The 167,705-nt window shown below is 59.6% G+C and carries 143 protein-coding genes and 11 pseudogenes; 93 read left to right on the forward strand and 61 right to left on the reverse strand.

Annotation, left to right across the window (positions count from 1 at the left end; genetic code table 11):
• The 16 genes from QN222_RS18315 to QN222_RS18390 all read left to right on the forward strand — a co-directional run.
• Positions 1-765 (forward strand): hypothetical protein (locus tag QN222_RS18315; protein ID WP_284005524.1); only part of this gene is annotated, 765 nt, incomplete at its 5' end.
• A gap of 23 nt (positions 766-788) precedes the next feature.
• On the forward strand, positions 789-1,268 hold the full coding sequence (locus QN222_RS18320; RefSeq protein ID WP_284005525.1) for a hypothetical protein: 480 nt from the start codon (positions 789-791) through the stop codon (positions 1,266-1,268).
• Positions 1,269-1,278: 10 nt separating this feature from the next.
• On the forward strand, positions 1,279-1,548 hold the full coding sequence (locus QN222_RS18325; RefSeq protein ID WP_283966062.1) for a hypothetical protein: 270 nt from the start codon (positions 1,279-1,281) through the stop codon (positions 1,546-1,548).
• A 9-nt stretch (positions 1,549-1,557) separates the two neighbouring features.
• Complete coding sequence (locus QN222_RS18330) at positions 1,558-4,854, forward strand: hypothetical protein (protein ID WP_284005526.1); 3,297 nt, start codon at positions 1,558-1,560, stop codon at positions 4,852-4,854.
• Between the two features lie 140 nt (positions 4,855-4,994).
• Complete coding sequence (locus QN222_RS18335; RefSeq protein WP_284005527.1) at positions 4,995-6,029, forward strand: hypothetical protein; 1,035 nt, start codon at positions 4,995-4,997, stop codon at positions 6,027-6,029.
• On the forward strand, positions 6,026-6,907 hold the full coding sequence (locus QN222_RS18340) for a hypothetical protein (protein ID WP_283966045.1): 882 nt from the start codon (positions 6,026-6,028) through the stop codon (positions 6,905-6,907). The genes QN222_RS18335 and QN222_RS18340 overlap by 4 nt, the downstream gene beginning before the upstream one ends.
• 19 nt (positions 6,908-6,926) lie before the next feature.
• On the forward strand, positions 6,927-7,466 hold the full coding sequence (locus tag QN222_RS18345) for a hypothetical protein (protein ID WP_283966046.1): 540 nt from the start codon (positions 6,927-6,929) through the stop codon (positions 7,464-7,466).
• Positions 7,466-8,095 (forward strand): hypothetical protein, encoded by a 630-nt coding sequence (locus tag QN222_RS18350; protein ID WP_284005528.1) that lies wholly within the window; start codon positions 7,466-7,468, stop codon positions 8,093-8,095. The genes QN222_RS18345 and QN222_RS18350 overlap by 1 nt, the downstream gene beginning before the upstream one ends.
• Entirely contained in the window at positions 8,088-10,121 is a 2,034-nt protein-coding gene (locus tag QN222_RS18355) for a hypothetical protein (RefSeq protein ID WP_284005529.1), read from the forward strand. The genes QN222_RS18350 and QN222_RS18355 overlap by 8 nt, the downstream gene beginning before the upstream one ends.
• A gap of 16 nt (positions 10,122-10,137) precedes the next feature.
• A complete protein-coding gene (locus QN222_RS18360; RefSeq protein WP_283966001.1) occupies positions 10,138-10,590 on the forward strand; it encodes a hypothetical protein in 453 nt (150 codons plus the stop codon).
• Complete coding sequence (locus QN222_RS18365; RefSeq protein WP_284005530.1) at positions 10,583-12,028, forward strand: baseplate J/gp47 family protein; 1,446 nt, start codon at positions 10,583-10,585, stop codon at positions 12,026-12,028. The genes QN222_RS18360 and QN222_RS18365 overlap by 8 nt, the downstream gene beginning before the upstream one ends.
• An 8-nt stretch (positions 12,029-12,036) precedes the next feature.
• The gene (locus QN222_RS18370) at positions 12,037-14,319 is read left to right on the forward strand and encodes a hypothetical protein (protein ID WP_284005531.1); all 2,283 of its coding nucleotides are present in this window, start codon (positions 12,037-12,039) and stop codon (positions 14,317-14,319) included.
• Positions 14,320-14,336: 17 nt separating this feature from the next.
• Positions 14,337-15,728, forward strand: a complete 1,392-nt coding sequence (locus tag QN222_RS18375; RefSeq protein WP_283965966.1) for a hypothetical protein — start codon at positions 14,337-14,339, stop codon at positions 15,726-15,728.
• A gap of 9 nt (positions 15,729-15,737) precedes the next feature.
• Positions 15,738-16,100, forward strand: a complete 363-nt coding sequence (locus QN222_RS18380; RefSeq protein WP_283965967.1) for a hypothetical protein — start codon at positions 15,738-15,740, stop codon at positions 16,098-16,100.
• A 503-nt stretch (positions 16,101-16,603) separates the two neighbouring features.
• Positions 16,604-17,701, forward strand: a complete 1,098-nt coding sequence (locus QN222_RS18385; protein WP_284005532.1) for a GSU2403 family nucleotidyltransferase fold protein — start codon at positions 16,604-16,606, stop codon at positions 17,699-17,701.
• A gap of 163 nt (positions 17,702-17,864) precedes the next feature.
• The gene (locus tag QN222_RS18390) at positions 17,865-18,005 is read left to right on the forward strand and encodes a hypothetical protein (protein WP_283964050.1); all 141 of its coding nucleotides are present in this window, start codon (positions 17,865-17,867) and stop codon (positions 18,003-18,005) included.
• A 158-nt stretch (positions 18,006-18,163) separates the two neighbouring features.
• Here the strand turns inward: QN222_RS18390 and QN222_RS18395 are convergent, their stop codons facing one another.
• The 3 genes from QN222_RS18395 to QN222_RS18405 all read right to left on the reverse strand — a co-directional run bounded on the left by QN222_RS18395 (position 18,164) and on the right by QN222_RS18405 (position 23,836).
• Complete coding sequence (locus tag QN222_RS18395; RefSeq protein WP_283964049.1) at positions 18,164-20,059, reverse strand: potassium transporter Kup; 1,896 nt, start codon at positions 20,057-20,059, stop codon at positions 18,164-18,166.
• A 240-nt stretch (positions 20,060-20,299) separates the two neighbouring features.
• Complete coding sequence (locus QN222_RS18400) at positions 20,300-22,243, reverse strand: acyltransferase family protein (RefSeq protein WP_283964048.1); 1,944 nt, start codon at positions 22,241-22,243, stop codon at positions 20,300-20,302.
• A gap of 699 nt (positions 22,244-22,942) precedes the next feature.
• Entirely contained in the window at positions 22,943-23,836 is an 894-nt protein-coding gene (locus tag QN222_RS18405) for a hypothetical protein (RefSeq protein ID WP_283964047.1), read from the reverse strand.
• Positions 23,837-24,089: 253 nt separating this feature from the next.
• Here QN222_RS18405 and QN222_RS18410 point away from each other — a divergent pair.
• Positions 24,090-24,302: pseudogene (locus QN222_RS18410) on the forward strand (restriction endonuclease); the annotation flags it as partial.
• Positions 24,303-24,545: 243 nt separating this feature from the next.
• Here QN222_RS18410 and QN222_RS18415 read toward each other — a convergent pair.
• The 3 genes from QN222_RS18415 to QN222_RS18425 form a co-directional block, all read right to left on the reverse strand.
• A complete protein-coding gene (locus QN222_RS18415) occupies positions 24,546-25,187 on the reverse strand; it encodes a DsbA family protein (protein ID WP_283964046.1) in 642 nt (213 codons plus the stop codon).
• A 39-nt stretch (positions 25,188-25,226) separates the two neighbouring features.
• Positions 25,227-25,871, reverse strand: a complete 645-nt coding sequence (locus QN222_RS18420) for an NAD(P)H-binding protein (protein WP_283964045.1) — start codon at positions 25,869-25,871, stop codon at positions 25,227-25,229.
• 115 nt (positions 25,872-25,986) lie between these two features.
• A complete protein-coding gene (locus tag QN222_RS18425) occupies positions 25,987-26,604 on the reverse strand; it encodes an NAD(P)H-dependent oxidoreductase (protein WP_283964044.1) in 618 nt (205 codons plus the stop codon).
• 88 nt (positions 26,605-26,692) lie between these two features.
• Here QN222_RS18425 and QN222_RS18430 point away from each other — a divergent pair, with 88 nt between their 5' ends.
• Complete coding sequence (locus QN222_RS18430) at positions 26,693-27,100, forward strand: helix-turn-helix domain-containing protein (protein WP_283964043.1); 408 nt, start codon at positions 26,693-26,695, stop codon at positions 27,098-27,100.
• Positions 27,101-27,385: 285 nt separating this feature from the next.
• Here the strand turns inward: QN222_RS18430 and zigA are convergent, their stop codons facing one another.
• From zigA to QN222_RS18450, 4 genes and pseudogenes are all read right to left on the reverse strand, one after another.
• Positions 27,386-28,591 carry a zinc metallochaperone GTPase ZigA gene (zigA, locus tag QN222_RS18435; RefSeq protein WP_283964042.1) on the reverse strand — a complete coding sequence of 402 codons (1,206 nt, stop codon included), beginning with the start codon at positions 28,589-28,591 and terminating at the stop codon, positions 27,386-27,388.
• 67 nt (positions 28,592-28,658) lie between these two features.
• Positions 28,659-29,058: pseudogene (locus QN222_RS18440) on the reverse strand (Fur family transcriptional regulator).
• Positions 29,059-29,123: 65 nt separating this feature from the next.
• Entirely contained in the window at positions 29,124-30,359 is a 1,236-nt protein-coding gene (aztD, locus tag QN222_RS18445; RefSeq protein ID WP_283964041.1) for a zinc metallochaperone AztD, read from the reverse strand.
• Positions 30,360-30,400: 41 nt separating this feature from the next.
• Positions 30,401-31,387, reverse strand: coding sequence for a GTP-binding protein (locus QN222_RS18450; protein WP_283964040.1), 987 nt, complete (start codon positions 31,385-31,387; stop codon positions 30,401-30,403).
• Between the two features lie 132 nt (positions 31,388-31,519).
• Here QN222_RS18450 and aztA point away from each other — a divergent pair, with 132 nt between their 5' ends.
• The 6 genes and pseudogenes from aztA (at position 31,520) to QN222_RS18480 (ending at position 37,031) form a co-directional block, all read left to right on the forward strand.
• Complete coding sequence (aztA, locus tag QN222_RS18455; protein WP_283964039.1) at positions 31,520-32,308, forward strand: zinc ABC transporter ATP-binding protein AztA; 789 nt, start codon at positions 31,520-31,522, stop codon at positions 32,306-32,308.
• A complete protein-coding gene (gene aztB, locus QN222_RS18460) occupies positions 32,301-33,167 on the forward strand; it encodes a zinc ABC transporter permease AztB (RefSeq protein ID WP_284005533.1) in 867 nt (288 codons plus the stop codon). Before aztA ends, aztB begins: the two co-directional genes overlap by 8 nt.
• Positions 33,168-33,186: 19 nt before the next feature.
• Positions 33,187-34,158 carry a zinc ABC transporter substrate-binding protein AztC gene (gene aztC, locus QN222_RS18465; protein ID WP_283964037.1) on the forward strand — a complete coding sequence of 324 codons (972 nt, stop codon included), beginning with the start codon at positions 33,187-33,189 and terminating at the stop codon, positions 34,156-34,158.
• Positions 34,159-34,284: 126 nt separating this feature from the next.
• Complete coding sequence (locus QN222_RS18470; RefSeq protein WP_283964052.1) at positions 34,285-35,355, forward strand: GTP-binding protein; 1,071 nt, start codon at positions 34,285-34,287, stop codon at positions 35,353-35,355.
• Positions 35,352-35,624, forward strand: coding sequence for a hypothetical protein (locus QN222_RS18475; RefSeq protein WP_283964036.1), 273 nt, complete (start codon positions 35,352-35,354; stop codon positions 35,622-35,624). Before QN222_RS18470 ends, QN222_RS18475 begins: the two co-directional genes overlap by 4 nt.
• A 378-nt stretch (positions 35,625-36,002) precedes the next feature.
• Positions 36,003-37,031, forward strand: a pseudogene (locus QN222_RS18480) (saccharopine dehydrogenase family protein).
• Positions 37,032-37,207: 176 nt separating this feature from the next.
• Here the strand turns inward: QN222_RS18480 and QN222_RS18485 are convergent.
• Positions 37,208-37,567 (reverse strand): hypothetical protein, encoded by a 360-nt coding sequence (locus tag QN222_RS18485; RefSeq protein ID WP_283964035.1) that lies wholly within the window; start codon positions 37,565-37,567, stop codon positions 37,208-37,210.
• A 307-nt stretch (positions 37,568-37,874) separates the two neighbouring features.
• On the opposite strand from QN222_RS18485, the gene QN222_RS18490 reads away from it, so the two are divergent.
• Positions 37,875-38,660, forward strand: coding sequence for a thermonuclease family protein (locus QN222_RS18490; RefSeq protein ID WP_283964034.1), 786 nt, complete (start codon positions 37,875-37,877; stop codon positions 38,658-38,660).
• A gap of 81 nt (positions 38,661-38,741) precedes the next feature.
• Here the strand turns inward: QN222_RS18490 and QN222_RS18495 are convergent, their stop codons facing one another.
• The 10 genes from QN222_RS18495 to QN222_RS18540 all read right to left on the reverse strand — a co-directional run bounded on the left by QN222_RS18495 (position 38,742) and on the right by QN222_RS18540 (position 48,419).
• On the reverse strand, positions 38,742-39,404 hold the full coding sequence (locus tag QN222_RS18495; RefSeq protein WP_283964033.1) for an SH3 domain-containing protein: 663 nt from the start codon (positions 39,402-39,404) through the stop codon (positions 38,742-38,744).
• A gap of 3 nt (positions 39,405-39,407) precedes the next feature.
• On the reverse strand, positions 39,408-41,324 hold the full coding sequence (locus QN222_RS18500) for a protein kinase domain-containing protein (RefSeq protein WP_283964032.1): 1,917 nt from the start codon (positions 41,322-41,324) through the stop codon (positions 39,408-39,410).
• Positions 41,321-42,106, reverse strand: a complete 786-nt coding sequence (locus QN222_RS18505; protein ID WP_284005534.1) for a PP2C family serine/threonine-protein phosphatase — start codon at positions 42,104-42,106, stop codon at positions 41,321-41,323. The genes QN222_RS18500 and QN222_RS18505 overlap by 4 nt, the downstream gene beginning before the upstream one ends.
• Positions 42,088-42,768, reverse strand: coding sequence for a VWA domain-containing protein (locus tag QN222_RS18510; protein ID WP_283964030.1), 681 nt, complete (start codon positions 42,766-42,768; stop codon positions 42,088-42,090). The genes QN222_RS18505 and QN222_RS18510 overlap by 19 nt, the downstream gene beginning before the upstream one ends.
• A 39-nt stretch (positions 42,769-42,807) precedes the next feature.
• Positions 42,808-43,413, reverse strand: a complete 606-nt coding sequence (gene hxsA / locus QN222_RS18515; protein WP_283964029.1) for a His-Xaa-Ser repeat protein HxsA — start codon at positions 43,411-43,413, stop codon at positions 42,808-42,810.
• Positions 43,410-44,498: a His-Xaa-Ser system radical SAM maturase HxsC gene (gene hxsC / locus QN222_RS18520; protein ID WP_283964028.1), complete on the reverse strand. Its 1,089-nt coding sequence runs from the start codon at positions 44,496-44,498 to the stop codon at positions 43,410-43,412. Before hxsC ends, hxsA begins: the two co-directional genes overlap by 4 nt.
• The gene (gene hxsB, locus QN222_RS18525) at positions 44,495-45,904 is read right to left on the reverse strand and encodes a His-Xaa-Ser system radical SAM maturase HxsB (RefSeq protein WP_283964027.1); all 1,410 of its coding nucleotides are present in this window, start codon (positions 45,902-45,904) and stop codon (positions 44,495-44,497) included. Before hxsB ends, hxsC begins: the two co-directional genes overlap by 4 nt.
• Positions 45,885-46,160, reverse strand: coding sequence for a hypothetical protein (locus tag QN222_RS18530; RefSeq protein ID WP_283964026.1), 276 nt, complete (start codon positions 46,158-46,160; stop codon positions 45,885-45,887). The genes hxsB and QN222_RS18530 overlap by 20 nt, the downstream gene beginning before the upstream one ends.
• Positions 46,161-46,177: 17 nt before the next feature.
• Positions 46,178-47,320 (reverse strand): hypothetical protein, encoded by a 1,143-nt coding sequence (locus QN222_RS18535; protein WP_284005535.1) that lies wholly within the window; start codon positions 47,318-47,320, stop codon positions 46,178-46,180.
• Positions 47,321-47,588: 268 nt separating this feature from the next.
• Positions 47,589-48,419: an oxidoreductase gene (locus QN222_RS18540; RefSeq protein ID WP_283964051.1), complete on the reverse strand. Its 831-nt coding sequence runs from the start codon at positions 48,417-48,419 to the stop codon at positions 47,589-47,591.
• A 370-nt stretch (positions 48,420-48,789) separates the two neighbouring features.
• Here QN222_RS18540 and QN222_RS18545 point away from each other — a divergent pair, with 370 nt between their 5' ends.
• The 7 genes from QN222_RS18545 to QN222_RS18575 are packed head-to-tail and all read left to right on the forward strand — an operon-like array spanning position 48,790 to position 61,254.
• On the forward strand, positions 48,790-50,181 hold the full coding sequence (locus QN222_RS18545) for an NADH:flavin oxidoreductase (protein ID WP_284005536.1): 1,392 nt from the start codon (positions 48,790-48,792) through the stop codon (positions 50,179-50,181).
• Positions 50,182-50,219: 38 nt separating this feature from the next.
• Positions 50,220-51,749, forward strand: a complete 1,530-nt coding sequence (locus QN222_RS18550) for a cytochrome c (RefSeq protein WP_284005537.1) — start codon at positions 50,220-50,222, stop codon at positions 51,747-51,749.
• Positions 51,746-52,177: a hypothetical protein gene (locus QN222_RS18555; RefSeq protein ID WP_284005538.1), complete on the forward strand. Its 432-nt coding sequence runs from the start codon at positions 51,746-51,748 to the stop codon at positions 52,175-52,177. The genes QN222_RS18550 and QN222_RS18555 overlap by 4 nt, the downstream gene beginning before the upstream one ends.
• Positions 52,174-53,658: a c-type cytochrome gene (locus QN222_RS18560; protein ID WP_284005539.1), complete on the forward strand. Its 1,485-nt coding sequence runs from the start codon at positions 52,174-52,176 to the stop codon at positions 53,656-53,658. The genes QN222_RS18555 and QN222_RS18560 overlap by 4 nt, the downstream gene beginning before the upstream one ends.
• A gap of 23 nt (positions 53,659-53,681) precedes the next feature.
• Positions 53,682-56,546 carry a cytochrome c gene (locus QN222_RS18565; protein ID WP_284005540.1) on the forward strand — a complete coding sequence of 955 codons (2,865 nt, stop codon included), beginning with the start codon at positions 53,682-53,684 and terminating at the stop codon, positions 56,544-56,546.
• A gap of 2 nt (positions 56,547-56,548) precedes the next feature.
• Positions 56,549-58,351 (forward strand): GMC oxidoreductase, encoded by a 1,803-nt coding sequence (locus QN222_RS18570; RefSeq protein ID WP_284005541.1) that lies wholly within the window; start codon positions 56,549-56,551, stop codon positions 58,349-58,351.
• Positions 58,352-58,368: 17 nt separating this feature from the next.
• Positions 58,369-61,254 carry a hypothetical protein gene (locus QN222_RS18575; RefSeq protein ID WP_284005542.1) on the forward strand — a complete coding sequence of 962 codons (2,886 nt, stop codon included), beginning with the start codon at positions 58,369-58,371 and terminating at the stop codon, positions 61,252-61,254.
• Positions 61,255-61,309: 55 nt separating this feature from the next.
• On the opposite strand, the gene QN222_RS18580 is transcribed toward QN222_RS18575, so the two are convergent.
• Positions 61,310-61,768: a MucR family transcriptional regulator gene (locus tag QN222_RS18580; RefSeq protein WP_283964938.1), complete on the reverse strand. Its 459-nt coding sequence runs from the start codon at positions 61,766-61,768 to the stop codon at positions 61,310-61,312.
• A 235-nt stretch (positions 61,769-62,003) separates the two neighbouring features.
• On the opposite strand from QN222_RS18580, the gene QN222_RS18585 reads away from it, so the two are divergent.
• Both QN222_RS18585 and QN222_RS18590 read left to right on the forward strand, forming a co-directional pair.
• Entirely contained in the window at positions 62,004-62,981 is a 978-nt protein-coding gene (locus tag QN222_RS18585; RefSeq protein WP_283964937.1) for a 3'-5' exonuclease, read from the forward strand.
• A 139-nt stretch (positions 62,982-63,120) separates the two neighbouring features.
• Entirely contained in the window at positions 63,121-63,723 is a 603-nt protein-coding gene (locus tag QN222_RS18590) for a hypothetical protein (RefSeq protein ID WP_283964936.1), read from the forward strand.
• Between the two features lie 156 nt (positions 63,724-63,879).
• On the opposite strand, the gene QN222_RS18595 is transcribed toward QN222_RS18590, so the two are convergent.
• Positions 63,880-64,089 carry a hypothetical protein gene (locus QN222_RS18595; RefSeq protein WP_283964935.1) on the reverse strand — a complete coding sequence of 70 codons (210 nt, stop codon included), beginning with the start codon at positions 64,087-64,089 and terminating at the stop codon, positions 63,880-63,882.
• Positions 64,090-64,827: 738 nt separating this feature from the next.
• On the opposite strand from QN222_RS18595, the gene QN222_RS18600 reads away from it, so the two are divergent.
• From QN222_RS18600 to QN222_RS18610, 3 genes are all read left to right on the forward strand, one after another.
• Positions 64,828-65,283, forward strand: coding sequence for a transposase (locus QN222_RS18600; RefSeq protein ID WP_283964934.1), 456 nt, complete (start codon positions 64,828-64,830; stop codon positions 65,281-65,283).
• A gap of 853 nt (positions 65,284-66,136) precedes the next feature.
• Positions 66,137-66,589 (forward strand): aspartate 1-decarboxylase, encoded by a 453-nt coding sequence (gene panD, locus QN222_RS18605; RefSeq protein WP_283964933.1) that lies wholly within the window; start codon positions 66,137-66,139, stop codon positions 66,587-66,589.
• Positions 66,590-67,044: 455 nt separating this feature from the next.
• Complete coding sequence (locus tag QN222_RS18610; RefSeq protein ID WP_284005543.1) at positions 67,045-67,296, forward strand: hypothetical protein; 252 nt, start codon at positions 67,045-67,047, stop codon at positions 67,294-67,296.
• Positions 67,297-67,391: 95 nt separating this feature from the next.
• Here QN222_RS18610 and QN222_RS18615 read toward each other — a convergent pair.
• A pseudogene (locus QN222_RS18615) lies at positions 67,392-67,756 on the reverse strand (protease); the annotation flags it as partial.
• A 316-nt stretch (positions 67,757-68,072) separates the two neighbouring features.
• Between QN222_RS18615 and QN222_RS18620 the strand changes: the two are divergent.
• Positions 68,073-68,192, forward strand: a pseudogene (locus QN222_RS18620) (alcohol dehydrogenase catalytic domain-containing protein); the annotation flags it as partial.
• A 31-nt stretch (positions 68,193-68,223) separates the two neighbouring features.
• Here the strand turns inward: QN222_RS18620 and QN222_RS18625 are convergent.
• The 5 genes and pseudogenes from QN222_RS18625 to QN222_RS18645 all read right to left on the reverse strand — a co-directional run bounded on the left by QN222_RS18625 (position 68,224) and on the right by QN222_RS18645 (position 73,655).
• Positions 68,224-69,501: a glycerate kinase gene (locus tag QN222_RS18625; protein ID WP_283964930.1), complete on the reverse strand. Its 1,278-nt coding sequence runs from the start codon at positions 69,499-69,501 to the stop codon at positions 68,224-68,226.
• A gap of 60 nt (positions 69,502-69,561) precedes the next feature.
• Positions 69,562-70,647, reverse strand: a complete 1,086-nt coding sequence (locus QN222_RS18630; RefSeq protein ID WP_283964929.1) for a tartrate dehydrogenase — start codon at positions 70,645-70,647, stop codon at positions 69,562-69,564.
• A gap of 19 nt (positions 70,648-70,666) precedes the next feature.
• The gene (locus tag QN222_RS18635) at positions 70,667-72,172 is read right to left on the reverse strand and encodes a tripartite tricarboxylate transporter permease (RefSeq protein WP_283964928.1); all 1,506 of its coding nucleotides are present in this window, start codon (positions 72,170-72,172) and stop codon (positions 70,667-70,669) included.
• Positions 72,173-72,175: 3 nt separating this feature from the next.
• Positions 72,176-72,628 carry a tripartite tricarboxylate transporter TctB family protein gene (locus QN222_RS18640; RefSeq protein WP_283964927.1) on the reverse strand — a complete coding sequence of 151 codons (453 nt, stop codon included), beginning with the start codon at positions 72,626-72,628 and terminating at the stop codon, positions 72,176-72,178.
• Positions 72,629-72,684: 56 nt separating this feature from the next.
• Positions 72,685-73,655: pseudogene (locus tag QN222_RS18645) on the reverse strand (tripartite tricarboxylate transporter substrate-binding protein).
• Positions 73,656-73,777: 122 nt separating this feature from the next.
• Here QN222_RS18645 and QN222_RS18650 point away from each other — a divergent pair.
• Complete coding sequence (locus QN222_RS18650; protein ID WP_283964926.1) at positions 73,778-74,692, forward strand: LysR family transcriptional regulator; 915 nt, start codon at positions 73,778-73,780, stop codon at positions 74,690-74,692.
• A 90-nt stretch (positions 74,693-74,782) separates the two neighbouring features.
• Here QN222_RS18650 and QN222_RS18655 read toward each other — a convergent pair.
• Positions 74,783-75,403, reverse strand: a pseudogene (locus QN222_RS18655) (LysR substrate-binding domain-containing protein).
• Positions 75,404-75,421: 18 nt separating this feature from the next.
• On the opposite strand from QN222_RS18655, the pseudogene QN222_RS18660 reads away from it, so the two are divergent.
• Positions 75,422-75,579, forward strand: a pseudogene (locus tag QN222_RS18660) (3-oxoacyl-ACP reductase); the annotation flags it as partial.
• Between the two features lie 45 nt (positions 75,580-75,624).
• Here the strand turns inward: QN222_RS18660 and QN222_RS18665 are convergent.
• A complete protein-coding gene (locus tag QN222_RS18665) occupies positions 75,625-76,224 on the reverse strand; it encodes an NYN domain-containing protein (protein WP_283964925.1) in 600 nt (199 codons plus the stop codon).
• 765 nt (positions 76,225-76,989) lie between these two features.
• Between QN222_RS18665 and QN222_RS18670 the strand changes: the two genes are divergently transcribed.
• Both QN222_RS18670 and QN222_RS18675 read left to right on the forward strand, forming a co-directional pair.
• Complete coding sequence (locus tag QN222_RS18670) at positions 76,990-77,217, forward strand: hypothetical protein (RefSeq protein ID WP_283964924.1); 228 nt, start codon at positions 76,990-76,992, stop codon at positions 77,215-77,217.
• Between the two features lie 62 nt (positions 77,218-77,279).
• Positions 77,280-77,759 carry a hypothetical protein gene (locus tag QN222_RS18675; RefSeq protein ID WP_283964923.1) on the forward strand — a complete coding sequence of 160 codons (480 nt, stop codon included), beginning with the start codon at positions 77,280-77,282 and terminating at the stop codon, positions 77,757-77,759.
• A 303-nt stretch (positions 77,760-78,062) separates the two neighbouring features.
• Here QN222_RS18675 and QN222_RS18680 read toward each other — a convergent pair whose 3' ends face one another.
• From QN222_RS18680 to QN222_RS18700, 5 genes are all read right to left on the reverse strand, one after another.
• Positions 78,063-78,425 carry a hypothetical protein gene (locus QN222_RS18680; protein ID WP_283964922.1) on the reverse strand — a complete coding sequence of 121 codons (363 nt, stop codon included), beginning with the start codon at positions 78,423-78,425 and terminating at the stop codon, positions 78,063-78,065.
• 156 nt (positions 78,426-78,581) lie between these two features.
• A complete protein-coding gene (locus QN222_RS18685) occupies positions 78,582-80,306 on the reverse strand; it encodes an FAD-dependent oxidoreductase (RefSeq protein ID WP_284005544.1) in 1,725 nt (574 codons plus the stop codon).
• A 10-nt stretch (positions 80,307-80,316) separates the two neighbouring features.
• Positions 80,317-81,156 carry a sugar phosphate isomerase/epimerase gene (locus tag QN222_RS18690; protein WP_283965082.1) on the reverse strand — a complete coding sequence of 280 codons (840 nt, stop codon included), beginning with the start codon at positions 81,154-81,156 and terminating at the stop codon, positions 80,317-80,319.
• 113 nt (positions 81,157-81,269) lie between these two features.
• Positions 81,270-81,572, reverse strand: coding sequence for a hypothetical protein (locus tag QN222_RS18695; RefSeq protein ID WP_283965083.1), 303 nt, complete (start codon positions 81,570-81,572; stop codon positions 81,270-81,272).
• A 48-nt stretch (positions 81,573-81,620) separates the two neighbouring features.
• Positions 81,621-82,370 carry an SDR family NAD(P)-dependent oxidoreductase gene (locus tag QN222_RS18700; RefSeq protein WP_283965084.1) on the reverse strand — a complete coding sequence of 250 codons (750 nt, stop codon included), beginning with the start codon at positions 82,368-82,370 and terminating at the stop codon, positions 81,621-81,623.
• A gap of 170 nt (positions 82,371-82,540) precedes the next feature.
• Here QN222_RS18700 and QN222_RS18705 point away from each other — a divergent pair, with 170 nt between their 5' ends.
• Entirely contained in the window at positions 82,541-83,542 is a 1,002-nt protein-coding gene (locus QN222_RS18705; RefSeq protein ID WP_283965085.1) for a LacI family DNA-binding transcriptional regulator, read from the forward strand.
• A 591-nt stretch (positions 83,543-84,133) separates the two neighbouring features.
• On the opposite strand, the gene QN222_RS18710 is transcribed toward QN222_RS18705, so the two are convergent.
• Positions 84,134-84,991, reverse strand: a complete 858-nt coding sequence (locus tag QN222_RS18710; protein WP_283965086.1) for a sterol desaturase family protein — start codon at positions 84,989-84,991, stop codon at positions 84,134-84,136.
• A gap of 532 nt (positions 84,992-85,523) precedes the next feature.
• Between QN222_RS18710 and QN222_RS18715 the strand changes: the two genes are divergently transcribed.
• The 4 genes and pseudogenes from QN222_RS18715 to QN222_RS18730 form a co-directional block, all read left to right on the forward strand.
• Positions 85,524-86,216, forward strand: coding sequence for a YjjG family noncanonical pyrimidine nucleotidase (locus QN222_RS18715; protein ID WP_283965087.1), 693 nt, complete (start codon positions 85,524-85,526; stop codon positions 86,214-86,216).
• 490 nt (positions 86,217-86,706) lie between these two features.
• Positions 86,707-87,723 carry a helix-turn-helix transcriptional regulator gene (locus tag QN222_RS18720; protein WP_283965088.1) on the forward strand — a complete coding sequence of 339 codons (1,017 nt, stop codon included), beginning with the start codon at positions 86,707-86,709 and terminating at the stop codon, positions 87,721-87,723.
• A 528-nt stretch (positions 87,724-88,251) separates the two neighbouring features.
• Positions 88,252-89,208 carry a transcriptional regulator NodD2 gene (gene nodD2, locus QN222_RS18725; protein WP_283965089.1) on the forward strand — a complete coding sequence of 319 codons (957 nt, stop codon included), beginning with the start codon at positions 88,252-88,254 and terminating at the stop codon, positions 89,206-89,208.
• A 297-nt stretch (positions 89,209-89,505) separates the two neighbouring features.
• A pseudogene (locus tag QN222_RS18730) lies at positions 89,506-89,738 on the forward strand (IS30 family transposase); the annotation flags it as partial.
• Positions 89,739-90,298: 560 nt separating this feature from the next.
• Here QN222_RS18730 and QN222_RS18735 read toward each other — a convergent pair.
• The 3 genes from QN222_RS18735 to QN222_RS18745 all read right to left on the reverse strand — a co-directional run bounded on the left by QN222_RS18735 (position 90,299) and on the right by QN222_RS18745 (position 92,200).
• Entirely contained in the window at positions 90,299-90,595 is a 297-nt protein-coding gene (locus QN222_RS18735; RefSeq protein ID WP_283965090.1) for a hypothetical protein, read from the reverse strand.
• A 304-nt stretch (positions 90,596-90,899) separates the two neighbouring features.
• Positions 90,900-91,142, reverse strand: a complete 243-nt coding sequence (locus QN222_RS18740) for a helix-turn-helix domain-containing protein (protein WP_283965091.1) — start codon at positions 91,140-91,142, stop codon at positions 90,900-90,902.
• A gap of 227 nt (positions 91,143-91,369) precedes the next feature.
• A complete protein-coding gene (locus QN222_RS18745; protein WP_283965092.1) occupies positions 91,370-92,200 on the reverse strand; it encodes a helix-turn-helix transcriptional regulator in 831 nt (276 codons plus the stop codon).
• A gap of 165 nt (positions 92,201-92,365) precedes the next feature.
• On the opposite strand from QN222_RS18745, the gene QN222_RS18750 reads away from it, so the two are divergent.
• The 7 genes from QN222_RS18750 to QN222_RS18780 all read left to right on the forward strand — a co-directional run bounded on the left by QN222_RS18750 (position 92,366) and on the right by QN222_RS18780 (position 99,944).
• On the forward strand, positions 92,366-93,586 hold the full coding sequence (locus QN222_RS18750) for an MFS transporter (RefSeq protein WP_283965093.1): 1,221 nt from the start codon (positions 92,366-92,368) through the stop codon (positions 93,584-93,586).
• Positions 93,587-93,640: 54 nt separating this feature from the next.
• The gene (locus tag QN222_RS18755) at positions 93,641-94,027 is read left to right on the forward strand and encodes a hypothetical protein (protein WP_283965094.1); all 387 of its coding nucleotides are present in this window, start codon (positions 93,641-93,643) and stop codon (positions 94,025-94,027) included.
• Positions 94,028-94,118: 91 nt separating this feature from the next.
• Positions 94,119-95,135 (forward strand): amino acid ABC transporter substrate-binding protein, encoded by a 1,017-nt coding sequence (locus QN222_RS18760; RefSeq protein WP_283965095.1) that lies wholly within the window; start codon positions 94,119-94,121, stop codon positions 95,133-95,135.
• A gap of 121 nt (positions 95,136-95,256) precedes the next feature.
• Positions 95,257-96,519 (forward strand): ABC transporter permease subunit, encoded by a 1,263-nt coding sequence (locus QN222_RS18765; RefSeq protein WP_283965096.1) that lies wholly within the window; start codon positions 95,257-95,259, stop codon positions 96,517-96,519.
• Position 96,520: 1 nt separating this feature from the next.
• Complete coding sequence (locus QN222_RS18770; RefSeq protein WP_284005545.1) at positions 96,521-97,810, forward strand: amino acid ABC transporter permease; 1,290 nt, start codon at positions 96,521-96,523, stop codon at positions 97,808-97,810.
• A gap of 13 nt (positions 97,811-97,823) precedes the next feature.
• On the forward strand, positions 97,824-98,612 hold the full coding sequence (locus tag QN222_RS18775) for an amino acid ABC transporter ATP-binding protein (RefSeq protein ID WP_283965985.1): 789 nt from the start codon (positions 97,824-97,826) through the stop codon (positions 98,610-98,612).
• A 126-nt stretch (positions 98,613-98,738) separates the two neighbouring features.
• Positions 98,739-99,944: a MalY/PatB family protein gene (locus QN222_RS18780; RefSeq protein ID WP_283965986.1), complete on the forward strand. Its 1,206-nt coding sequence runs from the start codon at positions 98,739-98,741 to the stop codon at positions 99,942-99,944.
• 38 nt (positions 99,945-99,982) lie between these two features.
• Here QN222_RS18780 and QN222_RS18785 read toward each other — a convergent pair whose 3' ends face one another.
• From QN222_RS18785 to QN222_RS18805, 5 genes are all read right to left on the reverse strand, one after another.
• Positions 99,983-100,663 (reverse strand): cupin domain-containing protein, encoded by a 681-nt coding sequence (locus QN222_RS18785; RefSeq protein ID WP_283965987.1) that lies wholly within the window; start codon positions 100,661-100,663, stop codon positions 99,983-99,985.
• Positions 100,614-101,690 carry an alcohol dehydrogenase gene (locus QN222_RS18790; RefSeq protein WP_284005546.1) on the reverse strand — a complete coding sequence of 359 codons (1,077 nt, stop codon included), beginning with the start codon at positions 101,688-101,690 and terminating at the stop codon, positions 100,614-100,616. Before QN222_RS18790 ends, QN222_RS18785 begins: the two co-directional genes overlap by 50 nt.
• A gap of 10 nt (positions 101,691-101,700) precedes the next feature.
• Positions 101,701-102,843 carry an FAD-dependent oxidoreductase gene (locus QN222_RS18795; RefSeq protein WP_283965962.1) on the reverse strand — a complete coding sequence of 381 codons (1,143 nt, stop codon included), beginning with the start codon at positions 102,841-102,843 and terminating at the stop codon, positions 101,701-101,703.
• A gap of 535 nt (positions 102,844-103,378) precedes the next feature.
• Positions 103,379-104,698 (reverse strand): tetratricopeptide repeat protein, encoded by a 1,320-nt coding sequence (locus tag QN222_RS18800; protein WP_284005547.1) that lies wholly within the window; start codon positions 104,696-104,698, stop codon positions 103,379-103,381.
• 282 nt (positions 104,699-104,980) lie between these two features.
• Positions 104,981-105,247: a type IV toxin-antitoxin system AbiEi family antitoxin domain-containing protein gene (locus QN222_RS18805; protein ID WP_283964509.1), complete on the reverse strand. Its 267-nt coding sequence runs from the start codon at positions 105,245-105,247 to the stop codon at positions 104,981-104,983.
• A 193-nt stretch (positions 105,248-105,440) separates the two neighbouring features.
• Here QN222_RS18805 and msuE point away from each other — a divergent pair, with 193 nt between their 5' ends.
• The 3 genes from msuE (at position 105,441) to QN222_RS18820 (ending at position 108,229) form a co-directional block, all read left to right on the forward strand.
• Positions 105,441-105,995: an FMN reductase gene (gene msuE / locus QN222_RS18810; protein WP_283964510.1), complete on the forward strand. Its 555-nt coding sequence runs from the start codon at positions 105,441-105,443 to the stop codon at positions 105,993-105,995.
• Positions 105,996-106,122: 127 nt separating this feature from the next.
• Positions 106,123-107,607, forward strand: a complete 1,485-nt coding sequence (gene ansP, locus QN222_RS18815; RefSeq protein ID WP_283964511.1) for an L-asparagine permease — start codon at positions 106,123-106,125, stop codon at positions 107,605-107,607.
• Positions 107,608-108,037: 430 nt separating this feature from the next.
• Complete coding sequence (locus QN222_RS18820; protein WP_283964512.1) at positions 108,038-108,229, forward strand: hypothetical protein; 192 nt, start codon at positions 108,038-108,040, stop codon at positions 108,227-108,229.
• A 453-nt stretch (positions 108,230-108,682) separates the two neighbouring features.
• Here QN222_RS18820 and QN222_RS18825 read toward each other — a convergent pair whose 3' ends face one another.
• The 3 genes from QN222_RS18825 to QN222_RS18835 are packed head-to-tail and all read right to left on the reverse strand — an operon-like array spanning position 108,683 to position 113,204.
• A complete protein-coding gene (locus QN222_RS18825) occupies positions 108,683-111,808 on the reverse strand; it encodes an efflux RND transporter permease subunit (RefSeq protein ID WP_283964513.1) in 3,126 nt (1,041 codons plus the stop codon).
• Positions 111,808-112,878 carry an efflux RND transporter periplasmic adaptor subunit gene (locus QN222_RS18830; protein ID WP_283964514.1) on the reverse strand — a complete coding sequence of 357 codons (1,071 nt, stop codon included), beginning with the start codon at positions 112,876-112,878 and terminating at the stop codon, positions 111,808-111,810. The genes QN222_RS18825 and QN222_RS18830 overlap by 1 nt, the downstream gene beginning before the upstream one ends.
• A 17-nt stretch (positions 112,879-112,895) precedes the next feature.
• Complete coding sequence (locus tag QN222_RS18835) at positions 112,896-113,204, reverse strand: hypothetical protein (RefSeq protein WP_283964515.1); 309 nt, start codon at positions 113,202-113,204, stop codon at positions 112,896-112,898.
• A gap of 960 nt (positions 113,205-114,164) precedes the next feature.
• Here QN222_RS18835 and QN222_RS18840 point away from each other — a divergent pair.
• A complete protein-coding gene (locus QN222_RS18840) occupies positions 114,165-114,338 on the forward strand; it encodes a DUF982 domain-containing protein (RefSeq protein ID WP_283964516.1) in 174 nt (57 codons plus the stop codon).
• A 241-nt stretch (positions 114,339-114,579) separates the two neighbouring features.
• On the opposite strand, the gene QN222_RS18845 is transcribed toward QN222_RS18840, so the two are convergent.
• Complete coding sequence (locus QN222_RS18845; protein WP_283964517.1) at positions 114,580-115,407, reverse strand: calcium-binding protein; 828 nt, start codon at positions 115,405-115,407, stop codon at positions 114,580-114,582.
• Positions 115,408-116,505: 1,098 nt separating this feature from the next.
• On the opposite strand from QN222_RS18845, the gene QN222_RS18850 reads away from it, so the two are divergent.
• Both QN222_RS18850 and QN222_RS18855 read left to right on the forward strand, forming a co-directional pair.
• Positions 116,506-117,903: a pitrilysin family protein gene (locus QN222_RS18850; RefSeq protein ID WP_283964518.1), complete on the forward strand. Its 1,398-nt coding sequence runs from the start codon at positions 116,506-116,508 to the stop codon at positions 117,901-117,903.
• Positions 117,900-119,243 carry a pitrilysin family protein gene (locus tag QN222_RS18855; RefSeq protein ID WP_283964519.1) on the forward strand — a complete coding sequence of 448 codons (1,344 nt, stop codon included), beginning with the start codon at positions 117,900-117,902 and terminating at the stop codon, positions 119,241-119,243. Before QN222_RS18850 ends, QN222_RS18855 begins: the two co-directional genes overlap by 4 nt.
• Before the next feature lie 600 nt (positions 119,244-119,843).
• On the opposite strand, the gene hemN is transcribed toward QN222_RS18855, so the two are convergent.
• The gene (gene hemN / locus QN222_RS18860) at positions 119,844-121,295 is read right to left on the reverse strand and encodes an oxygen-independent coproporphyrinogen III oxidase (protein WP_283964520.1); all 1,452 of its coding nucleotides are present in this window, start codon (positions 121,293-121,295) and stop codon (positions 119,844-119,846) included.
• Between the two features lie 582 nt (positions 121,296-121,877).
• Here hemN and QN222_RS18865 point away from each other — a divergent pair.
• From QN222_RS18865 to glmS, 16 genes are all read left to right on the forward strand, one after another.
• Positions 121,878-122,957 (forward strand): hydrogenase small subunit, encoded by a 1,080-nt coding sequence (locus QN222_RS18865; protein WP_283964521.1) that lies wholly within the window; start codon positions 121,878-121,880, stop codon positions 122,955-122,957.
• Between the two features lie 23 nt (positions 122,958-122,980).
• Entirely contained in the window at positions 122,981-124,771 is a 1,791-nt protein-coding gene (locus QN222_RS18870; RefSeq protein ID WP_283964522.1) for a nickel-dependent hydrogenase large subunit, read from the forward strand.
• A gap of 12 nt (positions 124,772-124,783) precedes the next feature.
• Entirely contained in the window at positions 124,784-125,497 is a 714-nt protein-coding gene (gene cybH, locus QN222_RS18875; RefSeq protein ID WP_283964523.1) for a Ni/Fe-hydrogenase, b-type cytochrome subunit, read from the forward strand.
• 4 nt (positions 125,498-125,501) lie between these two features.
• Positions 125,502-126,104, forward strand: a complete 603-nt coding sequence (locus QN222_RS18880) for a HyaD/HybD family hydrogenase maturation endopeptidase (protein WP_283964524.1) — start codon at positions 125,502-125,504, stop codon at positions 126,102-126,104.
• Positions 126,105-126,263: 159 nt separating this feature from the next.
• Positions 126,264-126,560 carry a HypC/HybG/HupF family hydrogenase formation chaperone gene (locus tag QN222_RS18885; protein WP_283964525.1) on the forward strand — a complete coding sequence of 99 codons (297 nt, stop codon included), beginning with the start codon at positions 126,264-126,266 and terminating at the stop codon, positions 126,558-126,560.
• Between the two features lie 332 nt (positions 126,561-126,892).
• Positions 126,893-127,681 carry a hydrogenase expression/formation protein gene (locus QN222_RS18890; protein ID WP_283964526.1) on the forward strand — a complete coding sequence of 263 codons (789 nt, stop codon included), beginning with the start codon at positions 126,893-126,895 and terminating at the stop codon, positions 127,679-127,681.
• The gene (locus QN222_RS18895; RefSeq protein ID WP_283964527.1) at positions 127,678-127,881 is read left to right on the forward strand and encodes a rubredoxin; all 204 of its coding nucleotides are present in this window, start codon (positions 127,678-127,680) and stop codon (positions 127,879-127,881) included. Before QN222_RS18890 ends, QN222_RS18895 begins: the two co-directional genes overlap by 4 nt.
• The gene (gene hybE / locus QN222_RS18900; RefSeq protein WP_283964528.1) at positions 127,871-128,395 is read left to right on the forward strand and encodes a [NiFe]-hydrogenase assembly chaperone HybE; all 525 of its coding nucleotides are present in this window, start codon (positions 127,871-127,873) and stop codon (positions 128,393-128,395) included. The genes QN222_RS18895 and hybE overlap by 11 nt, the downstream gene beginning before the upstream one ends.
• Positions 128,392-129,504, forward strand: coding sequence for a nickel-dependent hydrogenase large subunit (locus QN222_RS18905; RefSeq protein ID WP_284005548.1), 1,113 nt, complete (start codon positions 128,392-128,394; stop codon positions 129,502-129,504). The genes hybE and QN222_RS18905 overlap by 4 nt, the downstream gene beginning before the upstream one ends.
• The gene (gene hypA, locus QN222_RS18910) at positions 129,497-129,838 is read left to right on the forward strand and encodes a hydrogenase maturation nickel metallochaperone HypA (protein ID WP_284005549.1); all 342 of its coding nucleotides are present in this window, start codon (positions 129,497-129,499) and stop codon (positions 129,836-129,838) included. Before QN222_RS18905 ends, hypA begins: the two co-directional genes overlap by 8 nt.
• Entirely contained in the window at positions 129,838-130,752 is a 915-nt protein-coding gene (hypB, locus tag QN222_RS18915; protein ID WP_283965670.1) for a hydrogenase nickel incorporation protein HypB, read from the forward strand. Before hypA ends, hypB begins: the two co-directional genes overlap by 1 nt.
• Positions 130,753-130,755: 3 nt before the next feature.
• Positions 130,756-133,032 carry a carbamoyltransferase HypF gene (gene hypF, locus QN222_RS18920; RefSeq protein WP_283965671.1) on the forward strand — a complete coding sequence of 759 codons (2,277 nt, stop codon included), beginning with the start codon at positions 130,756-130,758 and terminating at the stop codon, positions 133,030-133,032.
• Positions 133,023-133,250, forward strand: coding sequence for a HypC/HybG/HupF family hydrogenase formation chaperone (locus QN222_RS18925; protein WP_283965672.1), 228 nt, complete (start codon positions 133,023-133,025; stop codon positions 133,248-133,250). The genes hypF and QN222_RS18925 overlap by 10 nt, the downstream gene beginning before the upstream one ends.
• On the forward strand, positions 133,247-134,404 hold the full coding sequence (gene hypD, locus QN222_RS18930; RefSeq protein ID WP_283965673.1) for a hydrogenase formation protein HypD: 1,158 nt from the start codon (positions 133,247-133,249) through the stop codon (positions 134,402-134,404). Before QN222_RS18925 ends, hypD begins: the two co-directional genes overlap by 4 nt.
• Entirely contained in the window at positions 134,401-135,453 is a 1,053-nt protein-coding gene (gene hypE, locus QN222_RS18935) for a hydrogenase expression/formation protein HypE (protein ID WP_283965674.1), read from the forward strand. Before hypD ends, hypE begins: the two co-directional genes overlap by 4 nt.
• A 426-nt stretch (positions 135,454-135,879) precedes the next feature.
• Positions 135,880-137,703, forward strand: coding sequence for a glutamine--fructose-6-phosphate transaminase (isomerizing) (gene glmS / locus QN222_RS18940; RefSeq protein WP_283965675.1), 1,824 nt, complete (start codon positions 135,880-135,882; stop codon positions 137,701-137,703).
• 629 nt (positions 137,704-138,332) lie between these two features.
• Here the strand turns inward: glmS and QN222_RS18945 are convergent.
• From QN222_RS18945 to QN222_RS18970, 6 genes are all read right to left on the reverse strand, one after another.
• Entirely contained in the window at positions 138,333-139,322 is a 990-nt protein-coding gene (locus tag QN222_RS18945; RefSeq protein ID WP_284005550.1) for a beta-ketoacyl-ACP synthase III, read from the reverse strand.
• On the reverse strand, positions 139,319-140,587 hold the full coding sequence (locus QN222_RS18950; RefSeq protein WP_283964272.1) for an adenosylmethionine--8-amino-7-oxononanoate transaminase: 1,269 nt from the start codon (positions 140,585-140,587) through the stop codon (positions 139,319-139,321). The genes QN222_RS18945 and QN222_RS18950 overlap by 4 nt, the downstream gene beginning before the upstream one ends.
• Positions 140,584-141,225 (reverse strand): dethiobiotin synthase, encoded by a 642-nt coding sequence (bioD, locus tag QN222_RS18955; RefSeq protein WP_283964271.1) that lies wholly within the window; start codon positions 141,223-141,225, stop codon positions 140,584-140,586. The genes QN222_RS18950 and bioD overlap by 4 nt, the downstream gene beginning before the upstream one ends.
• The gene (locus QN222_RS18960) at positions 141,222-142,367 is read right to left on the reverse strand and encodes an 8-amino-7-oxononanoate synthase (RefSeq protein ID WP_283964270.1); all 1,146 of its coding nucleotides are present in this window, start codon (positions 142,365-142,367) and stop codon (positions 141,222-141,224) included. Before QN222_RS18960 ends, bioD begins: the two co-directional genes overlap by 4 nt.
• Positions 142,364-143,311, reverse strand: coding sequence for a biotin synthase BioB (gene bioB, locus QN222_RS18965; protein ID WP_283964274.1), 948 nt, complete (start codon positions 143,309-143,311; stop codon positions 142,364-142,366). Before bioB ends, QN222_RS18960 begins: the two co-directional genes overlap by 4 nt.
• 196 nt (positions 143,312-143,507) lie before the next feature.
• On the reverse strand, positions 143,508-144,176 hold the full coding sequence (locus QN222_RS18970) for a GntR family transcriptional regulator (RefSeq protein ID WP_283964269.1): 669 nt from the start codon (positions 144,174-144,176) through the stop codon (positions 143,508-143,510).
• A 343-nt stretch (positions 144,177-144,519) separates the two neighbouring features.
• Here QN222_RS18970 and QN222_RS30335 point away from each other — a divergent pair, with 343 nt between their 5' ends.
• The 11 genes and pseudogenes from QN222_RS30335 (at position 144,520) to QN222_RS19020 (ending at position 150,419) form a co-directional block, all read left to right on the forward strand.
• Positions 144,520-144,804: a hypothetical protein gene (locus tag QN222_RS30335; RefSeq protein ID WP_336621034.1), complete on the forward strand. Its 285-nt coding sequence runs from the start codon at positions 144,520-144,522 to the stop codon at positions 144,802-144,804.
• Positions 144,755-145,045 carry a hypothetical protein gene (locus QN222_RS18975; RefSeq protein WP_283964268.1) on the forward strand — a complete coding sequence of 97 codons (291 nt, stop codon included), beginning with the start codon at positions 144,755-144,757 and terminating at the stop codon, positions 145,043-145,045. Before QN222_RS30335 ends, QN222_RS18975 begins: the two co-directional genes overlap by 50 nt.
• A gap of 243 nt (positions 145,046-145,288) precedes the next feature.
• Positions 145,289-145,444 carry a hypothetical protein gene (locus QN222_RS18980; RefSeq protein WP_283964267.1) on the forward strand — a complete coding sequence of 52 codons (156 nt, stop codon included), beginning with the start codon at positions 145,289-145,291 and terminating at the stop codon, positions 145,442-145,444.
• Positions 145,445-145,573: 129 nt separating this feature from the next.
• On the forward strand, positions 145,574-145,870 hold the full coding sequence (locus QN222_RS18985) for a type II toxin-antitoxin system HigB family toxin (protein ID WP_283964266.1): 297 nt from the start codon (positions 145,574-145,576) through the stop codon (positions 145,868-145,870).
• Positions 145,870-146,265 carry a type II toxin-antitoxin system HigA family antitoxin gene (locus tag QN222_RS18990; RefSeq protein WP_283964265.1) on the forward strand — a complete coding sequence of 132 codons (396 nt, stop codon included), beginning with the start codon at positions 145,870-145,872 and terminating at the stop codon, positions 146,263-146,265. Before QN222_RS18985 ends, QN222_RS18990 begins: the two co-directional genes overlap by 1 nt.
• Positions 146,266-146,408: 143 nt before the next feature.
• A pseudogene (locus QN222_RS18995) lies at positions 146,409-146,588 on the forward strand (thermonuclease family protein); the annotation flags it as partial.
• Positions 146,589-146,760: 172 nt separating this feature from the next.
• Positions 146,761-147,099 carry a DUF6074 family protein gene (locus tag QN222_RS19000; RefSeq protein ID WP_283964264.1) on the forward strand — a complete coding sequence of 113 codons (339 nt, stop codon included), beginning with the start codon at positions 146,761-146,763 and terminating at the stop codon, positions 147,097-147,099.
• Positions 147,100-147,530: 431 nt separating this feature from the next.
• Positions 147,531-147,983: a transposase gene (locus tag QN222_RS19005; protein ID WP_283964263.1), complete on the forward strand. Its 453-nt coding sequence runs from the start codon at positions 147,531-147,533 to the stop codon at positions 147,981-147,983.
• Between the two features lie 261 nt (positions 147,984-148,244).
• Positions 148,245-148,853: a hypothetical protein gene (locus tag QN222_RS19010; RefSeq protein ID WP_283964262.1), complete on the forward strand. Its 609-nt coding sequence runs from the start codon at positions 148,245-148,247 to the stop codon at positions 148,851-148,853.
• Between the two features lie 168 nt (positions 148,854-149,021).
• Complete coding sequence (locus tag QN222_RS19015) at positions 149,022-149,162, forward strand: hypothetical protein (RefSeq protein ID WP_283964261.1); 141 nt, start codon at positions 149,022-149,024, stop codon at positions 149,160-149,162.
• A 555-nt stretch (positions 149,163-149,717) separates the two neighbouring features.
• The gene (locus QN222_RS19020; RefSeq protein ID WP_283964260.1) at positions 149,718-150,419 is read left to right on the forward strand and encodes a class I SAM-dependent methyltransferase; all 702 of its coding nucleotides are present in this window, start codon (positions 149,718-149,720) and stop codon (positions 150,417-150,419) included.
• A gap of 295 nt (positions 150,420-150,714) precedes the next feature.
• Here the strand turns inward: QN222_RS19020 and QN222_RS19025 are convergent, their stop codons facing one another.
• The 3 genes and pseudogenes from QN222_RS19025 to QN222_RS19035 all read right to left on the reverse strand — a co-directional run.
• On the reverse strand, positions 150,715-151,500 hold the full coding sequence (locus QN222_RS19025) for a hypothetical protein (RefSeq protein WP_283964259.1): 786 nt from the start codon (positions 151,498-151,500) through the stop codon (positions 150,715-150,717).
• Positions 151,501-152,875: 1,375 nt separating this feature from the next.
• The gene (locus QN222_RS19030; RefSeq protein WP_283964258.1) at positions 152,876-153,307 is read right to left on the reverse strand and encodes a helix-turn-helix transcriptional regulator; all 432 of its coding nucleotides are present in this window, start codon (positions 153,305-153,307) and stop codon (positions 152,876-152,878) included.
• 292 nt (positions 153,308-153,599) lie between these two features.
• Positions 153,600-153,820, reverse strand: a pseudogene (locus QN222_RS19035) (hypothetical protein); the annotation flags it as partial.
• A 1,076-nt stretch (positions 153,821-154,896) separates the two neighbouring features.
• Here QN222_RS19035 and QN222_RS19040 point away from each other — a divergent pair.
• The gene (locus QN222_RS19040; protein WP_283964257.1) at positions 154,897-156,825 is read left to right on the forward strand and encodes an acyltransferase family protein; all 1,929 of its coding nucleotides are present in this window, start codon (positions 154,897-154,899) and stop codon (positions 156,823-156,825) included.
• Positions 156,826-157,168: 343 nt separating this feature from the next.
• Here QN222_RS19040 and QN222_RS19045 read toward each other — a convergent pair whose 3' ends face one another.
• On the reverse strand, positions 157,169-157,762 hold the full coding sequence (locus QN222_RS19045; protein ID WP_283964256.1) for a DUF6088 family protein: 594 nt from the start codon (positions 157,760-157,762) through the stop codon (positions 157,169-157,171).
• A 232-nt stretch (positions 157,763-157,994) separates the two neighbouring features.
• Here QN222_RS19045 and QN222_RS19050 point away from each other — a divergent pair, with 232 nt between their 5' ends.
• The 4 genes from QN222_RS19050 to QN222_RS19065 all read left to right on the forward strand — a co-directional run bounded on the left by QN222_RS19050 (position 157,995) and on the right by QN222_RS19065 (position 164,375).
• Positions 157,995-158,591, forward strand: coding sequence for a DUF6088 family protein (locus QN222_RS19050; protein ID WP_283964255.1), 597 nt, complete (start codon positions 157,995-157,997; stop codon positions 158,589-158,591).
• A gap of 94 nt (positions 158,592-158,685) precedes the next feature.
• Entirely contained in the window at positions 158,686-159,588 is a 903-nt protein-coding gene (locus QN222_RS19055; protein ID WP_283964273.1) for a nucleotidyl transferase AbiEii/AbiGii toxin family protein, read from the forward strand.
• Positions 159,589-160,527: 939 nt separating this feature from the next.
• Positions 160,528-161,208 (forward strand): OmpW family protein, encoded by a 681-nt coding sequence (locus QN222_RS19060; protein WP_283964254.1) that lies wholly within the window; start codon positions 160,528-160,530, stop codon positions 161,206-161,208.
• An 800-nt stretch (positions 161,209-162,008) separates the two neighbouring features.
• Positions 162,009-164,375, forward strand: coding sequence for a toll/interleukin-1 receptor domain-containing protein (locus tag QN222_RS19065; RefSeq protein WP_283964253.1), 2,367 nt, complete (start codon positions 162,009-162,011; stop codon positions 164,373-164,375).
• Between the two features lie 20 nt (positions 164,376-164,395).
• On the opposite strand, the gene QN222_RS19070 is transcribed toward QN222_RS19065, so the two are convergent.
• A complete protein-coding gene (locus tag QN222_RS19070; protein WP_283964252.1) occupies positions 164,396-166,099 on the reverse strand; it encodes an autotransporter outer membrane beta-barrel domain-containing protein in 1,704 nt (567 codons plus the stop codon).
• Between the two features lie 683 nt (positions 166,100-166,782).
• Between QN222_RS19070 and QN222_RS19075 the strand changes: the two genes are divergently transcribed.
• Positions 166,783-167,705: patatin-like phospholipase family protein (locus QN222_RS19075; RefSeq protein WP_284005551.1), on the forward strand; the 923-nt coding region annotated here is incomplete at its 3' end.

Here is a 167,705-nt window from a genome sequence, read left to right on the forward strand (position 1 = left end):
CTGAAGGACCATGTCGAAAGTAGCGCTGCCGACGGCTTGAAGCGGATTGGTGTCTTCGCCATCGATCCCGCGCTCGCCAAGTCGCCGACTTATTCCGCCGACGCATTGGCCTCTGTCGACGGTTTGAAGTCGACGGTCTCGCGGCTGGTCTGCGTCGCGGCTCGTGGCGCCGACGATGGCGGGTCGACGCCCGACGTCGCCTGCGCCGCTGCGTCGGCGATTGCCGGGCTGCCGGTCGCCGCCTCGGTCGTCCTGAAGAGCGTCAAGGGGTTTACGCTGCCGCTCGCGCAACAATTCAGTCCGACCGAAATAAAGGCTTTGTCGACCGGGCAGGTCATTCCCATCATCGATCCTGCTCTGATCCCGGGCGAAAGCCTGCATTTCGCTGAAGGCTGCTGTTTCACGACAGACGCTACGCTGAACTACATCGATGTGGTTCGCCTGCTCGATGACACCGAGTTCCGGCTGAAGGCCGGCTTGATCGGCATGATCGGTGACGCGCGAATTACCAAATCGGGCCTGATAGGGGTCGTGAACAGGGCCCAGGGCATCCTCGACCGGCTGATCGGCCCGGGCGGCATCGATGGTTATTCGGTGATGATCCCGGTGCTGGAAATCCTGCGGGTGCCCGAAGATGCCCGTAGCCCAGGCGAGACACAGGCAGTCGCCCAGGCGCGCGCCGACCGCACCGTCGAGATGCTGGTCTCGATCACCCTCGGACCTGCTGTCCACCTGCTGAACATAACCCTGCAACCGCGGTTCTGACCGCCAAACCCTAGGAGCATCCCATGGCAAACTGGCGGTCCAGACTGATCGTCTCCTTCGTCGAGGCCGGGCAGAAGAAGACAATTTCCCCGATCGACTCGTTCCAGCCTTCGTTCTCGTTGAACGCGGAGCCGATCCATTCGATCGAGGCAACCCACATCGGGGTTATCTACTCCCCCGACCAGATCAACTTCTCGATGACGGTGAAGGCCGTCGGGGCAGACGGTCCGGCCGCGCGGCTTACCCATCTGGCGCTTCAGGGGATCCCGTTCAATGTTGAACTGGAGGTGAGGGAGGGCGACGAGGACGATTGGTCGTTCGAGAGCATCGTTCTGGCCGATTGCATCATCACCAACGCAACCCCGAGCAACGCATCGATCTCAGGCGCGCCGACGGCGACCTTCTCGGGATTCGCCATGGCAGGCACCACCAAGTCCGGCGCCACCGAAAGCAAGGCCGGCGCGTATGCCGTGGCATCGACCAAGATCGGAGTAAACGTGTGAGGAGACAATCATGCGTGTGATCGGTTCGGGCAGCGTACTTCCGGCGCCCAAGCGGGTGGTGTCGACCGGGCTGGCGGTGGTGCACGAGAACGAGCTCGTGTACCCGGCTGCAGGCTCGGCTGCCCAGGCCGAGGCAGTAATCGAGGATGCGCGGGCTACCGTTCAGGTGGTTTTCCCGGTCGAGATCGAGATCCTGGCTGGCGGCGGTGAGGCAGAAATCCGTGACTCCATCGAGACCGCGATGCGGCGCACTGCCGCCCGACTGGACCGGCTAGGATAGGGGGATTCGGTGACGCTTCTGGTCGCCATGCCCATGAAGATGCGACTCGATCTTCGGGCAGCCCGCGAGGGACACGATCGGCTCGACGCGGCGGTGCGCGCGGCCTACGCCCGCGCGGCTGAAGCAGCGGTCGAGGCCTTGGAGGATCGCGGCGACTATCTGGCACTAAAGCTGACGCCGGCCCGATTCACATGGGCTGGCACCGCGTTGCGGTGGCTTGACCCGATCGACCGCGCTGCAGTCGAGACGGTGATAGACCGCGCGATTCAGTCGAGTGTGGCTAAGTTACTCGACCGGCCGGCGCTGCAAGATATTCCTGAGCCTTTGCAGGATGGCGAAGGCGCCGTACTCGATCCCGATCGGATGCTCCCCGGCAGCTACCTGGCGCCGAGCTACGATACCACGCCCGAGAAGCGCAAGGAGCAACTTGTCTTCGTCCTGGACAGGGAGAGCTTCGCCAAAACTCTTCCCCCCGACGTTGCGGCCGAACTTTATCTCTACCGCTTCACCGGTCTTGATGCGCTCAATCGGGCATTCACCGCCGTGCTGCGCTCGGCCCTAAAGCAAGGGCTGCACCCCCCGCACGGCATCCTCGGATGTCTCTACCTGGACCGCCACGGCAAGTCGTTGACCCACTGGATCGGCCTTTGCCGCTATGCAGGCGATCCCGACAATGTCGCCATTTATGACCGCTTCGTGTTGGGCGCTATCGAGACGGTGTCGGTCAAGAAGGGCAAGGTCACAAAGCCCTCGAACACCCGTATCGATTACACCGGTGTTGCGAGCTACGCAAAAGTGGCGTCCGGTGGCGACATCGAGGCGTCACTAGAGAGGTATCTGATCGCGACGCAGAAATCTCTGGTCGACGAAGAAATAGCCTCCAAGAAGCTCAACCAAACCGATGCCGCGGCGCTGCACGCCGATATCGCGTCCCAATTGCGTTCTCGCGTCGCGGCCATAGTTAAAGGCGCGAAACAGTCGAACCCGCATCGCACGCTCTGCCACGTCCGTTTTCGGGACGCCGGCGGTGGTGAAGCCGAGGGAGCAGGGCCGGATGTGTTCGAAAATCAGACGTCGATCAACGTCTACTCGATCGTGCGCGTCGTCTACGGCGCAAAGAAATCCGATGGGGGTGAAGGCGGCCAGGCTGGCGGAGGGGGAAAGGCCGGCAAGGGCGGTGGCGCCGGTGGGACCGGCGCGGACGGATCAGGCGGGGATGGCGGAGCAAGCGGCGAAGGGGGCGAACGCAAACCGGTGGGCGGCGGGTCCGAGGAGGGCGACGAGGCCGGCACTTCAGCCCGGTTTGTCTTCCCACAAGGCCCCAGCGGCGATCCGATCGAGATCGATCTCGGACCCTTGAACGGTGAACTCTCGTTCGATGAGCTCGGCGCAGTCGGCGTCCAACTTCGCGATCTGATGAAGCGCATCGCGTTCCGGCTGCAGATGCCGGAGGGAGAATATCCCGGCTCGTTTTTGGTGGCGGCTGCAAAAGTCTGGGGCGGGCGCGCCGCGAGCGCTTCCGGCTTCGAAGGGGTTCGCGCGGCGACGTTGAGTGAGGTGGCGCCGGAGTCGGACAACTCTCCACTTGCCGCCCTGACCGGGCCAAGTGCGGCAGGGCTTGCGGCGCAGATGGCGCCTGTGCTGCGCCGTGTGTCGGGCGGTGGCTCGCTCGGCGACGTCGATTTCAAGCCCGCCGACAGCCCTGTTTTGAAGACCTTGCGTCACCTCGGCGGCACGGTGCCGATAATGACGGCAATGTCGCGGCTGCTGTGGGATGCATACCAGGACAGGGCCAACGCCTCGCGGCTCGGCAGCTACTACAAAGATGATGGTGTTTCCTGGCACCTGCATTTCCTGCACGAATATTCCCCGGCAATGCGCGATTCCATCGCCTTCGGATTCAAGGTTGCCTGCAAGAGCATCCTCATCCAACTCTGCCTCACCTCCCGCCACGAGATCTTGCTCAGATTGAACAATTTCGAGCGGTATGCGCCCCTGGTCGAGACCATGTTGGTGCATATGCTGGCCCCGCAGGCCGCGCTGACCCTTTTGCGCAAGGCGCTGATGGACTGGCTGAACGAAAATCGTCGGACTACCGCAAGCACGATCGCTTCCGGCTATGCATCGTGGCGCTCGGCGCGGCAGGCCTTGACCGCCGCGCTCGACAGCGAAGGCAGTGCCGCCTACCTCGAACGTTCCAAGACCGCAATCGGCCAGGCGTGGACCGAAGCCAAGGTCGAGTTGGGCGCCGACGATGTCCCGCGGGTGCGCGATAAGAACGGCAGACTTTGGACGCTGCAGGAACTGGACCAGGCGATCGCGCTTGGAAACGGAACGGCGCAAGCGATCGATCCGCTGGTGCGCAAGATCGCCGACCTGCCGCAGGCCGCCGTCATGGCGAAGGCCGACCCGGCAATGTTGCGGAGCTATCTCAAATCGCTGCTGAACGAGATGCTCACCGGCAACACTAAAATTACCTCGCAGGCGGAAGGCTCCGCCGAGTTTGCCTTCCGCGCCTCGAAGATCAACGAGGACATCGTCAATGCGAGTGTTCCGGGCACGACGGTCGTGCTCGGCGGCCTCCATTTATTGGCACATCAGGCGATTGGCGATAGTTTCCTTGGCGACGCCCGCTATGCCGAGGGCCTCGACTATGCCTTTAGCGCTGAACTTGGCCGTCAGGGCCTGGTTTCATTCTTCGAATTCACCGGGGTGATGTTCCTCAGCGTGGTCTGTCCGCCCCTCGGCGCGGTCGCCGGCGCGATGGTCGCCAGCGTGCACGTGCATCAGGCCCAAGAGAAGATGGAAATGCTGAAAGGGCTGATGGACGAGGACAAGGTTATGTCGCTCGCCGACGCTGAACTCGACCTGTTCCTGGCAGAACTTGAAGCCGTCTTCGCCTTCATCCCGATCGCCGGGAAGGCGCTGAAACTCGGTGCCAAAGGGGGCATCGCAATGGTGAAATCCGGCGCCAGGGCGGGGGCCAGAAAGGCTTTCCAGGGCCTGGCCAAGGAGGTCGCCGACGAAATGGCCCAGCAGCTGAAGTACGGTCTGGTCGTCGCCTTCATGAAGGAGCTTGCCAGCGACCAGATCGTCGGCCAACTTGTTCAAAAAGCGATCGAGCCGGCCATCAAGGCCCTGATGCACGAGATCGACCTAACGGTCGGCGCCGGCACTGAGCCGGGCACCAGCACAGCCGATGAGGCGATCGCCACGTCCAACATGCAGCGCTTGCTTGATGAGGAGGGGTCGTCCGACAAGGCCAAGTCGGAAGGCGCCGAGATAGCGCGCAAGGGGAGGTTCTGATGGCGAGGCTGTTCCGCTTCCGCTTCTCGGACGAGGTATTCGATGTCGCTCGTGCGATCGAGGCCTCTCCCTCCCTCAAGAAGCTCAGAAACAGACTGGTGCACCTCCACGGGCAGTCTGGACAGGAACTCATCGAGGACATGGTGACCTGGGTGATGCGTCATGCCGGCGACCATTACGTCGCCGTGCGCGGCGCGCAGATTGACAGGGTGTTCAAATTGCGTGACGAACTGGAGACCATATACAGGAAGGTCATGCATTTCGGCGACGACGCGCCGTCGAAAGCTGACCTGGAGGCGCAACTCGCCGGGCTTGTGAAAAAGTACAAGGAGATTGACGACGCGCTCGCCGATGCCTCCAGACCTCTTGAGCCCTTCACGCTACCACCGGCCGCGCGCGATGAATTCGCCAAAACGTTCGCCGATGCCCTGACCGGTGGCGGCGGTAAGCCCCTCAAGAACTTCCCCGAGCAGCCTACCCAGGCGACGGTGCGGCCGCATTCCGCCGATTTCGCCGATGCGAGCGGGCGCATGCCGGGCGACCCGGGCTATAGAATCAAGGAATCACGTGCCTTCATCAAGGAGTGGGGCCAGGATCCACAGCGGCCCGGCGTCTACCTGCGCAAGTTCGCCGACGGCAGCTCGGCCGAGCTGACAATTGTGGACGGCAAATACAACATCAAGACGACCATGCCGGATGGCACAACACTGACGATCCGCGAAGGGCAGGTGAACGTCGATCCGTATGCACGCAAGATATCGACCACGTCACTGATGAACGCCCATCACGGCGTCCAGGCCCACCCGATGAAAGCGGTTTTCGGCGATTTCGGCTACGATCCCGACGCCGCGCCGACCATCTGGCTGAGGAATTCGCGTGCCGGCAGCCCGCACGGCAGGATCACCGCCATCGAAGGGCGCACCGGGCTCCATCCTTCCGAGCCCGGCTCGAAGATGTCGGCTACCGAGATCAAACAGGCCACCTATGCGGATATGCGCCGCACCGCCGCCGCCGAGATGCGCACCATTGGACGGTCGGAACAGGAGATCCGCGAATACCTGACGGCGCATGACCGTTACTTCATCGACAACATCCTTCCGAAGGTGAAGGCTGCAGGAAAAACCGGCCTTCTCGGCGATTGGGCCGATTCGATGGCCGGGGTGGTGCCGCTATGACGATCGAGACCCGCATAGCAAATGTCGAGGCGGCGGTTAAGCGGCTGGCCGGTCCCGCTGCTCGGCCTGCGGCACGCTCGCAGCTGGCCTTGGCTATGGCCGACGGCAGTGTGCCGCTGGAACTCGCCGTCCTCTATCAGGTGACGGATGGGCTGGTCCTCAATGAGGCCGAGATCTGGGACCTGGGCGACACCCTGGGCTACGCGGGCCGTGCCGCGGTGACCAGGGAGTACCCTGGGGGGGTCGCCTTCGGCTGGAACCGCTCTGATGTGGTCTTCGTGCTCGACGCCGGTGATACCATGCATGCCGGCGCTGGCAGCGTGCTGGCGGTCGACAGCGTCTATACGGGCCCGGAATCTGCGGTCCACTGCGCGCCTGCCCTCGGCAGCTTCCTGGAAGCTGTCAGCCGCGGCGAGCGGCCCTGGCGCGCGACCAGGCTGATCGACCGTCAGGCTGCAAAACTGGCGCAGATGATTTCCCGCTACACCGACCGGGTCGATGCCCGACCGCCATTGCCCGAAGAGACGCTCACGGCCGCGATCGCCTCCCGCGAAGTTTCGCCGGGTGCCGAACTGCTTGCGTTTCTTAGCATCGCCAATGGGTTGCGCTTCACACGCACCGGTCTAGAGGTCGCGGGGGCCGCCGATCTAGCTCCGGTTCCCGGCATACGCCGTCCCGACGGTGCACCGGGAGCGATCCGTGTTGGCCGCGTCGCCGAAGGACCCGAGTTGATCGTCACCGCGCCGGGCTGGGCCCGGCCCTCCGACCTTATGCTGCAGCTGGCGCATGGCGGGGATCCGCTGGAGGCGCCGTCCTTCGGGCGATTACTGCCGGTGCTGATCGGCTGGATTGGTTCGGACGCGGAGAATGCGCCATGACTACGCGAAAGGATGCCTGATGCCCAGACGCAGCTACATCAGCGGCTTTGTCGAAGCAAACGTCAAGGGCGCAGTCGGCCTTCTACCCCGGTCTCTTCCCTCTGCGGTGCTCGCCGACGGGTTCCGTTTCGTGCCGCTGTGGGCGGTTTCGTCAATTGCGATTTCGGAAAGCTATCATCGCCCTCCGCTCGGCTCCTCCTTCGCCCGCCAACTTGTGGATACCCACGACGATACGCTCACCCTGTCGGCCTCGCTGGTGGGCTGGGATCGCTTCCTGTGGAAGGAGTATCTCGAGGTTGTCGCCGAGGCGAGCCTGCGCGGTTCGATGCTGGAAAGGCTCTCCGGCGGAAAAGCTGGCGGCTTGATCCTGGTGACTTCGATGACGATCCGCACCGATCTCTACATGCAATCACTCAGTTTTACCGCCAACGCAATGCGGCGCGACGTAGTTGACGTCTCGATGACGCTCGTGCACCTGCCGCGGCCGGGCCCGCTGGCGCAAGTGCTTGATCTTTCTGCGGTCGGCGTCAGTACGCTGACAGAATTTGTGGTGGGATGATGTTGCCAACTCCTCGCCTCCCATGGATAGTGCGCACCACGGTAGCGGAGCGCCTCAGGCCACTACCCGACTACACCGCGCTGACCGCGCGCATCACGCTCGGCTTGCCCCACGCCATCGTGCTCGACCGGCGATTCACGCTGGGGCTCGTCGCGCCTAGTGGGCTCGCACGCTTCTGGTTGGCTACGCCCCGCGAAGCGGTCGTCAGCCAGGCCGGGGAGGATCGGCCCGGTGCACCACCGTTCCGGCTTCTGCTGCGCACCAACGGCGGATTGATCGGCGTGGCTCCTCTTGTGATGGGGCCGTCTCGGTTTTTCTGTGTGACCGGCGCCACCCCACCGGGCCTGCGACTTCGCATCACCGGCTGGCGAATTCACGCCGGAAGTCTGGTCGGTCCTGGGGATTTTGGTTCCTACGTCGCGTTTGATTGGCGGCCGTGGGGTGCCGCGGCGAAGCACTTCGAGGCGCCAACCGCCCGTCCGGCGGTACTGCGCCGACTGACGCTCGAAGCGCCAGACATGTCCGTCACTTTGCAAGCCGATCTCGCCGCTCTCGTCGAGACGACCGCCGCGCCGGGGCCAGGCGCCGGCCGGTTCCGCGGTTATGGCCAGAGCTTCGCCGATGGTTAGCTTGAGCGACTTCACCGCCTTGAACGAAGTGGCGCCGGGAAAGGTCGCTGACTGGTCGGTGGCGATCTCGCCTGCTGATCCGCTGGTGACTGCGAGCCTTGTCAGCGCGGCGCCCTTCGCCAGCGCCGAGGCCCTGGTCGGTGCCGTGATGGGCCTGTTCGGAGGCGACCCGCCGCCCTTGATCACTTTTGACCGTGGCGGACACTATGCGCGCGTCGAGGTCGATGCGCAGGTTGGCCTCTCCGGCGGAGGTTTTGTGCTGGTGCTGCAGCGCGCCTTATCCAACGACTATGACCGCCTCGCTGCCGCCAAGGCCGCCTGCGATGCCAAGAATGTCCCTCTCGTCGCGAAAGTTAGCCTGGGCTGGACCTCCAACCGCGGCCCGCTGGGCCTCATTGGTCCGTCGAGCAAGGGCCTGGTGCCGGTCGGTGCTTTCGCGATCACCGAGATTGTTCCGTCGGTTGAAGGCGTCGCCTATCGTATCGCGCTACATGGGCGTGAGTTGATTGGACACCGGCTTTCCAAGCGCCGCGTCACCAAGGCGGAAGAGGCAAGGACCCCAGAGGAGGCTGTGGTTGCCGTGATGAAGCTCCTGGGCTTCAACGAGGATGAGTATCTAATTGATCTCGCGAACCCCCCGCCGCCGCCGGCAACCAGCCATCCCAAGATCAAGCTCGCTCTGGGTCAGGACGGACTTACCGAGGTCCAGCGGCTCGGCACCCTGATCGAGACCTTCGGCAAGCGCCAGGGCCGCAAGCCATTCCTTGTGCGCGATGGCGTGCTGCACATTGGTGTCGGCCGCGCGATCCCGTTCAAAGGCGCCAAAGCCTCAGGCAAAGTGCTTCGGGTCTCTGCCGCCAATGGGTTGATCGGCTATGCCGAGACACAAAGCACGCCCCGTGATCCGAAGTTCGATTTCGCGGAAGCTTTCGAGGCTGGCAACCTGACCGCCACCCCTGAAATGCGTAGGAATTTCCGTCTGGATCTCGTCGGCGCGCCGCAGATCCATCCGGGCGACGTCGTTGCCTTCCCACCGAGCAAGGACCCCAAATCGCCTGCTCCGATAGAGTTGGCGGGGGCTGAGGACTGGACCAAGGCGATAGAGCTTTATGTGGCCAGCGTCAGCCACCGGATCGAACCGAATGCGGGCTTCATGACAACTGTCACGGGGGTGCAGGTAGAGACCTCTGGCGGTAGATCCACGTCGATCTGGGACGTCCCCTCCGGGGCGCCGGTAAAAGCCGCCAGTCGTGGTGCGCGCAGCCTCGACGACGGTACACCCGAAGGGGCGCTGTCCCATTCGGTGTCCCAGGCGGTAGAGCGTGCACTGGCCCACTACGCGCTCGCCGAAGTCGCCGAGGTCGCGAGCACGGTGCCCGCCTCGGGCGAGGACTCTCTTCTGCCGCTCGCCTCCAACTTGGTCGTCGGCGTCTCGGATCAGCCCTGGCATATGCGCCGCTCGGCGATCAACGGCCTCTACCGGAATGGCGGCGTGATGTTTAGCGTGCCTTATGTCTCGCCCTTCGCATGGGGTCCTTTCGGCCTTGTGCTGCCGCGCTATCCCGGAACCCGCGTAATGCTTCTGCCCGCTCACGGCGACGCCGAGGATGCCGTCGACATCGGGGCAATCTGGCACGGACCGCCTGACGACAATGCCGCTCGGCCATCGAATGTGGAGCCCGGCGACTGGTGGTTGAAGCTCCCGGCGAAGGTTGAGATGAAGGATCACGCCGACGTCGTCGCTGGTCCGATTTTCCCGCCTCCCGATGCGCTGGCCACAAACGACCTGACGGATGCCAACGGCAATCGCGTCATCGAAGTCGGCCAACTGGTCATCCGGGTTGGCAAGAAGGCGCTGAATAAGGGCAGTGAACGACCCGAAGCGGATAACCGCGCCGAAGCCATCGTCATCGAACAGAAGGACGGAGGGGCGCTGATCACCATCGAGGCGGACGGCAAAATAACCATCAAAGCCAAGAACGTGGCGGTCGAGGTGTCGGGCACAATGGACGTGAAGAAGGCATGAGGAGAGCTCTACCGCCATGACCAAACCCATCGCCAGCGCCAGCCGCATCCTCGGCAAGGGCCTCGCCCTCGCCGCCACCGACCCGGGGGAGGACATCGGCCTCGACATCGCCTTCGCTGGTCGCGACCTCGCCTGTGTGTCGGGCCATGATGCGCTCACCCAGGACCTGCGCGTGGCACTGTGCACCGGGCTTGGCACCGATCCCCTGAACACCGGCTTTGGCTCGGACGCCTTTGCCGCGATGGCCGAAGAGACCGATACGCTGATGCAACTTGAACGCATTCGGGTTGCCATTATCCGAGTCTTACGCACCGATCCGCGCATCAGCCGGATTGTCGATGTCCGTATCAACGGCGAGCCACGCCCCTTCGCCGCCGAGCGGACCACCACGCTTTCCATTACCGCCGTGTTCGAGACCGCGTTGCACGACTTCGCAACCATTACCATCGAGGGATTGCCCGATGCCTGACGCTGCCAACTTCGTCCCGGACTCCATCGATCCCTCGGCTGTCGCCGAGGCCGACTTGCGCAACAGTGCCGGCGGCCCTTATGGCCTCACCGAAGAGGGTTTCATCCCGAAACCTTACGCCCGCCTGGTCGCCGAAGGCTTAGCGCGGGCCCAGCTGTACTTCGGCGATGACATAGATGTCCGGCCGGGCTCGGTACTGCGGCGGCTGATCGAGATGTCTGCGCTCGAACATGCGCGCACCCACGCAACACTGGCGGCAATGTATGATTCGCTCTTCGTGTCCAGCGCAAGCGGTGATGCGCTGTCACGGCTGGGCGAGGAGCTCGGCCTGCCGCGGCCAGCGATGCAGGCCAGCGGCACCATCTCCATCACGCTGGTCGCGCCGTTGCCGGCGGGAGGGTTTGTTATCCCGGCCGGTGCCCGGATGTTGAGTCCGGGCGGTCATCACGCCGCACTTGCCGAAAGCGCGCGTTTCGCCGATAACCGCAAGACGGTCACGGTCGCTGTCCAGGCTTTCTATCCAGGCGCTGAACACAATCTCGATCCCGCCGTCGCGACCGAGAAGCTCGCGCTGTGGAACCCGGTCGATCCGGCTCTCGACGGCCTGCGCCGACTGGCAGCCGACAGTGGCATGACCGCGGAGGCGGCCGCGCCGATCGCCCACACGGCTCCGCTGACGGGCGGCGATTCGTTTTGGACCGACGGCCGTTACCGTGAACTCCTGCTTCAGGCGCCGCGATCGATCTGGAGCGTCGAAGCTCTGCGCACCGCAGTGTCGCTGGTTCCTGGCGTGGCTGCCGTGCAGGTGATTGACGAATTTGGAGGGCTCGACCTCGATCGTTCGATCTTCGGCAACTTCAACTTTGTCCAGGGGCTTTTCTCGGCCGCCCGCGATTATGGTTCGCCATACGCGTTCCGCGTCATGGTCAAGCCGTCCGCGGCGGCGATCTGGGATGGAGCGGACGGGTTGCACGCGACGATCGCCGAGGCAATCGAGGATCTGCGCCCGATGGGGGTCTTCGCCGACATCCGCAAGGCCGAGGAAATCGGTGTCGCCGTCAACGCCAAGCTGGTGGTCAAGGGCGAACCGTTGCCCGCCGGCGATCGCGCCAGCGTCAACGCTTCGCCAGCCGCGATGGCTCTGAAGGGACGCCTTCTCGACCGCATCCGAAGCTATGTCGGGGGGCTAACCTTCGGCGAGCCGGTGCGCGCTGCCCACATTTCGTGGGCGATGCTGAACGAGCCGGGAATAGAGGATGTGCTCGATCTGCGCCTTGCCCGCGTGATCCCGGCCACCACCGCGTTGGACTTCTCAACAGAGGTGACGGACGCTGCCGCGCTCACCGCGACAATGCTGCCCGAAGGTGACAATCTTACCCTCGCCCGTGATCAGGTCGCGGTCTTGATCGACGACCCCTCGGGCCTTGAGATCTTGTAGGAGCCGTCATGCCGATCTCCGATCCCTTCTCTGCCGACATTCTTAGAAGGCTTGCGGACGACATGACCGGTCCGATGGCCGCCGGTGCGCGCGTCGAGTCCGTTCCGCTCGGCGCAGGACTGACAGTGGAGCTGACTGCGGCCTTGCGTGAAGCGGCGATGTTCCTTGCCCTCTCGGCAGACCTGGACGCTCGGCCGCTCACCGTCGCTGTGCGGCTCGTCCGTCCTACGCCCGCCCGCGCCCTCGCTCCGATTTCATTCGCCGGCTGGTCAGAGGCTGGTTCGGTGGTGCCGCTCTACCTGCCGATTGCCGACCCCGAGACCGAGATGGTGGCGCCATTTCGGCTGAAGCTCACGTTTTTGCGCGCCGGCGCGGAATTGTCGGAGGCGGAGGCCACGGCGCTGGTCGAGGGGCGGCTCGTTTCGGGCAGGCTCGGCCGACTGATGGCACTCCTTGATGCCGAAACGGTGGCAATCCGTCGTCACACCCGCGCCATTGCCGCTGCCCGCAGCATCGAGACCGCCGACGCGGCCAGCCTGGATCGCCACGGCGGCGATCTTGGAGTACCGAGGCAGACGGCCCGGCTGACATTGGCGGCGGACGGAACAGTCAGCACTGTGTCGGAGCGCGAGCCAGACGCCGATTATCGCCGCCGGCTGGCAATGTATCGCGCTTTCGCCTTTCCGCGGCCAAGCCAATATACGACCCGGTTTAGTGCGGACGGCCCGTTGGCACAAATGGGCTTTGCCGGCACGCTGGAGTTGCGTGAGGACGTCAACCCGTTCTCGCTCGCGGTGGCATTGATCTCGGTTGGCCTAACCGGGGCCGAAGCGGACGCCCGCGCCGACAATTTTCGCAACTTCTTGCGCCGCTGGGTGCTATTGGATCTAAACAATGCTCCACCGGCGGCAAGGCCAATGTCCGCCGCCGACCGGGAGGCCTCGGGGAATCTGCGAAAGCGTCTTCGGGACTTCGTCGAAATAGCCGCCATAGACGCGGCGATGGCGCCCGACCTCGCGCTGGGGCTCGACCGGGCAGTCGCGCTTTTCAGGGCGGTCGGCGTCGGGCAGAAACTGAAGCTTGTTCGGGCGTTGGATCCGGGCGCGGGATCGCGCTACAGTTTGGGGCTGGGGCTCGGGATCGAACCTCTGACGGCAGCGACGCTCGATACGCTCTTCACCACCGCTGGTGGACCGGCGCCCGCTGGAGCATCACCAGAAGTATTGGCAACCTTCTCAGCGCTGAAAAGACCGACGAACCTCAAGGACGATCCGCTCGGCTCGTGGGTGTGGCGGGCATGCGGCTTCCGCACCGTGCACCTCGCTGAAGCGGACGAGCTTTTCCTGTCACACCTGGCGACGGGTGCTCTGACGCTAGCTGGCGATACCAGCATCGTCCTTCCGGCCACTGGTCAAGATGCCGCCGGGAATTTCCTGGCGAGCTTTGTGCCGGAGGCCGGCAGCGACACGTCGAAGATTATCGCCGCGGCAGCCGCGGCCGCAGCCGCAGCTTTGCCAGGCACGCAACCTTCCGCCGATGCCGCGGGCGTTCTGGCCGCTGCAATGCCCGCAGGCGCCGCCCGCGGTGTCAGGTTACGCGCTGCCGGCCTGCCGGCAATCGAGGACTGGCAACCGGTTCGCGAAGCCCTCTCGGTACTGGACGCCCAGAGTTTTGTCGTGCTGGAGCTTCCCGCGGCAACCACCGCTGGGCTGGCGAACGACGCGGCGGCCGCCTGGACTGAGCTGTCAAACCTCGCCCGGGCACTTCGGCAGGCCGGCGCCGCTGCCGCACTGCCGCTCTTTACCGCAGGTGCCGCCGCCATGGTGGTTGCCACCACCGCGCTGCCCATCGCTGGCGCCAATCTCGCGGGACGAGCTTCTACCGGCTTCCGTTGGTTTTTGATCCCGATTGACAAACCAACGTACCGCGCCCAGGGCGAGGGGAACGCGCCCCTTGCCTCGCTCGACCGCCGCACTGGCCCGACCACGACGTTGCGCGTCCGTGCTCCTGGGCTCTATGCCTTGGTTGCCCTCGGCTATCAGCATCTCGGTGGCACCGACCCGTACGAGGTCCGGATCGAGGCTGGCACGGAGGACCTGCTGACCTACATGCAGTATGAATTCCTGATGAACCTGCTCGCGCTGCGCTACCCAGCCGGTGTGGAGATCAATACCTGGCCGATCCGCCGCTTTCATGTCGCCAGCGACGACGGCACCCGCACCGCGCTCGATCCGTCCGCGGCGCGTACCTGGCGACCGTTCCGCCGACAGCGCCGCGCCGGCACACCCTGATCCTGTGGAGACCTGCCATGGCCGATTTCGACACCATCCTGAAGACCAACTTCGACGTCGATACGGATGAGATTTTCGCCAAACTCGACACCTTTGAGCTGACGGAGGCCCAGAAGGGAGTTCTGGCGACTTCCATCGTTCTGGAGCGGATAGGTTCGGTCAAGCGAACCTTTTCATACACCCACCCCCTCGCGGCCTCCGACGACGACTGCGCACCAACCTTCGCACGCAGCTTCATTCATGCCGACTGGGAGGATGGTGAGGATGTCGTCTCGGCGCAGGGCTCGAATGGCGACGAAGGCTTCAACGCCCGCTTCCACAAGATCGAGGCCGATCTCGACGCACTCTCCACCGACATTGCCAAGAATTTCGAATGTTTGGCCGAATTGCGATCAGACCTCGCCACGCTGCTTGAAGAGATCAAGCTGGAGTTGAACCGGATCAACACAGATATCCAGAGTCTTAAGCCTAAGAGCGGTGGTGTCACCTTGCCACCGGTGGTCTTCCCTCCCGAAGTCATTTTTCCGCCGATTAACGTCGGTCCACGGCGACCGATCGGGCCCCTCGATCCACGGGGTCCGTTGATCAATCCTGGCTCGATCGACCCCAGCAACCCCTTCATCTTTCCGGTTAATCCAGGTGGCTTTCTTGGTGTTGTCCCCGGCGCCCCCGCGATCAATCCAGCCTTCGGCGGTGCCGACAATCCCGGCACGGTCTGGACATCGCGGGAGGATCCAAATGTTGGCATCATCGCCGGAATGCGAGCGACCCGTGTAACAGAGGGTGTATTCAACGGCACGAAGGTCGAGCTATGGAATACTCCGCTCGGCACGGTGTTGACGCCGATCACCCCCGTTGGCGCTGCGCCGCAGGGCTTTATCGATCCGCGGCTCGAAATGACGGGCCGCGTCGGCGCCTGGTCTGTCGCCAACGCGGACACGGTCAAGGATCGGTTCGGCGGCAATGCTTTCACCAAGGCTGATCTGGAGCGCGAATTCGGCGATACCGATATTGGCGGAGGCGTGACGTTGAAGGAAGCTCTGAGGGGACTGAACGCCGATCGCAGCTTCGCCGATGTTGGCGAACTGGTTGACGGCATCGCCTCCGCTCAGGCAACGGCCATCATCAATGCCGGTGCTGCCACTGTTGCAAGCATCGGCAGCGTCGGCTTGCACGTGGGTGATGTCCGCCCGGAGGCTTCCTCGGTCGAGGTCTTCGCCGCAGCCTCGCCCGAAGAGCGCGCCGCACTCTCCGCTGCGGGCATCGATACGGTCAGCAAGCTTGCGAGCGCGAACCCAGATGAACTTGCCGTTGCGCTCAGTGCCACTGCTGGCTCCACCGATGCGGGTCGCCTTGCCGCGGGACGGCTGCGGGGCATCGCATTGGCGGTAGGCCGGCTTCGTCCGTAAAGCGCGATGGTGACGAAGTCGATAGCGGTAAAGGCGGACGTCTCAACCGAGACCGCAACACCGGATTCGCCAGCGAACGGGTTCGATCCCGGCGGCAGTTGGTCGCAGATCAGTTTCGTCGTCGAGACATGCGACGTACTGACGGTCGGCGGCGCTGCGGTTGCCTGGAGGGCCTTGGCGACTTTCGCTTACACTGGCACTCAAGGCGGGACCTCGACCGCAACCAGTCCGCCGAGTTCGGTAAATCTTACCGGCTCATCGTCGGGATTGATCGGGGAGGGCAAGCCGCTGCTGCGCGACGGCGACAGCGCCGAGGACAGCTTTGGGAACAAGATCAAGGTCAGCGCAAGCGGGCCTTTGCGTTCCGACTAAAGCGTTTCCGGGAGAACTACGAAACGGACGACAGCAACGGAAGTCACAATCATTCCGCGAGGCTTCGACATAGGCCCGCCAACCGCCGAAGGCGGCGAGCACCGCGCCGTTGCATTTGCTGCCGATGATAGACATATACCGCAGTAGCATTCGTGGACGCGCCACCGGCGCCGAGGAGATGCTAAGGGTTGGCCCCAAAGCGCATTCACAAGTTTAGGCCGATGCGCCAAACTACGCAGCAGGTTCGCGTATCCAGGTGATCGGTCTAGCCAATACAGTCTTCTGGACAAAGCGACCCATTGTGGGGCGAGGGCAGTCGTGCCTATGCGGACTTTAGGCGCGAACCCGGTGCAAATGTTCTTTTCTGTGCTTTCATTATCAACTGGGACCGGTTGCAATGTAGTTATAAGATTTTCCCGATCGTCTTATAGTAGGCGGCCCTTGCCAGCGAGCCGTACTGCAAGTTATAAGAAATTTGCGAATATCTTATAGCGAGCTGGCTGATGAAGACGATCGATCTGATGTACCGAACAATGTTCGCGGAGCTCGTTCAGCGTTCCCTTGATGCGTCGTTTGAGACAGATTTCTCTACGTCGGGCAATTTCGTCCGGGTTCCTGTGAAGGGAAGATATTACTGGTATTTCGAGGAGACTCAGCCAAACAAAACACGCAAATATGTGGGTCCGGCAGATGATCCGGAGATAGCAAGACGTGTGGAGAGTTTCCAAGGCATCAAGGATGATTTGCGCGGTCGTCGAAAACTGGTGTCGACCCTAACCCGGGAGGCAGGGCTGGCGGCTCCCGACAGGTTCACGGGAGACGTGGTCGCAGCCATGGGAGCAGCCGGCATCTTCCGGCTACGCGGTGTTCTCGTCGGCACGGTCGCATTCCAGACCTATGCCGGACACCTGGGTGTCCGGCTGCCGGGAGCCTCGTTGCAGACCGGAGACGCCGATTTCGCTCAGCATTATTCGGTGTCCTCGACCCTTGAGGACAGCCTACCGCCCGTCATCGACATTCTGAAGAGCGTCGACGCTACTTTCAGGGCGATACCACATCGATCAGACCCGCACAGGATCACGCAGTTCGAGAATGCTGCCCGATACCGGGTCGAATTCCTCACTCCCAATCGGGGCTCCGATGATTATGCCGATCAAGCCAGCCCGATGCCCGCTCTTGGCGGGGCCTCGGCACAGCCTTTGCGTTTTCTCGATTTTCTGATCCATGAGCCCGTCCGGACTGTCATGCTACATCGCTCGGGTGTGCCCGTGATCGTGCCATCGCCGGAGCGCTATGCAGTGCACAAACTGATCGTCGCCTCCCGCAGGCAGTCGGATGTAAACGGCATCGCGAAACGGGAGAAGGACGTGCATCAGGCCAGCCTCCTGATCGAGGCACTCGAAACCACACGCCGACAAGAGGAACTCGCGGAGGTCTTTGCCGAAGCTTGGGGCAGAGGTCAGAGCTGGCGCGTTGCGATCCAGAAGGGCCTTAGCCTGCTTCCGGAAAAAAGAAAGGCAGCGGCCGCGCTAAGTCTTGGAAACGCTCTATCATCAATCGGAGCCGAACTCGAAGGCTTCACCGACGCTGCCGTCAAATAGCAGATCGTAGACGGGTTTTCGGCTCGTTTCCCCCTTTGCATGAATCGCATCGATGCGATTGTGGCTTCTAGGCCTGCAGTTCGATTCCCTTCAAGGAGATGGATACGCCAGGTGCCGGTTCCGTCGCCATCGACCGATCGTCTCGGGTGGGTGGAGACCGGGCATGAAGCTGCCCCTTGCGTCGCGCTTCCACTCGGCATACTTGCAGTCACGCCGCTCACCCAGCGCGATACAGCCCTATAATTCGCTGGAGCTCCTGAACACCGGCGTGCGCTCGACCCGCGCTAGCGATCCGATCGGCTGATGCAGCGCTGTGATCGCGAGTAAACTCCGCTCGCCAGAAACATTGCGGTCGATACGTGAGCGTCGGCACCCGAGGGGGTGTATTTCTTGCGCTCATGAACGAGGTCCGAGGACGGATACGGCGCCGGGACGAGATGCGGCACGCCGCCTTCTCCGATCTCAGACGAGCACCTGCTCGCCAATCTCGACAACGCGGTTGGGCGGTAGGCTGAAATAGTCGGAAGGATCGATCGCCGCATGCGACATCGCAATGAACAGCCGGTCCTGCCATCCAGGCAGGCCAGTGGTGGGGTCTGACACGAGCTTGCGCCGCCCGAGAAAGAAGGACGTCGACATGATCTCGAATTTCAGTCCCGCTTTCCTGCACATTGCGAAGGCCTTGGAGACATTCTGATCGTCCATGAAGCCAAAGTTGATGGAAAGCTTGCTGAACCGATCTGAAAGCCTCGTCAGTTCGATCCGGTCAGCCTCAGGCACGAACGGAACGCGACGGGTGTTCACGTGAAGGATGACGTTTTGCGCATGTAGCACGTGATTGTGCTTGAGATTGTGAAGCAGCACCGCGGGGGCCTTGTCCGGCACGCTCGCCAGAAATACTGCTGTCCCGGGAACCTCCGAGGGAGCGTGTTCAGATTCTCGCTCGATTAGTGTTATGAACGCCTCCAGCGCCATGTCGTTGCGGCCGATCTTCTCTTTTACAAAGCGTGTGCCCTTCTGCCAGGTCCACATCATCATCATGATCGTGCCGGCGATCATGATGGGCACGTAGCCACCATCGTGGACCTTCAGGAGGTTGGCTGCGAGAAAGATGCACTCGAGAACAAACAGAGGCAGGAGGGCGCTTAGGGTAAAGACCGTCGACCACCCCCATATCCATGTCAGGAAAGGGAATGCCAGCAGGGTCGTCACCACCATCGCCCCTGTCACCGAGATGCCGTAAGCGGTGGCAAGCGCCTCTGAACTTCCAAAGATAATGACGAGGGCAAGCACGCCGAAGAAGAGCAGCGAGTTGACGGATGGCACATAGATCTGGCCGGTCGTCGTTTCGGACGTGAAGCGTATCTCGAGGCGCGGCAGAAAACCGAGATGGATCGCCTGGCGGGCCAGGGAGAAAGCACCGGTGATGACCGCCTGACTGGCGATAATCGTCGCAAGTGTGGCCAGGATCACAACCGGCAGGAGCGCCCATTCAGGAAACATCAGAAAGAAGGGGTCCTCGACCGCCGTCGGGTGGGTGAGCACGAGTGCACCCTGTCCGAGATAGTTGAGCGCAAGGGCCGGGAAAACCACCAGAAACCATGCCGTCTGAATCGGTGTACGCCCGAAGTGACCCAGGTCGGCATAAAGCGCTTCCGCTCCGGTGACGGTTAGAAACACCGCGCCGAGAACGACCAGACCGACGAAACCCGCATGTGTGATGAAATCGAGCGCGTAAAGTGGATTGAATGCATTGAGGATCGACAGATCGTCAGTGATGTGGGCGATCCCGCCGAGCGCCATGGCGATGAACCAGACGAGCGTGATTGGGCCGAAGAACTTGGAGACAGCCGCAGTACCCCTCGATTGCACGATGAAAAGCAGAACAAGGATCGTCACAGAGATCGGCAGGACGTAGGGCGAGAGAGCGGGCGTGACCAGCTTCAACCCCTCCACTGCCGAAAGCACGGAAAGCGCTGGCGTGATCATCGCATCGCCAATGAAGAGCGCGGCGCCCGTCAGACCCGCCAGAAACAGCAGCGCGGTGCTTCCTTTCGCTTTCTTCATGAGCAGCGCGAGCAGGGAGAGAGTTCCGCCTTCGCCGTCGTTGTCCGCGCGAAGAAGGAAGAGAACGTATTTCAGGGTCACGATGACCGTCAGCGTCCAGATCATCAACGAAATCAGTCCGATGACTTCGTTTTCGTGGACGCCGTCATGCGCGAACGGCCGCAAGGCTTCGCGAAAGGCATAAAGCGGGCTGGTGCCGATGTCGCCATAAACAACCCCGATCGAGCCTAGCAGGAGCGCGGCGAAGCGGCCGTGATCTTTGTCGGGATGGCCGGCTTGTGTTGCTGTCATGAGGACCTCGAATGGAATTTCGCCAAGGATGTCAACGCTATCATGCGTCCATTGAATACAGGTTCCGCCCCGGAAACATATTGCCGAATTATCTGCAGTCATTGCTGGAGTTGCTGTCGAGCAGGTACTTCAAGGCGGGCCTAATCACATTGTCACTAAATAGGGATCGCTGTAGAAGCTTCGCCCTCTAGCTTTTCGAACCATGCGCCGAATCTTGCCGCCTCAAGCATTTCATCAGCTCTAACGAGCAGCCTCAATCAGCCTCTCGGCAAGCCTTGTCTGGCGAGCGATTATCTCTGATCCTTCATAGGAAAGGTGGCCGCTGTCCCGGTAAAGGAATTTGCCGTCGATCTCCGTCTTGCATGTTGTGCCATCGCAGAGAAAGTCGTGATAAGAAATGACCTCTACGTCCCCTTTCAAGGCCACTTGATTCAAGAGCTCGAGGGTGCGGGAATGGCTTCGGCGGTATTCGCTGACATATATTTTACAATCGCTGTACGGTCCAAGAATAATACTTCCTCGCGCCTTTCGCTCAAGGCAATCGCCGATATTGAAGCTTGCGACGGGCGGAGGAGCAAGAACAACCACTCGCTTGCCCAAGGCGCGAACGGCTTCGACGAGAGCCTTAATCGCATCGGCGGCTGCGTTTACGGAAGCGTCGACCTCCGTGAAAGTGTCTTTATTCCTTTTGAGCAGCATGAAGCCATCCGATACAGGGGCGGAAAATGGGCTTGAAATGACTACGGACTTTATCTCTGGCCGACTTTTCAAGATAGCCAAAACACTGTCATTGAAGCGAACACAGTTCTCGCCGAAGGCACGGGCATAAGAGGGAGACGCTGTCCAGTCTTTCGAGAAGGCAGCAAGTCCAATGGCGGGGAAGCAGGCGCCCATCGTGAGCTGAGCCAGCCCGGTTTCTCCGACTGTCTTGGCCAAGCCGGGAACCAGTGCCATGGCGAATGAATCGCCCCAGACCAGCAACTCGGGCTTGTCTGTCGTTTGGCAGTTCCTGGGGATATCGTGAGGAGGAGCCGATCCGGGACTGAAATCACACTCTGGTCCCAAGCCTACGTTGAACCGCCGGATGTTGGCAAAGTCAATGTTGCTCTCGGTTGCTGCAATGGCGACTGAGGACGAGAAACCGAGCAGAACCGCTACGGCAACGAGACCCGAACACAGCCGCATACGGGACGTCACACATCCCCGCCGGAACGGCTCCTCTACGAAACAGTAAAGAACCCAGCTCGCGACAAATGAGAAAGCAACTGCCGCATAGATCGCAAGGGCAGGCGTATCTGCAAGCCAAGCAGCCCGCACAAAGACAAGCACGGGCCAATGTATCAGATAGAGCGAGTACGAGACGTCACCTATCCTTGCCATGCCTCGAACCGCCACATTGTCGCTACTGGGCGCAAGCAGGAGGATCAGCGTTGCGAGGCAAACCAAAGCGGCATCCGCGCCCGGGTGAGGGGAGCCAATAGGGACAATGGGAATATAAAGGAGAAGTGCGAGCGCCGGGAGGCGCAGCTTCGAAAGCTTGGCAGCGACGCTGGAGCTAATGGGAAGCAAAGCCCCGAATGACCCCACGGCCATTTCCCAAAATCGGGTCGGCAAAAGAAAAAATGCTGTGGATGGATCACGAAAGGCTAAGTAAAGACATAGCGATAGGCTGGCAACGAGGAGCACGCCAACCCCTGTCAGCCACCATCTCCTGGGCGCAAACACCAAGAAGGCGGGGAGCAGCAAATAAAACTGCTCCTCGATAGCGAGCGACCAGAAATGCAGCAGCGGCTTCGTTTCGGCGGCTCCACCGAAGTAGTCGCACTGAAACCAGAGAACGATATTGCCGGTGAATGTGAGGGCCCCGAAAACCTGGTTTTGGAATTCCTTCAGTTCCACGTCCGACAGGAAGAAAGGCGCAGCGATCGTCGTAAGCGCAATGACGACATAGGCAGCCGGCAACAGACGTTTAGCACGCCTATAGTAGAATTCGCAAAAACTGAACCGTGATTGCTCAACATGGGTCCTGACGAGGCCTGTGATCAGGAACCCCGAAATCACGAAAAAAATATCAACCCCAAGATAACCTGCGGCGAACGGACCGAGGCGGGCATGGTAAAGGACCACCAGAAAAACAGCTAGGCCCCGCAGGGCCTGGATATCAGTTCGCAAATATCGCGGCATACAGTACTCGACAAACTTGGCGATCTAAATCGAAGACGCGCTGCAAATCGGACACTGAGGTACAACCCTGATGCTACCCAGTTTGGCTGAGTGAACAATCTGAGCACTTAAGTTTTCGATCTGATGAGCTTACTTACAGTTCGGTCTTCCCAGCATCGCTTGTAAACGTCGTGCTCGACGTCAATCCGATCGACATCTGCCTCATTCCATAAAATTGGGAAAATAGATTGTTTGGATGACAATCATCCACGCCATGGATATGGGGAAGCGATCGTAGCCCGGCTGCGCGACAATAAGGGCGGTGAACTGTTCCGACACCGCGTGCGGAAGTGGTCGCTCCGGCCGTCCGGAGACTTACAACCAGCTTCTCACTATTTCCCGCGCCATTCGACCCAGCCGGATCGGATTGCGGCCTCAGGAATCATCCTTGCCGATTCCGATGAAGCCAGCATCAATTCGACTCGGGCTGTCGCATCGTCTTTGAGCTGTGGTTACGGTCTGGCGTCCCTGTTGGGACATGCCCGGCGGTCGGTTCAATCCCGCCATAACAGACCGAAGAGGTGATCTCAATGTTCGCGTTGTAACCGGCTTGCGTTGCGTCATCCGGGAGGCTCACACGCACTTTTCGCTCGTTGGCAGCGGACAAGCTGGTCAACTAGGAGTGAAAGCCACCCCACTGGCATACCCGATAGTGGAGGACTAACCTTCATGCTGGAAAAACTCAAATCGTACTCGGAATTGTTGCTCTTCTCCTGGGGCGAGGTTGACGTTGTATTCCCGCTCGTCAAATGGAACGCGCCTGCCCTCTATGTCACTGTGGCCCGTACATGGTTCTAACGCTAGAAAGTCCTGCTGTGGAAGAGACCATACAACCCAGTGACGTGCATCGGGCGCGTCAATTTTAATTGTGACTTTCTCTCCAACAAGCGACAGCCTTTTACTGTTCGCATTCAAAAAACAAAGGGCCTCATTTTGGAAAAGGCCTTCATTTAGATGAAGGCGGCGTCCGTGCAATGAAATTTTCCGTTGATTCTCTCGAATTAACCCTTGGGAAGATATCCACGGGACGAGAGGGGATTCGGATTTCTCGAATTCCAGTCGCCAGCTATCTTTGCGCGGAGACAGTAACGGCCATCTAAATCCGGGATGTATCCCGATGGAATATGGGAAGAACGCAATATAGGACTTGTTTTTTACGGAGATATCAATGTTCAGTCGATTATCTTCAATTTTATACGCAATCCTGAAAACGAAATAAAATGGAAACATTGTTTTCGTGAATTCATCGTCAGATGCTTCTAATGTCACCTCACTTTCTGACGTGGAAACCACGTCAAATTGCTGCATCCTGATAAATCCGTGAACAGGCATTGGATAATATTGCCCTTTTATTTCGACAAGCGAAGACTCACTCCATCCGCACGAAGGGAACATCAGGGGACAAGTTTGGTTCCAACCTGGGGAGCGTCGCGGCCAAAGGAGGTCGTTTGCGCCGACCTGCCACCCAATTAGCTCTGCTCCTTTTCGGCTAACAACTGCCTGTGCAATACCGGAACGAATAACGACAGCATCATGCATGAATGTTGTGTACATTAGAACCTTCGGAATCGGAAGCCAGGCGTCCTAAATCCATTCAGGAGCGTGGTGCTATATCGCCTCAACGCCGCCCTGCGTCGGTCGGGTGGCGTTTCAAAAGTCAGCCATTTCGCGATGTTGCGCCGGCCGTAGCCGTTGCGACGGGCGATCTGCGAACAGGACAGCCCTTCCTTGCGCAAGGCGTGCCGTAGCGCCACGATCGCCGCCAGTTCCAGTCATCTATGCCAACGACCCGGATCGTGGCATCGCAGTGAGCGAGCGCGGCATCCCGCTTCAGCGCTCAAACTCGATCCACGACGACAGCCCGGCGGAACGATATCAGTTCCCGAGCCAATATTTGGGTCGTGTCGAAACCAGCATGGGCGATTGGATCATCGCCGTGACGCTCGGCTATTTTGCGATTGCCAAGGTGAGCGAGGTCATCCCGGATCCCAAAACGCCCGGCATGTACTTCGCGCTGATCTCGTCGTTAGGATTCGATGAGCGGGAGCCGGAGTTGCCGCGGATAGGCGAGCTGGAGCGGGATCAGAAACATTAAGCTCGAAACCAGGTCCTGGTGAAGAACACCGGCGCAGAGCGGCTGGATACCTTCCCCTGGGAAGAGATCTAAGTTCGACGCATGCCGCGCACATTCTGGCGCGGAAAGAGCATGCGCTTTTGAAGCGTGTGCATTTGGTGCCTTCCGGAGGTGCGCCTGCTTCGCCCGTCACTCGACCGCATGGGCACGCGCGGCTTCTTGTAGGGCGAAAGCGATTTCGCGTTCGCTGCGGCCACCGTTGATCTCGATCCGGCTGCCGAAGACGAAGTGCGGAACCGAGCGAACGCCGACTGCAACTGAACGGGCGGCCTCTTGCTCCACGCGTCGCGCCTGAGCGGGGGCAAGAGCGATCGCGCGGGCCTCAGCACCATCAAATCCGTAGCCTGCCGCAATATCGGCGAGCACATCGGCATCGGCGATATTCTTCGCACCGAGGAAGTAGGCTTCGGAGATTGTCACCGCGAGTGCGTGCTGCGTGCCGCGTTCGCGCGCGGCGAGGATGAGCGCGTGGGCAGGCTGGGTGGGGTAGGCCCAGGGTTGGCGGCTGAGGTCGAGGTCCAGGCCAGAGGCGCGAGCCTCAGCTTCGGGCCGCGCAAACGCCGCCTTCGCATCGGTGATGCCATAGCGCGTGCGAAACAGGTCCGGAATGTAAAGCCCCGCGGCCGGCGCGTCGGGTTGCAGCAGGACCGGGTGGTGCTGGATGTCCGTAGCAAGATCGGGAAAGCGTTCCGCCAGTACCTTGTCTAGCCGGTGCTGGCCTATGATGCACCAGGGGCAGGTGATTTCGGTGTAAAGGTCGATTCGCAACATGATGGGTCTCTTCATTAGAAACGGCAGTCACCGCCGCTTTCACGCGTGGTCGGCTATTCCTGGGGCGGCCCGCACAAAGTCGCGATTCGAAATCTGGTCGACGAGGAATCTCGCGAGATTGCCTCGGGAGAGTTTTGTGCTGAGCTTCGTCTTTCCGTACCAGCCGACATCGATGGAGCCATCGGCTGGACCATCCTTGAGGTACGGTATCCTCACCAGCGTCCAGTCAAGGCCTGATCTGCTGATCAGTTCGCCGGTAGCCTTGATGTCGTCATAGGCCTTGTACAGCATGACCTTGATGAGCAGCACCACCGCCCGCGACTTGAGGTCGAAGCCATCCTTGGGATCGCGATAGCTTGACGTGGAGACCTGGATGAGGCGACAGACGGCCAGTTCATCCATGATGGAGATGATGTTCCCGACCCCATGCATCACGGACCTTTTTTCGTTGATCTGGAGGCTATTGGGCCCCAGCGCGCTGATCACCGCGTGGGAACCGCTTACGCACGTTCGGATCGCTTCCAGGTTCTTGAGGTCGCCCTCTACGACCTCGATCTTTCCCTCGAACAAAGAGAGCTTATTGGCATCGCGCGTGTAGACGGACAGACTGTATCCCTGGCTGAGCGCCTCCCGGATAATGTATTGCCCGGTCGGCCCGGTGGCTCCAAAAAGAGAGATTTTCATGTTTGTCCTTATCGATTTTGCCAGCGACCGCCGCCTGATCCATCCAGCGATTTGTTCATGCAGTAGGGACTGTCGTCGCCGTCAGCCACCCACAGCATGAATTTGTTGCGAATAGTTAGGCGGCGCGTTCGAGCACCGTGCGAACCTGCACTTCGGTGGCAGAAATGGCGGCGTTCGCCGCATCCGGACCAAACACCGTCCCTTCGACACGGACGAGTTCGACGTCGGTCAGGCCGATGAAGCCAAGCAAATGCTGCAGATATCCGGTCTGGAAATCGAACGGCGCATAGGATCCTTCAGAGAAAACGCCGCCGGCGGCTGTTACGAGATAGACCTTCTTGCCGGCCAGCAGTCCTTGCGCGCCAGCTTCACCGTAGCTGAAGGTGACGCCGGGCCAGACAACGTGATCGAACCAGGTTTTGAGCTGTGTGGATAGGCCGAAATTGATCATGCCCGAGCCGATGACGATCACGTCGGCGGCCTGGAGTTCCTTAACCAGTGTTTCGGCGAGGCCGACGGCCTCCGCCTGTTCCGGCGTCCGCGTCTCCGGGGGCTGCGTACGGCCATGGATATAGGCCGGGGTGATATGCGGCAGCGGATTCGCCGCAAGGTCGCGGATGGTCAGCGTGCCGCCCGAGCGGGCCTTCAGCCCATCGGCGATCTCGGTGGCGAAACGCGTGGACAGGCCTTCAGCACCGCGCGGACTTGAGGTGAGGACGAGTATGTTGGTCATCGCTTGCTCCTGAACAGCATGAGGTGGTATTCATTTGTGACCAACACTATTAATGTGACTGTTTCACTCTCCGCAAGAAGGCACATTCATGACACTGAGTGACATCGATTTTCCTGGTCCAAGCAAAATCGAGGATTGCCGGCCTGTGCGGGAAATCCTCGACCGCGTCGGCGACAAGTGGAGCCTGTACATTATCACGACGCTCAAGGACGGCCCCGTCCGCTTCAATGACCTCCGACGTAGGATCGGCGGGATCTCCCAGAGAATGCTGACGCTGACGCTGCGTGGACTGGAACGCGACGGGCTAGTGACGCGAACGTTGTTTCCGACCATTCCGCCACGGGTAGACTATGAGTTGACGGAGCTAGGGCGGACACTGCTTGCCCCGGTCATGGGCCTGGTGATGTGGGCGAGCGCCAATCAGGACGTGGTCCAGGCGGCGCGCGTCCGATACGATGAAGCGGACGCGCCCGTCTCTTCCTTCGCAAAGACTTGACTTGAACAATGCCCCGTATCGCAGCGAGAGCATCAGGCTGCCCCGGGATGGTGCTGATGGCTGATGCTCGTGAGGCCCGCAAGCGAACTGTTATAGCACGCCGGGCACGGAATTCGTCCGACCCATCAGACGGGTTCCTCACTCCGGAGCGCCACCGCTGTTGAGGGATTGCCGTATTTGCCGCGCATTCAGCGGTGCCCGGATGTCAAGGTGAATACCCCCTGCGCTCGAAGGAGGTTTGTTCGCATGGAATTCGGACCGATAACCGGGAAACGAGCGACGTAGTCAGGCCGCTCGACGCTCCCAACTCGCAAATGGATCGGGTAGATCGCACCAGAGTTCCGGCGTGAACTTGGTGCTGTCAACGAGACAGGCATCGAGTTCGGCGCGAATCTTCGCCTCGTCCATCGGATCCGCTCCGATGAACACGATCTCCTGGCGGCGATCGCCCCAGATCGGATCGAGATAGGGCTTCATCATCGTCAAGAACCCGGGATCTTGAGGCCAACTGTTTTTCGGAACGGCCGTCCACCAGAGACCCATCTTTCCCGTCCGCACCAATGCTCCGGCCTGGCTGATTTCGCCCACATAGTCAGGGTGGGTCGCGAGCCAGAAGAAGCCCTTGGCTCGGACAACCCCCGGCCATGACCGGTCGATAAAGTCCTGAAAACGCAGCGGGTCGAAGGGCCGCCGCGCGCGATAGACGAAGGAACGGATGCCATATTCCTCCGTTTCCGGCACGTGATCTCTGAAACCGTGCAGTTCCTTGAACCAGAGGGGATGCTGTTCGGCTTTGGCAAAGTCGAAGCGCCCTGTGCCCAAAACGTCATTCGGCTCGACCTTGCCAAAGTCTGCTTCGATCAATTTCGCATCCGGATTAAGCGCAACGATGATCTTACGAGCCGCGTTCAGTTGCTCCGGCGTCGCCATGCTGATCTTGTTGAGTATCACGACATCGGCGAATTCGATCTGTTCCACCAGCAGATCGACGATCGTGCGGTTGTCGCCGTCGCCCGCTGTCTCACCGCGGTCGGCGAGGAAATCTGCTGAGCTGTAGTCTGCAAGGAGATTGGCTGCGTCGGCCACCGTCACCATGGTGTCGAGGCGCGCAACATCGGACAGGCTCAACCCGGTTTCATCGCGGAAGTCGAATGTTGCCGCCACCGGGAGAGGTTCGGCGATCCCTGTCGACTCGATCAACAGATAATCGAAACGGTTTTGCTCGGCGAGCATGCGCACTTCTTTGAGAAGATCGTCCCGCAGAGTGCAGCAAATGCAGCCATTGGTCATTTCGACGAGCTGCTCCTGGGTCCTGGAGAGGTTGGCGCCGCCATCGCGAACGAGCGCGGCATCGATGTTTACGTCGCTCATGTCATTGACGATGATGGCAACTCTCAGACCCTCCCGATTGGAAAGGATGTGGTTGAGCAGCGTTGTTTTGCCGGCTCCGAGAAAGCCGGAGAGAACGGTTACAGGCAGCTTGTTGATCATAAGGACCTCATGTGAATTGGGCTAAGCAACGGCTGGGTGGGGCAGGGCCAGGTAAAGTGCCGCTGGGTTAACGGCAGCCGCTGCAAACGCCATGAATTTCGATCGTGGTTCTCCTGATGCCGAAGCCGGCGCTTCGCGCGTGCTTTATGAGGGATCGTTCGATCTCTTCGTCGTGAAACGCCGCATACTTCGCAGATGGAGAAGCCGGTGATCGCAGCATGAAGGCAGCCATGATCGGCATGCCGACAAACGACAAAGGCGTTCATGCTCTCGACACGATGGATCTTTCCGAAATCGAGCAGTTTATCGAGCGCCCGGTAGACCTGGAGCGGAGCCTTCAATCCATGGCTGCGCAATTCGTCCAGGATGCCATAAGCACTCAGCGGCCCGTCGGCTGCTTCCAGGAAGGACAGGACGAGAGCCTGATTGCGCGTGAGGGGCGGTGTGTTGGCACTCACTTTCGGCATGATCGCCTCGAAATTTTTAGTGAATACGGAGCAGCGATTGCTCCGTATTCGTGGCAGGTTTGATCTCAGTGTGTGGCGCCGGATCCGCCGACCGCAACAATTGCGAATGGCTGCCCCTCGACCCCAATCGTGCGCTCTTCCCTGAGCGTTGCTGCATCGACGACCCGCACGAGTGAGTGCCGCGGATCGGTGATGGCAATTTTCCCATCGGCAACAGCAAGGCGCGGACGCGGATCCCGCCAATGGCCGTCCTTGCTGTAGGGCTCGGTTACCTTCGCTTTGCGCGCAAGCTCGCCCTTGATCACGTCGAGCACGTGCAGGTCGCCGTCTTCCGTGAGGATGTAGGCGTTCCGAATGTTTGCCGGATCGAGCACAAAGTCCACGCGCCGGGTTGGAAGCTCGATGAGCCGATAGGGAGCGTCACCGTCAGCGTCGATCAGCACAACCTTGTCTTCACCATAATTGCCCAGGAAGAACTGCATCGACTTGCCGCCGAGCAGCGTGCCGACGTAGCCTTTGGGGAGCGTTTCCGGGTAAGCCAGCATGTCCAGCTGTGGCCCACCCGCTCCGCCCGGACGCGCTACCAAGACACCTTCCTTGCAGCCGAAAGCCACAAGCCGTGCAGATGTGGCCTCACCATGCAGATCGGTGCATTTGGTTAGATCTCCAACCTGCTTCCCGTCTGCGTCAACAACGCGCAGCCCGATCCTCGGGGGCAGAGTGTCGGGCTTTGTTTCTGCTGTGGTGTCGGGAACCGAGACAAGCACGTACTTGCCCATGGTGACAGCCACGCCATGATGCGGCGCCGTCGCATCGACCGGGCGGATTTCAGCCTTTCCATCCAGGAGATCGCCTTCATCGACGATCTCGGCCTTGCCGCCACGATCGTAGAAGATGATCGCCTCTTCACCGTGCGGAACGACGTGGACCGGCCTCGATCCTTCTAGGGCTACGGGCAAAAGAGCAGGAGCGGAAACCTCCAGATCGCGATGTTCACCGTGATCGGAGAACTCGATACCAGTCTTGATGACATGAACGATGTCGGCGTCGGATTGTGTCGCAAAAACCGTCTGGCCGGACGCGCTCGCTGTCAGCGCCGCATATCCCTTGATGTCGTAGCGGCTGAGTTCCTTGCCGTCGTCGAAATCAATGGCGCGAACGATCGGTTGCGTATGGTCGGCTACGAACAGACGCCAGGCTTCCTTGGTCTCGTGGTCCTCGGCAAAGGCCGGTTGTGCGGCCAGCGCCAGTACTGCCGCTACGGCGCTCAACAGGCGCATTCGGGTGCTTCTCAGGTTCATGTATTTCTTCCTTCTCTTAAACGAACTCTAGGGGCGGCAATTCAGGCTGGGTGGGTGGTCGCACGGCATTGGAGGAAACCGTCGGTAATGATGTCGCGCGGCAGATTGCGGCCGATGAACACGAGCTGCGAAACGCGGTCCTCTTCTTCGCGCCAGGCACGTTGATGGTTGCCTTCCACCAGCATGTGGACGCCCTGAACGACATAACGATCGTCGTCGCTATTGAATGCGAGGATCCCCTTGAGGCGGAGTATGTCCAGGCCGAAGGCCCTTACGGTTGTCTGCAGCCAGGGAAAGAACTTCTCCGGGTCGAGCGGCTCACGAGCAACGAGCGAGAAGCTCGCCACGTGATCGTCGTGTTCGTGCTCGTGTTCCTCATCGAGGAAATCGGGTTCAACCTCCAGAATGCGGGTAAGGTCGAATGCCCGTCGATCGAGGAGACTGGCGACATCCAGTTCGCATCGCTGCGTCCTCAAAATGCTTGCCGTCGGGTTGATCCGGCGAATGCGATCCTCGACCGCTTTCAGGCCCTCCTCTGAGACGAGATCGGTCTTGTTGAGGATGACGGTGTCTGCAAAAGCCAATTGCTCCTTGGCCTCATGGGCACGATCGATCTCACCTAGCAGGTGCTTGGCGTCGACCACAGTGACGATGGAATCGAGGCGCGTTTTGCTGCGCACGTCCTCGTCAACGAAGAACGTCTGAGCGACTGGGGCGGGATCGGCAAGGCCGGTCGTTTCGATCAGAATGCCGTCGAAGCGATCCCGCCGGCGCATCAGAGCTTCAATGATACGGATAAGGTCACCACGAACAGTGCAGCAGATGCAGCCGTTGTTCATTTCGAAGACCTCTTCGTCTGCGTCGACGATGAGATCGTTGTCGATGCCAACTTCCCCGAATTCATTGACGATGACGGCGTATTTCTTGCCGTGCGGCTCCGACAGGATGCGATTGAGGAGCGTGGTTTTTCCCGCGCCGAGATAGCCGGTCAGGACGGTGACGGGAGTGGGGGCGATCTCTTGAGACATGGACTGGGTCCTCACGGTTTTCCGCGATGGTGAGCATCAACGGCTTTGGGTTGTGAAATGTTATTACGTAACTTTCATTTGACGAATGTAATAACGTAACATATGCAGGGGTTGTCAATCCCTGGAATTGCGATGTCTGAACTTTGCCTTGAATTTGAAAACCTGACGCTCGGCTATTCCGGCCACCCCGCAGTGCATCACTTAAGCGGTTCCGTCGCTTGTGGCGGGTTGACCGCGGTGGTTGGCGCGAATGGATCAGGCAAATCCACGCTGATGAAGGGGATTGCCGGCATACTGAAGCCGCTCGGCGGCCGCTGCAAAGCCCGCTACCGGCGACTGGCCTATCTGCCGCAGCAGTCGGAGGTCGACCGGAGCTTTCCTGCCCGTGTCATTGATCTCGTCTCACTTGGCTTCTGGCAACGACACGGCCTCCTCGGACGACCAACCGCGGCCGACAGGGAGGAGCTCGCAACCGTTCTCGAAACCGTTGGCCTCACTGGATTTGAGAAACGACCGCTCGACAGTCTATCAGGCGGACAGTTCCAGCGCGCGCTCTTTGCCCGCGCCATGCTGCAGAACGCCGATCTGATCCTTCTCGACGAACCCTTCAACGCCGTGGATACGCGCACAATGAAGGACCTTGTTGCATTGATAAAGCAGTGGGGTGCGGAAGACCGCGCCGTGCTTTGCGTTCTGCACGATCATTCTCTGGTGCGTGAACATTTCCCTCAGACCATGCTGCTAGCTCGAGAAGTTATCGCTTGGGGCCCGACCAAAGAAGCGCTGACGGCCGAAAACCTCCTCCGCGCCCGGCAATTCCAGGAGGCATGGGACGAAAAGGCGCCCTGGTGCGAACCCGGTCCTCCGAAGGCAGACGGAGGGATTTCTGCGGATATCGAGAAGGTCCGAGCCCATGTTTGAGTCGGTCTTTGGACCTTTTATTCAATACGGCTTCATGCAGCGCGCCGTGATCGGTTCGCTTCTATTGTCGGTGAGCTGCGCACCCGTCGGCGTGTTCCTGATGCTCCGGCGCATGAGTCTCACGGGCGATGCAATGTCGCATGCCATTCTTCCCGGCGCCGCGCTTGGCTTCTTGCTATTCGGGCTCGACATCATCCCCATGACGATTGGCGGACTGATCGTCGGCCTCGTCGTTGCAATGGGCGCCGGAGCCGTCTCCCGCTTCACGATCCAGAAGGAGGATGCCTCAATGGCAGCCTTTTACCTGATCTCCCTGGCACTTGGCGTCCTGCTCGTCTCATGGCGGGGGTCGAGCGTGGATCTAATGCATGTTCTGTTCGGATCCGTGCTTGCGCTGAACAACGCGGCCCTCACGCTGATCGTCATCATCAGTCTGAGCACGATTCTAGCTCTGAGCGTATTCTGGCGGGCCTTGGTGGCTGAATGCCTGGACCCGCTCTTCCTCCGGTCCGTCAGCCGCATCGGTGCCCCCGTCCATTTTCTGTTCTTGACACTCGTCGTCCTCAATCTCGTGGGCGGGTTTCAGGCCCTTGGTACCCTGCTCTCGGTCGGATTGATGATGCTTCCGGCGGCCGCGGCCCGGTTTTGGACCAACCAGGTTCCGCCGATGTGCTTCATCGCTATCGCGATAGCTGCAGCGTCCTCGCTCGCTGGATTGCTTCTGTCCTATCACGCCTCGCTGCCCTCGGGACCTGCGATCATCCTGTCGGCCGGCGCCATCTACATCCTTTCCACTGTCGCCGGACGAAGGGGCGTTTTGCGCAACGCCTTCTCTTCGCGGCGCCACAAAACTGCCTGACCAACAGAAGGAGTTTTCGATGCTCAGGACATTGCGCGTAGCAACCAGTACCAGTCTTCTCACACTTTGCGCCGGTTTCGCCACAACGGCATTGGCGGCCGACTTGAACGTCGTCGCCAGCTTCTCGATCATTGGCGATTTTGCAAGGAATGTCGGTGGTGACCGTGTCCAGGTGAAGACGATCGTCGGCCCTGATGGCGATGCGCATGTCTACGAGCCCCGCCCCACTGATGCCGTCTCGATCGAACAGGCGGATGTTGTCCTGGTCAACGGCCTGCAGTTCGAGGGCTTTATGTCGCGGCTGGTCGACACGAGCGGCACAAAGGCGTCGCTTGTCGAAGTCAGCAACGGGATCGAGCCGCTGAAGACCAGCGAAGAAGACCACGCGGGCGAGAAGGATGAGGATGGCGCGCACGGTGACGATCATGGTCATGGCCACGGAGGGCATCACCACCATGGCGAATTCGACCCGCATGCGTGGCAGTCCGTCAAGAACGCCGAGATCTACGTGAAAAATATCGCAGACGCTTTCTGTGAAGCTGACAAAGCAGGTTGCGCGACCTACACGGCTAATTCCCAAGCCTACATTGCGGCGCTCGCCGAGCTCGACGAGGACGTGAAAGCTTCGATCGAATCGATTCCAGCTGACAAGCGGACGATCATCACCTCGCATGACGCATTCGGTTATTTTGAGCGGGACTACGGACTGAAATTCATCGCGCCGGAAGGCATCTCGACCGAGGCGGATGCTTCGGCGGCCGACGTCGCAAAGCTCATCGATCAGGTCAAGGAAGATAAGGCCTCGGCAATCTTCCTTGAAAACATCACCAATCCGAGGCTGATCGAACAGATCGCCGCAGAAACGGGTCTGGTGGTCGGCGGCACCCTCTACTCGGATGCACTCTCCGGCGAAGAGGGACCTTCTTCGACCTACATCGACATGATCCGCCATAACGTCGACACGTTGAAATCTGCCATCCAGGGTAGCTGAGTGGATGGGGCTCACGCGCGCGAGCGCGAGCCCCTTTTGATGCGACGGATAGCCAACAAGGATTGGTCAGCAATGATCACCGAACTGCTCAAACGTTTGCGAAAGCAGAGGATCGAAGAGGCAGGAATGACAGTGAAAGAGCTTTACCCGCCCGTTCCTGCAACGCTGCTGACCGGCTTTCTCGGATCGGGCAAGACCACTTTGCTGAACGACTTGCTGGTGAACCCGCGCATGAGGAACACGGCCGTGATCGTCAACGAGTTCGGCACAATCCCTGTTGATCACGACCTTGTACAAGCCGGGTCCGAACGCTACTTCCGCACGACAACCGGATGCATCTGTTGCACGGCTACGAGCGATATCCGCGCCTCGCTGTTCGAGCTGCATGGGGCCTTTGACAGAGGCGAGTTCCCTGTTGTTTCGAGGGTCCTGATCGAGACCACAGGCCTCGCCGATCCGGCTCCCATCATCAACAGTCTCGTTCCCGGTGGTGCACCCGCAATGGGATTGCGAGATCATGTCGTAGCGCGGCACTTCTATCTCTCCAACGTCATTACGACCTTTGATGTCATTGCAGGCCGAGAAGCGCTCGGTTCCTTCATCGAGGGCTGGAAGCAGCTCGCCTTTGCAGATCACATAATCCTGACCAAGACCGATATCGCAGAAGAGCGGTTGCCTTGGACGGACGAGTTGAGGAGGCTCAGCCCTACGGCGCGTTTTCATGACAAGCAGGCGCCTGATTTCCGTTTTGACGATCTCATCAGTACACAGGCTTATTCTATTCAGGACAAGGCCGAAGACGTGCAAGGCTGGCTTGCCATGGAAGGTTTAGTCCGGCATGACGATCATCTGCATGATCCAAACCGCCATGGATCTGAGATCGAAGCGCTAAGCCTCGTACATGATCAACCGCTTGATCCTCGCGCCGTCATCACATTTTTGGAGTTGGTGACCAGCAATATAAGCTCCGGGCTTTTGCGGCTCAAAGGCATCTTCGCAACGACTGATGATCCGGAAAGGCCGGTCATCGCACACGCCGTGCAACACCGGCTCTATCCGCTTCATCGCCTCGATCGATGGCCCGGCGAAGACCGTCAGAGCCGCATCGTCCTCATCGGGCGGAACATGCCGCACGAAGAGATACGCAAACTGTTTGAGGTTCTTATACCCCGGAAACACGAGAGGGAGCAGTCATGAGGAGTGCTTTTGCGAACCCGTTCGCCCGCAACAACCCAAATGTCATCGATAGCGCGCGGACGATCAAGCAGTGGGTGCGCGAAGTCCTGGACTTGACTGATGACGACGTCGTTTCGGTCAACGAGCTGGCCTGCTCGCTGCCTGACTGCCCGCCGAAGGAAACCGTCATTCTTGTCATGCGTCCCGGAAAGGAGGCCCTGCAGGTTTCAATCCACAAATCCATTCTGGCGGTCGTTTACATCGACGTCTCTGCAGCCCTTCAGAAATAGCAAGATTCTAGAACACTGATCGGACTTAACTCCGGCGATCTGTTTGCCCCTTTGGTCATCGAGCGCAGATCGTCCACATGGACCACGGGATGCCCCATAATTTCGGCGCGCGGCCGTTGCTGCGGAATGATGATCCGAAATCGCTCAAGTATTTGATCTGCGACCGTTATCAAAGACTTTGCATTTGAACCTCCTCATTGCACCAAACTTCCACGCGGTTCAGCAGCTCCTCCGGCGTCTACCCTCCCGCCAGGCCACCACTGTGAACCGATTACGGTTCTCGTAGATTTGCAAAAATCTTGCAAACCAAGGGGGAAGTGTATGAAGGACGTAGTCGTAATCGGGGCTGGAAAGTCGGTGGTGCGATCGCCCTGATGCTTGCCGAAAACGGGCGATTACACCGTGACCGTAACGGATCGTGACGAGACGCAGTTGGCAAAGTTGGACAGGCATCCGGTGATATCGGGCGCGGTGATCGAAATTGGCGAAAAGGAGGCGCTCGTCGATCTGCTCCGCGGCAAGTTTGCAGTCCTGTCAGCAGCACCGTTCAATCTCACAGGCCAGGTCGCCGCCGCAGCTCTCGAGGCCCCGGTCCATTACTTGGACCTCACGGAAGATGTCGCCAGGACCAAGAAGGTCGAGGAATTGTCGAAGGGGGCCAACGCAGCCTTCATTCCCCAGTGCGGCCTGGCGCCCGGCTTCATCTCGATCGTTGCCAACGATCTTTCCAGACGCTTCGACACGCTGGACAGCGTTCGTATGCGGGTCGGAGCTCTGCCACAGTACCCCTCAAACGCCTTGAACTATAACCTGACCTGGAGCACCGATGGGCTCATAAACGAGTACATCGAGCCATGCGAGGCAATTGTCGAAGGCAAGTTGATCACGGTTCCCGCGATGGAAGAACGTGAGGAATTCTCTCTCGATGGCGTCACCTATGAAGCGTTCACACGTCGAGCGGTCTCGGCACGCTTGCAAAAACGCTTGAAGGCCGCGTGCGCGCACGATGAATTATCGGACCATCCGGTATCCTGGCCATCAAGCCATCATCAAGGCGCTGTTGAATGACCTGAACCTCAAGAACCGCCGCGAGGTGCTGAAGGATCTGTTTGAAACCTGCCGTCCACCATCCAGGATGTCGTCGTGATCTTCGTCACCGTCTGCGGCTGGAACGACGGTCGCTATCTGCAGGAGACCTATGCCAACAAGGTCTATGCGGGAGTCGTCGCGGGCAAGAAAATGAGTGCCATCCAGATCACGACAGCAGCGGGCATCACCACGGTTCTCGATCTGCTCGCCTCAGGAAAGCTCCCCCAAACGGGCTTCGTTCGGCAGGAAGAGGTCGCCCTCGCCGCTTTCCTCGACAACCGTTTGGCCGGGTCTATGACCCGGAGGCGCTTCGGCTGAAGCAGGCCTTTTGGAGCACAACTGGCATTCACGCCCGATGCTTGTGTATCGGGAGTGATCTCCCTGCTGGATTTCACGCGACAGCCCGCCCCCGATCCTATGATAGACATACGCGCCTGTGCTGCATGGCTGGATAAACTTGAGTAGTTTTGGCTAGGCATTCGGGAACACGCTAACTAGAACTGCGCCCGGCCAGGTCGCATAGAAATGTCCTCCCCAGATTCGCCTGTATCGTACTCGAGAACGATACGGACTGGCTGTCCTGTACCGTCCGCAGCGACCCCGCGTCGAATGACCTTGCTCCGAGCGGCAGCGTCCAAGATCTCTGCCTCGGACATGCCCAATGCAGCGATCAAATCCAGAAGGGTCCGCTGGCTTGAATAGCCGAAGCCGGTTTCCTCCCGCAGGTGGTTTTCAAGTCGTAAGCGTTTTTGGCGGCGCTCCCATAGAAAGTGGCCATAGACCGTCACCGCACACAGCCCCGTGAGGATTGCGGCGATGTTCCCGAAAACACCGAGAAGAGCGGCATAGTCCATTGCTGATTACCTTTGAAAATTCGCAACGATCGGACCGGCGCGTCGTTGCATAAACGATCGTCTGTGCAACCGTTGCATAAAAGCGAAAAAACAGAATGCAATCAGACGTCTTAAAGACCCAGCTACGGAGCGTGTTTTACCGGGTCGAGGGTTCAGATCCCTTCAAGGCGAGGGACTGGAGTCGCTACTAAATTTGAAGTTTCAGGACCCAGAAAGATTGATAGGTTACCGGGTACTTGTCTGAGGGCCGACGAAAGCGGCGCATTTACACGGACCAAACAGGATGCGCTTCGCGTTGGAGGCAACTTTGCTGAGCGAAATCGAGGTTACGTATTTTCGCAGTCGCATTGATGACGTCCTGCGGGAGGGGCGGACGACCGCATGGCAGCGCCAGTTTCTCATGGACATGCGCCAGAGGATTGAGCGTTACGGGACGCGTACGCGACTGAGCGAGAAGCAGATGACGACGCTCAGGAAGCTGACAAGGCTTCCGGGCGATGCCGATCTCTCGTTCATCAAACCCATGACCGCGAAGCGAGGATCGCAAACTTATTTGCGGCACCACTGGCAAAGAACCGGTCGCCGTTCGAGTTACAGAGAAATCAAGTTTTTCACGTTGTTGCTGATGATGATTGTACTCTTTGGGGGTCAGGCGGTAACGGACTGGCTGCCGAAGTCCGGTTCCGGTTCCTTTCAAAAGGTAGCACCATCTGCCGGGCTCCAAACCCAATCATTCACGGTTACCGACGGCGACACGATTCGAATGGGTGACGGTACGCGCGTGCGACTTGTCGGCTTCAATACGCCGGAAAAGTTCGAGCCTGAGTGTTCGCGTGAAGCGGCGCTTGGAAACCAGGCGAGCGAGCGCCTGAGACAGCTCGTTGCGTCCGGCACGCCGACAGTGACCAGGGTTGCCTGCTCCTGCAAACCCGGTACGGAAGGCACGGAAAAATGCAATCACGGTCGGAGTTGCGGAACGCTTACGATCGACGGTCGTGATGTCGGCGACATCCTGATCTCCGAAGGGCTGGCGGTCCCGTTTGTGTGCGGCGACACCAGTTGCCCACCGACGCCACGCCCGTGGTGCGGATAGCGCACCCACGTGCTCCAAAGCAACCAGCGCGGGATCTTCCAGTACGAAAACTTAGACCAGGCGATATTTCACAGAGCAACGCTAATTCGCGGTTCGCGAAACGTAGCTCCCATTGACCCAGCCCTGCCGGCCAGACCCATCGCGCACATGCAGCCAACCATTCTCTTGTTCGAGAATGACGAGTGTAATGCCGGTCGCCAGGACGTCGACCAGAAGGTAGTTTGCAGCAGGGCCTTCACGCATGTTCAGGTTCGTGGTCGTAACGCCCGTACCAAGGCCCGTCGGACTGGGATCATTGCTCGGAGACGTTTGCGCCTCCACATCGAAGATCTTCGGGTCTGATTGTATCTCCCTCATCTGCAACGATGGCACAGGGATATCTGGACCGGGTTGTTCGACGTGGTCGGCCGACGAAGCTGGAGGTGTAGCGAGCGCGATCTGAGCAGCAGCGTCGAATGACGCCTTGAACTCACTGTTTATGTCTTTGAATTGCCGTTCGACCAGCCCACTGGAGGTGGTTTGACTTGCCTTTCCTCTTTCAACATTGCCACCATTTGTCTCTGGCGTTCCAGATGAAGTCGATGTTTGGCTTGCCATTCTGTTCGGCGGTCGGGTTGGTTCGCGACGGCTGACCTCGATGGAAGATGAGGCAGTGCGCTCAGGCTTTGCCGACATATTCGCAAGCACGGTTGCCGAGACCGTCATCCCCACAATGATCCAGAAATTTTGGTAGGAGGCCGACATCGATCAGATTGTACCCATGTCAACCTTGAGCTGCTTTAGCCGTTGGTAGGCTTCGATCAGCGCTTGAGGCGGTGACTTTACGAGCGTGCGCGCATCATCTGCCAAACGGCGAAGCTCCTCAGGGGCTCGATGGAGTTCCCTTTCAAGCTCGGTGCGTTTTTTTTCGATTTCGGTTTTGATTTGTTGAATCGCCTGCGGATCCGTCGGAATAGCATTGTTGAAAACGAACTTGCGCTCGATCGAGCGCGCCCACCCCATGATGTCCGTAGCGAGCGACGGTCCGAAGCCGGGGACATTGGTGACAGGGCGCTGCATGACGTCCCAGGCATCTTCGAAGCCAAAGGATGCCAGCGTCGCCTTCCGGCCGGCGCCTATTCGGGGGATCTTCGCTCGCTCGATCAGATGCGATTCCATGTGTTTCTGCATCTGAAGTTGACGCTTCCTTTGCTCAAGCGCCTTCAGTTTTGCTTGCTCCTGCGCAGGCAGCTCCGAGTGAGCTGTTGCGACGCTGAAATAGTGGTTTCTTCTTTCCTCGAACTTCCCGGGTCCGGCATGAGCCATCCACATCTTCCGCTCTGAGTCCCAAGCGGACTGGGCGCTGGCGTGGTCGGCGGCAAATGTTCGCGTTAAATCCAGAGATCGAAGGGTCATGAAGCCAGCGCCGGCGATAAGCGCAGCCCCCCAAAAGCCCTGAACGGAGGTCATCAGGTAGAAACCGATAATCATCGCAACAATGCCCGCTACAGCGGTGACCGTCCTTTCGGAGCGGGCTTGCTGACCGGCCTCGGACACGGTCAGATTCAAGAGTGGCTCTACAATCGCCTCCGGCTCTGGAGGCTTCCCAGGTGCCGGTATGCCACGGATCGCCGTTAGGAGCTGGCCGATATCCATAATCGCGGCAGTGGGCGAGTACTGCGCGACGAACAACGAACGCCCCATCGACCGTTCGATCGAGCACCAGGGGCAGGAAGGGAGGCTACCTGGGTACGAATGGGCCCTGTCGGCGGCGCATGTCTTAAGGCCAGCCTCGACCGACGTGAGCAGGGTCACCCATTCCGACGCGAGCGGGCGGCCATTTGGTTGTTTAGCGGGCAATCGGAAGGCCGCTTCGAATGCCCGGCCCAAGTCCTTTCCAAAATCGTCAAGTGCGGGCACAAAGGGCGGCGGTTCCATCAGTGTTTCCGCGCGGCGCTCGCTATAGGCGAAACGACCTTCTCCAATCGCCTTCCGAATATCCATATCCCCCTTGCCGCGATATCGACCGGCGAAAGGGTGCCGTCCGAGAAACAGCAACTGGAAGAGCAGGACCGCCAGCCCGAAGTTGTCATGGTTGGGCATGCGATCCGTTTTGTCGAGCAGAGCGCCCTGAAGCTCTGGCGGAGTGTATTCCGGAACACCGACCAAACATCGGTAGAGTTTTGATTGCGAACGGAATTGAAACGAGTCGCTGTCGATGAGCGTGACCAGCGCCTTCTCAGACACGAGGACGCCGGAATGGTTGATATCACCGATCACACATCCGGTCGCGTGCACACTTGCGATCGCTCGCGCCAGGTTAATGGCGGCTCTGACGAGAAAGTTCGCGTCGGCGGTGGGAAACTCGGTCTTGCGACTGGCCGGCCCATAGAGATCGTGAACGCTCTTGAACCCGTTCACCTTCTTCATTGTGAAGCCCAGGAAATCACCGCGCTGCGATTTCAGGATGTCGACCGGAAATGCGACGAACGACGTGTTCATATGCAGATGGGCCGAAACCATCGCCTCGACCTTTTCTCGCCGGTCGCCGGCCTTCCCGCGAAGATAAATCTTCGCGACGAGGTCGGGAGCTTCGACGATGTGGTGGACAGCACCCTCTCCACCTTTCGCGAGGAGGCCGCCCAGCGTCAACCGCCGACCATCGGATGAGACGACGACTGTCATGTCCTGACGCCAAGGATGAGCGATTTGTCGTCGTCGGTGCGCTCGCACACGCTCGGACTATCGAGATAGTCTTTCAATGCGGCGGAGAGATCCTTGTCCGGGCCCTCGACGAGTGAACCTTTCAGGGGCGCCAGCATCCGATTAAAAAACGGCGCATGCGCCGATCTGGTAGCTTGTTCAAGCACAAGGCGTTCGATGCCGTCTGAAAACAGCGCGAACTCGTCAATGGCCTCGTCTATCCGGAGGTAGCTGAGCTTCGGTTGTGGATCGTCGGTCACAAATGCTGTCGTCGATGCGTATTCACCATGATAGGGCCAAGAAGGCACCTCCCATTCGTCCGATCCCAGCTTCTTCCACACCGCCGCGCCATCGCCGACATGGATCACGATCGACGTTTGTGGACCTGCGAGTACAGCGACCAAGGTCGACGCGAAGTCCCGAGGCCGCAGCGCCATGGAGTTCGCCCTGGCGTTTACGGCCTCGCGGATCTCATCGAGCCAGTTCCAAACGTCTTCTTCGACCAGTTCTTCAAGAGGCTTCGCAGCCAGAAAGTCTCGGCACGCCCGAAAAAACGAAAGACATACGAGTTTGGATCCGGCTTCTGCGTGTGACGCACTGCCGGCCCCGTCCGAAACGACGGCGGTCATAATCGGACCTTCTGGCCGAATAAAAAGCTTTGCGCCCGCGAAGTCCTGGCACGCGGTGTCGGTCCTCACATGCGAAGTGCCAATGGACCGCGCGCCTGCCCATCGCCAGCTTTTGGTCATGCAATCGATGCCCATCCGTCCGGAGTAGCCGGATTGGCGAGCGGAACCGCATCTCCCGGATTCGAATGGGATACCGAGCCAAGAGAGCTTGAAAGCCAGGAAAACAGATCGCGAAAGCGCAGTTCCTTCAGCGCCAACGGCTGCCGAACCGAGATCTGCGACAGGATTTCCATGTTGGCGCCTTGCACACCGACGGCAAAGAACGAAAATGCCTTCTCGGCTTCGCCCGCCTTCACTGCTGTGGCAGCGGCGTGCCATGCATCCGTTGGCGCGCCATCCGTGATGAGGAAGACCCAGGGCCGATAATACGAAATCCCGTTCTGCTTGTAGGAGTCCTTTCTCTGCCGGAGCATCTCAAGCCCGGTTTCGATCGCGCGGCCCATCGGAGTGTCGCCTTGCGACGAAAGCTCAGACGGGTTCCAGTGATGAACGCCTTGGAAGTCGTTGGCCACCGAGACCGGCCCGAATGTTACAATGCCAACTTCAACCCTCTTGGCAGCCAGGGAGTCCGCGTAGAGCTCGTCCCTGAATTGGACGAGTCCTTCATTCAACTCCTTCAGTGGTGCTCCTCGCATCGAACCTGAGACGTCAAGGAGCAAAAGGCAGGGGCACCGCGGTTCCGGATTATCAACGAACTCGGCACCTTCGAAGGGTTGCTGCTCAAATGGATTGGCCATGGTCTGTTCTTTCAAAAGTCGTTGGAATTGGTGGATCAATTAGTTCGCGACGATGCCGAAAGTGTTGAGCACATCCGGCGTGATTGTTCCGGTGACCTTGAGATTGTAGTCGGTCTGCATCGCGACGAGCGCCTTCTTGCAGGCGGGGCCGACTTGCCCATCGATCAAGCCTTCATAGTAACCATAGGCTGTGAGGGCGGTCTGAACCTGCATAACGATGCGCTTGAATTTCGCGGTATTTCCCGGAAGAGTCTTGAGGGGAGCGGCTGTCACCGGATCAGAAGTGACCGGGTAGGCAGGAGTCGCTGAGACGGTCGGCTGGGTAGCAAATGAACCAGAGGGCGCTGTGTAGACCGTCGAGGGTGCCGTATAGACCGTGGTCGGTGGCGAATACACTGGCGGACGTCTGTACGTGTAGCCGCCGCCGCTGCTCGATCGATGGCTTGAATGTGAACTGTGTGAGCGGTGCGAGCTATGCGATCTATGCCCGGCGAGCGTAAAAACGTGCTTCAGCCTGAGGCTCTCCAACACAGAAGTCCCGGGATCTTTCTTCGAAATTATCTCGCCGAACGGCATCGCATCAGATTTCGATGGCAAAAAACCCGCCACCAGAAGTGACGGGATCATAAACAGGCGAGATTTCATAACGGCCCCAGAGATGCAAACCCCTCTGGATGACTATACCATTGAAAAAAACCACCACAAGTTTTCTTGGCGCGACAATTCAAACAGAAGTCCAGGTACTTTCTCTTCCAGTCCGAGATGGTTGAGGGGGCATAATCCTGATAAGCAGGGGGCACTGAACACAGCGGAAAATTGTAGAGTAATGCCTTGAGACCGCGTGCCGTTACGATGTCGACCGCCCGAGCGATCTGGTCGAAATTGCGGGATGTGTCTCGAAACGTCTCCTTCCAGTTCATCCGAGCATAGCCGATGCGCTCCAGTTGCATGATGGCCCAGACCGTCAAAAAGCTGAGACGGGTGGAGACGTAGTCAGCCAAGGCCGGAAGATCCTGCCAGTTCTGTTGCATGACCACCGTTCGAAGCTCGAGGGAAGCCCCCGCACGCATCAGTATCGAAAGTCCATGCTCGAGCTTGGCGAATGCGCCCGGCTTGCCCACAATCCGGTCATGGTTCTCAGGCGTGGCTGAATAGAGCGGAACGCCCCAGAGCACGCGTGCGTGATCGAGCTGCTGCAGTCGAGTTAGGTCTGCTCGGGAAAAATGCTGAGCGTTGGTCAAGATATGAAAGCCGACGTCGGGGCGCCGCGCCTTCACCTCCTCAAGCATGCAAAAGAGCCGCTCCTTATGAAGCAAGGGCTCGCCGCCCGAAACTCCAATCATTGCGCCGTGCGGGGCAAGCGACGCCGCGACGGTGAACTGCTCGAAGAGATCCGCGTGATACTTCTTGGGAGGCTGCGAGCACATCACGCACAGCTGGTCGCACTGCTCGGTTACCAGAAGCGTATTGTGCGCCGAACCGGCGCGGATGAGGCGGTGCGCCGTTGTTTCGCCTGGCATCATCATCAAAACGTCGCCGTCGATAACCTCATCGGAACCCGCATACACGCCGAAGGAGAATCCATTGAGGTCGTATTCGCGGCGATCTGGCCCGACCTCGGCTAATACCGCGTCATGATGTGACCGCGCAGGCAACCCCGGTCCTTGCAGGCGGACGATCAAGGGCTCGTCGATCGGTAACGGGTCGATCTTCAGGCGGAGGTTGATCATCGATGAACCTTGGCAAGAAGCGGATCGAAGTGAGGTGTGCCGGCCCAAAGCGCCAGCGTCTTTTTGATCTTTGGATCGTCCGAATAGATCATCGCAAAAATCCTGTCGAAGATTGAGGTATGGCGCTGACAGAAGTCGGTCATATGCTTCGGCATATCGATCCGCCCATATCGTGAAATGTCATCGACCAGATCAACCCCGCAGAAGGCTTGATAGGGACAGTGCACGCAGTCAGGATGGAAGTTGTTGAGCGCTTCCGCATTGAGGCGATTGATCGTCTCTGCCGAGATTCCGCTGAAGACATCTCCCATGGACAGATCGAATTGACCGACGCGAGTGACCATCCTTGCTTCATCTGTCGGGTATATCTTGCCGTCATAGTCGATCACGACATAGCTGTGCCCGACGATGTTGGGATTGCGAAGATCGACGTGGCCGTTGTGACCGGACCTTAACACCCGTCGCAGGCAGTGGACGAAGTAGTATTCTTCGACGGGGATCTCAGAGGACCAGTTGTGCTCAACGAGCGCGTCGATGAAGGAGGCGTGATATTTGTTCCAGAGTTCGGCGCTTCCGCGAGCGTCGAACTTCTTTCTCGCAAAGCCTTGGTAGTTTATGGGCCGCAGGTAGATGGATCGAATATCATAGTTGAGAAAGGTCTCGATGACCTCTTGCGGCGAGGGCGCATTGTGCGGGTCGATCGTTGGGAGGGCGGATACCTTTTCCGATCCCAACCGGCTCACCGCGAGATCAAGATTTGAGAAGAATTGGTCCGTCTTGCCTGGCGTGATTGTCCGCTGCTTTTCATGCGTAATGCGATTGCCGTCCAAGGACGTGCTGACAAAGATACCGTCCCCTCCGAGCACGTGCCAGGCTGCGTCGCTGACCTCCTGCAGATTTGTACAGACTACGATCTCGCAGGCATCAAATCGTTGCCTGCAGAAATCACGAATTCTTGTGATGACGTCGAGACGCAAAAGAGGCTCGCCTCCCTGGAACTCGACCTTGATTTTCCTGGCCGAGAGGGAGTCGAGAAATCCGATAACCGCTTCTACTGTGGTGTCGTCCCAATCGAAGCCTCGTGTGGCTTCGTTGACACGCGAAACCTGGCAATAGCCGCAGGCCAGATTACATCTGAGAGTGGGAACCAAGATGACATAATCCATCTCGCGCGGCAGATAGAGCCGTTCAGCAAAACGGTGTTCGAAACCGGAATATGCGAGATCACCGACAGCGTCGTAGGCGTGGCCGTTCCCCTTCAGGAATTCGAGATCACCAGATGTCAATCGATCGTGCGCGTAGCGACGCAAGAAGGCCTGGTCGGATTTGAAGTATCCGCCTGCGTCGTCGGCAAAGAGAAAGTGGCCATCTTGATGCGGCCGGAATTTAAGCGGAACGACCGGCAAATCCCGTCACTCCTTCGATCAGCATCGTCCGAAGCGGCAACGTTTCGCTGTAGATCTTCTGCCGGTAGAGGCAGAACATGAAATCCTGAACGACTGCTGCCATTTGGTCGCCGGAGGTCACCAGTGTCACCGACTGCTCGCTCATGCTCAGATGGACATTCGGATGGAGATAGCGAAACCGAGCAGCGGCATCCGCCAACCAAGGACGCAGTTCGGGTTCGATTGTCAGAATTCTCTCGTAATCTGCAGGGTGCATTGGGGCGCGCCTTGTGGTCAGTTTCGAAGATTTTGGGCGATTGAATTGTAGCAAGACTCCGTGGGTCCGATGTCGCGCTCCAGCAAGGAGATCCATTCACCGTCATCCATGGTCAAGAACTGCATATGGCATTTGAGAGCCTCACCTCTCGCTGACTGCGTGACCAAAAGCCGACTGTCGATCTGATATTTAAGGTCAAGATACTGGGCTGCCTCGTCATCGATGGGAATGCGCGACACCTCGCCGGTCCTGACGCTCGCAACATAGGCGATGGAGCATCCAGTGCCACAGCCCACTTGGATCACTGCATACTCGCCGGCGAAGACCGGGCCGCCGGCCATGCCTTCCGCGATGCGAGTTTGAAAGTTCCGTGCTGAGGCATCCGTGAAATAGGGGGCGTTGATCGGTCCCTTGTAGATGCGATGCGCCGGAAGTTGTGACGGTGAGATGCGCGCAAGCGAAATTCCCCGTGCCACGCCGACTGGGGACATTGCATCTTCCCACACGATTGGTGCGTATCCTACGTCGTAGACGAGCTCGTGCCCCCGTGTAAGCTTCAAATAGTCGATGTCTGCGACTACTGTCGATTCCAGCATCGCCACACTTTCGATATGCCCGTACATGTCTTCACCAAACCGCCGGTTCAAGTCGCCCAGGGACGCTGCGGATATTTTGGAGACGAATGAGGCAATGATGTTTGTTCCCTGGACCTCGTAAGAGCTGACAATAGTCACGCCACCATCCGGTGTAGCCGTTGCGGGGGCGACGCCAGTGAACAGCAATCCCTTGCTGCCGAAACGAGAACGTATCTCAGAAAGACTTGTTTTTCCGAACACGAAATTCCCGAACTGCCCGGAGGCTCCGGGCTCGGGAAGCCGTGGGGTGGCTTCAATTCGGATGATTTTATTTGAACCGTTTTGGTAAGTGGCGGTCACATCGATACCATTGGGGATCGAGAGCTCGACGGTTGTGTATTCGGTCGTGAGGTTTGGCGACGCTCGTTGGTCAGCTTCCAGTTTGGAACCGTCTTCGCCAATCGCATGGCCCGCAATCGTTTGAGAATGGGCCGGGCATAAACTGACGCTTACACCCACGCAGGCCGCCAACGTGACGAATGTAAGGCAGGCGCGTTTAACCGATCCCAAGCTCTTCGATCTCATTGCCTTAAAAGGTCCACACTAAAACGTGCAACATGCTCCGGCAACCTTGATATCTCCGAGATGAACGAATTGTAAGTCGCTCAAGATGAGGTTGCAGCGCAACACCGCTGCCCCTTTCGCCGATTCGACGCCCCGATGATCCGCGGGTACAGTGCTTGTTCTCGTTCTGTGCTAAAAAGATCGCAGAGTGCAACCCTCGGGACACTTCGAACTTCTAAGTGGCCTTCCTTGTTGCTGTCCTCGTCGCCGGCTGTGGTGGACGGAGGTCCTACCGCATGAGACTCATGACGATCCGATCAAACAAGCGATCTCCCAGCCATTTTCGTAACATGATCATCAGTCGGGCATATTTTCCGACGGCATAGCGCGTGCGCGGCTTTCGCGCCTTGATGGCCTTCGACACGACATCGGCGACCACGCTCGGATCGGTGCCGCGACCGTGTCCATAGGCCTCCTTTGTGGACCTGGCGACGTCGTCTGCGAACCTGGCATAAGGCCCATTGCCAGATCTTTTCACGAGACCTTCCACCATCACTTCGCCGAAGCCCGTCTCAATCAGGCCAGGCTCGATGATCACAACCTTGATGCCAAACGGAGCGAGTTCAAGTCTCAGGCAGTCCGACCACCCTTCTAGGGCATGCTTTGTGGCGTGATACCATCCTCCCAGCAGGGTGTAGATCTTGCCACCCATGGAGGTAATGTTGACGATCGTCCCGGACCCGTTTCTTCTCATTGCTGGCAGCAGAAGCTGCGTCAGGCGGGCGGTGCCAAAGAGATTGACCTCAAATTGGTAGCGAGCCTCTTCGATACCGATCTCTTCGATTGGGCCGTAAAGGCCGAAACCGGCATTGTTCACCAGGACGTCGACGCCCTCGGCTTCTTTGAGAATGATCCCGACCGCATCTCTGATCTCGTCATCCCTGGAGAGATCCATGCGTAGCGGCGTCGCTCCGAGGCTTGCCAGATCTTGCATTCTCTCCATCTGGCGTGCGGCCGCATAGACTTGATAGCCTTCCGAAATCAGGCGCTTGGCGATTTCCTTACCCATCCCGGAGGAGGCGCCAGTAACGAGTGCGGTCTTCCTTTGGCTACTGTTCATCCAAAGTCTTTCTCTCTGTAGGGATTGACTGGAAGTGTGGGCCGTGTCGCTGACCGACAGAACCAAGAGAGATGCAGTATGTTCTTTCTTATGCCCGTCGCCCCAGAATTTCACACGATGCTACAGATTATTTCGTAATTCAAAGCAGTAATACCCCTATAAATTAAGTGAAAAACACACAGAGAAGAATTAATAAGTACGATTATTTTAACGTTGCCTTTGAAGTGAGAAATTATGCATTGATTTGCACGTTAAAGTGTAATACCGTGCGGAGAAATAGCGCGTTCCGTAGTCTTTCTTCTGGTGCGAGCTCCCTTTGGGGTCAGAGTAGTACTTTGTGCTTTAACTAAACCCGGGCGGGGGATAGACAATGTATCCGGACGGTGAGTATAGCCACGAGGATAACGCGAGCGTCATCTTCAGGCCGCTGAAGTTTCGCGCGCTCGAAGTCAAGAACAGGCTGTTTCGTTCCAATATTTCCGGCATGTTCGACGAGTACAACGGACATGGCGGCAACGCGCGGCTGAACTGGGAGGAAAAGTTCGCGCGCGGAGGCGTGGGCTGCATCATCTCCTCCTTCACCCCGGTTGCCGTTCGGGGCCGGATCCTCGTGCGCTACGCGATGATCGATAATGACAACAAGATTCCGTTCTGGCGGGCCGTCGGCGAGCGCGTGCACGCGCACGACTGCCGCTTCATCATGCAACTCAGTCACTCGGGACGGCAGCAGGATTTCGGCGGGGTCGAGAACCTCTACAACAAGGGGCTGAGTTCGACGAGCAAGAGCGACTATTTCCACGGCCTGCTGTCACAGGCGATGACGAAGCCGGAAATCGCGGAAGTCATCGAGCAATTCGCCCAGGGCGCGCGCAGGGCGCGCGAGGCCGGCCTCGACGGTGTCGAACTGCACGGCGCCAACGGCTACCTGATCACCCAATTCCTGAGTTCGGGCATCAATGATCGCACCGACGAATATGGTGGCAATTGGGAGGGCCGCGCCAGATTCGTGCTGGAGATCGTTCGCGCCATCCGCCGGGAGGTGGGGCAGGATTTCCATCTGCAGATGAAGATCAACGGCGTTGACCATAATGACTGGCTTTACCCCTGGATCCCCAAGGGCAATACCCTCGATGAAACGATCAAGATCTGTACGCTTCTGCTGGACGGCGGCAAGGGCGTTGACGCATTTCATGTCTCCAGCGGCTCGACCTTCCCGCATCCCCGAAATCCGCCGGGCGACCTGCCGATGCGCGACCTGGAGCGCTGCTACGACGGGATGATCTCGCAGGGCACGCGGACACGGTTCAACTACGCGATCTTCACCAATCCCTTGGGTTCGCGTCTCTTCCGGCATTGGTGGCGATGGCGGCGCGGAAAGGTCATCGAGGGCATCAATCTCGACTATGCGCGTGCGATCGCCGACGCCATTGCCGACATAGATCCGAGCATCAAGGTGCTCTGTACCGGCGGATTTCAGCACGCCGACAAGATCGCCGGAGCGATCCGTTCGGGCGCCTGCGACGCCGTCAGCATGGCCCGGCCGTTGATCGCGAACAACGACCTGCCGAAGATCCTTGCCCGGGAAAACGGTCCCGAGCCCAGGCGCGAATGCACCTATTGCAACAAGTGTCTCATCAACGACCTCGAAAATCCGCTCGGCTGCTACGAACCCAGCCGCTTCGACGGCGACAGCTTCGAAGAGCGTCACCAGCGGATGATCGCTGAGGTCATGTCCGTATTCGAGCCGCCCGCCTTTCATTGAACCGCCGCCTTCGTGCGGCGACCGCTGGAGCTTGCAAGATGAGCAGTGACGACGATCGCCTGACCCCGGTAGAAGTCGCGGTGTCGCGCGCGCGGCGCCGGAGGCTGTTGATCCTGGCGCTGCTGGTGCTGGGAATTGGCTACTACCTCCTGTTCGTCAACCAGTACGTGCTCGCGTTCGAGAACGAGACGGAACACTTCCTGCACGGATCGATCGGCAGCGAGGTCGCCACCGGCCCACCATACTGGGTCTTCAAGGCGCTTCCGGTCATGTACAAGGACCGACTTGGCGGCGAAGGCTATCGCCGCTTCGGCTTTCTCTACCAGACGCCGGATGCAGATCTTCCTATCGGCGTGTCGCGGCGCGTCGTTTCGGGCGTGGAACGGGTCTGGCTGAACTGTTCGGTCTGCCATGTCGGCACCTATCGCCTGCCGGGGAAGAGCGAACGGCACATGATACCCGGTGCACCTTCCAACAATCTCAGGCTGCAGGAGTTGATCACATTTCTGATCGACGTCGGGCGGGATCCGGGTTTCAACGCCGACGCCTTGATCGCGGCGATCAACGGCGACGAAGTCGGGGGCGACCTGAACGTATTCGAACGGGCCATCTATCGCCACGTCGTCTTCCCGCGCGTGAAGAATGCCTTTCTCGATCTCGGCAGGCGGCTCACTTTCGTCTCCCGCCAGGAGCCGTGGGGGCCGGGTCGGGTGGACACCTTCAATCCCTACAAGGCGATCCAGTTCAATTTTCCGATGGGGCCCGAGAATATCAGCGGTGCGGCGCTTAACGGATCGTCGGACTATCCCGCGATTTGGCAGCAGCGCCCGCGCGAGGGCATGAACCTCCACTGGGACGGCAACAACGACTCGGTGGCCGAGCGCAACTTGAGCGCTGCACTTGGCGCCGGTGTGACGCCGGTGACGGTCGACAGGCGATCGATCGGGCGGATCGAGCGATGGATGTGGGATCTGCAGCCGCCAAGGTTTCCTGCCGCCGACCAGATCGACCGGACCAAGGCCGCTGAAGGCGAGCATCTCTTCACCCGCTATTGCGCCGAGTGCCACGGCCAGCGCGGGCCCAATGGATATGACTACGACACCAACCGCTATCCGCGGCTCGGCAAGGTGGAACCGCTCGCGGAAATCGGCACGGACCCCGGCCGTTGGGCTTCCTATACCGACAATTTCGTCGCCGCGCAGAGCCTCCTCTATGCCGGCTATCCCTGGCGCTTCCAGCGGTTCCACAAGACGGAAGGCTACGCGAACCATCCGCTCGACGGCATCTGGGCGCGCTCTCCCTATCTTCATAACGGTTCGGTCCCGACGCTGCGCGATCTGCTCGAGCCGAGCAGTCGGCGCCCCCCCGTCTGGTACCGCGGCAGCGACGAGCTCGACCTCCGGCGGGTCGGTTATCGCACGGACGCGGCCGCGCCGGACGGATCGCTCTTCCGCTATGACACGTCCCGTCCCGGAAACGCCAATACCGGTCACGAAGGCCCACGTTACGGGACCGATCTGCCCGCGTCGGCCAAGGACGCCCTCATCGAGTACATGAAAACGCTATGATCCACGTTCAATCACTCGCCAAGTGGAAGACACGGCACGCGATCCTCGTCTGGATCGGCATCCTGCTGAACTTCGCATTCGTGGTGCCGCTCGTCTTCTGGCCGCACTGGATCCTCGATCTTTTCGATGTTCCGGCGCAGCAACTGATTTGGCCGCGCTTCTCCGGCTTACTGCTCGGTATCCTGTCGATCTTTTACATCCCGGCGACGTTCGATATCGATCGCTATCGCATCTTCGCCTGGCTCGCGGTCTTCCCGTCGCGCACCTTCGGGGCGGTGTTCTTCTTCCTTGCGGTCTTTGCGTTCGGGCAGCCGGTCGGTTTCCTGGCCGGCGTGCTGCTCGACGGTTCGATCGGGATCGCCACCCTCATATGCCTGCTGCGCATCGTCAGCCTGGAGCAGGATCTAGCCAGCGGGAGGGGAATATGAGGCAGAGACGGCGGCGTTTCTGGAAGGTTCTGCTGGGCGTGCTGATCACCCTCGTTGCTGTGGCTTCCGCGGCGTACCTGCTTCTATTCCGCCCTGTGGCGCAGCCAAGGACGAACGACCTCGCGCAGGTCTTCAATCACGGCTCGATCGGCAACGAGGAGACGCAAGGTCTGCCCTACTGGATCTGGCGCGTGCTGCCGCAGCTCTTTCCCGAGCATCTGCCGGCAAACAAGGACGGCTACAGCGCCTTTGGCCTCTTTTGGGCGCGGGGCGAGCCGGTGCCGGTCGGCCTTTCCATGAGTACGCTCGGCGTCATCCCGCGCGTGGCGCCGAACTGTGCGTTCTGTCACCAGGGAAGCTACCGGCTGTCGGCATACGACCCGCCGACGCTCGTCACTGCCGGGGCCGGGGGCCGCGTCAACCCGCAAGCCTATATCCGCTTCCTGATTGCCGCCGGCGCCGATCCGCGCTTTACCGCCGACGCGATCATGCCCGAGATCACTGCGATCTATGACATGCCGCTCTGGGAGCGCGCGCTCTATCGTTTCCTTCTGATACCTGCCACGCGGGCGGCGCTTAAGGAGCAGGGCCGGACATTTACCTGGATGCAGAGCCGCCCCGATTGGGGACCTGGACGCATCGACCCGTTCAACCCGGTGAAATTCCAGAATCTCCGTCTCCCCGACGACGGCACCATCGGCAACTCGGACATGATGCCCTTGTGGTCGCTCGGCGCGCTTGAAGCGACCAACGAACGCCGCTTCTCTCTCCATTGGGACGGCCTACAGACGGATCTGCGCGAGACTGTGCTTTCGGGAGCGATCGGCGACGGAATGACCTACAAGTCCTTCCCGAGAACAGAGCAGACACTCGGCCGGATGAGCGACTTCATCCGTCTGCAGCCACCGCCGCCGTCGCCGTTCTCGAGCGCACGGCCGATCGGCGACCCGTATCGCGTCGACCCGGCGGCAATCGACGCAGGGCGTGCGATCTACCAGGCCGAGTGCGCCACTTGCCATGAGCCCGGCGGTGCGCGCTACCGCACGCCGATTTCGATCGTCGAAGTTGGCACCGATCGGCATCGCCTCGACATGTGGACCCCGGCCGCGCGACAGCGCTATGCGGAGTATGAATCCGATTACAAGTGGGGCTTCGTGAACTTTCACAAGACCGAAGGATATGTCGCCACCGGTCTCAGGGGACTCTGGCTGCGCGGCCCCTACCTGCACAACGGCAGCGTTCCGACGTTGAAGGCGCTGCTCGATCCGCCGGCGCAGCGCCCGCGCCAGTTCTATCGGGGCTATGATCTGATCGATCCGGCAAATGGCGGGTTCGTCAGCGCTGCCGGGACGGACGGCGAGCGCTACGGCTCGCTCTACGGCACCGCGCAGCCGGGCAACGGCAATACGGGACATCTCTGGGGCACGGACCTGCCTGCAAGGGCGAAGGAAGACCTCCTCGCCTATCTCAAGACGCTTTGACCGCTGCAACGGGGAGGCAAGCGATGACGCTCAGGAAACGAATCAAGCGCCTTTTGGTCTATACGGTGACGGCTGTCGTCGGGCTGGGCGTGGTGGCTGTCGTCGGCGCGGTTCTGATCGTGCGCGCGCTCGTCGAACCCGATGCAGCGGCGTTCGGCACCGTCGAGGACGAAGCCAAGCGCGCTGGCCTCAGCCGCAACGACTTTCGCGCGGCGTCGGAGCCTTACTTTGCCGCCATGGACAAAGGCTTGCTCCTGCCGCCGGCGCCGGGTGCCGACTATCCGCCGGAGATCAGGCAAGTCGCCAAGGCGACCGGCCTCGAACCCGAGGTTGTGCGCCAAGCTGCGATCCGCGGTCAGAACGCCTGGATCGTCTGGACCGGCGGCAACGACCGTTTCTGGGATTTTGCGGCACGCACGGCGATTGGCTCCTTCGATCTCCTGAAGCTCATCTCTTCCCCTCCGAAACAGGCCTATGGTCGGTGGAACCGCTGGCGCTATCTCGGCCTCGTCAACGAACCCTGTTTCCGTCAGGCAAAGGAACCGGACAAGCACGGCCTCTGGCTCGACGAACGCCTCGAGGACTGCACGAGCGATCCCTTCGGCGGCAACGCCGCCGCGGACGCCCGCTATCCGGGGGTGGTCATCGGCGCGCGTGGCAAGAGCGAATGGCTCAAGGGCGAGACCATGCCGGCAGGCTCCTATTACGGAAAGCCGAGCGGGGTCGTCGGGCTCCGCCTCTTCCCCAATCCCGACTTCGACGCGGAGGCCGCGAAGAAATGGGACCCGGTGCGCTACTATAACGATGCCACCTATTACAATGACAAGGATCTCGTGCGCCCCTACCGCGTCGGCATGTCCTGCGCTTTCTGTCATGTCGGGCCGAGCCCGATCAATCCGCCAAAGGATCCAGAGAAACCGAACTGGACCGAGCTTTCTTCAAATCCGGGTGCGCAGTATTTCTGGGTGGAGCGCATCTTCTTCTGGAACACGGCGCCGCGCAAAAGGGCAGGTGAGTCCCCGCGGAACGAAGGGAACTTCCTGTTCCAGCTCTTCCACACCAATCCTCCCGGATCGCTCGACACCTCGCTGGTCTCCACCGACTACATGAACAATCCACGGACCATGAATGCGGTCTATGAGGTAGCTGCGCGGCTCCGGATTGCGGCGGGGGAGGGACAGGAGCGGCTCGAGGGAGACGAACGGGACAACAAGCAGTTCCAGGATTACCCGCAGACCAGCGCCTTCAGTTCGCTTTACGATGAAGGCAGCGGCGATGCCGCCTCGATGCGGGTGCTGAAGGACGGTGCCGACTCGGTCGGGACCCTAGGTGCGCTGAACCGCGTCTATCTGAACATCGGGCTATTCAGCGAGGAGTGGCTCCTGCATTTCCGCCCGTTCCTCGGCGGTCAGAAGATATCGCCGATCCGCATCGCCGACGCGCAGAAGAATTCCGCCTATTGGGGGGCGACGGAGGACATGACCGCCGACATGGCGATCTTCTTCCTCGTCACCGCCCGCGCCGACCGGCTGGCCGATGCGCCCGGAGGCGCGGCCCATCTCGCCGCCCGTGATCCTGGCGCGGTGGAGCGCGGCAAGGTGGTTTTTGCGGAAAACTGTGCCGCTTGCCATTCGAGCAAGCAGCCCGTGCCGCCCGTCGAATCCGGTGTGGATGCGGGGATCTGCGCGGGCGGCGGGGCCGGACCGCGCTACCGCGAGTGCTGGGATCGCTATTGGGCGTGGGCGCAATCGGCCGAGTTCAAGAAAGGCATGGTCGAACTCGTCACGGCGCGTGATGCCAGTGGGCGTGAAACGTTCCTCGACGGCAATTATCTCTCGACCGAGCGGCGCGTGCCGATCGACGTGGTCGGCACCAATGCCTGCAGCGCGCTTGCCACCAATGGCCTTTCCGGCGACATCTGGGACAATTTCACGTCCTCGACCTACAAGTCCTTGCCGCCCCCGCGTGAGCTTGCCGTCAATCACCCGGTTTCGGGCGCAACCATGCCGCTGAAGTCGCTCGGCAACGGCAGGGGTTATCTGCGGCCGCCGTCGCTCGTCAGCCTCTGGTCGACCGCCCCCTTCTTCCTCAACAATTCGCTCGGCCACGAGGACAGCCATTACCAGGGGACATATGACGTCGCTGCCAATGGCGCGACGGGGCCCGCCTACGGCGCGAGCTGCCCGGCCGCCGATCCGAACGATCCCTATCTGCCCTGTGTCGAGAACCGGCTCGCCGTGTTCGACCGCTCGATCCGGCAATTGCTGTCACCGGCAACGCGCCGCACCGATGACATGACGACGGCGCCGGTACCGGGCTACATCTATCGTACCTCCGCGCCGTCCTGCCTGATCGTACCGGCGGGCTACATGCCGGTACGATCAGGCAGGACGGCGCGGAGGTACGATAGATGTAGCCCGGTACCGGCGCCGTCCTGCCTGATCGTACCGGCGGGCTACATGCCGGATGGCGTGCGCCGCTTCGCGGGTCCGCTCAATCGATTGGCGGGCTGGGCGTTCGGTCCGGACGGTTCGCTTCATCTCGGGCCGTTCCCGAAGGGCTTTCCGGTGAATGCGCTCGCAAACACCAAGCTTCTTCCGGATAATGACGAGGACGACATGCTCGCCCATTACAAACGCCTGATCTCGGCGAGCCCGACGCTGATCGGCGCCTTTGCCAAGCTCGGCGGCCAATGCTCGCCCGAGGAGCTTTCCAACCCGACGGTCCAGGCCCATGCGGAACAAGTTGTCCGCGAAACCGGTCTGATCGACGCGTTGGTGGGCCTGAGCAAATGTCCGGACTACGTGGTCAATCGCGGTCATCTGTTCGGCGCCGACCTGTCCAGTTCGGACAAAGAGGCCCTGACCGCCTTTCTGAAGCAGCTCTGATCATGCCCGAGCAAGCGGTTCACGACTACATCGTCATAGGCGCCGGCGCCGGCGGCGCCGTCGTCGCGGCGCGTCTGGCGGAGGAGGGCAGGGACGTCCTGGTGCTGGAGGCCGGCTCGGACCCGCTCGCCCCTAGCCTCGACCAGGACAAGGACATGCCGCTCGCGGACGCCTATCGCGTCCCGGCCTTTCATGCCTTCGCATCCGAGCACCCGGGCATGGCGAAGGACTATTGGGTCCGGCACTATGCCGATCTCGATCTTCAGCGTCGCGATTGGCGTTATTCGGCCGAGGAAGACGGGGTTCTCTACCCGCGGGCGAGCGGCCTCGGCGGCTGCAGCGCCCATCATGCGATGATCATCGTGCGACCGAACGACGCCGACTGGAACCATATCAGGGAACTGACCGGCGACGAGAGCTGGAAGGCCTCGCGCATGCAGGCCTATTTCGAGCGAATCGAGCGGTGCCGGTATCGCTTCTTCCTCTGGCGCTGGCTTGCGTTCGTCACCGGCCTCAATCCGACCGGTCACGGCTGGTGGGGCTGGATGACGACGGAGCGCTCCTTGCCGCTTAGAGCATTGATCGATCGGCCCTTGCGGCGTGCGCTGCTCAATTCGGTGAGAGCGGCGGCGGACAGCTATCGCCGGCCGGGCCTCGGCTGGCAGACGACTGAAGTCGACCCCAACGACCGGCGGTGGTGGAATCCGGGCGCCTGCGGCGTCCGCCTGACGCCGCTTTCGACCCGGCGTCATGCTCGCTCAGGACCGCGCGAGCGGCTGCTGGACGTGCAAAGGCGCCATCCCGATCGTCTGACAATTCGCCTGAAAGCGACGGTGACCCGCGTCGCGATCGAGGAGGGCAGGGCGGTCGGCGTCTGGTGCCGCTCGGAGGACGGCAAACAGTATCTGATCCGGGCGCGGCGCGAGGTGATCGTTGCTGCCGGCACCTTTGCATCGCCGCAAATTCTGATGCTGTCGGGCATCGGCGACCCGCAGCACTTGGATGCGCACGGCATTGCGGTTGTCGCTCCGCTGCCGGGGGTCGGCCGGAATCTGCAGGACCGCTACGAGGTTTCGGTCGTCAATCGCGTGAAACGGCCGTGGAAAATGCTGAAAGGCGCCACCTACACCCGTCATGATCGGTATTATCGCTGGTGGCGGTGGTTCCGTCTCGGCAACTACACGAGTAACGGCGTGTTGTTCTCGCTGGCCTTGAAGTCGCGTGAAAACCTGACTCAGCCCGATCTCCACTGTTTCTCGCTGCTCGCTGACTTCCGGGGCTATTATCGCGGCTATTCGGAGCGGATCCGCGCGCCGGACTTCCTGAGCTGGGTGGTGCTCAAGGCCTATTCGCAGAACCGGGGCGGATACGTCCGGCTGCGGGGCGCACACATAGGCATAGCGCCGGAGATCCAGTTCCACTCTTTCCAGGAAGGTACTGGCGATTACAACGTCGATCTCGACGCCGTCGTCGAAGGCATACGCTTCGTGCGCAAGGCTGTCGACGGCATGGACGATCTGGTCGCTGACGAGGAGGAGCCCGGGCGCAACCTCACGAGCGACGATGCGCTGCGCGCCTACGTGCGCGACAACGCCTGGGGACACCATGCCTGCGGCACCTGTGCGATCGGCCCGCGCGCCCTCGGCGGCGTCGTCGACAGCGCCTTTCGCGTCCACGGCATCAGCGGATTGCGCGTGGTCGACGCGTCGGTATTTCCGCGCATCCCCGGCTACTTCCTCGCCACCGCGGTCTACATGGTTGCGGAGAAAGCGGCCGACGTCATCCTGGAGGATGCGGCGCCCTGAACGATAGGAGGTCGGCCATGACGCGCCCCCTGAAGAACAGCGACGAGACGGATGCCAGCCTTTACAACTGGCTCGGCGCCAGGGTGAGGCGGTTCGTTCGCTGGTGGCGAAGGTTCGACGCGCGGGTGAACCAGCCCATGCCCGCGGGGCGGGGCCGGTTCTGGACATGGTTGGCACCTGACGGCTACCCGTGGTACGTGCCGACACTCGGGCTTGTGCTGATCACCGCCATGGCGCTCGGGCCGACGTTGCGGACCGAGGTCGCGAACGTCGCGATGCTGGTTTTCGGCCTGGGGCTTTTGGCTCTTCTTCATATCCTCGCTAAACGCAGTCGACTGCTGCATGCCTATCTCCTCGCAGGGCAGCTATTCATCCTCGTCCTGCTGGCGGCCATCCATGTCGTCCTTGCCCCGCCGGAAGCCTTCGGAACCGATACGCAGGCCCTGCGGCTGCATGTGGGTGTTGCGGTCGCAGCGATGCTGGCGGTGTCGCTCGGCGCGGTGTGGACGATCGCCCGCGCTCTGTTTCGTACGGGCACGAACGGCACGCTTGCGCACGCGCTCCCGAACGTCGAGCTCTTCGCGCCGAAGGATCGCTACGACTTCATGGGGAGGGGACCCCTCGCGGCCCTCGCTTCGGCGTTCTTCATCGCGCCGATCAGCCATCCGGTTGAATTGCTGTTGCCCGGCTCGCTTCTCGTGCTCTTCGTTCCGGACCATTACCTCTGGCCCGGCTTCATCATCGTCGGCGCCACGGCCTGGCTCGCCCTTTTCCTCGGAATTCTCTTCGATCGGCTGATGGAGGTCTTGAAGACGGTTGGCCGGCTCTTCTTCGTCGGCCCGCAATTCGTGATCAGTGTGCTTGTGATCGTCGTTGCCGTGCTGCGCCTCGCGGAGGTCCACTACATCACCTATCTGTTCAACGCCGGCAGCAGCGGCTACGGCAACACCACCATCATGAAATACGTAGCGCTCGCCTATGCGGTTGCCTGGTACTACGCCTTCTGGAGCGACCACTTCTTGGCGCGACGCCTGATCCGGCTGCTTGCGGGCACAGGCAGTGAGTTCACGCCGCTTAGCATTGCCTACCCCTACAAAGGCGGTTCGGATCTCAGCAAGGTCAAGGACGCGGGACGCAGCATCGCCTTGCATGGCGCGGGACGGCTGAAGATCGCGGGCGAATACGAGGACAGCTACGAGGCCTCGGGGCCAGCGTTGCAATTCCTCACCGCGGCGGAAGTGCTCACCGCGTTTCGGACCCAGCTTGAGCGCATGTCTGCGGAGAGAACCGACACGTCTCATCCGCTGGCGAGCGTCCGCAACCTGCAACGTTCGGCCCTCGTCTATCCCGCGATCACCGGGGCATGTGCGTTCGCACTGATCGGCATACCATGGGTGGTGAGCCTCTTTGGCGCGGTGCAGCCGCCGGAAATGGCCGTCAATAGGGCGCCACCGGCGGATCTCGAGCTCTTGTCCCTGCTGCAAACCGAAACTGGGCCTGCCGGCGCCTGCCCGGCACTCGGCCCGGACACGCCCCGGATCGCAGTCGTTGCCTCCGGCGGCGGCACGCGCGCGGCAATCTACACCGCGTCGCTTCTGCACGGACTGGCGAAACAGGGGCGCATCTGCGAGGTTGTCGCCGCAAGCGGCGTCTCCGGCGGTAGTGCCGCTCTCGCCTATTTCGCCCTGCACGAAGACGAACTTCGCCGGCCGGGGCGGCCCGATGAAGCGGCATGGCAGCGCTTCTCCGACACGATGGCCTTGCCGTTCATCGAGTACGTGCTCGACGGCGCCAGCGACATGCGGATCGTCTTCGGCCGTTGGCGCTGGCGAAATGCTGCCTGCGGCGAGGCGTTCTCCCGTAACGAGCCGGTGGTGGGATGGATGCCGGCGCGCAGCCGCCTCGGCAGCATCCTGGCCGAGTCCTTCGTCTGCCGCATGGGCGCCGGCGTCATGGCGGATCCATCCTTCGGCCTCATTCTGAATACGGCAATGCTCGGCTCCTTCGATGCCGCAAGTGGTCGCTGCGCGAACGGCGGTCTGCCGCTGCCGGAACAGGCCCGGAAGTGCCGGGCCGAAGGCAATGCAGCCGGCGCGGGGGGACGCGTGGTGCTGACGAACCTGCGGAAGCCTGAGGCGAGCCCGAGCGCTGGCGAGGGAATGGAGATCGTCACCCTGAACGACGCCAGTCTTTCGATCGCGCGCGCCGCCGCGCTCAGCGCCAACTTCCCGCCGGTCTTTCCGGATGCGGCCATCGACGTGCAGCCGGCGCCCGGATCGGCAGCGCGGCGGTATTGGGTGACCGACGGCGGCGCGGTGGAAAACCGCGGTGCGATAACCCTCTATTTTTCCGTCCGAGAGACGATGCGGCGCTCGCCGGCGGCGGCAAGGCTGGCGCCATTGCACGTCGTCGTCGCCGACGTCTCCGCTTCCGATGATCACTACGTCGAAAGCTTCGGTTTCAATTCCGTGCTCGGCGCCGGCGGTCAGCTCGGGTTGGCGCTGGAAGGCGAACTCCTGGCCGATCTCAAGGACATCTACTGCGGACGTAATTCGACGATTACCGTCCACGAAATCGCCATGCCCGCGGTGCTGCGCAACGGAGGCATCGGCACCCATTGGCTTCTTCCCGGATCGCTGACCTTCACGGACCCGAAAACCGGCGATCGCGTCACCTTGTCTGCCGACGATGTGAAGAAGCTCGTCATCGCCCTGCACGATAACACGGCGCCGGTCTTCGATGATCCGAAGGATGCCGCAAAGGTCGTTGGCTGGGCACGGGAGGACGTCCCCTCGCACCAGCAGCGCTGGCAGGCGTTGCTGTGGGCGCTTTCGATGCCCGCGGCGCAGGCGGACTCCTCCTGCGAAAGGCCGGCTTCCGGTGGAGCAATCTACGCGCCGTGACCATTATCAACGTGTAACGTTCGAGCACCACTATGTCGGCAGCCTCACCAAAACGTCAGGCTGATCTTCTTGCGACAGGATGCGGCTTTGGCTCTGGTTCTACCCGTTTCTTGCCCAGCCCGGACGCGCGCGCAAGCTCGGAGCGTTGTTGGGCGTAGCTTGAAGCAATCATGGGGTAGTCGGCCGGAAGACCCCACTTCTCACGGTATTGCTCCGGCGTGAGGCCGTACTTTGCCATCAGGTGGCGTCTCAATGATTTGAACTTTTCACCATCCTCCAGGCAGATGATGAAATCGGCCGTTACGGACTTCTTGATCGGAACGGCGGGGCGCTGTTCCTCAACGGCCGGGTCAGCCCGGTGTCGCGCAGACTTGCCGCTCAGCGAGGAATACGTCTGCTGGATAAGATTGGTCAGATCGCCGGTAGGAACGACATTGTGGCTTAGATAAGCCGCGACGATCCGGCTTGTCAGCTCCAGCCTCCGCTCCTCATTGCTCGAATGCGATTCGCTCAACATCGTCTCCTTTGTTTTGCTGTCGACCAGGCGGCTTCGCTCAACGTGCAGGTATTTTCGGTCGGAACGAAGACGATGTCGTTGGGGCGGTGTGTTTTTTCAACAGATTTCTGGGCATTTTGGTTTGTGTGTCCTGTTCTGCCGACCTCATGCATTGCCAGCGTCTCCCTCGGTTTCTATCCTGATGCATGATCCGCACCCTACTGTTGCCGAAGCCCGAGGACACTGGAGGTCGATGGCATCTCAGCTAGACATGTTTCCCTCGCCGCGTGAGCCAGGCGACGACGTCGTTCTGAAGCTGCCACCGCCCGTGAAGCTGCGGGAGCGGAGGCGGCTCGATGACGAGAGCATGGCCCGGCTTCTGGAGGAGAGCGGCAGCTATCGCGTGCTTCGCAAGCTCGTCGGCCGCCAGATCGTCGATCCGCCGCGGCCGGGATTTCCTCGCATTGGCGTGGTCGTTGACACCGAGACGACGGGCCTCGACCACAGCAAGGACGAGATCATCGAAATCGGCGCAGTCGCGTTCACCTTTAACGACGAGGGCCAAATCGGCGACGTCACAGGTGTTTACGGCGGCCTGCAGCAGCCAACTGTCCCGATCCCCCCTGAAATCACCCGCCTCACAGGAATTACCGACGAGATGGTTGCCGGGCAGATGATCGATGTCGGATTACTTCGAGCGCTGCTCGACCCGGCCGACCTCGTCATCGCCCACAATGCCGGCTTCGATCGACCGTTCTGCGAGGCGTTCTCAAGCATGTTTTCCGACAAGGCATGGGCTTGTTCCGTCAAGGAAGTCGATTGGGCCGCGCGTGGTTTCGAGGGCACCAAGCTCGGCTATCTGATTGGTCAAAGTGGCTACTTCCACGACGGCCATCGCGCCGTCGATGATTGTTTCGCTCTGCTCAAGGTGCTCGCCGGCGCTGACGGGGTGACGGAGCCAAGCGGTTTTGCGGAACTTCTGAAGACAAGTCAGCGCTCGCGCGTGCGCATCTTCGCCGAGCACAGCCCCTTCGACATGAAAGATCATTTGAAGGCTCGGGGATACCGCTGGTCGGATGGCAGCGACGGCCATCCGAAGTCCTGGTGGATCGAAATCGACGAGGAGCAGCTCGCCGCGGAGCTCACTTTCCTAAGATCAGAGATCTACCGGTGGGAAGAGGCCGACCCACCGGTTAAAAGGCTGACGGCGTTTGATCGGTACAAGGCTTGATTGGGATGGCCTTGCCGCGCAGGCCGTGGCATGCAGGTTGCGCAGGCTCGTTACCGCGATGGTGGGGCCGTCTCGAAACGTGTGAGGAAGCAACAGCTGCAGCAGGATCACAGTCCGGATTGCTCAAGGTTGGAACATCATGAAGTCACCGTGGAAATTCCTTACCCAATTGACGTCGCGGCGACCATCGGCGAAGGCGCAAGAGAGTTCGATCGGGAATGACACCGATCCCAAGGCTCTCGAGAGCGAAGTGGAGCATAGGTCCGCACTTGCGCCCAATTCGATGGTTGCCATCCCACCTGCTCACGATGAGGGCGTCTCGGTTGAGCAAGGGTTGATCGCATCGGATAAGGCGAAAGGTGATGACGATGTCGCGCAGGCATTAAAACCGCCGAACGATGCTGAAGAGGATGAAACACCTGCGCGTCATGAAGCTGACCATTCGGGTGCCGAAGCGAATTCGTTGGTTTCGAAAAGCACGGCTAGCACAAAGTCGCAAAGCAAATCGCGGAACAAGCGCCGCGAAGGTGGGAAGAGAGTCGACGCCCACGTGGCTGCGCAGAGCGCTGTCGCCCCAAAGGATCACCAAAGCGCACAACCCTCGTCTTCACGGGGTTTGTTCTTCCATGAAGTGGCAATGCTGGACGAAGAAATCAAAATGCTGAGGACCCAACTCGCTCAAAAGCTTCACCTGCAGAACGTTCAGCTTAAGAAGATGCTCGAGCGATTTAAAGTTTCGTGAGCCTGGCCGCGCTCCCTATCAGCGCGCACTTGCGTCATCTTTGCTCCGCGGCAAAGCCCTCGCCGCCACTCAATTGAATGAGTTCAAGAGCCCGCTGAGCAGGCAGCCATCGATCGAATACACTCAGCGTGCATTCGCCGCTGCGAACGCTGCGTCTCAGGACAGCCCAGCGACAATGCTCAAGCCCAGATCGTCGCGAATTCCTGCTTGATAAGCGTTGATCAGCTTTGCGGCGAGCGCTTCAGCCTCTTCAGACTTGCGTGACAAAGCTCGCCTTTGCAGCTCGTCTTGGAAGGCCTTCCCGATCATCTCCAACTCGTCAGGCCCAATTGGATCGAAACTCAAGGTTTGAACTGAATTCATCATTGCCCTCCCTCCGCCAGCCGACGCGACGGAGACTATTTGTGCCCCTGCGTTTCAGTCTGATTTGAAAGGGTGCAGCTTTGCTGGAGATCTATCGACGGTGAGCCGTCTTTAGGCCCGGACCATCCATGTCGGTCCACTGCAGTGCCGCAATGGCGGAGCCGAATAGGAGAGCAGGTATGGCCAGAGCTCCCATGAACCTGAGCATTTGAAGTCGACGTGTGCGCTTTCCATCCCAATCGTATGCCATTTGCCACGCTCTTGAAAGCAATTCGGAAACAGTACGTCTGGATAGAACCAGAGAACGACTTTCCGGTCGAGTCAATTTTTTAAGTATTATTTATTAACGGATTGATCGGCGGGATCTATATTGTGCCTCCAGCGGTGAGCGTAGAAAACTGGAAGTAGAGATAGCAAAGCAATTGAGGCATGACGATCGCCCTTGGCCGTGACGGGCGGGCGCAATCTCTAGAAGCCGGGCGCCCTGCGGCATGATACTTGCGACACCGTTCGCCCTCGCGCCGAACCTGCTCCAACGTGTACAGGCCGCCGCTATCGTCAAATTGGGGACAGCGGTAAGCAGGGAGCAGATTATCTCAGGTGAGAGCTGGGGCCTTTCACGCCGTCGGCTCCAGGCAGAAACCCAATATCAACGATCCGTAAAGCAGGGCTCTGACGGTTGTGTTGACTCTGTGGTGCACTCAGCAGAAAACAGGCGATGACTAAAGGAGGGAATTGCTGATGGCTGATGAGAATAACACGGGACCGATTGCTGCGGCTGTAGCGACGGACGCAGAAATGAAAGCACCAACGGCTAAGAAGCGAAGGTCGGCACGGCCTCAGAAGGCGGCTTCCGAACCAGCTCAACCAAAGACGCCGGCCCCTAAACGCAGGGGGTATAGCGAGCAAGAGAAACGCGAGAAGCTCAAGCTGATCGAGACGGAAGTCACCGAAGGCAGCACGCTCAAGCAGGCAATCAAGAGCGCCGGCATATCAGAGCAAACATACTATCATTGGAAAGGTGCTGCGAAGCCTGTCGAGCGAAAGGACACTAAGAGCACCAAGCCCGTACCGGCCAGCGATGAGTTGGCAGATCTTGTCCAACTCGAAGAGGAAAACCAGAGGCTCCGCAAGCTTCTGGCGGAAAAGTTGCGCGCGGAAAATGCCGAACTGCGCAAAAGACTTGGGCGGGATTGATCCAGATTTGGTAGTGAGCAGGTAGTCAGCTTTGTCTTGACCGCCTGTCCCGGCACGATGGCAGAAATCTGGGGCCGCCTCCAATGTCTCTATTGAGGCGGCCATTGATGTCGAATTTTGCCCGCAAAAAAACGCCGACGAGATGGTTGGTTGCGCGAGCGACCAGGTGCGCCTCGCGTGCCCGGCCAGTTGAAGCGCAGGGGAAGGAGCTGTATTTGTCCGCCGGCAGAATGCAATGGCGCCGATCGGCGGTGTTCTTTTACAGCTTGCTTGAGATCGAGAGAGTATATGAAACCGCCACAGCGGAGTTTCGTTGTCGAGTTCAAGTCGGGCGGCGACAGCCAAAGACGCGGGCGAACTCGATCTGGGGGACACCGACCTCAGGGCGTCGGCCCGCGAAGTAAAAGACAACCGCATCTGTTCAAGTCAGATGACGCACCCGGAACGCCTGAAGCAGATGGCGCCGCTCCAACCGGTCCCATGACTGCGGGTCCTGCGACCAACCCCGCAGGCGATGGCATTGCTGACCAAGCAGCGCTGGCGTCGGCCGACAGTACGGAAATTGAAGTGGCGAAGCAGCATGAGTCCGATTGCCTGGCCACCGAAACTGTTGCGCAAGTGCAGGACAGTCAGCAGGCATCGCAGCCAACAACAACATCAGCAATGTGGGTCGCCGCAGGTGGACGCGTGGCTACCCTATGTGACAGCTTGAGGATACTTCCGTCGGCGGTGTTTCTCGAGAAATGGCTCACTCTCTGTTCGTGAACCAAACCTGATTCTGCGAACATCAAGACCTTCCGGTTCGGTGAGTCTTGCTCTAATAAAGCGATGACGAAAGTGACGGTGAGGGAATATGCGAAAGCTGGTCGCAGGCAAACTGCATGGCATCTACGTGACCGAGGCAAACCTCAACTATCATGGGTCAATCACGCTGGACCCGGATCATTGCGAGGAAGCCGGCATTCTGCCGATGGAGTTTGTTGAGATCTGGAACAAGAATTCCGGGGCTCGGATCTCCACTTACGTCATCCTTGGTGAACGCGGCTCAAGGTGCTGCATCCTCAACGGGGCCGCAGCGCGCACCTGTCAGCCCGGTGACCAGATCATCATTTGCAACTCGGTTTATCTCGACGAAAGCCAGATCACTTCGCTGAAACCGAAAGTGCTGACGTTCGACCAAAACAATAGCATCCGCGACCGGTTGAGCTACTCGGTCAGTGTCGATCAGGACGGGCGATACACCTTCGATATCTTCGATCAGGCGCACACTGCTCTGCCCGTGCCGCTGCTGGTGTCCGGCACATGATAAGCTGATGGCGTGCGGAAATAAATTTCTTCGCCGATGCCGGGTATGCTGACGACCTCGTGATGCTGTGCAGGAGGGGCAATGCGGAAGCGGCGCTCCAATACCTACGCGCGACCATGGGCAAATTGAAGCTGACGGTGAACGAGGATAAGACACGCATCTGCAAGGTGCCGGAGGCGAGATCGACGTCCTGGGTTACACGTCCGGACGGATGTACTCTCCGACGACGGGCAAAGCCCGCCTGGGCTTAGCCAAGCCATCCGGCTTGTAAACGGACGTGCGCTATCCTTCTTAAGAGCAGGCTTGCCTACCTGGCAGGCTTCTGGGGGTACCTCTCGGTCGAGTTTGGTCGACCCACCTTCCTACTCGTCCGAGCGCCGAACGCATGCGCGGGCTGACGCCGGCATGAACATGGTGCCGTTCAAGAAACATAGAGCATTCGAGATTGGAGCCACATGAAGAAGCCGACAATTGGGGTGACTGGAACGGGAGACTTCTCCGCCTATTTGATCGCCGCCTGCGAAGAGCCGGTTTTAGCGGCCGGATTCTCCTATCGCCTTACAATCGAGCAAAGGCGGAAGCTTGCGACCGCGCACAGCTGCGCTGTCGCTGTGGATGATGCCAGCATGCTCGCCGAAGCCTATTGGATGCTTCTTGCCGTTCGCCCTGAAACTTGCCAGTCTGACCCCAACGGGGGCAGGTACTGATCTCGGCTGTCGCGGGCATCACCGTTGCAGGATTACGTGCAGCCTGGATTTCGAGTCCGGTTTGCCAGCACCTGTCCGGCGACGCTGCTCAAGACGTAGCCAGATGAGCTGTTAAACCAGGCGTCGCCGCCTTCTGCCGCAGCCGAAGGGAAATAGGCCCAGGCGATGTTTGAAGCGTTCGACGATGCAAGCCGGAGCGGAGATCAGCGTGCGTGGTAGCGCTCTCCGTGATTTCCGTGAATGTCACGTTGGCGACGGAGGAGAACTGATCAAGTGCAGCGCGCGTGGCGGCTTGCTGAGCGGCGTTCAACACCGCAAAGCCATTTAGTGGCTCTCCATTGCCATAACCGAAGCCGTAGAACGAAGCGCTGGTTGGAAATCTGAAGGTGAGGTCCTTGACCGCCCATTTCCAGTCGCCAAGCAGACCGTTGATATAGGCGTTAGTCGTCGCCGCAGGCATCGTTTTCCCGGGCTATAGACGCTGAAATCAGGTCAGCACCTCGAATCCGCCGTGCCGAGGTCTGAAACGCAGCTGCGCTTATAGCTCGTCTCCGTTGACATCTTAATTCGGCCTGATGCGGGGAGGAGGCCAGACCAGGTGGCCTAGACCATGCAGACCGGTTCTGCCGCCGGACGGAGGCTTCGGTGCGAGGGGAACGGCGCTGCTCGCCTTTTTGTGACGAAAGCGGAGAAGGGGAGCACAGCGAAGCGCTTGCTGGTCGGTATCCTGAGGAAAGGCTTCGCGGGAAGCGAGCAGCTTGCCGAAGTCATGCGTGGGCATCGTGCGTGACGTGGGGGCTGGTGTCACGACGCTGAAGCCCGGCGATCATGCTATCCCCCTCTACACGCTGGAATGCCGGCAGTGCAAAACCTGCCTGTCGCAACGCTCGAACCTCGCGCCAGACCCGGCCGCAGCGAACCAGCGCCTTAGACGATAACGATTGCGCGGAAGTCGTTCACATTGGTCAGTGTCGGGCCAGTTACGAGGAGGTCCCCAATAGTCTTGAAGTAAGTGTAACTGTCATGCCTCGCGAGCGCGTCATGCGCATCGAGACCCGCGCTCATCCCCCGGGAAAGCGTGGAAGGTGTGATCACCGCGCCAGCCGCATCCTCCACACCGTCGATGCCATCGGTGTCGGCAGCGATCGCATAGGTGTTCGGCATGCCTTGCAGCGCGGCTCCCAAGGCCAACGAGAATTCGGTGTTTCGTCCACCCCTTCCGTCAGATTTCGAGTGCAAGGTTACGGTGCCCTCGCCGCCAGAAAGAAGAACTGCAGGCGGTTGAACAGGAGCGCCTTTGTTCCGAACGGACGCTGCAATCCCCCCCAACACCTTCCCCATCTCTCGCGCCTCTCCCTCGAGCGCATCACCAAGAAGGAGCGGGATAAAGCCTGCCTGCCGCGCGATCTCAGCCGCTGCATCCAAGGCCATCAACGGAGTTGCGATCATATGGACCTCGCTTGAGAACGGTGTCGCCTCGGCCAACTGATCTTTGCCGTTCACAAAGGTGCGGAGCCGCGGCGACAGTGGGATGGAATACCGACCGAGGATCTCTCGTGCATCGGCAAGGGTGGTGTTGTCCGAGATGGTAGGACCGGACGCAATTATGGCAGGGTCGTCTCCGGGAACGTCGGAGATGACAAAAGTCATCACACGCGCGGGGTGAGCGGCACGAGCGAGCTTGCCACCTTTCACCCTCGAAAGATGCTTCCGGACGGTGTTCATTTCGGAGATGCTCGCGCCACTCGCCAACAGGCGCCGATTGACCTCTTGCTTGTCCTCAAGCGTCAGGTCGCCGGCAGGCGCCACGAGCAGCGACGAGCCGCCCCCGGAAAAAAGGGCAATGACGAGATCTTCGGCTCCAAGAGTTTGAACCGCCGACAGAGCCCGGCGGCCAGCCTCCACACTCATTGCATCGGGCACGGGATGTGAAGCCTCGATGATCTCGATACGACCGGCCGGCACAGCATGGCCGTATCGCGTCACGGCCACGCCGGACAGCTCAACATCGGGCCAAGCGGCATCGACCGCCGCCGCCATGGCGGCCGATGCCTTTCCTGCCCCGACGACAATGCACCGCCCCTTCGGCTTGCCGGGCAGAAAGCCGACGACCTTTGCGGGGTCGGCGCTCGCCACCGCCGCACGAAACATTCGGACGAGCAGCGACCTGATCTCTTCTTCAGTTGAGGAGGATGATATCGACATTAAGGGGTGACCGTGATGGATTTAGCTCTGACGGGGTGTAGGCGTGGCTCCGCCCCAATGTCACGACAACGCCTCGGCGATCGCTCGCCCCGCCTCAATCGTATTCGCACGCCCACCGAGATCTCTTGTGCGCAGAGCCGGATCAGCCAAGGCATACTCGATCGCCTGCATCACGCTCAAGCTCGCCTCCGTCTCGCCGAGATGCTCCAGCATCATCGCCGCCGACCAGATCTGGCCCACCGGGTTGGCGATGCCCTGACCGGCAATATCAGGCGCCGATCCGTGGACGGGCTCGAACAGCGACGGGAATTTGCGTTCTGGATTGATGTTGCCCGAAGGCGCAATGCCGATCGTGCCCGTGCAGGCGGGTCCAAGGTCGGATAGGATATCGCCGAACAGGTTCGATGCGACAACGACGTCGAAGCGATCCGGGTTGAGCACGAAATGGGCGCAGAGAATATCGATGTGGTATTTGTCCCAGATGACGTCGGGATAGCGTCTCGCCATCTCCACGACACGCTCATCCCAGTAGGGCATCGAAATCGAGATGCCATTCGATTTCGTGGCAGAGGTCAGGCGCTTGCGCGGCCGCGATTGCGCCAGATCGAAGGCGAACTTCAGGATCCGGTCCACGCCGGTCCGCGTCATCACCGTCTCCTGAAGCACTGTTTCGCGCTCGGTCCCCGGGAAGATCCGCCCACCAATGGACGAATATTCGCCTTCGGTATTCTCCCGCACCACGTAGAAATCGATGTCGCCTGGCTTGCGCCCGACCAGAGGCGCTTCGACGCCCGGCATCAGGCGCACCGGACGCAGGCTGACATATTGGTCGAATTCCCGCCGGAACTGGATGAGCGACCCCCACAGCGAGATGTGGTCGGGCACAAGCTCCGGCCAGCCGACCGCGCCGAAGAAGATGGCGTCGTGGCTGCCGATCCGCTCCTTCCAGTCTTCGGGCATCATGCGCTTGTGCTTGATGTAATAGTCGCACGAGGCGAAGTCGAACTCATCGAGCTGCAGCTCAAAACCGAACTTCTTCGATGCGCCCTCGAGGACCCTCAAGCCCTCCGGCACGACTTCCTTGCCGATTCCGTCGCCGGCGATGACTGCAATCCGGTGGACCCGGTTGGTGTAGCGTCCGGACATTGCGTCTCCATTCATTTTATCAGTCATCCTCTACAAAGACCTCCTCACGCTTCTTGGCGATGGAGGGAACGAAAGCGATTGCGGTTACAAGGACGGCCAGGATCAGCAGCGTGGCGCTGATGGGGCGGGTTGCGAAGACGGATGGATCGCCATGCGAGATCACCATCGCGCGACGAAGATGTTCTTCGAGCAGTGGCCCAAGCACGAAGCCGAGCAGCATTGGTGCAGGCTCGAAATCGAGCTTGCTGAGCGCGTAGCCAAACAGTCCGAAGGCTGCCATCACGTAAAGATCGAAGGTGTTTGAATTGACGCTGTAAACGCCGATCGATGCAAAGGCGAGGATCGCCGGGAACAGGACGGAATAGGGGACTGTCAGAAGCCGAACCCACACGCCGATCAACGGGAGGTTCAGGATCACCAGCAGCAGGTTTCCGACCCACATCGAGACGATCACGCCCCAGAATAGCGCCGGCTCGGAGGTGGCGACCTGAGGCCCCGGAACGATGCCCTGGATGATCATCGCGCCAATCATCAAGGCCATCACCGGATTGGCAGGAACCCCGAGCGTCAGCATCGGAATGAAGGAGGTCTGCGCGCCGGCGTTGTTGGCCGCCTCTGGCCCGGCGACGCCCTCGATCGCGCCGTTGCCGAACCGCTCAGGCGACTTGGATATCTTCTTCTCGACCGCATAAGAGGCAAAGGCCGCCAGGATCGCGCCGCCGCCGGGAAGAATGCCGAGCGCCGATCCAAGCGCCGTGCCGCGCAACGCCGGGGCCAGCATCGCCTTCAGGTCCTCTTTGATCGGCATCAAGCCGTGCACTTTCTTGACGACGGTGCTGCGCTCGGTCGTCGCCTCGAGGTTGCGCAGGATCTCGGCGATCCCGAACAAGCCCACTGCCACGGCGACGAAGTTTAGGCCGTCCGCAAGTTCCGAGAAGTCCATCGTGAACCGCATCGACCCGGAGTTGATGTCGGTGCCAACCAGTCCGAACACGAGGCCCATGGCAATCATCGCGATTGTCTTCAGGACCGAGCCGTGCGCCAGGACGACGGCGGCCATCAAGCCGAGAACCATCAGCGAGAAATATTCGGCCGGCCCGAATTGAAGAGCAACAGAAGTCAAAGGCGGCGCAAGAGCGGCAACAAAGACGGTAGCGATCGTCCCAGCAATGAAGGAACTGATTGCGGCTGTCGCGAGTGCCGCTCCGGCGCGACCCTGGCGCGCCATCTGGTAGCCGTCGATCGCCGTGACCGCCGAGGATGACTCGCCGGGCAGATTGATGAGGATCGCCGTCGTCGACCCGCCATACTGCGCACCGTAATAGATGCCCGCCAACATGATCAGCGATGTCTCGGGCGACAGCGACAGCGTAATTGGAAGCAGCATTGCTATGGTTGCCGTCGGCCCAATCCCCGGGAGCACCCCCACCAATGTGCCGAGCAACGTCCCGATGAAACAGAAGAGGACGTTATAGGGCGTAAGCGCCGCCCCCAGCCCCAGTGCAAGGTTGTTCAGGAGATCCATCTTCTATGCCCCTACCCAGGGCCCGAGCAGACGCACCGGCAGACCCAATCCATAATGGAAGACAATGGTGCAGAAGATCGTGATGCTGACCGCAATCGCGATCATTCTGACCGGGTACCTCAGGTCGGTTGCCCCCGCAGCTGTCAGGGCCGTCAATGCCACCGCCGGTATGAAGCCGAGGCCGCGGACCGTAAGCCCAAACAGGATCGGAGCGAGAAGGATGAAAGCCACCGCGCGGACCGGCGCAACGTGCTTATGAAAAGGCACATCGGTCGCAAATGCCCTGATGCCAATCAGAAGCCCGAGCGCTACGATGGTGCCCGACAGGATTAGCGGAAAGTAGCCCGGGCCCATCCTGAAGGCCGTTCCGATTTCCAAGGAGGTCAGGGCCGACGATGCAAACGCAAGGCCGACGGCCAACAGCACGCCCGATGCGGCGATGTTCTTGATATCCATGACAAGTGCCTATCCCGTGTGCCCCGAACGCCGGTCGCGCTCGGGGCGCCGACGCTTTAGTCGGCAAACTGGCCCGCGGCCTTGAGGATCGGCCCCCAGCGGTTGGTTTCGGATTCAAGCTTGGTGCGAAGAGCTGCCGGCGTCGCCTGGTCCTTGCTCGCCGGAACCGTGGCGATCTGCACGAACCGCTCCTTCAGCGTCGCGTCTTCCATGGCCGCCTGCAGCGCGCCGGAGAGCTTCGTCACGACCTCCTCGGGAACACCGGCGGGAGCATAGAGACCATGCCAGACGCTGAGCTCGAATTGCGGGAAGCCAGCTTCACGCGCCGTCACAAGATCGGGCGGTCCTTCGAGCGCTCCGGGCTCGTGATCACATAGGCCTTGACCTGGTCCTGCTTGATCGGTCCGAGCGTGTTCGTCACCTGGTCGCAGGTCATATCGATCTGCTTGCCGATAAGATCGGTCATGATCGGGCCATTGCCCTTGTAGGCAACCGTCGTCAGTTGCGCATCGATGGCGCTCATGAACAGCGTGCCGCAGAGATGGGATGCCGCTCCGAGGCCGGAATTCGCGAACGTAACCTCGTCTTTCTTCTCCTTCACGTATTTGACGAGGTCCGGAAAACTTTGAGCCGGAAAATCGGTGCGAGCGATTACCGTCATCGCCGCATCGCTGACAAGGCCGATCGTCTGGAGGTCCTTGAGCGTATCGAACGGCAGCTTCCTGTAAAGTGTGGGCGCGGTCGAGATCCCGACGTGGTGAATAAGCAGCGTGTAGCCGTCGGGCTCCGCGTCAGTGGCGCGGCGGGTGGCGATGGTCCCGCCAGCACCGACGGCATTTTCGACGACGATCTGTTGGCCGAGCGACTTCGACATCGCGTCCGCCGTCAGGCGGGCGATGGTGTCGGTCGGCCCTCCGGCGGCGAACGGTACCAACAAGGTGATCGTTCTTGACGGGTAGTCTTCCTGCGCAAAGGCGGTCGTTGCGCAGAACGCGATAGATGCGGCGAGTGTAGCCAGTAACTTCATCGGAACTCCTCCCAAAGCCACGAATTGCAAATAATGCCGAAATTGACTTACGGCACTCGTTTTTTCACGCTAAACTGGGCTTGTCTAATGCCGATATTGCACTGATCAGTGCCGGAGAGAGCATGGATCTGAGATGGCTGGAGGACCTTGAGGCCCTTGCGGAGGAGTTGAACTTCTCGCGCGCTGCGGCTCAACGCAACGTTACGCAGCCGGCGTTTGGCCGACGAATCCGATCGCTTGAGGACTGGTGCGGTATTGAACTCTTCGACCGTAAGACACATAGGATAAGACTCACGCCCGCCGGCGAGATCATGCTTGCCGCAGCCAAGGACGTGGTCCATCGTCTCGACCGCGCCAGACGGGAAATCGACGACATCCTGTCGGAAGCGAACACGCTGACGATCGCATCGACGCATGCGCTCTCCTTCACCTTCTTTCCGGACTGGATCCGCTCGCTTGGCCCGGAGGCAATTCAGATCCCGATCCATCTTCTGGCCGACAACATGGTCGCTTGCGAGCGCATGATGCGCGACGAGCGCGCGCAGTTCCTGCTTTGCCATTACCACCCGCAGACGGAGATCCGACTGGATGCGGACGAATTCCTGTTCGAGCCTGTTGGAACCGACGCGCTCGTTCCGATCGCCAAGCGAGGTCCCGACGGATTGCCAGTTCACCGGCTCACGATGGACCGTGAGGATCCTGTTCCGCTCTTGAGCTTCGACGATCGCTCGGGCATGGGGCGCATTATTTCGGCTGCTTTGCCGAACTACGGAGAGCTGCATGCGACGACTGTATTCACGTCTCATCTGGCGGTCGTTCTCAGGAAACTCGCTCTTGAAGGGATGGGAATCGCCTGGTCGCCCGAAAGCATCCTCAAGGACGATCTGGCGCCATCCGGTGGTCTGAGTGTAGTCGGTGGCGATGAGTGGCGAATACCAGTGACCGTGATCCTGCTGAGGCCGAGGCGCAAGCTTTCAAAGCTTGCCGAGCATTTCTGGGAAGAGGCTCGGAGTCGGCGCTCCGGGTCGGCACTTTAGATTGATGCGATCATTCGCAAACACGGAGTTTGTTAGCGACTTGCCGTTCATCTTGCTTGAATGGCAGCTTTGGCTCAATTGCTTCTGAGGCTACGTGAGCGACAGTCGCTCCGCACACCAGTCCCATACCGCGTCTACGGTCTTTCGAGGCGATGATGATCGTTTGCGGGACAAGAAAATAGTCGGGTTCGATGATCGTCGTCGCATCCGTCACCTGTACCAGCCGCCCGGCCTCAAGATCAGCCGCCACGAAAGCCCGACACGCCAAAGCGACACCCTGGCCGGCCAGGGCAGCTTTCAGAGCCAGGGTCGTATGGTTGAACGCTGCGCCGGGCAGCTTCTCGTGGGATCCCAGGAATACCGGCCAGTGGCTGTGTGCGTCATGTAGGAGCGAGAGCTTCCGAAGCTGCTCGGCGGTCAGAGGAAGGGGCAGGCCCTTGACCAAGTGTGGACTTGCGACCGCGACGAATTCCTGACGGAACAGCAGCCTTGCTTCCAGTGTCGCCGGAAAAGGCTGGCGGGTCAGGCGCACCGCGAGAAGCCGTCCGGTCGCCTCGCCAAGCGTATCGAAGGCACGGGTCACATCCACAAGATAGGCAGCCCCTGCGAGTCAGAGCGAGGCCACGGGGAAAGCGCTGAAACCAACATGAGGCCAAATTGATCTTCCAGCGCGCGAACCTGCTGCGCAACAGCCCCCTGCGTGACACCCAGCTCCTCGGCGGCGGCGCCATAGTCAACATCTCGACGGCCTGGGCTTTCGAGCCCTCTGCGATGTTCCCCACTCGGTCTTCCGGGCGTGGCTGGCGAGCTTCACGAAGATCTTCGCGGATACCTATGCGGCAAAGAACATCCGGATGAACAACGTCCTGCCGGGGTGGATCGATAGCCGCCCTCACCGCGCAGGCGGCAGAACAACTCGCAGTATCCATGCGTCAGCTCCGCAACCTGACAAACGCCGGCTTGCTGGCCTTCGTGACCTCGTGGGCCGGTGCCGTATCTCTGGCATCGGCGTGACGATCAATCTCGCTTCGCAGGGTCGCAAGTTCGATGAAGTGGTCCGCTTGACGACGAAGTTCGTCTGCGGCCATAGGCGGCTGAGTGGCTACGGTGGAGACCACCGAAACCTTGCGTCCCCTGCGCTGCAATGCTTCTACAAGTCTTGTGAAATCGCCGTCGCCAGAGAAGATGACAAGGTGGTCCGCAATCTGGCTTTGTTCTAGCGCGTCTATCGTCAGTTCAAGGTCCATGTTGCCCTTGATCTTGCGCCGACCGAGAGAGTCGGTGAACTCCTTCGCCGTTTTCGTGATGACGGTATAGCCGTTATAGTCGAGCCAGTCGACCAAGGGACGGATGGAGGAAAACTCCGGATCGTCTATGAGAGCCGTATAATAATAAGCCCGCAAAACATACGCGCGCTTTTGAAATGCACTCAGTAACTTGCGGTAATCGACATCAAAGCCCAAGCCCTTCGATGCGGCATAAAGATTGGCGCCATCAATGAATAGAGCGATTTTCTCTCGGGAATCGAACATCTCGGCTCCGTAACCCTCAGCCTCAGTTCTCAGCCAGCGCACGCGACGTTGGACATCCTTTCGGGAAATATGGTTGCACGTCTATCGGTGAAATTGAGGGGATGCGTGCAATATACCGTCTCGGACTGCACAGCAGTGATTTAATCCATGAAATCTCACCACCTAACTCATCGCGGAGTTGATCCGAGCCGCCACGAAGCGGACACGCTGACCACTGCGGGCCGGCTGGACTCGGCGGCTTGTGCTGTCACGCTTACGACCACTGCTCATCGAGGTAAACATGGCGATTGATTGGTTGGCGACGTTGGCCGAACGAGGTGAAATAGCGAAATGGAAAGCGAGAGAGGTAGCAACGCTCATGGTCAAGCCAGAGCTCTCCATAGAAGTGGCAAGCCACCTCTACCGTGGTACGAGAAAGGTGCCCAAGCCTCCGATCCGATCTTGTGACATGGAAGACTCTGACGTCGACGATGCCCTCCTAGAAGCAGCTGACACGCTTGCAGGTTGGTGGAGTCGGCTTTCGGCCGCCTCGGCTAAGATTTGTGGACTGGAGGGCTTCCGCCGATAACGATGCCGGAGAGTGACGACTGGCCCCCCGTGCTTCCCCGCATCTTGAACCAACAGGATGCCAATCTTGCCCGCCATCGCGCGGACTTTTTTGTGGCCGTTGACCAAGGCGAACCGTTCCTCAGGTGAGAATATTGACCGGCCAATGTTGGCTACTGCTCGTGAGATGCCAATCTATACCGTGTTGGGAGAGATGACATGGCGACAAGCAAGGAACACATCGATAACCTGTTGAGATTGCGCCGGGAGTTGGTCGAGCGTCGACGCGCGGTTGCCAGTAATAGGGAACCAGGGGAAATCGTAGCAACTGCAAAGGGCGTGATTGAATTTCAGATGAGCATCGAGGCAATCGATCGAGCCATAGATGACGAAAAAAGGCTACACGGGGCTTCAGTAGCCCCTTTGGACGGCGTCCCTAAGCCTTGACTGTAACCAATGCTGTGCGACCCTGCCTCTCGCTCGCCGCGCGTGGGGAGAGGAGATCGTTCGTGGATTTAGCGTATCCTGGAGACACAGCGAGCGTTGATGACATTCTTGAGTTGGCAGGGCATTACAGGATGGCCGCTAAATTGCTTGGCGAACATGCGCCACGGGGTAAGCAGTTATCCCACGCTCCCCGTCGGCTTCTGGCGCTCCACTCGATTGAGCTGCACCTGAACGCATATCTGCTCACAAAAGGGTACGACTCCAAGGCCCTTCGCGGCCTTCAGCACGATATCAGCGAACGAGCGAGAATGGCGATTGATGCAGGCCTCCTCTTGCGACAGCGCACAGAACAGCACTTGGCGACCGTGTCATCCAGCAGGGAGTATCTCGTCACAAGATACGGACCGGAAATGACCGCCACGCTGTCGCAAGTGAATCGAGTTATGGCAACGCTCGATGAGTTGTCGCTGAAGATAGGGAAGATCTTGCACGGGCGCGACGCGCCGACTGCTGCGGCTAGGGCGGCCCACGCTCGAGGCTGAGGATCGAATGCGCTGGGGCGGGGGATCATCGACAGATCACGATGGCCAGTCGTAAAAAGGCACTGGTCAACCGCACAAGGACTGCTTGAAGCCCGCCCGGCGGTGCGCAATTCCCTCCTGGCGGAAGCCGGACTTGAGACCGAAGGCGCCGGCGTTTCTGCTGCGGGATTTCCAGCGAAACTTGCGCTCTTGTGCGGGACTTTTTCGTTGAATAGCGTTTATGCCAGGATTTCGTATACATCGATGCGCGCCCGCGTCGGGTCTGTCGGAGGAGTGTCAGTCGACCGCTTCAACGTTTCGCCATCAGCCGCCGCCATGAGGATTCCTTACAATCTCGACATCGAAGGCGGCCCGCAGCGCCTTGTAGACCTCCCCGGCCATGACATCCGTCGCGCAAGCGCGCAGCGTCGCATCGGCGCCTGCAAACTTGGCGATCGCCGTAGCCGGAACTTCCCAGATGCCATCGATGATCTCTTGGACAAGATGGTCCAAGCTCACCCTTCCGAAGGGGTGCCGGAACCGATAAAAGCGTGCAAGGCGCAGCGAAACGTGAATGGCGACCGCCGACGTTGCCAACGGCCGATTAGTAAGCAACGTGCCTCGCAGATCGTCGTCCACCTCCATCAAGGCCGTCTTGATTACCGCGTCATCGAGTTCATGTCCCATGCGCTCATTAACGCATGGATCCCCGAAATCGTCGCACTGACTCTTAGTGTAACGAGAAGATTTCCGCCCTTGGTGCTGACCCAAAATTATATCAAAACGCTGGTCGGCGACGTATCTGCAGATTCCCGCAGCCCAGAATATGCTGGTGCGGACGCATCATGTCGCGGCCGCATCAGGATCGTCGGTTTCGAACGCGGTCACCCCCGCCGCATTGCGGGCTGCGATATAACCGAAGGTCATGGCGGGACCGAGATTGATTCCGCCGGCGGGATAGAAGCCGCCCATGATGCTCGCCATGTCGCAGCCTACGGCATAAAGACCGGTGATAACTTTGCCTGATTCGTCGACGACTTCGGCGCTCCCGTTCGTCTTGAGGCCGGAAAATGTCGCGAAGCTCCCGGGCAAGACTTTGACCGCGTAGAACGGGCCACGTTCAATTGGTGCGACACAGGGGTTCGGACGGTGTTTGGGATCCCCCTGCTTTCGATTGTAGGGCGTGGTTCCACGGCCAAAAGCCGGGTCCTCTCCATTGCGTGCATGCGTGTTGTAGTGGTCGATCGTCGTCCGAAGCCCCTGCGGATCAATTCCGCACGCTTTCGCTAGCTCCTCGATGGTTTTTCCCACCTTAAGATAGCCTGAGCGGACGTACGGGAAAACCAGCATCGGCGAGGGGCGGGAATGGCCGAGTCCGTAGCGGCGCTGGAACCTGCGGTCACAGATAAGCCAAGAGGCGACTTCTTGTCCTTCGGGCACAGCGGAGATCATCGCGGCGACATAGTCGTAATAGCCGCTGGCCTCGTTGACGAACCGCCGTCCATTGGCGAGAACACCGATTATGCCTGGTTTTCCGCGGTCGATGATGTGCGGGAAGTGCCCCACTTTTCCGTCCCGGTAGGGCACCAGCGAAACCGGGCACCAGGCACCTGCAGCCGCAAGGCTCGTATCGACAATTCCCCCTAGAGATTCCGCAAGCCGCAGCCCGTCGCCCGAAGCGCCTGCCGGTGGCAATCCCCAATGCTCCAGCCCGGTGGGGGCGTGTGGGAAAAGCGCCTTTCTGCGGGTGACGTCGTTGGGAAAGCCGCCTGCGGCAAGGACGACGCCGCGCCGGACGTGCACCATGCGCTCACCTTGCCGGGACTTGATCACCGCGCCGGTTATCTTGCCGTCTTCGCTCAGCAGACGAACGACGGGAGAACTGGTCCGCAAATCGACGCCGAGATCATGGGCCGACCGCAGCAGCCGAGCGACCAGGGCAACGCCGTTGACCAGTTGCATCGCCCGCCCGTGGACCGCAAGATCCCACAGGTGCCGACTGAGCCGGCGCGTCACGTGAGCGAACGACTTCACCGACCGTGTCGCCGTCAGAAAGGCCCAGAGATCCGCGCCGGCCATGATCGGCATGCCGATGAAAGCTGTTTCCCGCATTGTGTCACGCAGAATCTTCACCAGTGGCCCGAGTTCTCGAGCGTCGTAGGGCGCGGCAGCAACGGAACGGCCGCCTGTTCCCGCACCGGGCTGGTCTCCATGGATATCGGCAATCGCGTTCCCGTCGGCAAATTGCAGAGCCGTCTTCTCTTCAAAGAATGACACCATGCGTGGAGCATGATGAAGAAAGGCGTCGATGCGATGTTGATCGAACCGGTTGCCGAGCTCGTGCTCCAAATAGGTGCGCGGCGCTGAAACGTTCTCGCGGATGCCGGCACGGCGGGCAAGTGGATTGAGAGGCGCCCAGATCCAGCCGCCCGACCACGCGGTTGCGCCGCCCATGACCGCTTCTTTCTCGGCGACGATGACCTTCAGCCCGTGATAGGCCGCCGTTACGGCCGCCGAGAGACCACTTGCGCCGGAGCCGACTACCAGAAGATCGCAGGTTTCCTCCATGTCCGGTCCCTCAGATCTCATTGAAGAACCGTGTCGTTGCACTTGCCGTCGCAGCCAAGCGCTGGCCCAGAGGCATGTGCGCGTCCTCGGCGATTGGCGTCTCGATCACCAACTGCGTTCCTTCGGGAAGTGCGCCGATCAGACCCTTCAGGTCGATGGCTCCTTCGCCAAGACGAAGCCGATTTCGGCGTGCTTCGATTGCCAGACCACCAAGATCAGGCGCCGTCGAAGACGCGTCGCACAATTGCGCGTACGCAATCCGATGTGCCGGAACCGTCGCAATCTCCGCTGCCGTTCCACCGGCGCGATGAAGATGCAGAAAATCGACGATCAGGGAAGCATTGGGGCGATCGGCAGCTTGGATTAGGTCTAGCGCATCCTTCCATGTGAGGATATCGCGATAGAGCATGAATTCGACCCCAACACGCAGGCCGAAATTTGCCGCTTCGTCGCAGAGCCTAGCGAACAGATCGATCCGCTCTGAAGGTTCGAGGAACTTGGAATTGCCGGCGAACTCCGTTCCGATCGACGACAGGTATGTTGCGCCGAGTTCAGCGCCCGCTTCCATTGCGCGCCGCATCCGCTCAAAGTCGGTCGCGGGCGACAGAATGAACGCCTCAATGTCGAAAACGCGAATGGGATGGTCGGCGAGCGCGGACTTGACTGCCCGCATCGCTTCGGGACTTCCTACAAGCTCGTGTTCGAGCCGGGCCGGCGTGGCGCTCATCAAGAGCAGACCGACGGCTCCGAATCCGGCCTCAGCGGCGCTGACGATGAACTCGACCGGATCGACGCGCCCTGCCGTCAGATTTGCGACCGACAGATTGCGGAGATCGTGCTGGGCGTTCATGAAATTCCTCTTGAGACCTATGCGGTCCAATTGGCGATCGAAACAGGATTGGGTCTTCCGTCCTGCGTCGATCGCTCAGATGTTCAGCGATATTTGAAGCCGGTATTTTCAGACTACCAGTTCAAGATCTTGTCTCGCTCCTTGAGGGTGGCCAACAGATCCAGTTCGATGAGTTTCGTCGAGCTAATTTCAGGAAGCCCTTTTGGTGAGGCGATGCCGGCCCGAATCGGGTAGACGCCGGCTTCCGCAAAGGCCGTTTGCATCTCCTGACTGAGCGCGAACTCGGCGATAAGGCGCGCCGCGTCCCATAATAACTCGCCGTGAGACGGGGCGACACTCGACCGCTCGCTGATGGCGGCGCCCACAGGCGGGTTGGTTTTGCGTGCGACATTTGCTCCTCCCACAAAGTTCGTCAAAACGGCCGCGACAAAGGCCAGGTCACCTCAGTGATCGGTGGCCCAGCTTCAATAAGTCGCCCGCCCTCCTGTGACATCGAACGTGAAACCCGTGGTGAAACTGCAGTCCGAACTCGCGGCGAACGCTACCGTCGCGGCGACTTCCGATGCGGTGACGAAGCGGCCCATCGGGATCTTCGCCTTTGTTGTCGCGATGAATTCGGGGGTCACCTCGCGAAGCAACTCGGTCTCGGCCACGGCCGGAGCGATACAGTTGACGAGCACTCCCGTCTGGGCGAGCTCCTTGGCGATCGACTTCGTATAGGCGATAACCCCGCCTTTGGCGGCCGCATAAGCGCTGCCCCCGGCGTTTCCTTCCTTGCCGGCAATCGAGGCGACATTGACGATCCTGCCGTAACCGCGCTCGATCATATGCGGGATAGCGGTGCGGCAGCAGTAGAAGACGCTGTCCAGGTCGACTGACAAGACGCGGTCCCAGTCCTCGACAGCATAGTCCCAGGTATTTGCGACGGGCCCGTTGATCCCCGCATTGTTGACCAGAATGTCGACGTGACCCAGTGCTTCGAGAGTGCTGTGAAAGGCGGCGTCGACCGCATGACCATCTGCAACGTCCACCTGGCACTTCACCGCTGGACCGAAGTCGGCCTGTTCTTCATCAAAGCTCGAGACGTTGATATCCCAAAGCGCTATGCGGCAGCCATCCTCGAAAAGGCGCTTGGCAATTGCCAGTCCAAGTCCCTTGGCGCCGCCCGTGACGATGGCGGTGCGATCCATGGATCTTGCGGTCATATCGTTCATTGAGGCCCCCGGCCCGAATTCGTCGCCTTGTCCGTGGAAGCGCTTCCATGGACCATTATCCATTTCCAAGTAGTCGTCAAGAAACGATTGGAAGCGCTTCCATGATTTGTTATTGACAAAGCCAGAAGCACCGACTGGTGCTTTGCCGCAGTGAGGTGTTGGGGGTCCCGTTGAGCAGCAAGGTTCGCCTATCGGATGTCGCGAAGCGCGCGGAGGTCGGTGTGGGCACGGTGTCGCGCGTTCTCAACGGTTCCGTCAATGTTTCGGCAGACACGCGGCAGAAGGTGACGGCAGCAATTGCCGAACTCGGCTATGTTCCGAATTTGGTGGCGCGGAGCCTGGCCGCAAATCGAACCGGATTAATTGCCGCGATTATCCCGGCAATTGGCTACACCCAGCATTCCGAGGTGATCCAGGGAATGGCCGATGTCCTGCATGCGCACGGCATGAATTTGATGATCGGAGCATCGGGCTATTCGGACGAAGTCGAGCTACAGATTATCGACGCCTTCCTGGCGCGTCGGCCGGATGCCATCTACGTTACAGGGGTCCGTCACTCCGAGGCGATACGCTCGACCCTGGAACGATCGGGAATTCCTGTAATCGAGGGCAGCAATCTTACTAACAATCCGATCGACACAGTTGTTGGCTATTCGAATTTTGATGCGAGCGTCGAACTGACAAGACTTCTGATCGACCGTGGCCACCGCCGCATCTGGCACGTTACAGGCGCCAAGGATTTCAATGATCGCATCGATGATCGCCTGGCCGGCTTCCACTGGCTCGCTTCGACCTGCAACGGATTTGAAGCCGATGTCATCCGCTGTGAAAACAGCTTTGAAGGTGGGGCGGAAGCGGTACGGCAGACCTTGGCGTCCGTCGATAAAGTCGAGGCCATGTGCTTTGCGACCGACGTCATGGCGGTAGGAGGGCTGCTGGAGTGCCAACGACGAGGGGTCGATGTTCCTGGACGGCTCGCCATTACGGGATTCGACGATCTCACTATAGCGGCATCGATAAATCCCTCTCTCACGACCGTGAAAGTCGATCGTGTAGGCCTTGGCAGAAAAGCGGCAGAGATAATCGTCGATCGCCTTCAGGGGAACAACCAGTTGCCCCATATCGTTGATGTTGGTTTTGAAATAATTGAGCGACAAAGTACCCGTCAATGATCCTGACGAGCCCGGTGTGCTTTCCGCGGGTAAAATGACGTCGCGAGATTAAGCGGTCAAAATACCGTGGCGCCCGGGTTCTTTGGCAGATGCGATGATTGCCGCACTTCCGATCCACGGACGACCCGCCTGCGGGAATAGATCTAGAAGCAGCTTTGTAAAACGCCTGCCGTCATTACCTTTTTGCTCTCTTGCTGGGGCGGCCGCTATTCGAGGCTTCCGGTCTCCCAACCTTCCATGCCATCAGGCCTCAAATAAAACCTCACCTCAAGTCCCGAACTCCGCGCACTTAGCGCGTGTTTCTAAATCCCGCTTCAGATGAGCCCGCATGTTCGTTCGAAGAGCGGGGAGGACCATTGGTCACGCCTGTGAGTCTGCATCGGCACGCCTAACAGGATCCTTAAGGTCCCGATAACGTCAGCCGCGTCGACAAGGGCGTCCCTGAGTTTTCCTCTATGGCGGGCAGCGGGCACGACCTGATGCTATTCCAACGCGCAGGCTTGGCCGGCGTTTGTGGAACCGTTCGATATGGAGTGCTTGTTTTGACGGTTTTGCGACCCAATCAGATTCGAAGCGTAAATCTCCGCTCGTTCAGTCCCCGGCCTCTACACCGCTTCCGACTTTACCTCTCCGCCAGCGACGTCGATCGAATGGGAACATAACGTAATCGCGCACGGTGAGCGGCTCGGGCTGGTCTCGCAGGCCAACTTCCGGCCACTCACTCTTTCTTGGCCAATATGCCGTCCGAAAAACCGTGTCCCAGATGGTCGTAAAGAACCCATAGTTCCGGTGCCGGTGATGCGGCTCCATCGAGTGGTGAATGCGGTGGAACTTATTGTCGCCGATGATATATCGAAGCGGCCCAAGATTGATGCGAGTGCTAGAGTGTGAAAGATGGCCCTGAAAGGTAATCAGGGTCATGGCAACAACGGGCACGACACCAGATTCGAAGTGGATCAGCGCGAGTGGCAGTGCTACTAACGCTGCGTAAATCAGGGGCTCGGAAACATGATGATTGCAGTTCCACGCCGTCAATTCGCGGATCGAGTGGTGAGTGGCGTGCAGGCGCCAGAGGAAGGGAACAGCATGCTGAGCGCGGTGCATCCAGTAGTAAAAGAAGTCGCCGGCAATCGCGACCAAAACCCCTGAAAGGACGGCCAATCCAGTGTTAATGATTGCGTTGTCAGAGTGAAGCAGCGTACCGAAATTGATCGTTACGAGCGGCTTTATCCCTAGCCAGCCCAAACCCACAGCGAAGAGGTGCCAGATCAACGCACCCAATCCGAGGCGAATAATCCAATTCCGCACGCCGCGCCCGTATGAGGCAAGACTGTAGCGATAAGCCGGAAAGGTTACCTCCAGCGCGGCGCAAATTGTAGCGAAGATCACTACCAGCTCAAGCGATTCCACGAAGGACTGGATCATCTGATTAACATCGAGAACGTGCATTTGTTTGCTCCGGCGAATCGTTAGAATGCGCCAAACTCAGGTCGGAGTGACACTGATCACCGCGGTCGTCTTCGTCACGAGGGCGGGTCCAATGGTTATGAATCTCCAGCGCGCCCGACAAATTCGGGTCGCTTCCGGATCGATATCCGCGCAGAAAGCACGAATTGCATATTGCCACCTCTTGCAGATTTCCTTTTCACTGCGCATCCAAACGGTGATCATTCCGCCGGTACAGCGGCGCACCCCGGGCATATTCTGTGCTGCATTTTCGCAGATCGGTAAAATCTATTGTTTGGATAAGACCCATCCATGCGCTAAATGGGTCAGTGCCGGGAGGGTCGGGGAGGGGAGCCGCCCGATAACAGATTGAACATGGCACATGTGCTGTCGTCATAGACTTCGGGCAGCACTGGCAACCGAATGCATTCCAGCTTTGGAGATCTGGATACCGCGGACTACATATCGCCCACAATCGAGATGCTGATTCTCCATTATCGAGATGGGTGAATGCACCGCTCCTTTTGGATTGAAAATGAAATATCGCCGCTTTCTCTTCGACCTTGATGACACGCTGCTCGATTTCAAAGCCTCCGAGCGGCTGTCCTTTAGCCGCGCATTGTCAAGCCTCGGGATTGACGGTGAAGACGAGCCGTTGTTCGCCGACTATCAGAGGGAAAACATGCTGCTCTGGTCGGAGTTCGAGAAGGGAATGGTCCGAAAGGAAATCTTGAAAGTCGAGCGTTTTCGGCGGGTTTTCGAGCAGCACGGTATCGACGCCAATCCGGAAACCGCGAGTGCACGCTATCTGCAGTTCCTACCGGAAACTGTAGTGCTGGTGGAAGGCGCGGCCGAAATCTGCGAGAGGTTAGCAGGGGTAGGCGAGGTCGCAATCATCACCAACGGGATTGAGGCGGTCCAAGCAAAGCGCATCGAAAACTCAGGCCTTGGACAGTGGCTCAGCTTCGTCGCGACGTCGGAGACGTGCGGCTTTGCCAAACCGGACATTCGGTTCTTTGAACATGCGGCAAGCAGGTTCCGGACTTTCAACAAGGAAGAAGCAATAATCGTCGGTGACCGACTGGATGCGGACATTCTTGGGGCGAACCGGTTCGGTATCGAGAGCTGCTGGTTTAACCCGCTGCGCGCAGAGAACCGGAGCTTGGCGGTGCCGACGATTGAGGTGGCGCGGCTCAGCGAAATAGCCGTTCGACTTGCGGGCGGATAGCATCGTGACAAAGTCAGCTCTTCGGCGAATGCAGCCTGCGCGGCAAACAGGAGCGGAGCCGTCACAGCAGCGATCATTCGGCGGACGCGGTCAGGTGACAGTCTCATTGGTTCCTTCCGTTTGTGCAGTTTCAAGTATGACGGTTTTCGATCTCCCTGCAGGCCCACAGCAGAAGCGGATATAATGTTATTACGTAACTTTCGAACGTAATAACATTACCTGCGTAGTCGTTGTCAATCCCGAGGATGCGATGAGCGATATTGTTGCGAAATTTCGTAGCAACCCGGCTGGCCCGGGATAGCACCTTCTTCTTTTCTATATTAGCGCTGTCGTATAAATTCTTACCTGCTCAGCTTGCTATTGGGAACAGAACGGGCGAGATGCAGACAGCGCGCCGCAATCGGAATGCACGTGCACATCTCTCGGTCAGGTCCTCGGCCATTGAACCAGCAGGAACGATACAAGCAGCAATACTGAACCTGGAGAATACATGATGGAAAATAGCGCCGGTGATGCCGTTTTTCGATATCGCGGCTCAACGTTCGATAGCATGATCGAAACCCTCGGGGGGGTTTTCGGCACATTTGACGCCGAGCTCGTCGGTCGTGCTCAAGACTTCCATTGGGGGATCGATCTTTCGGCCTGTGAAAGCGCAGTATTGATTACTGGTTACCATCAGACAGGGTTTCAGTTCCACGCTCAGGGGTCTTCCGATGCAACAGAGCACCTATCGATCGTAGTGCCGCGCAGAGGTGGCATGGGGGTAACGTACGGCTCGCGCATCGCCGAGGCCGGACAAGGGAAATTGCTTCTTTACAGGAATTTCGAGCCTGGCGGCATCTCGATGCACGGGCAATCCAATCTAATAGACGAATTGGTGCTTAATTGGTCCTTGATCCAACGGACCATCGGCGAAACTTTCGATGTGCCGTTTAGTGGCTCGCTCGACCTGTTGCCAGAACTGGATCTGGCAACGCCAGTTGGTAGGACAATCGGCAATATCACGGAAGCGGTCATCGACGGAATACGCGATAATGGCCCCCTTACTCGGTCTCCCGTAGCGATGGCACATATTACGCAGGCACTAGCCGACGTGGTAATAAGAATGGTGCCTCATCGGTTGTCGCATCTACTGAATAAGAAGCCTTGCATGATTGCTCCCGGACATGTCCGCCGCGGGATCGAGTTCATGTGCGCCAATATCAATCGGCCGATTACAATGCCAATGGTGGCAGATGCAGCGGGTGTTTCCACCAGAGCACTCGAAGCGGGTTTTCGTGCTTTCAGGGATACAACGCCTGCTGCCTATCTACAGATGCTTCGGTTACGGGCTGCACGGGAGGACCTGCTCGATCCAGAGAACCGTATGCTTTTGAAAGAAATCTGCCTGAAATGGGGATTCTTTCAGTTCGGGAGGTTCTCCGCAGTTTATAGGGCACACTATGGAGAAAATCCGTCCGAGACAAGAAGACGCGTCTGCGCATTGCATTCTCGTAGGTCTTCCTGACAAAGCGGATGACGAACGCGCTCATGCGCCAAATAGGATGACTGGTTTGCGTGAATAGGAACCCAGCCATGCCGTAGATATGCCCCTGCGCCGGCGGATGGTCGCCGTTGGTGCCGCTGACTTTTCTCCTCGCCAGCATCGTCGCGCTCAGCCGCTTCATGAGCGGCCAATTTGTCGTCCATTTCGCAGACGAGCCAGGGGAAGTCGCTCCTCGTTGTTGACCGCCCTTAATCGGTATCGTCGACGGCCAGAAGCTCTCGACCGAACAGGTCGAGCTACCGGCATGGGATGACGAAAGTCCGACCGTTCACTCCTGAAAATCGGCGCGACGCGAGGTTAGATCGCTCGCATTGGCCGAACACCGCGCGCCCGCGACCGACATCGCCTATTCAAATTCCCGTTCAATATGCATTTCGCGAATGAAAGTTTCCGTACCCAGTCTCTGTGCTGTGAAAATGTCAATTTGTATTACTAATAAATGGTACTGATAGGTCGGAAGGCATACATCCACGGTATGGATAAAGAGACATGCGGTTCAAGGGACTTGATCTAAATCTCCTCGTCGCGCTCGACGCTCTGATGGCCGAGCGGAACCTCACGGCGGCGGCCCGCAGCATCAATCTCAGTCAACCGGCCATGAGCGCGGCCGTCGCCCGGTTGCGCACGTATTTCCGTGATGAGCTGTTTACGATGGCTGGCCGCGAATTCATTCCTACGCCGCGTGCGGAAGGGCTTGCCTCCGCGGTGCGCGAGGCTCTGCTGCACGTTCAGCTCTCGATCATTTCCTGGGAGCCGTTTAACCCGGCCCAGTCGGATCGTCGTTTCAGGATTATCATTTCCGATTACGTCACACTCGTCTTTTTCGAAAAGATCGTGGAGCGTGCGGCGCAAGAAGCTCCCGGCGTCACCTTCGAATTTCGGCCTCCCAGCGACGACAATGAGGACCTTCTCCGGCGCGGTGATGTCGATCTAGTAATTATCCCGGAAATCTTGATGTCGAACGCTCATCCTCGCGCGAAATTGTTCGACGATGTACACGTGTGCGTCGGTTGTCGCACGAACGAGCAGCTCTCAGAGCCGCTTACATTCGAGAGATACATGTCGATGGGGCACGTTGTGGTCAAGTTCGGGAACAGCCGGAGGCCAGGCATCGAGGAATGGTATTTGCTCGAGCACGGTCTCAAGAGACGTATCGATGTCGTCCTGCAGGGTTTCAGCATGATTCCGCCCATGCTGGTGGGGACCGAGCGTATAGGAACCATGCCCTTACGGCTGGCGCAGCATTTCGCAAAGACAATCCCCCTTGAGATCGTCGAACTTCCGCTGCCACTCCCCCCATTCACCGAGGCCGTTCAGTGGCCTGCCCTTCACGACAGTGATCCGGCAAGCCTGTGGATGCGCGAGATGATAGTGCAGGAGGCATCCCGTATGCTTTCGCCGCTCGCCCAGGCCGAACCCCTCATCAACCCGGACCAACACGAGTAATGTCCGGCTCACCTCTGATCTCAATCTTCATCGGAGCGAGGCCTGTAAAGTGAGTCGCATGGCACCCCTGCTGGAGAAGCGCGTCAATGCCGCCGTACGCTTGTCAGTTCCCCACGCAGCCTTGGCGGCGCCTCAATCATGAAGGGACGTCTGTCCGGATCGCCCCGCGAAGCTCGAACGCTGGGGCGAGCTCGCGGGCGTGATCCGTCATTGTCTGAACACATAATCCGCGAGAGGGGGCGCGGTATGCGGAGCCGCTCGGTACCTTGTAGGGGTGCGAGTTGGAACCCCATCGCCCGTCATAGCTCGATGATTTTCCGCGAGCTGAAGCGCAATGCTTTTGAGGATTCGCAGATGCCGGATCTGAGCGGCTACTATTGCGTGACCGCCAACGAGATGGTGCGTGAGCGCAGAGCCAAGCCGCGCAAGCTCGCCCGGTTCTCCCATGTGCGCCAATTGGCTGGTCACCACAGCAGATCGCCGGCCGGATGCCGCTCGAGCGTCATCCGATTTTCGTCAGCTACGAGACGTCTATCAGTTTGCCTAGCTTCGGTGACCCGCGCGCCGGTCCGTACCGAGAACCTCTTGCGTGTGTATTGAACGACTTCTACTCAGGTCCGAAAGCGTCTGCGGATTATGGGTTAGGAGCTCAAAGCAGAGGCTGGGAAGTCGGGTGATGGAGACATGTCCTTGCTCGATCGCTCACAGTTCAGACCTCTCCGCTTCGTCAATAGCTACAGGCTGATAAAGGCGAGTCTACCACCCACGGAAGCTGAGCAATTGGAACCTGGCGGCCATTAGGCGCTACTCCTTTTGCTTGCGATCGGCACATGCGCCGGAGGATCAGGCGTTCACTACATGTCGCAGTTGATCAATCGGAAAATTTGGCCACAAAGGATAACGACATCAATGATCCCGAGACACAGCGGCTAGCAGAGGCGCTGCGTCTCGACGCTTCTATCGATTCAACTTTCGAACGGCAGGAAGAGCCTGGAGCACATCGCGAATGGAATCCAGCGTTAACTGATCCGTGTCTTGGGGTCGCAAGTGTGAGGAGGAGCCTTCCACGAGGACGCGCAGCGAGCCGAGGCTACGTGAATACCGAGACGAGAACGGATAACCAGATCAAGACGACTCCCAACGCCAACGCTCGCCTGGCGGCTATGACCTTCTCCTCGCCGTCATTGGCAACGGGGGTCGTCACAATCCAGGGTACCGAGCCAAGCGCTGCAAATCCGACGAGCGCCAAAAACACAATGACAAGATCGGCGCTGCGCCAGGCGTCGGGCTCATACAATCCCCAATAGCCAAGAAACGCCATTCCCACGGCGAACATGGTGGCGGAGGCAGAGCAAAGTCCCGCAACAGCACCTGATGGTGCACGCATGTAGCCTCCTTTCCGTGCCGTCAATTTAGTGGCGATATCCATGATGGTGCAAACCGCCTTTGTACAGGTGGCAGTGCGCCGTCTCATCCTGATCGGGTTTTTCCGCGCGCTTGGTGCACGAGGATTCGCGTACCCCCGCGGATAAGTTCATTGATTCGGAATCGAAGTGCAACACTCTTGTTGATCGGGACAATCTTCCCGGCCGACGACAAGGATAGCCGCGTTCAACAAAGCCGAGGCGTCAACTGTGTAGCTTTGCACTCAGGAGATTTGGGCCTCCGCAAACAGCGCGACGCCCGTTCCGCTAGTTCAGTAGGAACGTGGAGATGGGCACTCGAAGTGCAGCAGCAATGCGCCTGAGCCTGCCCGGGTCGACATCAGCACCTATTTCTATTCTTGCGATTTCGGCGCCAGTCAGGCCACAAGTTAATGCAAGGTCGTCAACGCTGTATCCCACCGCTTCGCGAGATCGCCGAACAGCGGACCCTATATCGCCGTGGCCTCGATCTGCGACAGGCGCCCTTGTATTGCTCATTAAAGTTGTCATGGTCGATCCTTGATGATGCACCCTAAGCGAGCCGCCGCCACAGAAGGTCCGGGGCAGAGAGACTGACATCGTTGCAGTGCAATATAGTTTAAATAAGTATGATGAATGTAAGGCAGGCGCGGGTGTCCGGAGCGTAGCAAGTGGGGCGCAATGGCTGATCGTTTCCATCTCGTGCAGAAGGTGCGGGTCGGAGGGCGCGTGGCCCGGCCCAGCGGGGGCCTCATCGTTCAGCTGTAGACCTTTTGAAAGGCGGAGCCCGTTGGCGCGCTGGCGCTTTCCATGACATGGCGGCGCATGTAAGCTTGGGGACTACTGCCCATTTCGGTGCGGAACGCGTACACGAAAGCCGATGTCGAGCCGTAACCAAGCTCCATGGCGACTTGTGTCACGCCCAGACCACCGCCCAGAAGCTCGATTGCACGGAAGAGCCGAAGGCGCCGTCTCCATGAGCGCAGGCTCATGCCCAGCTCCGTGTTGAACCGGCGCGCCAATGTTCGGGGCGAAATGTTCAGTGCCAGCCCCCATTCCTCCGGGCTTCGGTCATCCGTCGGGTCCAGATAGAGCGCCTCGCATAGCGCGGTCAACGGCTTGTTACGCGGCCATGGCAAAGCCGATGGCAGCGGCTGGACCCGCACGAGCTGGTCGAGAATAAGTGTCGTGACACGGCTCGAATAGCCGTCGCGGTCCTCCTGATCCTCGAGCTCGGTTGCCTCGACGATAAGAGCTTGCAGCAATGGCGACATCATAAAGATCGTCGGGACTCTCGGCAGGTTTGCGCCGGCTGCATCCGCGATCCAGAGGCTTCGAAAAACCGCGCCGAGAAGCGAACCGACCCGGTGCACCACGCCGGTCGGCAGCCACACCGCCTGATCCGGCGTGATCACGAAGGACTCTGCTTCCGTGTACACCGTCAGCACGCCGGAGATGGCATAGACCAACTGGTGCCAGGTATGTGAATGCTCCGGAAAGTAATGTCGGGCGGGAATGGATTGCGCCCGTACCGTGATCGGTTGAGGAGGACGAACCCCGGGCGGCGCGGCGATCGGATGCCAGATCATGTTTACCTCCGTTTTGGCAGCTATTCTACATAGATTGTCGGTCCATTGAAATACAGCCAAATCGAAATTCGCTAATCTCCAACCCAATCGAACGCCAAGCGCCTTTTCCGCCCGACGCGACCAGACCTCGCGCCGGACCCATGTCCTCATGCCTTGTGAAGCCGGATGTCAGAAGTTACTGCAGAGAAAGTGCTCGAAACGCCCTCCTACTACGACGCCGCGCGCGGCAACCTCACGAGGTTGACGATTGCGCAGGCGCTGGGCGGCGCGAACTCCGCCGTGGTCTATTCCACCGGAGCGATCGTCGGAAACACGCTCGCACCCACTCCAGCCCTCGCCACGATGCCGATTTCGATGTTCGTGGTGGGGATGGCGCTCTCGACGCTCCCTGCGGGAGTCATCGCGCAACGCTACGGTCGTCGTGCAGCCTTTCTGGTTGGAACAAGCTGTGGTGTGCTCGTTGGTCTCCTGGCCGCAATCGCGGTGGTGATCGGATCGTTCTGGCTCTATTGTGCCGCGACACTCTTCGGTGGCGCCTACGCCGCCGTGGTGCTGTCCTTCCGTTTCGCGGCTGCCGACTGCGTGCCGGCGGATCGACGCCCGCGCGCCCTGTCTCTCGTCATGGCCGGAGGTGTTCTGGCTGGCGTGATCGGGCCGCAGCTTGTCAATCACACCATGTATCTCTGGATGCCCTACATGTTCGCGGCGAGCTACCTTGCCCAGGCGGCAGTGGCGGCACTCTCGGCACTGCTGCTCGTCGGCGTTCGCCTTCCGACGCCGACCAAGGTGGAGGCCGCGGGCGGCCGCCCCCTTGGAGCCATCGCCCGGCAGCCACGCTTCATCACGGCGGTGATCTGCGGGGTCGTCTCATACCTGCTCATGAACTTCCTCATGACCGCGGCGCCCTTGGCAATGCAGCTCTGCGGTCTGAGCCAGGAGTCCTCCAACCTCGCCATACAGTGGCATGTGGTTGCCATGTATGCCCCGAGTTTCTTCACTGGGCGCCTGATCACCCGTTTCGGTGCACCCCGCGTGGTCATGACGGGTCTGATGTTGACGGGTATCTCCGCGGCCGTCGGGCTGACGGGGGTGGATGTGGCGCATTTCTGGATCACCCTCATCGTGCTCGGTGTCGGTTGGAATTTCGGTTTCCTCGGTGCGTCAGCCCTGGTGCTCGAATGCCATCGTCCGGAGGAGAAGGCGCGCGTCCAGTCGCTCAACGACTTCGCCGTGTTCGGAACGATGACCCTCGGCTCGTTCCTCTCCGGGGGGCTGCTGACGGCCTACGGCTGGAACACCATCCTCGCGCTGTCCTTCATTCCCCTCGTGCTGGCCCTTCTCGCGCTCGGCGCGACCTATGTCCGCGGTGCGGCGGCGTCGCGATGACTGCGATCCCCGCAACCTCAACAATCGGATGAAACGCTAGCAGGAGTGGTCGCAATGGAGATAACCAAAGTCGAGACGCTGGAAATCGACCTCTCCGGAGAAGACGGCATCGCGCTCTGGCGTCCCATCTTCGAGCGGATCCACACCGATGCGGGCATCACCGGGCTAGGCGAGGCATCACTGGCCTTCGGCACGCGATCGCAAGCCGTAGGCTCCATGATCCGAAAGCTCGCCGAGCGTTTCGTGCTGGGCAATGACCCAAACACACCGAGACCTTGTGGGAGCAGATGCTGCGCCATTCCTTCTGGGCGCAAGGCGGCGGGTGGGCTGACCTCGACCGCTCTTCAGATTGCGGACCTGTTCGCTGACTACGGCGTCCACTTCATTGAGGAGCCGACCCACTACAACAGTCCCGACGCCCATCTGAAGGTGGCGTCGTAGGCAATGCGGCACAGAAAACAGGAGGAGTGAACAGAACACAAAAACAGCACTCAAATTTCAGTTTCGGTAACAAAACCAATGGGGAACGAAAATGAAGAAATCTCTATTCCTGGTAACGGTCAGCGCAGTCGCCCTTCTGTCCGGCTCCGCTGTGGCGGGCACGCTCGACGAGGTAAAAGCGCGCGGCAAACTCAACTGCGGCGTCAGCTCGGGTACGGCGGGCTTTTCAGCTCCCGATGCGAAGGGTGTCTGGCAGGGCTTCGACGTTGCATTCTGCCGGGCCGTCGCCGCTGCCGTGCTCGGCGATCCGATGGAGGTCGAGTTTGTTCCGACCACCGGCCAGACCCGCTTCACCGCCCTTGCTTCCGGCGAGATCGATGTGCTGTCGCGCGCGACGACCTGGACCTTTTCGCGTGACACCGACCTGAAGCTCACCTTCGCAGGTACCAACTTCTATGACGGCCAGGCCTTCATGGTGAAGAAGGAACTCGGCGTGTCCTCCGCCAAGGACCTCAACGGCGCCACCGTCTGCATCCAGTCGGGCACCACGACCGAGCTCAACCTCGCGGAATATTTCCGCATCAACAAGATGAGCTACGAGCCCGTTCCGGTCGACTCGAGTGCCGAAGGAGAGCGTCAGTATCAGGCGGGCGCTTGCGACGTTTATACCAGCGACGGCTCCAATCTCGCCTCCGTCCGCGCTAGCTTCAAGAATCCGCCGGACCACGTCATCCTTCCCGAGATAATTTCGAAAGAGCCGCTTGGCCCGATCGTGCGCCAGGGGGACGAACAGTGGGCGGACATCGTGCACTGGACGCAGAATGCGCTTTTCGCCGCCGAGGAACTGGGCGTGACCAAGGCCAATGTGGACCAGCTTGCAGATGGCTCGGACAATCCGGAAATCAGCCGCCTTCTCGGAAGGGAAGGCGATCTCGGCAAGATGCTGGGGCTTGATGCCGACTGGGCCAGGCGCGCCATCGCGGCCGGTGGAAACTACGGTGAGATCTTCGCCGGCAACCTCGGCGACCAAACGCCGATCCGCCTGGAGCGCGGGCTTAACGCGCTCTGGACCAAGGGCGGCCTGATGTACGCGCAACCGTTCCGGTGAGAACTCCTTGAGGCGCGCGGTTGAAGGACCGCGCGCCATTCCTGACGAAACGCATGACCGCGCTGCATCCCGCCGTCACCGGCATGGGGAACGCTGCAACGTACTTGCTGGGATTTCGCCAATGGCAAACGCACTCACATTTCCGACGCGGGAGCCGCACCAGGCTTTTCGTTTGAGCATGCTTCTCAACGATAGCCGGTATCGCTCCTACACGATCCAGATCTTCGTTCTGATGTGCCTCATGCTGGGGATTGCTTGGCTGGTGGACAACACGGTCCGCAATCTCGCGCTTCTGGGCAAGGATTTCTCCTTCTCCTTCCTGTGGAGCACCGCCGGCTACGACATCAACCAGCGGCTCATCGAATACGACACGCAAATGACCCACGGCCGTGCCGCCCTCGTGGGGCTTTTGAATACCGTCGTCCTCGCGGTTCTGTCCTGCGTCCTGGCAACGATCATCGGCGTGATGGCAGGTGTGTTGCGGCTTTCGGGCAACCCGATCGTGGCGCGGCTGACGACCGTCTATGTCGAAGTCTTCCGCAATATTCCGCTCTTGCTCTGGATCCTTGTCTTCGGTGCGATCATGAGTGAAGCCGTGCCGGCGCCGAACGCATTCAAGGGTGCGAGTGCCACGGCGAGCATGATCTTCGGCGCGGTGGCCATCACCAATCGCGGCGTGTTCATTCCGGAGCCGCTGTTTGCCCGTGACCTCGGTACGCTCAATCTCGGGATATTTCAGCCGAGCTTGAACGCTGTTGCAGTCCTGGTGGTCGTCATCACGTGCATCCTCGTCAATCGGGCGCTGATGCGTCATGCCAGCCGGGTGCAGAGCCAGACCGGCGTCAGGCCGGTAACCTGGTGGACGAGCGCCATGATCCTCGCCGCCCCGCCACTTCTCTTGCTCTGGGCATTCGGCTTTCATCTCGGCTATCCCGAACTCCGTGGCTTCAATTTCCAGGGCGGATTGCAGCTTCGAAATTCGCTGATCGCAATGTGGCTCGGGCTCAGCATCTACACCGGAGCCTTCATTGCCGAGAATGTGCGTGCAGGCATCCTTGCCATTTCCAAAGGCCAGACCGAGGCCGCCTATGCGCTCGGCCTTCGGCCCGGCAAGACGATGCGTCTGGTGATCCTGCCGCAGGCGCTCCGGGTCCTCGTGCCGCCTTTGATCTCGCAATACCTCAACATCACCAAGAACACGTCGCTCGGCTTGGCGGTCGGTTACATGGACCTGCGATCGACGCTCGGCGGGATCACTATCAACCAGACCGGCCGCGAACTCGAAGGCATGCTGCTGCTCATGCTGGTCTACCTGTCGCTGAGCCTCATCATCTCCGGGTCGATGAACGTCTACAATGCCCGCGTCGGGCTGAAGGAGCGTTGATATGAGCGAACGCAACCTTGCCTTTGTCCGTGGCGAGATGCTGCCCGCCCGCGAGCCCCCCTCCGGTCAGACGGGCCTGCTTAAGCTGCTACGCGAGAGTTTTTTTAAAGACTGGCTGAGTGCGCTTCTGACGGTGACGTCACTGATCGTGCTGATCTGGATTGCACGATCCGTCTCGCCTTGGCTCATCGATTCTGTCTGGAACGCGAACTCGCTCAGCGAATGCCGCCAGATACTCGGCGGCGCGGAGGGCGCCTGCTTTGCGGTCATCCGTGATCGCTGGACGCAGCTTCTATTTGGCTTCTACCCACCGACACAATATTGGCGGCCAGTGCTCGCCTTCGTGCTGATGCTGATCGCGCTAGCTCCAATCCTCTTCCCGCCCGTGCCGCGCAGGCTCCTCTGGTTCAGCGCCGCCTTCCCAGGCCTCGCCTATTGCCTGATCTGGGGCGGAACGCTCTGGCTTCCCTTCTCGGCGTATGCAGTATTTGCCGTCGGTGCAATCGTGTTGGGGCTCGCGACGCGGCTCGGAAGCGGCGTTGCTATCGTGCTGGCACTCGCCAGCGCGCTCGCCTGGTGGATCTTCGTCTCTGGCTCGGTCACGACGGTGCTCACGCAGCTTCTGCCGCTGGCGCTTGCCCCCGTCACATCGCGCGAAATGGGCGGTTTTCTGCTGTCGATCGTCATCGGTGTCACCGGCATCTCCTTGTCGCTGCCGCTCGGTATCGTTCTGGCGCTGGGGCGACGCTCGAAAATGCCGCTCGTGAAGACGATCAGCGTCATGTTCATCGAGTTCATCCGCGGCGTGCCGTTGATCACGCTCCTGTTCACCGCCTCGCTGCTGCTCAATTATTTCCTGCCGCCGGGAACGAACTTCGATCTGATCCTGCGGGTGATCATCATGGTGACCCTGTTTGCCACCGCCTACATGGCCGAGGTGATCCGCGGCGGTCTGGCGGCTCTGCCGAGGGGGCAATATGAAGCGGCCGAGGCGCTCGGCCTCGACTACTGGAAGGCGCAGCGGCTCGTGATCATGCCGCAGGCGCTCAAGATCTCGATTCCCGGCATCGTCAATTCCTTTATCGGCCTCTTCAAGGACACAACCCTGGTCGTCTTCATTGGTCTTTTGGACCCGATCGCGCTTTCCAATTCCATCCGGGCGACCACCGCCTGGCAGGGGATCTATTGGGAGCTCTTCATCTTCATCGGGGGGCTGTTCTTCCTCTTCTGCTTTTCCATGTCGCGCTACTCAATGCATCTCGAGCGCCGCCTCAAAACCGACCAGCACTAAGGAGCCAAACACGATGGAACTCAATTTGGAAACCGAGATCGACCGAAGCCGGATGAGGGTCTCGGATCAGGTGGCGATCCGGATCGAGGATATGAACAAGTGGTACGGGAATTACCACGCGTTGCGCGACATCAATCTCACGGTGAGACGCGGTGAGCGCATCGTTATCGCGGGGCCGTCGGGATCGGGAAAGTCGACGATGATCCGCTGCATCAACCGCCTCGAGGAACATCAGGCCGGCAAGGTCGTGGTAGACGGGATCGAACTGTCTTCGGATCTGAAAAACATCGACAAGGTGCGCTCGGAGGTGGGCATGGTCTTCCAGCACTTCAACCTCTTTCCGCATCTGACAATCCTCGAGAATTGCACGCTCGCTCCCATCTGGGTGCGAGAAATCCCCAGGAAGGAAGCGATCGAGACAGCGATGCACTTCCTGGAGAAGGTCAAGATCCCCGAACAAGCCCGCAAATATCCCGGCCAACTGTCGGGCGGGCAGCAGCAGCGGGTGGCGATTGCCCGTTCGCTCTGCATGAAGCCGAAGATCATGCTCTTTGATGAGCCGACCTCTGCGCTCGATCCCGAGATGATCAAGGAGGTGTTGGACACGATGATTGAGCTCGCGGAAGAGGGCATGACCATGCTCTGCGTCACGCACGAGATGGGGTTCGCCCAAGCGGTAGCCAATCGCGTAATTTTCATGGATCAGGGGCAGATCGTCGAAGAAAACAATCCGCAAGACTTCTTCCACAATCCGCAGTCCGAGCGCACCAGGCTATTCCTCAGCCAGATTCTTCGGCACTGACTTCGTCGTTCTCTCGGCGGGCGGCGTCCGCTCGGCAATCCCCATGGCGTCCCGTAGGAGAGTGCCTGCCCGTCGCCTTCCTCACGCCGCTATCGGCTACGCCATTCATGCCACTACGAGGTTCCCATGAATTTCCATGCCAACGCAAACTGCCTTGATGAACTGGTCGACCGCCGCGGCTCGAATTCATTGAAATGGGATACTGTGAAAGCGTTCTTGCCGCCGGAAGCGGCGTTTGCCGATCCGCTGCCGATGTGGGTTGCCGACATGGATTTTCGTGCTCCCCAGCCGGTGATCGATGCTATGGTCGAGGCGGCGCAGGTGGGTGTCTTCGGCTATGCTGCCGGCGCACGTGAGAGCTATATTGCCTCGGTGACCGGCTGGCAAAAACGACGCTTCGGCTGGGAGGTCGCACCCGATTGGGTGGTGCCGGTCTCCGGTGTGATCACCGCACTCAAGACCATCGTGCAAGCCTTCTCGGCTCCGGGCGACAGCGTTTTGATCCAGCCGCCGGTCTATGCGCATTTCCACGACGATGTGCGCATCAATGGGCGGTTTCCCGTCAGTGCGCCGCTGAGCCGGACCGAGACTGGATACCGCTATGACGCGGCCGTATTTGAGACCGCGATCCGTCCTAACACCAAGATCTTCATCCTCTCCAACCCGCACAATCCGACCGGTAATGTCTGGACCGAGGATGAGCTGCGCAGCATGGGCGAGATCTGCGCGCGCCACGGAATTCTCGTAGTCTCCGATGAGATCCACCAGGACCTAATCATGAATCCGGCGTGCCGGCATGTGCCGTTCGCCAGTCTGTCGGATGCGCTCGCTGAGAATTCGATCACCTGCACCGCACCCTCCAAGACATTCAACCTGCCGGGGCTGCAGTGCGCGCATGCCTTCATCCCTAACCCCCGCCTGCGTGCGGAATTCCAGCGTCAGTTGGAACGCAACCTGTATCCGAAGGTGAACCTTATGGGCATGGTCGCGGCCGAAGCCGCCTATACCCATGGCGAACCTTGGCTCGATACACTGCTTTCATACATCCAGGCCAACCACGCGCATTTCGCGGCCGAGATCAACAGGTTGAATGCCGGTCTCGAGGTGCTTCCGGCGGACGCCCTTTATCTTGCCTGGATGGATTGCCGGGCTTTGGGCATGGATGCCGCTGCGCTCGAGACGTTCATGCTGACCAAGGCGCGGCTCTGGCTCGACAAGGGGCAGAAGTTCGGCCTTGAGGGACATGGCTATATGCGCGTGAACCTCGGCTGCCCCCGCGCCACGGTCGATGAGGCGATCGCCCGGCTCAAGGCTGCGGTCGCGGCGGGATAATCCTCGCTGCGACGACGGGGCCCGGTTTCAGCGTTGATTCAGGCCGGCATCCGCAGCACGTCCGGGTGCTGAAGTGGTGCATCCTTGATCCAGATCTCGGCGCCCTCAGGTCCGGTCATCGCTCGAAGCGGCTCGCCTGCGGGCAGCCGGCCCCAGCTCTGCCGTTCCAGTTGCTCGTCGCCAACTGCGAGGCTTCCGGAAAGCACGAGGAACTCGAGGCCGCGGTGATTCTCGGCTGTTACGGCGAGGTTGGGCCGCCAACGCTCGATCGATACGCGTTCCTTGCCGTCGTCGAACAGGACACGCACTGCTTCGGCTCCCTCGCGTGGAAGTGCTGCCTCGCCTTCGCCAGGCTGACGGACGATTTGGGTGTCGTCACCCTCACGATATTGCCAGAGCCGCACGAAGATCGTGCAGCCCTCCTTGGAGGCAGGCACGTGCGAGGTGCCCGGAGGGTTGCGGAAATAGCACCCCGCCGGATAGTCGCCGTGTTCGTCCTGGAACGTGCCCTCGAGCACGAGAATTTCCTCGCCGCCGCTATGGACATGGCGAGGGAAGGCACTCCCCGGCGCATAGCGCACGATCGTGGTGGCGCGCGCAACTTCGCCGCCGACGCGATAGAGCATGCGGCGATCGACACCGGCGGACGGACTGGGGATCCAGTCGAGTTTAGCCGAATGGACGATCACCGGTTTTGTCAGGTCTTCGTTGAGCCGCATTGGTCTGGTCTCCCATCGTGAGCACGATCCGGAACTTCGCGTCACCGGACCTCATTTTTTGAACAGCTTCCTGTGCGCGCTCCAGCGGCATGGTCTCGATCATCGGCCGCACGCCTGCCAGAACGCTGAAATCCAAGGTCCTCTCGTTTTCGAACGGGGAGCCGGTGATCGAGCCGATCACACCGCGTTCGGCGCCCACCAGATGGCTCGTCGATACGGGCAGCGGATCCTTGCCAAGGCCAAGCACGATGAGACGACCCTCCGGTGCAAGTGCGGACATCAACGCGCTAACGGCCGTCGGATTGCCTGTGGTCGTCAGGATGGCTTTCGCGCCGCCCATAGCGCTCAGAACCTCGGCGGCGTTTTCCGTGTTCGTGTCGATGTAGCGATGCGCCCCCAGACTCATCACATCCGCGGCGATGTCCGCGCCTCGTCCCACCGCCACCACCCGAAAGCCCATCGTCCTGGCATATTGCAGCGCCATGTGCCCGAGACCGCCAATTCCGAGAACGGCGACGGTGTCGCCTGCCTCGGCGCCTGATTTTTTCAACGCGTTGAATGTGGCGATTCCCGCGCAGAGGATGGGCGCCGCTTCTTCCGACGACAATTCGGCCGGAATGGAGACCAGCCCGGTCGCCCGCGCGATCATCATCTCGGCATAACCGCCGTCGCAGGAAGATCCGACAACCAGCTGATTGCGGCAGAGATTGAAACGGCCATGGCGGCATTCGCCGCATTCGTTGCAATGACCACCCAGGCGACCGACGCCGACGCGCTGGCCCACCGTCCAGATCGACGGCGTGTTTTCTCCAAGAGCGATAATGCGGCCGACCACTTCGTGACCCGGGAAACGAGGTGGGTTCAGCGCCGGATCGGCCCTGTCGATGTCGCTGGCATCTGCGCCGCAGATGCCGCAGGCCTCGACCGCGATCAGCACTTCACCGGCTCCAGGCGTAGGTGTCTGCCGTTCCACGAGCTCCAGACTGCCAGGTGTGGTCACCTGCATGGCTCGATAGGTGGTCTTCATGCTCCCGTCCCTATGCTCGAACTTTTTCAGCCAGAGCGGCGAACGCCTGTCCCTCGGACTTGTTGAGCCTGCCGATAAGTTCGCTCGCCGTACGGGTGGCTGCTTCGACTGCACCGGCCAGGTAACCAGGTTCACTAGTGCTGGTTTCGCTGCCAGCCAGCGAAATGTAGTCCCGCCATTTTCCATTGACCCATGGCCGTCGGTCGGGGCTGGGATGGCCGCCCGCTTGCCTGTCATCCACCGTCGCGGTCAAAGGATCGTCCGTCCAGTCCTTAAACAATGTTGCGCGGGGCTTGGCGGCCTCAGGTCCGAACATTTGAGCAAGCTGCTGAACCGAAGCGGCGACGACTGCATCGCGTCCGACGGACGCGCGCTCACCAGCCGGGACGCCGACGAAGCCAAAAAGGGCGGCTCGGCCCGAGGCGGTTGTCGCATCGTGAATCTCAACCAACGGCCCCACCATGCTTTGCGCCGTGCCCGACAGGCCTGCATCGCGCCAGAATGGGCGGTCATAGAGTGCGAAGAATTTTGCATGCGGCGCCATCCAGGTCGGGGTTTGTTGCCATCGCTCGGCTGTCGCGTAGTCGAGCGCCGGCGAAAACAAAACCTTTGCTTCGATGAGACGCGGCGGCATGGCGAATAGAACATGCGACGCCCGCTGCTTATGGGACCACCCGCTTACATCGACATACTGCACAACGACGCCTTCGCCGTCTAGCGACACGTGGGTCACCCGGGCGTTCAGTTGAATGCTTTGTGAGTGCAGGCTCTCGGCAAGCGCCGATATGATCGCTCCCGTGCCCCCGACGAGCCGCATCGAATGCGGTTCTTGTCCTATTCCTCGATAGCGCTGAGGAACGTCGTGGGCCATCCGCTGAAAGATCACGTCGCCATCGCTGTTTTGCTCGAAGTAGTTGAGCCCGAGACGCTGGACGAAGGCACCCATTGCTGGCTGCATGTCGGGCCAGAACCACGATGGGCCGAGATCGAAACCGTCGCCCGATGGTTCACCGGTGGCGTCGACGGAGAGAATTCGTCCGCCCAGGCGTTCGCGGGCCTCAAGGAGCTGAAAGCCGATACCGGCTTGGTGGAAGAGCCGGGCAGCAGTCAGGCCTGCAAGCCCACCGCCAACGATCAGAATGGATTGTGACAAAGGACAGCTCCTGGTGAAAAAGTGAGGGTCGGATACCCTGCCCCTCCTGTAAGGCTGGCTTAGGCCACGGCGTAGATGCGGATTTCCGGCGCAGCGGCCAGAAGCGGCTTCAGATCCGCGACGACATCGTCGTTGAACAGCGCGCGTTCGAGATGGGCCTTTGCGTCTTCGACGCTGTTGAATCCGTGAAGGACCTGAACGTCGACGTCGCGAATGAGAAGCTCCTTGGATGTCGCGCCCGCAATCTGCGAGAGGAACGGTTCCTTGTGCTTCTGATAGACGCCTGCGGCGGCATAGCGGTTCTCGCATCAAGTAAACTGGCGATTTTCTGCTCATGATAGTCACTTGATCCATGGCGGCGGAACCGATCGTCTGCGCAGTCTTCATTACAAGGGCAAGCATGCTGCCGACATGGGTTGTGCCACCCCGGCCTGTGCGGCGAGTGGGTGACTGCTCGCGAATTTCACGACGTCGAGATCCCGCTCTCGCTCGACCACCGTCGCAACCTTGCTACTCGCATGTTACATAGGGATCTTTACGCTGCGAGCAGGCCGTGCCAGCGCGTGTCGCGCGGCGACGGTCGACGATGAAGGCGGCGGTCGAGCAGCGCACGGGCTTTCGCGGCTTCGCCGCTCCGCATCAAGGCGAGTAGCAGCATGTCTTCGATCATCTCGCGCTGGGCGCCGCTGCCGCCAATGCGCGCGACGTCGACTGCGACCGGCTCCAGGATACGCGCGCAGCCTGCGTAATCCTCCTCCGCAAAGGACAAGGCGGCGCGGCAGATCGCCGGTACGACTGGCCCCGCGGCCAAGGTCCCTGCCTCGATCAACCCCGTCAACACCTGCACACGCTGCTCGACTGCAGTCCTGTCGCCGACTGCCGCCGCGATTATGGCCATGTGGACATCCGCGAAGGCGAAGCCGGCCTTCTGGAAATATTCCCCGGAATAGGTTGCCGCCGCCGCCCACAGCCCCGTCGGCACCGCGTGGCCATAAGCCTGGAGCCGCCACAGGAAAGAGGCCGTGTCGCTGACCACGTTGACCGGCATTCCGGCCGTAACCGACGGCTGGATGCAATCCGCGTAGATCGCCAGCGCGCGTTCGGGATCATCCCGCTCCAGGGCGCCTAGCGCCGCGTGCCAGGCGATGTGGCCGTGGAGAATGCCGGTTCGGTCGTAGCGAGGCAGCCAATCCGCGATCAGCCTCTCGGCGTCCTCGCCTGCGCCGCCCTCGTACATGGCATGCGACAGCGCGTGCGCCGCGTTCGCGTTGTTGGTCCTGAGATCGTAGCCACGCTGCGTGAGAGCTCGGCCGAGTGTCACGTTGCCGTTCTCGGCATGAGCCCAGCCTCGGTAGGTGACGAACCACCAATCGTCGACGCTGAAATGCCGGGCGTGGCGCTCACAGAGATCCACACGCGCCTGATCGTGATCCGCCATCCCCGAGAAGGCGAGGAGCCCGAAGGCGCCAAGAGGCAATGAGAGGATCAGGATGTCCCGCGGCCAGGTGTCGGCGTGCGCGAGCGCCCGCTGTAACGCCTTTGCCGACTGGCCGTTGATGGCAAGCGACAGGACCTCCACATGGCTCCGCTCCCGTTCTGTTCCGCGCCGCACGACGATATCTTCCGCCGTCGCGATCGCCGCCTTCGCCTTGGCCAATTCGGTGCGGATAGCGTGCAGGCGCGCGCGCGCCGCATAGGCGAGAGCGAAATCGGGGTCTGCTGCGATGGCCGTCTCCAAGGCTTCCGCGGCGCCGGGCCAGGTCGAGAGGAGCAGGTCTATCCCCTCCCGGTAGCGTTCGGCAGCGAGGTCGGACATCGTCGAGAGTGGCAGGCCGCGGCTGTCGAGGTGGGTCATGGCAGGTTCCTCAGGATCGGGCACGCATCAGCGCCCATTTCGGCTATTATACGGGATTGCCTCCTGGCTGTATTTTGACAGTCTGCCAAATTATGTAGAAGTCTCGCCAAACTGCGGTCCGGACAAGACATGGAAGACTATCCACGCACCAGATCCCCTTGCGCCGCCCAACCGGTGATAGAGCGCACGATTCCGGCGCGCTGGATCGCTGCGTTCGAAGTGCTAGCGGAGGCTGGCGCAATCGGTAGGCGGGCTGCCTCGAAACAACGCTGCAGGTGCTCGCTACCCTCGTTTGACCTTGACGCTCTGGCATTTCTCAAGCAGCGCGGTCAGCAGTTTCGGGCGGAGATTTACGAGGCCCTCAAACAGGGTGTCGATCGTGTCGAAGCTCTCTGATGTCGGCAACTCGTCCATCGCCTCGAGGATCGCTCGTTCTGCGGAAGGCATTTTGATCGGCCAGCGCCAGGGACTGGATGCGAGCTGGCCATCTGAACCTTCGGACAAGTCGAATTCGGTGTCCTCGACGCCAAAAGTGTCGCCGTTGAACAAGCACCCGCATTAAGGCCCTTGCGCATCCACGGCACGAATGGATGTTATCCAAAAAATCAATTTCTTCGACCCGTTGGGTGCCGTTAGAAAGCGCTGATGCAGCCTTATGCAGACGCGGTAACGGGTACACCGCCGCGCTCGATTTCTATCTAGCATTTAGGGACAACACTGCACGTCAACGAAAGGAAATTCTGTGGTAGGCCTCAGACTCGTCGGCATCGCCGGCAGCTTCAATCGCCCATCCAAGACCCTTGCGCTTGTACGTCATGTGGCCGATCTAGTGGCGGCGCAATATCGGTTCGACACAACGACCTATGATTTGAATGATGTCGGTCCTTCGTTGGGGAGAGCCTGCTTGCGCAAGGACTTGGATAGTCAGGCTGAGAGAGTTGTTCGCGACATAACCAACGCTGACGTTCTCGTCATCGGTTCGCCGACATACAAGGGATCTTATCCCGGGCTTTTCAAGCACCTAATCGATCTCATCGATCCGCATGAGCTGCGCGCCAAGCCGATAGTCATCACTGCCACGGGCGGTGGCGACCGCCACGCTCTGATGGTCGAGCATCAGCTGAGACCGCTTTTTGGCTTCTTCATGGCCCATTCGCTGCCAACGGCCATCTACGCTTCGGATCGCGACTTCGTCGACTATCGCGTCGTCTCCGAGCCGCTTTGCAAACGCATCGGCGAGGCCGTGAGCGAAATCGCGGCTTTGTTCCCGGAGGCGAAGTCGACGGTTGCCGAGTGAATGAGGGGTTGAGCATCGAGAGATGTACGGGTTTCGCCCAGCGACGCCGAAGAGCTCTGGAGCGGAGTCGGCTGCGCGCCGTTAACCGAAACGGTTCCATTAGAATGACATGGAGGAAAGAGTTCTGATGACTGTAATGGAAAAGCCGCGACCGGACGATGCGACCGCTGTCTTCGACAAGAGAAGCTGGCTGGATTCCCACGAGGCCGATTATCACAAAACGCTCGGCAATCGCCAGGTGCAGATGATCGCGATCGGTGGGGCGATCGGTACCGGGTTGTTTCTCGGCGCCGGCGCCAGGCTGCAGTCCGCTGGACCGTCGCTTGCGATCGTCTATCTCGTCTGCGGCGCCTTTTCCTTTCTGATCCTGCGCGCCCTAGGCGAACTGGTGTTGCACCGGCCGAGCAGTGGTAGCTTCGTCTCCTATGCCCGTGAGTTCCTCGGCGAGAAAGCCTCCTTCGTTGCCGGCTGGATGTATTTCCTCAATTGGGCGATGACTGGCATCGTCGATATCACCGCCGTTGCCCTCTACACGCACTATTGGGATGTATTTGCGGACCTGCCGCAGTGGATCTCAGCGCTCGGCGCGCTGCTGATCGTCGGTTCGATGAACCTCGTCGGCGTTAAGTGGTTCGCGGAGATGGAATTCTGGTTCGCGCTCGTCAAGGTGGCAGCGATCCTGATCTTCCTCGCAGTCGGTACTTTCTTCCTAGGCACTGGCATGGCCGTCTCCGGCAACGCCACAGGCCTGCATCTGATCAGCGAAAATGGCGGCCTCTTTCCGAACGGCCTGTTCCCGGCGCTCGTGCTCGTGCAGGGCGTAGTCTTCGCCTTCGCCGGCGTCGAACTGGTCGGCACGGCAGCCGGGGAGTGCTCGGATGCCAAGACCATCCTGCCGCGCGCCATCAACAGCGTCATCTGGCGCATCGCGCTGTTCTATGTCGGCTCACTCGTACTGCTCGTCTGCCTGTTACCCTGGACCGCCTACAAGGCCGGCGAAAGCCCGTTCGTGACCTTTTTTGGCGCGCTCGGCATACCCGGCATCGGCACGGTGATGAACATCGTTGTCCTGACCGCGGCGCTGTCGAGCCTTAACTCCGGCCTCTATTCAACCGGCCGCGTGTTGCGCTCGCTAGCGCAGGGCGGCTCCGCCCCGGCGTCGCTTGCCCGAATGAATGCGCAGGCGGTGCCGCATGTCGGCATTCTTGTGACGCTCGCCATCTACGTGTTCGGTGTTTTACTCAACTATCTCGTGCCCTCGCATGTCTTCGAGATCGTCCTCAATGTCGCCTCGCTCGGGATCCTGAGCACCTGGGGCTTCATCATCGTCTGCCAGATGGCCTTCCGCTGCGCCGTTGCCCGCGGCGAAGTCGAAGACGTTTCGTTCAAGATGCCCGGCGCCCCGTTCACCTCATGGCTGACGCTTGCCTTCCTTTTCTTGGTGCTGGTGCTGATGGCGCTAGACTATCCAAACGGGACCTATACCGTCGCCTCGCTGCCGGTCGTGGCGCTGGCGCTGTGGGGCGGCTGGAACTGGGTGAGCAAGCATCGCCAGACTGAGACACCGGCAACGCTGCCCGACGTCATACTGGCGCAGCAAATGCGGCAGTGACCAGTCATTCTCTCAAGAGGCGCCGTCCAATCTGGTGGCGCGCTTGAGGCATCACGCCATTGGAATCCCGAAGCTCAATTAGGCAAGGACCAGGGCGGTCTGCTTGGTCGATGCAGGAGCCGCACCGCCGCTTCGGATCTCGTCCGCGACACTTGGTATATAGACTTGGCCGCGGACGTTGCGCTCATTCAAACGCTGCGCGTCCGTATAGCGCTTGTCCGAACCAACGGTTGTCGGCAGCTTCTATGGATCGCCGCTGAACTCACCGAGTGGGCAGTACCGACGCGATGGCACAACAACCCTCACCGCCTAGCCTCGACAGAAGAACCACAGCTCTGGATCGTCAGCGTTACTTCGAGTTCCTGATGATGTCGCCGGCCTACCCACCGCGCCAGGCGCGGGGGGCGAGTGCCCATCCGCAGACGGGGAAGTGCCTGCCGAGGCAATCGGTGGAATACCGCACACAGGAAGCGTCCGGAACGATGATCATCGATACGAGCCGCGCGACAAGGCGCTGCGCTACAGGCTCGGCCGCGAAGGCAATGGATGGCATGGAACCGAACCACTTATCGTCATGGCGCACGATGACGCGGCGGGCAAGCCGGTCTTTGCCCGCGCCTGAGGTTGCGGTGGAATTCGCGGGGATGGTTGTCGAGACGTGTGATGCGTGCCGCCGATTAGAGAAGTCAATTGTCCCGAGATCATCGTCGGTCCTGTCATGATCCGTCTAGCCAGCAACGCTGGCAGGCGTTGCTGCAGGCGCTTTCGACGCCCACGGTCGCGCCGGACTTTCCTGCGGAAGGCGGGCTTCCGGTGGAGCGATTTATGCGCCGTGACTTTTTGAACGCCAAACTATGTAGGTAGCCTGCCCCCTCATGCCCTAACCCGCGGACCGGCTGACACACGTCCCCCCGCACGAGCTGGGGGCCGTTTGAGGGCAGTTCGGCGTTTACAGGCGCAGCCCGGCGACGCAACGCTTGCGCCGAAGCGTTCATCTCCACTCACTACCCAGCATCTACACCACCTGCGGCTTTAGCTCTACGCCAGCGTCTCCCACTGATATGGCCGAACAACGTCATCTCTGGCCATGTCCCCGAGTGACAGGGCTACGTTTGAAGGCGATGGGCTCGCAATTGTTGGGCGCATTCGTTTCCTGCCCATCGGTTTCGTTGCGTGCGAGCCGTTTCAATGCCTCAAGCAGATCATCGACGTAAGTGAAGATGATGGGGATAACAATAAGGCTAAGCAGTGTTGACGTTATTACACCGCCGATCACCACAATGGCCATAGGCTGTCGGAAACTTGAATCACTTCCCGTCAGGCTAAGAGCAACCGGAAGCATGCCCGACGCCATGGCGATGGTCGTCATGACAATGGGACGCCCGCGCTTCTGGCAGGCATCCACGAGAGCATCGAACCGCTCCATTCCCTGGCGGCGCGACATGATTGCGTGTTCGACGAGCAGGATCGAATTCTTTGTCACCACGCCCATCAGCATCAGCAGCCCGATGACGACCGGCATCGAGAAGCTGGTTTCGGTCACTAACAACGGCAGCAGCGCGCCTCCGAGCGATAGGGGCAGGGCCATGAGGATGGTGAAGGGCTGCAGGAGATCTTGGAAGAGCAGGACCAGCACAGCATAGATGCAGAGCACGCCGATTGCCATTGCAAAAGCAAAGCTTTGGAACAGTTCCGAACTGCGCTGAAGTTCCCCTTGCTTCACGAGCGTGACGCCCGCCGGCAGGTGCTCAAGAGCCGGCAGCGCCTTTGCCTCGCGATAGACGTCGCCCAGGATACGGCCGTTGAGCTCAACGGAAAGAGTAATACAGCGCATTCTATCGATGCGGTCGATCTCGGAAGGACCTCCGCCGATATGGATGTCGGCGATTGATCCAAGATCGACGCTGCCATGGGTTCCGGCTACCCTTATGTTCCTGATATCGTCGAGACTTGTGCGTGCCTCGGGTTTGAAACGGACGACGATGGGGATCTGCCGCTGAGGCAGATTGAGCTTTGGTAGGGCGGAAGAGTAGTCCCCATGCGTCGCAACGCGCACGGCTTCCGCGATGGCGGTTGACGTCACCCCGAGTGCGGCTGCACGTACAAAGTCCGGGGTGATCTGAACCTCCGGCGCCTGCCGCGAGGCGGTGGAGGTGACTGCTCCGATACCATTGAGCGTTCGGAGTTGCTCCTCAAGCGCCTTGGCTGCTTCGTTGAGGACATTGGAGTCATCGCTGGCCAGGGTGATGACCAGCTGCGTTCCGTGGCCGCCGCTACCGACCGCAACCCGCACACCGGGAAGCACCGAGAGGGCGGAGCGGATATCCTGTTCGATCTCCGACTGTTTGCGGTCTCGTTCTTTAATGGGCGTCAGCATGACGTCGAGCGTGGCTGTTCCAATACTGACCTCGGGGCCACCACCCGATGATACCGAACCGACCGACGAGAGCACATGCGTCACATCACGAAGCTTGCTTACGATGTCCGCCGCCTTCTTGGCTGTTGTGTCCATTTGGTCGATTGTGGCTCCGGGCTGCAGGGACAGCGTCACCTGGGTCCGGGCGTCGTCGGCAGCCGGAAGGAAGCCCGATTTCAGGAAGGGGATCGTGGAAAGGGAGAGTGCAACGAAGACTGCGGTGACGAGGACCGTTTTCTTCCTGTGGTTCAAAGACGCCTTCACAAGCGCCATGTAGGCCCGCATGATTCGCCCATCCCTTTCCTGGGTGGAAGGCGGCTTCATGAAATAGGCGGCCATCATCGGCGTTAGCAGGCGCGCAACGATTAGAGAGGCGAGTACGGCGACTGCGGCGGTGATGCCGAACTGGCGGAAGAGCAGCCCTGATACGCCGCCCATGAAGGCCGTGGGCAGAAAGACGGCGACGAGCGTGAGTGTGGTCGCGATAACTGCTAACCAGATCTCATCGGCCGCTTCGAGGGCTGCATTAATCGGGCGTTTGCCCATCCGGAGGTGGCGAGCGATGTTTTCGATCTCCACGATGGCATCATCGACAAGAATGCCGACCACCAGCGACAGTGCAAGCAGAGTGATGACATTGAGACTGAAGTCAGCGGCGTACATTAAGAGGAAGGTCGGTATGACCGACAAAGGCAGCGCCACGGCCGACAAGATCGTCGCGCGCCAATCCCGGAGGAAGAGCCAGACCACGATGACGGCGAGGATCGCCCCCTCGAATAACATCCGCATCGAACCATGATAGTTCTCGAGGACCGCTCCGACGGTGCTGTAGACTTTATCGATCTGCATGTCGGGATGTTCGGCGGCGAGCCGTGCTACCGCATTGTCGACGTCGGCGGCAACGCCAGTGTCCGAGAACCCGTTCGAGCGCTTGATCGCGACGGCGATCACGGGCTGGCCGTCGAGATAGGCCAGCGAGGATCGGTCCGCGAAGCTGTCAGTGACGGAAGCGACATCGTCAAGACGGACCTGCTGCCCGTTGGGCAGCGGAATTTGCAGTCCCTTGAGGTCTTCGACGGATGCGACTGCGCCGAACGTCCGCAGCGTCTGGCGGGCTCCGCCGATTTCTCCAAGCCCACCCGACGCATCAGCTTGGACCGACTTCAACTGTGCTGAAACAGTCGCTGCAGTGACCCCGAGCGATGACATCGTCGCTGGATCGAGGTCGACATGAACCTCGCGATCGATGCCGCCAATTCGGTTCACCTGTCCCACTCCCGGAACCGATAGAAGCGCCTTCGTCATATTGTTGTCGATAAACCAGGAAAGCTCGGTCTCGTTGAGCCGGGTGGAGCGAACCGCATAGGTGACCAGCGCCGCACTCTGCAGGGTTACTTTGGTGACACTCGGCGTCTCCATCTGCGCCGGCAAATCCGACTTTGCACTGTCGACAGCATTGCGGACCTCGTTCAAAGCCTCATCGCCGTCCTTCTCCAGCTCGAAGGTGACGTTGAGCGAGACGGTTCCGTCGGTGATGGTTGTGGCGATATGGTCGAGATGACTCAATGGGGCCAACCGGTCTTCAATGATGCGGGCTACTTCGGTCTCTAGCTGGGTCGGCGCCGCGCCCTCCAGTGTGGCGGTGATGCTGATCCGCGGAAGGTCCATATCGGGGAAATATTGGACCGGCAGGCGCTCGAAAGCCCATATCCCGCCGATCGTAAGCATTGCGAAGAGCAGTATTGCCGGTAGGGGATTGAGAATCGACCAGGCGGAGAAATTCATCAGCCTTCCTCGGCGACCTTCACGAGGTCGTTGTCCGACAGAAACGCTCCGCCCGACGCCACGATCCTCGAGGACTGATCTATACCGGAGAGAATCTCGACTTCGCCGTTCTTGTGGCGGCCCGTCTCCGCCCGGACCCGCCGCACCCGCCCGTCGACGCCGATCGTGAAGACGTAGCTCATCCCGTCGCGGAACACGATCGCCGTGTCTGGAACCGTGAGGGCCGAAGTCGTCTTTAGTTCGATGCTACCGGTGAGGTAAAGGCCAACACGCGGATGAATGTCGGCAGGAAGTGTGACATAGACGATCGCGCGGCCGGTCTCGCTGCTGACAGACGGTCCGACAAGCCGCACCTTGCCCTCAATGGGGCGCGCCTCCGGGCCGTTGATCGTGACGCTCAATCCTTCCGAGATACGTGGCAGGAAGCGCGCCGAAACTTCAGCCTGCCACTCGACGCGCTGCTGACGGACCAGGCGGAACAGCTCGGTGCCAGTGGAAACGACTGCGCCGAGATCAACGGTGCGTGACGTTATCAGGCCGTCGTCAACGGCCGTGACGGTCGTCTGAGCGAGCTTGATCTTTTGGCTTTCGAACGCGGCCTGTTGGGATTCGAGGCTTGCTATTGCCATCTGCTCGTCAGTTAAACGCTCGGCTATCTTCTCATCCGAAATTGCTCCCGAAGGGCGAAGCTGGCGGGCTCGGTCCGCGTTCGCCTTGGCCTTTGCCAAATCTGCCTTGGCGGTTTCGACGGCCGCGGCTTGCTTTCGAAGGTCCGCCAGCACGCTCTGTTGGGAAAGCTGGACCAGCGTCTGCCCCTTGGTCACAACCGATCCGACGTCGACCAGAACGTCGGTTACGCGAAGGCCGCTCGTCTCGGAGGCGATGACCGCTTCCTGCCAAGGTTTGAGCCATCCGCTTGCAGGAATTGTTTCCGGCCACTCCCGTAGCGCAGGCGCGACCAGTGATACAGTAAGGGCGGGTGTTGCCGGCTGATCCGCCACGGCACTCCCGAAGGGAAGCAGTGCTGCGCAGAAAAGGGCTTTGGCGAGTGCGATGGACGGCTTCCTCAACTGTAAATCCTCGTAGTTCACGGCGCATCAGCACATTTGCCAATCCGCGCGAGCGCCATGGAGTTGTTCTTGCTTGGTCGTAGAGAGACGGGGGCTTTTGATCCTAGGCCGACGTCACCGTGTCCACGAGCCCACACGATAACCATGCATCCAGAGCGCTGCGTCAGCAGCGGTGCAGCCAGGCTGGACAGATTGTCGTTGGCGGCGTCGAGCCCCTGCAGGCTGTCGCGTAAATAGTGCAGGTGCCTCAACCGGTTCAGGGCGGCATCGAACCACCGAAGCGAAGTGTTCCCTTCGCCCGGCCGGGCCTGACCTGTGTTCGCCATTGCTGTCTCGTCGGTAACCAATCAAAAGAGTGCGTGCCGTGTTCGCCGACAGCTCCTCACCACGCATTCCGCTTTGCCTTCGGATCACGCCTATCTTCATGCAACACGCCGTAGCATAATCACAATCGATTGTTTGGATGGGGGGCATCGATGCTGTGGATGCATCAGGGTGGGATGTCCGGAATTGGTCACCCTGATCGCGATCCTTGATCACCACGGCCTTGCCAACTCGGATAGCAAATGGCGGGGATCTCGGACTAACATTGAGTCGAGCTTCACGGGCCGTAAAACAAGGTCTTGTGGCACTCGCCGTCACAAATATCTCCACAGTTGGTTGGTATCGACCTCCTTCACTCCGCTGGAGAAATGAAATCGGCCGCGCGTCCAGGTAAGACTTGCGCCTGTCGCGGGATCAAAACGCAAGCAACATGCCAACCAGCACCCAAGCTTATGGTCGTGAGTGCGCCTAATGTTTCAGCGCCTGAACTCCGTGCTGGCGGAACCAAAAAATGTTGCCGCAAACCGGATAGACGTGGGCTCCAATTGCGGTGGCGTCTCCTGCGATCCCTTTCTTAAAGGGTCTTTGCTTCTCATCATCGATTTCCGTCAGCGGAGGACGGGTGCCGAGTGCGCGGCGCGTGGAGACCTCTTCCTGTCGGCGCGGTTATGCGAACGCGGGGATGACAGTCCAGCAAAACAGGCCGGTTGCGGAGCCTGCCCTGATGCGCGACACTTTGCGCCGCGGGCTTATGGGTGACCAAGAGTAACGAATCGCTGCAGCGTTGGAACGAACACTAGGGGTTTGCGGTTCTGAGCACGACCTTCGAGTAGGTCCGAAAATGAGAGAAGTGCCATGGCGTGCTCCACTGTGAGTGACGTTGCAAAACGGCATGAAGCGCCAGTTCTGCGGGGCCCTACCACGCACTTGAGTTCCTGGAGAATGAATGGCCGAGGCAGGGGATGCAGCACGCACGGGCGGTGCAAGTCTGCCGTGAAGCGTTGCATCACTCCGAATATGCGAATTCCGCAAGAAATTGCTTAATAGCGGCATGCGTTGAAGCGTCACTTGCATACAGCGAAGCTGAGAATGTGGGCTCTCGCGCTGAAGCGAAGACGATGAGCCGGCATAGATAAGCTGCACTGGCAGAGCTGTGTCATCTTCGAGACTTAAGTCCGAGCGGAATGCCCCTCGAGTTGTTCTCAGGTTCTGAGCATGACGGCGCGTCGCCAAGCCGAGCGCCATTGAGCTGGGACATGCCAATCGAACTTACTGACCATGCCACCTTCAGAAGTATTGGGTCTGCGACCAGCGGACTCACGGGCAAGCTGAAAACGCTGTGTCCGCTGGGCGCCAAGCCCATGACAAGTAGCGGAATCAGACGAATGTGAAGTCCGACGCGCTCAGGTGGAGATTTGCAAGGTTGCCCACACTGTACACATCAGCAAGGTGAATCAACTCGTCCACGTTGTTTGCCGAGGTGACATAGGCGAGGTTGGCCGTGTGGGTCTTGAAGTCGTGGTAGACTATGATGTCGCCAGCGGCCTCGCCGGAAATCGCCCTCGCGGCGGCTGAGCCACTGGCGAAACTTTGGTCCGTGATCACCACGACGTGCTCGCCGTTCGCACCCGCGGCCGCGCCGCTGTAGAAGGTGTCCACCGGGAAGCCCGACTGCACGCTGGCGTGGTTAATGAAGTTCGCGCCAAAGCCGTCATTGAAGAGGCCCACCGCATCGAAGGCGAAAGTATCCTGAGCCGGGTCGAAATCGAGAATGGTGGAGATGTCCGGGTCCGGCCCCTGTTTGGGGAAGACCCCTGGCATCGGGTTGTGGGACCCGCGCACCGGGTTGTGGAACTGGAACACGAACGTGTCGCCCCCTTCGCCCCCTTCCAGCCAATCCCTACCGTCACCGACGAAGAGAACATCATCGTCAGCACCACCGGAGAGATAGTCATTGTCCTCACCGGCAACGCGGGGGTTGTAGCGGCCGTTATCGCCGGAGAGAACGTCACTGCCCTCTTCGCCGTAGACCTGGTCATTGCCCGCGCCGCCGAGGACCCGGTCATTTCCCGCGCCGCCGAAGGCCCGGTCGGTGCCCGCACGAGAGTCGATCCAGTCATTGCCGGCGTAATCGATAATCACATCGTCGCCATTGCTGCCGAAGAGGGTGTCCGCGCCATCGCCGCCCGGGAAAAACTTTTCCATCGCAAATACTCCTTGTAATGCAGTGCCCGACCGCCCGTGACGCCTTGATACTTCTCATCGGATAAGCAGGGTAATTGATTGTTTTGATAGGATGTATCCACGTGGCGGATGCATTTCCACGCACTTCATCCGACTGAAAATTTACGGGCTCGCGGGGGGGGGGGCGCTCGGGCGCCCAGACAGGCGATCTGAAAATTCGAGGCATCAAACCGGACCAGGTCAGGACGTCGGCAACGCCGTCTCTGCGCTACATCATCGCCGCAGACTCCCATCCTGATTAATGCCGAATCTCACGTCGCGCGGTAATAGGGGTTTTAACGTGCGTGCTGTTCGTGCAGACAGGAGGAACGCAACTACTACGCCTTCTCGACGCTAAGCTGGTCCCCGGATTCGCGCCACCTTGCAGTTTACAAAGTCCGCCTGGCTACAGGCGGGAGTTCTCTATTTTAGTTTCGTCGACGACGGGGCGCTTGGCGCCCGCAGTCGTTCGGGCGACGGCCCCACGAGAAGCTATTAGGAGTCCGTCGTGCTCGTCACGCGTGCAACATGTCAATGTCGCCTGGCATTGTCCGATATACGACAATGTTGGACATGGTCAGACTGCGGTTCGATCGAACACGTTGGTTCAAAAGAGTTTTCTTTCGGCACGCATATTGCTTCAAGCCTCTGCAGTCGCGTCATGGATCAAAGATAAACACGCGGAGATGTCGAAATGTTACGACCATGCCATTTGTCCGTGCCTTCGTCCGGTCATTCCACAGCTGGACGTCCCAGATGCCGTAGAGGGAAGAGTCCAAACCCGCCAAGCAATAGTCGAGCCGACGGTGCCAATGCTCTTTTGCCGAGGCTGTCCTCCAGCGGACGCAACGATCACCATGGCCTGCTTGCCGGCAAAGTCCCAGGAGGGCCCTTCCGGCTGAGCGGGGCCGAGAGACTTGTCTACCGCGGGACGACTCCTGGCGAGCACGAGTTCATTCTGGTCGATGTCGCCATGGGCGTGAAGCAGCCAGCCTTCGATCAGGCCCTCCTGGCTGCGGAGCTACATAAGTCGAACCACAACAGCTGTCAGGCTGGCAATCTTCCCTTGGAGTGCGGCCGATGATCCATGCTGGAATAAATTCGCGTGTCCGTGCATTTGCCTTGAGCATGGTTGCGCTGCAAGCGTTGATGACCTTCGAAGCGGCAGCCGTCGAAGCCCCGCGAGGCGAATCCGAGATCGCAAATTTCCTGCTGAGAAACGGCATGGAGGTGGTCGTCATACCCGATCACCGGGCGCCGACTGTCACGCAGATGGTTTTCTACAAAGCCGGCAACGCCGATGAGCCACCCGGCAAGTCTGGCATCGCTCATTTCTTGGAACATCTGATGTTCAAAGGCACGAGTAAGCACCCGGCCGGCGAGTTCGACGCAAAGGTCGCAGAGATCGGTGGCGAGGAGAACGCCTTCACGTCGTCCGACTACACCGCCTACTATCAGACTGTCACGGCGGAGGCGCTCGGGACGATGATGGAATTCGAAGCTGACCGGATGCGCCATCTCGTGCTCACGGACGCGGTGATCGTGCCGGAGCGCGATGTCATTCTCCAGGAGCGGCGCTCGAGGGTCGAAGACAACCCGGAGGACCTTCTCGAAGAGGAGACGCGGGCGACCCTCTATCAGAACCATCCTTACCGTATCCCGGTTATCGGCTGGAAGCACGAGATGGAACAGCTCAATCGTGGGGACGCCGTGGCGTTCTACGATCGCTACTATGCCCCGAACAACGCCATACTTGTCGTGGCAGGCGATGTGGACGCCGGAACGGTGTGGCGGTTAGCGGACAAGACCTACGGGGCCATACCGCGCGGCCGGGACCTGCCGCAGCGGGTGAGGCCGCAGGAGCCGGAGCAGAACACCAAACGAACGGTCGTGCTCACCGACCCGCGCGTGAACGTGCCGAGCTTTCAAAAGTCGTGGGTGGCGCCTTGTTACAGAGTAACCGAGCCGGGGGAAGCGGAAGCACTCGATCTTCTGTCGGAAATTCTCGGTGGAGGAACGCGCAGCCGGATCTATCAGGAATTGGTAGTGAAACAGGGTATAGCCTCCTGGGGAGGCGCTTATTTCCAGGGAAGATCGCTCGATCCGTCTAGCTTCACGATTTATGGCTCGCCGCGGGGCGAGGCGACGATCGAGGCGGTGGAAGACGCGCTCGACGCTGAAGTCCGGAAAATCATCGAGACCGGTGTTACCGATGTCGAACTGGAGAAGGCCAAGAACCGCTTGGTGCGCTCGATGACCTTCGCACGCGACAGCCAGGCAGAAATGGCCAACATCTACGGGAAGGCGCTTGCGACCGGCAGTACTGTGTACGACCTAGAGGCATGGCCGTTGAGGATCCGCGCGGTAACGGCGAGACAGGTGCAGGCGGTTGCCACGAAATATCTTAATCCGGACCGATCGGTGGCGGGATATCTGCTGCCGCGGGAAAGCGCGACCTCAGGAGATAAAAGGCGATGACAATGTTCAACCGACTGCCGATCGGGGCAGCAAAGCCGTTGCTGATCGTGCTCGTATTGCTGGGCCTTGCCGCGATGCCGGCTCGGGCGGCCGTGGCCATCCAGGAAGTCAAGACATCGAGCGGGATCAAGGCCTGGCTGGTCGAAGACTATTCGATACCAATCGTCACCATTCGTTTTGCATTCCGCGGCGGCACCACGCAGGATCCTTCCGGTAAGGAAGGCCTGGTCAATCTCATGACCGGCTTGTTCGACGAAGGGGCCGGCGAACTCGACAGCGAAGCCTTCCAGGAGCGGCTGGACGATGCTGGCGCTGAGATGCGTTTCGACGCCGGGCGCGATGCAGTCTACGGCTCCATGCGAGTGCTCGCCGATCAGAAGGATGATGCGTTCGACCTTCTCCGGCTGGCCATCGAGCAGCCGCGCTTCGACCAAGCGCCGATGGATCGCATTCGCGCCCACATCGTCTCCGGCATCATCGCGGAAGCCAAGGACCCCGAGTCGGTCGCAAAGATCGCATGGAGCAAGGCGCTCTATGGCGACCATCCGTATTCCAGGCAGGACGAAGGCACCGAGCAAGCCCTTGCCACTGCCACGACCTCCGATCTGAAGGCGCTTCATAAGCGGCTTTTCGCGCGCGGCAACCTGACCATCGCCGTGGCCGGAGCGATCGATGCCAGCGCGCTTAAGCAAGATCTGGATCAGATATTCGGCGGGTTGCCTGCCGAACCCTCCCTGATACCGGTTGCAGAAACCGCGCCTAAGCTGGCGCAGGAAATTCGCATCCCGTATGACCTACCCCAGATTGGGCTGCGGCTGGTTTATGCCGGGCTTAGCGACAAAGACCCGCAGTTCTTCGCAGCCTATCTGATGAACCACATCCTCGGGGGAGGAGCGTTCACGTCCAGGCTCTGGAACGAGGTGCGCGAGAAGCGGGGACTTGCTTACCACATCGGCTCGGCCCTCGTGAACAACGACCATGCCTCCGTGCTCGTGATCCGCACGGAAACCCGCCCGGATCGGGCCGCGGAGGCCCTGTCCCTCGTTCGCGCCGAGGTGAGGCGCATGGCGGAGGAGGGCGTCAGCGAGGAGGAACTCGAAGCAGCGAAGAAATACGTCATCGGCGGTTACGCGATCGACAATCTCAACTCATCCAGAGCGATCGCCAACACTCTGGTCGCAATCCAGATGCAAGATCTCGGCATCGATCACATCGAGCGGCGAAAACAACTGATCCAGGCCGTAACCGTGGAGGATGTCCGGTCCGCCGCAAAACGGCTTCTCTCCGCTGACCCCGCCGTGATGATCGTCGGACCGCCGCTCGAAAGAACGAAAGGATAACGGGTCATGGGCAAAGCTCGTCCCTCAGCAGCGGCGGGGTCGAGCGTGGGCGGCCGGCCGGGCCAGCGGACCCCTTGTGGTCAAGTGCAGCGTGTGACTCAGCAATACGGACGGTAACGGATCGCGAGTTGATCCTCAGTGGTTTGCACACGAAGCCTGCGAAATCCTGCGTCCGACTTGCGCTCCCCAACGGCGGTATGTGAAGCAAGCCTTGCATGAAGAACTGCTCGACTTGATCAGAACGGCAATCAGGATCTCGTCGAATTCGCACGCGAAGCTACTTGAGGCTGCTTCACCCAAGTCAGCTCCATGAGGCCTGCTGACCAAATCGAAGATGTCGATGCCGATGAAACCACCGGGCCTAATTTCAAGATGTGCTTGAAGCAGGTCTCGCAGGCTAATCGCGCTCGGCCGCCAAGACCTCAACCGCCAGATCGATTCCGGGATCGGTTCCACGTGTCGGACGAGGTCAGTATGGCCTGGAGCTAGCCTGCACCCGCGGTGACAAAAAAAGAAGGTTCAGCTCCTCTGACGTGGTAAAAGCCGCGCCGCCGTCGCGCATTGCAGTACCGGTCGCAGATGCCGAGACCACGGCGCTCGTCAAGCGGCGCGGTCGAGATAAGCGTCAAATGCGGCAGCGACAGCTCGAAGCACAAAGCGGTGCTCCTGCCGTACGCGGACGAAACCCTTGTTAATGTCCACGATTCCGTCCTCGGCCAACATCGCCAAGCGCTCAGCTGAATCGACAAAGAGGATCGGATCAAATCCGTGAGCGGCGCAGATTGCCGGCACGTCCGCCTCTAAATTGCACATGAGCCGCTCGATGATCTCGGCTCGCACACGATCTTCGCAGGTGAGACGGTAGCCCCGTGATGTCGCCAGGCGGCCAGCCGCGATGTCTCGGCAGTACGAAACCTGAACGACTTCGTTCTGGATATATCCTTCGCCGAGACGACCGATTGCCGACGCGCCGAAGCCGATCAGGGTTTGGCAGGTGTCGGCCGAGTAACCCAGGGAATTGCGCCGCAGACGTCCGGATCTCTGCGCCAGCGCGAGCTCGTCATCAGGCAAGGCGAAATGGTCGAGCCCAATCTGGCGATACCCGGCGGCAACCAGCGTTTCGGCCACGGCCGCTGCCTGTTCAGCGCGGGCAGCCACGTCCGGCAGTGCTGTCTCATCGATCAGGCGCTGATTTTTTCTGTAGGAAGGAACGTGCGCGTAACCGAACACCGCAAGCCGGTCGGGGCGCATCATGACTGCTGTCGTTGCGCTCTGAACACAGGACGGCACCGTTTGATGCGGGAGACCGTACATGAGGTCGAAATTGATGCGGCCTACTTTATGCCGGCGCAGGTTCTCGACGACAGCCGTCACCTCGGCCTCACTCTGCACTCGATTGATCGCCTTTTGGACGATGGGATCGAAGCTCTGCACGCCGAGGCTCGCGCGGGTCACCTCCGCTGCTTCCAAGGCTTCGGCCATTTCCGTGGTGAACGTGCGCGGGTCGATCTCGACAGCGACGGTAGCCGCTTTCTTGAACGCGAAGCGTCGGCGCAGGAGTTCCATTAGGGCGAGAAACTCCGCCGGCGGCATGATGGTCGGCGTTCCGCCGCCGAAATGCACGTCGCTTACGGGCAGCGCCTGCGGCGCTTGCACCGCAACGAAATGGATTTCCGCACGTAGCATCGCCAGGTAATCGACGATCGACGCATCCCGACGAGTGATGCTGGTAGGAAAGCCGCAATACCAGCACATTGACCGACAGAATGGAACATGGAGATAGAGCGACACAGCATCGTCAGCTGGCAGGACTTTGAGCCATTCCTCGCAGACCTTGGCGCCGACCGCTTCGGAAAACTCCGGTACAGTTGGGTAGATCGTGTACCAAGGCAGGCGGGCATCATAATATTTTGTATGGAGGGAGGTCGGCGGCGTGATGCTGGCTGACTTTCGTCGCCACTCGGACCGAAAGGATGTCCAGTTCCCTCGCGCCCTCTCTCCTTGGATCGAATGCGATCCCGCGCCCAGGAAGCTTTTTTCGCCTTCAGCCATCGCCGATTTCCGCCATCTGAATGCCATTCGGCAATGCCGGCCGCCTTTCAAGCAAGGACGTTCAATAATCATGCCGATTGCGCCGCCGAGATCGACAGACAGATTTCGCGAGACTTCTCAGTTGACTGGCCTTCGACTGAACAAGAACCGTCGAACAAAAGTTGTCGCGCGTTCGACAAAAACGACAGAGTTGTCGGCAATCACTTTCACCGGCCTGCGCTGGCGACGACCACCCGTGGGACAATAGCCATACTTGGCCGACACATTCGGAGGACTGGGACAATGTCCATTTCGCTCGAAACGTTGAAGAAAGCCGCGGGACCACTGGAAGTGCCGAAGACGAACTCGATCGATGAGCCGTTATCCGCCATCTCGCATGTCGTTTGACGACACGATCACGAATCGTTGCCACGCCAATCCGCTTCGGTTCTCCTCGCTGAAATAGATAATTTGCAACAATGCGGCTAGCGACGACGTGGCCGGTAAATTTGGACCGGCCCGTTTCTTGCAAAAATCTCCCGTGACTGAGCCGGTTGCCAATCCGGACGATTGTATAGGGGACCGGATTGCTGGAGGAGCGCGATGGCAACTGCTGAAACCTTCTATGATGTCATTCGCCGCCAGGGCATCACCCGGCGCAGCTTCACCAAATTCTGCAGCCTGACGGCCGCGAGCCTTGGCTTCGGTCCGGGTACGGCGACCGCCATCGCCGAAGCGCTCGAGACCAAGGAACGCGTGCCCGTCATCTGGATGCATGGGCTCGAATGCACCTGCTGCTCGGAGAGCTTCATCCGTTCGGCCCATCCGTTGGTAAAGGATGTCGTGCTGTCGATGATCTCGCTCGATTACGATGACATGATTATGGCCGCTGCCGGCCATCAGGCCGAGGCCATTCTCGAGGAAACCAAGGCAAGGTATAAGGGCAAGTACATCCTGGCCGTCGAAGGCAACGCGCCGCTCAACGAGAACGGCATGTTCTGCATCGACGGTGGACGGCCATTCGTCGAGAAACTGAAGTGGATGGCAGAGGATGCGAGGGCGGTGATCGCCTGGGGCACCTGTGCCTCGTGGGGCTGCGTACAGGCGGCGCAACCGAACCCAACCCAGGCGACCCCGATCGACAAGGTAATCCGCGGCATGCCGATCATCAAGGTTCCCGGCTGTCCCCCGATCGCCGAGGTGATGACCGGCGTCGTCACCTTCATCACCACGTTCGACAAGCTGCCCGAACTCGACCGTCAGGGGCGGCCGAAGATGTTCTATTCGCAGCGCATCCACGACAAATGTTATCGCCGCCCGCATTTCGACGCCGGGCAGTTCGTGGATGAGTGGGACGACGAGGGCGCGCGCAAGGGCTACTGTCTGTACAAGACGGGCTGCAAGGGGCCGACGACCTATAACGCCTGTTCCACGGTGCGCTGGAACGAAGGCGTCTCGTTCCCGATCCAGTCGGGCCATGGCTGCATCGGTTGCTCCGAGAAAGGCTTCTGGGACCAAGGTAGTTTCTATGACCGGCTGACCAACTTGCACCAGTTCGGCATCGAGGCCAATGCCGACAAGATCGGCTTGACCGCTGCGGGGGTCGTCGGTGGTGCAATCGCCGCGCATGCCGCTGTAACTGTCGTCAAGCGCGTAACCACGAAGCGCGAAGCCGACGGATAACGCTCAGGCCAGGAAACACCACCATGAAGATCGAAACACCAAACGGCTTCACGCTGGACAATTCCGGCAAGCGCATCGTCGTCGATCCCGTCACCCGCATCGAGGGCCATATGCGGATCGAGGTCAATGTCGACGAGAACAATATCATCCGCAACGCCGTGTCGACCGGCACCATGTGGCGCGGCATCGAGGTCATCCTCAAGAACCGCGATCCGCGCGACGCATGGGCGTTCACCGAGCGCATCTGTGGCGTGTGCACGGGCACGCACGCCTTGACATCGGTGCGAGCGGTGGAAAACGCCCTCGGCATCACCATTCCCGAAAACGCCAATTCCATCCGCAACCTCATGCAGCTTGCCCTGCAGGTGCATGACCACGTGGTGCACTTCTATCACTTGCACGCCCTCGACTGGGTGGACGTGCTCTCGTCGCTCTCGGCCGATCCCAAGGCGACGTCGGCGCTGGCACAGTCGGTATCCGACTGGCCGCTCTCCTCGCCGGGTTATTTCAAGGACATCCAGACGCGGCTCAAGAAATTCGTTGAGTCGGGTCAGCCCGGTCCGTTCAAGAACGGCTATTGGGGCAACGTTTCCTACAAACTGCCGCCGGAGGCAAACCTGATGGCGTTGGCGCACTATCTCGAGGCGCTCGATTTCCAGAAGGAGATCGTCAAGATCCACGCGATCTTCGGTGGGAAGAACCCGCATCCGAACTGGCTCGTCGGTGGCGTGCCCTGTCCGATCAATATTGACGGGACCGGTGGCGTCGGCGCCATCAACATGGAACGGCTGAATGTGGTCACCTCGGTCATCGACCAACTGATCGAGTTCAACGACAAAGTCTACGTCCCCGACATCATGGCCATCGGCTCCTTCTACAAGGACTGGCTCTATGGCGGCGGCCTCTCCGGCAAGAATGTGCTTGCCTATGGCGACGTGCCGGAGCACGCCAACGACTATTCGGATGCGAGCCTAAAGTTGCCGCGGGGCGCGATTATCAACGGCAATCTCGCGGAAGTGCATCCGGTGGACCATGCCGATCCCGAGGAGATCCAGGAGTTTGTGACCCACTCCTGGTACAAATATCCTGACGAGAGCGAAGGCCTGCATCCCTGGGATGGCGTCACCGAGCCGCATTACGAGCTCGGGCCCAACGCCAGGGGCACCAAGACCAATATCGAGCAGCTTGACGAGGCCACGAAATATTCCTGGATCAAAGCGCCGCGCTGGCGCGGCCATGCCATGGAGGTCGGGCCGCTCGCTCGCTGGGTCATTGGCTATGCCCAGAACGAGGCCGCGTTCAAGGATCCAGTCGACAAGGTGCTCAAGGATCTCGGCCTGCCGGTATCGGCGCTCTTCTCGACGCTCGGCCGCACTGCCGCCCGCGCGCTCGAATCGAGCTGGGCCGGCCACCAGATGCGCTACTTCCAGAACAAGCTGATCGCCAACATCAGGGCCGGCGACTCCTCCACGGCCCATGTCGACAAGTGGAAGCCGGAGACGTGGCCCAAAAAGGTCAGGGGCGTCGGCTTCACGGAGGCGCCGCGCGGTGCGCTCGCGCACTGGATCAAGATCAGGGACGGCAGGATCGAAAATTACCAGTGTGTCGTTCCCACGACATGGAACGCCAGTCCACGTGATCCGGCTGGCAACATCGGCGCCTTCGAGGCGTCGCTGATGGATACGCCGATGTCCGACCCCGCTCAGCCGCTTGAAATCCTCAGGATCATCCATTCCTTCGATCCGTGCCTGGCATGCTCGACCCATGTCATGAGCCCGGACGGGCAGGAGATGACCAGCATCCAGGTCCGCTGAGGAGGTTCGGTAATGACGATCCATCAATCCCTCGCCGCCGACTCCGGCAGCGAAAAGACCGTCGAGCAGAGCGTCTACTTCTACCAAGCGCCGGTGCGCCTGTGGCACTGGGGCAACGCCTTTTCGATCCTGACACTCGCTCTGACCGGCTATTTCATAGGCTCGCCGCTGCCGTCCGTGTCCGGCGAGGCGAGCGCCAACTACCTGATGGGCGATATCCGCTTCATCCACTTCGCGGTGGCGCAAATCCTTTCGGTGCTTCTGATCCTGCGGCTCTATTGGGTCTTCGTGGGTAACGTGCATGCCCGCCAGATCTTCTACGTGCCCATGCGCGGCCGTTTCTGGAAGGAATGTTTGCATGAAGTGCGCTGGTACATGTTCATGGCCCGCCAGCCGAAGAGACATGTCGGCCATAAGCCGCTGGCGCGGCTCACCATGTTCTTCATGTTTACTTTGCCGCTGCTCTTCATGGTGATCACTGGCTTTGCGCTCTACAGCGAAGGCGCCGGCCGCGACAGTTGGGAATATGCGCTTTTCGGCTGGGTGTTCTCGATCTGGCCGAATAGCCAGGAGATCCACACCCTCCATCATCTCGGCATGTGGGTCATACTCGTCTTCGTGATCGTCCACATCTATGTGGCGGTACGCGAGGACATCATCAGTCGGCAAAGCATCGTCTCGTCGATGATTTCGGGCGAACGGCTCTTCAACGATGTGGAGGACTAGACGGTTGCTCCATCGTCAACCGGGCATTCGCCCCGCGCCCCGCGTTCTCGTGCTCGGAATCGGCAATATCCTGTGGGCCGACGAGGGATTCGGCGTGCGTGCGGTCGAGGCCTTCCACAAGGCCTACGTAGTGCCTGCCAACGTCACCATCCTCGACGGCGGCACGCAGGGCCTTCACGTGGTTCAGTTCGTCAACGAGCACGATCGGCTCGTCGTCTTCGACGCCATCGACTACGGCCTCGTGCCAGGCACGATGAAGGTGGTGGAGGACGATGACGTGCCGAAATTTACGAACGCCAAAAAAATGAGCCTACACCAGACCGGCTTCCAGGAAGTGCTGAGCGCGGCAGACCTCATGGGGCACTACCCCGAGCGCCTGACCCTGATCGGTTGCCAGCCGCTTGATCTCGAAGACTGGGGCGGTCCGCTGACGGCGCCGGTCAGGGCCGTCATTCCAGCGGCCGTCGAAACCGCCGTCCGGATATTGCGGGACTGGGGCGTCGCGGTTGCCCTAAGGCGGGAGGGAGCGGCGGTTCCGCCGCTCCTCGAAAACGATATCGACCTTGAAAACTATGAGCGCTGTGCCGAACCGGCCGCGTCGAATTAGGAGGAGGGATCCCCCATCGCCCGCTTGCTGCGCTGTGCCGGCGCGCCTCTGCTTGCCGGCTGCGCATCTCTTAAGCGTGGGCCTGTTGGGACTCGCACGGGCCAGTCCCGAACCGCATCACCAGATTTTGCAAGATCGGAATGACGGAGAAGGAGCATCATGTGCATCGGCATTCCCATGCGGGTCGTCTCCGCGAACGAGTTCGTGGCGCAGTGCGAGCGTCATGGCGCAATATCCTCGATCTCCCTTTTGCTTGTCGGCCCTCAGGTGTCGGGAACCCATGTCCTCACTCATCTTGGCTCCGCCATCCGCGTGCTTGATGCCGAAGAGGCCCGCGCGATCGACGACGCGCTTGCCGGCCTCGCCGAAGCGAGCGAAGCCCGCGCCTTCGAGACGCTTTTTGCCGATCTCGTTTCTCGCGAGCCCGAATTGCCGCTCCATCTTCGCACCGAGTGAAAAGAACACTTCCAAACTGGAAATTCGACGTTCCGGCCGATTGTCGCTTTTCCCTGCTTTCCTCAGTCTGGCACGTCGCTTGCAAACCATCCTTCGCAACATCCTGCGTGCTGATTTGTGAAGGAGACAATGCCATTTACGTTGACCTGCACCGCGAGCGAGCGGGCGCTATCCGTTCCCGACAACACCAACATCGATGCCTCCTCTCCCGCCGGAGAGCGAATCCGACAACCTCATGCTGTTCTGGCCGAAGGTCGAGGTCACTCATGCCGGCAAGGAGGTAGCGCAATGAAGGCCGGTTTTTGGTCGCACCGGGAGCTGAGGGAGCGGCGATGACAGTGATAGGCACTGAACCGCCCCGCAAGCTCAATTTCCTCGCGACAAGCAACGCCGAGGAACTGATCCGTCGATGTTGGAAGACAGCGCTGCTCCTGCCGGAGCTCGCCAATGCGCTTGCGGTTCACAAGGCTGACCGGCCAGGCCGGCTGTTCGACATCACCGACTATCCCGAGGACGACAGGGAACTGATCGCCCATATGCTCGGTGAGGGCGAGGTTGCCGGTGTCGCGATGCTGGAGAACGGCATCACCGCTCAGATGCAGGAGGCTGTCATGGCGGGCGTCTGGCGGATCCGCTTCACCGCCGCCGGAGACCGCCTCGTTGGCGACTATATCGAGGTGGGGAGCGTTCCCGCCGCTGTCAGGCGGGCCTCTTCAAGACTACCGGTTTCGATCGGCCACGGCGCTGCGCCGGCAGGCGCGATGAATGTCATGCCCGTGCTCACTGAGATCAGCGACCGCATCACCCACCATCGCGACGGGGATCCGGCCCATGTCATCAACTTCTTGCTCTTCCCCATGAGCCCGGAAGACATGGCCTTCCTGCAATATTCACTGGGTGTCGGTCCGGTGCGGCTCACCTCGCGCGGATACGGAACGTGCCGCATCGTCGCGACCGGCACACGCAATGTCTGGTCGCTCCAGTCCTATAACGCCATGGGCACTATCATCCTCGATACGCTCGAGATCTGCGACATACCCTCGGCCGCCATAGCCGCCGAGGAGGATTTCCATGACTCGGCGGTGCGGCTGAGCGAGATGGAGGAGGTCTATTTCAAATGAGCGCCTTCGACAACTTCGGCAAGTGCGAGACCGTATCTGGCGATCGGATGGAACGCGGTATCTGCGGGCATGTCTATGATCCCGCAGCAGACCACCGGGTCTCGCACATCCCATCGCCGTTTGCCGACCTGCCGGAGGAATGGCGCTATCCGAATTGCGATGCGCCGCAAAGGTTCAAGAGGCTGGGCGATGATGGCTGACAGCACCAAGGGAGCCAAGCCCACTCCGGCGCTTGCACTCGGCCAACGGTTCGAAGTCTGCTATCGACACATTCACGCCACCGCCATGACTGACGTGCCGATCTGCAATCCCGCACTCACAGTGGCGGCTACAGGCTTCCGGACCTATCACGGCCGCGCCTTCGGTATTGTGACCACGCCATGGTTCATGAATCTCGTGGCTGTGGATCTGCCTGACGGGGCACCTTCCGCGCCTGCCGCCACGGGCACGACCCTCAGTATCGGTCTGCCCGCGGGCGAAGTCGAATTCATCGCTGGCCGGCTCGATGCGATCGGCCGCGTCGATTCTTGCGCGCTGCTTTCGCCGCTCTTCGAATTCGCTACGATGGAGGCGGCGCTGGAAATGGCGGAGGAGGCCGCCCGCGCCTTCTTCGATCCCGCCATGCTCGAGCCGGCGTCGGAACCACTCGGTGTCGTCAACCGGCGGGACGTGTTGCGCGGGCATTTCAGCAGGCGCGAAGAGGCGTTGCAATGACGTTCCTTGGCGGTCCAGGCACGATCAGGATCGAGGTGACGGTGTCGCGCGCAGTTGCTTGTTCCGTCGCAGTTAAAGCGAGCCGCCCGCAGAGGCTAACTCGTATGTTCGTCGGCCGTAGGCCGGAGGAGGCGCCCAGACTCGCGCGGCGGGTGTTTTCGCTCTGTGGCTTTTCGCAATCGGTTGCCTCCAGGCTTGCTGTCCTCAATGCAGCGGATCTGCCGATGGGTGAAGAGGAGCGCGCCGCCGCCGCCGCAGGTCTGCACGCGGAACGGATCTTCGAAACACTGCGGGCGCTGATCCTCCATTGGCCGTCGCCATTGCCCGCCGAGTTCGCGGCGGCCGCCGGCGGATATCTGCGAGAGGTACTGGCCGCCTCACAGGCGATCATTGCGGAGGCGAGTAACGGTAAGATCAATCCCCAACATCTCGCTTCGGCGATCGCTCGCCTCTGCTCGGCGACTGCGGCGATGGGAATTTCCGGCCCTGGCGACGTGCCAGTGTCGGGATCGGTCTGCGCAGCAATGCTGAAAGATATAGACGATGATCGCGTTTTCGCTGGCCGGAGACCCGATGCGCTAACGGTCGAGGATGATCCGGAGGTCATCGCCCGGCTTTGCGATGAACCCGACTACACGAGCCTGCCGCATCTTCCCGGCCGGGCTGTCGAGACGGGAGCCTACGCCCGGCGCGCAGCGGCGGGAGCTTCCGCGGGCTCCCACCTCGCGCAGCGGTTTCTGGCCCGGATCGGCGATGTCAGGTTCTGCCTCGGGCAACTAACAGCTCTCGCCCGTAATGGTGAAGATGACTGGGCAACGCTCGCCTGCGGTGCGCAGACGCCGGGCGCGGGCGGTTACGGCGCCGTGGAATGCGCGCGCGGCCGGCTCTATCATCAAGCAGAGATAGGGGACGACGGCAGGCTTTCAGCCTATCGCATCCTTGCCCCGACAGAATGGAACTTTCACCCGGCCGGCCCTTTCGTCGAAACTCTTCTGTGGTCGCGGATCGGCTCGGACGACTCCGCCGCCAGGTCTGTCTCCCGCCTCGCCGTTCTGTTCGACCCTTGCGTGGCTATCGAAGTTGCGATCCATGAGGCCGCCCATGCATGAAATGTCATTGATGGAAAGTGTGATCGAGATCATCTGCGAGACCGCACGGCTGAACGGCGCAAGGCGGGTCAAGTCGGTCCGTCTCGATGTCGGCGTACTGAGCCACGTCGATCCCGACGCGTTGCTCTTCTGTTACGAAGCGGTGCGGCACGGCACGCTCGCGGGTCGCGCGAAGCTCGAGATCAACCGCATCGCCGGCAAGGGCTGGTGCCTCGATTGCAGCAAGACAGTTGCTTTGAAGGAGCGGTTCGGCGCCTGCCCGCACTGCGGGCGCCATCGCGTGCAAATGACGGCAGGCGACGAATTGAAAATCAGGGACATGGAGGTCAGTTGATGTGTGCAGTATGCGGTTGCGGGACATCGCCTGTCGAAGGCCACAAGCACGAGGCGGGCAGCCATGGTCATGGCCACGGCGGAGGGCTCGACGATGACCATCATCACCACCATGGTCACGATCATCATTCTCACGATCATCACAACCGCGACGGCGAGCATGATCACCATCATGCAGAGGACGGCTCGGTCCACTGCCGCCAGGGCATCGCCGGCGTGCATGTTCCTGGCATGGGCCGGGAACGGATCATCCAGGTCGAGAGGGAGATCCTCTCCAAGAACGACGCCTATGCCACCGAAAATAGGAGGTATTTCGTACGCCAGGGCGTTTTCGCGCTCAACTTCGTCTCCAGCCCGGGCTCGGGCAAGACCAGCCTGCTTGTGCGAACGATAAGCGAGCTCAAGGAACGTGTTACGATCAACGTCATCGAAGGCGACCAACAGACCTCGAATGACGCGGCCCGCATTCGCGAGACAGGCGCCCGCGCAGTTCAGATCAACACCGGCAAGGGCTGCCATCTCGACGCCCATATGGTCGGCCACGCGGTCGAGGACCTCGCGCCTGAGCCGGGCTCTGTGCTCTTCATCGAGAACGTCGGTAATCTCGTCTGTCCCGCCGCTTTCGATCTTGGCGAGGCTCACAAGGTCGTGGTGCTCTCGCTCACCGAGGGCGAGGACAAGCCGCTCAAATATCCCGACATGTTCGCCGCCGCTGACCTGATGATCCTCAATAAGGCGGACCTGCTCCCGCATCTCGACTTCGATGTCGGGCTCTGCATCACCAACGCGCTGCTCGTCAATCCGCGGCTGCAGACGCTGATTGTCTCCGCCCGCACGGGCGAGGGGATGGAGGCCCTATACGGCTGGCTTGAAGCATCCGCTGTGCGGCAGGACAAGCGACCGAAGGTGGTGTGAACAATGGCGCGGGTGGTCGCACGACCGATCGAAAGCCGGGTCCGGCGGCTGCGGCTGCGCGTGCGCGGCACCGTGCAGGGCGTCGGCTTCCGGCCTTTCGTCTATAGGCTCGCGCGCGAGATGCGGCTCTCCGGATTTGTCCTTAATGACAGCGAGGGCGTGCTGATCGAAATCGAGGGCTTGGACCCAGGCCGCTTCCCCGAGGCGATCCGCACCCAGGCTCCGCCGCTTGCCCGCATCGATGCTGTGGACGTACGGGAGCTGGCGCCGGCCGGCGGCGATCGGTTCGAGATCCTCGATAGCCTCACCGGCACGAGTGCGACTCGTATCGGCGCCGACGCCGCGGTTTGCGAGGAATGCCGGCGGGAGCTCACGGATCCGGGGAGCCGGTTTTTTGGCTATCCCTTCGTCAACTGTACCCAATGCGGGCCGCGCTTCACCATAACCCGCGCGCTTCCTTATGACCGCGCCCAGACCTCGATGGCCTCGTTTTCGATGTGTGATGCCTGCGCGGCGGACTATATCGACCCTGAAAGCCGTCGCTTCCACGCCGAACCGGTTGCTTGTCCTGAGTGCGGTCCGAGGCTCGGCCATCCAGTCGCGGAGTTGGCGGCGCGGCTCGAAGGCGGCGCTATCATCGCACTAAAGGGGGTCGGCGGGTTCCACCTGCTGTGCGATGCGCGCAACGATGCGGCGATCGCTCTCCTCAGGCGGCGCAAGGCCCGCGACGAGAAGCCCTTTGCCGTCATGGTGCGGGATATCGCGGCGGCACGGCAGCTGGCGCAGCTGACGGATGCCGAAGAGGTGTTGCTGACTTCGCCGGCAAGCCCGATCGTTCTGGTAGAGGCCATTGCCGGCGAACTCTCCAATCTCGTTGCTCCCGGGCTGGGGCGGATAGGCCTTATTCTGGCCTACGCACCGGCGCACCTCCTCCTGTTCGATGAACTCTCCCGTCATTCGCCGAACTGTCCCCCTGCGCTGGTCGCGACCAGCGCCAACCCCGGCGGCGAGCCGCTCGTTGCCGATAATGCGGATGCCGAACTGCGCCTTTCCGCGATCGCCGATCTGATCGTCACCCATGACCGCGATATCGTCGCCCGCGCCGACGACTCCGTCATGCAAGTTGTTGACGGCGCGCCCGCCTTCATCCGCCGCGCCCGCGGCTTCGTGCCAGAGCCCGTCGACCTCGGAGCGGACGGACCTTCCGTGATCGCCACCGGTACGGACCTAAAGAACACCGTCTGCGTCACCCGCGGTCGCGAGGCGTTTCTGTCGCAACATGTGGGCGGCCTCGACAATGCCGAGGCGATACGCTTCCAACGCGAGGCGACTACCCATCTCTGTTCGATCCTTGATGTGAAGTTGGAATTCGCGGTCTCCGACCTGCATCCGGATTTCCGCTCGGTGCGGATGGCGGAGAGCTTCGGCCTGCCGGTGATACCGGTCCAGCACCATCTCGCTCATGTCGCCGCAGTGGCGGCGGAGCATCGACTCGCCGGACCGGTTCTCGGGCTTGCGCTTGACGGCCACGGTCTTGGCACCGACGGCAGCAGTTGGGGAGGCGAGATGCTTGCGGTCGAGGGACATCGCTGGCTTCGCGCCGGATCGCTCATGCCGCTACCGCTGCCGGGTGGCGACCGTGCGGCGCGCGAATCCTGGCGCATGGGGGTCGCGGCGCTTCAGGCGGCGGACCGCATCGACCTCGCGCGGGCGCTCTGGCTCGCTCATTCCGGCGTGGCGCAGTTGGCGGCGACGTTCAGCCGTGGCATGCGGACCCCGGTTACGAGCAGCCTCGGTAGGCTCTTCGACGCCGCCGCAGCGATATCGGGTGTTTGTCTCGTCCAGACCTATGAGGGGCAGACCGCGATGGAATTCGAGGCGCTGGTCCGGGCGCCGCACTGCCTGCCCGGCGGGTATGCCATCAACGATGGGGTGCTCGACTTCCGGCCGCTCATCCTGCATTTGGCAGAGGCAGGGATGTGCGGCGTCGAAGCCGCCGACCTTTTCCACGGCACGCTGATTGCCGGTCTCGCGGATTGGGGGGCCATGGGCGCGGCAAGCTTCGGCACGCGGCAGGTTGCGCTCGGCGGCGGATGTATGATGAACCGCGTCCTTGCGACGGGTCTGGCGCCGGCGCTGCGCGAGCGCGGCCTTAAACCGTATTTGCCACGTCTGGCGCCGGCCAATGACGGCGGCGTTGCGCTTGGCCAAGCCGCCCACGCGCGGCAGGTTATCATGGCCAAACGTGCATCGGAGGAGCAGAGCCCAACATGTGCCTAGCCATACCGGTCGAGGTCAAGGAAGTGCTGCCCGACGATATGGCGAGCGTCACGCTTGACGGTGTCTTGAAGATCATCTCGACGGCGTTGATCGACGATGTCCGGCCGGGTGACTACGTCATCCTCCATGTCGGCTATGCGCTGACGAAGATTAATCCTGAGGAGGCCGAGCGAACGCTGGCGCTGATCCATGAAGCCGCGATGGGTAATGCGACATGAAGTATATCGACGAATATCGCAATGGAAGGCTCGCCCGCGATATTGCCCGTCAGATCGCGTCGACTGCGGATCCAGGTCGCTCCTACCATTTGATGGAGTTCTGCGGTGGGCACACGCACGTGATCTCCCGCTACGGGCTTGAGGATTTGCTGCCCGACAATGTCCGGATGGTCCACGGCCCGGGCTGTCCTGTTTGCGTGCTGCCGATCGGCCGGATCGGCGCGGCGATCGCGCTCGCGATGCGTTCCGATATCACGCTCTGCACCTATGGCGACTTGATGCGCGTGCGGGATAAGAACGGGTGGAGCCTGCTCAAGGCCAAGGCGGCCGGTGCCGATGTGCGCATGGTCTACTCGACCCTCGACGCGCTGAAGATCGCCGAAGCCGAGCCGCAGCGCGAGGTGGTGCTCTTCGCAATCGGCTTCGAGACTACGACGCCGCCAACCGCTCTCGCGCTCAAGACGGCGATCGCCAAAGGATTGGGCAATTTCTCTATCTTCTGCAACCATGTCGTGACCCCGGCGGCGATCCACAGCATCCTGGAAAGTCCGGATGTCCGCAAGCTCGGTACGATCAAGATCGATGGCTTCGTCGGCCCAGCCCATGTCAGCGCTGTGATCGGCACAAAGGCCTATGAATTCTTCGCCGAGGAATTCCGCAAACCAGTCGTGGTGGCCGGCTTCGAGCCACTCGATGTCCTCCAGGCGGTCCTGATGCTCGTGCGCCAGATCAACGACGGCAGGCACGTGGTCGAAAACCAGTATATCCGCGCGGTGACCAGACTTGGCAATGTGAAGGCCCAGGAGGAGATCGCGAATTTCTTCGAGCTGCGCGAGAGCTTCGAATGGCGGGGCCTCGGCGAGTTGCCTTTGAGCGGCCTGCGGCTCCGGCCACGGTATGCGGCCTATGATGCCGAAAAGCGCTATTCGATGGTGACCTTCAAGGCCGAGGACAATCAGGCCTGCGAATGCGGCTCCATTCTGCGCGGCGCGAAGAAACCTGCCGACTGCAAGCTGTTCGCCACGGTCTGCACGCCCGATACGCCGATGGGATCCTGCATGGTTTCGTCGGAAGGCGCCTGCGCCGCACACTGGACCTATGGCCGCTTCCGCACGAAGGCGCGGCAATCGAATGCCGGGAGGGCGATCGCATGAACATCATGGTAGAGGCGTACCGCCAAAAGCTCGACGTTGCGAACGGGCGGGTCGATCTCTCCCATGGCGCCGGCGGACGTGCAATGGGACAGCTCATAGAGGGTATCTTTCACAAGGCTTTCGACAACATCTGGTTGCGCGCGGGCAACGACCAATCGGCCTTCACCGTTCCGGGCGGACGCATGGTCATGAGCACTGACGGCTATGTCGTCTCGCCGCTGTTCTTTCCCGGCGGGAATATTGGCTCGCTCGCCGCGCACGGCACGATCAACGATATCGCCATGGCCGCTGCCCGACCGCTCTATCTGTCGGCGAGCTTCATCATCGAGGAGGGTTTCCCGCTCGCCGATCTCGAACGTATCGCCGAAAGCATGGGATTGGCTTCCCGCGAGGCCGGTGTGCCGATAATCACCGGGGATACCAAGGTCGTCGAGCGCGGCAAAGCCGACGGTGTCTTCATTTCGACGTCCGCGGTCGGCATTGTGCCGGACGGGCTCGATCTCAGCGTCGATGCCGCCCGGCCGGGCGATGCGGTTATCCTCTCCGGCTCGATCGGTGATCATGGCATCGCGGTGATGTCGAAACGCGAGAACCTGGAATTCGATGCGGCGGTCGTCTCCGACAGCGCCGCGCTGCACGGGCTGGTGGCCGAGATGGTCGAGGCCGGCAGCAGGCATATCCGGCTGATGCGCGATCCCACGCGTGGCGGCCTCGCCGCGACGCTTAACGAAATCGCCAGCCAGTCAAAGGTCGGCTTCCATATTGACGAGGAAGCCATCCCCGTCAAACGGGAGGTGGCCGCGGCCTGCGAATTGCTTGGGCTCGATCCGCTCAATGTCGCCAACGAGGGCAAGCTTGTCGCCGTCGCCGCGCCAGAAGGCGCAAAAGCAATTCTGGCCGCGATGCGTGGACATCCCCTCGGGCGCGAGGCGGCGCTGATCGGACATGTCGTGGCTGACGACGATTGCTTCGTTGAGATGTCGACCTCCTTCGGCGGCAGCCGGATCATCGACTGGCTGTCGGGCGAGCAATTGCCCAGGATCTGCTGAGAGAGGCGGATGGGCATACTGCTTTCTGCGACGGCTTCAATTCTTTGTCAGAGCCGCCGCATGTCCACTTGCGAGACGCTCGGTCATCAGCGCGTCGAGCGAGCAGATTGAGGTCAACGCACCTCGAAACGCATTACCGTGCATCCATGGCGTGAATGGGTGTGATCCAAAGAATCAATTTTTCCAATCAGTCGAGTGCTATTAGAAAGCGCATCTAACCAGATCAAGCGCATCGCGGTGGACCGATCATTGGTACGAAACTTCTACCAGCCGGCATTTCGTCGGCGTCACGATTGACGACAGCAGGTGACGCGCAGCGAAGAAACGATCGTCTGTGTGAGGCGACCGGGAGCTGTTGATATAGCTTCGCTCAGACGGGGTATTTAAATACGCCGCGACCGGCGTGGAAGGAATGCGAAGAGGGATATGTGCGGGATCGTAGGCATCGTCGGGCAGCAGCCGGTCTCCGAACGGCTGGTCTATGCGCTGAAGCGGCTGGAATATCGCGGATACGATTCGGCCGGCATCGCGACTATCGACGGTGGAGCGCTTGACCGCCGGCGCGCGGAAGGCAAGCTCGTCAATCTCGAGGCAAGGCTGAACGAACAGCCTCTGGCCGGAACGATCGGCATTGGCCACACGCGCTGGGCGACCCATGGCGCGCCGAAGGAACGCAACGCGCATCCACATTTCACCGCTGGTATCGCAGTCGTACACAACGGCATCATCGAGAATTTTGCTGAGTTGAAGGACGAACTGACCGCGTCTGGCGCCGAGTTCCACACCGAGACCGATACGGAGGTCGTCGCGCATCTCCTGGCAAGGCTTCGCCGGGATGGCATCGGACGGCGCGAGGCAATGTTTGCGATGCTAAGGCGGCTGAGGGGCGCATACGCACTCGCTGTCCTTTTCGAAGACGATCCGTTGACCATCATGGCGGCCCGTAACGGCCCGCCGCTCGCGATCGGTCATGGCGACGGCGAAATGTTCCTCGGCTCAGACGCCATCGCCCTGGCGCCGTTTACCAATGAAATCACCTATCTGATCGATGGCGACTGGGCGATCATCGACAAAACCGGTGTCCATATCTTTGACATCGACGGCAATGTCGTCGCCCGGCCGCGGCAAGTTTCCTCGGATGTCGCCTACATGGTCGACAAAGGCAATCATCGTCATTTCATGGAGAAGGAAATCTACGAGCAGCCGGAGGTCATCTCCCACGCACTCGGCCACTACATCAACTTCATAGACAACCGGGTCGTGCCGGTTTGGGACATCGACTTCGCCAAGGTGCCAAACCTGGCGCTTTCCGCCTGCGGGACCGCCTACCTCGCCGGGCTGATCGGCAAATACTGGTTCGAGCGTTATGCACGCTTGCCGGTCGAAATCGATGTCGCGTCCGAGTTCCGCTATCGCGAGATCCCGCTGTCGCCGCAATCGGCCGCTCTCTTCATTTCGCAGTCGGGCGAAACGGCCGATACGCTGGCATCGCTCCGATACTGCAAGGAACACGGCCTGAAGATCGGTGCCGTCGTCAACACCCGCGAATCGACGATCGCGCGGGAGTCCGACGCCGTCTTCCCGATCCTCGCCGGTCCGGAGATCGGCGTCGCATCGACCAAGGCCTTCACCTGCCAGCTTGCCGTGCTTGCGGCGCTTGCCGTCGGCGCCGGCCGGGCGCGAGGCACGGTCAGCGAGCAGGAAGAACAGGCGCTGGTGAAAAGCCTTGCCGAGATGCCGCGCATCATGGGCCAGGTGTTGAACAGCATTCAGCCGAAGATCGAGCTCCTGTCGCGCGAATTGTCGAAGTGCCGTGACGTGCTCTATCTTGGCCGCGGCACCAGCTTCCCGCTGGCGATGGAAGGTGCGCTGAAGCTCAAGGAGATCTCCTACATCCACGCGGAAGGCTATGCGGCCGGCGAGCTGAAGCATGGGCCGATCGCGCTGATCGACGAGAACATGCCGGTCATCGTCATCGCGCCGCACGACCGCTTCTTCGACAAGACGGTCTCGAACATGCAGGAAGTCGCCGCTCGTGGCGGGCGCATCATTCTTATCACGGACGAGATGGGCGCTGCCGCGTCGAAGCTCGACACGATGCATACGATCGTGTTGCCGAACGTCGACGAGATCATCGCGCCGATGATCTTCGCGTTGCCGATCCAGCTTCTTGCCTATCACACGGCCGTCGTCATGGGCACCGATGTCGACCAGCCGCGTAACCTCGCCAAGTCGGTAACGGTCGAATGATCATCCGACGGGAAACACACGAAGTAGGGAGTCCATGGCGGCTGTGACGGCTACCGCCTAGGACGCGTCGCCTCCGAGTTGGGTCAGCTCGGAGGCGACGTCGGTCGCGTCCTTCAGTCTGACGCCGTCAGCATCACCGCAAAAAGGGAACTCGTTCGAGACCAGCGGAACCGGTCATCTCTCCAGCTCATCTGTTCGCGTCTCTCTCCCAAGTCGGTAAAACTTGTTCCCCGGCACAACAACTAGACGTCCAGTCCCCGACACGGATGCGGTCAAACCTACAAAGCGAGGGCCGCGGCGACCAAGCAGACCATCGGCGCTCGAATTTGATAGTCCCGCGGCCCTGTTGAGATCGATAGGCGGCGCTCGTGCGGCGCTGCTATCGGCGGCGACCCCTGCGCAAGCGTGGCCGAACTGCTTCTCATGCCTCGGCCGAGGAGGGAAGGCCGGCATCGGCTACCGGTACGGCAGATCCCCGAGCTGCAGGCCGCAAGCGTCTTCTCGACCAGGCATGCCGCCTGCAGCTCGCTCAGGCGGTCACTTGGACTCAGTCAACGGCCTTTGCACGTGCACACCGTAGTTTTCAATTCGGAACTTCAACGAAGGGTGTTTCGGCAACACCCACCAAACTATACCCCGAAAACGACAGCACCTCCGGTTAAGCCGGCACCAACTGCGGTAAGCAACAGCTTTTCGCCCGAAACAAGTGGCCTGGCTTGATGCGAGAGCGATAGGGAAAGCGCTATCGTCGCCGCTGACGAATTCCCATAATTGTCGATCGTTCGCACTGTTCGTCCCGGGTCGATGCCGAGCTTGTCGCTCACGGCGTCAAAAATTCGGGCATTGGCTTGGTGAGGCACGAAGCGATCGATCTTTGTCGCGTCCAGACCGGCGGCGGCGAGCGCCCGGGCGCCGCAGGTCGCCATCATCTCGACAGCCTGCGCGAACATCTCGCGGCCATCGCGCATCGTCATCAGGAAATCCTCCGCCGGAATGCCTGAAGCGAAGGGTCGCTTGCTGCCGCCGGCAGGAATGGAGATCAGTTCATAACGGCTACCGTCCGAGGCGAGATCCACACCGAGAATGCCCTTCTCGACCTCATCCGACGGCGCCAGCACGACGGCCCCGGCGGCATCGGCGAAAAGTACCGCGCTTGCGCGTTCGGCCGAATTGATCCTTCGGCTCAAGATATTCGCTGCCACGACCAGGACCGGCCGTCCTTGTGTGCGCACGAACCCGTCAGCAAGTGTCAGCGCATAGAGAAAGCCCGAGCAGGCGCCGGCAAGGTCGATCGCACCGCTGTTCAAAAGGCTGAGACGGTGAGCGAGCAACGGGGCAGACGGCGGAAGAAGATGATCAGGCGTCGATGTGGCTAGCAGCGTGAGCGTAATGTCGCCGCGCGCGATGCCGGCGTCGTCGAGAGCGGCCTCTCCGGCCCTCGCCGCAAGTCCGCTGAGGGTGTCGCCATCGTCAACCCAGTGCCTCGTTCGAATACCGGTTCGTCGTTCGATCCAGCCCGGCTCCAGGCCGAGGCTCCTTTCGATCTCGGCGTTTTCGACGCGCCGGGCCGGCACGGCGTGGCCTAGCCCCGCAAGACGCGATTGAGGCGCGCCCCTCATAGCCGCCTTGCCGCAAAAAGGTCCGCCGCCTCGTCAATCCCGTCATAGGCGCGCTCGAGATCGGCAGCGGTGACGCAGTAGGGTGGCATCAAGTAGATGACGTTGCCGAGCGGGCGGATCAGGAGCTTGCGCTCGCGGAAAAACGCGCGAAGGCGGGGTCCGATCTCGGACAGATAGCCGCCCTTCGGCACGACGACGTCGAGAGCGGCGATCGTGCCCATTTGCCGAAGATTGGCAAACCGGGGGTCGGATGCGAAGCGAGCAAGCCCCTTCTGCTGAAGCCTCGCGAGCGCGCCGATGCGGTCCCGCACCGGCTCCTTCCGCCAAATATTGAGATTTTCCGCGGCAGCCGCGCAGGCGATCGGGTTGGCCGTGTAGGAACTGGAATGGAAGAAGGTCTTGCGTCGGTCTGCCGAGAGATGCGCCTCGAAGATCTCGCCGATGCAAAGCGTTGCCGCCAGCGGCAGCGCCCCACCTGTCAAGCCTTTCGACGTGCACAGGATATCTGGCGCGATGCCTGCCTGTTCGCAGGCAAAGAGGCTGCCGGTTCGCCCCCAGCCGGTCATCACCTCGTCGGCGATCGTCAGGCAGCCGTATCGCCGAGCAAGGTCCTTCAGTTCCGCAAGCAGCGACGCCCGATACATCTTCATGCCACCAGCGCCGAGAACGAGCGGTTCTATGAGGAGGGCGGCGACCTCGTCGGATCGGCACACCGCCTCGAAAGCATCGAGTGTCGCCTGTTCGCAGCCTGCCCGCGGAAAAGGCAACCGATCGACTTGGAAGAGCAGCGGCTCATAGGCCGCGTTGAAGACGCCGCGCTCTCCCGCCGACATGGTGCCGATCGTGTCGCCATGATAGCTGTGCTCCATCACCACGACGCGGCTCCGCGGCTTTCCAATGTTATGGAAAAAACCAAGCGCCATCTTCAGCGCGACCTCGACGGCGGTGGAGCCGCTGTCGGAAAAGAAGACGTGGGCGAGTCCGGCAGGCGCCACTTCAATCAGGCCCGCCGCCAGTTGCTCCGCCGGTTCGTGGGAATATTCCGCAAAAATGATCTGGTCGTAAGTTTCACAGGCCCTTCGGATCGCCTCCATGATCGGCGGATAGCGGTGGCCGTGCGTTACCACCCACCAGGACGAGATCGCGTCGAGAATGGGTGTGCCGTCCTCGTCGATAAGATAGGCGCCCTCGGTCTTGGCGATCCGCTTCATCATCGGCTCGAGCGCATGCTGGGTAAAGGGATGCCAGATGGGTGAGCGGATCATGCCAGCTCCTTCAGAAAAAGGCCGATATCAAAGTTCTCCCGAAAGACCTGGCGCAGCAGATCCGGGGTCAGCGGGTCCAGTTTCGGCAGCCGTCCGAGCAAACGGACGCGGCCCATCTTGGCGATGATGCTTTCCGTATCCGCTTGCATTTCGCCGATAAAAGCGACGCCGAAAACTGGAATGGAGCGCGCGCGCAGCGCCTCGAGGGACAGGAGTGTGTGGTTGATGGTTCCCAGTCCCGTACGGGCGCACAGCACAACAGGTATCTTCCAGCGGGCAAAAACGTCCGCAAGCACGGTCTCTGCGGCGAGCGGCACCAGCAACCCGCCTGCGCCCTCAATGATCAGCGGCCCCTCCGTCACAGGCGGGACAAGCGCTTCGGCCTCAATCCGGAAGCCGTCGATGCTGGCCGCCAGATGCGGCGAAGCCGGCGTGCGCAGCCTATAGGCTTCCGGCACGATGCGCGCGGGCGGTATGCGACCAAGCCGCTGAACCGTCTCGCTGTCCGTTTCACCTTCAAGACCGGATTGGACCGGCTTCCAGTAAAAGGCGCCGCCGAGGGCATCCGCCAGGGCGGCGGAAAATACCGTCTTGCCGATACCCGTATCGGTTCCGGTGACGACGAGGCGACGCGTCACGGCTTTTCCTCCGCCATGATCATGGCGAGCCGCCCGAGCATCTGCGAAATCGTCGTCCTGTCGACGTTGAGGGTGATGGCGATGCGGAGCCTTGCCGTGCCTTCCGGGACGGTCGGTGGCCGGATCGCGCGGATATCGAAGCCTTCGGCGTGCATTCGCGCCGCAATCTTCAGGCACAGGGCGTTATCGCCGATCGTGATCGGCAGGATCTGCGACCCGCGGCCCTCGACGCCGAGTGCGGCCGCGAGTTCTGCGTTGGCGAATGTTCGCAACGCGTCCAAGGCAACCCGGCGCTCCGGCTCATCGGCAAGAACCCTCAATGCTTCGCGCACGCACGCGGCGATGAGCGGCGACGGCGCAGTCGAATAGATGAAGCCGCGTGCCCGGTTGACGAGATAGTCACAGAGCACGGCGCTGGTGCCGATCAGCGCGCCACTGACACCAAGCGCCTTGCCGCAGGTGTGGAGGACGATAATATTTCCACGTTTTTCCAGACCGTTGGCGAGACCGCGCCCGTCCGGCCCGAAGACGCCTGTGGCATGCGCCTCGTCGATCACCAGAAAGCCGTCATGCCGGTCGGTCAGTTCCACGAGCTCGGGCAGGGGAGCGCGGTCGCCGTCCATCGAGTAGAGGCTTTCGACGGCAATCCACGCATGGCCGGTCCCGCCCGCAAGTCGCCATCGCCTTATAGCGTCAGCAAAACCTTCGACGTCGTTGTGCGGTACGGAGACTGCCGGTGCCTTGCTTGCCGAAATGCCTTCGTGCGCGCTGGCATGCACCAGTGCGTCATGGACAATCAGATCATCCCGTTGTGGCAGCGTCGCAAAGAGCGCAGCGTTGGCCGCATAGCCGCTTCCGAAATAGAGGCAGCGCTCCATACGGAAATGGGTAGCAGCCTCGGCCTCGAGCGCTTCATGCTCCGGATGATTGCCGCGCAGCAGCCGCGAGCCGCCGGCGCCAACCGGCACGCCGCGTTCGATCGCGGCGGCGATGGCAGCCTTGAGGCGTGGAGAATCGGCGAGCGCCAGATAGTCGTTCGACGCGAAATCAATGCCACCCGGCGGCAGCAGCGCCCGATGGCGTCCCTTGCGCCCGAGCCCTGCCAATGTGCGTGCGTAGCGGTCGAGGCCGCTGCCATTCATGTGTTCGGCTCCAGCGCCATCGGCGTCAGGCCGAGACGGCGGAAAAGCCCGGCATCATGGTCCTCTCCGGGATTGTCGGCGGTCAGCAGCGTGTCGCCGACGAAGATCGAATTCGCCCCGGCAAAGAAACACAGAGCCTGCATCTCGTCGGTCATTTCCGTCCGTCCGGCCGACAGTCGCACATGGGATTGCGGCATCAGGATGCGCGCAAGCGCGATGATGCGAACGAACTCGATGGGGTCTACCGGAGCCGCATCGGCCAGTTTCGACCCGGGAATCGGAATGAGCATGTTGATCGGCACACTTTCCGGGGGCGAGGGAAGATTGGCGAGAGTCACCAGCATGGAGACGCGGTCGTCGGCCGTCTCGCCCATGCCAAGAATGCCGCCAGCGCAGACCTTGATCCCGGCCCCGCGTACGTTCGATAGCGTATCGAGGCGTTCGGCGAACGTGCGTGTGGTGATGATCTCTCGGTAGAAGCGCTCCGAGGTATCGATATTGTGGTTGTAGTAATCAAGACCGGCGTCGGCGAGCGCCGCGCTTTGGCCCGGTGACAACATGCCGAGCGTCATGCATGTCTCCATGCCGAGCGCCTTTACGCCGCGAACCATCGCGACGATCGCCCCCATGTCGCGGTCTTTCGGGCTGCGCCAGGCCGCACCCATGCAATAGCGCGTCGCGCCCCCCTCCTTGGCCTTGCGCGCCTCGGCGATAACTCTTTCAACGTCCATAAGCTTCGAGGCCTTCAGCCCCGTGGGGTAGTGAGCCGACTGGCTGCAATATCCGCAATCCTCGGCGCAACCGCCGGTCTTGATCGAAAGCAGTCGGCTCATCTGCACTGCATTGGGATTGAAATTTGCCCGGTGCACCGTCTGTGCCCGGTACAGCAAATCGTTGAATGGCAAATTATAGATTTTTTTGGCTTCTGAAAGGGTGCATCGCATCGATTGTTGGTCGATTGCGACAGTTCTGTTCAGCTTTTCCGGCAAGTTCGCCCCCGCGCAAGAATCATTATCGATAGAATCGAACTCTATCTATAATTTTGAGTCGAGTGCAAGCAAGCACGCTGAGGTCCCTGTGACCTTCAACTGTCGGAAGAGACGTCGCGATGAACGAAGTGATCGGATGAGGGCTTAGCGCTCAGCCGGCGATTGCGAAGATGTCGCGCTTCGTGCCCGAAGGTCCTTTGATCGGTCTCTGCCCAATCCGTTGGACGTGACGCTCCAGAATTGCCGAGGCGTTTTCGATTTTTCCCTCGCGCAGAAACGCAAGGATGGCACGATGTTCGTGGTCGGTCCGCACTTCCCATTCCGACCGCCAGGACGCAAACAGAAAGCGCGCGCTTGCGGCATGTAGATCATCAATTGCAGCAAGCAGGCGCGGCATCCCGCAAGGTGTAAGAATGAGCCTGTGGAAACGCCTGTTCGCATCCTCCCACGATCGGACATCACGCGAATCGTCGCCTGCGACTGTCGCTTCTTCTGCCTCGTTGAGAATGGACAGCGTCAAGTTCGGCGCTGCGTGCCTGAGCGCGAGCACTTCCAGCGCTGCCCGCATTTCCGCCACCTCTCGGACCTCCTTGAGATCGAAGGAAGCGACGCGAACGCCGCGGCGTGGCTCGCTGACGACCAAGCCTTGGGCTTCAAGCCGCCGGAACGCCTCGCGCACCGGCACATGGCTCGCCCCGAATTCCTCTGCGAACTTGTCCTGCTTCAGCTTCATACCCGGGGCAAGCTGGCCAGTGACAATCCGATCAGCGAGGATGCGGCTGATGCGGCTGGCAATTGTGTCGTCGTTTGCTGCGATCATGGCTTCCATTCAGTTCCGGCCAACTGGTGTTGTCCCTGTACACTGTTTCCATGCCGGATTTCTACCGTGATACGGAGTCCGGCGCTGCGCCCGCGTCCTCAGCTTGCTTCCTTGTCAACGTAGGGGGTGTGCCTCCCCTATGTTCCAAGCCTGTCCGAGCCCCTTTGGCTGGTTCGATTTAGGTTTTCACGAAAAAGGTTGCGGCTGAGCGAGCGGGAATGACGAAGAAGGCTATGATATCTGCCGCCGAGTTGAAGCGCATGGCTCAGGTGGCAAACTCAGAAAATGTGACCGTGCTGCAATCGTTCCGCCAGGCAGTTGGCCGCCGCGCATGATGGCGGAAATGGCGGCAGGCTACTGCGGCGTGAAGCACGTCGAGGACTTCTTGGAGAGGGTTGGGATCACCTATCCGGAGCCACGCGTTGTTGAGAGCCCCAGGAGGAAGTTCTGGTATCGGGAGGACCTGGACCGTGCGATGAACATCGGAGCGGCCTCTTTTGCTCCTACGCTGGGGGAGAAATTTCGAGCGAAGATCGCGGAGAAGAGAGCTGCCGTAAATGGTGGCAAGCGAGAAAAACGTGAGCCTCACGACCGACTTCATTGCAGAACTGATCAGAGCCGCCAATGAAGCGGACAAGTTATCCGCGTTCGAAATCAAGCGGCTCATCAATCGGTCGATCGCCGCAATACGCGACATGCGCGAGGAGATCGGCACACCCGGCAGCAACCGCGTGAAGGATGTTGTGATTGATCTTCAGGTGGCGGCGGCGATAGTTGATAACCTGACCGCGGCAGAGATCAGAGACACTCTCATCGATGCCGCCGATGTGATCAGAACGCTGAAGATTGTGCTTGATGGGAAGGAATGAAAAGCGTTTACCCTGGCCCGTGTTTTTGAAGAGGCGTAGCGGAAACGCGGAATCGGACTTCCTCTCCGGTGAAAGCGTAGATAGCGTCTCTGCGTAGCTGATTCTCTTCGGCTGCGTCCCCGCATTCAATGAAGGCAACTGGATGTGGGATTTGCCCCGCCCTCGCGCGGGGCTTTTTCGTGGTCAGAGGGGCGACAGGCTGCGCTGGCAAGCCATCAATCGTGTTCGCCCACGGAACGTGTTATGTCCATGCCTGGAAGCGAGCAGCACTACGAGTTTTCTGAATTCTGCGGCGAATTTGTCGATGACGGCGTGATGGTGGTTCTCAGCACATACCGCCCAGCCGGAACCAACGCAGATTGGACGCTCGAGGTCGTCGATCTCGACCGTCTGGGATGATCAGTTCGATACCGATCGTGATGCCAACACTGGACGGATCGATTTCTAGCGAAGCGAACATGGCTTGACTTCTCGTTTAAACGACACAATTTATTTGACTTGTTCCCAAATTGGGAATAAGAAAAAGTCATGCAAATCATAGCGAAGTCCACTTTGAGAGCGTTTTGGGAACGACACCCTCGAGCAGAGACGCCCCTCAAAACCTGGCACGCTGTGGTAAGCAATGCGGAATGGACGGGGCCGGCCGATGTGAAGGCGATGTTCGGCGCCCATGTCGATTTTGTGAGCGACAACCGCATCATATTCGACATCTCAGGCAACAAATATCGCCTTGTCGTCCACGTCGCATATCCGTTCAAAAGAGTGCTGATCAAGTTTGTTGGCACTCACAAAGAGTACGACGAGATAAACCCGGAGACAGTGTAATGGACAACATTCGAGCCATCAGGAACGATGATGACCTTGCATGGGCTATTGCAGAGGTCTCAGCGTATTTTGACAACCAGCCGGAAATCGGAACACCAGAAGCAGACCGCTTCGATATTCTTTCGACCCTCATTGAGGCTTACGAAAACGAGCACTATGCCATCGAAGCGCCGGAGCCAGTCGAGCTGATAAAAGCTCACATGGAGATGTTCGGCCGTACACAGTCAGACCTGGCCGAACTTTTCGATTCCCGTTCGCGTGCCTCTGAGGTTTTGAACAAGAGGCGCGCGCTAACAGTCGATATGATCCGCAAACTCCACAAGGAATGGGGCATCCCATCAGATTGCCTCGTAGAGCCATATCACCTCGTAGAACGAGAACGGGTCTACGGGTAGCTAGGGCAACGCTCCTAAACTGACGCTCATAGTTCCCAAATTGCCAACGGTTGGTTTGCTGCCGCCGATGCCTAGGACGCCGCACAGCATCTTCTTCCAGTCGCTGGTTGATAGCGCCGCGGAAGCTTAGTACATCCAAATCTATGAAGCTCCTCCGCTTTCTGCCCGTTACCGTCGCGCTCGTGATCCTCCAAACCATGCCCTCCTCGGCTTCCGGCCCGATCGCCGGCCGAGCATCCGTAATCGACGGCGACACCATCGAAATCAAAGGCGAGCGCATCCGTTTGCACGGCGTTGACGCGCCGGAGAGCTGGCAGAAATGCGGGGAGACGACGGCGGCACCTAGCTTTATGACTTGATTGGCTTGAATGCCGCGACAAGCAACGGGCATTCCTAAACTACGGTCATGACCTTGCCCCGAGTTTGATCCAGTTTTGAGTTCGCTTGAATTTGCACCGATTCATGTCGCGTGGATTCGCGTTTCCTTGAGCCGGCATGAGCAATCTGTTTAATCTTTGTGAAGGACTGGCGGCGATTGTAGCCACATCCTCAGGCGATTCGCCTGCCATTGATGGAGACAGCATGACAGTTCTGCAGTTCCCGGCTAATCGGCGCATGGGCGATGTCAAACGCTGCGCAGAAGCCCTCCAGAGGCTCCATGGAGAGCAAGCAAACCGTTTCTGGCGGTCTGAGATGACCGACTTTGCCGCCGCGCTCAGAAGGTCGGGCGTTGTCGAGGAAGAGATATCGCGCCAAGCCGGCCTATTCATGCACGCGGTACAGATGGAGCTGCAAGTGGCGCTCGCCATCGAAGAGAACAACGCGTCCGCTTAACCTGATCCGGCGCGATTAGAGATCATTCCTGGTTGGCCATCTCCTAAACATGCTGCATCCATGTCGCACGGGTTGGCCGTCATCCGGAAGAGCCGCTGCCAATGGTCTGCGGCTGAGTATCCACGTTGGCTGCCATCGGGGCGGCGAGATCGAAGTACTGCCGGATCGCTCGGACAGGGCAATTTGCCAAGTTCCCATGTCGATTAAGCCTGGACCGTCCAGTCGGTGACAGAGACCAGAACGGACCTCCGCTAACGCACGTCCCCACAGCATATCAGCGTTGGCGCCGATCAGGGCGGACAAAGTGCCGCTCCACAGTCCATGTTGGCACCGACCCAAGAACAACCATGCGAAAAATAGGAGTTTGACGGTTCTGTTGAATCTGTTGTTCACTCAGCCGAAAACAGACAATGCCTAAGGAGGGTCTAGGGATGGCTGACGAGAGTAACACAGGACCGATCTCTGCGGTTGCAGAGACCAATGTCGAAGCGAAACCACCAACGGATAAGAAGCGGAGGTCGCCACGGCGCCAGAAGACCGCTGCCGAACCGGTTCGAGCTGCAGCAAAGCCGGCCGCCAAGGCCAGGAAATATAGCGAACCAGAAAGAAGCGAGAAGCTCAAGCTGATCGAAACGCAGATCGCCGAAGGCAAAGGCACACTTAAGCAAGCGATCAAGAGCGCCGGCATATCGGAGCAAACCTACTATCAGTGGAAACGGGCTGCAAAGTCGGCTGATGAAGGAGACAAAAAACCCCTTCCGACTGGAGATGAATTGGCAGATCTCGTCGAGCTTGAAGAGGAGAACCAAAGGCTTCGAAAAATACTGGCAGAAAAGTTGCGCGCGGAAAATGCCGAACTGCGCAAGAGGCTCGGCCTGGATTAGATATGATTCAGGCTGCGCAGGCACCCAGTTTTCTCAATCGTCCCAGTCTTGCGTGACAAGAGTAATTTTTGGGGCCGGCCTCGAATGTTTCCGCAGAACGGCGTCGTCAGACGCATTTTGACTACGAGGTGGCGCGAGAGACAAGTCGACGCGCTCGCGCGCTTGTTAGTTGAAGCGCGCGGTAAGGAGATATATGGGTCCGCCGGCGAGCGCAGTGGCGCCGATTAGTGTTGTTTCAGGGATTTACTAGGGTTCAGGTATATGAAAGTGCCACAACGGAACTTCGTTGTTGAATTCAAGTCGGCGCGCCGACAGCCGAAGGCGAAGACGAACTCAATTTGGGGCGACACAGACCTCAAGGCGTTGGCCCGCGCAGTAGAAGATGAGGCGTCGCACCTGTTCAATTCAACTGAAGCACCTGTCACGCCTGACACCGACGACATCACGTCGGCCGAGCCGTTAGATGCAGCCTCTGGCAGCAAGGGCGCAGACAGCGTCGAAGTCGGCCCACCGGCAGCGTCCGCGGTCGCAAGAGCAATAGTCGAAGCGTCCGAGCAGCCCGAGGCAAAAGGTCCGGCAGCCGAGACTGTTGCGCAAGTGCAGGAAAGCCAGCCAGCATCGCAACCGCGAAGAGCATCACGTGGCACTTCTCGAACCCGCACCGCGCGAACCGGCGCGATCACGCCCACTTCGGTGCCTGTACACAGCGATCGAAGCACGCAGTACAACACCGCAAATCATCTGATTTCTTTCGAGGAACTCGACGCCCTTGACGTAGAAAACAGGCGGCTCAAGAGGCTTTTGGCCGAACAGCTTCGTGCACAGAACTCGCAGCTCAAGAGGATGCTTGAGCGGTTTGATACCGCATAAGCAAGGTCCACCATAAGATTGCCACTATGGCTGGACGAGCAATGCAAGTCTAGCCTGGACTGGGCAAGGAACCCTCGACTCCAAATCGCCAGATGGTTCTTCACTGGGGTCAGTCCTAACGCAGGCGAATGGCTTGGAAATTTGAAAAGCGTCCAGGTGGGCACAACGATGCGCGTGCTGCTCTATGAAGCGGCTCAAGTACTGCTGACCGTGGCTAGAAATTCCTGGCTTAATGCGTGGGCGATGTATGTTGCCGAACGTGCAGCCATCAAAAAGCAATTATGGCCTTGGCGCGCCGACTGGCTGTGATCATGTATCGCATTTGAGGTGATCGTACGGAGTTCCGGTGATCAAAGTCAGGGGCTGGCGATGGCCCCGCATTTTAGGTGACTAGATTCCACCCGCCGCCGGAAAGAGTTCCTTCACGAATTAGCCGCAGAGATTAGAAGCTCACAGCAACTCATTGTGTCCACTAGCGATATCGCGGGCGTCAGGGGGGCCGTATTGATCCAGTAATGGGCCGCACATAGACTTCTCCGGTTGGCACAGCTCTTGCTGCCAAGCGCTTTGACTTCCCCCAAGAGCGGAGCCGCTCGTTGTCGGCACCCACGATTTCCGGGAAAGTTCGGACCGGCAAGCCTCGTGAATTTTTCGCATTGGTCGGAACATCGTTCGATTCCATGAGGGAAGATACAGTCGCCTTCCTGGTATGCGTAGTGAATCCTGGATGTCAAAAGAGCCTGCAAGTGAAGATCCTCAGATGGTCTGCCGTATGTCGTTACGACAAGAACTATTCAACTGCAGGATCGCCAGAAGACCGTTGAAAAACCGCAACAACATTACCGCACCGTCCTCGGAGAAAACATGAGTGAGCTCGATAGAATCCGGACAGTACTCAGGACCAGTCAACAGAGAACGTTCCCGCGGAAGATGCGGGAGTTCGGGCTCGATTTGATCGTACGAGAAGGCGTTTTTCCTCCTGAAGATTTCCAAAGTTGGCGTTGGTTTAGCGAGAACTTCCCTCCATTCAATGGAAAGACGATTTTGGAAATCGGCTGCGGTTTCGGTCTTCCAGGCCTCTTGTTGGCAAAGACTGGTGCGCTGTCGCTGCTCGCCTGCGATATCAATCCGAAGGCTGTCGCGAACACGTTGGAGAATGCCGTAAGAAACGGCATTAAGAACGTCGAGGTCATCGAAAGCGATATCTTCGGTAGCATTCCTCCTGGGAGGAAGTTCGACGTAATATTTTGGAACCACCCTTGGAACTTCGCTCCGGCAAGTTTCGAGTTTATCGATGACCTCGAGCGTGGAGCATTTGATCCCGGCTACAGCCTGCTCCAGAGATTTCTTTCGGAAGGGCGGGAATATCTCACGGAAAAAGGCCAAATCCTTTTGGGGTTTGGCACTAATACCCGTGACGACCTTCTCGAGCGATTCGTAGCTGCGAGTGATCTCAAATCGGTGATTGTGAAATCGGGGACATACCCCAACGTCAACTCAACCTATAGGTTGTTCTCGATACGCCGTAGTGCGGCAGCGTACGGTTTCCGTGCGAGAGGACGCTGAGATAGCGATCTTGCGTATGCCAATGGATGTCGTCTCCGGCTGTTCGGCGGCTTCATTAAAGCCTGAGAAGCTCTTCATACTTGCCCCTGACATTGTCGGCCATCGAAGAGATTCGCAACGCAATGCCTCCTGCTCCGCGAGAAACTTCGTTTTCGCTTCATGACACCGAACATGCTCTGAGAGCTATTGGCACTTGCTGGAACCTGTCAGATCCTCTGCCTCGTGCCGGAGTTCGGGGTCCACCAATTTGTGATGCAACTACCTGCGCCTGATCTTCCTCCCTATTCCGATCCATCTAAAGGAAGACCTGCGGACCTCTGTAGTCTGCTGCACTCATGGCTGCCGCCAGGCTCGTTCGCGCCCACTTGGGCAGAGGGTTGGACTCCAGGAGAACTAGGCACCCAGAGCCTAGCTGTGCCAGCAGTTTATCGGGCAGGCTGATCAACAGGTTGCACCTCGCGTTAAGCCTCCTGAGCCCGGCCGGAAGGTTGGTGGGCAGACCGGTCAGCCGGTTGCCGGCGACGCCGAGCGTCCGCAGTCCGGCCGGGAGTTTGTCGGGAAGGTCGGTGAGTTGATTGCCGCTGACATTGAGCGTCTGGAGCCCGGCCGGAAGATTGTCGGGAAGGCTGGTCAATCGATTGCCGTCGGCGTCGAGCGTCTCAAGCAGTGCCGGGAGGCTGACGGGAAGGCTGGTCAGTTGATTGCCGTCGATGTTGAGCGTCTGAAGCCGGGACTGGAGATTGTCTGGAAGACGGGTCAACTGGTTTTCGCCTGCACCGAGCCACCGAAGCGTAGTCGGTAGGAAATCGGGCAGGCTGCTGAGCCGGTTATAGCTGACCTCGAGGATCTGGAGCCCGGTCGGGAGGGTGTCGGGTAGGCTGGTCAACTGGTTATACCTGGCGTTGAGCGTCTGAAGCTCGACCGGGAATTCGGCCGGTAGGTTGGTCAACTCATTACAGTCGGCATAGAGGTGCTGGAGTCCGGCCGGCAACGCGGCGGGCAGGATCCTAAGGCGCAGGCATGACAGGTTCAGCGCTGCATTGAGATCGGCGGCATCCACCCAAGCGCGGATTCGTCTCATCGCCTCTTGCCGACACTCATCTTTCCCTTGCCCCTCTTCGGCAGCCCACTCGTCCAAGATCTCGTCCAGCGATGTTGTCCGCAGGACTGTAGTGAGGCTCGCATTGCCGGTAGGGCCCGCGGACAACGGCCGCGCCCGCCTCAAGTTATCGGCTGCGGTTGTGGTGAGATCACCTTGAGTGGCCGCACATTGCCGGTTGTCTTTCGTAGACGTATTGCCATCGCATGGCTGAGCCTGTCCTGTCTTCACCATTGGCCCTCTGTACTGACTAAGGAAGTGTCGGATGCTAGTGAACGATGATCGCTTCTCATCCGCGGTTTCGCCGAAAGCGGCGACCACATAAACCGCGGGCCGGTCCCGGCTAGATCACCGGAGAAGCGGGAGGGAAAAGCTTCATCACGAGCTCCTTTTGTGCGTGAAACCGAACTATATCCGGCCGCTCAGTCTTAGCGACCTGGCGTACATCGCGCGGGGACGCTGAAACCGCTGCTATCGCCTCCGGTCTCGTCTGGTTGACTTCATGCAACATTACTTCGGATTGGCAAAATTTATTGTTTGGATGAAAACTATTGGCGATATGGATAGATGACGCCATGCGTTTTCAGGGCTTTGGATAAGATATGTCGGGTGCAGGTGGCGTCTGAAGGCTTGCGGTTGACCGGCGTTCGCACAACTATGCAAGTACTGTCCGATAGCCAAGGCACGTCCGCGAGAGTGAGCTCAGTTCATGAACAAGGTCACGAGCTGCTGCTGAGCAACGGTGAAAACATCAGTATCCGCAGTTATCAAAAAGCGGATGCATTTCTGCCATTTTCGACCGCACCGCTCTGCCGCCGAGAATTCGGGGGCGCCGGGCGCTTGTCGCCGAAGAGCGCTCTCGCGACTTCGAAGGAATGGGTGACGCGCACTGTCCAGGATGCGGCCGTCGGAACCGCTTCCGCGGATTTTCTTGGCAGCGCTGCGCTCCTGCCGCCCCAACCGGGTGGCATTTAGAAGCTGCTCCTCCTCAATCGGCAAAGCAGGGTCCTTAATGCCATTATGACTTGCGTTATTGTGCCGATAACGGCCCTGTTCTTCTCCTTTCGCCTATTTTCGCCAGATGAAGCAGGAGGATTAGAATTTGGGCTCACAAACGGGATAGAGGAGACCGAGGTACCTCATGGAGCCGGTCAGCCATCAATCGACTGCCAAGACAACCGAGGGAAATCACGCCTTGTAATCTTCAGAATCTACGGACTTGCAGTATCGCCGAAGCCCGTGGAGCCTGATCAGATCAAGACGGTCTGAAGATTGCCATTGCAAACTGCCTTTCGGCTGAAGGGGTTATGTTGGATGTTGCTCATTCCTTGGCTTCTCAGACTTCGAAGGCTGATCCTCATCCATTCCCATCCGCGATAGCCTTCAAAAAGCCAATAGCCCGTCTTCTAACGCTCGCATCCCCGATGCGAGAGAAGGCCCTAATCAGTGCGAGTCCCTCGTCGCTCGACGCGAAGTCGATAATTTCAGGTTGAAGTTGGGATTGCACGGCGCCGCGATCGAAGCCGTTCGTGCCGGCGCCAGGCATTTCTTCGAAGAAGTACGATGGCGGCACGTCCAGCGCGTCAGCGATCTGTTGCAGGCGACTCGCTCCGACTCGATTTATGCCCTTCTCGTATTTTTGCACCTGCTGAAACGTCACCCCGACTTGCTCGGCAAGGGTCGTCTGCGACATTTCCATCCACGCTCGCCGCATACGAATTCGATGGCCGACATGAATGTCAACAGGGTTGGGCTCCGCCTTTTTCTTTCCAGGGTTCGGAATAAGCATGCATTTCTCCATGTTTACTTCGCGACGGTATCCTCCCCTGACCTATCGCGCTCTACTGCTGCGTCCGCCTTGAGACAGGCATTTGCGCCGGCAATTTCCCTTAGTGGATTTCTTCGTTCACGATCCAGTAGCGGGCGAGTCACTATGGCCGAGCAGCTATCGCTCTGCATACCTGTTAAGGTTCCATTTTTGGAACCTAAACTTTGATCAGCATGATCGCGGCCGCCACGATGGAAACTATCGAATGGCTGGCTCCGCGGTATCGGCGCTTTGATGGTTGCGAGACGCCAAATCAGATCTCCACCATCAGACGCGGCTGCTATTTCGCCAACGTGCCCATGTAGGCGAACGGATCTTCGACGAAGCCCGTGCCTGGCTTGCCGGCTAAGTGATGGCAGTTTCTTCACCGTTGAAAGTCAGTACTTCCTGGGCGGGATGACCGACGAGCAGCGTAGTTTGATGCTTCAAACGTCGACGATTGTGGTTGCCACGCATGTAGACATGAGGGCCCGAAAAATGCGCCTTGCGGAGCGCCATCATGCGTGCCAGTAGAAGCATCGGCAGCAAGCCGGGTCTTCCGCAGATCCGTAAGATACGCAGGAACTCGGGCCGCTATACGGCGGACAGTTCCGCCGCTGCGGGCGATTGCTTCGAGGTCCTTCGGATCGCAGTGAGCGGAACTAAGCATTCAATTGCCTTTCGTGCTGTTAGATCTTCTGATGCCCGCGTGCGACCGCGAATGAGCACAACGGGTCCCGGATTCCGGCCGAGCCGCCCGATCAAGCATTCGACATTGGCGAACTGGATGATCGCGCCGTTTGCGAGGATCACGCGTCCGCCTTGGCGGAGATCCGGTTGCCGGGCTTGAGTCGACGTCTCAAAATCGTTTTTGCCTCAGTTTAATTTACAGCGAATCGTATCCAAGAACGGTACATGGCCAAAGTAGACGGGGATATCGTTCAAACCACCCGATTGCGGCGTGGTTGGTCCTAATGCAACATCCCGTGATGTCGGTAAAATCGAATGTTTGGATTGTGCACATCCAGGCTATGGATAGTCGAAAGGGCGCATCGGAAGCTGTGCGTTCATGACAGCGGCGACTTTGCAGCGTGTGCGCAGTTGGAGGCTCTAATCTTGACTGGCGCATCACAAATCTCTTTTTCCACAGCGTCGGAAGACCTACGCCCCAGATCATTGCAGAGTTGGTCGCGGATCACGAACTGAGCGCACACAGCGAGGTTGCCGCTCCTTGCCGTTACCGTAGATTTGCCCTCCGTCAGAACGTCGCGCGCGGTCAAGATGTGTGCGAGCGATCCATAGCGCGGATGTATATCATCCAAACAACCGATTTTGCGAACTCGTGGGGATGCTTCAAGAACATCGATTGACCGAACTTAATCACACAACACCTGCTGCCGGCGACTTTTCCTCGTCACGGGCGAGGAAACCGACAGTCGTACGAACTCAATCCAGCGAATGATTTCAGAAGGTACCATTTTCACATTGTTGCTGCGGACAGCTACAGCTGACCAACATGCCCCAAGTCCTCAGTTGATCCACTTAAATCGAGAATTTCAACAGGACCTCTAATGTCACGAGAATTTCGAACTGACATTCAGGCCTTACGAGGTTTGGCTGTCCTGCTGGTTGTCCTTTATCATGCCCGCATCGAGCCGTTTGGGTATCTTGGCGTTGATATTTTCTTCGTGATTTCGGGCTTTCTAATCACCGGCCTCATCAAGACGCAGCTTGAGCAATCACGATTCAGCGTTTGGGAATTCTATTATCGGCGTGCGAAGCGTCTGTTGCCGGCGGCCTATGTCGTCATCGCGCTAACAACCATTGCTGCGCCTTTCTTCCTGTCAGATATGGGCCTACAGGAGTTCCGAAATCAGGTCCTCGGAGCGCTCACATTTACCGGCAATATTGTTCTCTGGTTTCAGTCGGACTATTTCGGCGCGGCCGCCGAAACGAAGCCCCTCCTGCATTTCTGGTCGCTCGCTGTCGAAGGGCAGTGTTATCTGCTGCTCCCTGCCTTCTTGGCCTTGACTCCCAAGAGATGGTGGCTCACCGGAGTTAGTTTGCTCCTCGTTGCAAGCGCGGTTCTATGCCTCTACGTGGCCTCTCGTCACCCGTCCGCTGCATTTTATCTTCTACCGACCCGCTTTTGGGAAATGGCGATTGGTTCGCTCGGGGCTCTGCTTCCCGCCAGCTCTCGTGTGGCTGCCAAGGTTGCGATACTGCGCCTCCCGGCGATCGTGCTTCTTCTCGTTATTCCCATTGCCCCTTCTGGGCTCCAGAACCCTGTCATGAATGCCGCTCTGGTTTGCTTGGCAACACTGATCCTCCTGCTTGGGCCCAGCAGGAATAATATGGTAGTCCGAGGCATGGCAAGGATCGGAGACGTCTCGTACTCGCTCTATCTGATCCATTGGCCCGTGCTCGTCTATGTGCGGTCTGCTTGGCTGGCAGAGCCTCCTGCGCTTGCGATCTATACGGCAATAGCCTTCTCAGTTGTTGCGAGCTGGGCTCTTTACCGTTTCGTGGAGGAGCCCTTCCGGCGGGGAGTGGTCACGTCGCATGTACGGCTCGTCGCAGGACTCGTTGCCGCATCGGTTATTCTCGGCTTCGCCCCCTTAGTCGACATTGCCGGAACCCAAAGTAAGGCGGACTTTTCTGAGGTCCGACGCATCAACTATGGCCTGGGAAGAGCATGTGATATCACGGCCGGATCGCCTCCTCAGGGTATACCGGAGGCTTGCCAAACGACGAACAGGCCGAAACTGCTGGTCTGGGGCGATTCCTTCGCGATGGCACTGGTTCCCGGCTTGGCTAAAACAGTCGGAGAAGCCGGACTGGCCCAGCTCACCATGAGCGGGTGCTTCCCCGCCATTGGCGTTGCCGCCTTCTTCAAACGGGCAGCGTCTGCCTATCCCCGCGCATTCGGCGAGGATTGTATCCGCTTCAATGACAGTGTCTTGGCTATCCTGAAAAACCGGCCGGAGATAAGAACCGTTGTCATTTCAAGCCCATTTGACGCCCCTGTTTCCGAAGACTTCATGCTGCTCAAGAGGAGCAATGATACTCTCGCGGAGGTTGAGACCTCGGAAGATGTGGCCGTTGAGGGGATCAAGGCTCTCGTTGAAGCTGTTCGCGCCCTGGGCAGGAGAGTGGTGGTTGTTGCTCCTCCGCCAGTCGCAAGCTTCGATATCGCCGATTGTCTTGAGCGAAAGGCGAGGGGAAGTGTTATGCTCGGGCGTTACAGCGATTGTAAAATATACGTCAGTGATTACCGCCGGATGCGATCACGCACCCTCGACCTCTTGAATCAAGTGGCCTCGAGGTCTGACGTAGAGGTTGTCTCTTACCACGACTTTCTCTGCGACGACACCGCATGCAAAACCGAGATCGACGGCAAATTCCTTTACCGAGACAGCGGTCATCTTTCTTATGAAGGTTCAGAGATCATCGCTCGAAAGACGAGACTTGCTGAGAGGCTGATCAAAGCTGCTCGTTAGAGCGTTTCGACACGGGTCCAGTTCAACTTTCAAAAAGCAGCTGATTTCTTGGGTCGGAGTGAACCGCCCGTGAACATATCCAAGGACTGCGGTATCCGGCAAACGCCTCGCCCTTACCGCATAATGGCTGTCTTCGGAAAAGCGACGGATTGCGCCAAACGCCTTGGAAAGGGACGTGCCATCTTTGAAGACAAGGGCGGCGGTATCCTTCTCAGGCAGGCCGAAAAGCCGCTTCAACGTCCAGCAGACCCAGAACCTTTTCGATGATCGTATTGGCGACTCCGCGGCCAGCGCCTGTTCGCCAAAGAGGGCTGTCGGATCCTCGGCTGGAAGCAGAGCTACCTTATCCATCGATCTCACCGGACGCTGCATTGGCGATCGAAACAAGCGTCGGCCGCATCCAGGCGGGAGCTTGGACCGCACTCAATGCGAGCTTTTTCTTGTCGCTGACCGAAAGACGGCCCGCCGCGATCTGCGCAACGTCGCGGGCACGTACCGCTCCCACGTGACGAAGGGCCTGTACGACTGTGCCGGCCGCGCTGCCCGGAGCGATCAGATACTTGGGCGAGGCGTGACGCAGATCGATCACGCGCTTGCCCAGTACGACACGGCGGGAGGGCCCATCGGTCAGATAGATGCTCTTTGCCGGGACCTGAGTGGAAAGACCGAGCGCGTTCGCTGCACGCGCACCCGCGATCTGCACCTGGGCTCCAGTGTCCCGCGCCAATGCTTGCGCGACATCGTCGGGAGTCGGCGAAAGGGGACCAAGGTGCGGATGGACCTTCGGGAAGTCATACAGGCCTCGCGCCAGGCGCCGAAGCTTTCCAGCCTTGACCAGTCGGGAGAGCGCCTGGTCGACCGCCGCGCGTTCAGCCACATCCAGGAAGTCGCTAGGCGTGAAAACCCCACCACGCCCGCGTGCACGCGCGCGCCTCATGATCTGATCCGGTACTGAGGTCGCAGTAGTTTTCATATGTCAGAAAATGCCCCGCATTTTTCTGACATTCAAGGTCGGGGTGTTGCGCCAATTGCCGGAAACATGAATTTCAGAAAAGGCAGCGTCTCGGGATATGGTTATTCTGTCGCGCAGAAATTAATGATGTTTGATCAGTTAGTTATCATTGACTTGTGTCCGAAACATGCATATTTATTCGGACAGGAGAACATCCATGGAAGAAGTAAAGAGCATTATCAGCCAACGGCTTCGCAGCGCACCTGCAGGCAAGATTGTGACCCCGAAGGAATTCCTTTCCTTCGGATCTCGAACTGCTGTCGACAAGACATTCAGTCGGCTAGCGGCAGCCGGGAAGGTTATCCGCGTGGCGCGAGGAATGTATGTTGCCCCTCAGGAAAGCGAGTTCGGCACCTACCCGCCGTCAGCAGAAAAAGTCGTCAGTTCGTACGGAAAAATCACTGGCGAGCGGATCGTTCCCAGCGGCGCGAGGGCGGCCAATAACCTAGGGCTGACTACACAAGTGCCTGTGGAAGAGCTTTTCCTCACAACCGGAAAGGCAAGGACTCTGATGCTCGGACGCAGGAAGGTCTTCCTGAAACATGCCCCTTGCTGGCAGACGGCAATGCCTAACTCCAGGGCAGGTGAAGCGATCAGGGCGATTGCACACATGGGCCCGCAGCGCGCAGCGTCCCTCGCAAAAGCAGTGCGCAGTAAGCTGACTGCCAGGGAGTGGGAGCAGGTTTCCAAAATGAAGCCGAGGGTCCCCGCGTGGATGGTGAAAGCGATCAACGAGGCGGAACTTGCCAACTAATTTTCTTGAACTGAACTGGAGTGCCCAGGAACAGGCGATCAGTTTCGCCTCGAATGAACTCAACCAGGCTCCGCACATCCTGGAGAAGGACATAATGGTCGTTTGGGTTCTCAACGCCGTCTTTACGTCGAACTTCGGTGACGCGCTGTCCTTCAAGGGTGGCACGTCGCTGTCAAAAGCGTACGGCTTGATTGACAGATTTTCGGAGGATGTGGACCTAACCTATGACATTCGGCGCTTTCTTCCGGGAATGAATTTCGACGAGGATGGGATTCCGCCGAGCAGAAGCCAGCAGAGCAAGCTGACCAAGGCCGTGCGCGAGAAGCTCCCCGAGTGGATTCGCAATGACCTCGCGCCTATCCTTGAAGACGCTATAGCGAAGGACGGGCTGCGGGCCAAGCTTGTGCAGACGACCGAGGAGACTCTCAATGTGGAATTCGAAAGTCATTTCTCGGGACACAGCTATGTCCGTTCATCGGTGCTTCTGGAGTTTGGTGCCCGTTCGACCGGAGAGCCTACGATTTCGAAAAACATCGAGTGTTATGCTCAGCAGGTGATCCCCACTGTGGCCTTTCCGACTGCCACTGTGCGGACCATGAAGGTCGAGCGGACGTTTTGGGAGAAGGCAACGGCAGCGCACGTCTACTGTCTGCAGGAGAACCTCAAGAAGGAAAGATTCTCACGTCACTGGCACGACCTCCATTACATCTTCAAGTCTCCCCACTGGGAGGCCGTTCGAAACGACAAGGAGATCGCAAGGAAGGTTGCGGTGCATAAATCGTTCTTCTTCGCGGAGAAGGACAAGGGCGGGGCCTTTGTTGATTATAGGACGGCCGTTGACGGCAATATCAGGATCATTCCTGGCGGTTCAGCTCTCAAAGAGCTTCGCGACGACTACAGAATGATGCAGGAAAGCCAGATCGTTCGCGAAGGTGCGCCGTCTTTTGACCAGATTCTCGAAAGCTGTGCCGTGATGGAGCGCGAGCTAAACATTTGAGCGCAGCGGATCGCCGCGATACCGGGGATCAAGCCCCAACCCAGGTAGTCCGATTGGTGGCAGTTACTACCTAAATCCGCGGAACTGCTGTCGCTGTGTGCTCCAATCACAATTGCGGCGGAGGCTATTACCCTCCACCATAGTCGTCGTATCGAGGCAACTGCCAATATGACTGGCAGCGTAGCGCCCCAGGCAATAGATGCGGAAGGCGAAGCGCGTACTCTTGCCCCGGAGCTACCGATCGGCCTGCAAACTCACAAAAAGATGGCATTCAGAATGGCTTTGTTCATCGGCGCGGGATGGGGGGTCAGCGCGCCAGAGGCGTGGCATCTGGTGCTTTAACGCCAATCTCGCTTATCCGCTTCGTTAGTCAGTGTAGAAGCGCGGTTGCCAGGAAAGCGGACGCAGAGCCCACGAACACAACAATCGCGCATCCGCGCAACAACTTTATCCGGCGCGTTCGTTTGCCGGTCCAATCATAAACCATCACCCAGCTCCCTACCGGCGTCATGCTGCACGGGCAGGATGATGGGTCAAGTCTCCTATGCGGCGATCTGCTTCCCCGCGGTCTAGATTATGCCGCCTTCGATTTCGGCGTGAGCTCCGGGCCAGCTCGAGCGGCCAAACGCTGCCGGAGGTCGTCGGCGTTCGGGAAGACGGACAGCCAGGCAAACAGTCTTGCGCCGGTGCGGAAGTATGAAGGCGGCGTGATCACCCCATGCGTGGGGAGTAGAATCCTGTATCAAGGCCATACCGGAATCGTTTAGCCGCCAAGCAGCACCGCAAGAGCGTTGCGACCGCTGATATCACCAGCGACGCCAAATTCGCTGCTACGGCAAGCAGTTAAGTTTCTTCATTTGATCTAGCTCAAACCGCCACGCGCCAAACGGTTCTATTTCTCCCACAACCGTCACGAATCTCGGATCGAACGGAGGAAAAATGATCTCCAGCAACATCGTCCACGCCAGCGTCACCGCCGCCGCACTGGTTGCTGCCTGCACCGCAGAAGCGGCGAATCTGACGACACCACAAATTGCGGAGCCCGCCGCCGCAGCGGCAGGCACGAGCCCGTGGCAGATACGCTTGCGGGGACTTAACGTGATTACCAACGATTCCGGCCACGTCGACGGATTGCCGGGTTCGGATCTTTCCTTTTCGAATACGGTCATACCAGAATTCGACATCTCGTATTTCTTCAACGAGAATATTGCCGCGGAGCTCATCCTCGGCACAACCGACGCCAAGGTCCACGGCGGCGGCTCAATTTCGGCACTCGGAGAGATAGGCAAGACTTGGCTGCTGCCGCCAACGCTGACCCTTCAATACCACTTCACCGATTTAGGCGCCTTTCGACCCTATGTTGGCGCTGGCGTCAACTATACGCTGTTCTACAATCAGTCAGGCAAAAGTGCCCGCAGCATTGATGTCAAGAATACCTTCGGCGTCGCGCTACAGGCCGGCTTCGACTATATGGTCGACGACCATTGGGGCGTAAATTTCGACGCCAAGAAAATCTTCCTGAGACCAGATTTCGAGGCCAATGTCGGTGGCGCCGACGTCAGCGGCAAGGCCAAGCTCGATCCATGGCTGATCGGTGCGGGCGTCACCTACCGTTTCTGATAGATGTAATTTCTGGCGGCGAAGGCAGGGGCTCATGGCTGGGTTCGAATCCCAACGGGGTGCCACCTTCGTTGAAACTATTGCGCTTTCTTGACACTTCGGGTCAATGTTCCCATTTCGCAGGCAGCGCCTTGATGCGGTTTGCGGAGCTTTTGGGGACCGCAGAAGACGCGTCGACTCTATCGCGATTCCCTACGCTGGCTCAGTGCATCTAAGTGATTTGTCGCTTGGGCGAGGCGGTGCAAATCGTTCCCATCGACAGGTCGCTTGGCACGCCGGAGTTAGCAGCTGGAAAAACCTAGGCGGTATGAATCAGTACTCAATAGGCATTGAGCTTTTAAGTGCGGGTCTGCTGAATAAGAGCGCCGACAACAAGTTTTTGAGCTGGCGGGGCGAAGAAATACCGTCTCGGGGGTGTACGAGGCTGCTCACCAGAAAGGAGGGTCGCTTTTCGGTTGGTACCTATACACCAAGGCGCAGCTGAAGGCCTTGTTTGAGATTGCAGTTTGCCTGCACCAGAAATACAATTCCTGGACATTCTGGGGCACGATGAAATCTCTTGGCCGAGAAAAACCGATCCTGGGCCACGTTTCCCACGGCCGCATTACGCTCGCGTGTTCTTGGTCGGACATAGATTAAGAAGGAGTCGCACAAAACATAGTCGCAAATAGAGAACACGCAGAGCGGCAAGCTCTTTACCGACAAGTCCACTGGAGAGCTAACTCCGTGCCCCTGTGTTGACGATAGAAATTGTATAGGGACTCAATTCTGGTTGTTGTCGCCGTGAAGGTGCGCGAGAAATGCAGCGTCCACTGTCTTCTATCATTGGTGAATCTGGTGCCTTGGGCCAATCCGACAGACACAGGAACGCATCACCGTACAAGTATTCAGCCTTTGTCAGCTACTCTTCCTCAGATCGCGCAATCGCGGAGAAGCTGCAGAAGTCTTTAGAATCATTTAGGATACCCAAAGCACTACGCCGGTCCGGGGAACATCCGAACGGGCGGCTGTCCCCAATCTTCCGAGATCGTTCTGATCTTAAAGCAGCAGTTGACCTTGGAGCGGTCATCCGCGACGCTCTACAAGACTCCGAATATCTGATCGTCCTTTGCAGCCCTGCGGCGGCTGCGTCGCCTTGGGTGATCAGGGAAATTTCCTACTTCCAAGGGCTGGACCGGCCGAATAATATCATCGCGGTTATCGTCAGCGGTTTTCCGGCCGTGTACGACCCGTTGAGCGCGCCGTTGGGGGCGTTTCCAAGGGAATTAATCAGTATCGACGATGGTGATGGCTCTGTGGTGGAGCCGTTGGCCGCCGATATCCAAGAGCCGGGGGTGGACCGCCGTGGAGGCGATGGGTTCAACTTAGCCAAGTTGAAGATCATTGCCACCATGCTTCGCGTTTCACTGGCCGAACTAACCCAGAGGCAGGCTGAGGTCGATCGGCGGCAGCGCCGCATTGCACAAGTTGTGGCCACCGCAATGGTTTTTCTTGCGGCCTTTGCGAGTATTGGAGCGTATATCGCCTGGGACCAGAGCGTCGTAGCCGAAGCGCGCCTTCAAACCGCAGTTGAGACCGCCGCGAGACAGATCGGTGCCACGATAGTGTACCGAGACCGATACGGTGTTCCGGCAGATGTGATTCGGGATCTATTGAATTCCGCGGAGCGAGATTTTGGTAAGTTGGTTTCAAACGAAGAGACTTCCCCCACGCTTGTGTATCAGCGCGTGCGTTTGAATCTTGAGTTCGCGGAACTGTTCAATCTCGTCGGAGACGGTCATTCGCAACAGAAGCTCGTTTCTCTGATCGCAGAATCGGCGACGGCCGTAACGTGGCTGGAAAATAGACGCCAGTCGATTACGGAGTGGATCGGGCTTTCTTCGGTACCGGAGCCGTCCGCCATCGCCGTCATGCGGTTGAAGCTATACGATGCTCAGGCGAAGGAACATAGCTATGCCGGTAAGTACCGCGAGGCAATTTCGTTGGCCGAAGCGGGCGTTATGCTCTCGCAAAACTGGCTTTCCAAGACCGGTGAGTTGCATTGGCTGCGGGAGGTAGCCCAAGGCCATTGCCGCATTGGGTTGTTCAATTATCAGCTTGCGAATCTCTCGGCGTCGGCAGCTGCTTATCAGAAATGTCTTGAGAATCTTCGCTCGCTTATAACGAGAAGGCAGGATGTTTCCGATCGCGCCGACTTGATGACTGTCCTTTCCGAGCTGGCAACCACTTTAGTGGAGATGGATAGACGCCCCGAAGCCCTCGCTCTTCAACGAGAGGCAGTCGACACCGCAAAGTCGCTTGTCGCAGCAGAGCGGGGAAATACCGAGTACGAGCGAACGCAAATGATCACCTTGGCTCGATTAGGCGACATGATCACAGCAGTCGAAATGGACGTTGCTGCCTCCGCAAAGCTTTATAAAGAGGCGTTGGTGATTTCTGACAGGCTCACCAAGTCGGACGCCTCGCGTCTCGATTGGCAACGAGATCGTTCTCTTCTGCTGGAGCGATTGGCCAGCGCGCAATTGCGTGCGGCGGATGGTGCGCAAGCAGCGACCAAGTCCGACAGTTTGCGCCAAGCAGATACCCACGCTTATCAAGCACTGGAAATCGTGAGCCGCCTCTTGGATCGCGATCCTCTCAATCTCGCGTGGCGGCGTGACTTGACCGTGCTGGAGGAAAGGCTAGGGCAGATCGCATTCGCTGACTACAAGCAAACTGGCCATCTACCCCGATTGCGCGATTCGGAGCGCTGGTACGACAAGGCGGTTGGAGAGCGTCGTGGCATTCTCGCGGGTGACCCCATGAGCACGATATATCAGCTTGATCTCGCGATTGCATTGATACAGCTGGGCGAGGTCGCCATCGAGGTCCCAGCGCTAAACGACAAGGCGGAAGCCGTGCTCAAGGAGGCATTACAGCTCCTGGAAACGCTGACAAAAGGGGACCACGCGCCAACGATCTGGCTGCGCGAGATCGCAAAAACCCGCTCTGCACTGGCGAACCTGTACGAGCGTAAAGGCAGGATCTCAGATGCCCGTTCCGAAATTCAGGCAGCTTTGGATGGCATCCACCACCTCCGCGAAAAGCATCCCAACAACTTGCAATATCGCGAGGATGAGGCTGATTTGACAGCCAGAAAAATCGAGCTCATTCGAACACCGAAATGATGCAGTTGGTGCGCGCCGACTCAAAACCGGATTCTCAACCCTCCCGTCACGCCATACTCGTCTATCAGATCGTTTGCCAGAATGACGCGGCCGTCGATGTATGCCGCCCTCCCGTCCGAGATCTGTGCAACCACTCCGCTACGCAGTTCAAAGAAGTCTCGATCTGGAGGATTCGTCTTGAAGGAGAAATCAAAAGGATCCGGTCGGCGATCCTCGACAAAGGTCGCCTCGATCCTGCGCTGATCATTCTCGAATTCATGGATGTAATCGAGCTGCGCAAATGGAATGATTGTCGTTTCGGCCAGTGCAAAAGGCCGAGACACGGCGAAGCCGATACGTGTCTGTAAGGATGTGACGTGCTGCTCCTCGTAATGAAGGCTGGTGCCGGTGATGGGAAAACCCAAACTGCCCGCGGACTCTGTTTCCGAGTATTCGTCGATCCTGTTCCAGGACGTATTCAAAGAGATCCGGGGGCCAAAGCTGGTCCCATTATAATCCCAATCATATCCCGCATTGATGTCAGCCGATAATCCAAATACGTCGGGATTGCCGCTAATTATGCCTGCGGTTTGATCCCTTATGGGCGGCGTAAGAGTGTCGTCTAGGTTAATAGTGCATGAGCTGTTGCGATAGTTGATTCGGCCCTTGTTTACACCTACCTCGGCGGTAACAAACCCGTTTACCATCCATGTGGTTTGATAGAACACCGAGCCCCTGAAATCGTCAGTTTCGACCTTTCCCTCACTTGGGACACCGCACTCATTCTCGAAGTTGCCGGTAAATTTCAGTCCGGGGAAGGCTGGCTGTCCGATTATTGTTATGCTTTCCGGGCCAAATGAAACGCCGTTTGCGCCGGAATATTCTCCAGCAACACCGATTATGCTTTCAGCCGAAAGGTTCCACTGCAATCCGATTTCGGCAGTGAAAATATCGATGTCCCTTGCCGGTTCAAACCGAGTCGAGGACTGCCGAAGATTGTCATATTCAAGTTGGCCAAAAAATGCGAAGCCGTCGCCGGGGACAAGCACATTGGCATTGAGCACACCGTTGGTATCGCTAAGGATGCCGGAAAAGGCACTGCCGGAAAGATTTCCTTGATAAAAATAGTTCGAAACAGTCTCGCTGTCGCTTTCAATTTCCTTGCAGTCTGGATTCTTCGACGGGTCACAAGGCTCTGAACGGCGACGGGTGACGTCGAATTGTGACACGGTTCGCGTAGACTGAAGAGAGGAAATGCCCCCGGCGATCACTGACCCGCCGGCAATATTAGTATCTGTGTTTGGAAAGCAGTGCCGCGAAAGGTTCGGCCCAATCAGCCCAACTTTAGGCGTAAAGCCCCCTGGGTTGTTTGGCAGAAACGTGAGGTCTGGATCTGGCGTGCTAACAGTAAAGCCGCAGACGCCGGTGCCTGCCCCGAGAAGAACTCTCATCGCTTGAGTGTAGGTGTCGAAATTGTGTCGCTGTTGCGTGACGGACTGTGCATTCGCTGCACTCCCAATCAAAAGGTATGCGCATGACAATGCGATCGTCGGTCTGTTGTGCATCACGTTCCCCCTCGAAGCGTCGCGGCTCATAGGCAAAAACTGATGCCTATCTGACGATTTCACCTTCAAGCGATGCAAGCACCACATGCTCTTGCCATCGAGGATCACTTTTTCTTGATAGAAGGCAACATGCAACGGAAGGTACTCTTGATAATCGCAACGACGGTTGCTTAAAAACAACAGTTCTAATTCAATCCCGCAAATGCCGGGATGCCTGACGGTTCGTTCTCGGAAAATAATACCTTGTCGATTGCTACGATGATTAGCTTCGGGCTAGCGTCTGCAGCTTTCAAAGGATGGGATTGTTGGAATCTCAGCACTTTCGCCACAACGGATCAATTTCCCTCGCAATAATTCGCTCGGACTATTCAGAGTAAACAAAATCGGGACTTTTACGGTGGACTGCCTACGCACTCAATGCGCTTGCATAGCGGTTTATAATAGTAGATGCTCCTAAATTAAGTGTAGAAAGGCATCAGCACTTCAGGCCAGATCGCGTAAGGGAGTGCAGCAGTGGCAATGTCTCAATTTATACATGCTCCGTTCCCTTTTGCGCAGCATATCTCAAGAAAGGGATAGACGAGTGCGGCTCGGAGAGCGTCGGCAACGGTTGAAGGACAGGTGGACGATCAATCAGTAGTTCGCCGCCCCTGACGTCATGCAGGTACGAGGTCACTCATTGACCTTGAGGCGAGTGGTGCATCGTTTCCATTAAGCAGCGCGTGATTGATGTCGCAAACTCGACAATAGGCTCCGTTTCTGGCCTGATCCCGATGACGAGATTCGAAGGCTATCAGGAGAACCTATGTTGGTAAGAGTTGATTTTCTTGTGGGTGCTGTATTGACGAGCGCGAGGTGGCAGCGTGTCATTGATCGAGCGAATAGAGCAATCAGGCCAAAAGAAACTACTGGCGATCGACGGCGGCGGCATTCGCGGCGTGATCGCCTTGGAGATCCTGAAGAGGATCGAGGATACACTAAGGCCGAACCACAACGGTGACAACTTCCGGTTGTCTGACTATTTTGACTACATCGCTGGGACGAGCACCGGAGGAATCATTGCTGCGGGCCTCGCGGTGGGCATGTCGGTCGCGGAGATCCTCGAATTCTATCAGTCGAGCGGTGCACAGATGTTCGTCAAGGCGCGGCTTCTTGAGCGTCTGCGATACAAGTTCGATTCAGAGCCGTTGGCGAAAAAACTCAAGGGCGTTTTTGGACCAAACACCAAGTTCGGGTCGAATGACGTGAGGACTCTACTATTGCTCGTCCTTCGCAATGCGACGACGGACTCGCCTTGGGTGCTGTCAAACAATCCGTATGCCAAATACAATGACGGGAGGCGTTCAGACTGCAATTTGAACCTCCCGCTCTGGCAGCTTGTACGCGCTAGTACCGCGGCGCCAACCTATTTCCCACCTGAGGTGATTGCGCTGACTGGTCCGAAGGGCAGGGAAAGGCAATTCGTTTTTGTTGACGGTGGTGTAACCATGTACAACAACCCAGCTTTTCAGATGTTCATGATGGCGACCGTGGATAGGTACTGGGAGCGTAAACCGGATGCTCGCTGGCGTGTAGGGGTCGATAATATGCTTGTTGTCTCAGTGGGAACTGGGACAACGCCCGATGTGCGGGCTGGGCTAGAGCCCGAACAAATGCATCTGTTGTTCAATGCTACTAGCATTCCATCGGCGCTGATGTTTGCTGCGTCGAACGAACAGGACTTACTTTGCCGGGTGTTCGGCAATTGTCGCGCTGGCGATCCGATTGATCGAGAACTGGGTGATCT

This window comes from Sinorhizobium sp. 6-70 (assembly GCF_030124375.1).
Classification (GTDB): Bacteria; Pseudomonadota; Alphaproteobacteria; order Rhizobiales; family Rhizobiaceae; genus Sinorhizobium.

Excerpts from the sequence above, each read along its gene's own strand:
- QN222_RS18570 (WP_284005541.1), top strand. The coding sequence starts at position 56,549 with ATGCCCGAGCAAGCGGTTCACGACTACATCGTCATAGGCGCCGGCGCC.
- hypF (WP_283965671.1), top strand. The coding sequence starts at position 130,756 with ATGGCGCGGGTGGTCGCACGACCGATCGAAAGCCGGGTCCGGCGGCTG.
- QN222_RS18735 (WP_283965090.1), bottom strand. The coding sequence starts at position 90,595 with ATGCGTGCACCATCAGGTGCTGTTGCGGGACTTTGCTCTGCCTCCGCC.
- QN222_RS18960 (WP_283964270.1), bottom strand. The coding sequence starts at position 142,367 with ATGAATGGCAGCGGCCTCGACCGCTACGCACGCACATTGGCAGGGCTC.
- QN222_RS18980 (WP_283964267.1), top strand. The coding sequence starts at position 145,289 with ATGTCCATGCCTGGAAGCGAGCAGCACTACGAGTTTTCTGAATTCTGC.
- panD (WP_283964933.1), top strand. The coding sequence starts at position 66,137 with ATGCGAAAGCTGGTCGCAGGCAAACTGCATGGCATCTACGTGACCGAG.
- QN222_RS18550 (WP_284005537.1), top strand. The coding sequence starts at position 50,220 with ATGAGCAGTGACGACGATCGCCTGACCCCGGTAGAAGTCGCGGTGTCG.
- QN222_RS18505 (WP_284005534.1), bottom strand. The coding sequence starts at position 42,106 with ATGGGCATCGATTGCATGACCAAAAGCTGGCGATGGGCAGGCGCGCGG.
- QN222_RS18890 (WP_283964526.1), top strand. The coding sequence starts at position 126,893 with ATGACAGTGATAGGCACTGAACCGCCCCGCAAGCTCAATTTCCTCGCG.
- QN222_RS18405 (WP_283964047.1), bottom strand. The coding sequence starts at position 23,836 with ATGTACACAACATTCATGCATGATGCTGTCGTTATTCGTTCCGGTATT.
- QN222_RS19015 (WP_283964261.1), top strand. The coding sequence starts at position 149,022 with ATGCGCGTGCTGCTCTATGAAGCGGCTCAAGTACTGCTGACCGTGGCT.
- aztC (WP_283964037.1), top strand. The coding sequence starts at position 33,187 with ATGCTCAGGACATTGCGCGTAGCAACCAGTACCAGTCTTCTCACACTT.
- QN222_RS18895 (WP_283964527.1), top strand. The coding sequence starts at position 127,678 with ATGAGCGCCTTCGACAACTTCGGCAAGTGCGAGACCGTATCTGGCGAT.
- QN222_RS19030 (WP_283964258.1), bottom strand. The coding sequence starts at position 153,307 with ATGCTTATTCCGAACCCTGGAAAGAAAAAGGCGGAGCCCAACCCTGTT.
- QN222_RS18355 (WP_284005529.1), top strand. The coding sequence starts at position 8,088 with ATGGTTAGCTTGAGCGACTTCACCGCCTTGAACGAAGTGGCGCCGGGA.
- QN222_RS18840 (WP_283964516.1), top strand. The coding sequence starts at position 114,165 with ATGCAGCACGCACGGGCGGTGCAAGTCTGCCGTGAAGCGTTGCATCAC.
- QN222_RS19060 (WP_283964254.1), top strand. The coding sequence starts at position 160,528 with ATGATCTCCAGCAACATCGTCCACGCCAGCGTCACCGCCGCCGCACTG.
- QN222_RS18855 (WP_283964519.1), top strand. The coding sequence starts at position 117,900 with ATGACAATGTTCAACCGACTGCCGATCGGGGCAGCAAAGCCGTTGCTG.
- QN222_RS18635 (WP_283964928.1), bottom strand. The coding sequence starts at position 72,172 with ATGGATCTCCTGAACAACCTTGCACTGGGGCTGGGGGCGGCGCTTACG.
- QN222_RS18925 (WP_283965672.1), top strand. The coding sequence starts at position 133,023 with ATGTGCCTAGCCATACCGGTCGAGGTCAAGGAAGTGCTGCCCGACGAT.
- QN222_RS18650 (WP_283964926.1), top strand. The coding sequence starts at position 73,778 with ATGGATCTGAGATGGCTGGAGGACCTTGAGGCCCTTGCGGAGGAGTTG.
- QN222_RS18710 (WP_283965086.1), bottom strand. The coding sequence starts at position 84,991 with ATGCACGTTCTCGATGTTAATCAGATGATCCAGTCCTTCGTGGAATCG.
- glmS (WP_283965675.1), top strand. The coding sequence starts at position 135,880 with ATGTGCGGGATCGTAGGCATCGTCGGGCAGCAGCCGGTCTCCGAACGG.
- QN222_RS18540 (WP_283964051.1), bottom strand. The coding sequence starts at position 48,419 with ATGAACAGTAGCCAAAGGAAGACCGCACTCGTTACTGGCGCCTCCTCC.
- QN222_RS18415 (WP_283964046.1), bottom strand. The coding sequence starts at position 25,187 with ATGTTGCGAATCGACCTTTACACCGAAATCACCTGCCCCTGGTGCATC.
- QN222_RS18750 (WP_283965093.1), top strand. The coding sequence starts at position 92,366 with ATGTCAGAAGTTACTGCAGAGAAAGTGCTCGAAACGCCCTCCTACTAC.
- QN222_RS18590 (WP_283964936.1), top strand. The coding sequence starts at position 63,121 with ATGAAGTCACCGTGGAAATTCCTTACCCAATTGACGTCGCGGCGACCA.
- QN222_RS18565 (WP_284005540.1), top strand. The coding sequence starts at position 53,682 with ATGACGCTCAGGAAACGAATCAAGCGCCTTTTGGTCTATACGGTGACG.
- QN222_RS18610 (WP_284005543.1), top strand. The coding sequence starts at position 67,045 with ATGAAGAAGCCGACAATTGGGGTGACTGGAACGGGAGACTTCTCCGCC.
- QN222_RS19000 (WP_283964264.1), top strand. The coding sequence starts at position 146,761 with ATGAGCAATCTGTTTAATCTTTGTGAAGGACTGGCGGCGATTGTAGCC.
- QN222_RS18715 (WP_283965087.1), top strand. The coding sequence starts at position 85,524 with ATGAAATATCGCCGCTTTCTCTTCGACCTTGATGACACGCTGCTCGAT.
- QN222_RS18365 (WP_284005530.1), top strand. The coding sequence starts at position 10,583 with ATGCCTGACGCTGCCAACTTCGTCCCGGACTCCATCGATCCCTCGGCT.
- QN222_RS18395 (WP_283964049.1), bottom strand. The coding sequence starts at position 20,059 with ATGACAGCAACACAAGCCGGCCATCCCGACAAAGATCACGGCCGCTTC.
- QN222_RS18585 (WP_283964937.1), top strand. The coding sequence starts at position 62,004 with ATGGCATCTCAGCTAGACATGTTTCCCTCGCCGCGTGAGCCAGGCGAC.
- QN222_RS18760 (WP_283965095.1), top strand. The coding sequence starts at position 94,119 with ATGAAGAAATCTCTATTCCTGGTAACGGTCAGCGCAGTCGCCCTTCTG.
- QN222_RS18500 (WP_283964032.1), bottom strand. The coding sequence starts at position 41,324 with ATGACAGTCGTCGTCTCATCCGATGGTCGGCGGTTGACGCTGGGCGGC.
- QN222_RS18700 (WP_283965084.1), bottom strand. The coding sequence starts at position 82,370 with ATGAACGATATGACCGCAAGATCCATGGATCGCACCGCCATCGTCACG.
- nodD2 (WP_283965089.1), top strand. The coding sequence starts at position 88,252 with ATGCGGTTCAAGGGACTTGATCTAAATCTCCTCGTCGCGCTCGACGCT.
- bioB (WP_283964274.1), bottom strand. The coding sequence starts at position 143,311 with ATGCGATGCACCCTTTCAGAAGCCAAAAAAATCTATAATTTGCCATTC.
- QN222_RS18870 (WP_283964522.1), top strand. The coding sequence starts at position 122,981 with ATGAAGATCGAAACACCAAACGGCTTCACGCTGGACAATTCCGGCAAG.
- QN222_RS18845 (WP_283964517.1), bottom strand. The coding sequence starts at position 115,407 with ATGGAAAAGTTTTTCCCGGGCGGCGATGGCGCGGACACCCTCTTCGGC.
- aztD (WP_283964041.1), bottom strand. The coding sequence starts at position 30,359 with ATGAACCTGAGAAGCACCCGAATGCGCCTGTTGAGCGCCGTAGCGGCA.
- QN222_RS18560 (WP_284005539.1), top strand. The coding sequence starts at position 52,174 with ATGAGGCAGAGACGGCGGCGTTTCTGGAAGGTTCTGCTGGGCGTGCTG.
- zigA (WP_283964042.1), bottom strand. The coding sequence starts at position 28,591 with ATGATCAACAAGCTGCCTGTAACCGTTCTCTCCGGCTTTCTCGGAGCC.
- QN222_RS18325 (WP_283966062.1), top strand. The coding sequence starts at position 1,279 with ATGCGTGTGATCGGTTCGGGCAGCGTACTTCCGGCGCCCAAGCGGGTG.
- QN222_RS18950 (WP_283964272.1), bottom strand. The coding sequence starts at position 140,587 with ATGATCCGCTCACCCATCTGGCATCCCTTTACCCAGCATGCGCTCGAG.
- hxsC (WP_283964028.1), bottom strand. The coding sequence starts at position 44,498 with ATGATCAACCTCCGCCTGAAGATCGACCCGTTACCGATCGACGAGCCC.
- hxsA (WP_283964029.1), bottom strand. The coding sequence starts at position 43,413 with ATGAAATCTCGCCTGTTTATGATCCCGTCACTTCTGGTGGCGGGTTTT.
- cybH (WP_283964523.1), top strand. The coding sequence starts at position 124,784 with ATGACGATCCATCAATCCCTCGCCGCCGACTCCGGCAGCGAAAAGACC.
- aztA (WP_283964039.1), top strand. The coding sequence starts at position 31,520 with ATGTCTGAACTTTGCCTTGAATTTGAAAACCTGACGCTCGGCTATTCC.
- QN222_RS18885 (WP_283964525.1), top strand. The coding sequence starts at position 126,264 with ATGTGCATCGGCATTCCCATGCGGGTCGTCTCCGCGAACGAGTTCGTG.
- QN222_RS18680 (WP_283964922.1), bottom strand. The coding sequence starts at position 78,425 with ATGGGACATGAACTCGATGACGCGGTAATCAAGACGGCCTTGATGGAG.
- aztB (WP_284005533.1), top strand. The coding sequence starts at position 32,301 with ATGTTTGAGTCGGTCTTTGGACCTTTTATTCAATACGGCTTCATGCAG.
- QN222_RS18385 (WP_284005532.1), top strand. The coding sequence starts at position 16,604 with ATGAAGACGATCGATCTGATGTACCGAACAATGTTCGCGGAGCTCGTT.
- QN222_RS18400 (WP_283964048.1), bottom strand. The coding sequence starts at position 22,243 with ATGCCGCGATATTTGCGAACTGATATCCAGGCCCTGCGGGGCCTAGCT.
- QN222_RS18495 (WP_283964033.1), bottom strand. The coding sequence starts at position 39,404 with ATGTCGGCCTCCTACCAAAATTTCTGGATCATTGTGGGGATGACGGTC.
- QN222_RS19045 (WP_283964256.1), bottom strand. The coding sequence starts at position 157,762 with ATGAGGCGCGCGCGTGCACGCGGGCGTGGTGGGGTTTTCACGCCTAGC.
- QN222_RS18945 (WP_284005550.1), bottom strand. The coding sequence starts at position 139,322 with ATGAGGGGCGCGCCTCAATCGCGTCTTGCGGGGCTAGGCCACGCCGTG.
- QN222_RS18985 (WP_283964266.1), top strand. The coding sequence starts at position 145,574 with ATGCAAATCATAGCGAAGTCCACTTTGAGAGCGTTTTGGGAACGACAC.
- QN222_RS18670 (WP_283964924.1), top strand. The coding sequence starts at position 76,990 with ATGGCGACAAGCAAGGAACACATCGATAACCTGTTGAGATTGCGCCGG.
- QN222_RS18535 (WP_284005535.1), bottom strand. The coding sequence starts at position 47,320 with ATGAGATCGAAGAGCTTGGGATCGGTTAAACGCGCCTGCCTTACATTC.
- QN222_RS18770 (WP_284005545.1), top strand. The coding sequence starts at position 96,521 with ATGAGCGAACGCAACCTTGCCTTTGTCCGTGGCGAGATGCTGCCCGCC.
- QN222_RS18755 (WP_283965094.1), top strand. The coding sequence starts at position 93,641 with ATGGAGATAACCAAAGTCGAGACGCTGGAAATCGACCTCTCCGGAGAA.
- QN222_RS18780 (WP_283965986.1), top strand. The coding sequence starts at position 98,739 with ATGAATTTCCATGCCAACGCAAACTGCCTTGATGAACTGGTCGACCGC.
- QN222_RS18990 (WP_283964265.1), top strand. The coding sequence starts at position 145,870 with ATGGACAACATTCGAGCCATCAGGAACGATGATGACCTTGCATGGGCT.
- QN222_RS18740 (WP_283965091.1), bottom strand. The coding sequence starts at position 91,142 with ATGACAACTTTAATGAGCAATACAAGGGCGCCTGTCGCAGATCGAGGC.
- QN222_RS18595 (WP_283964935.1), bottom strand. The coding sequence starts at position 64,089 with ATGATGAATTCAGTTCAAACCTTGAGTTTCGATCCAATTGGGCCTGAC.
- QN222_RS18345 (WP_283966046.1), top strand. The coding sequence starts at position 6,927 with ATGCCCAGACGCAGCTACATCAGCGGCTTTGTCGAAGCAAACGTCAAG.
- QN222_RS18625 (WP_283964930.1), bottom strand. The coding sequence starts at position 69,501 with ATGTCGATATCATCCTCCTCAACTGAAGAAGAGATCAGGTCGCTGCTC.
- QN222_RS18375 (WP_283965966.1), top strand. The coding sequence starts at position 14,337 with ATGGCCGATTTCGACACCATCCTGAAGACCAACTTCGACGTCGATACG.
- QN222_RS18690 (WP_283965082.1), bottom strand. The coding sequence starts at position 81,156 with ATGAACGCCCAGCACGATCTCCGCAATCTGTCGGTCGCAAATCTGACG.
- hypD (WP_283965673.1), top strand. The coding sequence starts at position 133,247 with ATGAAGTATATCGACGAATATCGCAATGGAAGGCTCGCCCGCGATATT.
- QN222_RS18470 (WP_283964052.1), top strand. The coding sequence starts at position 34,285 with ATGACAGTGAAAGAGCTTTACCCGCCCGTTCCTGCAACGCTGCTGACC.
- QN222_RS18475 (WP_283964036.1), top strand. The coding sequence starts at position 35,352 with ATGAGGAGTGCTTTTGCGAACCCGTTCGCCCGCAACAACCCAAATGTC.
- ansP (WP_283964511.1), top strand. The coding sequence starts at position 106,123 with ATGACTGTAATGGAAAAGCCGCGACCGGACGATGCGACCGCTGTCTTC.
- QN222_RS19055 (WP_283964273.1), top strand. The coding sequence starts at position 158,686 with ATGGTCGTTTGGGTTCTCAACGCCGTCTTTACGTCGAACTTCGGTGAC.
- QN222_RS19065 (WP_283964253.1), top strand. The coding sequence starts at position 162,009 with ATGCAGCGTCCACTGTCTTCTATCATTGGTGAATCTGGTGCCTTGGGC.
- QN222_RS18340 (WP_283966045.1), top strand. The coding sequence starts at position 6,026 with ATGACGATCGAGACCCGCATAGCAAATGTCGAGGCGGCGGTTAAGCGG.
- QN222_RS18825 (WP_283964513.1), bottom strand. The coding sequence starts at position 111,808 with ATGAATTTCTCCGCCTGGTCGATTCTCAATCCCCTACCGGCAATACTG.
- QN222_RS18485 (WP_283964035.1), bottom strand. The coding sequence starts at position 37,567 with ATGGACTATGCCGCTCTTCTCGGTGTTTTCGGGAACATCGCCGCAATC.
- QN222_RS18430 (WP_283964043.1), top strand. The coding sequence starts at position 26,693 with ATGACACTGAGTGACATCGATTTTCCTGGTCCAAGCAAAATCGAGGAT.
- QN222_RS18905 (WP_284005548.1), top strand. The coding sequence starts at position 128,392 with ATGACGTTCCTTGGCGGTCCAGGCACGATCAGGATCGAGGTGACGGTG.
- QN222_RS18765 (WP_283965096.1), top strand. The coding sequence starts at position 95,257 with ATGGCAAACGCACTCACATTTCCGACGCGGGAGCCGCACCAGGCTTTT.
- hemN (WP_283964520.1), bottom strand. The coding sequence starts at position 121,295 with ATGGCTGAAGGCGAAAAAAGCTTCCTGGGCGCGGGATCGCATTCGATC.
- QN222_RS19040 (WP_283964257.1), top strand. The coding sequence starts at position 154,897 with ATGTCACGAGAATTTCGAACTGACATTCAGGCCTTACGAGGTTTGGCT.
- QN222_RS18865 (WP_283964521.1), top strand. The coding sequence starts at position 121,878 with ATGGCAACTGCTGAAACCTTCTATGATGTCATTCGCCGCCAGGGCATC.
- QN222_RS19010 (WP_283964262.1), top strand. The coding sequence starts at position 148,245 with ATGAAAGTGCCACAACGGAACTTCGTTGTTGAATTCAAGTCGGCGCGC.
- hypE (WP_283965674.1), top strand. The coding sequence starts at position 134,401 with ATGAACATCATGGTAGAGGCGTACCGCCAAAAGCTCGACGTTGCGAAC.
- QN222_RS18370 (WP_284005531.1), top strand. The coding sequence starts at position 12,037 with ATGCCGATCTCCGATCCCTTCTCTGCCGACATTCTTAGAAGGCTTGCG.
- QN222_RS19005 (WP_283964263.1), top strand. The coding sequence starts at position 147,531 with ATGGCTGACGAGAGTAACACAGGACCGATCTCTGCGGTTGCAGAGACC.
- QN222_RS18420 (WP_283964045.1), bottom strand. The coding sequence starts at position 25,871 with ATGAAAATCTCTCTTTTTGGAGCCACCGGGCCGACCGGGCAATACATT.
- QN222_RS18665 (WP_283964925.1), bottom strand. The coding sequence starts at position 76,224 with ATGTTCGATTCCCGAGAGAAAATCGCTCTATTCATTGATGGCGCCAAT.
- QN222_RS18390 (WP_283964050.1), top strand. The coding sequence starts at position 17,865 with ATGAAGCTGCCCCTTGCGTCGCGCTTCCACTCGGCATACTTGCAGTCA.
- QN222_RS18775 (WP_283965985.1), top strand. The coding sequence starts at position 97,824 with ATGGAACTCAATTTGGAAACCGAGATCGACCGAAGCCGGATGAGGGTC.
- QN222_RS18640 (WP_283964927.1), bottom strand. The coding sequence starts at position 72,628 with ATGGATATCAAGAACATCGCCGCATCGGGCGTGCTGTTGGCCGTCGGC.
- QN222_RS18835 (WP_283964515.1), bottom strand. The coding sequence starts at position 113,204 with ATGGCGAACACAGGTCAGGCCCGGCCGGGCGAAGGGAACACTTCGCTT.
- QN222_RS18320 (WP_284005525.1), top strand. The coding sequence starts at position 789 with ATGGCAAACTGGCGGTCCAGACTGATCGTCTCCTTCGTCGAGGCCGGG.
- QN222_RS18450 (WP_283964040.1), bottom strand. The coding sequence starts at position 31,387 with ATGTCTCAAGAGATCGCCCCCACTCCCGTCACCGTCCTGACCGGCTAT.
- QN222_RS18350 (WP_284005528.1), top strand. The coding sequence starts at position 7,466 with ATGTTGCCAACTCCTCGCCTCCCATGGATAGTGCGCACCACGGTAGCG.
- QN222_RS18600 (WP_283964934.1), top strand. The coding sequence starts at position 64,828 with ATGGCTGATGAGAATAACACGGGACCGATTGCTGCGGCTGTAGCGACG.
- QN222_RS30335 (WP_336621034.1), top strand. The coding sequence starts at position 144,520 with ATGGCGGCAGGCTACTGCGGCGTGAAGCACGTCGAGGACTTCTTGGAG.
- QN222_RS18720 (WP_283965088.1), top strand. The coding sequence starts at position 86,707 with ATGATGGAAAATAGCGCCGGTGATGCCGTTTTTCGATATCGCGGCTCA.
- QN222_RS18530 (WP_283964026.1), bottom strand. The coding sequence starts at position 46,160 with ATGCACCCTGCAGATTACGAGAGAATTCTGACAATCGAACCCGAACTG.
- QN222_RS18685 (WP_284005544.1), bottom strand. The coding sequence starts at position 80,306 with ATGGAGGAAACCTGCGATCTTCTGGTAGTCGGCTCCGGCGCAAGTGGT.
- QN222_RS18510 (WP_283964030.1), bottom strand. The coding sequence starts at position 42,768 with ATGGCCAATCCATTTGAGCAGCAACCCTTCGAAGGTGCCGAGTTCGTT.
- QN222_RS18850 (WP_283964518.1), top strand. The coding sequence starts at position 116,506 with ATGATCCATGCTGGAATAAATTCGCGTGTCCGTGCATTTGCCTTGAGC.
- QN222_RS18545 (WP_284005536.1), top strand. The coding sequence starts at position 48,790 with ATGTATCCGGACGGTGAGTATAGCCACGAGGATAACGCGAGCGTCATC.
- QN222_RS18785 (WP_283965987.1), bottom strand. The coding sequence starts at position 100,663 with ATGCGGCTCAACGAAGACCTGACAAAACCGGTGATCGTCCATTCGGCT.
- hypB (WP_283965670.1), top strand. The coding sequence starts at position 129,838 with ATGTGTGCAGTATGCGGTTGCGGGACATCGCCTGTCGAAGGCCACAAG.
- hybE (WP_283964528.1), top strand. The coding sequence starts at position 127,871 with ATGATGGCTGACAGCACCAAGGGAGCCAAGCCCACTCCGGCGCTTGCA.
- QN222_RS19025 (WP_283964259.1), bottom strand. The coding sequence starts at position 151,500 with ATGAGACGAATCCGCGCTTGGGTGGATGCCGCCGATCTCAATGCAGCG.
- QN222_RS18745 (WP_283965092.1), bottom strand. The coding sequence starts at position 92,200 with ATGATCTGGCATCCGATCGCCGCGCCGCCCGGGGTTCGTCCTCCTCAA.
- QN222_RS18335 (WP_284005527.1), top strand. The coding sequence starts at position 4,995 with ATGGTGACCTGGGTGATGCGTCATGCCGGCGACCATTACGTCGCCGTG.
- QN222_RS18360 (WP_283966001.1), top strand. The coding sequence starts at position 10,138 with ATGACCAAACCCATCGCCAGCGCCAGCCGCATCCTCGGCAAGGGCCTC.
- QN222_RS18800 (WP_284005547.1), bottom strand. The coding sequence starts at position 104,698 with ATGACCCACCTCGACAGCCGCGGCCTGCCACTCTCGACGATGTCCGAC.
- QN222_RS18425 (WP_283964044.1), bottom strand. The coding sequence starts at position 26,604 with ATGACCAACATACTCGTCCTCACCTCAAGTCCGCGCGGTGCTGAAGGC.
- QN222_RS18555 (WP_284005538.1), top strand. The coding sequence starts at position 51,746 with ATGATCCACGTTCAATCACTCGCCAAGTGGAAGACACGGCACGCGATC.
- QN222_RS19020 (WP_283964260.1), top strand. The coding sequence starts at position 149,718 with ATGAGTGAGCTCGATAGAATCCGGACAGTACTCAGGACCAGTCAACAG.
- hypA (WP_284005549.1), top strand. The coding sequence starts at position 129,497 with ATGCATGAAATGTCATTGATGGAAAGTGTGATCGAGATCATCTGCGAG.
- QN222_RS18970 (WP_283964269.1), bottom strand. The coding sequence starts at position 144,176 with ATGATCGCAGCAAACGACGACACAATTGCCAGCCGCATCAGCCGCATC.
- QN222_RS19050 (WP_283964255.1), top strand. The coding sequence starts at position 157,995 with ATGGAAGAAGTAAAGAGCATTATCAGCCAACGGCTTCGCAGCGCACCT.
- QN222_RS18790 (WP_284005546.1), bottom strand. The coding sequence starts at position 101,690 with ATGAAGACCACCTATCGAGCCATGCAGGTGACCACACCTGGCAGTCTG.
- QN222_RS18575 (WP_284005542.1), top strand. The coding sequence starts at position 58,369 with ATGACGCGCCCCCTGAAGAACAGCGACGAGACGGATGCCAGCCTTTAC.
- QN222_RS18630 (WP_283964929.1), bottom strand. The coding sequence starts at position 70,647 with ATGTCCGGACGCTACACCAACCGGGTCCACCGGATTGCAGTCATCGCC.